The organism is Pigmentiphaga litoralis (genome assembly GCF_014651835.1).
GTDB classification, from domain to species: domain Bacteria; phylum Pseudomonadota; class Gammaproteobacteria; order Burkholderiales; family Burkholderiaceae_B; genus Pigmentiphaga; species Pigmentiphaga litoralis.
Map to the genome: position 1 here is coordinate 570630 of NZ_BMXQ01000002.1, position 228870 is coordinate 799499.

The following is a 228870-nucleotide window of genomic DNA, read 5'->3' on the forward strand; positions in this document are numbered from 1 at the left end:
GCGCAGGTGGCGATCGGCGGCGTGGTCAGCATGAAGGCCTTCGTGGTCGTGATCCTTGGCGGCATGGGCAGCTTTGCCGGCGCCATCCTGGGCGGCCTGGTGCTGGGCCTGGCCGAGGCGATCTGGGGCGGCTATATCGCGACGGGCTGGGTCGACATCATCGGCTTTGCCATCGTGATCCTGACGCTGGTGTTCCGGCCCTACGGGCTGTTTTCCAAACGTGCGGAGCGGGCCTGACATGACCTTCGAACGAAATGCGATCCTCGGCTTCATGCTGATCGCAGCCTTGCTGCCCGTGGTGGTGCAAGACCAATACGTGCTGCATATCGCCATCATGGTGCTGTTCTTTGCGGTGCTGGCGACCAGCCTGAACCTGGTCGTCGGCTACGTGGGCGAGTTCTCGCTGGGCCACACGGCCTTCCTGGGCATGGGCGCATACACCGCGGCCATTCTGTCGACCCAATATGGCTGGCCGATGTGGGCCACCATCCCGGTCGCGGGCATTGTCGCGGCCGTCACGGGCCTGGTCATCGGGGCCATCACGCTGCGGCTGCAGGGTCCGTTCTTCGTGATCGTGACCCTGTCGTTTGCCGAGGTGCTGCGCCTGGTGGCCGACAACTGGATCGGCCTGACCAACGGCCCGATGGGCATCGCGGGCGTGCCGCAGCCATCGGTATTGGCGGGCGCCAGCAACGTGGGCGCCAAGCAGTTCTATTTCTACATCGGGTGGGTCGTGCTGGCGGTGGCCATGTACCTGTCGTATCGCTTCGTGTATTCGAATGCGGGCCGTGCCGCGGTCGCGGTGCGCGAGAACCGGTACGTGGCGCAGTCGGTCGGCATCCGTCCGTTCACCTACGCCATGCTGGCGCTGGTGCTCGGCGCTTTCCTGACCGGCATGGCCGGCGGCTTTTACGCGCACTACATCTCGTTCGTGGGTCCGGAAGTGTTCCGCTTCGCCTTCATGGCCAGCATGATCATCATGGTGCTGATCGGCGGCAAGGGCACGCTGGTGGGTCCGCTGATCGGCGCGCTGCTGGTGACCTTTCTTGAGGAATACCTGCGCGAAGCCAAGGAACTGCGCCTGTCGCTGTTCGGCCTGGCGGTGATGGCGATCGTGCTGTTCCTGCCGCGGGGGCTGATGGGTTTCCTGACGCATCGCCGCGAAAGCCGCGACAGCACGCCCGAAGCAGGATCGCCGTCCGGATCCACTTCGGCATCCACCGCGACATCCACCTCTTCACCAGCGGCCGTCGCGCGCCGCCAGGGAGCCTGACATGACGATGTCTTCATCGACCTCGCCCATGCTGGCCGTGCGAGGCCTGTCGAAAACCTTTGGCGGCCTGAAAGCCGTTCAGGACATCAGCTTTGATGTGGGTGACGGCGAGATCGTCGGCCTGATCGGCCCGAACGGCGCGGGCAAGACGACCTGCTTCAACCTGATCACCGGCTTCTACACGCCAACATCGGGCAAGGTGCACTTCAAGGGCGAAGACGTCACCGGCGAAAAGCCCTACCGCATGGCGCGCCGGGGCATCGTCCGCAGCTTTCAGAAAACGAACATCTTGAAGTCGTTGACGGTGTTCGAAAACGTGCTGACCGGACATTACCTGACTGCGCACCAGAGCCTGCTGCGCACCTTCTTTCCGGGCAAGGCGGTGCGCGAGGCCGAGCATGCCGCGCGCCTCAGCGCCGAGCGCATCGTGCAGGTCATGGGCCTGGGCGCGCGCATGAATGCGCCGGCCTACCTCTTGTCGTGCGGCGAACTGCGGCTGCTGGAAGTGGCGCTGGCCCTGTCTGCAAAACCGGACATTCTGATGCTGGACGAACCGGCGGCTGGCCTGAACAGCCAGGAAGCGGCCGAACTGGGCCACATCCTGAAACGGCTGCGCGGCACGATGGTCAAGTCGATTCTGATCGTGGAGCACAACATGGGATTGGTGATGGCGGTGTCGGACCGCGTGGTGGTGATGCACTTTGGCGCCAAGTTGGCGGAAGGCACGCCGCTTGAAGTGCAGCGCCACCCGCAAGTGATCGAGGCCTATCTGGGCCGGGGAGCGCAGGCATGAGCGAGGTCCTGAATCCGCCCGGCACGAATGGCAATGCGCGCGCGGCATCGGCCACCGGCACCCCGCTGCTGGAGATCGACAACCTGCACGTGAGCTATGGCAAGACGGCCGCGCTGCATGGCGTGACGCTGTCGGTGCAGCCGGGCGAGGTGGTCGCATTGATCGGCGCCAACGGCGCCGGCAAGAGCACCACGCTGCGCGCCATCTCGGGCCTGCTCAAGCCGACCCGCGGCAGCATCCGCTACAAGGGCAAGGACATTGGCGGCATGGCGGCCGATCGTGTCGTGGGGCTGGGCATTGCGCAGAGCCCCGAGGAACGCCACGTGTGGTCGGCCATGACCGTGTATGAAAACCTGACCTTGGGCGCCTACCTGTGCAAGTCGCGCGAGGTCGTGCAGCAGCGCGTGGGCATGGTGTATCACCGCTTTCCGCGGTTGAAGGAGCGGCATCAGCAACTGGCCGGGACCCTGAGCGGCGGCGAGCAGCAGATGCTGGCGATCGGCCGCGCGTTGATGTCCGAGCCCGAACTGCTGTTGCTGGATGAACCCAGCCTGGGCCTGAGTCCCAAGATGGCCGACGAAGTCTTTGACGTGGTGCGCGAGATCAACGCCCATGGCGTGACCGTGCTGCTGGTGGAGCAGAACGTGCACAACGCCTTGTCGGCCGCGTCGCGTGCGTATGTGTTCGAGACGGGCCGTGTCGTCGCCGATCGCGATGCCGCCGGCCTGCTCCAGGATCCGGAATTGTTGAGCGCCTATCTGGGCGGTTAAGGAGAACAAGACATGAATAAACCAATGGACAGACCGCTACGTGTGGGCATCATCGGCGGCGGCATTGGCGGCGTCGCCTTGTCGCGCGCGCTGATGCTGCGCGGCATCGAGTGCCATGTGTTCGAACGCGCCGCCGCCTTTGGCGAAGTGGGCGCCGGCGTGCAGATGACGCCGAACGGCGTCAAGGTATTGCGCGCGCTGGGCCTGGCCGAACCGCTGGCGAAGGTAGGCTTTCTGCCGCAAGCGATGGTGGGCCGCAACTGGCGATCGGCGCGCGAACTGTTCCGCACGCCGCTCAAGGGCCATTGCCCCGAGCTGTACGGCGCGGACTTCTACCATGTCCACCGCGCGGACCTGCATGCCATTTTGTCGGCGCATCTGGAAAAGGGCGGCGCCACCCTGGGCGTGCGCTGCGTGTCGGTGCGCGACGACGGCGACAAGTCGGTGGCCGTGTTTGACGACGGCACGGAATACGAAGCCGACCTGATCGTGGGCGCGGACGGCCTGCGATCGGTGGTTCGGGACGCGCTGTGGGGCGCCGAGACCGCCAAGTTCACCGGGCACATGTGCTGGCGCGCGCTGGTCCCGGTCGACAAATTTCCATTGCCTTACGTCAGCCCGGATTCGTCGTTCTGGATGGGCCCGCATGGCCACCTGGTCACCTACTACGTGAACGGCGGCAAGTCGGTCAACATTGTGGCCGTGAACGAGAGCAAGGATTGGGTCGAAGAATCCTGGAACAAGCCGAGCAGCCGCGAAGAACTGATGGCCGCCTATGAAGGCTGGCATCCCAACATCATCGAGCTCTTCAGCCGCACCGAAAACGTCTTCAAGTGGGGCCTGTTCGACCGCGACCCGATGACGGCATGGTCCAAGGGCCGCATCACCTTGCTGGGCGACGCGGCGCACCCCATGCTGCCCTTCCTGTCGCAAGGCGCCGCCATGGCGATCGAAGACGGCTATGTGCTGGCCGAGGCCTTGAGCAAGTATGGCCGCGACATTCCGGCCGCACTCAAGGCCTATGAAGTCGAACGCCTGCCGCGCACCAGCCGCGTGCAGCTGGAAGCCCGCGAACGCGGCCGCACCTACCACCTGCCATCGCCATGGGCCCAGTTCAAGCGCGACCTGGCCTATCGCTGGCGCGAATGGATGAACCCGAACGCCGTCGGCATCCAGGCCAACTGGGTGTACGCGTACGACGCCACCACCTGCGCCGAACGCTTCGGCAAGACCGCCCCGGTGCAAAAGCCGGTCACCGCCTGACCTCGCGTATTCGAACAAGGAACTCAACATGGCTGTCAGCGATGCAGACATGGTCAAGGCCTGGACCCAGGTCCTGACGCTGTCGAAACTCAAACCCGGCGATATCGTCACTGTACTGACTACCGAAGGCGTGACCCACCCGCAGACCCTGCGCACCGCGATGACGGCGGCAGGTCTGCTCGGCGCGACGGTGAACCGGCTGGACCTGTCCCCCGTGAATGGCGAGAAGTCATTAAGCCGGGACACGCTGGCCTATCTGGGCACCACGCCCTTGACCGGCAACCGCGCGGCCATTGCCGCGCTCAAGGCCAGCGATCTCGTACTGGACCTGATGACGCTGCTGTTCTCGCCCGAGCAGCACGACATCCTGCAAGGTGGCGGCAAAATTTTGCTGGCGGTGGAACCACCTGAAATCTTGCTGCGCATGGTGCCGACCGAGGCCGACCGGCAACGCGTCAAGGCATCGGCTGCGCTGCTCGAAGGCGCAAACACGATGCGGATCACGTCCGAGGCCGGCACGGACCTGACCTGCCCGCTGGGCGAATTTCCCGTGGTCAAGGAATACGGTTTTGTCGATGAACCGGGCCGATGGGACCACTGGCCCAGCGGCTTTGCATTGACCTGGCCGAACGAAGGCGGCACCGAAGGCCGCATCGTGGTCGACAAGGGCGACATTCTGCTGCCCATGAAGTCGTATGTGAACGAGCGCATCGTCATGGAAGTACGCGGCGGCTACGTGCGGTCGATCACGGGCGGCATGGATGCCGACCTGCTGAACGACTACATGGAATCGTTCAACGATCCGGAAGCCTACGCCATGTCGCACATCGGCTGGGGCATGCAGGACCGCGCGCGCTGGTCGACGCTGGGCCTGTACGACCGCGAATCCACCATCGGCATGGACGCCCGGGCCTTTGCCGGCAACTTCCTGTTTTCCCTCGGCCCGAACAACGAAGTGGGCGGCTCGCGCACCACCGCCTGCCACATGGACATTCCGCTGCGCCGCTGCACCGTCACGGTAGATGGCAAGGAGGTCGTGGTGGCGGGCAAGGTGGTGGAAGAGGCGATGGCTGTTAGTTGAAATACAGCCGCAAGGCGTTTTCGCCCATGATCTTGCGGCGCTCGGCGCCGTCGGGGACGACGTCGGCCAGCCAGTCGATGGTGCTCTGGTACGTCGTCGCTTCGTCGCCCACGAACGGGCAGTCGCTGGCCCACACCATGTGGTCGGTGCCGACCTGGCGGCACAGTTCGCGCGCCTGTTCGGCGGCCTGCGGGCCAAGGCGGTAGGCGCCGGACAGCTTCACCCAGGTGCGGCCATTCTCCATGGCGCGCGCCATGGCCTTGAAGCCTTCGCTATGGATGCCTTGCACCGGATCGGGCCGGCCGATGTGATCGAGCACCAGCTTGACCCCCGAGCGTTCCAGTTGCGGCAGCACCTGCGGAATGCGCGGGCCGTCCAGATGCAGGTGCACGTGCCAATCCAGTTCGGCAATCCGATACAGGAATTTGCGGTAGTCCCAGCTGTCCAGGTCGGGCAGGCTCTTCATGCTGATGAAGGGCAGGCGCACGCCGACGACGCCGTCGCGGGACATCTGCTCCATGGTGTACAGATCGGTCGATGGATCGAGGATGACGGTACCGCGCCACCGGGGCCGCGTCCGCAAGGACCGGATCACGTAATCGTTGCAGTCACCCCAGGGGCTGGCCGCGGCAATCACGCAGAACTGCACGCCGTGCGCGTCCAGCACGCCCTGCAGTTCCTCCGCCGTGAATTCGTAGGTCGGCGCATGCCGCGGATCGGGCACCAGCGGCATGTTCTTGCGGAAGATGTGGACGTGCGTATCGACCAGGGGGCGATCGCCGGCTGGGGTGTCGGTCATGGTTCAGGTCCTTGTAGCGGAATACGGCGGGTGCGGCAGAGGTGTCGTCGCGGGGTGACGGCTGCCGGCGGTCATTGCGGTTTGATGCCGGCCTGACGGATCACGGCGGCCCATTTTTGCGTGTCGCGGCGGAACACCTCCGCCAGTTCGCCCGGCGTGCTGGGCTTGGGATCGGTGCCCAGGTCGAGCAGGCGCTGGCGCACGTCGGGCATGGCCAGCACTTCGCGCATGTGGCGGTTCAGGGTCTGGACCACGGTGTCGGGCACCCCGGCGGGGGCGTACAGCGCGTTCCAACCGGTCACTTCGTATCCCGGCAGGCCCGCTTCGCGCACGGTGGGGACCTTGGGCAACCAGGACGACCGCGTGGGCCCGGTGGCCGCGATCACTGCGACCTGTCCGGCGTCGACTGCGCCTTTGAGCGCGGCATAGGATTCGAAGGCCACATCCACGTCCCCGCGCATCAATGCGGACAGCACTTCGGACGTGCTTTTGTAGGGCACGAGGTCGGCATTCAATCTGGCGACCGACTTGAACAATTCACCCGACAGGTTCTGCGTGCTGCCCGGGTTGATGGTACCCAGGGTCAGCCGGCGCGTCTTGCCCGCGGCGAGCAGGGCGGGCAGGTCGGCAATGGGGCCGTCCTTTTTGGTCAGCAGGATCAGGTCGAAGTAGGCCAGCGTCGAGATCGGCGTGAAGTCCTTTTCAGGGTCGTACTTCAGGCTGAACAGCGACTTGCCGATCGCGGTGCCGTTGGTAAACAGGATCAGCGTGTGCCCGTCCTTGGGCGCGCCCAGGGTGGAGGTTGCCGCGACCACGCCGCCTGCGCCGGGCCGGTTCTCGACGATGATGGGGTGGCCGAGCCGCTCGCCCAGTTTCTGCCCGATCAGCCGCATGGAAATGTCGGCCAGGCCGCCGGGGCCGAAGGGCACGATCACGCGGATGGGTTGCGACGGGAAGGTGCTTTGCGACAAGGCGGCGCGAAGCGGGGTCGTCAGCGCTGCGCCGATCGCGGCGCCCTTGAGCAGGCTGCGCCGCCCACGATTCGGCGGTGCATTGAAAAAGGTGGGCATGCACGGTCTCCGTTGATGTGCCTGGCGGGTCGGCCAGGGGGCCTGTCGGGCCTCGGAGAAAGTGTAGGTAGGGCACGGGACGCGAACAAATGAATTGTTCGTGCCGACCCATGCGCCAGATTCATGTCATGCCCAAGGCTGTCATGCCCCGTCGTGTCCTTCCCTTGCGCGCGCCTTGATCAGGTCCACGGCCTGCTCCTTGACCCACGCATCTTCCGCGCTCAGCACCGTGTCGCGCCGGGTCACCACGCACAGGGCGCGCACGACGGGCGGGTCCGTGATGGGCAGCGTGCGCAGTCCATGGCCGTTGACCACCGACAGCTTGGGCACGATGGTCAGGCCCAGTCCACCCCGCACCATTTCCAGCGCCATGCCATTGTGCTGCGCCTCATACCGCCAGCGCAGCGTGTCGCGCTGCGTGCCCAGGGTGTCGTCGATCGTCATGCTGTTACCCGACGGCAGGCTGATACGGATCAGCGATGCGTCGTGCAGGTCCTGCCAACGGACGTGACTGCGCGATGCGAGCGCATGGCCCTCGGGGCATACCAGCACGAAAGGTTCGTCGATGATGCGTTCCACGGCCAGTTCAGGCCGCGCGCTTTGCAGCACCGTGATGCCGAAGGCCGCGGTGCGTGACGCGACCAGTTCAGCGATCTCGATCACCGAGTTGTCGAACACCCGTACCGGTACGTCGGGCCAGCGGTCGCGGCAGGCCAGCAGGAGCGGCGTCAGGATGCCGATGGCAACGGTCGGCAGGCAGGCGATGGTGAGCCAGTCATTGGCATGCTGCCCGTGCTTGCGCACCGTATCGCACGAACTGGCCAGTTCCTTGACGGCGCTGCGGGCCCTGGGCAACAGCGCGCGGCCGGCTTCGGTCAAGGTGACTTCGCGCGTGGTGCGAACGACCAGCCGCACGCCCAGGCTGTCTTCCAGCTTGCGCATGCGGTGGCTGATGGCGGTCTGCGACAGGTTCAGCTGCGACGCGGCAAGCTGGAAGCTGCCGGTTTCGACAATGGCCAGGAAAGCCTGGATACCAAGGAAATCAATCTGCGACGACATGGCGTCCGAAGTGAAAAAGGTTCATCGATAGCTGCATACAAATCATTTGTCCGGCGTCCCTGCCGATGCTGTACTGCCGGGACAAGAACCCTGACCAGGAGACACGACATGCGCCAGCACAGATGGCCCGCGCTTTTACGCGGCATGCGGATGACCGCCGCGTGCATCGCCGCCGCCGTGCTTGCGGGCATGCCCGTGATTGCGCAGGCGGCCTACCCCGACCGGCCGGTCCGGCTGATCTTACCGTTTCCGGCGGGGGGCACGGTCGATGTCGTGGCGCGCCTGGTCGCGGGCAACCTGGGCCAGCAACTGCATACGCAGTTCGTGGTCGAGAACGTTCCCGGCGCGGGCGGCACCATCGCCACCGCGCGCGTGGCGCGTGCCGAGGCCGACGGCTACACCGTGTTGTTCACGACGCCCAATCACACCATCAACCCGTCGATCATCGCCAAGCTGCCCTTCGATACCGAGAAGGATCTGGTGCCGGTATCGCTGGTGGCGCAGATCCCGGAACTGGTTGTTGCGAATGGCAACCAACCGTTTACCGACTTCAAGGGCTTCGTGGCCTATGCCCGCGCGAACCCGGGCAAGCTGGACTACGCGTCGGCCGGTGCGGGCACGCTGCCGCACGTGACCATGGAACTGCTGCTGCAGAAGCTGGACATCAAGGTCACGCACATTCCCTACAAGGGGGCGGCTCCGGCCATGAACGATCTGCTGGGCGGGCAGGTCGCCCTGAAGATGGACACGATCGCCACATCGGCGCCGCAGATCGGCACCGGCAAGTTGCGGCCCCTGGCCATCGCGAGCCTGAAGCGGTCGCCGTTGATGCCCGATGTGCCGACCGTAGCCGAATCCGGTGTGCCCGGCTATCAGGCCACACTGTGGATGGGCATGCTGGTGCCGAAGGGAACCCCGCCCGCGATCATCAGTACGCTGAACGCCGCCATCGCTGCGGTCGCGCGCCAGCCGGCGTATCTGAAACAGCTGGAGGCGGCGGGCGTCGAGTCTGTCGCCACGGGGCCGGATGCATTCCGGACGCTGATTCATCAAGAGATCGGGCAGTGGGCCGACGTGGTCCGTAAATCCAACATCAAGGCGCAATGAACATGACGTCGACCGTGCCGGCCCGCCTGTCGCCTGCAGCATCCGCGGCATCGCCTGCGTCCTCGCCCCAGGCGTCGTCAGTGTCACGGCCCGCCCCGCCGCGGACCCAGCCGCCGGATCCGCATCCGCATCGTCCGCGCACCGCATGTCCGCCTGGCGCGATCGACTGCCATGTGCATCTGTTCGGCCCCGCCGCGCAGCACCCGTTTCATCCGGACAGCAAGTACGTGTCCGACGACGCGCTGCCGGAAACGAACATCGCCTTGCAAGACACGCTGGGCCTGGCCGGCGCCGTCGTGGTCAGTGGCGGCGGATATGGCCGCAGCACCACGCATCTGGCGCAGGTGCTGGAAGCGCATCCGGAACGATTCAGGGGCGTGGCCTTGCTTCCGGATGACATTACCGATCAGGCATTGGAGCGGCTCGATGGACTGGGCGTGGTCGGCGCGCGATTTGTCAGCCCGGGGCATCGGGGAGACCTGCCTCGCCTGCCGTCTTCCATGGTCGGACGCGTGGCGGACCTGGGATGGCATATCCAGTACTACCCGTCGGGATCGGATCTGCTCGATCATGCCGACGCGCTCGAAGCCCTGAACATGGTGGTCGTGCTGGACCACTTTGCCGCGCTGCCCGCGGGTGGCGGCGTGAATCAGCCTGCCATGCACCGGCTGTTGCAGTTGCTCGATACGGGGCGGTTCTGGGTGAAGCTGTCGGGCCCGATGCGATGCACCGAGGGCGACTATCCCTATGATCCCGTCACCCCGATTGCGCAGGCGCTGATTGCCGCGGCGCCAGAACGTCTGGTGTGGGGCACCGACTGGCCACACGTCAACATGAACGGCCGCGGCATGCCTAACGACGGCGATCTGTTCGACCTGCTGGCGACCTGGGCGCCGGACGCGGCCGTACGCCAGCGGATCCTGGTCGACAACCCAAGGGCCTTGTACGGCGCATTCGGGAAAGGTATGACGACGGCGTAAACGGCCGCTTACGGCGCCAGCAACCCCGCCGTCACGAACCGCGTGACCTGCTCGATCAGGTCATTGGTGTCTTCGGGGTCGTACACCCCGGGCGGCATCATCTCTTCCATCCGGTGCGTGTCTGAAAACGCATACAGATAGGTCCCCACCATGAAGGTCACGCGCCAGGTCGCATCCAGTTCGGACAGGTGCGGCAGCGCCGCGCGCAGGGCATTCACATAGTCGCGCGTGGACGTGCCGTAGGCGTTGGTGCGCAACTGGTAGGAGATCTGCGGCGGTTCGGTATGCAGGCGTGCCTGCAGGCGCAAAAACGAACGCCCCTCGGCCGTATCGCGAAAGGCCAGCGTCGGCGTCAGGAAGGCCTGGACGATGTCGCGCACCGACGGCTTGTCCGAACTCGCTTGCAACGCCGCCAGGTTGTCGGTGCGGGCGTCGGCAATGATCTGGCTGCGGCGCAGGAACACTTCTTCGAACAGGCCATACTTGGACCCGAAGTAGTAGTTGATCAGCGCCTGCGTGACGTTGGCTTCGTTGGCGACTTCGCGCAGGGTGGTGCCGGCGTAGCCCAGGTTGGCGAAGATGCCTTCGGCGGCATTCAAAATCGTTTCCCGTACGACGCTCGTGCCTTCCGGCCGGCCCGGGCCTTTCTGGGTGCCGCGCTTGGGTTTGCGCGAGGGCTGCGCGGCCACGTCGCCGCGGCGGCCGGTCACTGCATTCATAATCGGTCGCTTAATTAATTTCGCAAGCCTCCATGCTACGGGGTTTCCCGAGGAAATTCGTCAGTAGTTTGCAGCATATATGTTTGTATGCAAAAATATACCCAGAGACGCATATGCCCATAGCCAAGACCAATACCCAGGCGCTTGCCGCCTACAACGAGATCAAGCAACGCATCCTGACCGGCCTGTTCACGGCCAACGACAGGCTGCGCGAGATCGACGTGGCCAACCAGCTGGACATGGGCCGCACCCCCGTTCGCGAAGCGCTCAAACGCATCCAGGACGAAGGCCTGCTGACGCACGAACCCCGCCGCGGGCTGGTCGTTACGCAAATGGACCAGCAAGGCGTGTCCGAGCTGTACGCCATGCGCGAAGTGCTGGAGGGCGCGGCCGCGGGCTTTGCGGCGCGGCACGCAACCGATGCCGAGATCGCCAACATGGAAGCGATCCTGGATGAAGCCGGCCACGACGCCGACCCGGTCGCGCTGAACCTGCAGTTCCACCAGGCCATCTACAGCGCCGCCCACAACCGCCATCTGATCCGGTCGCTGCAATCGTTGACGGACACCACGTATCTGCTCGGACGCAGCACGCTCATGACGCCCGCCCGCGCCGAAAAAGCCCTGATCGAACACCGCGCGATCGTTGATGCGATCCGTACGCGCGATCCGCAGCGCGCCGATGCCGTGGCGCGTGCGCACATCCATCAGGCCCTGCTCGAACGACTGAAGATGCTCAGGCAACGCTGACCGCGCGGCATGGATGGCGCGCAGCATCCTCGGGGCATCCGGATCGACGACCTCAGCCAAAAAAACACAAGAACACCCCCATTCCCTTTGGAGACACGACCCATGAACCGCACCCCCTTCTTGCATTGGACCGCCGCCGCCGCGCTGGCCGTCCTTCCGACGCTTGCCTTCGCGCAGAGCTATCCCGCGCGGCCCATCACGCTCGTCGTGCCGTTCGCGGCGGGCGGCGGCACCGACAGCATTGCGCGTGACGTGGCCAAGATGCTGGGCGACAAGCTTGGGCAGACCGTGGTGGTGGACAACCGGGGCGGGGGCGGCGGGTCGATCGGCGCCACGATGGTGGCCAATGCCAAGCCCGATGGCTACACCTTGCTGTTCGCCACGTCGACCTTCGTGACCAACGCGGCATCGGAAATCAACGCAACGTATGACGTCGAAAAGTCGTATGCACCTGTGGCGATGATCGGCCGCGGTCCGCTGTTCGTGGTGACCAGCAAGGAGTTGGGCGTCAAGAACATCACGCAGTTGCGCGCGCTGGGCCAGGCGCGTGCCGACGGCATCAATTTCTGCTCGGCTGGCAATGGCAGCATCAACCATCTGGCGGGCGAGCTCTTCCGCCAGCGCAGCGGCCTGAACATGACCCACGTGCCCTACAAGGGCAGCGGCCCCGCCACGGTGGACCTGCTGGCAGGCCGCGTGCAGCTGTTCTTTGCAACGGTGCCGACGATCCTGACGCACGTGCAGTCCAACCGTGTGGACCTGCTTGCCGTTACCGGCGCCAAGCGCTCGCCGCTGTTCCCCGAGGTGCCGACCATGGCCGAAGCAGGCGTGCCGAATTTCAACATCACGACCTGGTGGGGCGTGCTGGCCCCGGCCAAAACGCCGGTTGCACTCGTCAACCAATTGAATCAGGCCATCAACGAAGTGGCCGCTGCCGACCTGGTGCGCAATCGCCTGGTGCATGAAGGCGCCGACCCCATCAGCGGCTCGCCCGCCGACTTCAAGCGCGCGCTGTCCAGCGAACTTGCGCTGTGGAAGGGCGTCGTCAAGACGTCGGGCATGAAGCTGCAATAAAACCCGAACAACACAGGAGATAACCCTATGAACCCTTCCTTCCAACCTGCCCGCCGCCATGTGCTGGCGGCTGCCGCCGGCGCCCTGATGTTGAGCACGCTCAGCGGCGCGGCCCTGGCGCAGGACAGCTATCCGTCCAAGCCCATCACCATCATCGTTCCCTACGCCCCCGGCGGGCAGGGCGATGTGTTCGCGCGCCTGATCGGCGAGCGGCTCGGCACGGCGCTCAAGCAGCCGGTGATCGTCGACAACCGCCCGGGCGCATCGGGTGCACTGGGCACCCGTATCGCGGCGCGCGCCAAAGGTGACGGCTACACGCTGCTGCTTGGCCAGACGGGCGAGATGGCCGTCAACCAGTTCGTGGTCAAGGAACTGGGCTACGAGCCGCTCAAGGACTTCAAGCCCGTCGTGCTGGTGGGCGACGCGCCGCTGGTGATGGCGGTGCCCGCCAATTCGAAATACAAGACGCTGCAGGATCTGGTGAAGGCCGCGCAGGTCAAGCCCGAGGCGGTCGCATATGCGTCCTCCGGTACGGCCACGCCGGGCCACCTGGCCGCTGCCGCGCTGGCGCTGGGCGTGAAATCGACCATGGTGCATGTGCCCTACAAGGGCGCGGGCCAGGCCATGACCGACCTGCTGGGTGGCCAGGTGGACTTCTTCTTTTCGAGTGCATCGGCGGTGATGGGGTATGTGACCACCAACCGCCTGCGCGCGTTGGCCGTGTCGACGCCCAAGCGCATGCCCACGTTGCCCAACGTGCCGACCGTGGCTGAAAGCGGTGTGCCGGACTTCAGCTTCAGCCTGTGGGGCGGCGTGTTCGCGCCCGCTGAAACGCCCGATGCGATCGTGACCCGCCTGAATGCCGAGATCAACAAGATCCTGGCCGAACCCGCAATCCGTTCGCGGCTCGAAGCCGATGGCAGCGCGGTCCGCCAGAACACCCCGGCCGAGTTCGCCGACTTCGTGAAGCGCGACGTGGCCAAGTACCAAGGCCTCGTCAAGGCCACCGGCATCCAGGCCGATTGAATCCCCCAAACTTCCTTAAAGGCTAGACCATGAAAATCGTAGTGATCCCCGGCGACGGCATCGGTCCTGAAACCATGGCCACGACGGTCGACGTTCTGGAAGCCGCATCGAAGCGGTTCAACCTGAACCTCGACCTGCAGCACGACATTGCGGGCCACGAGAGCCTTAAGCGCAACGGCGCAACCGTGACACCTGCACTGCTCGAGAAGGTGCGCGCTGCCGACGGGCTGATGCTCGGCCCCATGGCCACCTATGACTTCAAGGACGAAGCCAAGGGCGAAGTGAACCCGTCGAAGTTTTTCCGCAAGAGCCTCGATCTGTACGCCAACATCCGACCCGCACGGACCTACCCTGGCATGCCGGCCCGCCTGGGCGAGTTCGATCTGGTGGTGGTGCGTGAGAACACCGAAGGCTTCTACGCCGATCGCAACGTCGAGTCGGGTGGCAGCGAAATGCTGATCACGCCGGACGTGGTGATCTCGCTGCGCCGGATCACGCGCCTGTGCTGCGAACGCATTGCGCGCTCGGCCTTTGAACTGGCGATGACGCGCAAGAAGCACGTCACGATCGTCCACAAGGCGAACGTGCTCAAGATTGCCGATGGCATGTTCATCGACATCTGCCACCAGGTCGGCAAGGAATTTCCGGAAGTGACGATCGATGACTTCATCGTCGACGCGATGATGGCCCACGTGGTGCGCGCACCGCAGCGCTTCGACGTGATCGTCACGACCAATATGTTCGGCGACATCCTGTCCGACCTGACGGCCGAGCTGTCGGGCAGCCTGGGTCTGGGCGGCTCCTTGAACGCGGGCACCGACCACGCCATGGGCCAGGCCGCGCATGGTTCGGCGCCCGACATCGCGGGCCAGAACATTGCCAACCCGTTCTCGCTGATCCTGTCGGCCGCCATGCTGCTGGGCTGGTATGGCCAGCGCAAGGGCCAACAGGCCTTCAATGATGCAGCGGCTGCGATCTTTGACGTGGTGGCCGATGCCATCGCGGCGGGTGAAGCAACGCGTGACGTGGGCGGCAAGCTGGGCACCAAGGAAACGGGCGAAGCCGTCGTGCGCCGCCTGGCCGCGGGCTGAGCATGACCGAGGCGACCTTCCCCGCGGGCAGCTGCGACTGCCACGTGCATGTGATCGGCCCGGCGGATGCCTACCCGATGGTGGACGACCGCCACTACACGCCGGGGCTGGCGTCGCATGACGACCTCCTGGCGCACCTGGCCCGAAACGGCCTGTCGCGGGCGGTGATCATCCAGCCCAGCGTGTATGGCACCGACAATCGCTGCACCCTGGACAGCGTGCGCCGGCTGGGCGACGCCGGGCGGGCCGTGGCAGTGGTTGACGATCGCATCGATCCCGGCCTGAAGGAGCTGCATGCGGCCGGTGTGCGTGGACTGCGCGTGAACGTCGAAAGCGCGGGAGCACGTGACCCGCAGCGTATCGTCGACGCCCTGGTACACTGGACCGGACAGGTGGCGCCGCTGGGGTGGCACGTGCAGGTCTATGCGTCGTTGACGGCGCTGGCCGCCGCCATTCCCCTGTTGCCATCCTTGCCGGCGCCCATCGTGCTGGATCACTTTGCCATGGTGCCAGCGGGTACGCCGCTCAGCGCCCTGGATGTGATGACCGTGCTGGGGCTGGTGCGTGACGGGCGGGCTTACATCAAGCTCTCGGCGGCCTACCGGATCATGCCGGTGGAACCATTGGAAGGCGATGCGACGGCGGTTGCTCGGCTGGCTGCGGCGTTCATTGAAGCCAATGCCGAGCGGGTGCTGTGGGGCAGCGACTGGCCGCATACCAATCGGGAGCCGGGCAAGGGACCGCTCGAAGTCAGCGCCTATCGGAAGATCGCCGGGCTGGTTGACGCCGCCATGGCGTGGATGCCGGATGCCTCTGTGCGCCAGCAGGTGATGGTGGACAACCCGGCGCGGCTGTACGGGTTTTGAGAGCCCGGCAGCTCCTGAAACATGGCTGGAACTAGTCTCCAACGTGCAGTCGGCATCCTCTTGTGCGGCCAACTACAAAACATGTGGAGTGCCGCTCTATGTATTTAGTCAAAATGGATTCTGAGCGTAGCTGGAACTTGTAAAGTATTTCCCTTTTCGTCGCGCAGATTGAAGTGATGCCGCAACTGAACTGTAGATTGCGACTTTAGTCTTGCCGCAGATGCTATCGCGGGCGGCAGATAAATGTTGTTGTCGTAAGTGTGCTGCCCTTTATCCGCAATAGGAAACGATCCACCGAGAATTCTGTTGAAGCGCTCTACATTCGATAAAGGCGTTCCGTCCAAAAGAGCCCACTGCACGTCTTCACTCTCCACTTGTACGCCGACACCATTTAATTCCGAGAAAATATAGCGGACATGGTGGTACTTGGTCGGTTGGATAGAAACCGTATCAGGCACTGGCACCACGCGCACCGCGGCCTTTAAAGGAGAGGGCTTTGGAGCGCGGCCAATGCAGTCGTCGAAGCCGCGCTTAGCTGCTGCGAGACTTGTTGAGCGTGATGGGTAGTCTCCCCCACCGGACTCGGCGCGCATACGGAACATAAAATCTTCAAGGGCTGCTGAGTTTCCGCTAAGCGATGCAACAGCGCAGCCTGCGCTCTGGTCCGCTTCGGTTTCTTTTTGAAGGTACGTCAGGTCTTTACGACTTTCAAAATGTCGATTCGTAATGTGACCCAACTCATGCCCAAGTAATGCAATTACCTGTATCTGGTCCTTGCCGATCACTTCGCGCAGCCAGACTTTATTAATCGCAATGTAGTCCCCGTCCGGGATGCCAGGCTCTGCTTGTATGTGAGTAGCATAAGCTGCCCGTATATACGTGTCGCAAAGCGCTATATCGATCTTTCCTTGGAATGACAATCTTCTCATTATCTCTGCAACAATTTTTTCGATTTCTGAGGGGGTAAAGCCCAAAGCCGGGGTAATGCGTCTCTTCTCGGCCAGATGGCTCTTGATGCATTGCGCTACATCACCGTCGCCGATTACAAAGCTCGCGCTAAAAACGGCGGAGCCGTATAGCAATGCGCTGCTTAAGAGCAGAATGCTAAGCGCGCGCTGCATGCTAAATCGACTCGCCGATGTCGATGTCATACAGCAAGTCGAGCGACGGTGCAGCGCCCGCCGCCGTACTCACACAACTTGCGCGTTTAAATGGGAGATGCTTCTCTGCCACCAGCTTGCCAACGAAAAGTTGCGATTCGCACGATCGGCGATCTTGTAGGCCCCTATAGACTACGCCGCCAGCTTTTATCCAACGCTGAAATTCCACTGCGGCAAATTGGTGCTTGCCCTCATTAACGAACTTGAGAAGCGTAGACTTTTCAAAGTTGCGTTTCCCGACGTTGAATGCAAAAGAATAGAGTGCACTGTATTGCTCAGCGTTGATCTGATGCTTTACTACGGCAGCCACTGACCGACGTGTCGAGCTCATGTCAGAATCGAGAAGCTGTTCGCCCATTGAACGAGTAAGACCCCCAGCAAATGACTCTAATGAAACGGTTTTACAAGCCTGCTTTGCTATGAGGTGTCCGAAACCAATCGTGCAAAATCCAGCAGGGTCATCATAGGCTTGTGCCCGCCATCCCTCAAAGTCCATGACCAGTTCGCGACCGAGATGAGTGATGGAGGGTGGACTATCGCCTTGAGCAGTTCCGCTCGCTACGCTGCCAAAATCTTCAAGTTGGCTTCGTGGCACAAACGTCTGTCCGTGAACTATTCCGGAAAACAACAAAAGGACAATTGCCGCGCGAGGTGTAGCTATTGCAAGCTTCATGATCGTCCTTTTGTGTGAGAGAAAGATTGAGGCTAAACCAACAGGTTGCCCTGCCGCCACCATCCAAACGATGGATAAGGGCGTGCGTGGATGATGGACTGGCCCGCGCCCTTCGATCCGCGTGTCACCATCGGATGGGCGGCATCGCCGAGCAGCGACTGGCCGCATACCAATCGGGAGCCGGGCAAGGGACCGCTCGAAGTCAGCGCCTATCGGAAGATCGCCGGGCTGGTTGACGCCGCCATGGCGTGGATGCCGGATGCCTCTGTGCGCCAGCAGGTGATGGTGGACAACCCGGCGCGGCTGTACGGGTTTTGATCGGGTTGGCTGTTATCCAATAGTTTTGGGCAAGGACGGCAGACAAAAGCGGCTATCCACGCCAGGCCGGGTTGCCTAGCATGGCATGACATTCCCTCGATCAAGGAAAGTCATGAAGCCGCTGCATTGCCTTACCGCCGTTCGGTTCGCCTGGAAGCTTCTCATGCGCCCCGCCATGGTTGCTGTCGCCGCCGCTGCTGCCATGGCGGCCGCACTGCCGGCAGCCGTGCATGCCTCAACGACCGAAGAACGCAGCCAACGCGGCGCGGCTGTCATTGCCGAGCTCAATCGCGGCCAGGCTCAGCCTGCGCTGGAGGCCATGCGGCGTGAATTCCCCTTTCTGGCGGAAGCGACCGAAGCGTACGCCTTGGGCGACGTGTGGAGCCGGCCGGGCCTGGATCCGCGCACCCGTCAACTGGCGACGGTCGCCGCCATGGCTGCGATGGGCGAAACAGCCACCATGAAGATCCATGCCGGCTACGCCATGAATGTGGGGGTGAGCGAAGACGAACTGAAAGAGATCGTCTACCTGATCACCGTGCCCGCGGGTTTCCCGAAGGCGATTGCCGCATCACAGGTGCTGTCCCAGCTGTTTGCGGAACGGCGCGCGGCGGCAAAGTAGCGCGCAAGCCGCCGCCTTGCCGATCGCCGCGCTGCTGTCAGGCACGTCAACGAGCCGCGTCGCATAACACGGCACGCTCAAAATCGACCGTGCTCAATCCAGCGACAGATTGATCGTCTTGACGACCTTGGCATACTGCGCCGATTCCTTCTCGATCAGCGCGCGGACGTCGGCCGGCTTGATCGCCAGCGGCATGTAGCCGAAGTCCATCATGCGTGGCTGCATGTCGGGCGTGGCCACGATTGCCGCGATGTCGCGGTTGATCTTGTCAACGATCTCGGGCGGCGTGCCGGCGGGTGCGAACAGGCCAACCCAGCCGGACGCCTCGAAGCCTTTGGGCCCGCCCGCATCCCCCATGGTCGGAACGTCAGGATGGGTCGACAGACGTTCCGGGCCCGCCAGCGCCAGGAAGCGGAGCTTGCCGGCTTTCTGCAGCGGGCCGGCGCTGCCTGCCGTGCCGAAAGCCCAGTCCACTTCACCATTCGCCACCGAGGTATAGAGCTGGCTGTTGTCCTTGAACGGCACGTGCGTCATGCGGGTGCCCGACGCGGCTTCGAGCTGCGCGCCGCCCAGGTGAGCCACGCTGCCGATCTGCCACGAGCCATAGGTGACCGTACCCGGTTTGGCCTTGGCGGCGGCCAGCATGTCGCCGGCAGTTTTCCAGGGCGAGTTAGCCGCCACGGCTACGAAAAAGTAGCTGTGGTGCAGCGGAATCACCGGCATGAAATCCTTGACCGGGTCATAGGGCAGCTTCTTGTACATGTGCGGAATGGCGGTGAAGTTCAGGCCGTCCGCATGGAACAGGGTGTTGCCGTCGGGCGTCGCGCGTTTGGCGTCATTGGCCGCGATGAAGCCGCTGCCGCCGGGTTTGTTCTCGACCACAACCTGCTGGCCCCAGGTGCGCGACAGCCGGTCGGCCACCAGCCGCAACATGGCGTCGGGACCGGACCCGGTCGAAAACGCCGACACCACGCGGACCGGCCGCGTCGGCCAGTTGGCGTCGGCGGCGGTGGCCAGGGCAGGCAGGCTTGCCATCGCGGCAAGGGACACGGCAAAGGAAGCAAGGCGGGTCAGGCCAGGCGCACATGTAAGACGGGTCAATGTCATGGTGTCTCCCCCACGAAGAATGTTGAAACCGAGATCACTGCGTCCGCGTTGGGCGGATCTGGGATCACGGCAAAGGTACTGCGTTGCCTGGCGTGTCCGGCGCTTTATACGAAGGTCGATCCGCCATCCACGACCAGCGTCTGGCCGGTCATGAATGCTGCGTCCTTTCCCAGCAGAAACGCCACCGTGCCCACCAGGTCGTCTGGCTGCTGGTCGCGCTTGATGGCGCGGCCTGCCTTGCCGATGTCGCGGAACAGTTCGACATGGTCGGTATTGGTCATGATGCCGTCGCTGAGCGTGAAGCCCGGCGCCAGCGCATTGACGGTAATGCCATGCGGGCCGAGTTCGCGCGCCAGTGACCGTGTCATGGCGATCACCGCGCCCTTGCTCGCCACGTAGTGCAGCATGCCGGTCACGCCCTTCAGGGGCGAGGTCGACGCCACGTTCACAATGCGGCCTTCGCCGTGCTGGCGCATGTGCGGCACGACTTCCCGCACGCCCAGATAGGGGCCCAGGGTGTTGACTTCCATGACCTTCATCCACTCGGCGGGGTCGACCGTATCGAAGGCCTGCACCTGCAGGCTCGCGAACAGCGCCGCGTTGTTCACGAGGCCATAGACCGCATGCCGGGCCGCCACGTCGTCGATGATGGCCTTCCAGTCATCGGCTTGGGTGACGTCGCCATGGTAGGCCGACACGCTGGCGCCGTCGGCCGCCAGGCGGCTGGCCGCGGCGTCGACGTCACCCACGTCGACCAGCGCCAGGTGGTAGTCCTGCGCCGCCAGCCTCTGCGCGAACGCAAAGCCGATGCCGCGCGCGGCGCCGGTGATGACGATGGCTTTTTTCATTGTGTTGTCTCCTCCATTGCGCGCCATTACAGGAAAGACGGTCGCGCGCGCAGTTCTTCGGGCGCGTAGCCGGCGATCTTCTTGTAGTTGCTCGTGATTTCCTGCAGCTCTTCCTGCGTGACGACTTCGTCGAGGTTCTCGACCCGCTTGCCTCCCGTGCGGTCAAACACGACGCGCAGCACGGTGTCGGGCGGGTTGACGCGGTTGGTCAGCACCACCTGGGTGGTCTGCTTCACGCGCACGTCGTCATACGCCTTCAGGGCTTCGGGGCCGACGCCCAGTTCTTTCAGGCGTCCGGCAAGGTAACGGGCGTCAATGATGGACTGTCCGGCGCCGTTGGATCCGCGCGGCACCATGGGGTGGGCGGCGTCGCCGAGCAGCGTCATGCGGCCTTCTGTCCAGGTGGGCAGGGGATCCTGGTCAACCATCGGATATTCCAGGATGGAGTCCGATGACTTGATCATGGCGGGCACGTCGAGCCAGTCGAACTTCCAGTTTTCAAACGCAGGCAGGAAATCTTCGAGGCGGCCGGGGCGGCTCCAGTCGCGAATCGCAGGCGTCTCGTCGTTGATTTCGGCCACCCAGTTGATCAACTGGTTGCCATCTTCATCAATATCGTTGCGAATGGGGTAGATCACCATCTTGCCGATTTCGAGCCAGCCGATACGCGTCATGCTGGCGCCGCTCAGGAAGGGCTTGAGCTTGGCCGTGCCCCGCCACATGTTGACGCCCGAATACCGCGGCGCGCCTTCATTGGGGTACAGCTGCTTGCGCAGGGCCGAGTGGACGCCGTCGCTGCCGACCACGACCTTGGCGCTGACGGAGGGCAGGGCGTCGCCTTCGGGCGATACGAAGTGCGCCGTGGCGCGTTCGCCATCCTGCGTCACGCCGGTGCACTTGTAGCCGCAGACCACGCTGTCGGCGCCCAGGCGTTCCAGCACGGCGTTGAGCAGCACGGTTTGCAGGTCACCACGATGGATCGAGTATTGCGGCCAGTCATAGCCGGCGGCGGTGCCCGACGGTTCGCTGTAGACGAACTGGCCGTGCTCGGTAAAGAAGGCCGATTCGGCGGTCCGCACGCCGACCTTGTCGAGTTCAGGCAGCAGGCCCAGCTCGGCCAGCTCGCGGGCCGCATGGGGCAGCACGTTGATGCCGACGCCCAGTGGCTTGAGTTCAGGCACGGCCTCGTAGATGCGGCAGGAAATGCCGGCCTGATGCAGGCTCAGGGCCAGGGTCAGGCCACCGATGCCGGAACCGATGATGAGGACGTCGACGTCTTGGGACATGAAAGGGGCTCGCAATGAAGGTGAACGATGGCGCTATTAGGAACCGGATCGGGACATTAGGGAAATTTAGATATCATATGGATAAATAACGATTCCTTATGATGGCCGAATGTTGAGTGTTCCATGAACCTTTCCCTGCGCCAGTTGCGCGTCTTCGTCCACGTGGCCCGCATCGGCAACTTCACGCGTGCGGCCGAGCAGGCGCACATGACCCAGGCGGGGCTCAGCATCATGATGCGCGAGATGGAAAAACAGCTGGACTGCCGGCTGTTCGACCGCACGACCCGCATGGTGGTGCTGACCGATGCGGGGCGGGACCTGTTGCCGGTGGCGCAGCGGGTGATCGCAGATATCGATGGCGTGGTGGCGCACCTGGGCGAAAGCGGCCGCAAGGCCCGGCAGACCTTGCGGATTGCGGCCACACCGCTGGTCTCGTCCAACATCCTGCCGGGGCTGTTCGCGCAGTTTCGCCGCAGCCATCCGCATGTCGAATTGCGCCTGACCGATGCGGACCTGAACCAGATCCAGGCCATGGTGAGCGCGGGCGACGTCGATCTGGGGCTGGGCTTTTTCTTCAAGCAGATGCCGGGCATCGTGCGCACGCCGGTGGGTACATTTCGGCTGATGCGCGTGGCCGCGGCCAGCGGCCCGCAGGACTTTTCGACCGGGGCGGCGCCGTGGGCCAGTCTGCACGGGGAACCGTTGATCAGCCTGCCCGCGAGCAACCCGATCCAGAAGCTGGTCGAAACGCATCTGGCGGCCATCGGCCGGGGCGATGAAGAGCGGCCCACCTTCAACTTCTTCAACACGCTGATCGCCATGGTGGAAGCGGGCATGGGCACGGCCGTGATCCCGTCCTTTGCGCTGGCCGCTTGCCATCGGCACCGAGTGACCACCGATCTGCTGGTGGACCCGGCCGTCGAGCTGAGTCTGTACCTGGTCAGCCGTCGAGGGATCAAGGAAACCGAGACCGCGTCGGACTTTCGCGACGCGCTGGCGGCGGCGCTGCCGGCGGCTGCATCGGCCGGGTAGTCACAGGGTGTAATGCGGGGGGCCGTGGCTCATCAATCTGTTGCAAAGCGCCGTTGTGCGCGGGCGCGGCAACTGATTCACTGACGTATGCCCGAATCCAAGACACGCACCAACACCCGAACGACGCCCGGCAAGACGCTGCAAGACACGCTGCCAGACAGGCCCGGGTCCCGCACCCGATCCAGGGCGTCGCCCCTTTCCGCAACGACTGAACACGCTGCACCCGCGGACCGCCTGCCCATCGACCCGGCCGACACGCATCGTTTCGTGCGTGTGCGCGGCGCGCGTGAACACAACCTGCGCGACGTCGATGTCGACATTCCGCGCGATGCGCTGGTCGTGTTTTCGGGCGTGTCCGGGTCCGGTAAATCGTCCCTGGCCTTTGGCACCCTGTACGCCGAAGCGCAGCGCCGCTACTTCGAGTCGGTCGCGCCCTATGCGCGGCGGCTGATCGACCAGGTGGGCGTGCCCGATGTGGACACCATCGATGGCTTGCCGCCCGCCGTCGCCCTGCAGCAGCAGCGCGGCACGCCCAGTGTGCGATCGTCGGTGGGCAGCGTCACGACCCTGTCCAGTCTGGTGCGCATGCTGTACTCGCGCGCCGGCACCTATCCCGCGAAACAGCCGATGCTGTATGCGGAAGATTTTTCGCCCAACACCGCGCAAGGCGCCTGCCCCAACTGCCACGGCCTGGGCCGCGTGTATGAGGTGACCGAGGCATCGATGGTGCCCGACGACAGTCTGACGATCCGCGAACGCGCGATTGCGGCGTGGCCGCCGGCATGGCATGGGCAGAACCTGCGCGACATTCTGGTGACGCTGGGCTACGACGTGGACACACCGTGGCGCGACCTTCCGCGCAAGGACCGCGACTGGATCCTGTTCACGGATGAGCAGCCGACCGTGCCGGTGTATGCCGGGTTCAGCCCGGCCGAGACCAAGGCGGCGCTGCGCCGCAAGATGGAGCCCAGCTACCAGGGCACCTTTACCGGGGTGCGCAAGTACGTGCTGCAGACGTTCGCCACGACGCAAAGCGCATTGATGAAGAAGCGCGTGTCGCGCTACATGGTGGGCAGCCTGTGCCCGGTGTGTGATGGCAAGCGCCTGAAGCGCGAGGCTTTGTCGGTGACGTTCGCGGGGCTGGATATCGGGGACCTGTCGGCCTTGTCCATGGACCGGCTGGCGGATGTGCTGGCGCCGTTTGCGCAAGGGCGGTTTGACGATGAGGGCGCTTCGAGCCATGGCACCGGCAAAGGCGCCAACAAAGGCGCTGGCCGGGATGCGGCCGCGGGCAAAGCGACCGGCGCCAGCAAGGCCAACGCGCTGGACGGCGCCGTGCTGGACCGTGCCACCGCCAAGGCCGACACCGCGCGGCGGGTAGCCGCCGGCGGGTCGGCGCATCAGGCCGCGCCCGATGTGCGGCGCACGCCCAACCTGTCCGAGGAAAAACGCCTGGCCGCGCAGCGCATCACGCAAGACCTGGTGTCACGGGTCGCCACCTTGCAGTCCCTGGGCCTGGGGTATCTGTCATTGGAACGCAGCACCCCGACCCTGTCGCCGGGGGAGTTGCAGCGGCTGCGGCTGGCCACACAGATCCGTTCGAACCTGTTCGGGGTGGTGTATGTGCTGGACGAGCCCTCGGCGGGGCTGCATCCCGCAGACGGCGAAGCCCTGATCCAGTCGCTGGCTCAACTGAAGGCGGCGGGCAATTCCCTGTTCGTGGTCGAGCATGACCTGGACATGATGCGGCGCGCGGACTGGCTGGTGGATGTGGGACCGGAGGCGGGCGAACGCGGCGGGCACGTGCTGTACAGCGGCCCGCCAGAAGGCTTGCGCAAGGTGGCAGAGTCCACCACGGCCAGATACTTGTTTGCAGATGCGGCGCCCGTGCGGCGCACACCGCGCACGCCGACGGCCTGGCTGGAACTGCGCGGGGTGACGCGCAACAACCTGAATGGGCTGGATGCGGCGTTCCCGCTGGGGGTGCTGACGGCAGTGACGGGCGTGTCGGGATCGGGCAAGTCCAGCCTGGTCAGCCAGGCCTTGGTGGACCTGGTGCAGGACCACTTTGGCGATGACGCTCCGGCGCAAGAGGATGAATCCGACGACGGAGAGCCGCAGGTGATCGCGCGCAGCGGCGGTCACATCCACGCCGGCATCGAACACATCAAACGGTTGGTGCGCGTGGACCAGAAGCCGATCGGCCGCACGCCGCGCTCCAACCTCGCGACCTACACCGGCCTGTTCGACCCGGTGCGCAAGCTGTTCGCCGCCACCCCCGCCGCGCGCAAGAAGAAGTTCGATGCCGGCCGCTTTTCGTTCAACGTGGCCAAGGGCCGTTGCGAAACGTGCGAGGGTGAAGGCTTTGTCAGTGTCGAACTGCTGTTCATGCCGAGTGTGTACGCGCCTTGCCCGACCTGCCATGGCGCGCGCTACAACGCCGACACACTTGCCATTACCTGGCATGACAAGACGATTGCCGACGTGCTGGGCATGACGGTGGAAGAGGCTGTCGAATTTTTTGCGGACGAGACCGTCGTGGCGCGCCCGTTGACGCTGCTGCGGGATATCGGCCTGGGCTACCTGCGCTTGGGGCAGCCCGCGACCGAACTATCGGGTGGGGAGGCGCAGCGTATCAAGCTGGCCACCGAACTGCAGCGCGCACAGCGCGGCGATGCCCTGTATGTGCTGGACGAGCCGACCACCGGGCTGCATCCGTCGGACGTAGACAAGCTGATGGCCCAGTTGAACGGCCTGGTCGATGCAGGCAACACCGTGATTGTGGTCGAGCATGAAATGCGGGTGGTGGCCGATGCCGACTGGGTGATCGATGTCGGCCCGGCCGCGGGCGAGGGCGGCGGACGCATCGTGGCGGCAGGCACGCCGCAGGAAGTGTGTCAGGCCAGGGACAGCAAGACGGCGCCGTATCTGCGGCGGCAGTTCGAATCAACACGTCCATGGTGACGGCGCATCCGTATCGATGCCATACGCAACGATCGCCTGGGCGCACACCTGCGCCGACACGACGCCCTTGCGGCGCAAGGCATTCAATGCGGCCAGCACGACATGGTGCCGGTCCACCTCGAAGAACCGGCGCAAGGCCGCGCGGCTGTCGCTGCGGCCAAAGCCATCGGTGCCAAGAATCGTCATGGGCGCATCGATGTCATTCGCAACCATCTGCGGGACGGCACGCACATAGTCGGTGGCGGCAATGACGGGCGCATCCCCTTCAAGGCACGCGGCGACATGGCTTCGGCCGGCCGGCTGCTGCGGGTGCAGGCGGGCGTGGCGCGCGACCTCGGCCGCGTCACGCGAGAGTTCGCTGTAGCTCGTCACGCTCCACACCTCGCTGTCGATGCCCCAGTCCTTCGCCAGCAGGTCGGCCGCGGCGAGCACCTCGGCCAGGATGGCGCCTGAGCCGAGCAGGCGCACGGCGGCGCTGCCAGTGCCGGCACCCGCACCGGCACCGGCACTGGCACCACCCCCAGCCCGCACCCGATACATGCCCTTGATCACGCCCACCTCGACACCGTCGGGCAGGGAAGGCTGCGGCAGGTTTTCGTTCATCAGGGTCAGGTAGTAGAAGACGTCAACCTGTTCCTCCAGCATCTGCCGCATGCCGTGGTCCAGGATCACGGCCAGTTCGCCCGCGGTCGCCGGGTCGTAGGCGCGGCAGTTGGGCACTGTCGCCGCCACCAGATGGCTGCTGCCGTCCTGGTGCTGCAGCCCTTCACCGCCCAGCGTGGTCCGGCCGGCTGTGGCACCCAGCAGGAAGCCCCGCGCGCGCTGGTCGGCCGCGGCCCAGATCAGGTCGCCGATGCGCTGGAAGCCGAACATGGAGTAGTAGATGTAGAAGGGCAGCATGGCCAAGCCATGCACGCTGTAGCTGGTGGCGGCCGCGACCCAGGAACTGATGGCGCCAGCTTCGCTGATGCCTTCTTCCAGGATCTGGCCGTCGCGCGCTTCGCGATAGCTCAGCACCGACCCGATGTCTTCGGGTTCGTATTGCTGCCCTGAACGCGAGTAGATGCCGATCTGCTTGAACAGGTTCGCCATGCCAAAGGTGCGGGCTTCGTCCGCCACGATGGGCACGATGCGCGGACCAAGCTGCGCGTCTTTCAACAACTGCGTCAGCATGCGCACGAAGGCCATGGTGGTCGACATCTCCTTGCCTTCGGCCTGCAGCGCAAAGGTGGCGAAACTGCCGATTGCAGGGACCGTCATGACTGGCGCCCCCACCGCCCGGGCCGGCAGGCTGCCGCCCAGGGCCGCACGGCGCGCGTGCAGGTACAACATTTCCGGGCTGTCGGCCGCCGGCTTGTAGAAGGCCAGCGATTCCGTGGCTTCGTTCGACAAGGGCAGGTCGAAGCGGTCACGAAACGCCAGCAAGGCGTCCCGGTCCAGCTTCTTCTGCTGGTGCGTCGTCATGCGGCCCTGGCCGGCATCGCCCATGCCGTAGCCCTTCTTGGTCTGGGCCAGGATCACGGTGGGCACGCCCCGATGCCGTTGTGCTGCATCGTAGGCCGCATGGATCTTGACGAGGTCGTGGCCGCCGCGCTTCAGGCGGTCGATCTGCGCGTCGGTCAGGCCGGCGGCCAGCGCCTGCAAGGCGGGCGATTGGCCAAAGAAGTGCTCGCGGTTGAAGGCGCCATCCTTGGCCGCAAAGGTCTGCAACTGCCCGTCCACCGTGTTGGCAAAGGCCTGGGCCAGTGCTCCGGTCACGTCCTGCGCAAACAGTGGATCCCAGTCGGCGCCCCACACCAGCTTGATCACGTTCCAGCCCGCGCCGCCAAACAAGGTTTCCAGTTCGTCGATGATGCGGCCGTTGCCGCGCACCGGTCCGTCCAGCCGCTGCAAATTGCAGTTGACGACCCAGGTCAGGTTGTCGAGGCCTTCGCGCGCGGCCAGGGTCAGGGCCGACATGCTTTCAGGTTCGTCCATTTCGCCGTCGCCGAATACGCCCCACACGGTGCGGCCGGCCGTATCGAGCAGGCCCCGATGTTCCAGGTAGCGCATGAAGCGCGCGTGGTAGATCGAACTGATCGGTCCGATGCCCATCGACCCGGTCGGGAACTGCCAGAAGTCCGGCATCAACCAGGGATGCGGATAACTCGAAAGGCCTCTTGCCCCGTTCTTGCGTGCCGTGATTTCCTGCCGGTACATGGCCAGGTCCCGCTCTTCCAGCCGGCCTTCCAGGAAGGCCCGCGCATAGACACCCGGGGCCGAGTGGGGCTGGAAGAACACCAGGTCGGCTTGTGCAGGTGCGCCCGCCTTGAAGAAGTGATTGAAGCCCACCTCGAACAGATCCGCCGCGCTGGCATAACTGGCGATATGGCCGCCCAGGTCGCCATAGGCCTGGTTGGCGCGCACCACCATCGCCAGCGCATTCCAGCGCATGGTCGAGGCCAGCTTTTCTTCGATCGCCAGGTCGCCCGGAAAGGCCGGCTCATGCTCGGGTGCGATGGTGTTGACGTAGGGCGTGCCGCGCGGACCGGTCCACGGCGCACCGGCTGCCCGACAGTCGGCGGCCAGGCGATCCAGGATCTGCCGGGCACGTTCGGGGCCGGCTTCCCGCAGCAAGGACGCCAGCGCGTCGCGCCATTCGGCGGTTTCTTGGGGATCCGGGTCGGCCGCGCCGTCCAGCGTCAGGTTGGCAAGCAAAGGGTGGTGGCGCGCGTCGTCTTTCACAGCGGTCTCCGGGGGGCGTCGATCCAGCCGAAAAGTCTATGCCTGCGTGACCCGCATAGGGCGCTGAAAAGGTGGCATATCGGGTCGATCGTCAGCACAATGTGCCGTGATTCCACCCTGGAGCAGCACGATGAACCTGGATGACACCGATCGCCGCATTCTGGATGCCTTGCAGGCGGATTCCAGCCTGTCGAACGTGGAACTGGCCCGCCGGGTGCACCTGTCGCCGTCACCCTGCCTGGCCCGCGTGCGCGCACTTGAAGCGGCGGGCCTGATCCGTCAATACGTGGCGCTGCTCGACCCGAAACAACTGGGTCTGCATTTGAACGTGTTCATTTCTATCAGCCTGAAGCAGCAAAGCCGGCAGGCGCTGCAGGCCTTTGAAGATGCCGTGGGCGCCCGCGAAGAAGTGATGGAGTGCTACCTGATGACCGGCGACGCGGACTACCTGATCCGCGTCGCCGTGCCGGACATGCCGGCGCTGGAAAGCTTCATTCTTGAACACCTGTCGCCGATCGCCGAGATCGAGAAGATCCGCTCCAGCTTTGCACTGAAGCAGGTGCGCTACAAAACCGCGCTGCCGCTGCACGGCTGAAGGGGCTCAATAACCCCAGCGCGGCCGCCCGGGACGCGAGACCCCCGCGCGCTGCCGACGCGCCGATCAATACCCGAGCGCGACCCCGTCCTTGCGGTGATCCGACGCGGCCACATACCCGCCGCCATCCAGCCGCATGGCCATTTGCGCGCAGCCGAATTCCGTATCGAAACGCGGCGCGACAGTAATATCGTGACCCCGTTCGCGCAGCCCGGCCACCGTCGCCTCGGGCATGTTCCACTCGACCGCCACGCCGCGATTGTCGTCCTTGACGCGCCAGCGCGGCGCATCGCTTGCCGTTTGCGGGTTCTGACCGAAGTCGGCAATGCGGCACGCGACCTGCACGTGGCCCTGCGCCTGCATGGATCCCCCCATCAGCCCGAAGCTCATCAGCGGCTGACCATTGCGCATCAGGAAGCCGGGGATGATCGTGTGGAAGGGCCGTTTGTTGGGCGCGACCTGGTTGGGGTGACCCGCCTGCGTGCTGAAGCCCCAACCGCGGTTGTGCAGCGCGATGCCGGTATTCGGCACGACCACGCCCGACCCGAAGCCCTTGAAGTTGGACTGGATGAACGAGACCATCATGCCCTTGCTGTCGGCCGCGGTCATGTAGACCGTGCCGCCCTGATGCGGCGTGCCGGGGCCCGGATAGCGCGCTTCATTCCAGTCGATGGCCTGGGCGCGGCGCGCCAGGTAGTCGCGGTCGAGCAGATGTTCCTTGGTGACCGTCAGCATGTGGTCGGGATCGGCCACATAGGCATACATGTCGGCAAACGCCAGCTTCATCGCCTCGATCTGCAGGTGCAGCATCTGGGCCGAGTCGACCGGCACGCCGGACAGATCCAGGCTGTCGAGCATGCCCAGCGCCATCAGTGCGCCGATGCCCTGGCCACTGGGGCCGATCTCGACCAGTTCGATATCGCGGTAGGCCATGCGCACCGGCGTGACCCAATCCAGTTTGTGGGCGGCCAGGTCCTGCTCATCGATCAGGCCGCCGGTGTTGCGGGCGTGGTCGGCAATGGCCTTGGCCAGGTCGCCGCGATAGAAGGCTTCGCCGCCCGTCTGCGCAATCTTTTCCAGCGTATCGGCCTGGCCCGGACAGACGAAACGTTCGCCGGGCAAGGGCGCGCGGCCCTCGGGCGCAAAGGCTTCCTTGTAGCCGGGCTGCACCGACATGTCGGCCACCTGCGCTTGCCACTGGCGATGCACGGTCGGCGACACGATGAAGCCATCGCGCGCGTAACGCAGCGCCGGCTCGAACAGGGTCTCGAAGGGCATCGTGCCGAACTTGTCGGACACGGCCTTCCAGGCCGACACCGTGCCGGGGACTGTCACGCTGCCCCAGCCGCGCGGGGCCATGCTGTCCAGTCCGGCAAAGCGTTCGCTGGTCCAGTGGCGCGACGCGCGGCCGCTGGCATTCAGGCCGTGCAGTTCCTTGCCGTCCCAGATGATGGCAAAGGCGTCGCCGCCAATGCCATTCATGCAGGGTTCGACCACCGTCAGCGCGATCGCCGTGGCCAAGGCGGCATCGACGGCGTTGCCACCGCGATGGAACATCTGCAGGCCCGCGGCCGAGGCAAGCGGCTGCGACGTGCTGACGACGTTGTCGGCCAGCACGGGCATGCGTTGGGAGGTATAGGGATAGGACAGCAGATCGGGGGAAGAAGACATGGTGTCGGGCCATCGAGAGAACGCGCCAACAGGCCTTTGATGGCCGGCGCAACGCGTCATGATAGGTCAACTCCCCCGGGGAAATCGACCCGTCTTACTCCACGGTTACCTTCGCGGCGGACACCACGTCGGCCCACGTCTTGTGTTCCTGGCGAATCATCTGGCCAAAGGGCTCGGCCGGGGTGTAGATGAGCTCGGCGCCCTGGGCGGCCAGGGACTTCTTCAGGTCGGGCGAGGCCAGCACCTTTTTAAGCGCGTTTTCGATGGTGTCGAGCGCTTCCTTTGGCGTCCCCTTGGGCGCGGTAAAGCCGAACAGGTTGTTGGCCTCGACGCCCTTCACACCTGCTTCGGCCATGGTCGGCACATCGGGCAACAGGCTGACGCGCGTGGTGGACGCCACGGCCAGGAACTTGAGCTTGCCGGCCTGCACCAGCGGCATCGAGCCCGGGATGCTGTCGAACATCATGGACGACGATCCGTTCGCCAGTTCCGGCAGCGCCTGCACGCTGCCCTTGTATGGAATGTGCGTCATCGACACGCCGGTCTTGAGCGCGAAGAGTTCGGACTCCAGATGCGACAGCGTGCCCGTGCCCTGCGACGCAAAGTTGTACTTGCCCGGGGCGGCCTTAAGCAGCGCGATCAGGCTGGCCACATCCTTGACCGGCAAGGACGTTGGCACGACCACCGCGTGCGGCACGTTGCCCACGCCGGCGATCGGCACGAAGTCTTCCACCAGGCTGAAGGGCTGGTTCTTGTAGATGCTGGCGGCGATGGCCTGGTTGGTGACGGCAGCCAGATGCAAGGTGTAGCCATCGCGCGCGGCGCGGGCCGCGGCGCCCAGGCCGATCGCGCCGCCTGCGCCCGGCCGGTTTTCGATCACGACCGTCTGCTTCAGTTCGATGCCCAGTTGCTGGCCGATCGCGCGCGCCAGCACGTCCGTTGCGCCCGCGGGCGGGAACGAGATGATGACGGTGATGGGGCGGTCCGGATACGCGGCCACGGCAAAGCTGCTGGCAGCCGCGGCGAGCAGCGCGCAGGCCAGGGTGGCCAGGCGCAGGCGGGTAGCGGAAGTTCCGGTGCGGGTGCGGGCGGAGACGGCGGGTACGGCGTGGGTCATTGCATTCCTTGATTCGGGGGCTGGCAGCAGCCGCTGTGGCAACTGCCAGCGTAGACCCAAATGGCAAGCAATATCCGTGCTAATCCCCTTCCTTGTGGCATTGCTGACCGATGATCGCCATCGCCGCCCCCCGTTCCTGCACGCCCTGGTGCGCGCCTGCGCCGCAACGGTGCAGCGTCAGGCCTTGGCTGTGCTCCCGGACAGTCCCACCGCACCCGCCATCTTCGGCGCGCGGCTGGCGACTTCGACCTGCCCGGCAAGGATCTGCGCCGTGGCCGCCGACAGCGTCCAGCCCAGGTGGCCGTGCCCGGTGTTGTAGAAGACACCGGGCAGGCGGCCGGGGCTGACCCGCGGCATCATATCCGGCATCATCGGGCGCAGGCCGGCCCACGGCGACACGTGGTGGGTCGGCACGCCGGGGAATTCGCGGCGGGTCCATGCCACCAGGGGCGCAATGCGGTCGGCGCGAATGTCGCGGTTTTCGCCGTTGAATTCGGCGGTGCCGGCCACGCGCAGGCGGTTGGCGCCCAGGCGGCTGGTCACGATCTTGGCGGATTCATCCAGCAGGCTGACCCACGGCGCCGCAGCCCGGCCTTCGTCGGTGTCCAGGTCCAGCGTGATCGAGTAGCCCTTGACCGGATAGATGTTGACGGTGTCGCCCAGCATGGCCGCAAAGCGCCGGCTGGCGACGCCCGCGCAGATGACGACGGCATCGGCCGAAATCAGATCATCGCGGGCGCCATCGCGTTGGCTGGCGGCCGGTGTGGACGCATCGGCGCTGAGCGTGTCGGCGCGCTGCACCGACGCGGCATCTTGCGTCATGCCGTCTTGCGTGGCGCCGCGCGCGACCCGCAAGCGATAGCCGCCGTCGCGGGGCCGGTCGATCGCCTGCACGTCGGCATCCATCACGAAACGCACGCCGCGGCGCGCGCAGGCGTCGGCCAGGCCCCGGGTAAAGCGGTGGATGTCGCCGGTGGCGTCCGACGGCGTGAAGTAGCCGCCGTAGCAGTCCCGGCCCAGGGAAGGTTCGATGGTGCGGGCTTCGGCCGACGTGACCGCATACCGTTCGAGGCCGCCTTCCGCCAGCAGTTGATTCACCAGACCGGCTGCTTCGAAGCTCGCCTGGTCATGGTAGATGTGCAGGATGCCGCGCTGTTCCAGGTCAAAATCGATGCCTTCGTCGGCGGCCATCTGGTACAGGTGCTTGCGCGATTCGATGGCCAGGCGGGTGGTGGCGATGGTGTTGCTGCGGTAGTCGCGGATGTGGCCAAGGAACTGCGCGACCCACGTGTACTTGTGCCAGCTGGGCAGCGGATTGAAGAGCAGGGGGGCGTTGCGCTGGGTCATCCACTTCAGCCCCTTGATGAGGGTGCTGCGGTGGTTCCAGACTTCGGCATTGCTGGCGGACAGCTGGCCGCCGTTGGCGAATGACGTTTCCATCGCGGCGTAGCGGTGGCGGTCGATGACGGTCACGTCGTGGCCAAGTTTGCTGAGCGCGTAGGCGGAAGTGACGCCGGTAATGCCGGCGCCGATGATGGCGATACGGGACATGAGGGCACTCGCAGGTCGAATAGGTGGATGGCCGTGTTGCCACGGATCACCCCATCTGTCCTGTTACCTGAGAGCTTCACCGGCGTGATGGACTGCGGGCCGGTTCCCCTTCGGTGGATGCCGCAAGGGCATCTCTCTCCAGATCGTCTGTCCCGCGCAGTCCTGGGTGCCTGAGAGATTCCGGGGTGGTTGCTCCTTCGGCGCCGGCACGAAGCCGGACTCTTCTACGCGGTCGTTGAGTCGACGATTCAAGATAGTCGATCGGGCCGGACCTGCGCAAGCCTTGGCTGGCAGGTCCCGCCGACTGTTACCTGCTCAGCCAGGGTGCTGCGTGGCCGGCCTTCGCCGCGCTCATCCCGAAGGTGCTGTGTGGCCGGCCTTCGCTATGCTCATCCCGGCGTGGCGTTCGCCTGCCCGCCATCCAGGTCGATCACGGATCCGCTCAGGTAGGCGGCCCGTGGCGAGCAGCAGAAGACGACCATGCTCGCGACTTCTTCCGGCTCCATCAGGCGGCCGAAGGGCAGGCCCTTGGTCAGCTCTTCCCAGCGGTCGCTGTTGCCCAGCCGGGTGGCCGCCAGGTCCTTGCTCACGGACACGATGCGCTGCGTGCGGGTCTGGCTGGGGTTGATGCCGAACACGCGCACATTGTCGCGTGGCGACGCGCCGCCGACAGCTTTGGTGAACGCCATCAGTGCGGCGTTGGCGGTGCTGCCGGCCACGTATTCGTTGCGCGGCTCGGCGCCGGCCATGCCGATGATGTTGGCGATGACGCCGTCGCGCCGCGCCTGCATGGCGGGCAGGCAGGCGCGCACCAGGTTGATGTAGCCGTACAGTTTCAGTTCCCAGGCGGCGCGCCAGCGGGCATCGTCGACCTTGTCGAGCGACCCGCCGGGAATGGCGCCCGCATTGTTGACCAGGATGTCGATGGCGCCCGCCGCATCGGCCAGGCGCTGGGCCGCGCCGTCTTCGCTCAGGTCGGCGGGGATGCACTGCGGCGTGATGCCGGTGGCGGCAGCGATCGCCGCGGCGGCCAGCTCCAGCTGGGCAAGGTCGCGCGCGGCCATGAGGGGCGTGGCGCCTTCGTGGGCAAACGCCATGGCGCACGCGTAGCCGATGCCTTGCGATGCGCCGGTGACCAGCACGCGTTTGCCCTTCAGTTGCAGATCCATGTCAGTCCTTGTCGGCCGGGGATTGTTCGGTGTACCAGTCAGCGATCTCGCTGCCCGTAAAGAAACCTACGCCCGGTGTCTGTTGCAACAGGTCCAGCATCTGTTCCAGGTAACCGAAACGATGCGGCACGCCGATCAGGTGCGGGTGCAGACCCAGGGCCAGCACGCGGGGGCGACGGGTCGACTCACGTTCGAACAGTGCCAGCGTGTTCTGCAGGCGCAGCAGCATTTCGGGCGACGAATGCTTTTCGATCGCGTAGATGATCGAGTCGTTGACCTCCAGGTTGTAGGGCAGGCCCAGCAAGGGACCTTTGGCAGTCGTCAACCAGTCGGGCAGGTCGTCGATGACCCAGTCGCACACGTAGTCCACGCCGGCGGCCTTGAGCAATTCGGGTGTGTCGACCGTTTCGCGCAGGCCCGGGCTCAGCCAGCCGCGCGGGCGCGTCCCGGTAAAGCCTTCGATCTTGCTCAGCGTGGCGTCGATCAGCTCGGCTTCGGACCCGGCATGGTTGATCGATTTCTGATGCAGGCCATGGCCGATGAATTCCCAGCCGGCTTCGTGCATGGCCGCGGCGGCGCGCGGGTAGGCGTCGATCACGCTGGCGTTGAAGCTGGTCGAAGCCGGCAGGCCGCGGTCGGCGATCGCCCGGATGATGCGCGGCAGGCCGGCGCGCATGCCGTAGTCGACCCAGCTGAAGTTGGGCACGTCGGGCACGGTTTCCTTGCCGTGCGGCGGCGTGATGATGGTGCGGGGCATGGCGTTCTCGAACTGCCAGTGCTCCACATTCACCACCAGGTGGACCATGATGCGGCCCTTGGGGTGGGCCGTGAGCGGCGGGCGGTCGTCAGAGAAACGGTAGGGAACGCGGGGATTGGCCATCGAATGCTGCCTTGTCAGGAATGGGGGAGGTTCGGGCGCCCGGAGGGGGAGTCGCTCACTTGCCGGTAAAGGCGGGTGGACGTTTTTCCATGAAGGCGCGGCGGCCTTCGATATAGTCGGCGCTGGCAAAACAGGCGTCGACCGCGGCATCCACTGCTGCGGCATCGCGGTCGGCCGGGTCGCGCAGGGCATGCGCAATCGCGAGCTTCGCGGCGCGCAGGGTCAGCGGGGCGTTGCCGGCAATCGCGGTGGCCACGGCATGCACGTCGGCATCCAGCGTATCGGCGTCGTGCGCGCGGTGCACCAGCCCGATCCGTTCGGCTTCGCTGCCGTCGAACGTGGATGCGGTATAGAACAGTTCGGCGGTACGGGCGGCGCCGATGGCGTCCACGGTATGCCGGATGCCGTCGAAGCCATAGCCCAGGCCCAGTCGCGCGGCCGGCATCCGGAAGCGCGACGTGCGTGCGCAGTACCGCAGGTCGCACGCCAGGGCCAGACCGATGCCGCCGCCCATGCACACGCCATGAATGTTGGCGATGACGGGCAGCGGAAAATCGGTGAGTGCATTCTGCGCGCGCGCCACGGCCGCGTTGTAGGCCTCGACCGCATCGGCGCTGCCGCGCTGCGTTTCGAATTCGGAAATGTCGGCGCCCGACACAAAGGCTTTTTCACCGGCGCCGCGCAGCACCAGCACACGTACGTCATCGCGGCCGACCAGCGATTCGACGATGTCGCCCAGGCCCGTCCACATGCCGAAGCTCATGGCGTTGTAGCGGGCGGGATTCGACAGCGTGATGTGCGCAATGCCGTCGGTCAGGGTCAGGTCGACCTGGCTCATAGGGATTCCTTCATGTTCAGACCGCGCCGCTGGCGCGCATGGAACGGATCGCGTCGTCGTCGAACCCGATTTCCTTCAGGATCTCGTCGGTGTGCTCGCCCCAGTCCGGCGCCGAACGGGCAATGGCCGACGGCGTGCGTTCCAGGTGCACCGGCTGCGTGATGTACTGCTTGGTCGGGCCTTGCGGCGTGGTGGATTCGGCAACCACCTGCAAGTGCTGCACCTGGGGGTCGTCGAACAGTTGCGGCACCGAATATACCGGGCCGGCCGGCACGCTGGCCTCGTTGAGCAGGTCCACCCAATGCGCGACCGTCTTGGGGGCAAAGATCTCCTGGATCTCGCGGTTCAGCCGTTCGCGGTGTTTGACGCGCAGCTTCTCGGTCTTGAATTCCGGGTCGCTGAGCCAGTCGTCCTTGCCGACCGCTTTGGCAAATCGCACCCAGCTGCCTTCACCCGAGGCGCCCAGGTTGAAGTAGCCGTCGGACGCGCTGAACAGGCCCATGGGGCTGCTGGTGGGATGGTCGTTGCCGACCTGCACCGGAATGTCCCCATCGTTCAGATACCGCGCCACCTGGAAGTCCATCATCGCGATCTGCGCATGCAGCAGCGAGACGTGCACCCATTGGCCCACACCGGATTGTTCGCGTTCCAGCAGCGCGGTCATGATGCCCAGCGCGGCATACAGGCCGGAACTGGAATCGGCCACGGCCAGGCCGGCCCGCACCGGGCCCTGGTCCGGGTGACCCGTGACCGACATCAGCCCGCCCATGCCCTGGACGATCTGGTCGAATCCCGGCCGGCCGGCGTAGGGGCCGTCCTGCCCGAAGCCCGAAATGCTGGCCAGGATGATGCGCGGATTGATCTTCTTGAGCGATTCGTAGTCCAGGCCCAGCCGCGCCTTGACGTCCGGCCGCCAGTTTTCGACCAGCACGTCCGCATCCTTGACCAGGCGCTTGATGATCTCGAGCGCCTCGGGTTTCTTCAGGTTCAGCGTCAGCGACCGCTTGTTGCGGTTCAGGTTCTGGAAGTCGCCGCCCAGCCGGTCGGCCGCGAACATGGCCTCGTTCGGGTCCACGCCCGGCGGTGGTTCGACACGGATCACGTCGGCGCCGAAGTCGGCAAGCATGCGGACGCAGGTCGGGCCCGCACGCACGCGCGACAGGTCGAGCACGCGAAATCGGGACAAGGCTGTGGAGGCGGAAATCTTGGGCATGATGATCTATCGAAGAGTCGCCGACGAGGCGCGGGCGGAGGGGAACGGTATGGACATGCCGGCAGCGCCGCGGTCATACCGATGGGCGAAGGCAAGGAGCACGGCTTCGGCGTGGGGGCGCCCGACGGCTTGCGCGGTGACAGGGCGGCCGCGGCGATCGTGGCCGATCGGGAAAACAAGGGCGGGCAGCCCCAGGTAATTGACGAAGGGCATCCAGCGGTGCAGCGCCAGCAACTGGTGCACGTCGAAACCCGGAGCACCGGGGGTGACGGTGCCCCAGTCCGGGACGGGGCGGGGCAGGGCGGGCACCAGCAGGATGTCGGCATCGGCAAACACGGTGTCGACAAAGGCCTGCAGACGCGGACCGCGCTGCGCCAGCGCGTCGTGATACCAGGCCTCGGGCAGGGCGGCGCCGGGGATCAGCACCGCACGGGCCGATGCCCCCAGTTGCGCATCCGGGTCTTGCAGCAAGGCGCGATGCGCGGCGGCGGCCTCGAAGTGCAGGACCACGTGGGCGAGCCGGGACAGGGCATCGAGCTGGGGCAGATCGACCGCATGGACGCTGTGGTCGCCGCTTGCCCGGGCAATGAAAGCCTGCAGGGTGCTGATGACCTCGTCGTCGGGCGGGGCCGGGGGCAGATGCGTGGCGATGCGCAGCGGACGGGGTGCGGACAGCCACTCGGCAATTCCGTAAGGCGTAGTAGCCGCTGCGGTCAGCTCGGGTGCCACGGTGTGCGCCGCGCAGGCATACACCAGCGCGGCGTCGGCCACCGTGCGCGCAAGGATTCCGACCGTGTCGAGCGACGGCGCCAGCGGATGCACGCCCTGGCGCGAGATCGCGTCCCAGGTGGGCTTCAGACCGATCAACCCGCACGTGGCGGCCGGGATGCGGACGGAGCCGGCCGTGTCGGTGCCCAGCGAGGCGTAACACAGGCCGGAAGCGACGGCCGCCGCCGATCCCCCCGACGATCCGCCCACCACGGCGTCGATCGACAGGGCGTTGACCGGACGGGGCGACCAGGGCGATTCACCGGTGGACCCGCAGGCCAGTTCGGCCATGGACAGGGCGGCCAGGTTGGCGGCGCCGGCCTGGGCAAGGCGAGTCAGCACGTCGGCGTCGCGGTCGGCCACGGGGGCCGGCGGCTGGCCGCGTCCGCAGCCGGCATGCTGGCCGGCGATCGCAAAGATGTCTTTATGGGCAAGCGCAATGCCGGACAGCGGACCGGCTGTGGCAGTGTCCGTGCCGACGGCATGGGGCGCCGCGGCCGATGCACCGCTTTCGTGCCACCGCACCACCGACTGGCATGCGGCATCAGCCGCGCGGGCCTGCGCCCATTGCGCGGCAAGGGCGTCGGCGCGCGACAGGCGGCCACGGGCAAGCCATTCCCGCAGGCCGGCAATGTCCGCTGGCAAGGTCCTTGCATCATCGGGGCTCAGGGGCGCCTGTGCACCACGATCGGCCGGATGGGAAGGTGACGACGCGTGCGTCACGCCAGCTTCCGCAACAACGCGGCAAACGCCGCCTGCCGGCCAGACGCCTGATCGGCCGGCCCGTCAACCGAGTTTGTCTGGATAGCCAAGGTAGGCCCTGCCGCGCTATCCCTATAGGCCGCGTCCGCGTCCACCGGTTGCAGACGACCCAGCGCCTTGGCTACGCCCGTGGCTTCCGGCAGCGTCAACGCGACGCCGGCGCGCGCCGCTACCGCCATGCATGCCACCGCATCCGGCCTGGCCGTCAGCTCGGGATGAGCACCCACCATCGTTATTTCCCCCGGCTATAAAAATATTGACACTGTGTCGTCCGTATATTTATAGTTAATTCAAATATATTTATCAACACAATTCATCAGGCCTTTTGCGCCGCGACGGATTGTGACCGCCTGACTCAGGGTGCGCTTCGGGCGCGTCCATGTCCTTCCCTTGGAGTTTGCATGGCAGCGCATCAACACAACCCGGGTGTCATCGTGGCGGGTGCCGGTCCGGTTGGCCTGGCTGCCGCGGTGGCCCTGGCGGATCAGGGCATCCCGGTCACGGTGCTCGAGTCCGAGCCGCAACTGCAGCACGACCTGCGCGCGGGTACCTTCCATCCGCCCACCATGGAAATGCTGGCGCCGTACGGCGTGACGGCAACGATGCTGGAGCAGGGCATCAAGGTGCCGCTGTGGCAGGTGCGCGACCGCAAGGAAGGCGTGATCGCCGAATGGGACATGAGCGTCATGTCCGACATCACCCCGTATCCGTTCCGGCTGCATCTGGAACAGCACAAGCTGGCCCGCATCATCGTGGACAAGCTGGCCACCTATCCGCATGCCAAGGTCATGTTCGGCGCGGCGCTGAGCGGCATCGAGCAAGATGACGCCGGCGTGCGCGCCACCGTGACGCAGAACGGCGAAAACCTGACTCTGTCGGCGGACTGGCTGATCGGCTGTGACGGCGGCCGCAGCTTTACCCGCAAGGCGATCGGCACCGAATTCGAAGGCTTTACCTGGCCTGAACGCTTTGCCGTCATCAGCACCGACTACGACCTGGCGCAGCACGGCTACGCCATGAATGCCTACATTGCCGACCCGACCGAATGGGTGGCCGTATTCTGTGTGCCGCACAACGGCCCGCCGGGCCTGTGGCGCGCCGTGTTCCCGATCGCCAATGCCGACCAGCCCGATGAAGAGGTGTTGTCGGATGCCGAGACCCAGGCCCGCCTGCGCGGCTTCATGCCCTGGCAGGACCGCTATCACGTGCCGTATTCGAGCATCTATCGCGTGCACCAGCGCGTGGCCAAGGACTGGCGGGTGAACCGGGTGCTCCTGGCCGGCGACGCAGCCCACGTGAACAATCCACTGGGCGCCTTCGGGCTGAACGGCGGATTGCACGACGCCATGAACCTGGCCGAGAAGCTGGGCCAGGTGTGGCGCAAGGAAGCCGACGTGTCCCTGCTGGACCGCTATGTGCGCCAGCGCCGCACCACCAATATCGAGTTTGTCCAGGCCAATTCGATCCGCAACAAACGCATGCTGGAAGAGACCGATCCGGCCGTGCGCGCGCAGCGTTTCGACGAACTGCGCGCCCAGGCGTCCGATCCCAAGTCGGCGCTGCCTTTCCTGATGCAAAGCTCGATGATCATGAGTCTGCGCCGCGCCGCGGAGATTGAATGATGCCGCGAATGATGCCGCGAATGATGCCGCGGCGAAGCCCGCCGGGCCGCACGACCCCATAAGAAGAAACAGTCCGAGGGCTGGAGGCGTTGACGAAACACGTGGGTTCAATCAACTGGGAAGCAGCATGACATTCAGGCATTTCTTCACTCTGTCCGCAACGCTCTGTCTGCTGGGGGTGGCGTCGGCCAGCCACGCGCAGGAATGGCCGCAACGGCCCATCCGCCTCATCGTGCCGTTCGCGGTCGGCGGCAATACCGATGGCATCGCCCGCGTGACGGCCGAACGCCTGACCAATGCGCTGGGCCAGAGCGTGGTGGTCGAGAACAGGCCCGGCGCCAACGGCATGATCGCCGCGCAACTGGTGCAGCGCGCACCGTCGGACGGCTACACGCTGCTGGTCGCGGCCATGCCGGTCATCGCCATCCTGCCCAGGATTTCGTCGGTGCCCTATGACCCCATCAAGGATTTCGTGCCGGTCACCAACCTGGGCAGCAATCCTTTCGTGCTGGGCGTGAACAAGAACGTGCCCGCCAAGAACGTCAAGGACTTCGTCGAGATGGTCAAGGCGGCGCCGGGCAAGTACAACTTTGCCTCGGGCGGCTCGGGCAGCGTGTCGCACCTGTCGGGCGCGCTGTTCCAGAAGCGGGCCGGCCTGGACATGATGCATATCAATTACAAGGGTGACGCGCCCGCCATGGCCGGCCTGATCGGCGGCGAAGTCACGATGTACTTCGGCAATTTCTCGGCGCTCGCGCCGCAGGCGAAATCGGGTGCGATCCACCTGATCGGGGTGTCGAGCGAAAAACGCTCGCCGCAATTCCCGGATGTACCGACCATTGCGGAATCCTACCCGGGCTTCCGCACCGAAACGTGGAACGGCTTGATGGCGCCGGCCGGCACCCCGCGCGCGATCGTCGAACGCATCGCCCGCGAAGTGCAGAAGATCGCCAAGGATCCGGTCTATATCGAACGCATGACCAATTTCGGCGTCGAGATCGTTGCCGACACGCCGGAACATTTTGCCCAGACCATCAAGACCGACATCGACGTCTGGTCGGATGCTGTCAAGGCGGCCAACCTGAAAGTGGAATAAATCATGGCTAAGTCCTCTCCGATCCCCGATACCCTCGGCTACCGCGCCATTCTTGGCGCGATCGTCCCGTCCACCAACACGGTGGTGCAGCCTGAATACGAAGGCATGCGTGTTCCGGGCGTGACCAACCACGTGATGCGCATGGAGTTGCCGGTCCGTCCGTACGACGACATGAAGAAGTATCGCGAGGCGCTCGACACGGAAGAGGGCAACCTGGCCGAAGCCGTCCGCCTGCTCGTCAATTGCGAGCCGGACGTCATCGCGCACGGGCATTCGATCCATTCCTTCCGCGGCAACATCGACCGCGCGCAGGCCGACCAGGACCGCCTGGCGCAGCTGGCGGGCGTGCCCTTCATGACGCCCTCGGTGTCGGTGGTGCGCGGCCTGGAAGCCATGGGCCTCAAACGCATTGCGGTGCTGACCCCGTACTGGCCGCCGGCCGATGAACTGATCCGGTCCTTCTTCGCGGACAGCGGCTTTGACGTCGTGTCGCAGGTGGGCCTGAAGTGCCAGGGTCCGACCAACGTGGCGCGCACGTCGCTGGACACCATCCGCAAGGCGTTCCTGGAGCTGGACCACCCCGATGCCGAAGCCTTCGTGCACGTGGGCACCAACCTGCCCGTCAGCGCGATCACCGAAGAGATCGAAAAGGCCAGCGGCAAACCGCTGATCGGCGTGAACGTCGCGACCTACTGGAATGCGCTGCGCAGCATCGGCATCCAGGATCGCAAGGAAGGCTACGGGCGATTGTTTGCCGAGTTCTGATCCCTGCCGCCAACGCACATCTGCTGTACCGCCGGCCCGCCACGATGGCGCGCCGGCGTTTCCATTCCTCCACTATGCACCAGGGGTAAGGCATGACCATCCAGCACCGTGTACTGAGCATTGCACTCCTCGCCGTCTATGCCGGTGGCGCGTTTGCCGTCGGCCCGCAGCCGGCCCCGTCGCCCCGCAAGGAAACCCTGACCATCGGCTACGTGAAGGTCGGTCACCTGTCCCCGATGATGGACGTTGCCGAGCCGCTCAAGGCCTGCAATGTCGAGGTCAAGCCCGTTGAATTCGTCCGCTACGCGGATGCGCGCACGGCGCTGCTGTCGGGGTCGGTGGACGTGTCCGGCATCGGTCCCGCCGACCTGGCGATCGCGTTGTCGCAAGGCAGCGACCGCATTGTCGGCCTGTCGGGCGTCGCGTCATCGCCCAAGTACCTGGTGGTCAAGAAAGGGGTCAAGCTGGACGACTGGGCCGACCTGAAAGGCAAGCGTATCGGCATCGCGCCGGGGTCGGCCGTCTGGTTCCAGTGGGCCGCCACGCTGACCGAAAAGAACATTCCGTACACCACCTTCACGGCCGTCAACATCCAGGGCGGCGGCACGGCGTTCGTGCAGGCGCTGGAACGGGGCGACGTCGACGCGGTAGCCGTGTGGGAACCGTTCGAATCGCAATTGGTGGCCAAGAACACCGCCTTCTTTGCACGCAAGATCGAGTACAGCCAGTCCAAGGCCGTGGGCGCCGAACTGGGCCTGCTGGCTGCGACGCGCGACGCGCTCAAGAACAAGCCCGAAGCCATGAAGTGCTTTATGTGGGCCTATAAAAGCGCCGAAGAAAAGATGGCCAAGGATCCCGAAGGGTTCGCGCAGGCCTATGCCAGATACACCGGCCTGCCGATCGAAGTCACGCGCGAATCGGTCAAGCTGATCAAGCTGGGCGGCGTGCTGGACCTGCCGCAGTTGCAGCGCCAGGCCAAGACCTTCAACACGCTGGGCATCATCCCCAAGGATGTGAGCGGCACCGTGAACACCGTGTGGGACCCGTCGCTGGCCGATGCGGTCATGAAGCGCTGAGCACGTCGTACGGCAAGGGGCGGCGTGGCGACACGCCGCCGCCTGCCATCGCGCGGCTGGCTTTCGGCCGCGTTTCTGGAGAAGCTGAATGACCTCTTCCGTATTGAAGCCAACGACCGTGCCGTCCGGCGCCTGGGCCGGCTCAAGCCGCGCACTGGGGCGGTTCGCGCTGGGCGCCTGCGTGCCCGTGCTGATCCTGGTGCTGTGGCAACTGGTGGGGCAATCGAGCGCCATGTCGGGCGTGGTGCCCGTGCCGATGCAGGTGGGCCGCGCCTGGTATGACTGGATGTTCGGCAATCCGGGCATGGGCCTGAACCCGTATCTGGGCACCTGGTTTGGCAATGTGCAATACAGCACGATGCGCGTCGCGCAAGGTTTCATTCTGGCCATGGCGCTGGGCATTCCGATCGGACTGGCCATTGGCTGGAGCCGCATTACGTCGTTGATGCTGGATCCGCTGGTGCAGGGCATGCGGCCGATCCCGATCACCGCCTGGCTGCCGTTTTCGATCGCCGTGTTCGGCATCCGCGACATGGGATCGATCTTCCTGATTTTTCTGGGCGGCTTCTACGCCATCATCGTCAACACCACCCAGGGCGCGCGCGACGTCGACCGCAATCTGGTCCGCGCCGCCCGCATGATGGGCGCCTCGTCGGGCCAGGTGCTGCGTCGGGTGGTGCTGCCCGCCGCCATGCCGTCGATCTTTACCGGGCTGCGAATCGGCCTGGGCATTTCGTGGACGGCCGTGATCGTGTCCGAGATGGTCGCGGTCAAGTCGGGCCTGGGCTATGTGTTGTGGGACGCCTATTACGTGGGCCGCATGGACATCGTCTTGGCCGACATGGTGTCGATCGGCCTGATGGGGTTCATCAGCGACCGGCTGATCGTGCTCATCGAACGTCGCGTGCTGGTCTGGCGCATTCTGCAGAATCATTGAGTCCCGAATGTCAGACATCTCCATCTCGCAACTGAGCAAGACCTATCCCGGCGCGACGCCGGTCCACGCGCTCGACAACATCGACCTGCACGTGCAGGCCGGCGAATTCGTGGCCCTGCTCGGGCCGTCGGGCTGCGGCAAGTCCACGCTGCTGAACATGATCGCGGGCTTCGAATCGGCTTCGGGCGGCAGCCTGCTGGTCGGGGGCAAGCCGGTGACGAGGCCGGGTCCGGAACGCGGCGTGGTGTTCCAGGAAGCTGCGCTGTTTCCGTGGCTGAACGTGTGGGAAAACGTGATCTTCGGCCCCAAGACGGCGGGCCTGCCCAAGGCGCAGTACGAGCAGCGCGCCAAGGACATGCTCGAGATCACCGGCCTGTCGGCGTTCACCAAAGCCTTGCCCGTGCAGTTGTCGGGCGGCATGCGCCAGCGCGTGGGCATTGCCCGGGTGCTGACGCTGGGTTCGCAAGTGCTGCTGATGGACGAGCCTTTCGGCGCGCTGGATGCCCAGACCCGGCTGACCATGCAGGAATTGCTGCTGTCGGTCTGGCAGAACCTGCGGACCACGGTGGTGTTCGTGACGCACGATATCGACGAAGCCATTCTGCTGGCCGACACTATCTATGTGATGTCGGCCCGGCCAGGGCGGATCGCCACGCGGATTCCCGTGCCGATCGAACGGCCGCGCACGCTGGATCTGATCACGGGGGATGTGTTCAACGAACTCAAGCGCGACATTTTGCTGAAGATGCGGCACTGACATCATGGCGGCAGGCGGCGATGGCGTGGACGGCATGGCTAGCATGGATGGCACGGTCGAGACTGCGCGCGGAGGCTCGCCGACCGCCGATGCTCGCACCTCTGCTACCGATGCCGCCTGCGATGCGGCGATCCATGCCGCCCGCAACGCGGTAAGCGCAGCGCTTGCCCCCCATCCTGTTCCGCTGTCCCGCCAGCTGGCCGACATCCTGGCACGGCCCGTGGCCGAGACCGACCGCCGCCGCGCCTTCCGGCATCTGTCGTACTGGGCCGGCGCCGCGGCCCGCGTGGCCGCTGCCGACATGGGCGAGCCGCTCTGGCAGGCTGCCAGCCTGGGCCTGCCGGTTACGGCCACCACCGACACCGCGCATTTTCTGTTCGAGGCCTCATTGGGCAGCCTCGATGAACTCGACGATACCCACCGCGCGGCGCTGGTCCACCCCGGCCCGGTCGTGATTCCGGTCGTGCGCCATCTGGCCCGCGTACTGGGGGCGTCGGCTGCCCAGATGGCCGATGCCATCGTGCGCGGCTACGACGCTGCCATCCGTGTGGGGCTATCGGTCGGCCCCGCGCATTATGTCCATTGGCATACTACCGCCACCTGTGGCGGATTCGGAGCCGCCGCGGCGGCGGCATCGATGTTCGGGCTGGATGCCGCCGCCACGGCGCAGGCCTTGTCGCTGGCCGCCACGCGTGCGTCCGGACTCTGGCAGATCCGCCTGGAACCCAGCGACGGCAAGCCCTGGCATACGTCGCAGGCCAGCCAGCTCGGGCTGGCCGCGGCCGCGATGGCGCGCGCGGGATTGCGGGGTCCCGCCCACGCTTTTGAAGGCGAGAAGGGTTTCTTCAAGGTCATGTGCCCGGACGCGCAACCTGGCCGCCTGGTTGCCGACCCGCAGGGCGCCTGGCGGATCCACGAAACCAGTTTCAAGCCCTGGCCCGCCTGCCGCCATGCGCATCCCGCCATCGCGGCGGCGTTGGCGGCACGGGCAACGTTTGGTGCGGGCCGGCTGGCGAGTCCGGGCGCGCCACCGTCGGCGAATCCTGCCGCTCCCTCACCGGCGACTGGCGCCATTCCCTCATCAGCGAGCCCCGCCGTCACGCCGTCCCCCATCGCGGCGATCGACGTCCAGACCTACCCCGACGCCATCGCCTTCTGCAACGCCCCGTCGCCCGCCGACCTGCAACAGGCGCGCTTCAGCCTGCAGCATGCGGTCGCCATCACCTTGCTGCGAGGCGATCCGCGTTTCGATGCCTTCGAGGCCGGCGCACGCCAGGATCCCGACGTGGCCCGCCTGCGCGCCAGGGTCAGGCTGGCCGTGTCGCCCGCCCTGGCCCTGGCCTATCCGGCGCACTTTGGCGCGCGGCTGGTGATCACGCTGGCCGATGGCACGGTGCATACCTTCGATGCGCCCGACGCCCCCGGCGATCCGGAATGCCCGTTGTCCGACACTGAGCTGGACACGTTGATCGCGAGCCTGCTGCACGCCGGCGCCTGGTCAGCCGAAGCCATCCGCCTGCACCAGGCGGGCTACCAGGACCTGTGTGCAACGACGGGTGCCCCCCGCGGATTAGACGACGGCGCAACACTGGCCGTGCCGCTGCGTGGCCACGGCTGAAGGTGCGGATCCATGGCATGGCAAACGGTCAGGTGTCGGACCATCACACCTTCCCGAGCACATTGATCGCCGTGGCCAGCCGGACGCGACCATCGGATGTGGCCCGCGGCCGATTCCGGCGTGCGACATAGACGCCTTCGTTCGCAACCATCGCGGCGGATAGCCCCCCGTGGCTTGTGTGACCGATTACAGAATGGTCAGCGTGACGTCGATGTTGCCGCGCGTGGCATTCGAGTACGGGCACACGATGTGGGCCGCGTTCACCAGGCGCTCCGCTTCGGCGCGGTCCAGGCCGGGCAGGGCGATCTGCAGTTCCACCTGGATGCCAAACCCGGTGGGGATCGGGCCGATGCTGACCGCGCCATGCACGCTCGTCGCGCCAGGAACGCTGATCCTGTCGCGTGCGCCGACAAACTTCATGGCGCCCAGGAAGCACGCCGAGTAGCCCGCCGCAAACAGCTGTTCGGGGTTGGTGCCTTCTGCGCCATTGCCGCCCAGTTCGCGTGGCGTGGTCAGCTTGACGTCGAGCACGTTGTCGGAAGACACGGCGCGGCCCTCGCGGCCCCCGGTAGCAGTGGCGTTGGCGGTGTAGAGGACTTTATCGAGCGACATGGTGATTCCTTTGTGGTGGAAGCGTAAAACGCTTTTGTATCGTTGATTAATAAATCGCGTGCTATTTAAATGAATCAAAAAAACCGGATAAAGCGGCCCGGTCAGCCGTTCTGAATCAGTCTGGCACGCAGACTCGCCAGTTCGCGGGTCATGGTGTCCAGTTGGTCGATACTGCATTCGGTCGCGCAAAACACACCGGTCGGTACGGCCATCGCTTGCTCCCGCAAATCGCGCCCGGCGTCGGTCAAGGACACGATCACTTGACGTTCATCATGCGCGGCCCGTACCCGGCTGACCAGGCCAGCTGCTTCCAGTCGCTTCAGCAGCGGTGTCAGCGTGGCCGAGTCCAGGAACAGATGCTCGCCGATCTCGGACACCGTCACGCCATCCTTTTCCCACAGCACCAGCATGACCAGATACTGCGGATAGGTCAGGTTCAGGTCCTTGAGCAGCTTGCGATACACCTTGCTCATGGCCAGCGACGTCGAATACAGGGCAAAACAGAGTTGGCCGTCGAGCGCCAGCAGATTGCGTGTTGCCGTCGGTGGCGATGTCTTCGTGTCCATGGCTTGCATATTAAGTAGTGTACGATTGAATGTCAAACGATTTAATCGTGAAGATGGGGAATTGTCCTGAGCGCCGGGGCGGTTACGGTCGTCGCTCATGACAAGGCCGTATCGAGCAGCATCATCACCACGAAGCCCAGCATCAGGCCCACCGTGGCGCACGTCTCATGACCCTGGCGATGCGATTCAGGAATGATCTCGTGGCTGATCACAAACAGCATGGCGCCGGCCGCCATGGCAAGGCCCCACGGCAGCAATCCCGCCGACAAGCCGATCGCCGCCGCGCCGAACACCGCGGCAATCGGTTCGATCAACCCCGACAGAATGCCCAGCCCGACTGCGGTCAGCTTGCGGTAGCCCACGCCGCGCAGGGCCATGGCCACCACCAGGCCTTCCGGAATGTCCTGGATCGAAATACCGGTCGCAAGCGCCTGCGCGCCCAGCGTATCCGTGCCGCCAAACGCCACGCCGATCGCCATGCCTTCGGGCAGGTTATGCAAGGTAATGGCCAGCACGAACAGCCACACGCGTTTCATGGCGCGCGCGCTCGGTCCTTCCAGGCCTTTCACGAAATGTTCGTGCGGCACCAGCCGGTCCAGCAACAGCAGCAGCAAGGCGCCCACCAGGATGCCGCCGCCAACGATCCCGCCGGCGCCCCACGCCCCGGCGCCTTGCGCCTTGGCCGCGGCAATGCCGGGGATCACTAATGAAAACGCGCAGGCGGCCAGCATCACGCCTGCGCCGAACCCCATCACGGAGTCCGATACGCGTTGAGAAAACGTCTGCGACAGCGCCACCGGCACCGTCCCGAGGGCCGTCGCGAAAGCCGCAAGCGACCCTGCCAGCAACGCGTCCTGCACCCGCGGATTCTGCGCCGCGAGCCAAAAATACAGGTCGCCCAGCAGCACCATTCCCCCTGCAACGACGATGCCGACGCCGAGCATCCGCCGCCAGGTCCAGGCGGGCGGATGGTTCCGGCGTTTACCGGAAGACTCCAGGGCAGAGCTGTCCATGTCGGACTCCTCGCTGACGGGCGGTCAGGGTGTGCGTGGAACGTACGGAAAACAGAGCAGGGCGCGGGGCAGTGCAAGCACGTACCTCGCGCCTTTCTTCATGACATCAGTTAGGCGCGCTCATCGCAAGCGTTCCGTTGACCCCTGCCGGGAAAAACCCGCCCTGCGTGACCGCAGCCTTGTTCAGGAACACGATGTTCAGCACCTGGCCTGGCGTGCGGCTGTAGGCGATGCCATTGGCATCCAGCGGCACGATGTTGGCCACGGTAGGTGTCCCGATGCCCTGATCCAGATCGGTCGCGCCATCCAGCGAATCGCGGGCGTCCGAAATGGCTTGCGCCTGGGTGGTCAGGCCTTTCGAGTAGAGCACCGTGCGGACCAGGCCGGCGTGATAGGCCTCGGCCGCCAGAATGCCGGCAGCCGCTTCCAGGAAAACCTTGCTCTGGATCAGGGGCGATGCGCCCTTGTAGGCCGTCACGCCCACGTCTTCAAAAATGTAGGCGCCCAGCAGGAAGCTGTTGTCGTCGGCGTACGGATCGAAGGTCTGGCCGGCCTGGATCAGGCCGGCTGCCCGCGCCGCCACCGAAAACGCACCGGTCGCGCTGGCGCCGTCAATATTGATGGCCGGCTGCGCAACCGCCGCCTTGTCCAGTGCGGCACGCAGGAAAGCCACGTGGGCGACTTCGTCATCGGCGATTTCGCGGGCATACGCCGCCACCAGCGGATCGCGGAACGGGACAATATGCCCGCCGCTGACTGCGCCTTGACGACCCACGCCCGTCAGCAGGTTGGCAGGCAGGGTCCGGCCATAGGCTGCCATCTGATAGAACTGGGCTTCCAGGTACTCCAGGTTCAGTGCGAAGTTCAGGATTTCGGCGTCGGTCGGACCGCTCTGCGCAACGGCGTCGTCGCCCGAACTGCCGCAGGCGCCAAGGATGACACCCGTGGCCAGCCCGGCCGTCAGGCCTGCCGACTTGCGGAAGAAGTGGCGCCGTTGCTCTTGTTTGCGTACCCGCTTGTCGAGCAGGTCGATGATGGCATTGTCGTTGTCGTTCTGGAACATCGTGGATACTCCTGGAGAACTCACTGAGAGACCCTGTGCGCGAGGGCGCGTGAAGGTCTTCGCCGGATGGCGTGCCAGGCGCAGACGGGTCAGGGGGGCGCATCGCGCGCGTGAGCGATGCAGCCGCCCGGGCGGGCCGGTGTCGACAGGAGTGCTAACCGCCAGGAAACGGCGCAGATGCAGGGGTAAACGCGATCAGTTGGATCGAAATGCTACGGTTTCTCACGCAGATGACACGCGATGGGCAACCGGTATGACGATGGATGAGACGTCGTCCTTCATAGGCCGGGCGGCCGCATCATCCGTGATAGGCCCCGGTGCCGCGTGAGAGGACGACATCGGTCGGCAGCAGCTGCCCGGGCGCCAGTTCCTCCCGGCCTCGCACCCTTTCATACACGGGCGCAAAGTCGATGCTGGCCAGGTCCAGGACGGCATCGAGGCTGTCGACGACAAAGTAGGTTTCCTGGAAATCGTCGATCCGATAGCGTGTGGCCATGACGCGTTCCAGGTCGAACGCCACGCGGTTGGGCGACGGATCCTCCAGCGCGAAGCGCGTTTCCGTCAAGGAGGACGCGATCCCGGCACCATAGATGCGCAGGCCCCCGGCTTCGCGCATCAGGCCGAATTCCACCGTGTACCAGTACACGCGCGCCAACTGGGCCAGGGTGCCGAGCTGCTGCGCCCGCAAGCCGCCCAGGCCATACGCCTGGATGTAGTCGGCAATGGCCGGATTCATCAGCATCGGCACATGGCCAAAAACGTCATGGAAGATATCGGGTTCTTCCAGGTAGTCGAGCTGGTCGGGCTGCCGGATGAACTGCCCCGCCGGAAAGCGCCGGTGGGCAAGGTGGTCGAAAAACACCTCGTCGGGCACCAGGCCGGGAACCGCCACTACCTGCCATCCCGTGCGCGCCATCAACACCTCGCTCAGCGCATCGAATTCCGGAATCCGGTCGGCAGCGATCGGCAGGTCGCGCATGCCTTGCACGAACGCCTCGCAGGCGCGTCCGGGCAAAAGCCGGGATTGCCGCTCGAACAGGGTCTTCCAGGTGGCATGGTCTTCCGGGCCGTAGCGGCACCAGTCCTGCGGAATGGTCCAGTCGGCGCGTCCAGGTGGCGGGGCGTCGGCGGCGGCCAGGCCGTGCCTGGCCGCCGGGCGTGTCGGCATGCGCATGATGGCTAGCGCGCAAAGCGTGCGTAGCTTTCGTCGGCACACTTTGCCAGATCGATGTCCCGATGGGTCAGGCCGTTGGCCTCGTGGGTCGTCAACAGGATGTGAACCTTGTTGTAGACATTGGACCATTCGGGATGGTGGTCGCGCTTTTCCGCGATCAGGGCGACCTGCGTCATGAACGCAAAGGCCTGAACGAAATCCTTGAACCTGAATTCGCGCGTGATCGCGCCCCGTGCCTCATCGAATTGCCACTGCGGCAGGCTTGCCAGCTGAACGTGTGCGGTATGTGCCGTCATCTTTTCCATGGTCTGCTCCTGACAATCGTTGCATCCGGCGCCCGCACTAAGGCGGTGCAACCGCCGGTCCCGACACGTGCAGTTTCCTCCAGGCGCGGCTGCCAAGGCCAGACATCGTGGCATTTGATTCAAAAAAACCGGTCCAGGACAGATTTGCCCATGCTGGCACCGCCACTTCGGCCTCCGGCCACCGTACTATGCCCAAGTGCGCGCGGAAGGCCCGCGTGCGCGGATTGGATTGGCATGCTTTCTGCTTGAATCCCCGCTCTCGTCTTAACGGTATCGTCACCCTCGGAGCCGCTCGTGGCCATTCAAGTTGCCCTCAAACACGTCACGCATTACCGCTACGATCGTCCCGTTACCCTCTCGCCGCAAGTCGTGCGGCTGCGCCCCGCGCCCCATTCGCGCACGCCCATCCTCTCGTATTCGCTGACGATCGAGCCGTCCGAACACTACGTCAACTGGCAGCAGGACCCGTTCGCCAACTATCTGGCGCGCCTGACCTTCCCCAGCAAGACCACCGAATTCAAGATCACGGTCGACCTGGTCGCCGAAATGTCGGTGCTCAACCCGTTCGACTTCTTCCTCGAACCTGAAGGTGAACATTTTCCCTTCAAGTACGACGATGCCCTGGCGCGCGAACTCGCGCCGTATCTCGTCAAAAGCGAACTGACGCCGCGTTTCAAGGCGTTCGTCGACCGGATCGACGTCACGCCGCGCCGCACCATCGACTTCCTGGTCGCACTGAACCAGCAGGTCCATGACGACATCAGCTACCTGATCCGCATGGAACCGGGCGTGCAGACGCCCGAGGAAACCCTGGAGCTGGCTGCAGGGTCCTGCCGCGATTCCGGCTGGCTGCTGGTCGAAGCGCTGCGCCAGCTTGGACTGGCCTCGCGATTCGTGTCCGGCTACCTGATCCAGCTCAAGCCCGACGTCAAGTCGCTGGACGGCCCGTCGGGCGCCGAGGCCGACTTTACCGACCTGCACGCCTGGTGCGAGGTCTATCTGCCGGGCGCCGGCTGGGTCGGCCTGGACCCCACGTCGGGCCTGTTCGCGGGCGAAGGGCACATTCCCCTGGCCGCGACGCCGGAGCCCAGCAGCGCGGCACCGGTGACCGGCGCCGTCGACAAGGCCGAGGTCGAGTTCGAACACATTATGGAAGTCACGCGGGTGTTCGAAACCCCCCGGGTGACCAAGCCCTATACCGACGACCAGTGGCAATCGGTGCTCAAGCTTGGCGAACAGGTCGATGGCGATCTGAAGGCCATGGACGTGCGCCTGACGATGGGCGGTGAACCGACCTTCGTGTCGGTCGACGACCGTGACGGCGCCGAATGGAACATTGCCGCGCTGGGCCCCACCAAGCGGGGCTTTGCGACCGAACTCGTGCACAAGCTGCGTGCGAAGTATGGCGCGGGCGGCTTCCTGCATTTTGGCCAGGGCAAGTGGTATCCCGGTGAACAACTGCCCCGCTGGGCGCTGTCGATCTACTGGCGCGCCGATGGCAAGCCGTGCTGGGAAGATCCTTCCCTGTTTGCCGACGAACGTGAACCCGGCAATTACACCGAAGCCGACGCCAAGCGCTTCATCGAAAGCCTGACGACGCTGCTGGGCCTGGGCACCAGCACGATTGCTCCAGGGTACGAAGACGTCTTCTATTACCTGTGGCGCGAGCGCCGCCTGCCGGTCAACGTCGACCCGTTCGACGCGCGGCTGGACGACGAGATGGAACGCGCGCGGCTGCGCAAGGTGTTCGAGCAGAAACTCGACAAGGTGGTTGGCTACACGCTGCCCATCCGCCGCAATGACGCCAACACGGGTCCTGCCTGGCTGACCGGGCCCTGGTTCTTCCGTGACGAGCGCATGTACCTGTTCCCCGGCGATTCGCCCATGGGATATCGACTGCCGCTCGACTCGCTGCCCTGGGTGTCCGAAGCCGACGCCGTGCAGCAGTTCGACCGCGACCCCTTCGCGCCGCGTGGCGGGCTGGCCGATCCGGTGCAGATCCGCGCGCAGCTGCCGGGCATGGCCGCCGAACGCAATGCGGCGGGTGATCCATCGCGTGGCAGCGCTGCTGCGCCGGCGCCGGGCCGCGGGCCCGATGCGGGGGTCAATGCCGGGACCGGCATGGCCGGACGGGACGGCAAGGCGGCTGCGGGTGCGGGTGGAACGGGCGGCGGTGCGGGCGCAGCGGTTGGTACGGCAGCAGGTGCAGGTACCGGTGCAGGCGCCGCGGCAGGTGCCAGCACTGGCGCCGCCTCGGCCCAGGCCGACGCTGACCGCGCGCCGGCTCCGTTCGAATCGGCGTCCTGGATCAATCGCACGGCGCTGTGCGTCGAAGCGCGCCAGGGCATCGTCTACATCTTCATGCCGCCGCTGGCCGACGTCGAACACTATCTGGAACTGGTCGCCGCCGTCGAGGCCACTGCGCGCAAACTGGGCATGCGCATCATGTTCGAGGGCTATCCGCCCCCGCGCGACCCCCGCCTGAAGCTGCTCGCCGTCACGCCCGACCCGGGCGTGATCGAAGTCAACATCCATCCGTCCAGCAGCTGGAAGGACCTCGTCGACCACACTGAATTCCTGTACCAGGCGGCGTTCGAGACCCGGCTGTCGACCGAAAAATTCATGCTGGATGGCCGGCACACGGGCACCGGTGGCGGCAACCACTTCGTGCTGGGCGGCGCCACGCCGGCCGACAGCCCGTTCCTGCGCCGTCCCGACGTCCTGACCAGCCTGATCGCCTACTGGATCAACCACCCGTCCTTGTCCTACCTGTTCTCGGGCATGTTCATCGGGCCGACCAGCCAGGCGCCGCGGGTGGACGAAGCCCGCAATGACCAGATCTACGAACTCGAACTCGCGATACAAGAGATCGACAAGCAGATGGCCGCCAACGGCGGCAACTGCCCGCCGTGGATGGTTGACCGCGCCTTGCGCAACATCCTGATCGACGTTACCGGCAACACGCACCGGTCCGAATTCTGCATCGACAAGCTCTATTCGCCGGACAGTTCCACCGGCCGCCTGGGCCTGCTCGAACTGCGTGCGTTCGAAATGCCGCCGCACGCCCGCATGAGCCTGTCGCAGCAGTTGCTGTTGCGGGCGCTGGTTGCCTACTTCTGGAAGCGGCCGTACAAGGCCCGGATCACGCGCTGGGGCACCGAGCTGCATGACCGTTTCCTGCTGCCGACCTATGTCGCGATGGACTTCGACGACGTGCTCGATGAGCTGAACGAGGCAGGGTATGCCTTTGATCGGGAATGGTTCGCGCCGCACTTCGAATTCCGCTTCCCGCTGTTCGGCGAAGTGGCTGCGCGCAGCGTGCAGCTGCAGATCCGGTCGGCGCTCGAACCGTGGCATGTCATGGGCGAGGAAAGTTCGTCCACCGGCACGGCGCGCTACGTGGATTCGTCGCTGGAACGGGTCGAGGTCAAGGTCACCGGGCTCAATGACAACCGCTATGTGGTCACGGTCAACGGCCGCGCGCTTCCCCTGCAGCCCACCGGCCGGGTCGGCGAGTTCGTGGCGGGCGTCCGCTACAAGGCCTGGGCGCCGCCGACCGCCTTGCACCCGACCATTCCGATCCACACGCCGCTCACGTTCGACATTGTCGATACCTGGACGCAGCGGTCCCTGGGCGGCTGCCAGTATCATGTGGCTCATCCGGGCGGACGCAATCCTGAAACCTTCCCGGTCAATTCGTACGAAGCCGAAAGCCGGCGTTTGTCGCGCTTCCTCAGAATGGGGCACACGGCCGGGCGCATGGTGGTCGAACCCGCCATACCCGGACGTGAGTTCCCGTATTCGCTCGATCTGCGGCACGATTGACCTGACGGCCGGCCGGCGGCATTGCCGCCGCGCCGCCGCCGTCCGGACCCGTTCCGAGGGCAACGCCAGGGCTCGCTCCCTGGGGCCCAAGCACACCGAGTAGACCGATGGCTTCTATGCTTTTTCCGACCGAAGCGTCCCAGGACGCCGTGGCGACTGCGCTGCACCTGGCGCTGGCGGCACGTCCCGGTCACTATGACGAACTTCGCGATGCGGCGCGCGGCAAGGTGCTGCGTCAGCATTGGCAAAGCTTCTTCGAGCATCTGGGGCCCGCAGGCTTTTCCGATCTCGACGAGCGCGCCGAGGCGGTCGCGCGGCAGATCCGCGAAAACGGCATCACCTACAACATCTATGCCGATGCCGATGGTCCTACACGGCTATGGTCGCTCGACCTGCTGCCCTTCATCATTCCCGACCATGAATGGCAGAGCCTGGAAGCCGGCCTGACCCAGCGCGCCACGCTGCTCAACCGCATCGTGGCCGACATCTACGGCCCGCAGCACCTGTTGACCGAAGGCCTGGTGCCGTCGGCGCTGGTCTACGGCCATCCCGGTTATCTGCGCCCGCTGTGCGGCTTCACGCCGCCCGGCGACACCTATTTGCACATCGTCGCGTTCGATCTGGCGCGTGCGCCCGACGGCGAGTGGTGGGTGGTGTCCCAGCGCACGCAGGCGCCGTCCGGCATGGGCTACGCCCTGGAAAACCGGCTGGCCATTTCAAACCTGTTCAACGAGGCTTTTCACGAGCTGCGGGTGCAGCATCTGGCCGCCAGCTATCGCACCATGGTCGACATGCTCTATCGGCTGAGCCCGTTGAACCTGTCGCCCGGCACTCCGCCGCGCATCGTGCTGCTGACCCCGGGGCCGTACAACGAAACCTACTTCGAGCAGACCTTCCTGGCGCGCTACCTTGGCCTGACGCTGGTCGAAGGCGGCGACCTGACGGTGCGCGACAACCAGCTCTTCCTGAAGTCGTTGCACGGTCTGGAGCGGGTGCACGCCGTGTTGCGGCGCCTGGACGATGACTTCTGCGACCCGCTGGAACTGCGGTCCGATTCCACGCTGGGCATTCCGGGCCTGTTGCAGGCCATGCGTGCGGGCAACGTGCTGGTGGCCAATTCCCTGGGCACCAGCTTCCTGGAATCGCCGGCCTTCAACGGCTTTCTACCCGCCATCGCGCAGCGGCTGATGGGCGAAGACCTGACCTTGCCGTCGCTGGCGTCGTGGTGGTGCGGTGAAGAAGCCGCCCTGAAGCAGGTGCTGCCGTATCTGTCCACGCTGGTCATCAAGCCGACCTATCCGGAACGCAAGGCCAACGCGGCGTTCGAGCCCATCATCGGCGCCTACGCATCGCCGGAAGAACTCGATGCGCTGCGCGAACGGATTGCCGAGGATCCCGATGCCTTTACGCTGCAGGCCTACCTGCCGCTGTCGCAGGCGCCGGTCTGGAGCGGTGGGCACTTGCTGCCCCGGGCAGCCATGGTGCGCATGTTCGCCGTGGCGGACGGGCGGGGCAGCTGGAGCATCGTTCCGGGCGGCCTGACCCGCGTCGGCGGCCGTGACCAGCGCGTCGTGTCCATGCAAAGCGGCGGGAGCAGTGTCGACACCTGGGTCATGACCTCGGGGGTGGTCGATATGTTCTCGATGCTGCCCGAGCAGCTCAGCCCCGAAGACCTGTCGCAAAAGCGCCGCCCGGTGTCCAGCCGGTCGGCCGAGAACATGTTCTGGCTGGGCCGCTACACCGAACGCGCCGACACCGGCGTGCGGCTGTGCCGGCTGACGCTGGAACGGTTCGGCAGCGGCGCCGTCGATTCGGGCGAGATGTTCGTGGCCGTGGCGCGGCTGTGCGAGCGCAATGGCCTGATTCCGTATCCCGCGCCGATGGAATCGCCGCGCGCCTTCGAGCAGGCCTTGCTGAAGTACCTGGCAGACGAGGCCGCCGCCATGGGCGTGCGCTACAACCTGCGGGCGCTGGCCAGTTCGGCCGGCCAGATCCGCGACCGGCTGTCACCGGACCACTGGCGGCTGCTCCTGGCCGCGGGCGATGACTTTACTGCCGACCTGGCCGACGGCCCCGACGATGACGACCGCGCCGAGGTGTCGGCGCTGCGCGCGCAAGAAGCGCTGCAGCGGCTGGCGACGCGCCTGTCCGCGATCACGGGGGCGCAGGCCGACCGCATGACGCGTGACGACGGCTGGCGTCTGCTCACCATCGGCCGGCAGACCGAACGCCTGTCGGTCATGTCCCGCTCGCTGGACTGCCTGTTCATTGACAACGCGGTGCTGCTCGAGTCGGGCTTTGCCCTGCTGCTCGACGTGTTCGACAGCACGATCACCTACCGGGCGTATTACCAGAGCCGGCATGAGATTCCGGTTTTGCTCAACCTGCTGGTGCTGGATGAAGACAACCCGCGCTCGCTGGCCTGCATCGCTGGCGAACTGCGCAGCGAACTGGCGCGCTTTACCAAAAGCGACCCGGCGCAGCCCGATCCCATGCTGGCCTTGCTGCCGCCAGAAGGGCTGGGCGTGACGCTGTCCAGCCTGTGCGAGCGCGATAACGATGGCCGCTACAGCGCCGTCCTGGCCCTGGCGGCGCAACTGACCCGTGCCGCCAGCGCGATTTCCGACGAGATCGGCCGCCGCTACTTCAGCCACGCCATCGACTTTCCGCGGGCGGTGCGAGCATGACGACCATGGATCCCAACGCGCCGTTCGACCCGTTCCTGCCGTTCGGCGGGCAGGCGCCGCTGCAACCGCTGCAACCGCTGCAGCCGTACATGCCCGAACAGACCCAGATGCCGATGCAGACCCAGATGCAGGGTCTGCCGCCCCTGCAGGAACAGGTGCTGGGCACGATGCGGCAGAGGCAGGGGCCCCATGGTCAGACCCTGGGGCAGTCACAACGTCAGGCCCAGTCCCCGTCTTCGCCCGACGATGGCAGCGTTGCCCTCACCATCATCCACGAGACGCTCTATCACTACGCCGCGCGGGTGGAGCAGGCGCATCACCTGGCCTACCTCAAACCCCTGGACCAGCCTTGCCAGCGGCTTGAATCGTTTACCCTGGACATTGAGCCCGAGCCGTCCCACTGCACGACGGAAACCGACGTCTACGGCAACGCCCGCAGCATTTTCGAGATGTACGCCCCGCACGATGCCTTGCGCGTCAGCGCCACCAGCCGGGTCATCGTCCGCCCGCGTTTCGAAGGCATCACGCCCGAGGCCACGCAGCCCTGGGAAGACGTCGCGCACGCGCTGCGATACGTCGCGGGCGGTGGCTTCCGCCGCGAAGTCGAATTCACGTTTGCGTCACCCTACGTGGCCATACTGGCGCCCTTGCGGGACTACGCGCGCGCGTCCTTCACGGCCGGCCGGCCTTTGGCCGAGGCGGCCATCGAGCTCATGCAGCGCGTGCACGCCGACTTTACGTACGCGTCGTGCAGCACGGATGTCTCGACGCCCATGATCGACGCCTTTATGCAGCGGCGCGGCGTGTGCCAGGATTTTGCGCACGTCATGCTGGGCTGCCTGCGGGCGGTGGGGTTGGCGGCGCGGTATGTCAGCGGCTACCTGATGTCCCAGCCGCCGCCGGGGCAGGCGCGGCTGATCGGCGCCGATGCGTCGCATGCGTGGGTGGCGGTGCATTGCCCCGGCCTGGGCCGACAGGACGACTGGCTCGACCTGGACCCCACCAACGGCATGGTGCCGGCGGCCAGCCACGCCATGCTCGCCTGGGGCCGTGACTACGGCGACGTGACCCCCTTGCGCGGGGTGATCCGCGGCGGAGGCGGTCACGACCTGACCGTGCGCGTCACGGTGGCGCCCGACAACGAACTCATTCAACAGACACCTCTTCTACAGGACACACCATGAGTCATCTGCATTTCATCGGCGGCGAAAAAGGCGGGGTAGGCAAGTCGCTGGTCGCACGCGTGCTCGCGCAATACTTCATCGACCGCGAGCGTCCGTTCGTCGGTTTCGATGCAGATCCGTCGCACGGCGCGCTCATGCGCTTCTATGCTGACTACACGTCGCCGGTGCGCATCGACCAGTACGACAGCCTGGATCGCATTGTGGAAACCGCCGTGGCGCAGCCCGAAGCCGAAGTCCTGGTGGACCTGGCCGCCCAGACGCAAGATGCCCTGCTGCACTGGATCGAAGAATCCAACCTGCTGGAACTGTCGTCCGAAATGAACCTGCCGTTGACTTACTGGCATGTCATGGACACGGGACGCGATTCGGTCGACCTGCTGCGCAAGCTGCTCGACACGGTGGGCGGCCGGCTCGACCTGGTGCTGGTCAAGAATGAAGTGCGGGGCGGCGACTTCCATGTGCTTGACGCATCCGCCGAACTCAAACGCGCGCTGACCATGGGCGCCAAGGTGGTTGCCCTGCGCCGCCTGCAGGACAGCACCATGCAGAAGATCGACGCGCACAGCAGCAGTTTCTGGGCGGTCACGCACCCGTCATCACCCAGCCAGGTCGGCTTGCTCGAGCGTCAGCGCATCAAGAGCTGGCTGAACAAGACGTACGCTGAATTCGAACGTATCGGCGTGTGACGATGAGCCTAAAAGCCCGATGCATCGGGCTTTTTGCGCAGTGATCTACTGACAGTTGCACATGCTTGCTTACACCCGTTCCCCAGGCGGGTCTTTACAGTGCAAGCTCGACATCACGCGCTTGCCGAGTAGCAGGCGCGTCCCCCCTGTTCCTCCATCGCGCAAGGCACCATCATGAGCAGTTTCTTCGATTCCATCAGCGCCCGCGTGGTCGACTCCGGCAAGAGGAAACGCGACAACGCCCGTGGCAAGATCTTCCACTGCGACTGCGGCCAGCCGGTGTTCTTCCACAACACGCTCTGTTTGGCCAGCCAGACACAGTTGGGCTACGAGCCTGACCTGGGCGAGGTGCGTTCACTGGCTGAAGGCCCCGAGCCCGATACCTGGGTGCTGGCGTCCAACCCCAAGGGCAGGATCTTCAAGCGCTGCGGCAACCTGAATACGCCCGCCGCGTGCAACTGGCTGCTTCCCGCAGATTCCGCCGAAACCCTGTGCCTGGCGTGTCAGCTCAACCGCACCATACCCGACCTGTTGGTACCTGAAAACAGCGAACTCTGGCGCAAGATCGAAGCGGCCAAGCGCCTGCTGATCGCGCAGCTGCTGACGCTCGGTCTGCCGGTCAGACCCATGGTCGAAGAAGGCGACGGTGGCCTGGCGTTCGATTTTCTGGGCACATCGGCCGACGGCGTCGCACCGCTGACGGGGCACGCCAGCGGTCTGGTCACGCTTAACATCAAGGAAGCCGACGATGCCGAACGCGCCAGGATGCGCGAGCAGATGCACGAGCCCTACCGCACGCTGCTGGGCCATTTCCGTCACGAGATCGGTCATTATTATTGGGACGTGCTGATCGCCAATGGCCCGTTCCTGGAGCACTTCCGGAAAGCCTTTGGCGATGAACGCATCGACTATGGCGAAGCGCTGAAAGTGCATTACGAAAATGGCGCGCCGCCCGACTGGGCCAACCATTTCATCAGCACCTACGCGTCGTCGCACCCGTGGGAAGACTGGGCCGAAACCTGGGCCCACTACCTGCACATGATGGACACGGTGGATACCGCCCTGAGCTATGGCATTTCGCCCAAGGCCGTCCAGCGCGACTACGAGCCGTTCACCGAAGCCGTGCTGACCGACCCGGATGATCCGTCGGCGCAGGATTTTCTGCGGATCGTGAATGCGTGGGTGGCGCTGACCGGCGTGCTGAACGAACTGTCGCGCGCCATGGGCCAGCGGGACTTCTATCCCTTTGCGCTGCCCGCACCGGTGGTCGGCAAGCTGCAGTTCATCCATCGTGTGGTGAAGGCGGGCAGCGAGCAGGTCAGCCGCGACGAGACTGTCGACGTGACGATCGAAGAGCCGACGCTGATGGCGGGCGCTGCCGCATTGCAGAATCAGCAGACGCAAGAGCAGGGCCCGGGCGGGCAGTCGCAAGGCGACGGCATGGGCAACAACCAGGGCCAGAACCTGGGCCCGTCGTCGACGCCCGATGGCGCGCCGGCAGTGGATGCCGACGGCGCCACCGCGCCAGCCGACAACACGGTTGCACCGGTCGGCAATACCGTTGCACCGGCTGACAGTAACGTTGCGCCGGTCAACAACATGGTTGCGCCGGTCAACAATACCGTTGCCCCCGTCAACAACGGTGGCCAGCCGGAAAATACGGTTGCTCCGCTCAACAACAACGTTGCGCCGGCCAACAATAATGTTGCCCCCGTCAACGATCCGGCGCCGACCGTGAATGGCGTCAACGCCGACGGCACGCCTGCCGACCCGACATCGCCGCCGCAAGCGGCACAGCAGCCCGCGCCCGCACCGCTGTAATCGCGTTCAGCGTGGACCCGCCCCGGCTCCGACCGCGTGTCGTCGCCGGGGTTTTTTTATGGTCAGTGCCCGATGAGGCGTTCGCCCGCATCGGGCTTGTCGTGCACGCCAAACTTTTCCACCAGCGTGCTGCTGGCTTCATTCAGGCCCGTCACGTCCACCTGCGTGCCGGCCTGGCGGAACTTCATGACCACCTTGTCCAGCGCTCCCACCGACGTAATGTCCCAGAAGTGCGCGTGGCTCACGTCAATGGACACGCGCTGCAGGGCTTCCTTCACATCGAAGGCATCGGCGAATGCGTCGGCCGACGCAAAGAAAACCTGGCCGCGCACGCGGTAATCACGTTGCTGGCCGTCCTGCGACAGCTGGCTTTCGACCCGGAACAGGCGGCTGACCTTCTTCGCAAAGAACAGCGCGCTCAACACCACGCCGGTACCCACGCCCTTGGCCAGGTCGTTGGTCGCGATGGTGACGATCACCGTGGCGATCATCACGACACTGGAGCTGGCCGGATGGGTGCGCAGGTTGCGCAGCGACGCCCAGCTGAAGGTGCCGATCGACACCATGATCATCACGGCCACCAGTGCGGCCATGGGAATGCGTGCGACCCACGGGCCAAGGAACACCACCATCACCAGCAACAAACCGCCCGCCACCAGCGTCGACAGGCGCGTGCGGCCGCCTGACCGCACGTTGATCACCGACTGGCCGATCATGGCGCAGCCTGCCATCCCGCCCAGCAGGCCCGACGCGATGTTGGCGATGCCCTGGCCCGCGCACTCGCGGCTCTTGTTGCTGGTGGTGTCCGTCATGTCATCGACAATCGTTGCGGTCATCAACGACTCGAGCAGGCCCACGATGGCCAGCGTGCAGGCATACGGTAAAATGATCCACAGCGTGTCCAGCGTGAAGGGCACGTCGGGCAACAGGAAGATCGGCAGGCTGTCGGGCAGCTGGCCCATGTCGCCCACCGTGCGGATGTCCAGGCCCAGGAACATCGACACCGCGGTCAGCACCACAATGCAGACCAGCGGCGAAGGTACGGCCTTGGTCACGTAGGGCAGCAGATAGATGATGCCCAGGCCCGCTGCCGTCATCGCATACACCACCCACGACACACCGATCAGCTCGGGCAACTGCGCCGCAAAGATCAGGATGGCCAGCGCGTTGACAAAGCCCGTCACCACCGACCGGGACACGAAGCGCATCAGCACCCCCAGCCGCATCAGCCCGGCCACGATCTGCAGCGCGCCGGTCAACAAGGTCGCGGCAAGCAGGTACTGCAGGCCGTGGTCCTTGACCAGCGTCACCATGACCAGGGCCATGGACCCGGTCGCGGCGGAAATCATGGCCGGTCGGCCACCGGTGAACGCAATCACCACGGCAATGCAGAACGAGGCGTACAGCCCCACCTTCGGGTCCACGCCCGCAATGATGGAAAAGGCAATGGCCTCGGGGATCAGCGCAAGCGCCACGACGATGCCGGACAGCAGATCGCCGCGGACATTGGACAGCCAGTCCTGGCGCAAGGTATGGGAAGAGAACATGGGAATCACCTGGCCGGTGCACGGGGCAGCGGCGCGTCAGAAGCAACATGGGGAGCACAAGACGCGATGCGCGTGCGGCCTGCCCTGAAGGCAGGCAGATCGCAGGGCGGCATCGGGTCGTCGAGCGGAAGGGTGTCGCCCGGGCCGGCAGTTTACTCCAGGCGCACGGGTGCACCGCCACCCATGCGTCGCGGGTCCGGTTCACCCTCACTTCGTCGGTTCGAACTTGCCAGCCCGGCGCAATCGTATCGGGCCCCGCACCGGCTGGTTCAGGTCCACCGTGGTCTGCCCCTGCGTCACCCGGATCACGTCAGCGTTCGCCAGGCGCGCCGCCACGTCGCGGATCCGCGGCATCAGCGCCCGCCACGTGTCCTCGTCGTCGGACAGGGACCGGGCAACGTCGGACGGGCAGATCGACACGTCCGGGCGCCGCTCGGCCAGCAGCGCAACGATGCGCTCGGCCAGGTCGGTGTCGGTGAAGTCGGCGTTCTTGTTGCGCATGCTGCCGAGAGTAACCGAGAGGAGCTGGCGCCCGGCAAGGCACGCCGCACAGGGATACACTTTTGGGGTCGCCCCATCCACCCGCCGTCGCATGGCCAAACGTGTCACCGAACCCTGGTACCACCCGCCCGTCGAAGAGCGTTGTGCGCTCTGTGGCCGGGTCGTGCCGGACGACCAGCGCGACAAACACCACCTGGTTCCCAAGTCCGAAGGCGGCAAGGAGACAGCCGTTCTGCACCGGATCTGCCATCGCCAGATCCATGCCCTGTTCACCGAAAGCGAACTGGCGCACGATTACGCGACGATCGACGCGCTGATGACGAACGACGCCATCCGCCGGTTCGTCAAGTGGGTGCGCAATAAGCCGCCCGGGTTTTTCGAGCGGACGCGGCGCAGCAAACGTTGACGCGGCGGCCCATCCGACAGGCGCAGTTTGTGTCACGGCCCGGACATCTCGCTGCGTCACAGTGGTCCGACATAAGGAGAACGCTGTGCGCCTTGCCGTCTACAACGTCGAAAACCTGTTCGATCGCGCCAAGGCCATGAACCTGGGCACCTGGGCGCAGGGCCGCGACGTGCTGGAGCAGTTTGCCGCGCTGAACCGCCTGCTGGGGCAGATACGCTACCGGCCGTCCGACAAGACAAAAATGGCCAGGCTGATCGTCGACCTGGGCATGGCCGCGTCCGACACCGGACCGTTCGTGATCCTGCGCCGCAATCGCGGTGGCCTGCTCAAACGCCCGAAGGCAGGCGGCGTGCAGATCGTGGCCGAAGGCCGCGCGGACTGGGTCGGTTCGCTGGAACTGCGCGACGAACCCATCGACGAACAGGCCATGCGCAACACCGCTCGTGTGATCAACGACCTGAATGCCGACGTGCTGGGCGTAGTCGAAGCCGAAAACCGGCCGGTGCTGTCGGCCTTTAACGGGCAGGTCCTGCCGGCCACGGGCGGCGACGCTTTCCGGCAGGTCATGGTGATCGACGGAAACGACGACCGCGGCATCGACGTCGGACTGCTCACGCGAGAAGGCTTTCTGATCGGCACGATGCGCAGCCACGTCGATGATCGCCTGCCCAACGGCGAAGTGGTCTTTTCGCGCGACTGTCCGGAATTCGAGATCGCGACCCCGCAAGGTGCGCGGATGGTTGTCATGGTCAACCATCTGAAAAGCAAAGGGTACGGCGGCAAGGCCGCGTCCGACGCGCGGCGCAAGGCCCAAGCCACCCGGATCGGCGAGATCTACCGCCGCCTGCTCGAAGAGGGTGTCGAGCACATCGCGGTGATCGGCGACCTGAACGACACGCCCGACAGCGCGCCGCTTGCGCCGCTCATTACCGGCACCACGCTCAAGGACGCATTCACGCACCCGGCCTTCGACGACGGCGGCTATCCCGGCACGTATGGATCGTGCGGGCCCTCGAACAAGATCGACTACCTGCTGCTATCGCCCGCGCTGTATGCCACCGTCCAGCTGGGCGGGGTGCTGCGGCAGGGCATGTGGCCTGGCGTGCGGCCGCGAAAGTGGGAGACTTTCCCCGAACTGACCCGTCCGGAAGATGCCGGCTCGGATCATGCGGCGATCTGGGTGGATCTGGACCTGTAAACCACGGGCAGAGTGGGACAAAGGCCCGTGGGGTCAGATGGCGGTCCACCGCGGGTAAGTGCCGACTATCAGTCGCGCGGCAGGGTGGTGACAATCCCCGGACATAACAATCAGATTGGGGATAGCCGCCATGACCACGTATCGAAGGGGTTTTCTCCGCACCACTGCCTGCCTGCTCGCGGCAGGCGCGGCCCACATCGCCGCGCCCCTTGCCGCGCATGCCCAGACCGGCCCCTTCCCCAACCGGCCGATCAAGCTCATCGTGCCGGTCGCGCCCGGCGGCGGCGCCGATGCCGTCGCGCGCATGGTCGCCGACAGGATGTCGCAATCGCTGGGCAAGACCATCGTGGTCGAGAACAAGGCGGGCGGATCCGGGTCCATCGCGTCGAACGAAGTCGCGCGCGCCGAGCCCGACGGCTACACCCTGGTGCAGTGTTATGTCGCCACGCACAGCACCAATCCGGCAGTCCTCAAACTGAGCTACGACCCGATCGCCGACTTTGCGCCGGTGGGCATGATGGGCAAGACGTCGAATGTGCTGGTCGTCAGCAGCGATTCGACTGCCAAGACCCTGCAGGACTTCCTGTCCCTGGCGCGCGCCAAACCGGGCGTCCTGAACTTTTCGTCGGCAGGCGCCGGGTCCGCCACCCACCTGATCATGGAATACCTGGAAAACCAGGCCAAGGTGGACCTGACCCACATCCCGTACAAAGGCGCCGCGCCCGCCATGCAGGACCTGCTGGCCGAACGCGTCGACGCCATGTTTCCCAGCCTGACGACAGCATTGCCGCACATCAAGAGTGGCAAGCTGCGCGCGCTGGCAGTGGCGTCCGAAGCCCGCGACCCGGCCGCGCCCGACGTGCCGACAGTGGCGGAACAAGGCTTTCCGGGCTTCAGCGCCATCCAGTGGTGGGGCCTGTGCGCACCGGCCAAGACGCCGGCGCCGGTCGTTGCCACCCTCAACAAAGCGCTGAACGACGCGCTGGGGCAGCCCGCCATCCAGGCACGGTTCGTTGAGATGGCGGCCGAACCCACGCCCATCTCGCCCGCGCAGTTCGGCGCCTTCCTGAAGGAAGAAGCGGGCAAGTGGAGCAAGCTGGTGAAGGACACGAACCTGAAGGTGGATTGATTACCTGACGCTTTCCCGGCGATGGCCGTGTGCCACGTCCGTCCTGGCCCGGGCTGCGCCGCGCTCGATGGCCGCATGCAGATCGGCCGCGCGCCGCAGCTGCCTTCGCCTGCCATGCCCGTCCTGGCGATGCCTCGCCTGCAAAGTTCTGTGCTCGTGCGAGCGATCGGGCTGCATTCGACGTCATCGGAACGGCCTGGCCTGCAATCGCTTCCGCCTGGTTGGGCGGCGTCAGCTGCAGGTCATGCGTCTGGCGTGTCTTCCGGCAACCGCTTACTGTAAGCCTTGCCAAGGCTGATCCCGACCCCCGCCCACACCAGCGCCAGCACAGCGCCCACCAGCGCGGCCGGTCCGGCACCGGCGCCCAGCGCGTCGATCCCGGCCTTGGCCCACCCGCTGACGGCATCACCCGCCCGATACACGGCCGTGTCGATCACGTTCTTGGCCTTGTACTTGGTCTCGGCATCGACCACGGTAAACAGCATCTCGCGCCCCGGCCGGACCAGCGCGTATTCGCCCACGCGCCGCACGATCATCACGATCACCAGCACACTGAAGATCGGCATGACGGCCAGGGCGACGAAGCCCACCGCGATCGCCAAGGGGATGGCGGCAAGCAGCACCCGCACCCCGAAGCGCTGCGCCAGCCGGCCGGTCACGCCCAGCTGGACCAGGATGGTCAGCGCCTGCACCACCGCATCGATGCTGCTGAAGATCTCGGCCTGCCGCACGCGATCGGGAAACTGTTCGCTGATCAGGCGCGCCTGCTCGAAATACAGGAAGGTGCTCGCCGTGGCCAGCAAGATGACGAAGGCGCTGATGCCGAGCAGATAGGGGGAACGCAATACGCTGAGCAAGCCGGCCCACGACGCGCCGCCCATGGCGCGCGCGGGGCTGTCGGGCTCGCCGTCTGCGGCGGCGCCGTGGCGCGTGCGCCAGCCCAGCAGCCAGGCAACGCAGCCCAGGCTGGCGCCCAGCAGGACTGCCGACAGCAGCAACAGGCCGGAAAAGCCGATACCCCGCACCAGCAGTCCACCCATGACCGGGCCGACCAGGCCGCCCACGCTGGCGCCCGCGGCAATCGGGCCAAACAGGCGGCGGGCCTGGCCCGGCTGGCACACATCGGCCAGGAAACTCCACGCCACCGACACCACGAACAGGTTGTAGACCGACACCCACACATAAAAGACGCGGGCAAGCACCACGCTATCGGCGCCCACCTGGAAGGCCGCTGCGAACGCGGCCAGCTGCGCCATGAACGCCGCGTACAGCCACGGCACCAGCCGCGCCCGGCGCACCCGCGCGGCAAACGCGCCGTAGATCGGCACGGCCACCAGCATGACAACGAAAGTTGCGGTGAACAACCATTGCAGGTGCTGCACGCCGCCGGTGATACCCATGGTTTCGCGCACTGGCCGCAACATGAAGTAGCCGGCGAACAGGCAGAAGAACAGCAGGAAGCCGGCAGCCACGGCGGAACGCTCGTCGGGCAGCAGGCCGGCAAGGCGGGATCGCAGGGGTGCGGGTATAGCAGGGGCGGGCACGATGATCCGTAAGTAAGGCACTGACCCGACGGTAGCGCGCAGTCGCCAGGGCGACAAGCGGCGTACTCATCCGGTCGCCGGCGCCCTGGTGGCAGCCGGTATCACCTGGTGGCTCCTGGCCTTGGCGCTGTTCGGCCTTGGGGCCACGCTGCTCGCCGGACGCGGCGTCAGCCGGATGACCCCGGCCACGGTCACATTGGGACATTGACATGGGCAGGGCACGGGCGATCCCCTATCATGGCGCGATCAGGCAGCGGCGCGCTGCCACCCCCCTGATGAGGACGTGACCGATGACGACATCCACCGTGGGAATCTGCATTGCGGGCGAAGGCGCGATGGGCGAGACGCATGCCAAGGTGCTGGCCGCCATGCCGGGCGTGCGGCTGACGGCAGCGGCCGTCGGCGACCCGGTGCAGGGCGCCGCGTTTGCCGCCAAGTACGGCATTCCCTTTCACTCGACGAGTCTGGCCGACTGCGTGGCGCGGCCGGATGTGGATGCCGTGGTGCTGGCAACGCCGTCAGGCCTGCACACCGAGCATGCACTGAGCGTGATCGGGGAAGGCAAACCCGTGCTCCTCGAGATCCCGGCTGCGCTGAGCCTGCCCGACACCTTGCGTCTGGCCGCGGCGCAAGAAGCGTCGGGGGTGCCGCTCATGGTCTGCCACAGCCGCCGCTTTGGCGCGCCGCACCGCATGATCCGCGACCGGATCCGCGACGGCAGTTTCAGGTTGCACCACATGGTGGTCGAAACGTATTTCCTGCGCCGCACAAACCTGAACATGTTCGGCCAGCCGCGCACGTGGGTGGACAGCCTGCTGTGGCATCACGCCTGCCATTCGGTGGACCTGGCGGTCTGGCTGCTGGATGAGCCGGACTTTATCGTGCAGGCCCAGCAAGGGCCGGATCATCCGGAACTGGGCGTGCCGATGGACATGAGCATCGTGATGCGGTCGCCGCGCACCGGCGTGCTGTTCACGATGGCCATGTCCTTCAACAACAAGGGACCGTTCGGCGGCTTCTATCGCTACATCGGCGAAGAGGACACCTACCGCGTCTGGCGGGATGAGCTGCGCGGATCGGATGACCAACTGATCGCGCTGGATGCCGAACCGGCGTTCGACCGGCAGGACCGGGCGTTCATCGACGCGGTGCGCAACCAGAGCACGCCCGAAAGCGACATCCACTCGGTGATCCCCTCGATGCGACTGCTCGATGCCATCGAGCGGAGCATTGTCGAAAATCAGGCCGTTCGCTGAATCGGCTGGCGAGCAGACGTCCGGCGTCGCCGTGCCGGACCTGACGCGTGTGCTCCCTGCCGCGTGCGCTCCCTGACGGGCTACTTCGACGTCGGCATCACGAATTCCGCGCCTTTGCCGATGCTTTCCGGCCAGCGCTGCATGATGCTCTTCTGGCGTGTGTAGAAGCGCACGCCTTCTTCGCCGTAGGCATGCATGTCGCCAAACAGCGACCGCTTCCAGCCGCCAAAGCCGTGCCATGCCATTGGCACCGGAATCGGCACGTTGATGCCGACCATGCCGACTTCGATGCGGCGGCCGAACTCGCGCGCCACGTTGCCGTCGCGCGTGAAGCAGCTCACGCCATTGCCGAATTCATGCGCGTTGATCAAGGCGACGGCTTCGGCCAGGTCCTTGACGTGCACGCACGCCAGCACCGGACCAAAGATCTCTTCCTTGTAGATACGCATGTCGGGCGTGACCTCGTCGAACAGCGTGCCGCCCAGCCAGAAGCCGTCGGTGCAGCCGTCGCCCGCCGTGCTGCCATCAAAGTTGCGGCCGTCAACCAGTAGCGTCGCGCCTTCCTGTTCGCCCAGTTCGATGTAGCCCGTGATGCGCGCCTTGGCGGCGGCCGTCACGATCGGGCCCATCTCGGCGTCCAGGTTCGTGCCGTTCAGGATCTTCAGCGAGCGGGTACGCTCGATCAGCTTGGGCAGCAGGCGTGCGCCGACATCGCCCACCAGCACCGCCACGCTGATTGCCATGCAACGTTCGCCGGCCGACCCGTAGCCCGCGCCGACCAGCGCGTCCACCGCCTGGTCCAGATCGGCGTCGGGCATGACCACCATGTGGTTCTTGGCGCCGCCCAGGGCCTGCACCCGCTTGCCGTTGCGCGCGCCGGTCTCGTAGATGTAGTTGGCGATCGGCGTCGAGCCCACGAAGCTGATGGCGGACACGTCGGGGTGCGCCAGCAGTGCGTCGACCGATTCCTTGTCGCCCTGCACGACGTTGAACACGCCATCGGGCAGGCCGGCGCGCTTGAGCAGGTCAGCCAGCATCAACGATGCGCTCGGGTCGGTCGGGCTGGGCTTGAGCACGAAGGTGTTGCCGGCCGCAATTGCGACCGGGAACATCCACATCGGCACCATCACCGGGAAGTTGAACGGCGTAATGCCTGCCACCACGCCCAGCGGCTGGCGCATCGTCCAGTTGTCGATGCCCGTGGATACCTGGTCGGTAAAGTCGCCCTTGAGCAATTGCGGAATGCCGCAAGCGAACTCGGCAATGTCGATCCCGCGGGCCACTTCGCCCTGCGCGTCGGTAAACACCTTGCCGTGTTCGGCGGTGATGAGATGAGCAAGCTCATCTTTGTGCGCGTTCAACAACTCCACGAACTTGAACATGACCCGCGCGCGGCGGATCGGCGGCGTGTCGGCCCAGGCCGGAAAGGCGGCGCGGGCAGACGCCACGGCGTGATCCACATCGGATGGATTGGCCATCGCGACTTCGGCACGCAGCGCGCCGGTCGCCGGATTGAACACGGGCGCGGTGCGGCCGCTGGTGCCGGGCGAGGGCTGGCCCGACACCCAGTGGGCAATCTGTCCGACCGTGTTCACGGGATCGTTCTTCGCAGAGATGTTCATGACGCTTCCTTGTCGTTGATGCGGGCGCCTGCGCTGGGCACCGGGCAGAACAAGTGTAGGACGGTCGCCGGACTTTGATAATCCAGGTATTCTTGATTTGATTGTTCAAATAAATGAACAGTCAACGCGCCAGGAAACGCCCTCATGTCAACCGCCACCCTCGCCACCCTGGTGGCCGACCTGCACCTGCTGACCGTGCTGGCCGAAACCCGCAGCTTCACGCAGACGGCGCAGCGCCTGGCGATCTCCAAAGCGTCCGTCAGCATGCGCATCGGCGACCTGGAACGCCATGCCGGTGTGCCCCTGGTCCGCCGCACCACCCGTTCCGTCAGCCTGACCGAAGCCGGGCAGCAGCTGGTCAACGACACCCGCCCCGCCTTCGGCCGCATCGACGACAGCTTTACCGCGGTGCAGGACCAGGCCGGTTCTCCCCGCGGAGTCGTCCGCGTCACGGCCCCGGTCGCCCTCGGCCGGCAACACATTGCCCCGCGCCTGGCCGACTTCCTGCGACGCTTTCCGGACATCACCGTCGAGCTGGAACTGACAGACCGCTTCGTCAACTTCGCGCAGGAAGGCTTCGACCTGGCCATCCGCCACACCAGCACCCCACCCGACACCTTTGTCGCCTGGGTACTGTCGGATACCCGATCCCTGCTCGTCGCCAGTCCCGCCTACCTCAAGCGGCGCGGGACACCGGACCATCCGACCGAACTGGCCGCGCACGACTGCCTGCTCTACCTGGGCGGGCACGCCGACACCTGGACCTTCTCGCGCCCGTCGGCGCGCAAGGCGGTCGAGCCTGTCAGCGTCACCGTGTCGGGCCCCTTGAAGGCGAACAACAGCGAAGTGCTGCGCGAAGCCGTGCTCGATGGCCTGGGCATCGGGCTGCTGCCGGACTTCAGCGTATCGCCGGGAAATGCGGGCAGCGGTGGCGGCAACGGTTCACGGCGCCTGGTGGCCGTCCTGCCCTCCTGGCGCGCCCATGGCTTCTTTGGCGAACGCATCTATGCGCTGCGGCCCCGCAGCCATCAGGTGCCTCGCGCCGTGCAGTGCTTTGTCGAACATTTGCGTCAGACGATGGCGGGGGGTTATCCGGCGGCGTGTGTGGCCCAGTGATCAGTCTTGGGCGGCCACTTCCCGCAGCGCATCCAGCAGCTTCACCGCCGGCCCCGACAGGACCCCCTGACGTCGCCGGAACACCATCAACCGGCGATCGCGCGGCGAGCCTGTCACGCTCAGTGCCTGCACCAGCCCGGCCAGGCGCTCGGCGTCGTACATGGGCCTGGGCATCCAGCTCAGAAACCCGGCGTGCGTCACCAGGCTCTTGATCGCGATGATCGAGCGCGTCTCGACCACCACGTCCGGGCCGGGCAGGCCCTGCTCGCGAAACAGCGCCACGACTTCAGCAAAGGGCGCAGTGCCCTGGGGTGGCAGGACCCACTTGTGGCCGATCAGATCGGTCACCTGCAGCGCCCCCTGCTCACGCAAGGGGTGGCCGGTCGCCGCAATGACGTCGCTGGTGTCGTGCCATTCGGCATCGGGAATGGCGCAGATGGCCTCGTTCTCGGTCAGCGATACGCCAATGGCCAGATCGATCTCGTGCTTGAGCAGGGCGTCGGTCAGCAGGTCGCCTACGCCTTCCACGATGTGGACCTGCAGGTTGGGCCAGCGCGCCAGCACGCGGGCAATGGCCAGGGGCAGGATCAGGCTGATCGCGCTGGCGACCGCGCCGACTCGTATCGTCCCCTTGGCCAGACCCCGCAAGGCGTCGATCTCTTCGGTCGCCTGATCGGCTTCGTGCTGCAGCACCTTGGCATGCGGCAGCAGGGCATGGCCAAAAGGCGTGAGCACCATGCCGGTGGTGTGGCGCTCGAACAGCGGCGCGCCCACCTGATCTTCCAGCCGCTTGATGGTGCGGCTCAGGGCAGGTTGCGTGATGTTGAGGGTCTGGGCGGCGCGGCCCAGGGTGCCGTGGTGCGCCACGCAAAGGAAGGCGCCCAGCTGTCGGATATCCAAAGTCATGCAAAACGGTAATGACTTTTGGTCGAAAAGGCAATATTCAAGCAAGGGGCCGATCGCCATACTGCGGGCACAGATCGTCGCCAGACGACGCCCACTCACCCTCAGGAGACACGCTTGACTGCGACTGCCCCCGTGTCCGCACGCGCCCCCATCAGCACCCCCACCGGCGCCACCGAAGCAACATCCCCAAGCCCCCAGACCACCGTCCGCGAAGCGGTCCTGGATCTGCTGCGCGCCTTTGGCATGACCACGATTTTTGGCAACCCGGGTTCGACCGAGCTGCCGCTGTTCCTCGATTTTCCGGATGACTTCGAGTATGTGCTCGGCCTGCAGGAAGCGGTGGTGGTCGGCATGGCCGATGGCTACGCGCAGGCCAAGCGCAATGCCGCGTTCGTGAACCTGCACTCGGCAGCCGGTGTCGGCAACGCCATGGGCAACATCTTTACCGCGCACAAGAACCGCACACCCATGGTCATCACGGCGGGCCAGCAGGCGCGGTCGATCCTGCCGTTCGACCCCTTCCTGTTTTCCAACCAGGCGACCGAACTGCCCAAGCCCTATGTGAAGTGGAGCTGCGAACCGGCGCGTGCCGAAGACGTGCCGCTGGCCATTGCGCGCGCGTATTACATCGCCATGCAGGAACCGCAGGGCCCGGTGCTGGTGTCGGTCCCGGCCGATGACTGGGCGCGCCCCTGCGAGCCGGTCGCCGCGCGCGTGGTCAGTTCCGTGGTCCGCCCCGATGCGGGCGTGCTGGCAACGATTGCCGCCCGGCTGGATGGCGCGCAGCGCCCCGCCTTTGTCATCGGCGCCGCCGTGGATCGCAGCGGCGCGTGGGACGAGGTGCTGCAACTGGCCGAGCGTCACAATGCCGCCGTGTTCGTGGCGCCGATGTCGGGCCGCTGCGGCTTCCCGGAAGACCATCGCCTGTTCAGCGGCTTTCTGCCCGCCATGCGCGAAAAGATCGTCAGCCTGCTGAGCGGTCATGATGTGGTGTTCGCCCTGGGCGCGCCGGCCTTTACCTATCACGTTGAAGGCTTTGGCCCGCATCTGCCCGAAGGCGCCGAGCTGGTGCAACTGATCGACGATCCGTCCATCGCTGCCTGGGCGCCGGTCGGCACGTCGGCCGTCGGCAACATCCGCGCGGGCGTGCGGGATCTGCTGGATCTGTGCAAGCCATCGCAGCGCGACTTGCCGCCGCTGCGCGTTCCCGCGCCGCGCGCCGAACCCACGCCAGTCATGTCGGCCGCGTTTGCGTTGCAGACGCTGGCCGAAGTGCGCGATGCGCATTCGATCATCGTTGAAGAGTCACCCAGCGCGCGGCCCGTCATGCACCGCTACCTGCCCATGCTGCACAGCGAAACCTTCTACACCATGTGCAGCGGCGGCCTGGGCCACAGCATGCCGGCGGCCGTCGGCGTGGCGCTGGCCAAGCCCGACAAGAAGATCATTGCGCTGATCGGCGACGGGTCGGCCATGTACTCGATCCAGGCCCTGTGGACCGCGGCGCGTCTGCGTCTGCCCATCACCTTTATCATCATCAACAACCGGCGGTATGCGGCACTGCAGGAGTTTGCATCCACCTTCGGCTTCAAACCCGAAGACCCGCTGGTCGGGACGGCCTTGCCAGACCTGGACTTCGTTGCGCTCGCCCGCGGGCATGCCATGCGCGGTGTGCGCGTCGAAGATCCCGCCACGCTGCACGACGTGCTGCGTGAGGCACTGGCCAGTCCCGAACCGATCCTGGTCGACATCCAGGTCGGCTGATCGCTCGCGCACGCACCCTATAACAAGGAGAACTCTGATGACTGCAATCACCATGTTGATCGACGGCGCCCGTGTGGCAGCCGGCAATGGCGCCACGTTCGAACGGCGCAACCCGCTCGATGGCGAAGTCGCGACCCAGGCGCCCGCCGCCACGGTGGAAGATGCCGTGCGTGCCGCCGATGCCGCCGCCCGCGCCTTCGAGACCTGGCGCCATGTCGGCCCGAGCGAGCGCCGCGCGCTGCTCATGAAAGCCGCCGCCGCGCTGGAAGCCAAGACCGATGCCTTCATTGCCGCCATGGCTGCCGAGACCGGCGCATCGGCCATGTGGTCCGGCTTCAATGTGCACCTGGCCGCCGGCATGTTCCTTGAGGCCGCCGCGCTCACCACGCAGATCAGCGGCGAGATCATTCCTTCGGATGTCCCGGGCAGTGTCGCCATGGCCGTACGCCAGGGCGCCGGTGTCGTCCTCGGCATGGCCCCCTGGAACGCCCCGGTGATCCTGGGCGTGCGCGCCCTGGCCGTGCCGCTGGCTTGCGGCAACACCGTCGTGTTCAAGGGATCCGAGATCTGCCCGGCCACCCATGGCCTGATCGTCGATGCGCTGGATGAAGCCGGCTTTCCCAAGGGCGTCGTCAACTTCATCACCAACGCACCCGCCGATGCGGGCGCCGTGGTCGAAGCCGTGGTGGCCCATCCTGCCGTGCGCCGGGTGAACTTCACGGGCTCGACGCGCGTCGGCAAGATCATTGCCATGACCTGCGCCAAGTACCTGCAGCCGGTGGTGCTGGAACTGGGCGGCAAGGCCCCGCTGGTGCTGCTGGACGATGCCGATATCGACGCCGCCGTCAACGCCGCGGCATTCGGCGCCTTCGCCAACTCGGGCCAGATCTGCATGTCGACCGAACGTATCGTGGTCGATCGCGCAATCGCCGATGAATTCGTTGCCAAGTTCGCGGCGAAGGCCAGCGCGCTGCCGTTGCAGGATCCGCGCAAGGGCCCCGGTGTGCTGGGGTCGGTGGTGGACATGAGCACGGTCGAACGCTGCAACGCGCTGATCGATGATGCACTGGCCAAGGGCGCAAAACTGGTGTGCGGCGGCAAGGCCGAAAACACGTTGATGCCTGCAACCATCCTTGACCATGTCACGGCCGACATGAAGATCTATTCCGAAGAATCCTTCGGGCCGGTCAAGGCCGTGGTGCGCGTCAGCGGCGTGGACGAAGCCGTTGCGTCTGCCAACGATACGGAATACGGCCTGTCGTCCGCCGTGTTCGGCCGCGATGTGTCGCGCGCCATGCTGGTGGCGCAGCGCATTGAATCGGGCATCTGCCACATCAACGGCCCGACCGTGCACGACGAAGCGCAAATGCCATTCGGCGGCGTGAAGGCCAGCGGCATCGGCCGCTTCGGCGGCAAGGCCGGCATCCACGAGTTCACCGAACTGCGCTGGATCACCCTGCAGACCACCCCGCGTCACTACCCGTTCTGACGCAGCACGGCCGGCGCCTTGTGTGCGCCGGCCAGATTATCCGCACGCGGCCATCCAGTGCCGCGGCTTACAAGACCTTCAGCAGGAGACAACCCATGTTTACCCCCAACACTTGCCGATCGCTCAGCGGGCGCATCGGTGCGATGGCCGTAGTCTGCGCCACCGCCGCATTGGGCTTCGCGGCGATGGCCGTGCCCGCCCTGGTGCACGCGCAGGCCTGGCCCAACAAGCCTGTCAAGGTCGTCGTCAACTTCCCGCCGGGCGGCGCCGCCGACCAGATCGCGCGTGCCATTACGGGCCCGCTGCAAGAGACGCTGGGCCAGTCGGTGGTGGTCGAGAACAAGGGCGGGGCAGGCGGCAACATCGGCGGCGAATCGGTCGCCCGTTCGGCGCCCGATGGCTACACCCTGCTGATGAGCTCGGGCGGTATGGTGTCGGTCAACCCCTTCATCTACCCGAAGATGTCGTTCGACCCTTCGAAGGACCTGGTGCCCGTCGCCGCGGCGGCGCGCGTCAAGGTGTTCCTGGTGACCAAGCCGGGCAAGCTGCCGGGCGACATCAAAGGCTTCATCGACTATCTGAAGGCCAACCCCGGCAAGCTGACGTACGGATCGCCCGGCAACGGCAGCTCGCCGCACCTGGCCGGTGAAATGTTCCAGAGCGAAGCCAAGGTCACGGCCGTGCACGTTCCCTACCGCGGCGCCGCGCCCGCGCTGGTGGACCTGCTGGCCGGCCAGATCGACTTCGTGTTCGATCCGGGCATCGCCATGCAGCACGTGCAGGCCGGCCGCCTGACCATGCTGGCGGTTGGCAGCATGACGCGTTCGCCCCTGTTCCCCAATGTGCCGACGCTGAACGAGGCCGGACTGAAGGGCTTCGATGCCGATACCGTGTTCGGCTTCTACGCCCCCGCGGGGACGCCGCAGGACATCGTGTCCCGCCTGAACACCGAGATCAATCGCATCATTGCGACGCCGGCCTTCAAGGAACGCATGCTGGCGTTGGGTGGCGACCCGGCACCGATGAGTCCCGCGCAATTCCATGACAAGGCCATGGAAGACGCCAAGCGTTTTGGCGCCATCATCCAGGCCAAGAAGATCGTGGGTGACTGAGGACGGCTGATCCCCACATAGGTGTGAGTTTTCCTGACGGCCGGGCAAATCTAATCGATTGTCCGGCCGTTGTCCGTATCGCACCATGGCGTCTCTTCAGGAGACACCATGACACGACCCAGCGAAGTCAAACCCCGCGAAGGGGACCTGCCCGCCGCCTTGTACAAGGATTGGGAGGTTGGCGCCGAATTCCCGGCACTGTCCTTTACCGTCACGCCCGACATCGTCGACGAATACCTGTCGGTCGTCGATGGCGACCCGTCGAACTACCTGGTCGATGGCCGGCGCGCTGCGCCCCCCAACGTCCTTGCCGTCTACATGATGGCCGTGATGTACCGCAAGTATCCGCCGCAGCAGGGCGGCATCATGATCGGCAACACCTTCCGCTTTTTCCATCCGATCTGGGCCGACGAATCCACCGAGGTCGTGGGCAGCGGCCGGTTGACCGACAAATATGAAAAGAAGGGCCGCAAGTACATCTGCTACCAGGTGGACTTCCATCGTGCCGACGGCACGCGGCTGTGCAGCGTCAGCCATACGTCGGCCTTTGCCGAATGACCGCGACCCCGTTCCAGGAGATCAGCATGCTGAAGAAGACGATTACGCAGACGCAGGAAAAGTTCGACAATTACGGTAAGCTCAACGGCGATAACGACATCCTCCACTACGACGATGCCTATGCCAGGGAACGCGGCTTTCGCGGCACGCTGGGCCACGGCCTGATGTACACGGGCTACGTGGCGGATCTGGCCGCCAGGCAATACGGCGCCGACTGGCATTACCGCGGCGAGCTGACCGTCAAATTCGTTGCGCCGGTGTGCCCGGGCGATGAGCTCGAGGTCACGCTCGCCGATGATGGCAAAGCCGAATGCCGTTCGCAATTCGGCACGACGTTGGTGGGGTCCGCCACATTGACCGACTAAGGAAGAGACACCATGGCAGACACCGGCGCAGCCGGGGCTCGCGCGCCAGACACGCGACCCGTCACCCGCATTTCGACCTCCGACGCCACGTCCATTACCGTGGGCGGGCTGGACCTGGTGAACGAGCTGATCGGCGAGTACAGCTACACCGAAATGCTGTACTTCCTGACCTGCCATCGCCGGCCCGACCCGGCGCAGGTGCGGGTGCTGGATGCCTGCCTGGTGACCCTCATGGAACATGGCCTGACGCCCAGCGCCGTGATCGCGCGGCTGATGGCCGACAGCGTGCCCGGGGAAGCGCAAGTGGCCATTGCGTCGGGCCTGCTGGCCATTGGCAGCGTCTTTGCCGGCACGACCGAGCAATGCGCGGCATTGCTGGTGGAACTGCAGACTGAAGAAGCCGCGGGCAATTCCGACGCAGTGCGGCTGCGGGCCGAAGCGTTTCGCGACAGCCGCAGTCCCATCCCCGGCTTTGGTCACGCCACCCACAAACCCGATGACCCCCGCGCGATCCGGCTGTTCGAGGTCGGCCGCGCGGCAGGCGTTTCCGGTGCGTATGTCGACACCCTGCACCGCTTCGGCACTGCGGTGGACGCCGCGTCGGGCCGGCATCTGACCATCAATGCAACGGGCGCCATTGCCGCGCTGCTGCTTGAAATCGGCGTGCCGATCGCGGCCATGCGCAGCTTTTCGGTGGTCTCGCGCGCAGGCGGCCTGGCAGGCCATCTGCTGGAGGAGGCCGAACGGCCCTCGGCGCGGGCCATCTGGCGCGCGAGCAAGGCGGCAGTGCGTTACGAGCCGCCGGAACACGACTGACCGGGCAGGACGCGCCGCGGCGCATCACGTCACCCCGCCACCCCGTCACCCATGACCGACATCGACAGGCGGCGGGCTTCCTGACCTTCATGATCCAGCCACGCGCAGAACGCGCGGGCCAATTCCGGGTTGCGCGTGACGGGCGACACCACGTGGCAGTAGTCGCGCTCGAACACCCCCGGCACATCCAGGATGCGCTGCAGCCGCCCCGCGGCCAGATCGTCCACCACCAGGGCCGATGGCACCAGCGCGACGCCCAGGCCATCCAGCGCGGCCTGCACGGCATAGAACATTTCTTCCAGCCGCAAGAACCGGGTGGGCGTCGGCATGCTGCCGCCTGCGCGCGCGAACCAGTCCGGCCAGCCCACCACGTTGGTGGCGGCCTCGATCAGGCGGAACGGCGCGATGTCATCCAGGGTTTGGACCGGTTCCGGACCGATCAGGTCGGGCGATGCCACGGCCACCAGGGCGCCCGACAGGAAAGGCGTGGCGCGCAACGCGTCGTCATCGCCCGCCATGCGCCGGATCACCACGTCGTAGTCGTTCATCTTCAAGGTCTGGGGCGACCCGGTGCCCGTGGCCAGCCGCACTTCGGCGTTCTGGTTGGCGCGCTGGAAACCCGTCAACCGGGGGATCAGCCAGCGCATGGTGAAGGTGGGCGGGGCATTGACCGACAGGACGCGCGCGGCCGTGCTGTCCTGCAGGCTGTCCATGGTGGCGGCAATGCGGTCCAGCGCGGGGGCCACGCCCGTGAACAGGCGCGACCCTTCGTTGGTGAGCCGGATGCGCGACCCTTCGCGATGGAACAGTGGCATGCGCATCGATGTTTCCAGCGCGATGATCTGCCGGCTGACCGCGCCATGCGTCACGCCCAGTTCCGCCGCGGCGCGCGTGAAGCTGAGATTGCGCGCCACCACCTCGAAGGTGCGCAGCGCGTTCAAAGGCAATGCCCGCCGTTCCATCGGATTCCCCCGTCGCATGATCGTGTCGATGCAGAGGATAGCCGGACGGGCGCCTATTCTTCCGCCTTGATGTGCGCGCGCGTGATCACCTGCGTCCACTTGTCCCGGTCGCTTTTGATCACCGACGCGAACGCTTCCGGCGTGCTGCCGACCGCCTCGCCGCCAAGCGTGCTCATGATCTGCTGACGCACCGCCGGGTCGGCCACGGCGGTGCGAAGCGCATCGTTGATACGTGCAACGATCGCGGGCGGCGTGCCCGCCGGGGCCACCAGGCCGTACCAGACACTGGCGTCATAGCCGGGCATGCCACCCGCTTCGGCCACCGTCGGAATGTCCGGATATCCTGACAGGCGCTCGGCCGACGTCACCCCCAGGATCCTGACCTTGCCGGTCTTGGCGAATTCCAGCAAGTCGTTGCCGAACACAACCTGTATGGAACCGGCCGACAGGTCGGTATTGCGGGTCGCAGTCGCCTTGTACGGCACGTGGACCATCTGCGTGTTCGACATCGACGTGAACAGTTCGCCCGCCAGATGCGACGAAGTGCCCTGGCCCGAGGACCCGTAGTTGAGGCTGCCCGGGGACGCCTTGGCCGCGGCGACCAGTTCGCGCACCGATGTGATGGGCAGCGCGGCATTCACCCCCAGAAAGAAGGGCGTTGACGCGACGATCGATATCGGCGCGAAATCCTTGATGGGGTCGTAACGCATCTTTGCGTACAGCGCGGGGTTGATCGACAGCGTGGTGACAGTCGCCATCAGCAACGTGTAGCCATCGGCCGCCGATCGGGCGACCTGCTCGGCCGCGATCATGGTGCTGGCGCCAGGCCGGTTCTCGACCACCACGGGCTGCCCCAGGGTCGCAGACAGCTGCTGGGACACGATGCGCGACAGCTGGTCCGCCGCGCCGCCCGCTGCATGCGCGCATACCAACCGGATCGGCTTGGTCGGAAAGGCAGCGGCCTGGGCGTTCACCGCCGTGGCCGGGGCCGCAGCGGCCAGGGGCAGTGCAACGGCCATCATGATGGCGCGTACGCGCCCAGGCAGTAAGGACGGGAAGTGGGGCATGGCGGTGTCTCCTCGATCCGCCTCGTGGGACGGAATTGTGTTGGAACGGTACCCTTGGGGAACACGGCGCGCCGCATTGGCCAGCGGCCAGCGCACGCACCGCCCGATGTCAGTCGGCCTTACCGGTGGCCACGATGCGGTGGTCCGTCAGGTCGGCAATCCGGGCGGCGTCGTAGCCGCACACCCGCGACAGCACCGCCTGCGTGTCCGATCCCAGCGACGGAGGATAGGACAGGGGATGCGCCGACGGATACTTGAACGGATTGCCAAGGAATCGCAAGGTCTCGCCCGTCTCGGGGTGGGGCAGATCCTCGACCATCTTGCGCAGATGCGCCAGCGGCTGGTCCACCGCCTGCGCCACGTCATGCACCGCGCCCGCCGGCACCCGCGACGCAAACAGCCGCTCCTGCCATTGCGCAGCCGTGTAGCGGCGAAAGACGTCCTGCAGGATGGCGGTCAGATCGTCCACGTGCTTGACGCGATCCTTGGGCAACGCGAAGCGCGGGTCGTCGATCAGGTCGTTGCGGTCGATCGCGGCGCAGAAGGTCCGCCAGAATTGCTGGCCCGTAGGCGAGATGGCGATGAAACGGTCATCCAGGCAACGATAGATATCGCTGGGTGCGATGACCGGATGGCGCGCACCGGTGGCGTGCGGCACTTCGCCCGAGACGAAGTAGTTCTGTGCCTGCCACGTCAGCAAGGCCAGCTGGCAATCGAGCAGCGACACCTGCACCAGTTCGCCGCGCCCGGTCTTCAGCGCCTTGAGCATGCCGCCCAGGCACGCCAGCGCCAGGTACAGCCCGCCGGCCAGGTCGGCGACCTGATAGCCGACACGCACCGGCGCGCCACCCGGCTCGCCGGTGATGCTCATCACGCCGCTCAGCGCCTGCACCACCAGGTCGAAGGCAGGCGCATCCGCATAGGGCGGCTGGTCGTGCAGGCCGATCATCTGCGCAATGCACAGGCGCGGATTGACGGCCAGCAGGGCATCCCGGTCCAGCCCCAGGCGCGCCGGCACGCCCGGCGCAAAGCCATAGACCACGGCATCGCATTCCCGCACGAGGTCGTAGAACACCTTGCGGCCTTCCGGCGACTTCAGATCCATGGCAATGCTGGACTTGCCGCGATTGACCGACAGGAAGAAGCCCGAGTCGCCTTCGAATTCGGATCCATGGCGGGACACCTGCCGGGACAGATCCCCTTCCAGCGGTTCGACCTTGATGACCTCGGCCCCCAGTTGCGCCAGCAATTGGCCAGCGAACGGGCCGCCGAGCACCCAGGTCAGATCAAGAACACGGAAGTCGGACAACATGCGGGACACCTCTCTGGACAGTCGAACGGCACAGGTCGCAGTGTGCGACCGGGCCGCCAGACGATCCATCGACAAGCATTCGCAGCCGGTCAGGAAAACTCACAGCGGCTCGGCGGGCCCGAAGAATTCGTAACGGCATTGCGCCGGCGGCACGTCCAGCGCGCGCAGGTCCTTCAGCACCGACGCCATGAAGGGCTTCGGACCGATCACGTACGCATCGACATCGCGATCGTCAGGCAGCCAATCGGCCAGGCGGGCCTGCGTCAGCCGGCCGACGGCATGGGGCGGGGGCGCCGCATGGTTGTCATCCGCATCGTTGTGGCCGGCAACCATCCCGTCATGTCGCTCGTAACAATAGAACGTGCTCAAGGCGGGATGGCGCTCAAGATGGTCATCGACCCAGCCGCGAAAGGCATGCACCTCGGCACTGCGCGCGCAGTGGATGAAGCGCACCTCGCGGCCTGTGGCCAGCGCGGCGGACATCAGGGGCAGCATGGGCGTGATGCCGACGCCGCCGCTGATCAGCACCACCGGCCGCGCACCGCCTTGCAGCGTGAAGTGCCCCGCCGGGGGAAACAGGTGGACGACGTCATCGATCCGGATCTGGTCATGCAGATGGTTCGACACTACCCCACCGGGTTCGCGCTTCACGCTGATGCGGTAGTCGCGGCCATTGGCCGTCGCCGACAGCGAGTAGTTGCGCCGCACCTCGACACCGTCCACGAACAACCGCAGTCCGATGTACTGGCCGGGCGTGAAGTCCATGACCGGCGCGCCGTCGACCGGTGCAAAGGTGAACGACGTGATCTCCGCGCTTTCCTGGCGTTTGTCCGCGACACGGAACGCCCGGCCGCCGCGCCATCCGCCGCGCGCGGCCGCGATCGTGTCATAGGCCTGGCCTTCGGCGGAGGTGAGCATGCCCGCAAGCAGGCCGTAGGTCGCGGCCCAGGCCTCGATGACGTCATCGGTGGCGACATCCGGGCCGAGCACTTCGCGGATCGCTTGCAACAACGATGCGCCCACGGCGGGGTAGTGCTCGGGCTGGATCTGCAGGGACACATGCTTGTTCACGATGACCGCAAACAGGTCGCCCAGCACGTCCAGCTGGTCGATGTGCCGGGCCACTTTCAGCAGGCCATGGGCAAGCGCGCGCGGCTGGGCGCCGTCGGCCTGGTGCGCGGGATTGAACAGCGGCCGGACCTCGGGGTGGTCCTGCAGCAGGATGCGATAGAAGTGGGTGGTCAGCGCCTCGCCGCCTTGTTCGAGCACGGGCACGGTGGCCTTGACGATGTTGCGGTGTGGAACGGAAAGCATGGGAACGTCTCCAATGACAATGGCTGCGTGAAGGTGTGCCTTATCCCTTTCACGATCCGTGCCACCGCCAGGAGCAAGCATTGACGCCATTTCTTACGATGGTGGAGTCGATACGACACACGGGGCTTTAGGGTCATAATGACCAATTGCGTGTCGGATCGACCCTGTGCCGAGCCGCCTCATTGCAACCGAACAGGAGTCTTCCATGTCGCAACTTTCCCGTCGCCCGCTGGGCACCACCGGCCTGTCTGTTTCGCCGATCTGCTTTGGGGGCAACGTGTTCGGGTGGTCATTGGACGAGGCGGCGTCGCTGGCAATGCTGGACGCGCTGCCCGATCACGGCATCAACTTCATCGACACGGCCGACGCCTATTCGGCCTGGGTCGAAGGCAATCGCGGCGGAGAGTCCGAAACGCTGATCGGCACCTGGTTCAAGACGCGCGGCCGGCGCAGCGACGTGGTGCTGGCCACCAAGGTCGGGAGCCCCATGCACACCAGTCCCGGTGGCCTGAAGGCGGACACCATCGTGCGCGGCGTCGAGGCCTCGCTGCAGCGCTTGCAGACCGATTACATCGATCTCTATCAATCCCATCGCGACGATGCCGACACGCCTGTCGACGAAACGCTTGAAGCCTTCGACCGGCTGGTGCGTGCGGGCAAGGTGCGGGCATTGGGCGCCTCCAACTTTTCGGCCGACCGCCTCAAGGCCTCGATCGATGCCAGCGCGGCGCACGGGTGGGCCGCTTACGCCACGCTGCAGCCGCTGTACAACCTGATGGACCGGGACGCGTTCGAACAGGACCTGATGGCGGTTTGCCTTGAGCACGACATTGCCGTCATTCCGTACTTCTCCTTGGCCAGTGGCTTTCTGACCGGCAAGTATCGGACCGAGGCCGACATTGCCGCGCATCCCACGCGCGGTGAACGGGTCCGCAAGTACATGACGCCGCGTGGCCAACGTGTCGTGGCCGCGCTCGACACCGTCGCGGCCGAGACGGGCGCCAGCCCGGCTTCGGTGGCGCTTGCCTGGCTGATGGCCCGCCCGTCCATCGGCGCACCCATCGCCAGTGCAACGTCCACGACGCAGTTGGCCGCCCTGGCCGCCGCCATGACGCTGACCCTGACCGTGCCACAGCAGGCCTTGTTGACGGAGGCCAGCGCGCCATGAATACCGGCGGCCTCCTTGCCGCGCTGGTGCCCCTGGTCGACGACCTGTCGCGCGACCTGCCTGAAGGCGAACGTTACCGGCGGCTGCTGCAGGCCATGCGCGCCGTGCTGCCCTGCGATGCCGCGGCGCTGCTGCAGCTGGAGGGCGAGTGGCTGCTGCCGCTCGCGGTCGATGGTCTGTCCACCGATACGCTAGGCAGGCGATTCCGTGTCGAGGATCACCCGCGCTTCAAGGCGCTGCTGACGGCGGACGGTCCGCTGCGTTTCCCGCCCGACTGCGATCTGCCTGACCCGTACGATGGCCTGGTCGACGGCCCGCCCGAGGCGCTCGAAGTCCATGACTGCATGGGCTGCGTCTTGACCGTGGGCGAGCGCCCCTGGGGACTGGTGACCCTGGACGCCCTGGACCCGGAACGCTTCGCCACGGTGGACCTGCCGTCGGTGCAGGCGTTCGCGAGCCTTGCCGCCGCGACCGTCACGGTGGCGGATCGCATCCATGCCCTGGCGTCCAGGGTGGAAGACGAACGGCAGCGGGCCGAGGTCTATCGCGTTGCCGCCGGCCAGCAACCGCCGCGTGACCTGATCGGCAACAGCTCCGCCAATCAACGTCTGCTGCAGGACATTGCCGTCGTCGCCGACAGCGACCTGACCGTTTTGATCACCGGCGAGACCGGCGTTGGCAAGGAACTGGTGGCGCAGGCCATCCATGCGGCATCGCGCCGCGGCACCCAGCCGCTGATCAGCATCAACTGTGCGGCGCTGCCCGAGGCCTTGGTCGAAAGCGAACTGTTCGGCCATGTGCGGGGCGCCTTTTCAGGCGCAATCGGCGATCGCCGCGGCAAGTTCGAGCTTGCCGATGGCGGAACGCTGTTCCTGGATGAAGTCGGCGAGCTGTCGTTGCCGGTGCAGGCCAAACTGCTGCGTGTCCTGCAGAACGGCCAGTTGCAACGGCTGGGGTCCGACCGCGAGCACCGCGTCAACGTGCGGGTGATCGCCGCCACGCATCGCGACCTGGCCAGCGACGTCCAGGAAGGCCGCTTCCGGGCCGACGTGTTCCATCGGCTCAGCGTCTTCCCGGTCCATGTGGCGCCCCTGCGCGACCGGCAACGCGACGTGCTGATGCTTGCCGGCTTCTTCCTTGAAGAAAACCGGGTCCGGCTGGGCTTGAGCGGACTGCGGCTGACCGCGGATGCGCAAGCGGCGTTGCTGTCCTATGCATGGCCCGGCAATGTACGCGAGCTGGAGCACCTGTTGAGCCGGAGTGTGCTGAAGGCCCTGGCCAGGCAGGGGCGCCGCCCGCGCATCCTTAGCCTGTCGGAAACCGACATCGACCTGCCGCGCACGGGGCCCGCCTTCGGGCTGGATGACGACGCCGCCGACGTCGATGCGGATGCCGATGCCGATGCCTTGAGCCGACCGCCCATCGTCGATCCGGCGGTGGGGCTGCGCGCCGCGGTGGACGATTACGAACGCCGCATGATCCTGGATGCGCTCGCCCGCCATGGGCACAACTGGGCATCCGCCGCCCGAGCCCTCGGGCTTGACCGCGCCAACCTGAACCGCCTGGCCAAACGCCTGGGGATCAAATAGCCGCGCTTCGATTATGATTGTGTTTCACAACTAGTTGGTCCGCTCACGGACCCGTTGAGGAGACACGATGAGATCGGCAGCAGCACCGGCGCGCAGACGCCGTGCGTTCGACAGAAGCCCGGCGTGCGCGCAGCGGGCGGCGTCATGAGGCACGACGCCCCACCCAGGGACCCCGCAGACCCGGCCAGCGCGCCCCTGGCGGGCATCCGCGTGCTGGACCTGACCTCGGCCGTGGTCGGTCCGTACGCTGCCAAGATCATGGCCGACTACGGCGCCGACGTCATCAAGGTCGAAGCGGAAGAGGGCGACGTCATCCGCTGGATCGCCGGCCCGTCGCCCGGGCCCGGCATGTCCGGCAAGTTCGTCCACCTGAACCGCCACAAACGCAGCATTGCCCTCGACCTGAAGTCCGAAGCGGGTCATGAGGTCGTGACGCGGCTGATCGCGCGCACCGATGTGCTGTTGATCAACATGCGCCCCCGGCCCATCGAACGCCTGCGCCTGGACTACGCCAGCCTGGCGCCGCGCCATCCCCGGCTGATTCACTGCGCCATGAGCGGCTTCGGTCCGGGTCCCTACCGCGACAAGCCCGCCTACGATTCCATCATCCAGGGCGGGTCGGGGCTGGCCGCGCTCAACGAGATGTACACCGGCGTGCCGCGCTACGTGCCCTACGTCGTGGCCGATCGCACCGTCGGCCTCATGGCCCTGAACGCGGTCATGATGGCCCTGTTCCAGCGCGAACGCACCGGCCGCGGCCAGTCGGTCGACGTGCCCATGTTCGAGAACATGGTGTCGCTGGTCCTGAGCGAACACCTGTACGGCGCCACTTACGACCCGGCGCTGACGCCCCCGGGCGACCTGCGCCTGATCGACCCGCAGGCGCGCCCCGTGCAGACCAAGGACGGCTACGTCTGCCTCACGACCAACACCGATGCGCAAGCCTTTCGTTTGATGGACGTCATGGGCTACCCCGACATGCGCACCGACCCGCGCTTCTCCACCAAGGCCGCCCGCGCCGCCAACAGCGCCGCCTACTTCAAGCTGCGCGCCGACGCCATGCTCACGCGAACGTCTGCCGAATGGCTCGAACGGCTCGAAGCCGCCGACATCCCCTGCATGCGCTACAACACCCTGGAGAGCCTGATGACCGATCCGCAAGTGCTCGCGTCCGGCCTGCTGGAACGCGTCGAGCACCCGACCGAGGGCCGCATGTGGGACCTGCAGGACGTGACGCGCCTGTCAGGCTACGCGCCGGCGCCGCGCCGCCCCGCGCCCACGGTGGGGCAAGACGCGGAGGAGGTGCTGGCAGAGGCAGGGTATGACGAGGTGGAAAGGGCGCAGCTGTATGAAAGCGGCGCGGTGCGCGAGCCGCAGCGGTGATCAGGAGGGTGAAGCGGGCCGCCGCGCACGCGCCTGCGTAGTGCGTGGCTGAAAGATTCGCGTCTGTTCCTGCAGCCATGCCCGGAAGAAGGTCAGATGCGGCTCGTCGGCCTTGTCTTCCGGATACGAGAAATAATAGGCGCCCTCGCTGCGCACGGACACTTCGGACAGGACCTTCAGCTTGCCCGATCGCAACTGATCGGCAATCAGAAAGCGCGGCAGAAGCGCCACGCCCTGACCGGCGCACGCAGCGCTGATCAGCATGGACTGAATCTCGAAGCGCGGCCCGCGCATCACATTTTCATGAGCCACGCCGGCAGCAACGCACCATGCTCGCCAGGCTTCTGGGCGCGTCATGAGGTGCAGCAACCGGCAGCTCGCCAGGTTCTGCGCATCAGGCCGGACGTCGCCATTCAGAAACTTCGCGTGGCCTACCGGTACAAGTTCCTCATCGAACAGATAATCCGAAAACGCGCCAGGCCATGACGCCTTGCCGAAATACAGTGCGCCATCGAGCGTCGTTTCACCGAACAGGAATCGGTTGCTCCGTGCGCTGAGGTTGATCGTCATATCGGGGCGCTTGTCGTAGAGACTCGTCAGCCTCGGAATCAGCCATTGCGTTCCCACCGTCGGGAGCGCAGCGATTTCCAGGATTCCGCCTTCACCTTCGTGGGCCATGATTTCGAGCGTGCCCCGTTCGATCCGGCTGATTGTCGACGCGACGTCTGCAGCGTAGACCACCCCCGCCCGCGTTAGCGAAATCCGCTTCTTGACACGGTTGAAAAGCCGCACCTGCAGCTGGTCTTCAAGCAGCGAAATCTGTCGGGACACCGCGCTTTCAGTCAGTGCCAATTCGTCTGCTGCGCGCGTGACGCTTTGATGGCGCGCAGCGGCGTCGAATGCGATCAATGCAGTCATGCTGGGAATGCGACGGCGCATGGAGTTCATTCCAAAAACGCAAGATGTCCGCAGAATAAATTGTTTGCGACACCTTGGGCAAGACTTCACCATTGCGACAAGTCATATCGATATGCCCTGACCGGCGCTGCCTGGCAACGCCGGATGATGACCTTGCATTCGTGTTCTGCCTACATGACAAATTTCAACCAGCGTGTATTGATCGCCGGAGCCGGCCCCGTCGGCCTCGTGGCCGCCAATGTCCTTGCCGACGCGGGCATTCCGGTATCCGTTTTCGAGGCAGAGACTGCGTTGCCGCAGACGCTGCGCGCATCGACGTTCCAGCCTTCCACCCTTGACCTGCTGTCGCGCTTTGGAGTATCCCGGCGGCTGATCGAGATGGGCCTCGTCGCGCCCCGCATGCAGTATCGGGATCGTAAAGGGTGGATGGCCGAATTCGATTTCGGCATCCTTTCCGATGTGACGCACCATCCGTATCGCGTTCAATGCGAGCAGTACAAATTGAATGGCCTGCTGGCGGAACGCCTTCGAAAGTTCTCCCATGCCAACATCACTTTTGGCGCTCGGATAAAAGCAGTTTCGCAAGACAGTGAGCAGGTGAAAGTGTCGTTCAGCGGGCCTGGAGGCGAGGGGTCGGCAACAGGTGCTTGGCTGGTCGGCGCCGATGGAGGCCGAAGCAAGGTCCGCGACGAAATCGGTGTGTCGCTTGGCGGCTTTACCTGGCCCGAACGTTTTCTGGTTGCAAGCACTCCATTCGACTTTCCCGCTGTCATTCCCGATCTGTGCGAAGTCAGTTATTTCGCGGATCCAGAGCAGTGGTTCTTCCTGCTTCGTGTGTCGGGCCTGTGGCGCGTGATGATGCCGATCGGCGCCGAGGACACGGAAGCCGACGTGCTGTCCGATGGCTACATACAGCAGCGCTTGCATCGCGTGTTTGATAAGGCCGGCGACTACGAAATCATCCACCGCACCATCTATGCCGTGCATCAGCGCGTGGCGAACAGCTACCGCAATGGCCGTGTGTTCCTGGCGGGTGACGCGGCGCATCTGAACAATCCGCTAGGTGGCATGGGCATGAACGGCGGCGTGCACGACGCCTTCACCCTTGCGGATCAGCTCGTGGCAGTGCTGAAGGGCACCGCAGACGAAACGACGCTCGACAGCTACGAGCAACGGCGCCGACCCGTAGCGCTCGACTATGTGAACACCATAACGATAGCGAACAAACGCAACCTCGAAACGCGTGACCCCATCGAACAGAGGGCCTGGCGTGAGGAGATGACCCGCATTTCCGGCGATAAGCAGCTGGCTAAAGAGTACCTACTCAAGGTCTCGATGATCAGCAGCTTGCGGGGCGCAGCCATCGCCGCTTAGCCCGCCGGGCTTCGGCCCGGCGTCTTCCTCTTGTTCCTTTCGCAGGTGATCCGCATGCTCTCCAAATTCCTGTTTGCAAGTGTTGTCGGTCTGGCCGCTGTCGCTGCCCATGCCGATGCCGGGTATCCCAACAAGAACATTGTTCTGGTGACCCCGTTCCCGCCAGGCAGCACCAGTGATCTCATCCCTCGCCTGGTGGCGCCCTTGATGTCGCAATCGATGGGTGTCACGGTGGTCGTGGAAAACCGTGCAGGTGCCAACGGATCGCTGGGCGCAGCGCGCGTAGCGACCGCCGCGCCCGATGGCTACACCTTGCTGATGGCAACGACCGGTGTGCTGGCCATCAACCAATGGATCTATCCCAAGCTGCAATATGCGCCCGACAAGGATTTCGAGCCGGTCATCAATGCGGCGTCGACGCCCAACATGCTGGTGGTCAATCCGTCCGTCAAGGCAGCAACGCTGAAGGAACTGGTGGCATTGGCCAAGGCGCAGCCCGGCACCCTGACCTATGCCTCGGCCGGCAACGGCAGCACCAGCCATCTCTGTGGTGAATCGCTCAAGGTCGCCTCGGGCGTGGACATCGTGCACGTCCCGTACCAGGGGCCGGCGCCAGCGATGCAGGATGTGTTGAGCGGCCGCGTGTCGATGATCTGCGACAACCTGTCGAACGTCATCCAGAACGTCAGGGCAGGGCGCCTGCGCGCGATTGCAGTGACCGGCAAGGAAACCAGTGCCCAGGCGCCTGGAGTGCCGACGTCTGCACAAGCTGGCGTACCGGATCTGGAAGCGGGCATCTGGTACAGCTTTGTCGCGCCGGCGGGTACACCGAAAGCCATCGTGGATCGCTTGAACACCGAATTTGCCGCGGCATTGAAGGATCCTGCGGTGACGTCCCGGCTCGAGTCGCTCGGCCTGAGCATCGTGGCCGACAAGCCCGAGCAGTTCAAGGCCTTCATTTCCGATGAAGCCGCCCGCATGCAGAAGGTCGTTGCCGCAGCGGGCGCGCGCGTTCAGTAACCCATCCGGGTCTACTCTTTTTTGCGAGTCATCCATGTCGACAACTCTTGCACTCAACCTGGTTCGCCCGTCAGGCACCCGCGCGCAAACGGTCACCGTCACGCAGGCCGTGATCGCCGGCTGGACCGGCCGCGACCGCGACGCGATGGAAAAACATATCGTCGAACTGGAAGCGCTTGGCGTTGCGCGCCCAGCAGCGACGCCGATGTACTACCGCGTCAGCGCTTCAAGACTGACTACGTCATCGAGCATCGAATGCAGCGGCGAGGCGTCCAGTGGCGAAGTGGAGTTCCTGTTGCTTCAGTCCGGCGGCCTCCTGTGGGTCGGCGTCGGATCCGACCATACCGATCGTGAACTGGAGACACAGGGCGTAGCCATCTCGAAGCAGATTTGCGACAAGCCCATGTCTGCCGATCTCTGGTGCTTCGATGATGTGGCGGATCACTGGGACCGCCTGCGATTGCACGCAAGCATCATTGAAGATGGCGAGCGGCGTACTTACCAGGACGGTCCCGTGACCACGATGCTCGATCCCCTGGCGCTGATTGCCGGGTGGCGTGCGGGCGCATCGACCTTGCCTGAAGGCACCGTCATGTTCTGCGGCACGCTGGCAGCGAAAGGCGGCATCCGGCCGGCCGGCCGCTTCGAGTTTGCATTGGAAGATCCTGTGCTGGGCCGCACGCTCACGCATGGGTATGACATCGAAGCGCTGCCGATCGCCGGCTGATTTCCTCACATCTTTTCCTCTTTCTTCGCGGCCCGAGCCGTATGCTTCAAGGACCTATCATGGCAGTGAACAAGCAACACAAGGAATTCCACGCGGTCGATCTGCAGGGCGGTTGGGAAACGCCTCCGGGTTATCCGCCAGGCGTTGACGTGTATCAGAAGATTCTGGCGGGGGGCCTGGATGAACAGAACAAGCAGGGCTCGCAGACGCGCCTGCTCAAGTTTGGCCCGGGCGTGTTCACCACCAAGCCATTTGTTCATGACTACTGGGAAGAGGTGTATCTGGTGTCGGGCGATCTGACCGTCGGTAATGACGAGCAAGGTCAGGGCGGCGAACCCTTTTCCCCGAACACCTATGCGTGCCGTCCACCGGGCGCGGTTCATGGTCCGTTCAAGTCCCAGAACGGGTGCGTGCTGCTCGAGATCCACTACTACGATCCGGCATGATGACCCGCATGTCCGATTTCGCGGCGGGCAGCACGCTCGATGCCCTGCGCGCGGATCTTGCCGCCGGGCGCACGACGTCGCGTGCGCTGGTCGAGACCTGCCTTGACCGCGCCGGCAGGGGCGAGGGGCCGCGTGTGTATATTCGCGTCGATGCCGACGCTGCACGCTTTGCCGCCGACGAGGCGGATCGCCTGCGCCGCGAGGGTATCGAGCCGTCGCCGTATGCGGGCATCCCGATATCGGTCAAGGACCTGTTCGATATCGGCGGACAGGTCACCACCGCAGGTTCTCGCGTGCTGGGCAATGCCACGCCGGCGGCGTGCGATGCAGGCGCAGTCGCACGATTGAAAGCGGCGGGGTTCGTGGTGATCGGCCGCACGCAGATGACCGAGTTTGCCTTTTCGGGGCTCGGCCTGAACCCGCACTATCGCGCGCCTGCCAATCCCTTTGATCGCGCGGTGGGACGTATTCCCGGCGGTTCGTCATCGGGGGCCGCCGTGTCGGTGACCGATGGAATGGCGGCAGCAGGCTTGGGGACGGACACCGGCGGCTCGTGCCGGATTCCAGCCGCGCTGACCGGTCTGGTCGGCTTCAAACCCACTGCGTCGCGCATGCTGTCGGACGGGGCCTTTCCTTTGTCCACCAGCCTCGATTCCGTTGGCACGCTGGCGCCGACGGTGACCTGTTGCGGGGCTCTGGACCGGGTACTGGCCGGGGAGACCGTGCGTCCTTTGGCCGGCACGTCATTGCGTCGCTTGCGTATTGGCGTGCCGCAAGCGGTGGTGCTGGAAGGGCTGGATAAGCATGTTGCTGCCGCCTTTGCCGGTGCGCTGACGACGTTGTCTGGCGCAGGCGCGCAGGTTGTTGATCTGCCGATGGCGGAGTTCGCCGAGCTGGCTGCCATCAATGCCAAGGGTGGTCTGGCTGCCGCCGAAGCCTACGCCTTGCACGCCCCGATGCTTGCCGCGCGAGGCGAAGACTATGATCCGCGCGTTCGAGTGCGCATCGAGAAGGGCGCGTCGCATACCGCTGCGCAATACCTGGCTGTGCAGGCGGCGCGCAGGGATTGGATCATGCGTGTGTCGCGAAAGATCGATGCAGTGGACGTGCTGGTGTGCCCGACGGTACCGACGATCGCACCGACGTTTGCCGAGCTGGAAGACGATGAGGCGTTCGGACGCATCAACCTCGTCATGCTGCGCAACCCGACGTTTGCAAATTTCCTGGATGGTTGCTCGGTGTCAATACCGTGCCACCGCCCCGGTGACGCACCGGTCGGGTTGATGCTGATGCAGCGCGGCGGCCAGGACGAACGTGTGCTGTCGATCGCGCGGGCGATGGAAGCCGCACTGGCGCCGCACGACGCGTGATACCTGGCCTGGAACTTAATTTGCTTCCTAGGCGTCGGCCTTCACCACCATCTTCCCGAAGTTCTTTCCTTCGAGCAGACCGATGAACGCCTGGGGGGCGTTCTCCAGGCCGTCGACCAGATGCTCGCGGTACTTGATCTTGCCCTGCGCGACCCACTCGCCCATCTGCTGGGCGAATTCGCCGTAGCGGTTGCCATAGCTGTCGAAAATGATGAAGCCCTGGATGCGGATGCTGCGGGTCAGGATGTCGCGCAGCATCTGGGGGCGCAGGTCGGGGGTGGCCGGGGCGTCGGCGGTGGGGACCTGGCTGTATTGGGCGATCAGGCCGCAGACGGGCACGCGGGCGTGCCGGTTGAGCTGGGGCCAGACGGCCTCGAACACCTTGCCGCCCACGTTCTCGTAGTACACGTCGATGCCGTCGGGGCAGGCGGTGGCCAGGCGTCCGGCCAGGTCGGCTTCACGATGGTCCAGACAGGCGTCGAACCCCAGGTCGCGAACGGCGTACTGGCATTTGGCCGCACCGCCCGCGATGCCCACGACGCGGCAGCCCTTCAGCTTCGCGATCTGACCCACATTCGCACCGACGGCGCCGGTGGCTGCAGCAACCACGACGGTCTCGCCGGGCTGCGGGTTGCCGATGTCGAGCAGGCCCATGTACGCGGTAAAGCCGGGCATGCCCAGGACGCCCAGCGCCCACGACGGCTGTTCCAGATTGTCGGGCAGGCGCATCAGGTCCTTGCCGTTGGACACGGCATAGTCCTGCCAGCCATTGTTGGCGAGCAGCAGTTCGCCGGGCTGGAAGTCGGGATGGTTGGAACGCACGACTTCGGCGACGGTGCCGCCGACCATGACGGCCCCGATGGCGACCGACGGCGCGTAGGATTTCGCGTCACTCATCCGGCCGCGCATGTAGGGGTCGAGCGACAGGTAGCGCGTGCGCAGCAGCACTTCGCCTTCACCGGGTTCGGGCACCGGGCCGTACTCCAGCCGGAAGTCCAGCAGGGTCGGTGCGCCGACCGGGCGTCGCGCCAGCACGATGCGGCGGTTGGTGTCGGGAGAGGCGTTCATCGGGGTCTCCTTGAATGAGGGGCGGGCACGAATGATGCTGCTCAGTACGTTCTCCGGCGTGATCGCAACGCCGTCTTTGACACGAAGGAGCCACCATGACCACTACCGTACAACCGAAACAGTCGACGCCCAAGGAAATGAACCCTGAGCATGACCTGAACATCGACCGTGAACGCGAACAGCAGATCGTGGATCGTATCAACGACAAGAATACCTCGGCCGACTATGGCAGTCGTTCGGGCCGCACCAACAAGACGTCGGGCAGCGGTATCGACATCGCCGGCCCGGGCGGCAAGTAAGCCACCGAATTACTTCGGAACCAGCAGGGGATACGGATTGATCGCTCCCTTGCCGGTGTAGACCCCGTAGTGAAGATGGTGGGGCGTGCCGCGCGCATTGCCGGTATTTCCCACGAATCCCAGCACCGTGCCGACATCGATACGTTGTCCGGCACGGATGTTCGCGTACGCGTTCAGGTGGGCGTAGTAATGGCGCTGGCCACCCGGCCCCATGACCCACACGACGTTCCCACCCAGTGAATTGGTGCCGACCCGCGTGACGATCCCTTCCGTCGATGCGATGACCGGCGTATCCACGCGCGCAAAGATATCGATGCCTTCATGACGGCGGCCGCCACTGCGGGCGCCACCCCACGAATCCCTGAGGTTGGCAGGGCGCACTCCCTTGACCGGCACTGCAATCTGCCCGGGTGCAGGCATCCGCATCAAGCGGTAGGTGTACAGGGGCAGTTCAAGGGCGTGCTCGATCACGGGCCAGCCAAACCAGGCCGTCAGCGCAAGCAGCAAGGGGAAGACGAAGCCGCGCCGTGTTGCGCGCGCCGGGAGCGGACGTTCACCCGCGAGTTCCATGTGCGATCCAGAAGAAACCATAGGGGTTCGACCGGACCCAGGTGCCAAGGTTCGCAGCACTTGCCGGGCCTGCGCTGCTAGATGTCGCTGTTCACCGCCTGGCTGAGATCGACGATGCGCAGCAGCGCCAGACGGTCCCGCAAGATGCGATACACCTCGTAGTCGAACTCGGCGCGGCCACTGTCGAGCAATGCCCACAGTCCTTCGTCCTGATAGGCCGTGCCCAGAAAGCGCCAGTTGTTGACGACATGGATGGCATGCCCTTCGCGGATGCCGATCGCGCCCGCATAGGGCCAGTCGGCGGTCAGGTCGGTGGCGCGGCGGCCCCGCCGATTATGGCGGGGCGCCAGCCGCTGCACCATTTCCATCTCGTGCAGCAGGGCGCCGATGGCGCCGCCGGTTTCCTTCCATTCGATATGGCGGGTCTGCTCGGCCATTCGCACGGCCTTGGCGGGCGCGCCCGCCACCTTGAAATGCGCGAGCACCTTGCTGCGGATGTTGTCGGCGCGCCCAACGAACAGCGGTTCACGCTGGTCGCCATACAGCACGTAGACGCCATGCGCATCGGGCAGCACGTCAGGCAGGGCCGGGTCGAGATAACCAGGCAAGCTCACGCGCGCCGACAGCACGTCGGCAATGCCCTGGATATGCTCGGCCGGAAACTGGCCGTGGATGGATTGCCAGAACTGCCACACCAGCTTGGCGTCGCCCAGCGCGCGGTGGCGGTCCTGTTCGGCAATCACGAGACCATGCCGCTCGATCAATGAGTCGAGGTTATGACGCCGATGCTCGGGGTACAGCCGCCGCGAGAGCCGCACGGTACACAGCACATCGGGGCGGAAGGGCATGCCGGCACGCTCGAATTCGGCGCGCAGAAAGCCGTAATCGAAGCGCGCGTTATGGGCGATGAACAGACAGCCCTGCAGGCGTTCGGCGACTTCGGCCGCCACGGCCGCAAACGGCGGCGCGCCGCGCACCATCTCATTGGAGATGCCCGTCAGCGACTGGATCATCGGCGGTATCGGCCGGCCGGGATTGACAAGGCGGTGCCACTCGCTCACGCCGTTTTCGTCGACCCGCACGATGCCGATCTCGGTAATGCGGTCGAAGGCAGCGGTAGTGCCCGTGGTTTCAAGGTCGACGAAGGCTAGGGGAAGGGACATCGGGGAGGGCAGGAAGGACAGAAGGAGGTGCAGCAGGGTCTAGTCTACTAAAGTGGGGCCGGATGGCCGGCAGGCAAGGGACGACGCAGGCATGCCGACACCCTGAAAGCGCTCAATGTTGACGATGCTCAATCGGGTTATCCCTGGGGGCGGCCGCGCTGGCTGTCTGGAAAGGCGGACATTGCCGCCGAAGCAATTCCGGGTTTCTGCACAGACCCGATGAACGCATTGACCGGCGTCCTTGCAAGGACCGCGCTGCGCCTGACGTTCGGGCCGTTCTTCGCGAACTCTCGCCAGATGGCATGACCATTGCTTTGAATCCCCCACATAGCAAAGAGCACCGGGGCGGCCTGCCTGCCACCGGATTCGCCAAGGGGAGACGATCACCTGGCCGTCATTGACGGCACACCCTGATGGGTCCTGCCCATGTCCACATCGGACCTGGGCCCGACCCGTGCACGCTTCCGGGCGGGACGACTCACGGCATCGTCCACGCTGACCTTCAGTACCGCCGTATCCAAAACAGCAAATAGAAGTCCAGGAGATTGGGATGAGACAGCACCAACGTACGCAACGGCGCGGCTTCACGCGGGGCCAGACCCTGCTGGCCACGGGGATCGCCAGCCTGTTCCTCGCCGGTTGCGGCGGCAGCGATGATTCGGACTCGCCCGCGCAGGCCCTGCGCGTCAGCACCGTGTCTTCGATGCCTGAATATGTCAGCGGCGGCGACGCCCTGGTCGAGATCGCAGCGCCCGCGGGCGCCACGGGCACGCCGGTCGTGACGCTGGACGGAAAGGATGTATCCGCCGCCTTCAAGGCCACGTCTGCCGGCACGTATCTGGGCAGGGTCGAAGGCATGGCGGTCGGCGAACACACCCTGGCAGCACGCATGGGCGAAGCCACCGGATCGTTGACACTGACCAACTATCCCGTGACCGGCCCGATGATTTCCGGTCCGCACGAGTCGCCCTACGTGTGCGCCACCACCACCTTCGCGGGCATTCCCGTGGGCAGCACCGGCCTGGGCAATCCGCTGGACGCCAACTGCTCGGTGCCGACCCGCGTGACCTACGTGTATCGCAGCACGGCCGCGGGCCGTCCGGTCGTGGCCTGGATGCCGCCGACCACCGGCATTCCCACTGCCAATCCGGTCTATCCGGCCGACATGGAATTCCTGGTGATGGATGGCACCAACAAGCGCGTGCCGTACCTGGTGCGCGTCGAGACCGGCACCATCAACCGCAGTATCTATCAGTCGATCATTCTGCATGATCCGCTGACTGAACCCGCGCCCAGTCCCACCACGCGTCCGGCCAACTGGAACGGCAAGCTGATGTACCCGCTGGGTGGCGGCTGCCAGGGCGGCTGGTACATGCAGGGCAACAACGTGTCGCTGTCGATCAACGACACCTGGTTCAAGCGCGGCTATGCGGCCGTGACGTCCACGCTCAACACGTTCGGCACCAACTGCAACGACTTGTTGTCGTCCGAAACGGTGGCCATGACCAAGGAACGTTTTACCGAAGCCTACGGCAGGCCGACCTACACCATCGGCACAGGCGGCTCGGGCGGCGCCTACCAGAGCTACCAGACCTCCGACAATTACCCCGGCCTGTTCGACGGCATCATCGTGAACTCGGTGTTCCCCGACGTGACGACGGCAACCATTTTCAAGATCTTCGATTCGCGTCTGCTCAACAACTACTTCAACACGGGTGGGCGGCCCTTTACCGATGACCAGAAGAAGGCCATCTCGGGCTACCTGCATGTCGGGCAGATCCCGAACATGAGCGGCAGCGCGGCGCGCCTGGATCCGGTCGTGTCGTTCCCGGCGGGCTTCCCGAACGAACTCAAGTACAACCCGACGACCAATCCGACCGGCACCCGCGCCACGGTGTACGACCACACCGTCAATGTGTACGGCAAGGATGCGCGCGGCTTTGCGCAACGTCCGATCGACAACGTGGGCGTGCAGTACGGTCTGAAGGCCATGCTGGCCGGCGCCATTACGGTGGACGACTTCCTGGACCTGAACGCTCGCATCGGGGGCCTGGATCCGGACATGAAGCCGCAGGCCCAGCGCACGTCGGGCGACCTGGGTGCCATCCGCCGGGCCTACCAGTCGGGCCGGATCCTTAACGGAGGGGGCGGCCTGGCCACCACGGCGATCATTGACCGACGCGATTATTTTGACGACCGCGTCAATGGCGACATCCACCAGAAGATCCACTCGTACTCGGTACGCGAACGCCTGACCAAGGCCAACGGCAACTTCGACAACCATGTCATCGTCGGACCGGGCAACATCCTTGACGACACGCTGGGGCTGATGGACACGTGGCTGTCGGGCATGCTGGCTGATTCGTCCGCCGCCGCCAAGCGGGAGAAGCTGATCAAGGCACGCCCCGCCGCGCTGGTGGATGCATGCTGGATCGGCACGACCAAGGTGATCGAGCCCTCGACCGCCGCGGGCGCCGGGCAGTGCAACACCGCCTATCCGGCCGGCACCACGCCGCGCCTGGTGGCCGGTGGCCCGCTGGCCGACGACATCGTCAAGTGCCAGCTCAAGCCGGTCAACCTGGCCGACTACGCGCCCGTCACGTTCACCGATGCACAGGTCGCGGCATTGCGCGCGACCTTTGCGACCGGTGTCTGCGACTGGAGCAAGCCGGGCGTCGAACAGCAGCCGCTGAAGTCGACCTGGGCGTCGTTCGGTCCGTCGAAGAAGAACCTGGTCTTCGACATCACCAACCCGACCGCAACGCCTTGAGCCTGCGTCAAGGCTGAGCGCACGGCATCGGCCGGCCCGGACAGCGCGTCCGGCCGGCCGAGGGCCCGGGCCGGTGTCTTCCGTCATGATAAATTTCGCGAGAGGTTGAATGCCCATCCCTCCCGACATGCATGGAGACACCTTGCCCGGGGCCCCGCCGTCGATGTCCTTGCGCCGCCGTCTGATCACGGGCGGCCTGTCTGCCCTCCTGATTGCCACCGGTGTCGTGCTGGCCTATCTGTGGGGCGAGCAGACCGGCGTGCGCGCGCTGCGCCAGACCATGGCGCATCGTCTGGATGTGTACGCCGTCGGGCTGCACAGCGAACTGACCCGCTACGACTACCTGCCCGGCATCCTGTCCTTGAACAAGGACGTGATCGCGCTGCTGCAATCGCCCGATGACACGGTGATGCTGGATCGGGTGAATCGGTATCTGCATACCGTCAATCAAAAAGCCGGATCGTCCGATATCTATGTGATGAACATGGAAGGGCTGACCCTGGCCGCCAGCAACTGGAACGCCGCGAACAGTTTCGTCGGCAAGAATTTTTCGTACCGCCCGTACTTCACGGATGCGGTGAAGGGCCTGCCGGGCCGGTTTTACGGCATCGGCACCGTCAGCCAGGCCCCTGGCTATTACTTCTCGTACGGCATCTATCGCGACAACCTGATGCTGGGCGTGGCCGCGCTCAAGGTCGACCTGGACAAGCTCGACGACGCGTGGCTGCGCGCCGACGAACGTGTCGTGGTGGTGGATGAGAACGGCATCGTGTTCCTGACGTCGGTGCCGGACTGGAAGTTCAAGGCGCTGGCGCCCCTGAGCGCAAGCACGCAGGCGCGATTGGCGCTGACGCGCCAGTACCACTTGGCCGGCGAACCCGGTCCGATCGGCCTGAATGAAGTGCGCGTGCTGGCCGATGACGCGAGCGTGGTGCGGGTTGCTCAGGGAACCGCGCAGGGGCACGCCCGCCTGCAGGATCCGGTGGGCGGATCGGCCAGTTCCAAGGGCGCGTCGGCATTCATCGACCCGCTTTACCTGGCGCAAAGCCGGCCGATTCCCGGCACAGGCTGGAAGCTGATCGTTCTGTCCGACATGGGACCCATCCGCGCCCGTGCGCGCATCAGTGCGATCAGCGTGGCCTTCGCGCTGGCCTTTCTGGGCATCAGCGCCCTGTACATCCGCCAGCGCCGCCGCGCGATTGCGCAGAATGTAGCCGCCAAGGAAGCACTGCAGCGCGCGCATGACGAACTGGAACGCAAGGTGGCGCTGCGCACGGGCGACCTGAGCAACGCCAACCTGCATTTGCAGACCGAGATTGCCGAACGCAAACGCGCCGAGGTCGTCCTGAAGGCGGCCATGGAAGAGCTGGTGCAGGCCGGCAAGATGGCCGCGCTGGGCCAGATGTCGGCCGGCGTCACGCATGAATTGAACCAGCCGCTGGCCGCGCTGCGCACGCTGTCGGACAACGCGATCGTCTTGTTGCAGCGCGGGCAGACCATCGAGGTCGAAGCCAACCTCGAGCTCATCAGTGACCTGATCACGCGCATGGGCAAGATCACCGGGCAGCTCAAGAAGTTTGCGCGCAAGTCGCCGGCGGAACTGCGGCCCACGTCGGTCAGCACGGTGATCGCGGATGCCGTGTTCCTGATGGGGCAACGGTTTCGCGAAGCGCGCGCCGATCTGGACACGTCCGACGTGCCGCCCGACATGCATGCCTATTGCGATGCGAACCGGCTCGAACAGGTGTTCGTCAATCTGTTCGGCAACGCGCTGGACTCCATGGCGCAGTCCGAGTTGCGCCGGGTGACGGTGTCGGCGCGGCAGGATGGGCCGGTCGTCCGGATCGCCGTGCGGGACCGCGGCGCGGGAATTGCACCGGAACACCTGCCCCGTCTGTTCGAACCCTTCTTCACCACCAAGGAGCAGGGCGCCGGCCTGGGGCTGGGCCTGGCGATCTCCGCCGGCATCGTCCGTGAATTCGGCGGCAGCCTGAAGGCCCGCAACCATCCGGACGGCGGCGCGGAATTTGTCATACAGTTGCGATCAGCAACTATCGAGGAAAGCACGGATGCATGACAACCTGACCGTCCTGTTCGTGGAAGATGATCCCGCGGTGCGACTGGGTGGCAAGCAGGCGCTGCAACTGGCGGGCCTGACCGTGCAGGTGTTCGAGTCGGCCGAACAGGTCGCGCGCCACATCGTGCCGGGCATGCCGGCCGTGCTCGTGACCGATGTGAAGATGGCCGGCATGGATGGCATGGCCCTGCTGCGTCATGCCCTGCAGATCGATGCCAGCCTGCCCGTGATCCTGGTGACGGGCCATGGCGACATTTCGATGGCGGTGGAAGCCATGCGCCTGGGGGCCTATGACTTCATTGAAAAGCCGTTCTCGTCCGAACACCTGACCGAGGTCGTGCATCGCGCGCTGGACAAGCGCAGCCTGACACTGGAAGTGCAGACGCTGCGCCAGCAGCTGGCGAACCGGCAGGCCATCGAGTCGCTGATCCTTGGGCGGTCGCCCGTGGTGGAAACCCTGCGCCGCACGATTCTCGACCTGGCCGATACCGATGCCGACGTCCTGATCGTGGGCGAGACCGGCACCGGCAAGGAACTGGTGGCCCGCTGCCTGCATGATTACAGCGCGCGCCGCGACAATCACTTTGCGGCGCTCAATTGCGGCGGCATGCCCGAATCGCTGTTTGAAAGCGAAGTGTTCGGGCATGAGGCGGGCGCCTTCACGGGCGCGGCGAAGCGCCGGATCGGCAAGATCGAATATGCGCAGGGCGGCACGCTGTTCCTGGACGAAATCGAAACCATGCCCATGGTGCTGCAGATCAAATTGCTGCGGACGCTGCAGGAACGCAGCTTCGAACGGCTGGGTTCGAACGACCCCTTGCCCATGACCAGCCGCGTCGTGGCGGCCACCAAGGCGGATCTGCTGGCCCTGGCCGCCCGCGACGGCTTTCGTGCCGACCTGTACTACCGCCTGAGCGTGGCCGTGCTGGAACTGCCGCCCTTGCGCGAGCGTCGCGAAGACATTCCGCAGTTGTTCGAGCACTTTCTGATGCAGGGCGCGCTGCGTTACGGCCGCGACGTGCCAACCGTGTCGAGTGCCCTGATGGGCGACCTGATGTCGCAGACCTGGCCGGGCAATGTGCGCGAGCTTCGGAACACGGCCGACCGGTATGTGCTGGGCTTGCTCAAGGACAAGACGTCGCTGCCCACCTCGACCCCGTCCCGCTCACTGGATGAACAGGTGTCCATGTTCGAGCGCCACCTGATTGAAGACGCGCTGAAGTCCTGTGCGGGCAGGGCGACGGCGGCGAGCGAACTGCTCGGCATGCCCCGCAAGACGCTGTACGACAAGATGCATCGGCTGGGCTTGAGTACGGATTCCTTTAAGGCATGAGCGCGAAGAAGGACGGACATGGCGGCAGTTGTGGGCGTGTTGTCATCGCGTTGTCATGCTTTTGTAGGTTGAACCAGAGTCCATCCACACGCTGCACTTTTGACAATTTGTGATTCATCGCGTTAGAATCATTTGCGTTGAAACGATTCGACCTGAATTGTATTCAGCTCTAACAGGTTAGCCCCGATGGACCCGTCCACCATACCCAATCCCAGCGCCTACGACTTGCGCATCCTGCGGGCCTTGCGCCGCATCACGCGTAACGTCGCCTTGCATTCCAAGCAGCTTGCGGCCTACAGCCATATCACGGCGCCGCAGCTGGTATGCCTGCTGGCGGTGATCGAGTCCGGTCCTGTCACGGCCACCGCGCTCAGCCGGCTGATCAGCGTCAGCCCCAGCACGGTGGTCGGGATCCTGGATCGTCTGGAAGACAAGCAGTTGATCCGGCGCGAACGTAGCCGCGACGATCGCCGAACGGTGTTCATCACCGCGACCGACGCCGGCCGCACGCTGGCCGCCGAAGCGCCGTCGCCGCTGCAGAAGACCCTGGCCGATGCGTTGAATGCCTTGCCCGAACTGGAGCAGGCCACGATCACGCTGTCGCTGGAACGCATCGTCGACCTGATGGAAGCGCCGCGCCAAACCGATTCGTCGCCGTTGCTGGATATCCATGCATCGGAGAATTCACCGGAGTCCGGCCTGGCGGTTTGACCTCGGCCACCCGAACCACGCTGGTTGCCCCATGCAGCCGGCGGTAAAGAAAGAGGAGGATCACGGTCTGAACGCGATAGACACGACCCCCGTCCTTGCAATATCGAATGTCGTCCCGGCCCCCGCGCCGGGCTGCAGTTTCAGGAAGCCCGAGTTGTCCGACGGCGCGGCCATCCAGCAGTTGATCCAGGATGCCCCGCCCCTCGATGTGAACTCGACCTACGCTTACCTGCTTCTCTGCCTTCACTTTCGCGACACCTGTGTGGTTGCGGAACAGAACGGTCAACTGGCGGGATTCATCTCCGCCTACGTGCCCCCTCGACATCCTGATGTGCTCTTCGTGTGGCAGGTCGCCGTGCATCCTTCGGCGCGCGGCAAGCGCCTGGGCGCGGCCATGCTGACCGAGCTTCTGGCGCGCGATGCCGTGGCGCCAGTGAGGGTTGTCGAGACGACCGTCTCCCCCGATAACGCCGCATCGCGCCGCATGTTCGCGCGACTTGCCGACGACCTGCACGCGCCGCTCGAAGAGCAGACGCTGTTTCCACCCACATTGTTTGGGGGGGCCGATCACGACGACGAACGACTGTTGCGGATCGGTCCGTTTTGACCAAGGCCAGGTACGCCACGTACCTGTCCCGGCGCCATGCCGGGTCTGCCGAACGTTATTTTCACTACGCAAAACAAGAGGGATAACCGATGGATCTCAATATTTTCGACCGCCTCGAATCCGAAGTGCGCGGCTATGTGCGCTCGTTTCCGGTGGTGTTCAGCAAAGCGAAGGGCTCATTGCTGTTCGACGAAGAAGGCAAGCAATACATCGACTTGTTCGCCGGTGCGGGCACCTTGAACTACGGCCACAACAACGACGTCTTGAAGCAGCCCCTGCTCGACTACGTTGCGTCCGATGGCGTGGTCCATGGCCTGGACATGGCCACCTCTGCCAAGAAAGCGTTTCTTGAAACCTTCGAGCGCGTGATTCTGAAACCGCGCAACATGCAGTACTCGATGCAGTTCACCGGCCCGACCGGCACCAATGCCGTTGAAGCCGCGCTCAAGCTGGCCCGCAAGGTCAAGCAGCGCCAGAACATCGTGTCGTTCACGCACGGCTTCCATGGCGTCAGCGGCGGTTCGCTCGCCATGACCGCCAATGCCAAATACCGTGACGCGGCTGGCGTCAGCCTGGCCAATACGGCCTTCATTCCGTACGACGGCTACTTCGGCCCGGACGTCGACACCATGTCCTACTTCGAGCGCATGCTGGAAGACCGCAGCAGCGGCCTCGATGCGCCCGCCGCCGTCATCGTCGAAACGGTGCAGGGTGAAGGCGGCGTCAACGTCGCGACCCAGCGCTGGCTGAAAGAGCTGCAGCGCCTGTGCCGCCGCCACGACATGCTGCTGATCATCGACGACATCCAGGTCGGATGCGGCCGTACCGGCACCTTCTTCAGCTTTGAAGCGGCCGGTATCGAGCCTGACCTGATCACGCTGTCCAAGTCATTGAGCGGCTTTGGCCTGCCCATGGCCATGGTGCTGATCAAGCCCGAACTGGATATCTGGAAGCCCGGCGAACACAACGGCACCTTCCGCGGCAACAACCTGGCCTTCGTGACCGCGGCCAAGGCGCTGGACACCTACTGGGCCGACGACAGCTTCACGCAGAGCATTGCCGGCAAGGCGACGCTGCTGCGCGACTTCCTGGAAAACATGGTGCACAGCCATCCTGAAGCGCGTTTGTCGGTGCGTGGACGCGGCCTGATCCAGGGCCTGGTCAGCGACATTCCAGGCTTCAGCAACAAGGTGGCCGCGCAGGCGTTCAAGCATGGCGTGGTGATCGAGACCTCGGGCGCCCACGATGAAGTCCTGAAGTTCCTGCCCGCCTTGACGATTGAAGAAGTGCAGTTGCGCCAGGCGCTCGACATTCTGGATCGCAGCGTGGCCGACGTTCTGGCCGCCGAGCCCGACCAAAAGCACGCCGGCGCGCGCGTCATCAAGTTCGGAGGGAAGGCACGATGATCGTCAGGAACATGAAGGATATCGTTGGCACCGACAACGAAGTGTCGACCGACACGTGGACCAGCCGCCGCGTATTGCTCAAGCAGGACGGGATGGGATTCTCGTTCCACGAGACCATCATCTTCCCCGGCACCGAAACCCACATTTGGTACAAGAACCACGTCGAAGCCGTGTTCTGCATTGAGGGCGACGGAGAAATCGAGACGGTGGCCGACGGCAAGAAATATGCGTTGGGACCGGGCGTGGTCTACGCGTTGAACGACAACGACGAGCATTACTTGCGCGGCGGCAAGGAGCCGCTGCGGGTGATCTGCGTGTTCAACCCGCCGCTCACTGGCAAGGAAGTGCATGACGCCGATGGCGTCTACCCCTTGCCCGATGCCCAGGCCGCGTGATTTTTCCAGCATCCTTGACGGAGACGATAGTGATTACCCCAGCACGAGATAGATATGCGAGCCGTTCGGATCGCGGCGCGGCGATTGTCCAGCGACACGATCCGGTGGTGTATGGCCGGCCAGACGACGCCCCCGCGTCGGGACTGGATACGACGCAACTGGCGTCGTACGAGCGTGATGGTTTCATCATGCTCAAGAATTTCTTTTCGGCGCAAGAGACCGCGGCGCTGCTGCACGAAGTGCAACGCCTGACCGTCGATCCGGCGATTCGCCGCCGCGAAGAAGCGATTACCGAGCGCGGCAGCGATGCGGTGCGGTCGGTGTTCATGGTGCACAAGCTGAGCAAGGTGCTGGCGCGCCTGTCGCAGGACATGCGGCTGGTGAACATCGCGCGGCAGATCCTTGGGTCGGACGTGTACATCCACCAGTCGCGCGCGAACATCAAGCCGGGCTTCCAGGGCAAGGAGTTCTATTGGCATTCGGACTTCGAGACGTGGCATGTGGAAGACGGCATGCCGGCGATGCGGGCCCTGAGTTGTTCGGTGCTGCTCAGTGACAACACTGCCAGCAATGGTCCGTTGATGGTGATGCCTGGTTCGCACACGCAGTTCGTGTCGTGCGTGGGCGAGACGCCCGAGGAGCACTACAAGGCGTCGCTGAAGAAGCAGGAGTATGGCGTGCCGGATACGTTGAGCCTGAAGCTGCTGGCGGACCAGGGCGGGGTGGAAACGTTGATGGCGCCGGCCGGTTCGGTGGTGTTTTTCGACTGCAATACGATGCACGGTTCCAATTCCAACATTTCGCCATCGCCCCGGTCGAATGTGTTCATGGTCTACAACTCGGTGGACAACGCGTTGGGATCCCCGAAATTCGGGCTGACGCCACGGCCTGAGTTCATCGCCACGCGTGAGAGCTTTGCGGCAATCAAGCCGGTGGAGCCTGGGTATTTGCGGGCGGTGGGGAAGTAGGTTCTTTTGGTGGCGGTGTGAGTTCTTGCGGCCGGGCTTCTTGGTTCTGTCGTTGATGTCGAGTTCTTGCGCGGCCGCCGCGGGGGCTCGCGTTGGAAGGCCGAGCTCGCTGGGTCCCGGCCTACGCCGGGACTGGGCTTAGCAAAGCCTCCCAACGCGAGCCCCCGCACCGGCCTTCGTGCGTCTTGCGTTCGCTTGCCGTGCGGTTTCTTGGTGCGAGCATCGGGTATGTGGTGACATGCTTGATGCCATGCTGCGCCCGTGGCATCCAGATGCCGCCACTTAATATCCCCCCTCCACCCCACCACCAGTGCGGATCCCTCCATGCATGCCACCTTGTTCGTGCGAACAGGGACGGAGCGGACAGTCCCCTGGGAAGGTACTTGCAATGCAAGGCCCGGCGTAGGCCGGGACTTCGCGAGCTCGGCCTTCCCAGGGGACTGTCCGCTCTGGCCGGGCTCCAAGCACCAAACTCTTCCAATCCCAAACCGAACCCCAATAAGTTATAAACCCCGTCTCACACAGCACTTTTGGACCCCCCTTTATGCAACGCGTCATGCTTCGCGCCAAGATCCACCGTGTGGCGGTGACCCAGGCGGATTTGAATTACGAAGGTTCTTGCGGTATCGATGAAGACTTTCTCGATGCAGCCGACATGAAAGAGTACGAGCGGATCGAGCTCTACAACATCAATAACGGCGAGCGCTTTTCGACGTATGTCATCAAGGGCAAGCGGGGTTCGGGCGAGATTTCGTTGAATGGCGCGGCGGCGCGGCGGGCGCAAATCGGGGACCTGATGATCATCTGCACTTACGGTCCGATGAACGAAGAAGAGGCCCATGCCCACAAGCCAAAGGTGATCCTGGTGGACGAGAACAATCGCATCAAGGAAATCATCGAGAAGAACTCGAACGGCTGACTTCTGCTGATCGGCCATGTTGCCCAATATCCTTCTGTTCCTCGCGGCTTCCGTGGCCGTCACGATGGCGCCCGGGCCGGACAACGTGCAGGTGCTGGCGCGGGCCATGAGCCAGGGCAGGGCGGCGGGGGTGGCGGCGGCCTTGGGGTTTGCGTCCGGATGCGTCTTTCATACGACGCTGGCTGTGGTGGGGATTGCCGCGGTGTTGCGCGCGTCGCCCATGGCCTTCGACGCCATCAAGCTGGCCGGCGCCGCGTATCTGATGTGGTTGGGGGTGCAGGCGCTGCGCAGCCGGGGTGGTTTGTCTCTGGGCACGTCGGGGGCGCCGGTGTCGCGGTGGCGGATTTATCGCCAGAGCGTCTTGGCGAACATGCTGAATCCCAAGGTCACGCTGTTCTTTCTGGTCTTTCTGCCCCAGTTCGTGAATCCGTGGCTCGGACACCCGGATGGCCAGATGGCGGTGCTGGGCGCCGTGTTTGCGGTGCAGACGGCGGTGGTGTTTGGCGCGATCGCGTGGGGTGCGGGCTATGTCGGCGAATGGCTGCAGCGCCGGCCGGGCGCGGCGGTGTGGCTCGATCGCCTGGCCGGCGTGGTGTTCCTGTTGCTGGCGCTGCGGATTGTCTGGTTGTCGTGAACGCGGTCACGCACCCGGATACCAGTCCTTGAGCGCCGACTCCACCGTCGGATGGGCCAGCTTCACCCGCAGTTCCTTGACCAATCGCCCGTTTATCAACCGGCGCGATTCGTTCATGAATGACCACATGGCGGGGCTGACCGCCGCGCGGACCTCGTCGGCCGACTGCCTGGGCGGACGCGTCATCCCCGAGGCATCGGCCACCGCGTCGAAATAATCCCCCATCGACAGTTCCTGCCCGTCGGCCGCGTGCACGACGCGTTGCGGCTTGCCGCGCCACAGGGCCGCGATCACACAGCGGGCCAGATCGTGGATCTCGATGTGATTGGTGTAGACGTCTTCCGCCGGATGCAACCGCGGCAGCCCTTTCTGCAGCCGTTCCAGGGGCAACCGTTCAGGTCCGTAGATGCCCGGGATACGCAGGATGGTGCTGCGCCAGGGGGCCATGTCCGTCTGGAAGCCGCGCGCCATCCGCGCACGGTCCGGCCCCAGCGCGCGCCACTGCGTTTCGGCGCTGACCCGGCGGCGGGCGCGATCGGTCTGCGGGTGGGTGGGGCGCGTCTCGTCGATCCGCGCGCCACCGACATTGCCATACACGCCAGACGTGCTGGCATAGACCAGGCGCTGCGCGGGCCGGGCCTGCAGGTGTTGCTGAGACGCCCATTGCCGCGGCGCCCCCGGCCTGCGCGCGCCGGTCCAGGCGGGTTTGGCTACAATCAGGGCGTGTTGCAGGTGGCGCTGGCCGCTGCAAGGCTGAGGGGACCGGGTCATGCCGGCACGCAGCCGGACCGCGGGCCGCCGCAGAACGGCAGCCAGCCGGGCGGAACGGGTATCTTCCGGGCCATGTGCCGGCGGCGGCGCCAGCATCATCGTCCACGCCGCCAACCCACGCAGTCGTGCCAGGCTGCGGGGCTGATCCAGGTCCCCCACCAGCGGAACCACCCCGGCGCGGCGCAAGTCGTCGGCGCGTTCCGGATGCGAGGTCAAGGCGAATACCCGCAGGCGTCCGGCCAGTTGCGCCAGTACATGCATACCGGTGTCGCCGCAGCCGACGATCAGCAGGCGCGGCTTTCCAAGACGTGCCGGCCGGGGAAAAAAAACGTGCGTTCCGGCTGAAGTCGGTCCGGGTTTCATAGAACTTCCATTTTTAGGATCCAGGTGATGAGTCATCAGGTCACCGTACTGCCGAGCGGCCATCAATTTGCAGTCGAAGCCGGCCAGACCGTGCTCGATGCGGCCCTCCAGGCAGGCGTCATGTTGCCCTACAGCTGTAAGAATGGCGCTTGCTCATCGTGCAAGGGCAAGATTACTGCAGGCGAGGTCGAACTCGGCCCGCACCAGGCCGCGTCGCTCACGCCGGACGAGATCGCGCGTGGCATGTCGCTGTTCTGTGTGGCCAAGCCCCAGACCGACCTGACCATCGAGATCCGCGAAGTGCAGGGCATTGGCGACATCCCGATCAAGAAGCTGCCGTGCCGCGTCCAGAGCATCGAGAAGGTGGCGCCCGACGTCGTCATCCTGAAGTTGCAACTGCCTGCGACCGAAAAGCTGCGCTTCAACGCGGGCCAGTACATCGAAGTGATCCTGAAAGACGGCCGCCGCCGCAGCTATTCGCTGGCCAGCGCGCCGCATGAAGAAGGCCCGCTTGAACTGCACGTGCGGCATCTGCCTGGCGGCGCGTTCACCGACCACGTGTTCGGCGCTGGCGCCACGCAGATGAAAGAGCGCGAAATCATGCGCTTCGAAGGCCCCTTCGGGTCCTTCTTCCTGCGCGAAGATTCCAACAAGCCCATCGTCATGGTCGCCAGCGGCACCGGCTTCGCGCCGATCCGCGCCATGGTCGAACACATGAAAGCCAAGGGCATCACCCGCCCGGTCACCCTGTACTGGGGCGGCCGCCGTCCGCACGACCTGTACTCGGACGCCATGGCCAAGGGCTGGGCGCAGGATCTGCCGAACTTCACCTACGTGCCCGTGATTTCGAACGCATTGCCGGAAGACAACTGGACCGGCCGCACGGGCTTCGTGCACCGCGCCGTCCTGGAAGACTTCAAGGACCTGTCGGGCCACCAGGTGTATGCCTGCGGCGCACCGATCGTCGTGGAATCGGCGGGCCGCGATTTCGGCGCCGAAGCCGGTCTGCCGTTCGATGAGTTTTATGCGGATTCGTTTACCTCTGAAGCAGACATTGCAGCAAACACGGTGTAAGGTTTCCTACCCGACCCAGTCGGTTCTTGTTGTGTTTTTTGCCCGTCCGGGCACCTTAGGAGTTTGAGTCATGGAATTCGGCCAGTTCAACGTCAACGCCCTCATGGAGATCACGCAGCGCCCGGAAATCGTGTTCGTCCGAGGGCAGGGGTCGTGGCTCGAAGACCATGCGGGCAAGCGCTATCTCGACTTCATCCAGGGCTGGGCCGTCAACACACTGGGCCATTGCCCGCCGGAAATCATCGCCGCGCTCGACACCCAGGCGCGCACGCTGATCAACCCGTCGCCGGCCTTCTACAACCAGCCCATGGTGGAACTGGCCGACCGCCTGACCGGCGCGTCGTGTTTCGACCGCGTGTTCTTTGCGAACAGCGGCGCCGAAGCCAACGAAGGCGCGATCAAGCTCGCGCGCAAGTGGGGCCAGGTCAACAAGAACGGCGCGTTCAAGATCATCACGTTCGACCACAGCTTCCACGGCCGGACATTGACGACCATGTCGGCATCGGGCAAACCGGGCTGGAGCACCATCTTCGCGCCGCAGGTCGAAGGTTTCCCGAAGGCCGACCTGAACGACATCGCGTCGGTCGAAGCCCTGATCGATGACCAGACAGTCGCCATCATGCTCGAACCCGTCCAGGGCGAAGGCGGCGTGATTCCTGCGACCCAGGAATTCATGCAAGGCCTGCGCCAGCTGGCCGACAAGCACAAGCTGCTGCTGATCGTCGACGAAGTGCAGACCGGCATGGGCCGCACCGGCTCGCTGTTCGCCTACCAGCAGTTCGGCATCACGCCCGACATGATGACGCTGGCCAAGGGTATCGGCGGCGGCGCCCCGCTGGCCGCGCTGCTGGCGCGCCAGGACGTGTGCGTGTTCAAGCACGGCGACCAGGGCGGCACCTACAACGGCAACCCGCTCATGACCGCGGTCGGCATCGCGGTATTCGATGCCGTCACCGCGCCGGGCTTCCTGGAAGGCGTCAACGCGCGCGGCAAGCAGCTGTCGGACGGCCTGCTCAAGCTGTCCGAAAAGTACGGCATGAAGGGTGAACGCGGCATGGGCCTGCTCCGCGCCCTCAAGCTCGCCACCGACCACGGTCCCGCCATTGTCGAAGCCGCGCGCGACCAGAACCCGGAAGGCCTGCTGCTCAACGCCCCGCGCCCGAACCTGCTGCGCTTCATGCCGGCCCTGAACGTCAACGCCGACGACATGGACAGCATGCTGACGCAACTGGATGCGCTGGTTGAGCGGATCTGCAAGTAAGTCAAAGCAGGTAGCAAGCAAAACGCGTCCTTGGGGGCGCGTTTTTTTTGCCCTCACGTCGCTGTGGGTCACGAAGCAACGCGACGTTTCGTCGCGGCATCGCAGGTGGACATGGATGTCCTGGTGTCCCACCTTTCATCCCCCGAACCACGCTATCTTGCATCACCAGACGCTGATTCATGCGCTTGAACCGGTGCTGCAGGCGTGATCAATAGCGTGTTCGTATACCCGTTACGGGTATAGTGGAGGCTTGGATGTCGAGGCGAGTGGTAAAGCGCAGAAGCTTCACGCGTTGGCAGGCGTCTCAACGCCTGTCAGATGTCGTCCTGTGCGAGGCCGTTGGCGAGTTGGAGCGTGGCCTAGTCGATGCCAGGCTAAGTGGTGAGCTCTACAAGAAACGTGTTGCTCGTCCGAACGGCGGAAAACGCGACGGTTTTCGCGTGTTCATCGCCGCGCGCATTGCGCATCGAGCCGTATTTCTGGAGGGCTTCGCCAAGAATGATATTGGCAATATCAAGAACGACGAGTTACTGGCATTGAAGCATTTGGGTAGGGTGCTGTTGAACCTGTTGCCCGACGCCTTCGCGACCGCTATCGAACAGGGTGTCTTACAAGAAGTGGAATGTTATGAGCAAGATCATTGAGTCCGTGCGCGAGGACATGGGCGCGCTGCTTGAAGCGGGCGTTATCAGCAAGGTCACGATGCGCGACTTCCAGGCGCAGTTTCCAGCGCCCGTGAAGGCGTTCAGTCCCGGTGACATCAAAGCACTGCGTGAGAGCCTCAATATCAGTCAACCCGTCTTCGCGCATCACCTGCACACCACCGCGTCGACGGTCAAGAAATGGGAGCAGGGCGAGAGCCGACCAGCGGGGCCTGCACTCAAGCTTTTAAATATCATTGCCGACAAAGGGCTGCAGGCGATCCTTTAGACAATCGTCCAGGCAATCCGCAAGACACGAGATTCTTCAGTCGGCTTTCGCGACGGGTTGGCCCAGCATGGCCGAGGCGGGCGGGGCGGGGACCAGTACAAAGGCGTCGCCTTCGGGCTTCGACACATAGCCGCTGCCGGCCAGGATCGCATCGAGTGCGGCCTGGGGTGCGTGCTGGCCTTTCAGGCCGGGGCTGGTCAGGCCATTGAGCTTGGCGGGATCGAACGAGACGCGCACGCCAGCCTGCTGCGCAAAGGTTTGAAGCACCTGCGGCAAGGTTCCGGATGGAATGTTGTAGCTGCGGCTCTCGGCCGCGGCCACGCGGGCGGCCGGGGCAGGTGTGACGGTCTCGGCGAGGGCGGTTGCGGCCCAGGTAGTGGAAGCGAAGGCGACCGAGACGGCCAGTGCGCGGATTGCGCGGCGGGGGGTCTGGCGGCGGAACACGGACGAATGGACGGTGGTCATGAAGGTCTCCCAGCAACGGTTGCCCCGTGACAGCCGAGGTCTATGCTGAAAAAAGTAGCACGGCCCATGCGGGGGCTGCGTCCGGAATTGCCATCTGTTACCCCCGGGAACAGGCGGCAAGCAACGCGTCTGCGCCCTTGCTACGGAGCCACCGGCGTCCCGTCCACATCCTCGCCCAGATAGGCGGCTCGCACTTTCGGGTCGTCCAGCATGCCTTTTGCATCACCCGCCATGGTGATCACGCCGGACTCCATCACGTATCCCCGATCCGCCGCCATCAGCGCCAGGCGCGCATTCTGCTCGACCAACAGCATCGTGACGCCTTCTGCGGCGATCTCGCGGATAACCTCGAAGATCTTGTCCACCATGATGGGGGCCAGCCCCATCGAGGGTTCGTCCAGCAGCAGCAGCTTGGGTTGGCTCATCATCGCGCGGGCCATGGCCAGCATCTGCTGCTCACCGCCCGACATGGTGCCGGCCAGTTGCGTGGCGCGTTCCTTCAGGCGTGGGAACAACGTGAACATGCGTTCGACGTCGCGTGCGATCTGCGCTTTGTCGTTGCGCAGATAGGCGCCCATCTGCAGGTTTTCGACGATGGTCATGCGCGCGAACACGCCGCGGCCTTCGGGAATCATGACCAGACCATCGGCCACGCGCTGGTCGGTGCGACGCCCCTTCAGCGGCGAGCCGAAATAGGTGATTTCGCCGCGCAGTGGCGTGAGCGAACCGGCGATGGCATTGAGGGTCGTCGTCTTGCCAGCGCCGTTGGCCCCGATCAGGGTGACCAGTTCGCCTTTGCGGATCTGCAGGTCGATGCCTTTGACCGCCTGGATGCCACCGTAGGCGACCTGCAGCCCGGAAATGTCCAGAATCACGTCAGGCATAGAGTCGGAGGAGAGGTCTGGGTCGAGGTCTGTCAAGGCTTTCCCTGTTGGCCGGTGCCCAGATAGGCGGTGATGACTGCGGGATTGCTTTGCACCTGGGCAGGGGTGCCTTCGGCGATGCGCTTGCCATAATCCAGCACGGTCACACGATTGCACAGGCCCATGACCAGTTTCACGTCATGTTCGATCAGCAGGATGGTCTGGCCGTCGCCGCGGATGTGGTCCAGCAGGTCGCGCAGGCCGACCTTCTCGGTAGCGTTCATGCCGGCGGCCGGTTCGTCCAGCGCCAGCAGCTTGGGGTCGGTCGCCAGGGCGCGCGCGATCTCCAGGCGCCGCTGGTCGCCGTAGGACAGCGTACGGGCGCGGAAGTCGGCGTAGTGCGCGATCTTCACGTATTCCAGCAGTTCCATGGCGCGTTCGCGGATGGCGGCTTCTTCGCGCCGTACGCCCGGGGTACGCAGCATGGCCCCCCAGATACCCGCACGGGTGCGGACGTGGCGGCCGACCATCACGTTTTCCAGCGCGGTCATGTCCCCGAACAGGCGAATGTTCTGGAAGGTCCGGGCGATGCCTGCCTGCGCGACTTCATGCACCGCGGACGGCGTGTACGGCTGGCCGCCCAGCTCGAAGCTGCCGGAATCGGCCTGGTACAAGCCGGTGATCACGTTAAAGAAGGTGGTCTTGCCGGCGCCGTTCGGTCCGATCAGGCCATAGATCTGGCCTTGCTGAATTTCCATGCCGACATCCGACAAGGCTTGAAGGCCGCCGAACCGCTTGTTGATGTTGGCGACTCTGAGCAGGGGCGCGCTCATAGGCTATTCACCGTGTCGTTGGCTTGCGCCGCCTTGGGCACCGCGCGTCCGACGCCATGCAGCGGCGCGGGCCACAGGCCCTTGGGGCGGAACAGCATGACCAGCACCATCGCCAGGCCAAAGATCAGCGTCCGGCCGACTTCCGCATCCAGGATCGCGCCGCCCGGTCCAAGAATCGCTTCCTGCGCCGGCACGATGAAGTGCCGCAGGAATTCCGGCAGGCCTGCCAGCAGCAGGGCGCCCAGGATGACGCCGGGCACATGGCCCATGCCGCCCAGCACCACCATCGCCAGCACCACGATCGATTCCATGAGCGTGAACGACTCCGGGCTGACGAAGCCCTGGAAGGCCGAGAACAATGCCCCCGCCACGCCGCCAAAGGATGCGCCCATTGCAAAGGCCAGCAGCTTCAGATTGCGGGTGTTGATGCCCATGGCCTTGGCCGCGATTTCATCTTCGCGGATCGCGACCCAGGCGCGGCCGATGCGCGAATTCTGCAAGCGCAGGCAGATCACCAGAATGATCAGCGCCAGCGCCACGAACAGGTAGTAATAGGCGGTCAGGCCGGAAATGGAAAACCCGAAAATGTCGACCATGCCGCGGCTACCACGCTGGCCCGCCAGCGACGTGCCGAACAGGCTGATCGGATCGATGCGCGAGATCCCCTGCGGCCCGTTGGTGATATTGAGCGGCGCGTTCAGGTTGTTCATGAAGATCCGGACGATCTCGCCGAACCCCAAGGTGACGATCGCCAGGTAATCACCCCGCAGCTTCAGGGTCGGCGCGCCCAGCAGCACGCCGAACAGGGCCGCCACGGCGGCGCACAGCGGCAGTACCAGCCACACCGACATGTGCAGGCCGTCCGGGAACATCTGCGCGATCCACTCGAAGTTCTGGACAAGATGGGGCGAGGCCAGCAGCGCATACAGATAGGCGCCCACGGCGTAGAACGCGATGTAGCCCAGATCCAGCAGACCGGCAAAGCCCACCACGATATTGAGTCCCAGCGCCAGGATGACGTACAGCAGCGCCATGTCCAGGATGCGGATCCAGCTGTTGCCAAACGATCCCATGATCCACGGCAGGGCGATGACCAGCACGCCAAAGGCGGCCAGCCACAATTGTCGTTTGCGATCGTCGGTCATGCGCGGTCCGCCACCCGTTCACCCATCAGGCCCGACGGCCGGATGGTCAGCACCAGAATCAGCACGATGAAGGCAAAGATGTCCTGGTAATGGCTGCCCAGGAACCCGCCCGTCAGGTCGCCGATGTAGCCCGCGCCCAGCGATTCCACCAATCCCAGCAACAGCCCGCCCAGCATTGCCCCATACAGATTGCCGATGCCGCCCAGCACCGCGGCCGTGAAGGCCTTCAAGCCGGGCAGAAAGCCCATATAGAAGTGCGTGACCGCATAGTTGGCGGCCAGCATGACGCCAGCCAGTGCGGCCAGGGCTGCGCCCAATGCAAAGGTCATCACGATGATGTGGTTGGAGTTGACGCCCATCAGCGCAGCCACTTTGGGGTTTTCGGCCGTGGCGCGCATGGCGCGGCCCAGGCGGGTGCGCTCGACCAGCAGGGTCAGGCCCAGCATGGCCAGCGCGGCGATCACCAGGATGCCGATTTGCGTCGGCGTCACCAGCGCGCCGCCCACGTTGATCGAATCGGTCGGCAACAGGTTGGGGAACTGATGGTATTCGCGACCAAAGACGATCATGGCCATGGTCTGGAGCATGATCGAAATGCCGATCGCGGTGATCAGCGGCGCGAGCCGGGGGGCGTTGCGCAAGGGCCGATAGGCGATCCGTTCGATCAGGACGTTGACGATGATGCAGGTCGGTATCGCGGCCGCCAGTCCGGCCAGCAGGACCAGCGGGCCCGGGAGGTCGGGAAAGGTCGTCATGACCCATCGGACCGTGACCATGGCAGTCATGGCGCCCACCATCAACACATCGCCGTGGGCGAAGTTGATCAGTTGCAGGATGCCGTAGACCATCGTGTAGCCCAGTGCGACCAAGGCGTACACGCTGCCCAGGACGAGGCCATTCAAGATTTGCTGAAGTAGGGTTTCCAAGCGGGTTCCTTGCGTTGGCGTCAGCATAACCGCTGCCACGCGGCATGACGAGTCACGGACGGGTCTAGAATGTCGGCGCAAGGCGGCCGCCTTCCGTGGTCCGCATGCAGTGGTCCGCATCCAGGAGTCAGGATGAAAGTTGTTGTACTTGGCAGTGGCATTATCGGCACTGCCAGCGCATGGTGGCTGAACCGGGCGGGGCACGACGTGACCGTCGTCGACCGGCAGTTCGGCCCGGCGCAAGAGACCAGCTTCGGCAATGGGGGCCAGATTTCGGTCTCGTATGCCGAGCCATGGGCCAACCCCAATGCCCCCTTGAAGATATTGAAGTGGCTGACCCAGCCCGACGCGCCGCTGCTGTTCCGGCCACGCGCCGACATGCACCAGTGGCTCTGGGCCCTGGCTTTCCTGCGCGAATGCCTGCCCGGCCGTCTTCCCGTCAACATCCGCGCCCTGGTCAGCCTGGCTCAATACAGTCGCGACACGCTGCAGGGCATGCGGCGCGAGCTTGGCATCGAGTACGACCATCTGCAAAGGGGCATCCTCAACTTCTACCGTGACGAGGCCCAGTTCGAAGCGTCACAGAAGGCGGCCGACCTGATGCGCGACGTGGGTGTCGACCGCCGCGTCCTGTCGACCGACGAAGTGCTGACCATCGAGCCCGCGCTGGCGGCCCACCGGCGGGTCATCGTCGGGGGTGACTACACGGCGGCCGATGAAAGCGGCGATGTCCACCTGTTCACCCAGCAACTGGCCGATAAGGCCAAGCTGGCCGGGGTGCGTTTTCGCTTCCTGACCCAGGCCACACGGCTGATTGCGGAAGGGGGCCAAGTTGTGGCAGTCGAAATCATCGACTCATCCGGCGCTTACGGTAAACTCGACGCGGACGTTTTTGTAGTGGCAGCAGGCAGTTACTCTCCAGCGCTGGTCCGCCCCCTGGGCGTGCCCTGCCAGGTGTACCCCGCCAAGGGCTATTCGGCGACCTTTCCGGTCATCGACCCCCTCCGGGCACCTGAGGTGAGCCTGACCGACAGCGCGCACAAGGTCGTGATATCCCGTCTTGGCGACCGGCTGCGGGTAGCGGGCACGGCGGAACTCAACGGGTATTCGCGGGCGTTGAACCCGACGCGCTGCGAAGCGTTGACCCGCCTCACCCGCGAGCTTTTTCCCGATGCGGTCGATTTGGACAAGGTGTCGTACTGGTCGGGCCTGCGGCCGCTCACGCCGTCGAACGTGCCGCTGATCGGGCGAACCAAATTGTCGAATCTCTATCTGAATACGGGCCATGGCACCCTGGGGTGGACCATGGGATGCGGTTCGGGCAGGGCGATTGCCGATTTGATCTCCGGGCGCCGTCCTGAGGTCGATTTCCCTTTTCTATAACTCCATATCCCCATTCGGAGACGGATCAATGCAGCAACCGAATTTGTGGCGTTCCGCGGGCATTTCTGCCCTGGCGGCCGCCATGTTCATGATGGGCGGCCTGTCGGCTGTCCAGGCGCAGACCAAGCCTGCCGCGAAGCCGGCTGCCAAGGCCGCCGCCAAGCCTGCGGCCAAGCCGGCGGCCAAACCGGCCGCGAAGGCCGCGGCCCCCGCCAAGTCTTCGGGCAAGGGCAAGGCAGCCGCCGCGGCCGGTGGCGCCGCTGCAGCAGCAGCTGGGTCCTCGCTGGCGGCCGACGGATCGAAACCTGCGAACAGCGGGCCGATCGAACTCGAAGTGTGGCATGCACTCAATAAAGAGCAGGCTCAGGAATTCAGCGCGCTGGTGGACCGCTTCAACGCGCAGAACATCGGCTTTACCGTCAAGGTGCGCGCCGAGACGACGCAGGAAAAACTGATCCAGGACGGCATTGCGTCGATCCGCGCCAAGCGCCAGCCGCATCTGATCGAGATCGGCGACAACCATTCGCCGGAACTGATCGCCCAGCAGGGCGCCGTGCTGCCGATGTTCGAACTGCTGAACAAGTATCCGATCAAGGACCTGCGCTGGTTCCTGCCGCAGACCACCGGCACCATGCGCGATTCCAAGAATCGCCTGCTGGCCTTGCCGTTCATGACCGAAGCGCCGGTCTATATGTACAACCGCGACCTGTACAAGCAGGCCGGCCTGGATCCCGATGCACCGCCAAAAACCTGGCGTGAAATGCAGAAGCACCTGATCGCTTTGCTGGGCGCCGGTGTCAGCTGTCCGTATGCCACCAGCTCGCAGACGTGGATTCACCTTGAAAACCTGTCGGCGCTGCACAACACGCCGTACGCTTCCAAGAACAACGGGCTGGACGGCTCGAACGGTGCGGTCTTGCTCGCAAACGACCTGCTCCACGTCCGCCATCTGGCGCTGATGATGAGCTGGGTGCGCAGCAAGCTGTTCCCGGTGCGCAGCGAAGGCGACCAGGCCGACGCGCAGTTCGCGTCTGGCGAATGCGCCATCCTGACCACGGGCACGGGCGCCCTGGCCAAGGTGCAGGCCAATGCCAAGTTCTCGTACGGCGTGGCGCCCCTGCCGTACTACGACGAAGAAGCCACCAAGCCGAGCAACCCGTTCGTCGGCGGCTCGTCGTTGTGGGCGCTCTCGGGCCATTCGGCAGCCGAACAGAAGGCGGTTGCGCAATTCATCGCGTACCTGGCCTCGCCCGTGGTGGCAGCCGACTGGAGCCAGAAGACGGGCTTCCTGCCGCTGACCGAAGCGGCCTATCGTGCATCGGATGTCTCCTACTACAAGAGCATTCCGGGCGCCGAGAGCGTCGTGCGTGAGATGGCGGCCGTCCCGGCGCAATACACGCGCGGCTTCCGCCTGAACAACTACTACGCTGTCAGCCGTGTCCTCGACGAGGAACTGGACGATGTCTGGAGCGGCAAGAAGCCGCCCAAGCAAGGTCTGGATGACGGCGTCTCGCGTGCCTCGCTGCTGATGAACCCGCCCGGACCGGCCACTGCCGCGGCGGCGACAAAGAAGCCGGCTGCGCGCAGCAGCAAGTAATGGTGATGGCCCGTTGGTCGACGGCCTGATGACGATGGCCCCGCCCGTGCGTGGACCGGCCCCTCGGGGCTGGCACTATCCGCGGGTGGTGGCCCATCGAGGCGGCGGTATCCTGGCTCCCGAGAACACGCTCGCGGGCATGGATGCCGCCGTTTTTCATGGGCACGTCGCGGTCGAGTTCGACGTGATGCTGGCCGGTGACGATGTGCCGGTGCTGATGCATGACGATGTGCTGGGTCGTACGGTCGCGGGGTCGGGCCGAATTGCGGATCTGCCGTCGGACGAGTTGACAATGAAAGACGCGGGGAGCTGGCTGGCCCCGCGTTTTGCTTTGGCGCGCGTTCCACGTTATGTCGAGGCGGTCGCATGGCTGCGGCAGAAGGGCGTGTGGATGAATGTCGAGATCAAGCCGTCGCCCGGGGTCGAGGTGGCGACCGGCGAGATCGTCGGGCGGATGACGCAGGCGATGTTTGCGGGGGTGGATGACGTGGCGTCCAAGCCGCTGATCTCGTCGTTTTCGGTGGACGCCTTGCTGGCGGCGCGCCGCACGGCGCCGGACATTCCACGCGCCTTCCTGCTGTCGCAAGTGTCAGCCGATTGGCAGACGCAGCTGGAGGCGGTCGACGCGATCGCCTTGCATTGCAATCACCGCCATCTGACGCCCGACCTGGCGGCGCAAGTGAAGGCAGCGGGCTACGGGCTGTTCTGCTACACGGTCAACGAGCCCGATCGCGCTCGGGAGTTGTTGCAGTGGGGCGTCGATGCGTTCTGCACGGATCGCATCGATCTGATCGGGCCTGGGTTTATATAAATAAGTCCGATCAACGCCTTAGATTTGTATGACCAACGCCGCATCGAATGCGGCGTTTTCATTCGGGTAGCCACCGGGATTGGCGACGACCCGGCCGCGTCCGACGTGGTAGTCGAAGCACGTATGCGTGTGGCCGTGGATCCATAGATCGGCCTGCTCGACCAGGGCGTCAAGATTTGACGAAAAGGCCGGTGACAGGGTGTCGCCCTGGAACTGCTCGGGCACGGACAAGGCGCTTGGCGCATGGTGCGTGACGACAACGGTCTTGCCCGCGAAGGGCGTATTCAGTTGCATCTGCAACCAGTTATGGGACTGCTGATGACACGCCACGCTCATCTGGGGGGTGTAGTCCCCGTTGTCGGTTTCGATGATGCGAAAGTCCGGCATGACCTGGCTTGCCATGTGTGCGGCCGCCACCGCGGCTTGCGGTCCGTACAGGTCGAAGTCCGTCCACAAGGTCGTGCCCAGAAAGCGCACGCCGTCAATGATCACCGCGTCTTGTTCAAGGAAGTGGATGCCCAGCCGCTGGGCATCGGCGCGCAGTTGCGCTTCCAGTTCTTGCAGATGAGCGTGGTAGTACTCGTGATTGCCTGCGACGTAAACGATGGGCATGTTCGGGAAGCGTCTTGCTGCCCATTCGAGGCCGTTGGCCTGAGTATGGATGTCGCCGGCCAGCACGACGACGTCGGCGTCGGCCGCCGGAATCGGGCGTTCGCCGCCGAAGGTTTCATGATGCAGATCGGACAGGATACGAAGTCGCATGAGCGCAAATTCCAATGCTGTGAGCCTAGGACAAAACGAGTACCAAGGTAAGTAATTGACCCGCTTCCTGGCGGTTGCGGCGGTCGGGCACGATGGCTCCATGCTATCGCATTGCCCTTGCGATGGCGCTGTCATCGCAAGGAATGTCCATGGTTGCCCGCTTCGTTTTTGCCACGCTCTTTGTCCCCTTGTTGCCCGTCTCGCCGGCGCTTGCACAGGCTGCCGCGCCGGGCCTGTATGACTTCGCGTACCGCGTGTCGGGTGACCGCCGCGTCGCGCCCGTGCAGGTCTTCGACGACGGGCAGTCCACCTTTGTTCAGTTCAAGGCAGGGCAGACGGTGCCTGCCATTTTCCGGGTCGCAGAAGGCGGCGAGCAGCTTGCGCCAAGCACTGTACGCGGGGGATATGTCGTGCTGGCGGGCACGGCCAGTGAATGGATCATGCGCATCGGCAGCGTGGTCTCGGCTGCGCACTACGAGGGGGATGCGCGCGAGGGCCGGGGCAGTGTGGCCGGGCGCGGCAATGCGTTCGACGTCACCGACGACGTGACCTGGGCGGCAGCAGATGGGCGGGCAGCGGGCGCAAGGGGGGCGGCTTTGGCCTCGTCTACGGACGCGCGCGGCGTGGCGTCCATCTCATCGGGCGATATGCGTGGTGGCCGGAACGCACTGGCTGATGTGCGCGGCACTCGGGGTGTAGCGACAGGCGGGCAAACAGCGATGACGCGGACCGTGGCGATGGCGCCGCAGCCCGCACCTGCGCCGATGCGCCCGTCGGTGGCGTTCGATGCGTCAAGTTCCGATCCCACCATGCGTGCCGTGCTTACCCGCTGGGCCAAGCTGGCGGGCTGGTCCTTCGATGCGCAGCACTGGACCGTAGACGTCGATATCCCGCTGGCGGGAACGGCATCGTTCGGCGCCGACTTCAAGAGCGCGGTGCGCGACCTGCTGGCGTCCACGGAACTGTCGACCCGGCCGCTGCAGCCCTGCTTCTATTCGAATCAGGTGCTGCGCGTCGTGCCGCTGGCCGAAGCGTGCAACCGCGCGGCAACCGTGGCGAGCACACGATGAACACCGCGCCGTTTCGTCTGTTGCCGCTGGTGGCGGTCAGTGTCCTATCCGGTTGCGCGCATGTGCGGCTTGGACAGCAGGTTGACGTGCAGGCAGCCAGCGCCGCTGCCGATGTCGCAGCCCTGCGCGCCGGCTTCGACGCAAAGCTGGCGGCAGCCCATGCCCGGCGGGCTCAGCAGGACGTCGATCGGCCCTGGCTGGCAGGTGCACCACAGCCCGTCGCGCGCGAGGTGACCCTGCCCGCCGCCTTGCGGGGCGAGGTACAGACGTCACTGATGTTCCCCGGCGGGCGCGTCGATCTGGTCACCTTGGGCGAGCAGGTGTTTCTGGCCACGGGTATCCAGGTCAGGATCTCGCCAGAGGCCTTGTTGCCGGCGGACGGGTTCTCGCCACGCCTGGCCAGTGCGGCCGGGGCTTCGGGATCCGCGTCTGCGGCCTCCTCTTCTGCTGCCGCCGCGCTTGCCCTGTCGTCGACGGTCGCCGTTCCCATCGGTGCGCATCCCTTGCCGCGGCTGCTCGACCTGGCGGCGCATCGCCTGGGCGTCTACTGGAAGTACGAAGATTCGGTGATCCGTTTCTATCGCACCGAAACGCGTGTGTTCAATGTGCGCGCGCTGACGCTCAAGTCGTCTGCCTCGGCCAGCCTGGGCCGAAGCGGCAAGACGTCCGGGGGCGCGTTCGAAAGCACGTCCGGCACGCGGATCGAAAGCGAGGGCGGCGCGCCCATCGATGCGGTCAAGGCCAAACTCGAACCCTTCCTGACGCGTGCCGGCGTGGTGGTTGCGAACGGCGACGCATCCGGGCTGGTCGTCGTGACCGATACCCGCGACGCTCTCGACCGTGTCGCCACCTATCTCGACCGTGAAAACAAGGCGTTGACGCGGCGGGTGCGCCTGGTGTTCGAAGAAATCGATGTCGTCTCCAACAACAGCAACGAGCAGGGCATCGACTGGAACGTGCTGTACGCGCGGACCGAGGCAGCGTTGCGGCTGTCGCCCTTGACCTCGTTGGCATCGAGTGTGGCGGGCGCCGGCTCGTCGATCGCCGCGGGCCGCCGCGAGTGGGAAGGCACGGCTCTGGTCATCAAGGCCATCAGCGAAGTCGGCACCATCGTGCGGCGCACGTCGGTGCCTTTGCAGACACTGAACCGTCGGCCCGTCACGCATGCCGTGCGCACCACGTTCAGCTACATCGACCAGGTGCAGGTGACGACAGTCGCGTCGTCGGCAGGGACGTCGACGGCGCCCTCGGTCACGCAAAAGGAAGAGACGGTCGGCTCCTTCCTGACGCTCATCCCCGATGCGCAGGACGACGGCCAGATCCTCCTGTCGATCGCCTACGACAACACCGTCGCACAGCCGCTCAAGACGCTGACCTTCGGATCCTCCAGCAATCAGGTTCAGTTGCAGCAGAAAACCATTGAAGGCATGGGCACCGTCCAGCAAGTCGAGCTGCGTCCGGGCCAGCCCGTGGTCATCTCGGGCTTCGATCGCAGTCACGCCCAGTACGACCGCCGGCGCGTCGATGAAAACGCCTCCATCCTGTTCGGTGGGTCGGGCAAAGCCACAAAGCAGCGCGCCACTACGGTGGTCATTGTCACCGCGCAGGTCGAGGAGGGCTTCTGATGTCGACCGACTACGCCGTTGTCGCGCTGCCAGGCCATGCTGCCGAACTGGTGCTGGGCTTGCGCTGGCACACCATTCTTGGCAGCGAACTGACCGTGCGCGCCAGGAAAAAGGCGCGCGAGCATCGCGCGACGCACTACGCGCATGGCGGCGAACGTGCCGAGGCCGTCGGCGTTTTGCGCTTTCCGCGTGGGGACCGGCCTGCCCGCGGCATGACGCGGCACTGCGCGGCATTAGCCTTCGCGCAAGGCCATGCACGCGGGCTGCACGCCTGCTGTGTCGAGCTGCCCGATGGCCGCGCGTGGCTCGTCGCTGCGCACCAGGGCAAGGTGCTCACGCAGACGGATCGGGTCTACGCCACGCCGGCCGACGCGCATTCCGCCCTGCAGGCGCTCAAGGACCGGCACGGCGCGGCACTGACCGTTCATGGCCAGGTGCCGGCCTCGCCGGCCGAGCCTTTCGACCTGACCCTGCTTGGCGCGCAACTGTCGGCCGCCAATGCCTTGCGGTCGGTGGGCTGGGCGGTTCCCAAGCCAGTTGTCGTCGCCTTGGCTGCCTGCCTGCTGACTGCAGGCGGACGGGCCGGGTGGGACCTTGCCAGATCCTGGCGATCGGGACCCGACGCGGCGCCTGCCCCTGCGTCGCGTGTGTCGCCCGAGTCAGCGTGGCGCGAGGCCATGGCGCGGCTGGCTGCCCAGACGCGGGTGCATACCGATGACGGGGTATCCGCAGTGCTGGCAGCCATCGTTGGCCTGCCGATGGACATTGGCGGCTGGCAGTTGCGTGGGGCGCAATGCCAGCCCCAGGCCTTCGCAGGGTGGCAGTGCGGCGCGCATTACCAGCGGCAGCGCCGCAGCGCGACCAATGCCACCTTCCTGGCGTCGCGCCCGTCGGGCTGGACCGAAAGCTGGCATCCCCTCGATGGCGTCACCGCATCGTTCGTGCTGTCGGACGGCGCCGAGCCGCTTGCCATCGACCGCCTGCAACCGCTGTCAGCGCACGACGCCGGCACCTTCAGCCAGTTGCAGAGTGTGTTGCCCGCCTTTGCATCCATTGCAATCGGCGAGCCTGCTCCCTTGCGTATCGAGCCCCCCGTCGACGGCTTTGGCGTGCCGATGCCCGCCTTGCCGGGCCTGCCGTCGGTTCACGAGCGGTCGCTGTCGTTCGATGGTCCGTTGAGATCGCTGGCGCTCGTGCCCGCATCGCTATCGGGGCAGGTCGCGTGGCGTCTTCTTGATGCGCGTCTGCACGAGGCCGCTGAACCCGCACTCAACCGCAGCCGCTGGATGGCGAGCCTGCAAGGGACTTTGTATGCACTTCGTTGATGACTTCAATTGCTTTGCGGCAAGCCGCCAGCCACGCCCGGGCGCGCCCCGCAGGCGCGCCGCATTCCTGGGCCTGATCGCATTGCTCGGTGGCGTGTCTGTGCCCGATGCCGTCGCAGTGGCTCAGAACGAGCTGACCCTGGTGCGGGACATGTTGCGGCTCGACGCCGAACGCGCACTCGACGCGGAGCGCGCAAAGTCCGGACGGCCCGCGGCAAATGCGGCGGCGATGCCGGTCAAGCGGCCCGATCGCGTAACGGTTGCGGCCATCTACGGGACGGCAGGTGCGCTGCAGGCCGATGTTCTTGTAAACGGCGAACGGCTCCACTTTCGCCAGGGGCAGCCGCAGGCACGGAACGCCACTGCGGCGGCCGGCGCTTTTCAACTGGCCAGGATCGACGACCTTTGCGTCCATCTGACGCGGTCCGGGGAACGGGCGCCACGGGTGGTGTGTTACGTGGCCCAGACTGCATTGGCACCGGCATCGCCGTCAGCATCAGCCGCGTCCCCGGCATCGGGATGGAACGCTGCAACCGGTGCCGGGCCTGGCTTGCCTGCGCCGCCCGGAATGGTCATGACCCTTCCCTTGGGCTCGATGACCCTTCCGGCACCGGGTGGGCCGGCCGGCCTGGCGCCGGCCGCAGCGGCGGGTCGCTGACTTCTTTCGCCGTGCCGCCCCACACCCCTGTTCCATGACTTTGCAGAGCTCGACATGAACCTCTTTGGAAGAAAACCGCGTTACGCACCCTTGTCGCTGGGTGCCACGCCAACCCACTTGGCCGAGCCTGGGCCCGATACGCTTGCACCCCTTTCGCCGGCGCAGGCGCCGTCCATGCCCGTGCCCCCGATACGCATTGATAGTCGCGATGCCCTGGCGCGCCTGTCGCCCGCCTTCCGTCGCGCGCTCCGATCCGAGTTCGATATCGGGACGCTGGTCAACAAACTCTGCCCCGTCGAATTTGAAGACGGATCGGTCGCGATCCTGACGGTCGAAGAGTATGTCGACAGCGAGCACATCGAAGAGATCGAACGCATGGTCCGCCGCCGCCCGCGCCCGTTGGCAGAGGCATCGCGCATCGTGGTCCCCGCGACCTTGTTGCTGTCGATCGCCCGCGAGCAAATCACCGGCGACACCCTGCGCAATCGGAGGCGGGTGCTGCTGGACCCGCTCAAAAGCTCGATGGCCGCGGCCTTCCATGACATCGTCGCGTGGGGCGTGCGCCATGGCGCGAGCGACTTGCATATCAACATCCGCCTGCTCGAGCCCGAGTCCGAGATCAAGTACACGGTAGGGGGCAAGTATGTGACGCCGAGCCGCTTCCAGCGCATGCAGACCGCCACCTTGATGGAGGTCCTGGCCGTGGCCTACATGGACATCCAGGGTGGCAATGGCGCCGTCTTCGACCCGGCAATCGAACAGCAGGGCCGCATTCATCACGAAGTCGATGATCGCGGGTACATGCTGCGATGGGCCTCGCTGTCTGCCGATGCCGGTCCCTCCGTCACCTTGCGCATCCTGCATCTGGATGCCGAGATGCGCCTCGACGGATTCGAGTCCCTGGGGTATCTGCCCAGCCAGATCGCGTTGATCGATCGTGCCCTGCTGTCGGAAGGCGGCGCGGTGGTGCTGGCGGGCGTGGTGGGCTCCGGCAAGTCCACCACCATCGCGACCATGATGTCGATGGTGCCCAAGACCCGCAAGGTCATCACCCTTGAAGACCCCGTCGAGTACCTGATACCCAACGCGCTGCAGAACACCGTGACGCGCACGCTCGATGGGGGCGGCAGTGGCGAGTTCGACGCCAAGCTCAAGACCATCAAGCGATCCGCCATGAACGATCTGTTGATCGGCGAGATCCGTGATCATGAAACCGGCCGTGCCTTCATGGATCTGGCCAGTTCCGGAAGCAATCTCTACACGACGACCCACGCGGGCTCGGCCATTCTGATCCCGGATCGTCTGGCCTCCGACTTCATCGGCATTTCGCGCGACCTGCTTGCCACGCCCGGCATCCTGAAACTGCTGGTGTACCAGACGCTGCTGCCTACCCTGTGCCCCCACTGCCGTTTGCCGTTTTCCGCCTTGTTCCACAAGGACGATGGGTCTGATCACTGGCAACGCTACGCCGAACGCCTGGTCCGCCTGTATGGCATCAACATCGCGGCGCTGCGCGCCCGCAATCCGGAAGGGTGCACGCATTGCCGGACGGAACTGCTGCCCGAACTGAGCGGCATCAGCGGCCGCACGGTCGTCGCCGAAATGATCGAGCCCACGACCGACGAAGCCGTGTTGCGCTTGATCCGCAAGGGCGATGCGCTGGGCCTGCGCGCGCATTTCCTGTCACATCGCAGTGCGCCGTTTACCAGTCCCGACATGAACGGCAAGACGGCGATGGAATGCGCCGTGTACAAGGCGTCGGTCGGCGAGGTGGATCCCCGCGACATCGAGCCGCGCTTCATGAGCTTCGAGACGGTCGCGCTGCAGCGTTCGCATCAGGCGCGACGGGCACGATCGGCGGTGGCCGTCGCTCGCCGGCCGATCACAGCGTTTGCCAGCCGCCGGTCGGCTGCCACGGCGGGCCGCATTGTCCCGGGGACCGAGCCATGACGGCCCTGTCCCGGCTGCGCCAGGCCTGCTCCCCAGCACGCCTGGCGGCCCTGTCGTTCAGGAAAGACCGCGCCGATTACTACGAGTATCTGGCGGACGTCATGGAAGGCACGGGCGGCCGCAAGACGCTGCGCGACGTCTTCCGCAGCGATGCTGACCGCTACGGCCGGCGGCATCGCCGCGGCATTCTGTCGCACCACTGGGCAGACCAGCACCAGGAAGTCGGCGGCGACCTGTACGAGACGTTCCGCGGCACCTTGCCCGATGACGATCTGGTGCTGATACGCATGGGCCAGCGTGGCGGGGCAGGGGCGCTCGAACAGACGCTGCGCGACGTGGCCGCCGTGACGCGCGTCGTGGAACTGGCGCGGAGCACCTTCATCCGCACGGCTGCGGTGGGTGTCGTGGCCATGTGGGTCATGGTTGCGACGGTCCTTGCCATCCCCGCCTTTACGGTGCCACGCCTGAAGCAGGCGTTCGGCATGTTGCCGGCTGAATTCGTGGGCACGCAGGCGGCTCGTCTCTATCGCCTGTCGGACTTCATCGAAGCCTGGGCACTGGTACTGGCAGCCAGCAGTGTGGGGCTGCTGTGGCTGACCGCGTGGTCATTGCCGAACGTGGTCGGACCCGTCAGACGATGGCTCGATGAGCACCTCATCTGGCGCCTGTACCGCGATTTTCAGGGCATCCGGTTCCTTGCGTCCCTGGCGACACTCGTCAAGAAGCGAGGCAACGTCAGCCCGGGACTGCGCGAGGTGCTCGAGGTCCAGGCTGTCGGCGCCAATGCCTGGCAGCGTTGGCATATCGAACAGATGATCGCCCGCATCGACGACGGTCAGGTCGGCAGCGCCACCTTCGATACCGGTGTTGTCGATCGCGAGACCCTGTGGTTCCTGACCGATCTGATCGCGACGCGCGGCATGGATGACGCCCTCCTGCGGGCCCGCGCCCGCGTTGAAACGCGAGCCGTGCACGACGTTGCCCGCAAGGCTGCCGTTGCACGGTGGGCCATGTTGCTGGTGGCTGTCGCGATCCTGTTTGGGATTCTTTTCTGGCACTTCGCCGTCGTCAACGAAATGCGCATGGCGATGACCCGTTTCTACTCCAGTCGATGAGATCCATCATGTTCTTTCCGAGTTCTTCCAGACCCGGCGCAGCGTCGCCGCGACGGCAACAGGGCTTCACCCTCGTCGAGATCGCCATCGTGGCCGCCATCATCCTGATCGCCGCCATCCTTGGCATTCCCGCCATCAACGGCTACATCATCGAAAACAAGGTGCCCAGCGTGGGTCAGGAACTGCAGCGCTTTGTCGCGCGCAGCAAGTCCTCCACACAGGGGCTGGGGCCGACGCCCTACACCGGCATTGGCATGGCGCAGCTCGCCAATGGCCTGCGCAGCAGCAGTGTGCTGACGGTCGAAGGGCAGGGCGCCAATGCCACGGTGCGGCACGGCCTCGGGGCAACGGATGGCATGGTGGTGTTGAGCCCGGGTGGCCTCACTGCTGCGGGCGATGCCTTTACGCTGACCTTCACCCGCGTCAACGAGGCGGCATGCCCCGGCCTGGCCGCGGTGCTGCAACGCGTGTCCGAACGCATCCAGATCAACGGCACCACGGTCAAGGAACCGGCCGTGGGCGGTGCAACCGGCATCTACGACGCCACCGGTGCCGAAGCGCTCTGCACGGGCGGTGACAGCAACCGCTTCGTGTTTACCGCGCGATAGGAATGGCGATGATTCGGGGCACACAGCGTCGGCTGTCATGGCAGCGTGGCTTCACGTTGGTCGAACTGGCGATCACGGCCAGCATCCTGAGCATCGCCACGGTGCTGTCCGTCGGCAAGCTTCTTCAAGGCGTCCACGATGCCGCGGCCGAAGCCACGGGCAGCTACCTGCTCGCGGTCAAAAGCGCCATGGACACCTATCTCGTTCGCCACTACGACAGGCTGAGCTCGACGCCCGGCGCCGCCGATGTGCCCACGGTGGCCAACCCGTACGCGCCCAAGCTTTCGGAGCTGCGCGCACTAGGGCTGTTGCAGGGAGGGTTTCCCGACCTCACGCCACTCAATCAAAGCGTCGCGACCCGCATTGTGGCGACCGGCACCTGCCCGGGCGCCGGTTGCCGGCTGGACGCCCTGGCCTTCACGACCACAGCCGTGCAACTGCCGGGATCCCCCGCACCCAATACCGATCTGATTGCGCAAGTCATGATGGCCACGGCAGGCCATGGTGGCGCGGTCTATCCCGAGCAGCCGGCCATCATGCGGGGCACGGCGTTCTCGCTGCCCAACCCTTTGGGTGCGCTGCCGGGCATCGTCGGGGTCCTCGCAAGTCTGGACACCACCCTCTTCAACGAGTTCGTCCGCCTGCGCGACCGCCGCGATCCCGACCTGCGCGGGGACCTCAGCGTGAAAGGCAAAGTCACCGTCGACAACACGCTGGCCCTGCGCGCGCCCGACGGCCAGGCCTGCGTTGTGGCCGAGCCGGATGGATCGATCACACTGCGCTGCGCAGGCAGGCTCAACGCCAAGACCGGCGCATTCGTGTCCGACCAGGGCGACAGCGTCATCATCAATCCCGTGACCGGCATTGTCTCGAACCAGCGTGTCCATGCCGACGCAGGGCTGTCGACACGGCGGGGCACCCTCTTCGACGCCACCGACACCACGCCGACCCTGCGCGTCAATGCGGGTCAGATGCTGCTGGTCACGAGCCGGGGCCTCGCCCTGACGGTCGATGGCCAGGACGTGGTGGCACAAGGAGGGGTGTCGACCCGGCGCCTTGGGCTGCGGGACCTTGCCGTGCCGGACCAGGCTTGCCAGAACACGGTCTCGGCAGCCGCAGGTCCTTCGACCGAATATGCCCGCACTGCATCGGGCGGCCTGGCCGTCTGCAGCCAGGGCGTATGGCGCTCGCTCGCATCCCTGGCCGCCACGGGTAATGCCTGCACCCCCAACGGCGCCATCGCCACTGATGTTGCGAGCGGTACCGGCCTGTTGTGCCGCCTCGGCGTCTGGGGTCGCGTCGACGATCTTCTATCGAGCTACGTGCTTGTCTCGACGGTTCTGGTGAGCCATGCCGCCCTGGTTCCCAAGCCCACCTGCGGCCCGCTCGGCACCGGGACCGGCATACCGCTGATCTACCTCATCCCGCAACTCGAATCGTCGAAAGCCTCCGCCTTCACCCGCCGCGCCCGCGACCTGGGCGGCCACTGGGAAGTCCAGTTGGTCGACTACGACGGCACGCCACTTTCGGCGCAAGCCACCGCGCTTGCGCATCTCTACTGCAAGTATTGAGGACATTGTCATGACCCAACTATCGATCGCCACCGCGATCATCGCCGCGCTGTGGACGCTTCCTGCCACCGCGCAACTCGCCCCACCACAATGGACCCGTCCGGCGATGGACTCGACGCATGTGACGGGGACGGCGGAGAGGGTGATGCCGGAGATTCCGATTAAGTCTGAAGGCGGGCAACCGCAGTCCGTGAAGGCTCCTGCGAGTATTGCCGAGCTTCTTGCAGCATTTGACGGCGTTGTGCTTGAGATGCCCGGTAACGAACGGGCGGGCGCATTCGAACAGCTTCGATTTCGATTCAGTCGCGAAAAAATGCAATCCCAGTTCACGATGCTCTGGAATTGGTATGACGGGTGCCGTGTCGATGAACGCGTACCCCGCTGCGTCCATAGGAATCATCATATCTTCCTGTCACCGGAGGGCCTCACTGTAGTCAGGCAAGGTTGTGGTGGTCTGTACGGGAGTGCCGGCGGCAGCGCTGAGTTCAAATGGGCAGACTTTGTCGGACTCGGAGGACTGGAATCCGGTAACAAGCACTGGGTGCTGCAACGAGATTCATTTTGGACGTCCTGCTACGCCGATGTGGGCTCCAACGATTGACGATTGCAGAACGTCATGCTTAGCCGTTGTCAGAGCGCGGTTGTGAAAGCCCACTGTGTCTTGGTCGAAACTCCTTCATATTCGACGTCCATAACCAGCTCGTACCTTGTGCCCGGGCGTAATGGTTCTTTTGGAACAACAAAGATGCAGTGGCGTGTGTTGCCGAGGTTAGGATCGGTACGTACTTCTACGCCGGGGGATGCCATGATCGTCGTTGCGGAGTGCTTCAGTACCCAACTCGGCAGGGGTTGGGAGCTGCGGACCTCGGTCAGTCCAGTGACGGAAACGCGCATGCCCACTGTGCGATTTACCCTTCTGCAATACATGATCGGAGGGCCAACCTTGATCGAATAATTCGTGGCGACATCCGGCAACGGGTTTGGCATCTCCGTGTAGGGAACGAACGAGACGGGCACTTGGGTTGCGCCATCTACCGGCCATACCCAAGGTTCTTTTACCGGAGGTAGACGCCTGTCCGTGACCCCGATCGTTATCGAACTCATGACACGCGATGGATCGTCCGCAGCGGCGGTAAATCCGATCCCCAACTCATTTGCGTTAGGCGTCAGAACCCCTGCTAAGTGATACACAGAATTGAGGTGCCAGTTCAAGTGGTCGGCCCCGCTTGTTGTGGGGCGCCTCCAAGCAATAACTTCGGTTTGTGGAAAATTCTTATAGACTTGGGTGGCAGCGCGCTGTGCAAAGTCGACACCCGTGAACAGCGGGTACGCCGCATCTTCGTAATGACTGAAGATGTTATTGCGCATCTGATAATCCGAATGCGCCTGCGCAGCCCGATCCAGTTCCACACTCTGCTTCAACGCACTGACGCCCGCCGCGATCCGCGCCTCGTTGATCCGCTTGAACGCCTGCTCATGCATTCCCGTATAGGTGGATGTCGGCATGGTCAGAATCGGCTGCTCCACCGGCTTTTCCGTCGACACCGCCGCCGACCCGTTCGCAGCGGGCGCCTCATCACCGCCCCCACCGCACCCCGCCACCATCCACCCAGCCGCAATCGCCGCCACTGCCCAACCACCGCCCGCCACCCTCGACCCTTTCCCCGCAAACGTCATCTTCTTCTCTCCACTGCATCGGCAACAACTTGCCGCGGTCCGCCGGACTACCCGGCTTTACACAGCCTAACGCGCCGGGGTAGCCTGTACGGCCGTCACGTGGACAGTTTTGTCCTAGTTAAAAGGTTGTTTTCCATGCGTTTGGTCATTGCTCTGTTGTTGCCCTGGCTGCTGTTTTTCACGATCGGCCGCCCGTTCGTCGGCATCCTCTGCCTGATCCTGCAGATCACGGTCATCGGCTGGATTCCTGCGGCCATCTGGGCGGTCTATGCCTTGAGTCAGTACAAGACTGACCAGAAGATCCGCACGGCCTTCCCGCGCTGATCTGCCCGGCCGGATAGCCGGCCGACCTGCCACACCGCCGTTGCCCATCCGCGTTTTCGCCACCGAGCCACGCTGGCGCACCCGTGCGGCCCCTTCCGGTCGCGCGACCCTCTATAATCAGAGGTTCGATTCTTACCCCTGGGGATGCAAACTGCGGTCTTTTGCGATTCATCCCCGCCCATGAGCGCTGCGATGAAATCCGCCGAGATCCGTCAGAAATTCCTGCAATTCTTCGAATCCCAGGGGCACACGATTGTCCCGTCGTCGTCCCTGGTTCCCGGGAACGACCCGACGCTGTTGTTCACGAACTCCGGCATGGTGCAGTTCAAGGACCTGTTCCTCGGCACCGAGACGCGCAGCTACAAGCGCGCGACATCCTCGCAGCGCAGCGTGCGCGCAGGCGGCAAGCACAATGACCTGGAAAACGTCGGCTATACGGCGCGGCATCACACCTTTTTCGAGATGCTGGGCAATTTCAGCTTCGGCGATTACTTCAAGCGCGATGCGATCCAGTACGCCTGGCAGTTGCTGACGGGCGTGTACGGTCTGCCCAAGGAAAAGCTGTGGGTCACCGTCTACCAGGAAGACGACGAAGCCTACGACCTGTGGCGTGACGAGATCGGCGTGCCGGTCGAGCGCATCATCCGCATTGGCGACAACAAGGGCGCGCGGTATGCGTCCGACAACTTCTGGCAGATGGGCGATACCGGACCGTGTGGTCCATGTACCGAAATCTTCTATGACCACGGCCCGGACATCTGGGGTGGCCCGCCGGGATCGCCGGAAGAAGACGGCGATCGTTACATCGAGATCTGGAACCTGGTGTTCATGCAGTTCGAGCGTGACGCGGCCGGCACCTTGACGCCGCTGCCCAAGCCCTGCGTGGATACCGGCATGGGACTGGAGCGGATTGCAGCGGTGCTGCAGCACGTGCACTCCAACTACGAGATCGATCTGTTCCAGAACCTGATCAAGGCCGCCGCGCGCGAAACGGGCTGCACGGACTTGAACGAGAATTCGCTGAAGGTGATCGCCGATCACATCCGCGCATGTTCGTTCCTGATCGTAGACGGCGTGATTCCGGGCAGCGAAGGCCGTGGGTATGTGCTGCGCCGGATCATCCGCCGTGCGCTGCGCCATGGCTACAACCTTGGGCAGAAAAAGCCTTTCTTCTATCGCCTGGTCAAGGACCTCGTGGCCGAGATGGGCGAGGCCTATCCCGAACTGGTCGCGAACCAGTCGCGGGTGGAGCAGGTGCTGCGCCAGGAAGAGGAACGTTTCGGCGAGACGCTGGAAAACGGCATGAAGATCCTGGACGTCGCACTGGCGGGGCTCAAGCCGGGGCAGGCGCTGGACGGCGAGACGCTGTTCACGCTGTATGACACCTATGGCTTCCCGACCGACCTGACCGCCGATATCTGCCGCGAACGCGAGATCGAAGTGGACATGGACGGCTTCGAAGTCGCCATGAAGCGTCAGCGCGACCAGGCCCGTGCCGCCGGCAAGTTCAAGCAGTCGGCCGGCCTGTCGTATGACGGCGCCAAGACGGTGTTCGTGGGGTATTCCGAACTGCTGAGTGAAGGCCGCGTTACTGCGCTGTATGTCGATGGCACGCCGGTCAAGGCGATCGAGGCCGGCCAGTCGGCGGTCGTGGTGCTGGACCATTCGCCGTTCTACGCGGAGTCGGGCGGGCAGGTGGGCGATTCGGGCGTGCTGTATGCCAGCCAGGGCAAGTTCATGGTCGACGACACCCTCAAGGTGCAGTCCGAAGTGTTCGGTCATCACGGCAAGCTGGAAAGCGGCCGCCTGGAACTGGGCGAAACGGTCAAGTCCGAAGTGGATGCCGAGCGCCGCGCGCGCACGGGCCGCAACCACTCGTCGACGCACTTGCTGCACAAGGCGCTGCGGATCGTGCTGGGCGACCATGTCCAGCAAAAGGGTTCGCTGGTCGATCCGGACAAGACCCGTTTCGACTTTGCGCATGACGCGCCCATGACGTCCGACGAGATCGCGCGTGTCGAGGCCATCGTGAACAAGGAAGTGCTGGCCAATACGCCGGTCACGACCAAGATGGTGTCGTACGACGAAGCGGTCAAGGACGGCGCGGTGGCGCTGTTTGGCGAGAAATACGGCGACGAAGTCCGTGTGCTGGACATCGGCTTTTCGCGCGAACTGTGCGGCGGCACGCACGTGGCGCGCACGGGCGACATCGGCCTGTTCAAGATCGTGACCGAGACGGGCGTGGCGGCGGGCATCCGCCGGGTCGAGGCCATCACCGGCGACAACTCGCTGGCGTATGTGCAGAACCTGAACGCCACGTTGAATTCCGCGGCCAGCACATTGAAGGTGCAGCCGGGCGAAGTGCCCGCGCGTCTGGGCCAGGTGCAGGACCAGGTGCGTCAACTGGAAAAGGAACTGGCGCAGCTCAAGAGCAAGCTGGCGACCAGTGCCGGTGCGGACCTGGCGGCCGGCGCCGTCGACGTGAAGGGCGTGAAGGTCCTGGCCGCGATGCTGAACGGCGTGGATCCGAAGTCGCTGCGCGAGACGGTCGACAAGTTGAAGGACAAGCTGCATTCGGCCGCGATCGTGCTGGCCGCGGTCGAAGGCTCGAAAGTGAGCCTGGTGGCCGGGGTCACGGCCGACGCGTCGGGCAAGGTCAAGGCCGGCGAACTGGTGAACTTCGTGGCGCAGCAGGTGGGTGGCAAGGGCGGTGGCCGTCCTGACATGGCCATGGCGGGTGGCACCGATCCGTCAGGTCTGGAAGCGGCGCTGGCCGGCGTTCAGGCCTGGGTGGAATCGCGCCTGTAAGCGTTCAGGACCTGTATGGGTCCAGGACTTTCAAGCGTTCAGGAGAATTGCATGAGTGATGTGGACCTGTCGTTCGACCTGGAAGTGGATGCCAAGGGGCTGAAATGTCCCTTGCCCATCTTGCGGGCAAAGAAGGCGTTGGCCACCCTGACCAGTGGTCAGGTGCTGAAGGTCATCGCGACCGACACGTCGTCGACGCGCGACTTCCAGGCGTTCGCCAAACAGACGGGGAACGCGCTGCTGGCGCAGACCGATGATGGCGAGGGCGTGTATACGCACTTTCTGAAACGGCGGTAAACGGCGCGGCGCTGCCGGTTCAAGGCAGCGTGTCGTACCAACGGGTCACCTTCCTTACAACGAAGGTGACCCGTTTTTTTTGGCTATGGGTGCGCTTGCCTCTGACGACGCCAAAGCGCCTGACCCGCATCCTGCGTGCGATGCGTCGCAGGCCACCCCCAAGGGCACCGGGCCGACAACCGGCCCCAAAAAAAAGCGGACCCCGAAGGATCCGCTTTTTGTCTTGCCGACGCCGGTCACCCGGCACGACCTGGTGCCTTACCGCAGCGACATCACCGCAACGACATCACCGCCACGACATCACCGCAGCGACATCACCGCGACTGCCGCTGCCCGACCACCTGTTCCACCACATTGCGCGGTGCTTCCGCGTAATGCTTGAACTCCATCGTGTATGTCGCGCGGCCTTGGGTCAGCGAACGCAGGCCGGTTGAATACCCGAACATCTCGGCCAGCGGCACTTCGGCGCGTACCAGCTTGCCGCCGCCGCCCGCGATGTCTTCCATGCCTTGCACCATCCCGCGGCGCGACGACAGGTCGCCCATCACGTTGCCCATGAAGTCTTCGGGCGTTTCCACCTCGACACTCATCATCGGTTCGAGCAGCACGGGCGTCGCGCTCTTCATGCCTTCCTTGAACGCCATCGAGCCGGCCATCCGGAACGCGTTTTCGTTCGAGTCGACGTCATGATACGAACCGAAAGTCAGCGTCGCCTTGATGTCGACCACGGGGTAGCCCGCCAGCACGCCGGCCTTCAAGGATTCCTGAATGCCCTTGTCGACAGCCGGGATGTATTCGCGCGGCACCACACCGCCCTTGATCTGGTCGACGAATTCGTAGCCCTTGCCTTGCGGCTGGGGTTCGAGCGTCAGCACCACGTGACCGTACTGACCACGACCGCCCGACTGCTTGACGAACTTGCCTTCGACGTCCGACACCTTGGCCCGGATGGCCTCGCGATAGGCCACCTGCGGCTTGCCGACGGTAGCTTCGACGTTGAACTCGCGCCGCATCCGGTCAACCAGGATTTCCAGGTGCAGCTCACCCATCCCGGAAATGATGGTCTGGCCGGATTCCTCGTCGGTATGGACGCGGAACGACGGATCTTCCTGGGCCAGGCGGTTGAGCGCAATGCCCATCTTTTCCTGGTCGACCTGCGTCTTCGGTTCCACTGCCTGCGAAATCACGGGCTCGGGAAAGATCATGCGTTCCAGGATGATGACGCTGTCGGGATCGCTCAGGGTGTCGCCCGTCGTGACGTCCTTCAGGCCCACGGCTGCCGCGATGTCGCCGGCATGCACTTCCTTGATTTCCAGCCGTTCGTTGGCGTGCATCTGCACGATCCGGCCCAGCCGTTCCTTCTTGCCCTTCAATGGGTTGTAGACGGTGTCGCCGGTCTTGACGACGCCCGAGTACACACGGAAGAAGATCAACTGGCCGACGAACGGGTCGGTCATAATCTTGAAGGCGAGCGCAGAGAACTTCTCGTCGTCGGCCGGATGGCGTTCGATTTCCTTGTCGTCTTCGTCCATGCCCTTGATGGCGGGCACGTCCACCGGCGAGGGCAGGTAGTCGATGACGGCATCGAGCATGGCCTGCACGCCCTTGTTCTTGAACGCGCTGCCACACAACATCGGGACGATCTGGTTCGCCACGGTCCGCAGCCGGATGCCGTGCTTGATTTCCTCTTCGGTCAGCGTGTCGCCATTGAGGTACTTGTCCATGAGTTCCTCGGTGGCCTCGGCCGCCTCGGACACCATGGTTTCGCGCCACTCTTCGGCGGTCGCCTGCAGGTCTTCGGGAATGTCGCGGTATTCAAAGGTGACGCCCTTGTCGGCATCGTTCCAGATGATGGCTTTCATCTTGACGAGGTCGATCACGCCTTCGAAATGGTCTTCGGCGCCCACGGGAATCTGCAGCGGCACGGCGCGGCCCTTCAGGCGGTCGCCAATCTGGCGCTGCACGCGGAAAAAGTCCGCACCGGTCCGGTCCATCTTGTTGACGAACGCAATCCGGGGCACGGCATACTTGTTCGCCTGCCGCCATACCGTTTCCGATTGGGGCTGCACGCCGCCGACCGAGTCATAGACCATCACGGCGCCGTCGAGCACGCGCATGGAGCGTTCGACTTCGATAGTGAAGTCCACGTGCCCCGGGGTGTCGATGATGTTGATGCGGTGTTCGGGATAGTTGCCGGCCATGCCGCGCCAGAACGCGGTCGTGGCAGCCGACGTGATGGTGATGCCGCGTTCCTGCTCCTGTTCCATCCAGTCCATGGTGGCGGCGCCATCATGCACTTCGCCAATTTTGTGATTGACCCCGGTGTAGAACAGGATGCGCTCGGTCGTGGTGGTCTTGCCGGCATCGATGTGGGCGCTGATTCCGATGTTCCGGTAGCGTTCAATAGGGGTCTTTCGGGTCATGGCAATCTCGTGAATTGGTTGCTGGACGAACTGTCAATACGACAGAACCGAGGGGTGAACAGACAACGAGTCTGCTCCCAAACGCGGCATGTCCGCAATAGCGCGGCATGATTTTGTAATGCCGGATACATATATAGGGATAGCGGCCGCGCCAACAAGAGGGGAAGGACAACTATTGCGTGGATGAGCCTGCTGAAGGTCGTCCTGTCCGTGTCCACCCCTTCCGCTTCAGTCGCGCGCCCCGGCCGCTGTCATCCCGCCTGCTGTCATCCCGCCTGCGTCACCCGCCGGTTCAGTCCCTGCAGCAGCGGCAGCACCCCATCCAGCGCCGGCGTGGCCACCTCGCCATACCGCGCCAGCACCTGCAACTGTCCCAGCAAGGCGTCCACTTCCATGGGCCGTCCGGCCAGCACGTCCTGCAGCATGGACGGGCGGGCATCGGGCACCCGTTCCGGGTCGAGCAGCGCTTCGATGTCGAGGTCGGGGTCTACCGGGAACCCTGACGCGTCGGACACGGCAATCACTTCGTGGATCAAGGTCCGCGACAGATCCCGGATGCCGGGCTCCAGCAGGCGTTCACGCGCCGTCAGCCCGGTCAACGCGCACAGTGGATTGACCGACACGTTGAGCACCAGCTTGCCGAAGATATCGCGGCGCAGATCGGTGCGGGCCGAGACCTCGATGCCGGCCGCGGCAAACAGATCGACGGTCGACGCCAGCCGCGGCGACCGGGTCCCGTCCGGCTCGCCCAGCAGGAAGCGGCTGTGGCCCTTGTTGGTGATCTCGCCAGGCGCCGTCACCTCGTTGGGCGAATAAATCACGCCGCCCAGCGCCGCATCCGCACCCAATGTGTCGCGCAGCGCGCGATTCGGGTCGATCAGGTCCAGCGGCACGCCAGACGCCGCATGCCCAGCCGGCAGACCGTGCGACCACCACCAAGGAATGCCGTTGATCAGGAATAGCACCGGCGCGCCCGGCGCCCGCAGGGCGGCCAGGGCCGGTGCGGCGTCTGGCAAAGACGTGGCCTTCAGCGTCACGATGATCAGGTCCTGTGGCGGCAGGTCCGCCGGGTTGTCGGTGGCTGCCACCGGCCGCACCGTGGTGCGCTGATCCTTGTGGATCAGGGTCAGGCCGCGTTCACGGATTGCCGCCAGATGCGCCCCGCGGGCGACCACCGACACATCGGCCACGCCGGCCGAGGCCAGCCGGACCGCCACGTTGCCCCCCACGGCGCCCGCGCCATAGATCGTCACTTTCTTCATGTGGTTTCCTCAATCCTGTCGCCGACAGATAAAAAAAACGGGTGACCGCCATCGCGATGCACCCGTTTTGTGGTCCCTGGCCAGCCGCCTTACTTCAGGCGCTGACGCTGTTCCCGAACCTTGGCCAGCGTGTCATTGAACTGGGCCATCCGGGCTTTTTCCTGATCCACCACCGCAGCCGGCGCGCGTGCAACAAAGCTCTCGTTGCTCAGCTTCGCCGTAGTCTTGGCGATCTCGCCTTCCAGCCGCGCGATTTCCTTGTCCAGGCGCGCCTGCTCTGCCGCGACATCGATCTCGATGTGCAGCATCAGGCGGGCCTGGCCCACCACCTGCACCGGCGCGCCCACGTCGGGCAGGGTGTCCATGACATTGACTTCGCTCAACCGTGCCAGCGCCGCCAGGTAGGGGCCATTGCGCTCGAGCGTCGCACGGTCGCCGGTCACGTTCAGCGGAGCCTTCTGTGACGGCGGCACGTTCATCTCGCCCCGCAGCGCGCGTACGGCATCGATCTGGGCCTTCAGCTCGGCCATGGCGGCCTCGGCCGCTTCATCGATCTTTTCCGGCTCCGAGACAGGATAGGGCTGCACGCCGATCGACGTCGCCCCGTCCGCCCTGCGCTTGCCGGCGACGACCGACACCTTCTGCCACAGTTCTTCGGTAATGAACGGAATGATCGGATGGGCCAGGCGCAGTACGGTTTCCAGGACACGGATCAGCGTGCGGCGCGTGCCGCGCTGTTGCGCATCGGTGCCGCGTTGCAGCTGCACCTTGGCCAGTTCCAGGTACCAGTCGCAATACTCGTCCCACACGAAGCGGTAGAGCGACGTCGACACGTTGTCGAACCGGTAGTCCTCGAAGCCCCGGGCAATGTCCGCCTCGGTGCGTTGCAGCTGGCTGATGATCCAGTTGTCATACACCGACAGTTCCACCTCGGCCGTCTCGTCCAGTCCGCAGTCCTTGCCTTCCACATTCATCAGCACGAAGCGCGTGGCGTTCCAGAGCTTGTTGCAGAAGTTGCGATAGCCTTCGCAGCGCTTCAGGTCGAAGTTGATGTTGCGGCCCAGGGTTGCGTAGGCGGCCATGGTAAAGCGCAGCGCATCGGCGCCAAACGCAGGAATGCCTTCCGGAAATTCCTTCTTCGTTTTCTTGGCGATGCTTTCAGCCTGCTTCGGGTTCATCAGGCCGGTGGTGCGTTTGGCCAGCAGGCCGTCCAGCGCGATGCCGTCGATCAGGTCCACCGGGTCCAGTGTGTTGCCCTTGGACTTGCTCATCTTCTGGCCTTCCGCATCGCGGATCAGGCCGTGCACGTACACGTGGCGGAACGGCACCTGCCCCGTGAAGTGGGTCGTCATCATCACCATCCGGGCGATCCAGAAGAAGATGATGTCGAAACCCGTGACCAGCACCGACGATGGCAGGTATTTGGACATGTCCGGCGTCTGCTCGGGCCAGCCCATGGTGGTAAACGGCACCAGGGCAGACGAGAACCAGGTGTCGAGCACGTCGGGATCCCGCGTCAGCGGACCGGTCACGCCGGCGGCAAGCGCTTGCGCCTGGGCATCGGCTTCGGAACGCGCGACGAAGATCTGGCCGTCTTCCGAGTACCAGGCCGGGATCTGGTGGCCCCACCAGAGCTGGCGAGAAATGCACCAGTCCTGGATGTTGTTCAGCCACTGGTTGTACGTGGTGGTCCAATTTTCGGGATAGAACTTGACGCGGCCGTCGGCCACGACTTCCAGGGCAACGTCGGTGATGGACTTGCCCGGATGGATCGTGCCTTCGGGCGCCGGCTTGCTCATGGCCACGAACCACTGGTCGGTCAGCATGGGTTCGATGACCGAGTTGGTCCGGTCGCCGCGCGGCACCATCAACTTGTGTTTCTTGACTTCGACCAGCAGGCCGAGCGCTTCCAGGTCGGCCACGATACGCTTGCGCGCCTCGAAACGTTCCATGCCGCGATAGGCCTCGGGCGCTTCGTCGTTGATCATCGCGTCGAGCGTCAGCACCGAAATCATCGGCAGGCCGTGGCGCTGGCCCACGGCATAGTCGTTGAAGTCGTGGGCAGGCGTCACCTTGACGACGCCGGTGCCGAATTCACGGTCCACGTAGTCGTCGGCGATCACCGGAATGAGGCGGTCGGTCAGCGGCAGGCGGACCTGGCGCCCGATCAGCGCGGCGTAGCGTTCGTCTTCGGGATGGACCATGACGGCCACGTCGCCCAGCATGGTTTCCGGACGGGTGGTGGCGACCACCACCGTTTCATCGGAATCGGCCAGCGGGTAGCGGATGTGCCACATATGGCCATCTTCTTCCTCGCTGATCACTTCCAGGTCGCTGACGGCGGTGCCGAGCTTCGGGTCCCAATTCACCAGGCGTTTGCCGCGATAGATCAGTCCCTGCTCATACAGACGGGCAAAGGTCTCGGTCACGCCGCGCGACATGTCGTCGCTCATGGTGAAGTATTCGCGGTTCCAGTCGGGGGAGGTGCCCAGGCGGCGCATCTGGCCGGTGATCGTGCCGCCCGAATATTCCTTCCATTCCCACACCTTCTTGATGAAGGCGTCGCGGCCCAGGTCATGCCGGCTGACCTTCTGCGCGTCCAGCTGGCGTTCCACGACGATCTGCGTGGCGATGCCGGCGTGGTCGGTGCCCGGTACCCACAGGGTGTCGTAGCCGCGCATGCGGTGATAGCGGGTCAGGCCATCCATGATGGTCTGGTTGAAGGCGTGCCCCATGTGCAGCGTGCCGGTCACGTTGGGTGGCGGCAGCTGGATGGCGAACGCCTCGGCATTCTTGTCGGACTTGACGTGGACCCCGCCCGCGAAGTCGCCACGCCGTTCCCATTCCTGGTACCAGCGGGCTTCGATCGGCGCGGGCTCGAAGCTCTTGGGGAGTTCGTCGGTCGCGATAGGAGGGGTCGTGTCAGCTTGGGTCATCAACATTCCGGGAAAGCAGGTCAGGGCGCGCCGAATCACGGGGCGCCAGAGTCAACCGACCATTTTAGGCGATCGGGCGCGGCGGCGGGGCGCCTAGGGCAAGGGGTCGTCGGTTCGTGGACGAGGACGTTGCTGCTCGACGACGGCGGTCTGGCGGATCAGTTCCTTGTTCAGGCCTTCGTCGAGCATGCGCGAAATTTCGTTGCGCAGCTGGTCGGCCACGTCATCCATCACGCGGTCCACGGCGGCGGCAACGTGCTGCTGCATGCGGGCCCGCAGGATGGGTTCGATGCGGCGGTGCACGTCTTCGAGCAGCGCGGTGCGCATGTCGTTGAACAGGGTTTCGTCGACGAAACCGCCGCTGCGCGGCACATCCACCGCCTGCTGGATCAAGGGCAGCGGCGCAGTGGCGTCGGCCTGCGCAGCGGGGGCCACGGCCGGCACGTCGATGACTTCGGTCAGCACCGGAATGCTGGGGTCATCACGGGAAATCAGGGGGTCGATAGGCATGTCAGGGCAGGTCCTGGGTCGCCAGGTCGTGCTTGACGATCTGGTGGCCACATTCTTGATAGAAGCGCCAACGGGCGCGGGCTGCCTCGCGCTCGGACGCGTCGTTGGACACGATCTCGATCACGCGGCGAAACCGGGTGTAGATCGGCGGCCAGCTGTCGTCGAGGTTGAGGAGCCATTCATGGTGCGGGGTTTCGGCATCCGACGAGGTCAGCACCACCGGCGTCTGCGACGCCAGGGGATCGTCGACGGCCACATGCGGCACGAAGGCCAAGTCATCGAAGGCCCACAGCAGCCGGTCGAACTGGCTGAGCCGGTTGGTATCGCGGCAATACACCACCAGCTTCTGGCCTGCCTGGACGCGCTTGAGCGCCACCTGGCAGGCCGTGCGCAGGCGGTCGGGCGCGCCGAACGCAAAGTCGATCTCGGTCATGCCGGGACCGTCCGGGCGGGGAAGGGCGCCCGGCCCATCACACCAGGCTGATCAGGAATTGCGACAGCAGGGGCACCGGGCGGCCCGTGGCGCCCTTGTCCTTGCCGCTGCGCCATGCCGTGCCGGCGATGTCGAGGTGGGCCCAGCGATAGGCCTTGGTATAGCGCGACAGGAAGCAGGCTGCCGTGACCGCGCCGCCCGGAGGGCCGCCGATGTTGGCCATGTCGGCAAAATTCGACTTGAGCTGGTCCTGGTACTCGTCGTCCATCGGCAGGCGCCACACCGGGTCCATCGCCTGGCGCGAGACCGCGGTCAGGGCATCGGCCAGCGCGTCGTCCTTGGTGAAGAGGCCGGTGTTGACGTGGCCCAGCGCCGTGACGCACGCGCCGGTCAGGGTGGCGATGTCGATTACGCACGAGGGCTTGAAACGCTCGACATACGTGAGCGCGTCGCACAGGATCAGGCGGCCTTCGGCATCCGTATTCAGGATTTCGATGGTCTGGCCCGACATGCTGGTCACGACATCGCCGGGCTTGTTCGCGCGGCCGCTCGGCATGTTTTCGCATGCCGGCACCACCCCGATCACGTCGATCGGCAACTGCATTTCGGCCACGGCGCTCATCGTGCCGAACACGCTGGCCGCGCCGCACATGTCGTACTTCATTTCGTCCATGCCCGAGGCGGGCTTGATCGAAATGCCGCCCGAATCGAAGGTGATGCCCTTGCCGACGAGCACCACCGGTGCGTTCGCGCTGCCAGCCGCGCCACCGGCGGCCGCTGCGGCAGCTGCCGCCGCCTTGCCGCGCGGAATCTTGGCGGGCGCAGGCGCGAGCTTGCTGCCTTTATACCGCATGACGATGAACTTGGGAGCCTCGTACGAGCTGCGCGCCACCGACAGGAACGATCCCATGTTCAGGGCTTCGATCTGGCGGCGGTCCAGCACTTCCACGCGGAACTTGAGCGCCCGACCCATCTTCTTGGCCGTTTCGCCCAGGTAGGTGGGGGTGCAGATGTTCGGGGGCAGATTGCCCAGGTCCTTGGCGACCGTCATGCCGTTGGCAATGGCGCGGCCCTGGGCCATGCCCGCTTCGGCTTCCTTGGCGTCGGCCTTGTCCAGCGCCAGCAGCAGCTTGGCCAGCTTGGGGCGCACGACCGGGTCGCGCTTGCCGAAGGTGCCGTCGTAACGGTAGGTGACGTCGCCGGCAGCGATCGCCAGCAGGCGGGCGCGGGTGCGCACGTCGCAGCCTTCGATCGGCAGCGCGGCCAGGGTCAGCACGGCGTCGGCCGCGCCCGTGGACACGACGGCCTGCAGCGCGGCGCGGTAGCTGCTGGACAGCACCTTGGCCGTAAAGCCCGATTGCGGGCCCAGGCCCACCAGGACCACGCGCTGGGCGGCAACGCCGGTCAGGCTGCGCAGCACCAGGGTCTCGCCGGCGCGTCCCTTGAATTCATTCTTGACGACGTCGCGAATGGCGCCTGCAAGCGCCCGGTCGACCACGTCGGCGGCCGGTGTCAGCACGCCGTCGGCGAATACGCCAACGACCAGCGCGGCCGTTTTGATCTTCTCGGGTGACGAGGTCTGTGTGCTAAAGTCCATGCGCGATTCTTCCTATATGTAGTCGCGAGATTCCCAATTATCCCGCTGATGCGGATCCGTCGCACAAAGCATTCCATTGTCCCTTTTCCAGCGCTCCGTCAAAGACGAACTTACCAGCCATGGCAGCGTCGTGTTCTCGACGCTCGTCGTAGTGTGGATCAGTGTGCTCATGGTGCGCCTGCTCGGCGAAGCCGCGGCCGGCCGCATCGGTGCGGACGTGGTGATGGGTATCGCGGCGTTCTCGTCGATCAATTCGATGCCGACCATCATTGCGGTATCGGCTTTCATTGCCGTCCTGACCACCGTGACGCGCAACTACCGCGAGTCCGAAATGGTGGTCTGGTTCGCCAGCGGCCTGAGCCTGCTCGACTGGTTCAAGCCTATCCTGCGCTTTGCCATCCCGACCGCGCTGGTGGTGGCCGCCTTCACCATGTTCGCGTCGCCCTGGGCCTACCGCCAGATCAACGACTATCGCGACCGGTATGAGGCGCGGTCGGACGTCGCCAAGATCACCCCCGGCCAGTTCCTTGAATCCAATGGGGTCGACCGGGTGTTCTTTGTCGAGTCGGCCACCGACCTGGCCGACAAGGTCGGCAACGTGTTCGTGCGCTGGATCGAAAACGGCCGCCTGAATGTGCTCACGTCGGGCACCGGCACGATCGAAGAGGAAGCCAATGGCGACCGCTTCATGGTGCTGTCGTCGGGCCACCGGTACGAACTCATGCCCGGGTCGCCTGAATTCCGGCTCATGAGCTTCGAGAAGTACGGCGTGCGCATGGAACGCAAGACCGAGTCGTCGTCCGACGACCCGTCCACCAAGTCGCGCCCCACCATGGACCTGCTGCAGGATCCCGACCTGAAAGCGCGCGGTGAACTGTTGTGGCGGATCAGCCTGCCGCTGCTCGCCATCAACCTGGCCTTGCTGGCCATCCCGCTGGGCGCGGTCAATCCGCGCCTGGGCCGGTCCGGCGACGTGGTGATCGCGCTGCTGGTGGCCCTGTTCTACCTGAACATGGTGAATCTGGCGAAGGCCTGGGTGAACAACGGGCGGGTGGACGTGTTCGTGGCGCTGATCGCCTTGCACGGGACGGTCGCGGTGCTGACGGCGATCCTGATGTTTTTCCGCATGCGTCTGCGGGCACCCAAGGCGGCCGCCGCCTGACCCGGCCGGGGGGCGCCTGCCCCCGCTGCCTTCTGCGCAGCCGGACTTTGCATATAGCCAAATAGAATTAAGCGGCTGGTGCTTATTACCTTATGATCTTAGTCAACTGGGCATAGCCCGCTGATCTTCATAAGAACACACCACCCATGAACCTCCAGCAATTCAAATTCGTCCGAGAAACGGTCCGCCGCGACTTCAACCTGACCGAAGCGGCGCGCATGCTCTACACCTCGCAGCCGGGTGTTTCCAAGGCCATCATCGAGCTGGAAGACGAATTGGGGGTCAAGATCTTCGAGCGCCATGGCAAGCGCATCAAGGGCCTCACCAAGCCGGGCCAGGCCGTGTCGCAGATCGTCGACCGCATCATGCGCGAAGTCGACAACCTCAAGAAAGTCAGCGATGAGTTCGCCCGCCGCGACGAAGGCGGTCTGACCATCGCCTGCACCCACACCCAGGCGCGCTACGCCCTGCCCATCGTCATTCCGGCGTTTCGCCAGCTGTTTCCCAAGGTCCATCTGTCCTTGATCCAGGGCAGTCCCGGCCAGCTTGCCGAAATGGTTCTGAACGAACAGGCGGATCTGGCGGTCGCCACCGAAGCGCTGGCGCTGACCCCCGGCATGGTGACCTTGCCCTGCTACACGTGGGAACACGTCGTCGTCGTGCCCAAGGACCATCCCCTGGCGCAACTGACACCGGCTCAGGCCAAGAAGCTGACGCTGGAACAGCTGGCCCAATATCCGGTCATCACCTACGACCGCGCCTTTGCCGGACGGGTGGCCATCGACCAGGCCTTCAGTTCGCAGGACGTGCACCCCGACTTCGTGCTCGAAGCCATCGACGCCGACGTCATCAAGACTTACGTGGAATTGAATATGGGGATCGGGATCATCGCCGGCGTGGCCTACGACGCCAAGCGCGACACCAACCTCGTCGGCATCCCGGTCGGACGCCTGTTCGGCGTCCATACCAGCCGCATCGGCATGAAATCGGGCATCTTCCTGCGCGATTACGTCTACACCTTCGTCGAGCTGCTGGCCCCGGCGTTGACGCGCGAAGTGGTGCAGGAAGCGCTGCGGCCTGCACCGGGCTGATCTCGCCCGCCCACGCTCTGTGTCTGCGACGGTCTTTTTCGTCCGTCCGGCGTTCCCCGCTCTGACGTTTGCGCTCCCGGCGCGGCCGCCCGGCTCCTCGCCGGGCGATGCTTCTGCCTGGGCAAGCCAGCCAGAATTCTGATTCTCCTATCCCTTGTACGAAGTCGATTTGATAATCAAATGAGAACTCGTCTCATTCATGTTGACTCTATAACGAGAATCATTATCATCTGTTCTGGCTCGTATCAATCATCGGAGGCATCATGACGCTCAGCGCTGTCATCGTCGGGGCAGACCGGCTCGGGAACATTCCTGACCTGCTCAAAGGACACAACATCGCGATCACGCACCACATCAGTGGCCGCGACCCGTCCCATCAGAAAAAGACGTTGCAGTTGCCGTCGGGCACCGAGGTCCTGATCCTGTTGACCGACTTCCTCGGTCACAACGTCATGAAGGCCTTCCGGCAGGCGGCACAACGCTCAGGCATTCGCGTCGTGGCGTGCCGGCGTTCGGTGTGTGCGATGCAGCAGGCGCTGGAAACCTGCGGGTTGTGTGGCGCGGCGGGCAACGAGCCGTGTGCCCGTGCCGACGCCGCCCCGGCCGAGGTCAGGGTGCAGATGCCACGGTCGCGGCGATCCGGCGCGCGCCATTGAAGCGCGCTTTCCAGTAGGCCATGTCCATCCGGTCGACACGGACGACGCCACCGGCGGACGGGGAGTGAACGAACCGTCCTTCACCCAGATAGATGCCGACATGCGAATACTGGCGGCGCAGGGTGTTGTAGAACACGAGGTCGCCGGGTTGCAGGTCGGACGGCTCGATGTTCTGGCCCATGCGGCTGATTTCTTCGGACCGGCGGGGCAGGTTGAAGCCCAGCACCTGGCGAGCCACGTACGAGACCAGGCCGCTGCAATCGAAGCCCGTATCGGGCGACGATCCGCCCATCCGGTAACGAATCCCCAGATACCCCAGGGCCTGTGACGCCAGTTCCGATGTCGGCGCCAGCAGGCTGTCGGGGGCGTGCCACTGTCCGGACAGGATCATGGCGGGATCACGTGCGCCGGTGCGGGGATCGAAATCGGTGTCCGGCAGGTCCAGCATGCCTTCAGCCGCCGCAGCAAAGGGATCCTGCCAGGTGGTGTTCGGGTAACGGGGTAGCGGCTTGTTGATGTTTGCGCGGGCGGCCTGCGGTGTCTGCAGGCGGGCGCGAAGCGCGGCGGTGGTCACGATGCCGTCATCGCTGGCACTGAGGGCTTGGGGGGCGACGGTTGCGCAACCCGTCATTCCCGAGGCGATGGCAAGCGCGACGATCATCAGGGGCTTGCGGCAGCGTGCCAGGACGAAGAAGGAATGTGTCATGCCGTGTCAGGGGGTGACCAAAAGTAAGTCAATCGTCCAAAAGAGTGGCTAAGATACCGGCAGCTGTCGAGTAGGTCAATGCACTTATGCGTTGAAGGATCAAAAGAGTTGTGTGCACAGGGCCTACAATTTGCGCTTTCCCGCGCCGTGGCTGCCCTGCGGTGACCGAGCCTACCCAACAAGGATTCCTATGAAGACCAAGCACGTCCTGACCTCCGATGATGTGAAGAAGATCGCCGCTGCTGCCGAAGCCGAAGCGCTGGCGAACAAGTGGGCCGTCACCATCGCCATCGTCGACGACGGTGGCCACCTGCTGAATCTGCAACGCCTGGACGGCGCGGCGCCCATCTCGTCGCTGATCGGACCGGCCAAGGCCCGCACCGCGGCGCTCGGCCAGCGCGAAACCAAGATCTACGAAGACATCGTCAACAACGGCCGCACTGCCTTCCTGTCGGCGCCGCTGGACGGCCTGCTCGAAGGCGGCGTGCCGATCATCGTTGAAGGCCAGACCATCGGCGCCGTCGGCGTGTCGGGCGTCAAGTCCACCGAAGATGCCCAGATCGCCAAGGCTGGCATCGCCGCGCTCGGCGTGTAATACCGCAACGTCAGGCAATTGGCAGCCTTGCCGGCTGTCATTTCCCGGCAACAGCTGCTGCATTTGACCGAGTGCGCCCAGCGACAACGAACCCCGGAAACCCCTGTCATGCAGGGTTCCGGGGTTCGTTGCTTTCATGACGGCGCCAACGGCGCTGCGGTATCGTCTTGGCTGCGTGTGCATGGCGCCACGTCCTGCGCCACCGCCAGGTCTGTCCGTTTACCTTCTGACTCTTACCGGGGCCGTCCCCATGAACTCGACCCCGACCTCCTCGCGCCTGCGCGGCGCGCTCAATCCTGGCGTGCGTCCCCGCGAGGTCCTTGCCTGGTCGCTGTACGACTTTGCGAACTCCGGCTACACCACGGTGGTGCTCACGGCCGTCTTCAATGCCTACTTCGTGGGCGTCGTCGCCGGCAATGCGTCGTGGGCGACCTTGGCGTGGACGGGCACGCTGTCGGTGTCTTACCTGATCGTCATGCTCGCCATGCCGGGCCTGGGCGCCTGGGCGGATGCGCGGGGCGCCAAGAAGCGGCTGCTGGCCGTCAGCAGCATCGGCTGCATCGCCGCGACCGCGTCCCTGGCGCTGGTGGGACCCGGCGGGCTGTGGCTGGCCGTAGTGGCCGTCATCGTCTCGAACGTGTGTTTCAGTATTGGGGAATCGATCATTGCGGCGTTTCTGCCTGAATTGGCCAGGCCCGAGGCGCTCGGGCGCGTGTCGGGCTGGGGCTGGAGCTTCGGGTATTTTGGCGGGATGCTGACGCTGGGGCTGTCGCTGCTGGTGGTTACGCGCTCCCAGGCGGCAGGCGAGACGGCCACCCATTTCGTGCCGATGACGATGCTGCTGACGGCTGGGGTCTTTGCGCTCGCGGCGGTGCCGGTGTTCGTTTTTCTGAAAGAGCGGTCCGCGCCACAGCAGGGCGTGGCGACATCTGCTGCAGCCACGGCCGGCGCGCTGGGCGTGCCGCCGTCCGCCGCAGGCAAATCCCTGGGCTTCATGGGGGTGATGCGGCAGCTGGGCGCGTCCTGGCGCGCCACCAAGGCTTTTCCCGATTTCCGCAACCTGCTGATCTGCGGCGTCTTCTATCAGGCCGGGATCGCGGTCGTGATCACCCTGGCCGCGGTCTATGCCGAGCAGGTCATGAAGTTTCAGCAGGCGCAGATCATGATGCTGGTCTTCCTGGTGAATATCACGGCCGCCGCGGGCGCCTTCAGTTTCGGCTTCGTGCAGGACAGGATCGGCCACCGGGCGGCCTTGGGCGCGACGCTGTTCGGCTGGATCGCCATGGTGTTGACCGCGTATTTCGCGCAGACCGACGGCGGCTTCTGGGCCGCGGCCGCGCTGGCCGGCCTGTGCATGGGGTCGAGCCAGAGCGCCGGGCGCGCGATGACAGGCGCCCTGGCGCCAGCGACGCGCCTGGGTGAATTCTTTGCGCTGTGGACCTTCGCTACGCGGCTGGCCGCAATCATCGGGCCGCTGACCTACGGCATGGTCACCTGGGTCACCGACGGCAACCATCGCCTGGGCATCCTGATCACCGGGGTGTTCTTCGTGATCGGTTTGCTGGTGCTCACACGCATCGACATGCGGCGCGGTGAAGCCTTGCGGGCGTCGCAGGCGGCGTAAGGACGACGCGGCGGCCAGCCAAAAAAAACGGACAGCCTCGGCTGTCCGTTTTCATAACAGGTAAAGCCACGCACGCTTCGCGCCGCCCTTCGCCGTGTTCGACCTCGTGTTAGGCGATTTCGACCGGAATGCCGGCGATCTTGGCCGACCAGGTCTTCGGGCCGGTCTCGTGCACCGACGTGCCCGTCGAATCCACCGCCACCGTCACCGGCATGTCCTTCACGTCGAATTCGTAGATGGCTTCCATGCCCAGGTCGGCAAAGCCGACGACCTTGGCACTGCGGATCGCCTTGGACACCAGGTAGGCCGAACCGCCCACGGCCATCAGGTAGGCCGACTTGTGCTTGCGGATCGATTCGATGGCGACCGGGCCGCGTTCGGCCTTGCCGATCATCGAGATCAAGCCTGTCTGCTCGAGCATCATGTCGGTGAACTTGTCCATACGGGTGGCAGTGGTCGGGCCGGCAGGTCCGACGACCTCGTCACGCACGGGATCCACCGGGCCCACGTAATAGATTACGCGGTTGGTGAAGTCCACAGGCAGCGATTCGCCCTTGGCCAGCATTTCCTGGATGCGCTTGTGCGCCGCATCGCGGCCGGTCAGCATCTTGCCCGAAAGCAGCAGGGTCTGGCCCGGCTTCCACGACGCCACTTCTTCCTTGGTCAGCGTGTCCAGGTCGACACGGGCCGACTTGTTGTAGTCGGGCGCCCAGTTCACGTCGGGCCATTCTTCCAGCGACGGCGGATCCAGGCGGGCGACGCCCGAGCCATCCAGCGTGAAGTGCGCGTGGCGCGTGGCCGCACAGTTCGGGATCATCGCAATCGGCTTGGATGCAGCGTGCGTCGGGAACATGCTGATCTTGACGTCCAGCACGGTCGTCAGGCCGCCCAGGCCCTGCGCGCCGATGCCCAGGGCGTTGACCTTGGTGTACAGCTCGATCCGCATTTCTTCCAGCTTGCTGTTCGGGCCGCGTTGCAGCAGCTCGTACATGTCGATGTCTTCCATCAACGACTGCTTGGCCATCAGCATCGCCTTTTCGGCGGTGCCGCCGATACCGATGCCCAGCATGCCGGGCGGGCACCAGCCCGCGCCCATCAGCGGGACGGTCTTGAGCACCCAGTCGACCACGGAGTCGCTCGGGTTCAGCATCGCAAACTTGGACTTGTTTTCGGAACCGCCGCCCTTGGCCGCCACCTGCACGTCGACGACGTTGCCGGGCACCAGTTCGACGTTGACCACACAGGGCGTGTTGTCGCCGGTGTTCTTGCGGGCAAACTGCGGATCGGCGAGCACGGAGGCGCGCAGCAGGTTATCCGGATTCAGATAGCCGCGGCGCACCCCCTGATCACAGAGCTCCTGCAGCGAGAACTTGCTGTCGAAGCGCACGTCCATGCCCACTTTCAGGAACACGTTGACGATGCCGGTGTCCTGGCAGATCGGGCGCTTGCCCTCGGCGCACATGCGCGAATTGGTCAGGATCTGGGCGATCGCGTCCTTGGCGGCGGGGCTTTCCTCGCGCTCGTAGGCGCGCGCCAGGTGGCGGATGTAATCGACCGGGTGGTAGTAGCTGATGAACTGCACAGCGTCGGCGATCGATTGAATCAGGTCTTCTTCCTTGATGACGGTAGTCATGCAACTCTCCGGGTCGATACAAAAAGAGGAGGGGCGAACGCGAAGCGTCAGTGGCCGCCATTCTGGATACGTTCGTGGGTGGGCGCCATCAGGCGGTCGGTGTAAGCGATGGCCAGCGCCGACAGCAGGAACGCGACGTGGATGCTGGTCTGGGCGATCAGCGTCTTGCTGTCGTAGTGGGCGGCGTTGATGAAGGTCTTGAGCAGGTGGATCGACGAAATGCCGATGATCGCCGTGCCCAGCTTGACCTTCAGCACCGACGCATTGACGTGCGACAGCCATTCCGGCTGGTCCGGGTGGTTTTCCAGGTGCAGACGGGACACGAAGGTCTCGTAACCGCCCACGATCACCATGATCAGCAGGTTGGAAATCATCACCACGTCGATCAGGCCCAGCACGACCAGCATGATGGTCGTTTCGTTCAGCACCGTGGGCGCCGCCATCGGGGTCTGACCCGGCACGACGGGCATGACGGCCTGGGCCAGCAGTTCGATGGCGTGCTGATTGCCGAATGCGGCCTCGATCAGATGGACCAGTTCGACCCAGAAATGGAAGACATAGACCCCCTGGGCGACGATCAAACCGAGGTACAGCGGCAGCTGCAGCCACCGGCTCATGAAGATCAGGTTGGGCAAGGGGCGCAGCGCGCGGGGCGGGCTGAACTCGGAGCGGGGCTTGCTGGGGTCTGACATATGCTGCCTGTTGAGGAAATTGGGGTTACCGCGCGGGATTGTACGGTGCTTGAGCAGGGCGCGCCGCAGCGTACGGACCACACCGGGTTTCTGTAACCTATGGCTAACACCGTTTCGACAGGACGGTGTCGCGTCGCAAAATAGCGACCGGAGCCCTGCACGCCGAGACCCGCCCCGCATCCACATGCCGGGCGCGCGGCGCATGGCGCACTTCCAACAACGACTACAAGGACACGCGGCGATGGCCAACCTCGATTCAGTTCTGACAGAAACGCGGGTGTTCCCGCCCAGCAAGCACTTCGTCGCCCAGGCGAACGTTTCCGGGCCGGAAGGCTACCAGGCCCTGTGCGACGAGGCCGAGCGCGACTTCGAAGGCTTCTGGGCACGGCTGGCGCGTGAGCACATACGGTGGGCCAAGCCGTTCACGCGCACCCTGGACGAAAGCAACGCCCCTTTCTATAAGTGGTTCGACGACGGCGAACTGAATGTGTCGGCCAACTGCCTTGACGTGCACGTCGAGAACGGCCTGGGCGACAAGGTCGCCATCATCTTCGAAAGCGACGATGGCAAGACCACCCAGGTCACCTACCGCGACCTGCTGGCCCGTGTGTGCCGCTTCGCCAATGGCTTGAAAGCGCTGGGCTACCAGACCGGCGACCGGTCCATCATCTACATGCCCATGTCGGTCGAAGCCGTGGTGGCCATGCAGGCGTGCGCCCGCCTGGGCATCACGCACTCGGTCGTATTTGGCGGTTTTTCGGCCAAGAGCCTGCAGGAACGCATCGTTGACGTGGGCGCCACCCTGGTGATCACGGCCGACGCCCAGCAGCGCGGCGGCAAGACGATTCCGCTCAAGCCCGCGGTCGAAGAAGCCTTTGCGCTGGGCGGCTGCGACGCCATCCGCAACGTCGTGGTCTACCAACGCGCCGACGTGGCAGGCAATTGGGAAGAGGGCCGCGACGTGTGGATGCATGACGTCGAAGCCGGGCAGCCCGATACCTGCGAGCCTGTCATCGTCAACGCCGAACATCCCTTGTTCATTCTGTATACGTCGGGTTCCACCGGCAAGCCCAAGGGCGTGCAGCATTCGTCCGCCGGCTTCCTGCTGTGGGCCCACCTGACCGTCAAATGGACCTTTGACCTGAAGCCTGACGACGTGTACTGGTGCACGGCCGATGTCGGCTGGATCACGGGGCATTCCTACATTGCCTACGGCCCGCTGGCGGCCGGCGCCACGCAAGTCGTGTTCGAGGGCGTCCCGACCTTCCCGAACCCCGGCCGTTTCTGGGACATGATCCAGAAGCACAAGGTCAGCATCTTCTATACGGCGCCGACCGCCATCCGCTCGCTGGTCAAGGCCGCCGAGGGCAGCCCCGAACACCATCCCAAGAAGTACGACCTGTCCAGCCTGCGCGTGATCGGATCGGTGGGTGAGCCGATCAACCCCGAAGCATGGATGTGGTACTACACCAATGTGGGCGGCGAACGCTGCCCGATCGTGGACACCTGGTGGCAGACCGAAACCGGCGGCCACATGATCACGCCGCTGCCTGGCGTCACGCCGCTCAAGCCCGGATCGTGCACCACGCCGCTGCCTGGCATCATGGCCGCCATCGTTGACGAGACGGGCGGTGACGTCGAACTGGGCAAGGGTGGCTTCCTGGTCATCAAGCGCCCGTGGCCCGCCATGATCCGCAACATCTGGGGCGACCCGGAACGTTTCAAGAAAAGCTATTACCCCGAAGAGCTGGGCGGCACCTACTACCTGGCCGGCGACAGCGCCAACCGGGATACCGACGGCTACTTCTGGATCATGGGTCGCGTGGACGACGTGCTGAACGTGTCGGGCCACCGCCTGGGCACCATGGAGGTCGAATCTGCCCTGGTATCGCACCCCCTGGTGGCCGAAGCCGCCGTGGTGGGACGTCCGGACGACCTGACCGGCGAAGCCATCGTGGCCTTCGTGGTGCTGAAGAAGTCCCGTCCCGACGACGCCGAAGCCGCCGAGATCGCCAAGGACCTGCGCGCCTGGGTCGCCCGCGAAATCGGTCCGATCGCCAAGCCCAAGGACATCCGTTTTGGGGACAACTTGCCCAAGACGCGGTCTGGCAAGATCATGCGCCGACTGCTCCGCGTAGTGGCAAAGGGGGAGGAGGTCACACAAGATGTGTCCACCCTCGAAAATCCCGCCATTTTGGACCAGCTTGGCAAAGCGCTCTGATTTTTGCGATACTGCGCACAGCTCTGGTGCGATTTCGGCCAAAAGGATGGTGCATTTCGCACCAACATAGGGGTCAACACCTAGTGTAAGTCGCACAATCCAGGCGCAGAATATCGTTATGCAGTGGAGGAGACAAACCCCTGCAGTCACTAGAAGAGCAAAACGCCCGAGCGGCCGATCCATAAGTAGATCGGCCGCCGGTGCAATAATTTTCCTGCTGTTGTTTGATCTCCTCTGCTGTAGTTACCGCGCTATTCCCCCGCTTTTTCCCCGCTCCTCCCCGATTTCTTAGTTGTCGTTTTTTGTAGTTCCCGCCGGTTCAGGCACCTTTCCCAAGTTCTTGTTATCGCGCCTCTCAGGGCTGCATCGTTTCGTGCGTTCGCCTCGTGAGCTCATGCGCAGCGATGGTGCCCACCTATCCGCGGGTGTAGTCCTGCAGACCGCCCGTGCGTCGAAAAAACTCACGCGTGAACGTCGCTTTCGGATCTGATATACTGCGCGGCTGTTAGCGGCTGGGATACGTCCCGACCGCCAGCATGGACAGGTGGCCGAGCGGTTGAAGGCGCACGCCTGGAACGCGTGTATATGTGAAAACGTATCGTGGGTTCGAATCCCACCCTGTCCGCCACTATTTCGACGTCTCGAACGTCGGCGAGAAACCCGCATCGGCCTGTGCCATGCGGGTTTTTTGTTGCCCGTTGCATGGCTCTGCACGCTGTTACACATCCAGCACAGCTTGAAATGGCATGGTCGTGCGTCTTTCCGGACAATGCATCGGCCTGAGTCCTGTCCCTCTGCCACACCTGCAGCCAGTCCGTTTCCGGATCCCCAACGACGCTTGCACTCGCCAGGCGAATTCCACAAAGGTATTACTGGATGAATAGTGAGCTTTTCTCGCGGTTTCTAAACGACGTCACATTCCTTGGTATTCCAACGATCAGCTGGCTGATCGCCATTGCCGCGATGGTGGTCAGCTTCGTCGTGCTCCGCACTGCAGTCAGCTTTCTGCGTCGGCGGCTGACCGCATCGGCCGCACATTCGCACTCGCTGGCCAGCGAACTCGCCGCCGTGGTCATCGGCGGAACGAGCAACATATTGATCGGCCTGGTTGCGATCCTGATCGGCGCTGGTCTGCTGGACTTGCCGCCACGGTGGATGGATCGAGTCAGCAGCCTGTGGTTCGTCGTCGTGGTGCTGCAGGTTGCGCTATGGGGCACTCGGTCGATTTCGCTGGCGATGACTCATTACGTCCATGCGAAGCTTGGTGAGCAAGCGCAAATCAGCGCCCTGTCTTCGCTGATGATGTGGGGCGCAAAGGTGCTTTTGTGGGCGGTCGTTCTCCTCGCCATGCTGTCGAACCTGGGGGTGAATATCACTGCCTTTGTAGCCAGCCTGGGGGTCGGCGGCATTGCAATTGCACTGGCGGTGCAGAATATTCTTGGAGACCTGTTCGCTTCACTGTCGATCGCAGTCGACAAACCGTTCGAAATCGGCGACTTCATCGTGATCGGGTCGCTTGCAGGAACGGTAGAGCATGTCGGCCTCAAGACCACGCGCATCCGCAGCTTGGGGGGCGAGCAGATCGTGATGGCCAACACGGAAATGCTGAGCAGCACCATTCAGAACTACAAGCGTTTGAATGAGCGGCGCATCGTGTTTCAGTTCGGCGTGACGTATGACTGCACGGCGTCGCAGGCCAAACAGATTCCTCAGCTGGTCGAAAGCATCATCCGATCGATCGACCGTACACGTTTTGACCGGTCGCACTTCAAGGGGTTTGGCGACAGCTCCCTTGATTTCGAGACGGTCTATATCGTGCTTGAACCAGGCTACAACACGTACATGGACATCCAGCAGGAGATCAACCTGCGGTTGATGGAAGAGCTTGCTTCGATCGACGTCGAGTTCGCATTTCCGACCCGAACCATTCATGTCGCCTCCGTGCCCCCGGCAGCGCGTTCACACCTGCCCGGGGACTCGTCCCCGCAGGCGGTTGGCGATGCTGCTGCGCCCTGACCTGATTCAGCTGCCCCTGTACCACCTGCCTGACGCCCTGGCCAGCACGACAGGGTCATCGCTTCTGACCAAGGACAGACCTTGTTGGATATTGCCGCAATTTGCCTGGTAGTCGCTGCGTTGTTCGCGTATATCAACCACCGCCTGATCGGCCTGCCCACGACGATAGGCGTCATGGTCATCGCGCTGGCAATGTCGTTGATGATTGTCGGATTGGACACCGTTGGCATCGACCATGGTTTGCGGGACTATGAAGCGTCGTTCGTTGGTGCGATCGATTTTTCCGACGTCCTCATGCAGGGCATGTTGTCTTTCCTGCTGTTTGCCGGTGCGCTGCATGTCGACCTCAAGGCGCTGCGCCACTACAGATGGCAAGTGACAGGCCTAGCGTTCTTCGGCACGCTCCTTTCGACCGCGATCGTGGGTCTCGGCATGTGGGCGGTCCTGCCGCTGGTGGGCGTCGAGCTTCCGTTCATCTATTGCCTGTTGTTCGGCGCCTTGATCTCGCCCACCGACCCGATTGCCGTCATGGGCATCCTGAAATCTGCCGGGGCACCCAAGTCGCTCGAATTGGTGATCTCCGGCGAGTCCCTGTTCAACGATGGCGTCGGTGTGGTGGTGTTCTCGCTGCTGCTGGGCGTCCTGGCCAGTGGCGCCGTGCCCTCGGCCGTGGATGTCGGCGAGTTGGTGCTGCATGAGGCGGTCGGTGGCATTGCGCTGGGGCTTGCGCTTGGATATGTCTGCTTCAAGTTGCTCAAGAGCATCGACCATTATCAGGTCGAGGTGCTGATGACGCTGGCGACGGTCATGGGCGGATACTCGCTGGCAAGCCATCTTCATGTTTCCGGGCCGCTGGCCATGGTGGTGTGCGGGCTGATCATTGGCAACGGTGGCCGTGCAATCGCCATGTCCAACGAGACGCGCCAGTATGTCGATGTGTTCTGGGAACTGGTCGACGAAATCCTCAATGCCGTTTTGTTCGTTCTTATCGGCCTGGAGTTCATGCTGATTGCATTTTCGGCGCCGCTGATCACAGGCAGCGCCGTAGCCATCGGCATGACCCTGACCGTGCGGTGGCTTACCGTGGGCCTGCCGGTGTGGCTCGCGGGACAGCGCTTGCGGCTTCCCCAGGGATCGTCGGTCGTGCTGACGTGGGGCGGATTGCGGGGCGGTATTTCGGTGGCGCTGGCGCTCTCCCTGCCAATGGGCGAGCATCGCGACACCGTGCTGGCGTTGACGTATTGCGTCGTCGTCTTCTCAATTCTGGTGCAAGGCTTGACGATCGGTGGCGTCGTCAAGCGAGCGATTGCGCCGTCAGGGCAGGGCGGAGCCTGATCCGGCCTGGTGCTTCGAAATGACGCTGAAGCTGCCATCTGTTTCAAGCACAACCGCTGCGATCGCATCCAGGTCTCCGAAGCCTGCACTCCGCACGGCAGCCAGAATTTCTTCGCGGGTCACGCGTTCTGCACGCAAAGCCGCCAAATCGATCACACCGTCGGACACCAATGTGCGTGCATCGGATTTGGCAGCGCGCTCGGCCCACTTCCATTTGACGGAAGCCACTGCGATCAGGCACTGCAGGAGCGCAAGCAGGCCGAGCGCCACAACGCCTTCCAGCAGCGCGACATCCTTGGACAGAACAATGGTTGCCAGGGTCGATCCCAGCGCAACGGTGACCACCAGGTCGAACGCATTCATCTTCGCCAGCGTGCGCTTGCCGCTGATCCTCAGGATGGCGATCACGGCGCCATAGGCCAGCGTGCCGACGACGACTACCCTGAGCAATCCTTGCCAGGAATCAAAGAACATGGATGCTCCGTTGCGTTATGTCGCGTTGATGAGACGGGTCTGTGATTGGATGCATGCATTCGTGCACCAAATGCTGACATGGGGTTGGTATGACGCCAATGTACTGCAGCGAGTCCAGCGGCCTGTCTGCCGGGTGTATGAAAGACGGCTCAGCGCTGCGCGCATTCCCACACCAGGTCGCGCAGCCACACTTGAGCAGGTTCGGCATTGCGCTGCGCGTGCCAGGCTTGCTGGAAGGCGAATACCGGAAGGGGCAAGGGCGGTGCGAAGGTCTTCAGGCCTCGGCTGCGGGGCACCCGGTCCAGCGTTCGGCTGGCCACCGTCAGCATCAGATCGGTACCCCTCAGCACCTCGGTCGACGCGCGCCAGTGGGGCAGGACAAGCGCGATCCGCCGCCGCAGGCCTTGCGCGGTCAAGGCGTCTTCGACGTCGTTGTCAGCATCCGGACGCATCGATACGACGACGTGGGGCCGTGCCAGCCAGGCGTCCAGCGGCAGGTCACCCGCGGGTGGCAAGGTCGTCCGGTCGGCAACGCTGACGAAGCGTTCGTCGAAGAGCGTGCGCAGCGCAATGTCGGACGGGACATCCGGAAACACGCCCACGGCCAGATCGATCTCGCCGTCCAGCAGTTGCGCCACCATGGCACCACGGCTGCTCTGGGTGATGGCGATGTCGATGCCGGGGGCTTCCGCGCGCAGGCGCTGCATGAGCCTGGGCAGGATCACATGCGCGCCGAAGTCCGACGCGGCAAGCCGGAAACGGCGGGTGGCGCTTGCAGGGTCGAAGCTGCGAGCGTGCAGCAGCATGCTCAAGCCGCGCAGGGCGTCTTCCAGGGGTCGCACCAATTCCAGGGCGCGCGGCGTGAGCGCCATGCGGGTGCCGCGCCGCAGCAGCAACGGATCGTTAAAGATAATGCGAAGTTGCGCCAGTGCATGGCTGACGGCAGGTTGGCTGCGGTGCAATCGCAGGGCGGCGCGGGTTACGTGCTTTTCCGACAGCAGCGCGTGCAGCGCGAGCAGAAGATTCAAATCAATGCGGCGTAGGTCATCCATGCCACGAATAATGCCGCCTTCAATTACGAATTTCCATTAAAGAATCGTATGACGCACGCTACGCCCTGAGGTCCCCACGGGACAAAACGCAGGAGTCGCAGTCATGTTCGGTCTTTCCCTTATCAGTGCGTTATCCCTGGGCATTGCCGTGCTCGCGGGCGCCGCCATTCCGTTCCAGGCGGCTACCAATGCCATGATCGGGCGTGCGCTGGGCCATCCGTTATGGGCCACGGTGGCGTCGCTGACGGTCAGTGTGCTGATGGTGTTGCCGGTACTTCTCGCGCTGCGCGTGCCGGCGCCCAACCTGGGGGCGGCGCTGCAGGGGCCGGCGTGGGGATGGCTCGGCGGCGTCGCGGGCGTGATCTACGTGACCGCCGCGTTGATGCTGACGCCCCGCCTGGGGGCGGGCACTTTCATCGCTGCCGTGATCGCCGGGCAGGTGATCGTGTCGATGCTGATCGACCACTACGGATGGATGGGGCTGCCGGTGCGCCCCGTGACCTGGGTGCGGCTTGCAGGGATCGTGCTGATTCTGGGCGGTATGGCAATGGTGGCGGTGGCGGGCAGTGCGGTGCGGGACGGTGCGGTGCAAGTCGGTGCGGAGCGCACGACACGGTGCATTCCGAACGTGGATACCGCTCAAGCTTGAACGTGCTCGGGTTTGCATGCCAGGGAACGGGTTCGTATAGCCTGGCGGCATGGAATATGCATTGGGTTGATGAGGTGGCGCCTTGCGCACTGTTTCAGCGCAGATTCGCCTGGTCGAAAGTCAAAGCGGCATTGGGCGCACATGGCGCAACCTGAACGTCGTCCAACTTGCCAGGCCTGGAATGATGTTTGAAGTCGATGTCGTGGCTGCGATCGCCGCGAGCCAATAGTGCTTGTCCATCCGTCGTCTCCCGAGAAAGCCATGACACTCACCACGCATTCATCAAAGAAGCTGATGTCGGATTGGACCAGGCACGTCCTTGGCCGCGTAGGACGCTACGCAGCCAAGGCAGCCGCTGTCACGCTGGGCGTAGTGGCGACGGGATTACCGCCGGCGGCTCGCGACTGACCACGCAGTGGTCAGCTTGCCCGTGCCGCGCGCAGGGTCTCGATGCCGTCCAGCAGCGCACCCAGCGCCACCGGCTTGGTCAGGTGCAGGTCGAACCCCGCCTGCATCGCGCGCTGGCGATCTTCCAACTGGCCATACCCCGTAATCGCGATCAGCAGCAGTTCGCTGGGCAGCCCGCTGGCGCGCAGGCGGCGCGCAAGGGTAAAGCCGTCCATGTCGGGCAAGCCGATGTCGAGGATGGCGATGGCAGGCGTGAAGTCCGCTGCCGTGGACAGCGCCGCCGTGGCCGAATGCTCGACGCGTACATCGTGGCCGGATACGGCGAGCGCTTCGGCGATGGTGGCAGCGGCATCGATGTTGTCGTCAACGACCAGGATGCGCGCGGCCTGGCGCGGGGCGGACCACGGCACCGAGGGCGCGGCGGGGATGGCTTCGCGGCCGAGCGGCAGTTCGACGCGGAACTCGCAGCCCCGGCCGAGCCCGGCACTATGCGCGGTGATGGTGCCGCCGTGCATGTCGACGATGCTGCGGGCGATGGTCAGGCCCAGGCCGAGGCCACCCGTGGACCGCGCGATCGACTGGGGCGCCTGGTAGAACGGCGTGAAGATCTTTTCAAGGACGTCGGGACTCATGCCGGTGCCGGCATCGGCCACGACGATGGTCGCGGTGGTTCCGCTTCCAGATACGGCCACCCGCACGGGCGCATCCGGCGAATGCCGCACGGCGTTGCCGAGAAGATTGACCACCAGTTGCTGCAGGCGCGCCTCGTCGCCTTGCACCCAGACATCATGCGGCGGTAGCGCGAGCGTCAGTGGCGCGGACCGTTTTGGCACGGTGGCGAGGATGGACTCGTGGGCGCGGGCCACCAGCGCGTTGAGCAGTACCGGCTGCGTGTTCAAGGAGAGCTTGCCCTGCACGATGCGGGATACGTCGAGCAGGTCGTCGACCAGCCGGTGCAGGTGAGTGGCCTGGCGGCGCAGGATCTGCCGTTCGCGTTGATAAACGTCGCCGCCGCGCAGGTCCATCAGGTCGAGCGTCGAGACGATCGGCGCCAGCGGGTTGCGCAGTTCATGCCCCAGCACCGCCAGGAAGTGGTCCTTGGCGCGCGCGGCTTCCTGCGCCTGATCGAGCGCCACGCGCAGGGAGCCGAGCGAGCGGTTCAGGTTGCCGAGCAGCACCTCGCGCTGATGCTCGACGGCGAGCCGGTCCACCGAGGCGGCTTGCAGGGACTGGGCCAGGTGATCGATTTCCTGGATGCCGCACGTGTGCGACTGGACCGGCCGCCCTTGTCCGAGGTCGCTCGCCTGTTGCTGCAGATGGTTGATGCCGCCAATGATCCGCCGGGAGATGGCGCGGGCCGCTCCCAGGCAGGCGACCAGTGACAGCGCCAAGGCCGCGGCGTACATGGCGAGCGCGGTCCACAAGGCCCGGTCCAGCAAGGAGGTCGGGGCGCCGACGATGACGGAAATGCCCCAGCGCGGCAGCTTGGTGATGCCCGCGACGGACTCGACTCCATCGCCGTTCAATGCCGTGCCGTTGCCGGAGGTATCGACGCTGGCCATCAGTTCGACCAGGGAGCGCGTGACCGGCTTGCCCACGAAGGCGCTGTGTTCGGGCGAGCGGGCCAGACGCTGGTTCCGGGGATCGGCAACGGTGATGACCCACCCTGGCGGAATGTCCTGGCGCGCCAGGATTTCGTGGATCCGGTCGGGCAACAAGGCTGCCGACACCACGTACTGCACCTTGCCGCCCGTGACGACCGGGATACGCACCGGCAAGGCCAGACCGCCCCGCTGGCCTTCGCGCACCTGTCCCACCAACGGGCGCTTTTCCTTGAGCAGCTGCCCAAGGCTTTCGGGGTCGGTCAGCCGCACCCCCTTCGCGCCGAAAGGCATGCTGGACCGGAAGATCACGCCGCCTGTCCCGTCGGTCAGGATGACCGACCGCCAGTACGGGCGGGCCCGGACCGCATCCCGGCTCACGTGGTAGAACTCTTCCAAACGGCCGGCGGCCAGCGCAGGATGGTAGGAAAGGGTGACCAGCGCCGCTACGGTGCTTTCGATTTCGGCATCGACGGCGGAGGCCAGCGCTCGCGACATGTCGAGCGTCGCGCGTTCCAGATCTTCATGGTGCTGGTCGACGACGGCCTTGATGCCCCACATGCCGAGCAGCGCCAAGGGCAGCAACCCCGCGCCGATCAGCAGGATCAGCAGGAGTCGCAGTGACAGGGGGCGGCGGGTCGAGCGGTCTATGAACAACGACAACGTCCTTGGGCGACTTCGTTTGCACGGATCCTGCGGCTGCTTGGTCCGATGCAGATGCGGACGCCATAGTACCCGAGGCCTCAAGGCCGACGACAGCAACCGCGCATGCGGTTACCAGCCGTGTGATGAGATGTCGTATTTTTGCGTTATTCGCTCGTTTGCCGGTATCAGCCCTGCTGTGTCGCGCGCACGAGCTGCTGATCAATGACGCCGAAAATCGACGCGCCGTCCTGCTCGATATCCATCCGCACGCGGTCGTCTTTCCAGTGCTCGCCCAGTTCATCGGGCGTGACTGCCACCGGGCCGAATGACGTGGAAGGCTTGGCATGGATGAAGCCGAAACCGGTCTTCAGTTCACGCGGTTGCAGGCCTCGCAGGCTCCAGTCATTGGCGAGCATGACAAGGCGGATATGGGTGGCTGCCTGGGCCGCCGTGGCGCCCAGCGGCACATCGTCGACAACCACAACCACTTCGGCTTCGCGGTCGATGCCGTGGGCGTCGTCGGGCAAGGGCACATCGTCATGCGGACAGAGGAAGTCGTCGGAGCCGCCCCTTTCCAAGCGCATCAGTTCGACCGGAAGGCAGTTACCTTGCCATCGAAGTCACGATCGGCTTGGCCGTCTCTTCGACCTTGTCGAAATCCATCGTGCTGACGAGGCCGTACAGCGTGCCGGTTGCAACGATCAGCATGATGGCGGACTGCACGCGGGGCGACAGGAAGGGTTCGCCGCGCTGGATGCGGCGGCGCATGATCAGGTAGGTGATCATGCCGGCGACGACGGCGATGCTGGCGCCGACGCGCCAGGCGGTGGGGTAGATGACGAAGGCTGCCGGGAGGGTGGCGCCGTTCAGCGCGTAGGCGTAGCCGTTGCTGGGGTCGTCGGCGTAGATGCCGATCGATATGGCGATGATGCCGACGGTCAGAACGATAAGGGCAAGCCAGCCGAAGGCCTTGAGGGTAAATCCTGTCGGTGGTGGCGGGGTAGGTGTCGGGGGCATGGGCACGCTGGTTTTCACTCGATTGGGTGTTGAGAAAAAGCTGTAAGAAATAGGGAGCGCCGCATCAGACAGCAGTCATGAAAATGCCGCATGCTGCGCTCCCGGTGGGCTCTTTGCGATAGTAGAAACAGACGCTTCGCTAGCAAAAAGCCATGAATGAGCCGGTTTTTAACGCATCGCAGCTTCGCGTTTGCGAATGTTGCAACAGGCGATTGTAGAAGTTGAAGTGCTCAATGAGGTTTGCCCGATAGTCGCTTCTGTCCGCTGGACTACCTAAGCGCTCTTGCCCGATGACATGCTGGACGCCACCCACGGCGGTCCGATTCGCGTCAGTACCAACAGCAAACGTGAAGTGCAGCACGCGCTGTATCGCGTCCGGCTGCGCCTGGCTGAACCGTTGCCGCAGGCCCGCACGGCCCTGGTCGACGTGGTCATCCATGGCCAGCCGTATGCCATCGCAGCCGACTGGCTGCGCACGCTGGGCAGCGCAATCATTCGGGAAAGCGGCTTCTAGCGGGCATGTTCCGTGCTGAGCAGTAGGGGAGTGCCTGACCAGGCATCGCGCGGCAGCCGCCGCGCATCCGTCCCCCATTGCACTCGCAAGGAGAACCATCATGGCAGAACTCAATTCCCCCAATACCCTGATCTCGTCGGACCGTGTCGAAGGCACCACCGTTTACAACAAGGTGGGAGAAAAGCTGGGCTCGATCGACCACGTCATGATTGAAAAACGCACGGGCCAGGTCCGGTATGCCGTCCTGGAATTCGGCGGCTTCCTGGGCATCGGGACCGATCGTTACCCGCTCCCCTGGAACGTGCTGGAGTACAGCACGGACCTGGACGGCTATGTCGTGCCCCTGGAACAGTCGCAGCTTGAAAACGCGCCGCGATATGACACGGCATCCACCGCGCCTGAGTACAACGAAGAGTATGCCCGCCAGGTGTATCGCCACTACGGCACTGAATGGTGATTGCCGCAGGGTGATCGCCGCGGGGTGATCCCCGACCCATGGCCCGGAGCCGGGATTGGCGTTGTCGTGACAACGCCAGCCACAGTCCGGGCCATTCGTCTATCCACCACCTGTCCATTTGACGTCGTATTGCTGCAATGTCATCGATCCGTCACGATCGATCAACGATTGGCAAGGAGACTGAGATGGATCTGCACACGTTTACCGTACTCGCCGCGATCGCCCCGGTGGTGGTGGCATGCCATTACTACCGCCAGACCCAGAACCGCCGCAAGAAGCGCTGGGCACCCGTCATCCTGCAACTCAAACGCAGCGAAGACCTGGACAGATAAGGCGCTGCTTATGTGTCATACATAAGCAAAAAGTTATGTTTTGGACGTTCGGCGCGCCGGACGGTCCGCCTGCCCACCCAAAGTTTTCTTTTCGCTCGCCCCCAGCTTTATTGGCTTTGCAGGGCGTGGCGAGTCGGCCATGATGGCGGTCATTCCTTCTGGAGCCATCATGCCCACGACTTCTTCCCGCGGTGCGGACCTGCTGGTCCGGTCCCTGGCCGACGCCGGTGTCGACACGATCTTTACGCTGTCCGGCAACCACATCATGCCGATCTTCGACGCCTGCAAGGACGCCGGGATCCGGCTCATCCACACGCGGCACGAGGCGGCCGCGGTCCATATGGCGGATGCGTGGGCGCGGCTGACCGGGAAGGTGGGCGTGGCGCTGGTGACGGGCGGGCCGGGGCATGCCAACGCGGTGGGCGCGTTGTACACGGTCGCCCAGGCTGAATCGCCGGTGGTGCTGCTGTCGGGACACGCGCCGTTGAACCAGCTCGGCAAGGGGGCGTTCCAGGAGATGGCGCAAGCGGATATGGCCGCGCCGCTGACCAAGGCGTCATGGACCGCGCAGACCACGGATGGCCTGGCCGAGGACATGGCGCGGGCGTTTTCCGTGGCCTTGTCCGGCCGGCCCGGGCCGGTGCATGTCAGCCTGCCGACCGATCTGCTGGAGGCAACCGTGGCGTCGCGTCGGCCGGTATCCCGCGCAGCCTGGCTCGCCTCTCCTGTTACGCCGAACCACGCCACCATCGCCGAGATGCTGTCGCGCCTGCGGTCGGCCAGACGGCCGTTGATACTGACCGGTCCGGCCTTGCTGACCCGCCCGGGCCGCGCGCTGTCGGCGGCGCTTGCCGCGGCCACCGGGGTGCCGGTCGTCGGAATGGAAAGTCCGCGTGGCGTGGGCGACCCCTGCCTGGGCACGTTTGCGGAGATGCTGGCGCAGGCCGATGGTGTGCTGCTGCTGGGCAAGCGCCTGGACTTCACCCTGAAGTTCGGCCAGGCGCCGGCGCTGGCGGCCGACGTGTCGGTCATGCACATCGATGCGGATGACAACGAGTTGTCCCGCAGCCGCACCGCCTTTGGCGATCGGCTGGTGGCGACGTGCGTCGCTGATGCGGTGTCCGGTGCGCAGGCATTGATGGCGGCCGTGGAGCAGGTGGAAGCGGGCAACGCGGGGCAAGCGGCGTCAGGTGAAACGGCGTCGGCTGACGGCCGTCGTGCTGAAGGCGGTCGCGCCGATGAGAAGGCCGCCGACTGGCGGCAGGCGGTCGCCGCCGCGATCGCTTACCGGCCGGCGGCCTGGGCCACGGCGACCGCAAGCGTGCCGGATCGCGTCCACCCGGCGGCGGCCTTTTGGCCCCTGCAGGCCTTGCTCGACAGCCACCCCGATGCCGTCCTGGTGGTCGACGGCGGCGAGATCGGGCAATGGGCGCAGGCCTGCCTGTCCGCCCCGCACCGCGTGATCAATGGGATCGCCGGATCGATCGGCTCGGCCTTGCCGTTCGCGGTCGCGGCGCGTGTGGCGGTCCCGGATGCACCGGTGGTGGCCGTGCTCGGCGACGGGACCTTCGGCTTTCATGCCGCCGAGTTCGACACGGCCGTGCGGTATGGCTTGCCCTTGGTCGTTGTGGTTGGCAACGATGCGCGGTGGAACGCCGAATACCAGATCCAGGTGCGCGATTACGGGGCCGATCGCACGATAGGCTGCGAGCTGCTGCCCACACGGTACGACCAGGTCGCCGCCGCGTTCGGGGCGCATGGGGGGAACGTGACCGATCCGGCCAGGATGGAAGCAGCGGTGAATGCCGCGGTGGCCAGTGGCAAGCCGGCTTGCATCAACGTCATGATGGAAGGACTGGCGGCGCCCACGATCCGGCGCGCCTGAAAGCAGAGGCGGGGCGCCCGCCGTGCGACGCGGCCCGACCTGGCGCCTTCAGCTCACCAGCCTCGCAGCAGGCTCGGCTTCCGGCTTCGCAAAATAGCTTTTCACTGCCGTCGTGAAGTTGACGCGCGCGTGGTGCTTGCGCTCGACCAGGCCCACGTGCCGCCGGATACCGACGCCATCCAGGGGCACGATGTGCAGCTCCGGATCCTGCCGCCACGCGACATTCGCCAACTGCGGAACGATGGACACGCCAAAGCCATGCCGCACCAGTTCGATGATGGCTTCGACACTGTTCAGCTCCATGCTTTCGTTGACCTGCACACCGACTTCGGCAAGCACCGTATCGACCAGCGCGCCTGTCCAGGTGCTGCGGTCGAAACGGATGAAGGGGGCCGTGCGCAGGATGTCGGCGGCACAGGCCCCCAGCACGAAGTGCGGGGATCGCGGCGCGATCAGCACCATGGGCTCGCTGTACAGCGGCGTCCAGATCAGGCTCACGGGCAGGGGACGTGGCGATTGCGTGACGACCGCCGCATCGAGCTCGCCGGCTTCCACCCGCCGCGTGAAGTCGGCCGACAGGCCCGCAAACAAGCGGACGTCGAGCCGGCGATGCTTGCGTTTGATATCCCACAACGCGTTGGCAAAGTCGCCCATCAGCGCCGACACCAGCGCTCCCATGACCGCGGTGCCGGCCAAATCGTCACTGGCGTCGGCCATGGCGAGGGCCTCGTAACGGCGCACCACATCTTCGATGTCGGGCAGCAGGCGCCGGCCATGCGGATTGAGCACGGCAGCGCGCGCAGTGCGATCGAACAGCTGGCAATTCAGGTCGGCTTCGAGTGCGCGGATCTGCAGGCCGACGGCAGCCGGGGTCAGTCCGATCTCGTCCCCCACTGCCACAAAGGTGCCGTGGCGCGCCACGGACAGGAAGATGCGCAGCGTGCGGATGGACGCCATGGAAGATCTCCGGTTGTGATTGTTATCGGATTATTTCTTTGTCTCGGCTTCAAAATTACTCGCTTTTTTTTGATGCTTCAATCCTCAACAATGACTGCACTTTCCGGCAATGAACGAGGCAGGATCCATGGAAGTGCTGAAGGTATCCATCTGGCGCGGCGAGGCCGAGGCAGGCGCCGGCGGCCTGACGGTCTACGACGTTCCGCGTCATGACAGCCAGACCGTGCTTGACGTTGTCACCTATGTACAGCGGCATCTGCAGCCCGACCTGAGCTATCGCTACGCCTGTCGGGTCGGCATGTGCGGATCGTGCGCGATGACGGTCAATGGCCGGGCGCGGTGGACCTGTCGCACCCATGTGTCCAAGGTCGCCATGGACGGCCGGCTGGAGATTGCGCCGCTGGCCAACCTGCCGGTCGTGAAGGACCTGGTGACCGACATGACCGCCTTCTTCGACAAATGGACGCAGGCCAAGGGCGCGTTCGATGGCGAACGCAGCCGGCACGAACCCTTTGCCGTGGTGGCGCCGGACACGCCCGAGCGGCGGGCAGCCGATGCCGGCATTGAATGCATTGGCTGCGGCGTCTGTTATGCATCGTGCGACGTGGTGCAGTGGCGGCCCGAATACCTGGGCCCGGCCGCGCTCAATCGGGCGTGGACCCTGGTGAACGACGAGCGCGATGTCGCGGGCAAGGCACGGCTGCGCGCCGTGGCGGGCGATGCCGGCTGCCACAGCTGCCATACCCAGGGTTCCTGCACCGAGCGGTGTCCCAAGCAGTTGTCACCGACAACCAGTATTGCAGGCCTGAAGCGCAGGGTGGGGCGCGCGGCAATGAAAGGCGAGTTGTGATGCGCAGCACCACCGTGTCGATGACGACATCAACGACTTCCGCCGCCCTGCAGGCCCGGCTGTGGATGCTGCAACGTCTGAGCGCCATGGTGCTGGCCTTGTGCGTGGTGGTGCATATCGCGGTCATCATCGTTGCGGTTCGCAACGGGTTGACCGGCGCCGAGATCCTGGGCCGCACGCGGGGCAATATGGCGTGGGGCATCTTCTATGCCGTGTTCGTGATCGCGGCGGCGGTGCATGTGCCGATTGGTGTGCTGAAGATCGCGGAAGAATGGTGGCGCTGGCGCGGGCGCGGCGTGCACGTGGCGGCCGCGGCGTTTGGCGTGCTGGTGCTCGTGACCGGACTGCGCGCGGTATGGGCGGTGACGGCAGGGGGCGCGGCATGAAGCCCGCCATGAAACCCGCCATCCGGCAACCCATCGATGCCCGCGCCAGGCAGCACGCCGCCTACTGGGCATTTCTTGTGCACCGCGTGTCGGGACTCGCGCTGGCGGCCTTCCTGCCGGTGCATTTCTGGGCGCTGGGCCAGGCCCTGCACGGCGAGGCCGCGTTGGAGGGCTTTCTGCGCTGGACCGATGCGCCGCTGTTCAAGCTGGCTGAATGGGGGCTGGTGGTGCTGCTGTCGCTGCACCTGATGGGCGGCGTGCGACTGCTGCTGATCGAATTCGGCACGATGGGCGGCCTGCGCAAGGACTGGATCGCCATCGGCCTGGGCGCGAGCCTGTGCACGGGCCTGATGCTGGCCGTGTCCCTGAACGTATGACCGCATGACCGCGTGAACGCATGACCCTGCGAACGCATGACCGCATGAAGGCCGCGCAGTTGCGCTGCCTGGCGAACGCACCACCCACAAAGCGCGCCGCCCGATGAGGCGGCGCCGGTTCCACCGGAGGAAGACATGCTTGCCATTCACACCTTGAAGGCGGGGCCGCGTCGCGCGTTCGCGCCGGCTGTCGCCATTGCCCTGACTGCATTCGCCTGTGCGTTGCCCGCCACCAGCCACGCGGACGACTGGCCGCGCCAGCAGGTGCGTGTCGTGGTGCCCTTCCCGGCAGGAGGCTCGACCGATATCGTCGCGCGCGTGCTGGGTCAGAAGCTGGGCGAAAAATGGAAGCAGACGGTGGTGGTCGAGAACCGGCCGGGTGCGGGCGGCGTGATAGGGGCCGAAGCCGTGGTCAAGGCTCCCGCCGATGGCTATGTGTTGCTGATGGCCTCGGGCAGCATCTTTACCGTGAATCCGCACATCTACCCGCAGCTGTCGTATGCGGTGAAGGACTTCAACATGATTACGAAGGCGGCCAGCGGACCGATGCTGGTGGTGATCGATCCCAAGCTGCCACCCAGGAACCTGCAGGAACTCATTGCGTACATCAAGGAGCGGCCCGGCAAGGTCAACTTCGGATCGGCCGGCGTGGGCAGCCAGACGCACATGGCGGCCGAAGCCTTTGGCAAGGCCGCAGGCGTTTCCTGGACGCACGTTCCCTACAAGGGCGAGACGCTGGCCTATGCCGACATGATTGCCGGCCAGATCCAGGCGGCCGTGGGCAACATCGCGGCGCTGAGCAGCTTTGTCAAAGCCGGAAAGATCCGCGCATTGGCAGTGACCGGGACGCAGCGGTCCGCCTTGCTGCCGGACGTGCCGACGGCCGCCGAAGCCGGGCTGGCCGGCGTCAACGTCGAAGGCTGGTTTGGCCTGGCCGCACCCATCGGTACGCCCGCTGCCGTCATCGACAAGATCAACCGCGACACGCGGCAGGTGCTGGACGATCCGGACGTGAAAGACAAGCTGGCTGCCCAGGGCATGGTCGCGGTGGGCGATTCGCCTGCCGAGATGAGCAGCGCGGTCGCGCAGGAATCAACGATGTGGGCCGCCATCGTCAAGGACCAGAAGCTGGTGGTCCGCTGACTGCCAGGCCTGCCGCAATACCGGATGTCGCTCTTTTTTCGTTGACCGGAAGCCCTATGCATATCGACCTGCTCGCCGCCGAAGACGCGGCCAAGACCCTGTACATCCGCGCGCTCAAGATCCTGCCGCCCGACATCAAAGACGGCCTGGCCGCGCTGGAGCGCAACGAAACGATGGAGGGTGCGCGCGAGATCCTGCGCACCATGACCACCAACATTGCCGTTGCCGAAGACAACGACAACCTGCTGTGCCAGGACACCGGCATCCCGATCTATAACGTGTCCATCGGTCGCGGGGTGGCGGTGGACGGGCAGGCCCTGAAAGAGGCCATCCGCCGCGGCTGCGCGCGGGCCACCCGCGAACACCCGCTGCGTTCGTCCGTCGTGCATCCCCTGACGCGCAAGAACGAACACACGTCCTGCGGCGCCGAAGTGCCGGTGATCCACATCGATTACGACGATGCCCCCGACACCTGGTCGCTGGCCATGGTCCCGAAAGGCAGCGGGTCGGAAAACAATTCCTTCCTGAAGATGGCGGTGCCCGCCGAAGGCATCGAGGCCATCAAGCGCTTTGTGGTCGATTGCGTGATCGCCGCAGGGGGCAAGACCTGTCCGCCAACGATCGTTGGCGTGGGCGTGGGCGGCACGTCGGACCTGTGCGTGGCGCTGGCCAAACGCGCCGCGACGCGGCCGCTGGGATCAGCCTGCGCGGACCCCGATGGCGCGGCGCTGGAGCAGGCGCTGTCCGCCGCCGTCAATCATCTGGGCGTCGGACCGCAAGGACTGGGGGGTGACGCCACCGCGTTCGCCGTCCACATCGAACTGGCCGCCACGCACATCACCATGAACCCGGTGGCCGTCAACATGCAATGCCACTCCGCGCGGCGCGCCCGAGCGACCTTTACGCCCGACGGCGTGAGCTATGGATTCTGATCATGACCCATCACACCCTGCACATGCCGATCGATGAAGGCGCCGTCCGGCAACTCAAGGTCAACGACACGGTGACCTTGGAGGACACCCTGTACGGGATCCGTGACGCGACGCAGATCCACCTGTTCGATCGCGGCCGCCGCACCCGCATGGACCTGACGGGGCACGCCGTGATCCATACCGCGCCCAATGTCAGGAAGGTGCCCGTGTCCGACGGCTACCCGGCAGGCTATGCGCCGATCTGCATCGGCACCACCACGTCGGACCGCATGGAGCGCTTCACGCGCCCGCTGATGACCGACTACGGCGTGCGGCTGATCGTGGGGAAGGGGGGCTTGCGGGAAGGATCGCTCGATGCCTTCCGCGAACTGGGTGGCGCTTACCTGGCGATCGTGGGCGGCACGGCGGCGCTGGAGACCACCTGGATCGAACAGATCGAAGATGTCGACATGGATGACCTGAATCCCGAATCGTTGTGGCGCTTCAAAATCCGCCACTTTGGTCCCTTGCGCGTGGCAATGGACAGCCATGGCGGCAGTCTGTACGACAGCGTGCGCCAGGACGTCGACCGGCAGCGCGACCGGGTACTGGCGGAACTGGGCATCGGCAAGTCCGGCGCCGCGGCCGCCACCGCCGCCCCGGGAGCCCGGCCATGACCACCGTCACACGGCGCCAGACCGACATCCTGATCCTGGGTTCGGGCGGGGCGGGGCTGTTTGCCGCCCTGCATGCGCATCAAGGCAACCCGGGCGCGCACATCACCATCGCGGTGAAGGGACTGCTGGGCAAATGCGGCTGTACGCGCATGGTGCAGGGCGGCTACAACGTGGCCCTTGCGCCCGGCGATTCCGTGCCGCGGCATTTCATGGACACCATCGAGGGCAGCAAGTGGCTGGCCAATCAGGATCTGGCGTGGACCCTGGTCGAGCAGGCGGTGGTGCGCATCCACGAACTCGAAAACGAGCTGGGGTGCTTCTTCGATCGTAATGCCGATGGCAGCGTGCACCAGAAGGCCTTTGCCGGGCAGACCTTCGACCGCACGGTGCACAAGGGCGATCTGACCGGCATCGAGATCATCAACCGGCTGGCCGAGCAGGTCTGGCGGCGCGGCATCCATAGGCTGGAAGAACACCGCGCCGTCGAGCTGATCAAAACCGCCGATGGCACGGCGCTGGCCGGCGTGCTGATGCTGGACATGCGCACGGGCGACTTCACGCTGGTGCAGGCCAAGGCCGTGCTGCTGGCCACGGGGGGCGGGCCGACCATGTATCGCTACCACACGCCATCGGGCGACAAGAGCTGCGATGGCATGGCGATGGCGCTGCGCGCAGGCCTGCCACTGCGCGATATGGAAATGGTGCAGTTCCATCCGACCGGCCTGCTGGCCGGCAGCGGCACCCGCATGACGGGCACCGTGATCGAAGAAGGGCTGCGCGGCGCGGGGGGCTATCTGCTCAACGGCAAGCACGAGCGGTTCATGCAGGACTACGACGCGCGCAAGGAACGAGCGACGCGGGACATCGTGTCACGCGGTATCTATTCCGAGATGCGTGCGGGGCGCACCTCGCCCCATGGTGGCGTCTACATCCAGATGCATCACCTGGGCGCGGACTCGGTGCGCAAGCAGTTCAAGGGCATGGTCGAGCGCTGCGCCGACTGCGGCTTCGATCTGGCCGGCGGCCTGGTGGAAGTCGTGCCGACCGCGCACTACATGATGGGCGGCGTCGTGTTCCAGCCCGACTGCACGACCGGCCTGACCGGACTGTTCGCGGCGGGGGAGGATACCGGCGGCGTGCACGGCGCCAACCGCCTGGGCGGCAATGGCGTGGCCAATTCCACCGTCTTCGGCGGGATCGCCGGCGATACCATGGGGGCCTATGTGCGCACGGCGGACTTTCGCGAGCCGGACGCCGCGGCCATCGGATCGGCCGTGGCCGCCACGTTGCACCCGACCACCTTGCCGCCGGGCGATCTGGGCGCGCTGCGCGAGTCCCTGTATGCCTGCATGTGGGACGACGTGGGCATCTTGCGCGATGCGGCGGGCCTGACCCGCGCCCGCGCGCAGCTCGCGGCGCTGTCGGCCGAACTGGCGGCCAGCGGCATTCCGGCCGGCACCCTGGCCTACAACCTGACCTGGCACGACTGGCTCAATCTGCGCAACCTGATCAGTGTCAGCCAGGTCATCGTCGAAGCGGCGCTGGCGCGCGAAGACAGCCGCGGCGCGCACTTTCGCGAAGACTTCCCGCAGGCGGGCGACCTGGCAACGTCCAGCTACACCGTGGCCCGCTTCAAGGAAGGCCGCATTGCGCTGACACGGGAACCGGTGCGTTTCACCCGCGTCGCCCCCGGCCAGAGCCTGATCGATGCCGTCGAGGACACCGAGACCGCCCTTCCCGTCACGGTGTAGCAATCCAAGGGATAACCCGCGGCGCGCCGCGCGCGCCGTGGCCAGGCTGCGCCTTGCCCATCGCTGCCCGCCCGCCTTGCTGTATTGAATTGTCGAATTGAGGTTATCGAATCTATTGGATTGTTCGATGACGCTGCCGCGCCTACAGTGCACAGGACTGGCGGAAGTCGACAACCATAACGATAGCGAGACAATGATGGAAAGCAGCTCTACACCGGCATCGGACGAAATCCTCGTCGCGGGCGGCGGCATTGGCGGGATAGCCACCGCGCTGGCGCTGGCGCGCGAGGGCCGCTCCGTGCGCGTGCTGGAGCGCGCCGCCGAGCTGGGCGAAATTGGCTATGGCCTGCAGCTGGGGCCCAACGCCTACCGCATCCTTGTCGAGCTGGGCATCGCGGACAAGTTGAAAGAGGTCGCTTTCTACCCGAACAATCTGGTCATGATCGATGCCATCGACGGGAAGGAACTGACCCGCATCGAGCTGGGCGACGCGTTCCAGGAACGCTATGGCTATCCCTACACCGTGATCCACCGCAGCGATCTGCATCAGATGCTGCTGGATGCAGCACGCGCGCTGCCGGGCGTCACGATCGAGACCTCGCGCGGGGTGGCCAGCTTCACGCAGGACGCCAACGGCGTCGACGTGGTCTGTGAGGATGGCAGCCAGTATCGCGGCGCGGCGCTGATCGGCGCCGATGGCCTGAAGTCGCGGGTGCGGGCCAGTATCCTGAATGACGGCGCGCCGCGTGTGGCCGGGCAGGTCGCCTACCGCGGCGTGGTGCCGATCGAAGAAATCGAAGATGCGACGCATGCTGACGATGTCGTGATGTGGGTCGGCCCCGATCTGCATCTGGTGCAATACCGGCTGCGCGGCGGCAAGGTCATGAACAACGTTGCGGTGGTCGAGAACGAAGCCATGCGCACGGGCCGGGCCGAGACGATCGGCCCCGAAGAAATGGAAGCCATCTTCAGCCATTGCATTCCGTCGGTCCAGAAGATGCTGGGCTTTGTGCGCAAGGACAGGCACTGGGTCCTGCAGGACCGCGACCCGACGCCAGGCTGGTCGCAGGGCCGCGCCACCTTGCTGGGCGACGCGGCGCACCCGACCCTGCAATATCTGGCGCAGGGCGCGTGCATGGCGATGGAAGATGCGGTGGTGCTGGCCAGGAAGGTCAGTACGATGCCTGATCTGGACGCCGCGCTGGTAGCCTATGAAAACGATCGCTACCTGCGCACCGGCCGCATCCAGCTGTCATCCCGCTTTTTCTGCGGCTTCTGCCATGCCGGTGGCGGCGCGCGCGACGTGCGCAACAGCATCGTGACCACGCGCCCGAAGGGCAGCACTTTCGAGATCGACTGGGTTTACCGCGGCATCGACCTCTAATTTCACAAGGAATCACCGAATGCCATACGCCATTGCCCAACCTGCCCAGGTTGCGCTCGACATCGTCGGCAGCGACGACCAGTTTCCCGTCAACCGCGTGTTCTGTGTCGGCCGCAACTATGCCGCGCACGCCCGGGAAATGGGCCGGGACCCGGACCGTGAAAAACCTTTCTTCTTCATGAAGCCCGCCAACGCCGTGGTGCAGGCCGGCGAGACCGAGATCACCATTCCGTATCCCCCGCAGACCAGCAACTTCCATCACGAGATCGAACTGGTGGCAGTCATCGGCACGGGTGGCAAGGACATCTCGATCGACCTGGCACTTGAACATGTGTATGGCTACGCCGTGGGCCTGGACATGACGCGCCGCGACCTGCAGCTGGACGCCCGCGACAAGGGCCGACCGTGGGAATTCGGCAAGTCGTTCTCCAAATCTGCGCCCATCGGTCCGATTTCGCGCGTGAGCGAAGTTGGCCATCCGGACAAGGCAGCCATTGCTGTCACAGTCGATGGCCAGACCAGGCAGAGTTCCGACATCGACATGCTGATCTGGTCGGTGGCCGAGTCGATCGCCTACCTGTCGCAATACGAAACCCTGGAACCGGGCGACGTGATCATGACCGGCACGCCCGAAGGCGTCGGCGCGGTCAAGCCAGGGCAGGTCATGCGCGGCACGATTGAAGGCCTGACGCCCATCACGGTGCGCGTCGAAGGCTAATCGGCCGGCAGACGGCGCCTTACGCTTCCTTGCCCGACTCCCCATGATGGCCGATCACCGGCAGGTTGGGGTTTTCGGGTTGGGTGTAGCGTGACTCGATGGCGTCGCGGATCCGCGCCCGGCTCTGTTTGGAATCGAGCGCGGTGTCTGCCTCCACCTGTCTTGCGGCCTCCGCCAGGTCGCTGTCGCCAATGACGTCTTCGAACCAGCGCGAATAGTCGCCGCGCTGCAGATGCCACGTCCAGGTGTCGTCATCGACGCCATCGCCCAATTCGACGAACAGCACCAGGTTGTGGGCGCGCAGATTGAGCTTGTCCTCCGGTCCGCGGAAAAAGAAACTGCGTTCGGGGATCAGCAGGCCTTCCGCATACTTGCGCACATGGCGGCGCCGATGGGTGCGCCCCGGCTCGATATTCACCACCACGGCGGCTGAAGGTGCGCTTCCGGATTCTTCCGCCGCGGCCACCTGACACACCCATACCTGCCCCCGTTCCAGGGTTGGCCCTTTGGCGTCCGGCACGGCGTTCGCGTTGTTGCGCGCGCGGTGGAACGTGGCCAGGCTCTCGGCCGGGGCGGGGCCCACCGCGAGCACCGTCGTGACCTTGTCCAGGAACGCTGGCGCCAGCTGATCCGGTTGCACGGTCGTCGCCATGGCGGTCTCGAGCGAGACGGGCAGCGCCTGCTCGGCCGGGGACCAGTCGGTGGGGAAGAGGTGATGCGCCTCTTCGAACACCAGCCAATGTGGCCGTCCGGTCTTGGCGCGCAAGGCCAGGAGGCGCGGCAGCAGCGTGGCGAAGTAGCGGGGCCGGTCGGCCAGCGGAACACGCAGCAGGTTGACGATGACACTTTGCCGGGGCTGCGCAAGCAGTTCCAGCACCTGGTCCGCGGGCGGGGCATGCTCGGTATCGCCCACGGTGACCGCGCCTTCCAGGCCGCCGTAGTCGCCCTCCGGATCGAAGATGCACACCTGGTAGTCGGCGTCGACCAGGCGTTCGATCAACGCCGTAGTCAGCGTCGATTTGCCACTGCCCGACGGGCCACAGGCGAGCGTCACGGTGCCATAAGGGGGCAGGGTGAAAGGCTCGTCCCCCGCCTGGCCGACCAGCAGGCCGTGCCGCGCGGACGCCTGCGCGCGGCTGCGCAGATCATCGTCCAGCAGGGCGTCCACCAGCTCGATCACGCCGTGGCCATGCTCGCCCTGGGTCACCATGTCGGCGTTCTTTTTCAACATCGGCAAGGCGTTGTTCACCGCCACCGCCATCTCGCACAGCGCCAGCAGGTGGTGGTCGTTTTCGGCGTCACCGACCGCTACCACGTTGTGTGGCGACAGGCCCGTGTCCTCCAGCGCGGCGGTCAGCCCGGTGCCCTTGGTGACGCCCGGCGCCAGCACCATGACGGCGTCGCCGTTGAAGACCACATGCAGGTCGAGGCCCAGCTCACGGATGGCGTCGAGCGCCTCGCGGTCATGGGGCTTCATGGTTGCGACCAGCGTTTCGCTCACCCCCAGATGCCTGACCCCTTTGGCGCGCATCGCGTCCACGAATTCCGGCGGGGGCGGCGGGGCGAGCAGGCGGCGCTCGCGCGTTGCCGGGTCGTACAGCACACCGCCGTTCTCGGCCACGACGCGCGTGAAGCGTTCGATGCGCGGGCAGATGGCCAGCAGGTCATCCAGTTCGCGTCCGCTGACCAGGAACACTTGTCGCCCGGACTCGCACAAGCGGTCAAGCGCGTCCCACGTGGCATCGGCGACCTGGCCGTCGAAGGCCAGGGTGTTGTCGTAGTCGGTGGCAAGGGCCATGAATCGCATGATGCACTCCTAGAGGATGAGGTCCGCGCAGGCCGGGCGGGGCGCGGGCACCTCGCCTGGCGCCGCGCCAACGGAAGCCCGGCACAGCCCTTCATAGATCGGCAGGTAGTCGGCCACCATGCGCGATGCCGTGAAGCGCGTCTTGAACGCGGCGCGGCAGGCGCGGCGATCGATCTCGGGCAAGCGGTGCACCGCCTCGACGGCCTCGTCCACGGTATCGACGATGAAGCCGGTCACGCCATGCTCGATCACTTCGGGCACCGACCCGCGCCGGAAGGCGATCACCGGCGTGCCGCAGGCCAGTGCCTCGGCCATGACCAGCCCGAAGGGCTCGGGCCAGTCGATCGGAAAGACCAGGGCACGCGCCCCGCCCAGGAAGGCGTTCTTCTGCCTGTCATCCAATTCGCCGCGATAGTTGACGATGGGGTCATCGAACAGGTGACGGATATCGCGCTCGAAGTAATGCAGGTCGCCGTTGTCTATCTTGGCGCCGATGTGCAGCGGCACGTGGGCACGGCGCGCGATCTCGATTGCCAGATCGGGCCGCTTGGCGGGCGCGATGCGGCCCAGGAAGGCCAGGTAGCCGCCGCCTCCATCGCCCTGCGTCAGCAGGTCGTCGGGCAGCCCGTGGTGCACGGTGCCCTGCCAGTTGAGCCAGGGCAAAGGCGTGCGCTGCGCGTCCGAGATCGACACTACGGGCACGTCGGCAAAGGCCCGGTACAGCAGCGGCAGGCCGGGAATATCCAGGCGCCAGTGCAAGGTCGTCAGGTGGGGGCAGGCCAGCCTGCGCGAGAACGGGAAGTGCTGGTAATCGACATGGAAGTGCGCCAGATCAAAGTTGCCCGACTGCCGTACCACCTCTTCCAGCATGGCGAAATGAAAGGCCTGCGGATCGGCGGTGTCTTCCACCAGGCGCACCGCGCATGGGCAACTTTCGATCAGCCGTGCCTGCGTGCGCGACCCGCCGCATGCAAACAGCGTGACGTCGTGTCCTTGCTGCACCAGTTCTTCGGTCAGGTAGGAGACCACGCGTTCGATGCCGCCGTAGGCTTGCGGCGGCACGGTTTCATACAGCGTTGCGACCTGGGCAATCCGCATGGTCAGGCCTCCTCCAGCAATTGTCGGTACACCGCCAGGTAGTCGTGTGCCATGCGGTCTGCCGTAAAACGTTGTTCGAAAACGCGCCGGCAGGCCGCGCGATTCAGGCTGCCCACACGTTCGACCGCATCGACCGCTTCGTTGACGTCGCCAACTATCAGTCCACTGACGCCATGGTCGACCACTTCGGGCACGGCGCCGCGGCGGAACGCAATGACGGGCGTGCCGCAGGACATGGCTTCGATCAGCACCATGCCGAAGGGCTCGGGCCAGTCGACGGGAAACAGCAGCGCCCGCGCGTTGGCGAGCAGGGCGTGGCGCGCCTCTCCGCCGACCTCGCCCAGGTACTCGACGACATCTTTATTCCGGGCCAGCAGCGGTTCGATCTCGTCCCGAAAATAGCCGTGCTCGCCGGGATGCACCTTGGCGGCCATCTTCAGGGGCAGGCCGGTGCGACGCGCGATCTCGATGGCCAGGTCGGGCCGCTTGGACGGCATCATGCGGCCCAGGAACACCAGATAGTCGCCCCCCGTCGGATGGAAGGGCAGGACGTCGGGCGGCATGCCGTGGTGGATGGTGGCGCGCCAGTTCGCCGACGGCAAGGGCTTGCGTTGATCGTCGCTGATCGACACCAGGGGCGCATCGGGAAACTGCGCGTACAGCGGGCCATGGTCCGCCGGAAGCAGCAGGCCATGCATCGTCGTGACATGCCGGCAGGGCAGCCGCTTTGACACGGGCAGGTGCATGGGCTCGCCATGGAAGTGCACGATGTCGAATTGGTCGGCCCGCTGCGCGACCGTTTCCAGTTGCCGGACGTGATGGCATTGGGTGTCCCATACCGAACTGTCGCGCCACAGGCCGCGCTCGCACGTCGCCACCAGGTGCGCGCCCGTGCGCGAGTCGCCCGTGGCAAACAGTGTCACGTCATGTCCTGCCGCGACCAGGGCTTCGGTGAGGTAGGACACCACCCTTTCGGTGGCGCCGTACGCCATCGGCGGGACGCTCTCGTACAAGGGCGCGACCTGGGCAATCCGCATCTCATCCAACTCCTGTCATGTCGACCGCTGCCACCAACCGGCAGCAGCCTGACGAGTCGAGCAACGGCTATGCCCATGCTGGTCGACGCCAGGCCGCTCTTGCGGGCACACGGCCGGTTGAGCCAGGGACGCATGGCGCATGCGGGAGAACCGTCAAGGAAGGGGCCGTCAGGACGCCGATCCGCCGTCGGCGTCACCCAAATCGATGAGCACGATGGCGCACTGGCATTGCCAGCGTTGGTCGTCCATACACGACTGCCAAGGCGGGATTGTTAGCCGGGAATGAATAGTGATGTCGATCTATAGGGGTTTATCCCAGCTGCGGACGCTAATACAGTGACGTCACTGGCTCATAACCATGAGCACTTCAGCCACCGTCCACACCAGGACGCCGGCACGCGCCGCCCAACAGCCCCGCCCCGCCGGTCAGTAATAAAGGAATCATCATGAAGACCACGACCGCAGCCCTGCTTCTCGCCCTGTCCGTTACTGGCGCCAACGCCTTTGCCGACAGCAACGTCGTTACCGACGCCAACTATCCGGGCCCCTTCTCGCTGGAAAGCAACACCACCCACGCCCAGGTGCGGGCTGAATTGGACCGCGCCCGCCGGGCCGGCCTGATCGTTGCCGATGCCCAGTACCCCGGTGCGTTTACGCCCGCTGCCAGCGCAGCCAACCCTGGTGTGACGCGTGAGGTGGTCCGCGCCGAACTGGCCCAGGCCCGCACCGAAGGCGTGGCTTTTGACGACGCGACCTACCCGGTCCCTGGCCACACGGTTCCCCATGGCCGCCATGCCGGCCACGGCAGCCGCGTGGCCACGTCCGGCCAGGGCAATGTCGTCATCCGCTAAGGGACGGCCAGGTGCCCCCGGGCGCCCCTGAAGCACGAAGCGGCCGCGCGGTTCAGGCGGCCGCTTCGTGCGTCGGTACGTTCGCGGCCACGAACTGCGCGGCGGGCAAGGGATGCCCCAGCAGGAAACCCTGCAGGGAATTGCACCCCAGCCGGGTCAGGAAAGCCTGCTGTTCGGGCGTCTCGACCCCTTCGGCCACGATGTTCAGGCCCAGCTTGTGGGCCAGCGCAACGATGGCTGAGATGATGGCGGCGTCGTCGCCGTCCTGTTCGAGTTGACTGACAAAGCCCTGGTCGATCTTGAGTTCAGTTGCCGGCAGGCGCTTCAGGTACATCAGGCTGGAATAGCCGGTGCCAAAATCATCGATCGAAATCGAGACCCCGAGGGCGACCAGGCGGTTCAGCACCTCCATGCTTGCTTCGGCGTCGCGCATGGCGATCGATTCGGTAATCTCCAGCGTCAGGCGCTCGGCGGCCACACCGTGCCGTGACAACGCGTCGCGCACCAGGTCGACCAGACCGGCATGCTGGAACTGCAGGGCCGACAGATTGACCGCCATCGTCCAGGACGTATGTCCGTCGTCACACCAGGCGCGCAACTGCCGGCACGCTTCATTGATCACCCACGCGTCGATCGCCAGGATCAGGCCGGTCTTTTCCGCCATCGGAATGAACTGTGCCGGGGGCACCAGGCCGCGTTCCGGATGGTGCCAGCGCAGCAGGGCTTCGGCGCCCACAACCGGGCCCGCCGGCGCCACGAACTTGGGCTGGTAGTACAGCTCGAATTCGTTGTTGGTCATGGCCGATCGCAGGTCCTGGAGCAAGCGCAACTGTTCGCGTGCGTTGGCGTTCATCGACGGCTCGAAAAAGCAGTATCCGGCGCGGCCGAGGCTTTTGGCGTGATACATGGCGGCGTCGGCGTTCGTCATGAGGCTGGCGCCTGAATCGCCGTCGCCGGGGAACATGGCGATGCCGATGCTGGCCGTCACGAGCAGCAGGTGATCCGCCAGGGCCACCGGCGCCGACACAGCGTCAATCAGACGCTGCGCCAGCTGGGCCGCGTCGTGCGGGTCCGCTGCCGATGCCAGCACCACGAATTCGTCGCCGCCGAGCCGGGCAATGCTGTCTTCGGCCCGCAGCTCGCTGCGCAGGCGCTGCGCGACGGCGATCAGCAACGCGTCGCCGGTGTGGTGCCCGTAAGCATCATTGATTGCCTTGAAACCGTCCAGGTCCACGAACATGATGGCGAAGCTGCCGCGGCCGCGCTGGCCCTGGTCGACCGACCGCTTGACGTGTTCCTGCAGCAGGATGCGATTGGGCAGTCCGGTCAGGGTGTCGTGCAAGGCAAGCCGGATCAGTTCTTCGTTGGCCGCTTCGAGCGAAAACGACAGCGCCGACGTGCGCTGCTGCATGCGCGCATCGAGCAGCGCGGCAACCAGGGCAATCGCCAGCACCCCCAGCGTGACGGTCGTGACCAGCAGCGCGAGCCACGAAGCCGACATGCCGCTGCCAGCCGCCAGGCACACCGTGCCCAGCGGAAAGCTGGCCGCCGCCATGCCGGTGTAGTGCATGCCGACAATCGCCAGGCCCATGATGACGCCAGCGCCCAGGCGCAGCATGCGCTCGCGCAGGGAATCCTGGGCGGTGCGGCGGGCGATCCACAACGCAGCACCCGATGCCACAATGGCAATCGCGATGGACAGCGCCACCACCGACGCGTCATACCTTATGCCCGGGTCCATGCGCAGGGCGCCCATGCCCACGTAATGCATTGCGGCAATGCCCGCGCCCATCAGCACGGCCGCGCCGCATAGCTTGCCCGCGGGCAGTTGCGGCTGGCTGGCGACGTTCAGGGCGAAGGCGGACGAGACGATCGCGATCACGACCGACAGCGTGGTCAGGCCAACGTCATAGCCAAGCGAAATGGGCAGGCTGAAGGCGAGCATGCCGATGAAGTGCATGGACCAGATACCGAGACCCATTGCCAGCGCGCCGCCGGTCAGCCAGATGCGGCGGGCGATTCCCGTTGTGGCCCGCACGCGATTGGCCATGCCAAGCGCGGTGTACGACGCCAGGATGGCCACGCCTATGGACAGCACGACCAGGGCAGGGTGATAGTTGACCGGAAGCATGACTTCTCCAGGCCACGTCCTTGACCGGACTGGCCGACACCGCAGTGTGGTTATGGTTGCGCCGCGACAGATGTCGACCCGGTGGAGTAAGCCTTGGAAGTAAGCCCACGCACCCAGACGGCTTTATACCCAAAACCCACGGGGACGTTATTCATAAATTCTCACGGTGTGGGTTGCGCGCCACCACGGTGTATCCTGAGCGCCTCTACGGCCGGGCACTTTCCATGCGATGACAGCACAACCCTTCGCTTTCGCAACATCGGGCGTGCTCGCCTGCATGGCGATCGGGCTGGGCGTCGGTCTGTGGGCCGGCGTGGCGACGCTGCATGACCAGATCGAAGACGATACCGGCCGGCTCGCGCAGCTTTACATTGAACGTGCCGACGCCGTGGGCGACGACATCGTCCAGGCCCTTGCTCGCATCCGGCAATCCCCCGCCGCGCCGTGCAGCGACGCCGACCTGGCGTGGCTGCGCCGCATCGTCATCGAGTCCCGCCACATCAAAAGCGCCGTGCGCCTGCATGATCGCGAGATGCTGTGCAGTTCGACCCTCGGAAAGCTGCCGGCGCCGACCGGTCGGGCCACGGCGGACTTCGAGACCAGCCGCGGCCGGCGCGTCCTGGTCGACACGCCCTTGATCGGCATGCCTGGCGTGCGCGGCATGGTGATCGAGGAAGGCAATGCGTCGGTGGTGCTGAACCGCGAGGCCTTTATCGACAAGGTCGATCCGCGCCTGGACTACACGGTGGTCGCCGATTACGACACCCGTCGCGACGTCTTCATTTCGAACATGCCGCCCGCCGGACTTGCCTTGCGCACCCTGGTGTCGGGCGAACCCGTCACGGTGGACGGCCGGCGCTTCGAAGTGCGCTGTTCGACTGCGCACACCGGCTGCATCGTGGCCGCGCTGCGCGATCGGCCCCGCGCCACGGGCTCGCCGCTGGTCATGGCCTTCGGCCTGTTCGGCCTGGTCGGAGGACTTGGCGGCGGCGTGGGCCTCGTGTCGGCGATCGCGCGCTCGCGGTCCCTGTCGCGCCGGCTGCGTGCGGCGCTGGGCAATAACGAGCTGACGGTCGTGTATCAGCCCATCGTGCGCCTGGCCGACCGCGAACGGGTGGGCGCAGAATCCTTGATCCGGTGGCGCGACACCGAAGGCCATGCCATCAGCCCCGACGTGTTCATTGCCGTGGCCGAAGAAGAAGGGTTCATTTCGGAGGTCACGCGGTTCGTGCTGCGACGGGTGATGGCCGAGCTGGCCGACGGACTGCGCCAGCGCCCCGGCTTTCGCGTCACGGTGAACCTGTCCGCCAAGGACGTGCTGGACCCCACCTTTGCGGGTTTTGTGCGGCACGAATTGCAGGCAGCAGGCGTCTCGCCAGGCGCCATCGGCTTCGAGTTGACCGAGCGTTCGACCGCGGACCACGACGCCATCGGCCGCGGCATCCAGGCCCTGCGCAAGGCCGGCCACGCGGTCTACATCGACGACTTCGGCACCGACTATTCGAGCTTGTCGTACCTGGCGCAGCTGCAGGTGGACATGATCAAGATCGACCGCAGCTTTACGCTGGCGCTGCAAGAGGGTGCGGAGCAAAGCCTGATGCCGCAGATCGTGGCAATGGCGCGCACGCTGTCGCTGGGGCTGGTGATCGAAGGCATCGAGACCGATGCGCAGGCACGCATCGTGGCCGGGATCGATCGCGATGCGCTGGGGCAGGGCTGGCTGTTCGGCTCGCCGGTGGAGGCAAGCCACTTGTTCGACGCAGGCTGACCGTCACGATCGATTCGCCGCCCGGCCAGTGCGGGCAAGGCAGCCTGAGACCTTCAGGCCTCTTCGCGGAATTCCTCTTTGCCCGCCGAACAATTCGGGCAGGCCCACGCCTCTGGGATGTCTTCCCATTCGGTGCCGGCGACGATCCCGTCTTCCGGGTCACCCATGGTTTCGTCGAAGACGTAATTGCATCGGGTGCAGTGCATGCGCCGTATCGTCATGATCTGGGGAACTGCAGAAAGAGGACATCGGCGCCGGCTTCGCCCGCTTGCAGCACCAGCGCCGGATCGTCGGATTCGACGAACAGGGTCGAGTCGATGTCGAGCCGTTCGCCCTCGTAGTGCAGGGCGCCGCCGATCACCATGAAGTAATGCCCGCCGCCCAATAACGGGTCGGGGCCCCGCGCCGTCATGTTCGGGCCGAGGCGATACAGCGTGGACGCGACGCCGTCGTCATCGGGTTCAAGCAGCGTGTCGATACGCGGTGACGCGAGCGCCGCGGCCTCGTCGGGCGTGGACGAGCGGATGTCGGTGCTGAGCAGGAAGCGCCGGCGCGACGGGAGGATGGCTTCCTTGACCCCGGGCTTGGCCAGGTATTGCGGGCCCGGATCGCCCGCGGCGCGCAGCGTCATGTAGTGCAGTGCATCGGGTCCGGCGATCAGCGGGCCGTAGGTGGTGTAGGGGTCGGTGTAGTGAACGGAGTAGGTCGAGACCGGATGGCTGCCGATGTGGCCGCCGCCGCGCAGGATTACCTGGTATTGCGAGACCGTGTGGTAATGCGCGCCGACTTTCTTGTTCGGGCTCATTTCCACCGTGAACGCCTGGGGCCGGCCGGCGCCGCCGCGGTCGGGCTTGGCGCCGATGTACTCGATGCGATAGGCCGGAATCAGACCAGCCTGGGAGAGCGCGGCGGACTGCGTGCGGGCAGTCTCGTTCGATACGGCGATAACCATGCAAGGCTCCGTCAAACGCGCGCACGCGGCCCGGATGGGCGGCGTCTGCCACTTCACCTTAGGTGAAGCGTCCGGACCATGTCAAGCGCCGGCCGCCATGCTTTCATTGTCCGGTCGATATGACATTCACGCTTGACGACGGCGCGGCGCGTGCCGGAATATCGAGCTTGGCTGAACATTATCCGGACAAAGTCATGCGCTTACGTTTGAACGATGGGCAGGGGCCAGGCCGACGCGCGATCCGCGCAAGGACGGGCGCGGGGCTGGCGCATGGGGTCGGTGCGCATGGGGTGCGCGCCTATGTGGTGCGTGCCTATGTGGTCGGCGCGTATGTGGTCGGACTTGCCGCCGCGGCACTTCCGTTCGCCACTGCCTGGGCGCAGGGCGCCTATCCGGATCACCCCATCAAGCTGATCGTGCCCTTCGCGCCGGGCGGCACCAGCGATGTCGTCGCGCGCCTGGTCGCGAGCAGCCTGAGCGAGGCGCTGGGCCAGACCGTGTTCATCGAAAACAAGGGCGGCGCGGGGTCCATCCTTGGCACCGACGCGGGCGCCAAGGCCGACCCCAGGGGCTACTTTCTGGTGCTGACCAACGGCGCGGCGATAACGACCGGGCCGCTGCTGGGCCAGAAGGTGTCGTACCGGCCGATCGACGATTTCACGCACATGGTCATGATCGGCACGTTCGCGAATGGCCTGGTCGTGCGCAGCGATCATCCGGCAAAGACGTTCAAGGAATTCGTCACCCTCGCGCAGAATGCCAACGGCACCTACAACTACGGGTCGGCGGGCGTGGGGTCAGCGGGCTTTCTGACGGGCGAACTGCTCAAGCAGAAGGCCAACCTGAAAATGACCCATGTACCGTACAAGGGCACGGGCGCGGCGATCAACGATCTGCTGGGCGGGCAACTGGATGCGATCTTCAACAATCCGGGCGTGGCGGCGGCGCAGGCCAAGTCCGGCAAGGTGCGGATCCTGGCGGTCAGTGGCGCAAAGCGTTTGCCGGACATGCCCGATGTGCCGACCATGGATGAGGCGGTGCCCGGCGCCATTGGCGAAGCGTGGTTCGGGATTTCCGGACCGGCCGGGATGCCGCCTGCGGTCGTCACCAAACTGGTCACGACCATTCAGACGGTGATGGCGACGCCCGAACTGAAAGCCAGGCTGATCGAACAGGGCCTGACGCCGACGGCATTGGGGCCGGCCGAGTTCTCGCGCTTTTTGAAGGAAGAGGACGCCAAGTGGGCGCCGGTGATCAAGGCAGCGGGCATCAAGCTGGAGTGATCGCCTAGAACGCGCTGCGGTCCCGCACCACCAGCAGCGCCGTTCGCGCAATGATCTTGATGTCCAGCCACAGCGACCAGTTCTGGATGTAGTAGCGGTCGTGTTCCACCCGCTGCATCATCTTGTCCAGCGTATCGGTTTCACCGCGCAGGCCGTTGACCTGCGCCCATCCGGTAATGCCGGGCTTGACGGTGTGCCGCAGCATGTAGCCCTTGATCTGCTGGCGGTACAGCTCGTTGTGTTCCGCCGCGTGCGGCCGCGGTCCGACCAGGCTCATGCTGCCATCGAGCACGTTCAGGATCTGCGGCAGTTCGTCCAGCGAGGTCTTGCGGATGAAGCGTCCCAGCGGGGTGATGCGCGGATCGCCCCGTGTCGCCTGCTGCACCTTGGCGGCTTCGGGCAGGTGCACATGCATGGACCGGAACTTGTAGATGCTGATCGGCTTGCCGTCCTGCCCGTAGCGGGTCTGCCGGAAAAACACCGGCCCCGGCGACGTGCGCTTGATGCCGATCGCAATCAGGACCATCGGCAGCCCGAAGACCAGCAGCATGCCCAGGGCCACCACCACGTCGAACGCGCGCTTGAGCACCCGCGACATGCCCAGGATTTCGGTTTCGTGCAGGGCCAGCAGCGGCACGCCGGCAATGTCGGCCACGTTGATCTGGAAGGGGCTTTCGCGCGGTGATTCGGGTACGAAGTAGATGGCGGCGGTGGTGTCGCCCAGGCGGTCCATGATGGGCGTGGCCTGCGGGTCGGTGATCAGCCCGGTGCCCAGGAAGACGACCTGGCACGGCGTGGTGCGCAGATAGTGGTCAAGCTCATCGAGTCCGCCCAGCCGTTTGACGGTGCTGTCTTCGCCTTTGTAGGGGCGACCGAAATAGCCATCGATGCGGATGCCGAGCATCGGCGAGCGCGCCAGCCGCAGGGCCAGCGTGCGCGATTGGCGGCCGGGCTGGATGAAGATCGCGCAGCGTGCGTCAGTCCCGCTGTACAGGCGCACCGCGCTCAGGCGCATCAGGGCAAGCGCGCCCAAGATTAGGGGCCAGGTGCCGATGGCCCACAGCTGCATGACTTCGCGCATGTGGTCGCGGTCGGATTCGGGCAGCAGCACATAGGCCAGCAGCACGACCATCACGACCTGTACCCAGCGCAGGCTGGCGCGTCCGAGCATGTAGCTCATCTGGCGTGTACTGAGCAACTGGTCGAACTGGTAGAACAGCACACAGGTGGTGGCCGCAATGATCGCGCCCTTCATGAGGTCCAGGTCGGCAAACGGATAGCGTTCGAACGCCGCGGCGGCGAAATAGCCGAACAGCGCGACAGCGGCGGCGCCGATGCCCACCATATAGAAGAACAGGCGCTGGTGCTGCGTATGTTTTTCTCTGTGGGTCATGGCGGGGTCAACAGATCGGAAAACAACATGGGGACGAAGCGGAGGGCGGCTTCAAGGCCGGGCGTTCTGTCGCCATTCGCGCCAGCACATGCGGGCAAATCGCGGATCGTCGACCAGATAGCGGCGCCAGAAGCGCTTGGGATTGGAGACCAGGCGCCAGGCCCATTCCATGCCGGCCTTCTGCACGAAACGTGGGGCGCGGCGCTGCAGGCCGATGCCAAATTCCATGGCGGCGCCAACACACAGGATCAGGCTGCCGGGCAGGGTGGGGCCGTAGTGAAGCGACCAGACTTCCTGCTTGGGCATGCCCAGGCACACGAACAGCAGATGCGGTGCACGTTCGCGCTGCATGTCGGCCGCTGCCAGGCCTTCGGCACCCAGCGGATCAAAGTTCATGGACGGGCAGTGCACCTGGATGTCGATGCCGGGGTAGTAATCCCGGAAACGGTCTTCCAACGTTTTTTCAGTTCCTGGAATACCGCCTATGACCGATACCCGCCAGTTGCGGGTTATGGCCTCTTGGCACAGCGCAACGAACAGATCGGCGCCGGTGACCCGTTCGGGCAGCGGCCGGCCCAGCAGGCGGCTGGCCCAGACGACGGGCATGCCATCGGCAAAAATGAACTCGGCCGAGGCATAACTTTCGCGAAATTCTGGCGCGGCCTTTTCCATCCGGACGATGTGGTCGACATTGGGAGTGACCACGACGCCGCCACGGCTATGCCGTTCGGTGATCCACGCGGCAAGCAAGTCGACCGCCTGCTTGAGGGTGACTGGACGAACATTGAGATCGAACAGGCGGATGCTGCCGGCAGGCTGGGAAGGAGTGGGTTTCACGGGTGCGTTGCGCGCAAGCTAAGGGATGAAATTCGGCAGTGACAGTCGTTGCATGCGAGACAAAATTACGGCCCGCAACCTGTCAATTCATCCAAATAGCTTACGGTACAATCACAGGCTGCATCCTCTGGTTACACCCATTTTTCCGGACTTAACTGCGGGTTATGCAGCAATGCCACAGGCTTGCGTTGTTTCGGTGCAACTGAGCCTTGTCGGCCTTTCCATTGCCGGCCGGGTTGCCAACAATCTACAGGCGCCGCCTTACCGACGGCGATACAGGAGAACATGTGTTGGCAAGCAGGATGACGTTGCGCCGGGACGCGAACACGCCGGGACCGGACAGGAACGTGCGCGGTGCGTCCCCGCGGCCCCGCGCGGGCAACTGGCTGGCGCGGGCATGCCGTCGTGCGGGTTCCGCACTCGCTCTGGCCGCTGCCTTGTGCGGCGCCATGCCCGCCCTGGCTCAGAGCACGCTGCACCCCGGCCGCCTGGCGCCGTCCACCATGTCCATGTCCGAAGTCGAAGGCGGCGCAGTCGCCACGGTCGGCCCGGGCGACACCCTGTATATGACCGTGTATGGCCGTCCGGAACTGTCGGTGCAGGTCACGGTGGATGTCGATGGCAGGATCGTCGTGCCCTTCATCGGACCGATCGCGGTCGCCACCCTGTCGCCGACCGACGTCGGCCAGCGCATTGCCGAACAGATGAAGACGCAGGGCTTCCTGCGCGACCCGCAGATCGCCGTCGAAGTGGTCCGCGTGCGCAGCCGCATGGTGTCGCTGCTGGGTGAGGTCACGCGGCCGGGCCGCTATCCGATTGAAGGACAGATGACGCTGCTGGAGCTGCTGGCCGTGGCTGGCGGCCCCAAGGAACTGGCCGAAGACCATGCCATGGTGCTGCGGCGGGGCGCGACGCCCGACGCCGCGCAGCAACGTCTGCAGGTCGCCATCGGCAACCGGCAACTGCCGTCGCTCCAGATCCAGGACATGCCCTTGCAGGCCGGCGACATCGTCTACCTGCCGCAGGTGGCGCGCTTTTTTGTCTATGGCGAGGTTGGCAAGTCGGGGGCATACCCGATGGAAGCCGGCCTGGACGTGATGCGGGCGCTGGCGCTGGCGGGTGGCCTGAACGCCCGCGCGTCAGACCGCCGTATCGACATCAGCCGCAAGGACACGACCACCGGCGAGACCCGCAAGATGCGCGTCCGGCTGACCGACCCCGTGCAGCCGGGGGACGTGATCCATGTGGACGAGCGCATTTTCTGATCGATTGCCCCGGTACGCGGCGGCTCTCGTATGACGATGCGTCGCGCCCGATGGCTGGCGGCGCCGGCTTGCGTCTGCGCGCTTGGCGCCATCCCGCCTGCTGCCGCGGCCGAGTTTCCCGGGTTCATCGATTACGTGCTGAAAGCCGACAGTTCCTTGCAGCGCCTGAGCAACCCCTTCCGGGTGTCCGATGCCGAGCGCGGCTTCTATGGGCCCGACACCGTCTGGCTCAACGAAGTCAGCGGCGCCGTCATCGGGCCGCTGCTGTCGGACCGCACGCGCTTCGTGGCGTCGGGCAGCTTGGGCAGCGCGGTGTACGACCGGCATCCCCAACTGACGCATCAACCCAAGCGCCTGGATACCGCATTTCAGTGGCGGGCGGGCAGGCTGTTTCAGGGATCGGTGGGACTGGGGCAGGAACAGCGCCTGAACCGCTTCCTGTCCTTGAGCGCGCCCGAGCGCGATCTGGTGGATTCCCGCAACTTGTTTGCCGATGTCGGACTGCGGGTGACCGAGTCGTTGACGTTGCCGCAGCTGAGCGTGTCGCGTAATGCGCTGCGTTATGAATACCCGTTGAATGCCACGCTCTACAACCGCAACGAAAACCGCGTGCAGGTCGCCGCGCGCTACAGCGGCTGGGGCGCGACCTACGTGCAGGCGGGGCTGATGCAGTCACGGGTGGAGTACATGGACCGCACCCCGGGGCTGATCGCGCAGGTGGACAAGCGCTACGCGGATCGCGAAGCCTTTGTCGATGCGCAGTGGGTCTACAGCGCCAAGACCATGCTGTCGAGCCGGATTGGCTATCGGCAGCGCAGCTACGAGACCCTGACCGACCGCAACACCAGCCTGATCACGGTGGACGCGAAGGCGGCCTGGCAGTACTCGCCCAAGACGCGCTTTGACGTGGCGGTGTGGCACCGGCCGTACGCCAATGAAGAAGACCCCGGCATTCTGTATTCGACCTTGACCGGCGCGCGCGCATCGATCCGCTGGCAGTACACCGACAAGCTGTGGCTGTCGTTCAACGTGGTGCGCGAGAACCAGAAGAACACCCGGCTGGCGGCCATCAATGATGGCAGCAGCGAGGCGCTGCGCTTCGGCCCTCGCGTGGAATGGGCCGTAAACCGGAACATGAAGCTGACCGTGGACGGCTGGCGCGACAACGTTGAGGGCCGCAACTATCCGAGTTCGACCAGCACGGTGCTGCGCGTCGGCCTGACCCTGATGACAGACAACGGCGGCGCGGGCCAGCCCGAACGGCTGCTGCGCAGCCCGGACTGCGCCGCGCCCAGATATGTGGAGACGACGCTGTGCTACGACTGACGATGCGCGGGGCGATGACGCGGCCGGTCACTACCCGGCCGGGCGAGCGCCGACCGGCCATGAAGCGGGGCCACCCATGATCATTGACGCGCGCGACCTGCTGTCGGGCACGCCCCTGAGCGCCGACATCTGCATCGTGGGCGCGGGCGCCGCGGGCATTTCGATGGCGCTGGCGCTGGCCGACAGCGGGCTGACCGTGCTGCTGCTGGAAAGCGGCGGCGACGACGAGGACGAGGCCACGCAGTCCCTGTACAGCGGCGAGGTCGCCGATGAAAAGATGCACAGCCCCCTCCACCGCTATCGCATGCGGCGGCTGGGCGGATCGACCACGGTATGGGGCGGACGCTGCATGCCCTTCGATCCCATCGACTTCGAAGCGCGCGATTACGTTGGCAGCGAAGCCTGGCCCCTGCCATTCCAGGAGGTCGCCGCCTACTATCCGCGAGCCAACGCGTTGTGCGAGGCGGGCGACTTCCGGTATCGGGCGGGCGAGACCTTCACGCGTCCGCTCAAGCCCATGATGGAAGGGTTCGAGAGCGCCCACTTCTCGGCCGACACGTTGGAGCGGTTCAGTTGTCCGACCAATTTCGGCTGGCGCTACCGCCGCCGCATTGCCATCGCGCCCGCGGTGCGCATGGTGTTGCACGCGAACGTGACGGCGATTGACGTCAATGCCGCCGGCACATCGGTCACTGGCCTGACCGTCCGTACGCTGAGCGGCGTGACCGTCCCCGTGCATGCGCGCCGCTACGTGCTGGCCGTGGGCGGACTGGAAACCGTGCGCCTGCTGCTGAACAGCCCGGGCGCCAGCGGGCAGGGCATCGGCAACGCCCACGACAACGTGGGCCGCTACTACATGTGCCACGTGGCAGGCACCATCGGCAGCCTGCAACTGGCGCCGGGGCGTCATGCCTGGCATGGCTATGACGTCAGCGACGAAGGCATCTATTGCCGGCGGCGGCTGGCGCTGCGGCCCGACGTGCAGCGCCAGCGGCGGGTCGGCAACTTTGTCGCCCGCCTGCACCACCCGCGCATGACCGATCCGCGTCACCGCACCGGCATTCTGTCCTTGCTGTGCCTGGCCAAATTCATGGTGCCCTACGAATACGCCAAGCGGCTGTACGGCGACGAAAAAACGAGCCTGGGCACCTGGCTCGCGCACCTGCGCAACGTGCTGCTCGACATTCCGGGGGTGATCGCTTTCCTGTGGCACTGGGGCCGCGACCGCACGCTGGCGTCGCGCAAGTTTCCGTCGATCATCGTGCACCCCAAGGCGCACCGGTACAGCATCGACTTTCATGCCGAACAGATTCCGCATCGCGACAGCCGCGTCACCTTGACCGACACGTGCGACGTGCTGGGCATGCGGACGCTGTCGGTCGATTGGCGCTACACGCCGCTGGATGTCGAGACCGTGCAGTGCGCCCTGGCGCTGCTGGCCGACGACATCCGCGCGTCGGGCGTCGGCACGCTGGACTACGCCCCGGCCGAGGTCGAAGCCGAGATGACGCGGTATGGCGCCTACGGCGGCCACCACATCGGTACCGCCCGCATGGGCGCCGACCCCGCCACCAGTGTCGTCAATGCCGATGGCCGCGTGCACGAACTGGACAACCTGTATGTGGCGGGCTCGGCGGTGTTTCCCACGTCCAGCCAGGCCAATCCGACCCTGACCATCGTGGCGTTTGCGCTGCGCATGGCCGATCACCTGACCCACGACCTGCGCGCCGCGCAACGCGCGCACGCCCCGGATCGCTTATGACACTGAACGTATTGATACTTGGCGCCAACGGCTTTGTCGGCCGCAAGATCGTGGCGCGGCTGGCGGCGTCGGACTGGGCCACGCCGATCGCGGCCACGCGCCGCCCGGTAGCGCTGGCCGGCGCCCGCAACGTCACCTTCGACGCGGCCGATTCTGGGGCGCTGGCTGCCGCCGTGCGCGAGGCCGACGCCGTCGTCAACTGCGTGGCGGCATCGGCCGACGTCATGGTGGCAGGCGCCCGCGCACTGCGGCAGGCGCTGCGCGACGCCCCCGGCCCGGCGCGACCCGTCGTGCATTTCAGCTCGATGGCGGTGTATGGGTCCGCACTGGGCAAGGTCGCGGAATCGCATCCGTTGCTGGGCGACGTCGGGCCCTACTCGATCGCCAAGGTCGAAACGGAACAACTGCTGGGCGACCTGCCCGGCGCCGTCATGCTGCGGCCCGGCTGTATCTATGGCCCCGGCAGCACGCAGTGGTCGGTGCGCATCGCGGAACTGCTGCGTGCCCGCCGCATCGGCGACCTGGGCCTGGCCGGCGATGGCTGCAGCAACCTTGTCTACATCGACGACGTGGTCGACGCCGTCGACGCCGCGCTGCGCCGGCCCGAAGCCGCAGGCCGCGCCTTCAATCTGGCGATGCGCAATGCACCGCGCTGGAACGAATATTTCGTGCAGTACGGCCGCGCGCTGGGCGCCGTGCCGGTCAAGCGCATCACGCCGCGCCGGCTTGCCATCGAACGCCGCGCCGCCATCCCGCTCAAGGTGCTGGAAAAGATAGGCGGCAAGGTGGGACTGCGTCATACCCCGGCCGTGCTCAGCCCGTCGATGCTGGCCTTGTGGCAGCAGGACATCGTGCTCGTGCCTGACGCGGCCGAAACGGTGTTGGGCTTGCGCTGGACGCCGCTGGAAGCCGGCCTGCGGGCCACGTCATGAATCAAGGAGTGCGAGGCATGGACTATCCGAACCGCATCGCGGTGCAGATCAACATGTACCCGATGGACTACCGGCACGTGGAACAGCTGCTGGAGCACCAGATCAGGGTGTGGGGACCGATGGTCGATCACATCGTGGTGACGGTCGACACGCATCGCAGCCGCTCGGGCCGGTACCGCGGCAGCAACTTCGACCGGTACATGACGGACCTGCGCGCCTTGCTGGCCCGCTTTGGTGAACGCTACCCGCAACTGCGCACGGTGCTGGTCGACTACAGCCCCTCCGCCCGCAAAGAGGTGGCGCAGGCCTTCTTCGGCCTGGATGACATTCCCGTCAAGGCCTGGGACGGCGGCCCCTTCTATGCCTACTTTTTCGGCCTGTTGCACGCCGATGCGCGCTACGTCGTCCACTTCGACGGCGACATGCTGTTTGGCGGGGGCAGCTCGACCTGGGTCGAGGAAGCCCTGGCCCTGTTTGCGGCGCGCCCCGACACCCTGTTCGTCGGCCCCTTTCCCGGCCCGGCCCGCAGCGACGGCGCCGTGCGCGGCCACAGCGGCGAACACGCCCCGGTCGACGTTGCCGGCGGCCCCGCCTACCGGTTCAAGGAAGTCAGCACCCGCATCTTCATGATCGACCTGCAACGCCTGCGCGACACGCTAGGCGTGCTGCCGCTCCTGCCCCCCCGCTTCCTGAACCGCTGCAAATCCCGCCTGCTCGGCAACCCCCCCGACGCCCGCGAAGCTGAAGTGATCCTGGGCGACGTCCTGAAAGCCAACCACCTGTGGCGCATTGACTTTCTGGGCCAGGCACCCGGCATGTGGTCCCTGCACCCCCCGTACCGAAGCGAGGCCTTCTACCGCCGGCTGCCCGAACTGATCGCCACCGTCGAACGCGGCGATGTGCCGGATGCGCAGCGGGGGGATTACGACATGAACGACAGCATGATCGATTGGTCGGAGGCTCGGGCCAGGGGGAGGCGGCATAAGCGGTTATGGAGGTTGTTCAAGGATCGGGTGGGGGTTAGTTGAGGTTTTGGGGCAGGTCGGAAGAGTTGCTGGCTTGAAGCCCGGACGCCGCGGGGAGTCGCATTGCGAGGCCGAGCTCGCTGGGTCCCGGCCTACGCCGGGCCTGGGCATTGCAAAGCCTCGCAATGCGACTCCCCGCGCCATCCCTGAACTTGGCAGAGTTGGTGCTTGCTTGGGGGGGTGACCGATCTTCGGGTGGGGTGAGGGAGGATATTGAGTTGCGGTGGGGGAGTGGGGGGGAGTTGCTGGCAACGAGCCAAGCACTCACCGCCCGCCCCAAGAAAGCACACATCGCAAAGAGTTTTTCACCACCAGAGGACGGCGTGGGTAGTTGGGTTGGGGGGAATTGCGCCAGCTCTGACCCCCAACCCAACTACCCACGGCGGCCGCGCAAGAACTCCGCACCATCGGCAAGCACCCCGCGCCACGGCAAGAAAAGTGCTCAAGAACTCAATGCGAAGGCACCCGCTCCCCCGCATGCGCCTGCACCGGAACCCGCTTCTTCTTGAACACCTCAATCAACGGCTGCTCCAACCACCGGAACATCGCCAGTCCCACCACACTCACCGCCACCACCCCCACCACACAAAACGCCGTCTTGCCAAACGGCATCGCATCCATCCCCACCTTCCGCCACCCCTGACTCAACGCCGACAACACAATCGTATGCGACAGATAAATCGAATACGACGCGTCCCCCAGCTTGTGTAGCAAAGGCATCCGGGGCAGCGACTGATAGCGCTCCAGCATGATCGCCCCGATCACGATCGCCGCCGCCGGAACCCCCTGCTGCAGCGGCCGCGTCAACGTCGGCGCAACGAACGACAACAGCACAATCGTCGCGAACCCGCCCACCACCAGCAACCACCCCAAGGCCGCCGACCCGCTGCGCGGATCCCGGGCATACCACCACCCGATCCCCATCCCCAGCAGGAACTCCAAGGTAATGTTCGACGTATACGAAATCCACATCGGATGGCTGCTCGGAATGAGCCAGCCCGCCGCGATCAGCGCCACGAACACCAGCGCCGTCGCGCCGAACCGCCAGGCCGTCGTCAGCACCAGCGTCAGCCCGAAAATCACGTAATACAGCATCTCGTAATTCAGCGTCCAACCCACCGTCAGCACCGGCTCCATATGCCCCGCGGGGTTCGGCGTCGAAATGAACAGATACGACGCAATCACATGCATCAGATTGAACTGCGTGCTTTGCATCAGGTGCGGCGCGATCAGCATCACCGCCACCGCCACCGACGTCAGGACCCAGTACAGCGGCACGATCCGCACGACCCGGCGGCGGTAGAACTCCAGCACGGTCACGTTCTTGCCGCGCGTCGTGATCCACATCAGGAAGCCGCTCAACGCAAAGAAAATGTCCACGCCACTTGCCAGCCAGTGCGGCCAGTAGTGGTCATAGCCCATGCGTTCAAGCTGCGGATACAAGTGCACGCCAACGACCATCATGGCCGCGATACCGCGCAGGTATTGGATGGACAGCATTTCCATGACGGGTCAGCCTAACGGTGCGCGCCGACGGAGGCGCTGGAAGAAACGAGGAAAGGGTTCATCGCGGGGCGGCATCGGCGGCATCGGCGGATACCGGCGCCGGCGTGTTAGCGTGCCTGTCGGTCTGCGACTCAAGCCGTGCCAGCCAAAGCACGGCCACCAGATTCAACAGTTCGCCGGCCAGGATGCCGATCAGCGCCCCGCGCGTGCCCAGCTGCACCATGCCGACATAGCTGATGCTGAGCGAGATCACCGCGCACACCAGCGACACGGCCATCAGGATGCGAAAGCGCTGGCGCAGCACCAGCAACTGATTGAGCGGATCGCGCACCACCATCACCAGGAAGATCGCGATCCACATCAGCAGCAGGGTGTCGCGATCTTCGAAGCGCTTGCGCATCAGGTCCAGGAAGATCCAGTCGCGCAGCACCCAGACCACGATGCCGTACACCAGGGTCAGCGCGCCGATGCCGGCCGAGAACATGATCAGTCTGCGCAGCGTGCGGGCGACGCCGTGTTCGTGCACCCAGTTCGACGCGATAGGCACCAGTTGCCGCTGCACGCCCGACGACAGCAGGTTGATCGGCATCAGCAGCAGACGCGACGCCGCCAGCGCGGCGACATCGGTCACGTTCAAGGTGGCGGCGGCCAGGAAGCTGTAGCCCTGCGTGAACAGCCAGTAGATGACGCCGCCCGCGGCAGCCATCGACCCCATCCTGGCGATGCCCGCCAGGCGGCCCGGCGCGGCATGGGGATCGAATTCGGGCCGCAGCACGCGGCGCAGCAGGGCGGCGCCGATCAACGCCGAGACCGCTGCGGTCAGCAATGCGGCCACGGCGGCGGCCGGAAACCGTGTGGCCAGCACGCCGCCGGCGATCAGGCAGACCACATACACCGCGTCGGCGCCCAGCACCGGCACCGTGCGCTGATACATCATCAGGACCGCGCGGAAGTACTCGCGATACAGGGCGCAGGCAATCAGCGCCAGGCCCGCCAGCAGCACGGGCCCGGCTTCGCGATCCAGCCAGCCCATGCCCCAGGCGATCGCGGCGCAGGCGATGGTGACGACACTGCCGATCGTCCCCCAGCGGATCTGATCGCGCAGCAGGCTGCCGATCCACGAACGGCGTTCGTCATTCGACAGCTGGGGCAGGTGGATGACCAGAGGGGTGCCGACAAAGGTGCCTTGCAGCGTGGTGGCCAGCATCATGGCGTTGAAGGCCAGCACGTAATAGCCGTACTGCGCTTCGGGCGTGTAGCGGATCAGGATCAGGCCAACGACGAAGTTGGCCGCCGACAGCATGGCCTGGTCGATGATTGAACTGCCGAACAGTTTGACCAGCTTGTGGTCGAGCTTGCGGCCCAGGGGGCTGGACCGCAGCCGGGCGGCTGGCCCGGCCGCACGATCGGGTTGGTCAACCGGGCGGGCGGCCTGCGCGCGCGTATCGCCGTGCGCCATTCAGGGCCTGTCCTTGACCGGTTTGTCGCGCACGGTCTTGACCCAGGCCGTGTTGCTCTTGTTGCGCACCAATACGATCAGCTTCCAGATCACGAAGAAAGGTACGCGCGCCAGGTCCAGCAGGGCGCGTGGCCCGAGCGGCGTGAGCTGCCAGCCGCGCAGCACGTGCAGGATCAGGACCAGCAGCAGCGCCAGCGACAGCACGAACCAGCCGTCCATGGCCGGAACAAACCACGCGGCGATACCCGACAACACCAGCAGCACGCCGATCTGCAGCCCGACATACCCCAACGGCAACAGCAGCAGGTCGCAGCCCAGTTCGAAGGTGACGCGGTCGGGACGGGTCAGGCCCAGCTTGAGCAGATGGCCGGCGTACTTGCGCACGACCGTAAAGCGGCCGCCTTCCCAGCGTTGCCGCTGCGAGCGGGAAGCCTGTTCCGACGACACCAGTTCGGCGTCGGCCGCGGCCTCGTCGGCATAGAACACGCGGATGCCGGCCTCGCCCAGCTGGATGCCGTACTCCAGGTCTTCGGTCATGGAAAACACGGCGAACGGGTGGCGGCGAAGCAGGGCGTGGGTCAGGCACATGCCGTTGCCGCGCAGGCCGCAGGACACACGCAGGCGTTCGCGGGCGCGGGACCGCACGGCGTGGAAGGCGCCATAGGCAATCGTGAGCATGCGGGTGCGCCACGAGTCGTCGGGGTTGAGCACGCCATAGTTGGCCTGGATGGCTTCGGCGCCTTGCTCGATGCGCGACGCATAGGCTTCGAGCAGATTGGGCGAGACCTCGGTATCGGCATCGACCACGGCGACCGCGTCGGCACGGCCGGTGGCGGCGCTGTGCGCGATGCCATGGGCCAGCGCGTAGCCCTTGCCGCGCCGTTCCAGGTCACGGCGTACCAGCACGTGGGCGCCGGCGGCATGGGCCAGCGCCGCGGTATCGTCGTCGCAGTTGTCGGCGATCACGACCACGCGGAACTGATTGGCAGGCCAGTCGATGCGGCACAGGCTGCGCACGGTGCGTGCGATCACCGCCGTTTCATTGTGGGCCGGCACCAGAATGTCGAAGCGCAACCTGCGGGACGACGGCGGTGGCAGCGGCACCCGCGCCGACAGCAGTGTCATCAGCCCCAGGTACAGGCAGGCCAGCACGACCGGCAGGGCAAGCACAAAAAAGAAAAGGTGCAAAAAAGGGATCATGGTGTCACGCATATTCCAGGTCGCGGCTGCCCCAGAGCGCCGTCAGCTTGCCGTAATTGGCATACGCGCGGGCCAGCCAGTACGCGGCGCGGTGGCGGCCCAGCGGCAGGGTCAGCACGGCCAGAACACCGCCCAGCAGCATCTGCAGGACGGCCCTGAGAAAGAACACGGTCAGTCGGGCCGGTGTGGCCGGGCCGAGTTTGCCGCCCATGACATGCCGGGCAAAATCCTGCCCGCCACGCCGGGCGCGCCTCAGGATCCAGGCAAGCGTCAGCCGGCCCGGCTCGACGGTTTCGGTGACGACGGCGTCGTCGCACCACACGAAGCGGTAGCCGGCGGCCTGCATACGCATGAACAGGTCGCCGTCTTCGCCGCCGGTCAGGCCATAGGCCGGATCGAACATCGGCTGCATGGCCACGATGGCGTCGCGGCGCACGATCAGATTGCCCGCGCGAAGTCCGTTGGTTGGCACTGGTGTGCCGGTTGGAAAGCGCGCCCAGTCGTAAAAGCCGCCGCGGCGGATCCACTCGGGCGCCGTGTCGGGAACCAGAGGCACGGCCGGACCGAGCACGCCATCGGCCCGGCTGGACCGCGCCGTGCGCAGCAGGTTGGCGATCCAGTCCTCGGCGGCGCGTTCATCGTCGTCCGCCATCGCCAGCCAGTACGACGTGGCGTAGTCCACGGTGGCATTGCGGGTGAGGGAAATATTCTTTTCCGGCTGCACGACATAGATCAGGTCGATGGGTTCGGCGCCTTCGGTGCGCGCGGTGCTTTCCATGCGCGCGCGACACGCCTCGACCACGTCCCGTGCGCTGCCGTCGCGATCGTTGTCAACCACAACGATCTGGTCCGGACGGCGATGCTGGCGGAGCAGATCGTCGAGCAGCAGCGACAGCTTCTCGCGGCGGCGGTAGGTGCAGACGCAGACCGATACCGTGTCTTCGTCGGGCACGCCGGTGTGCAGGGCGGCGCGCGCAGCCGACGGTGCGGATGGGTCGCACGCCGTGGACCCGTCAGACGCATTGGACGCCGCGGACCCGCCTGAAGCGTCGCGGCGGGCCGCGGGAAAGGACGCGGCGGTCATCGGGTGCGCGACGGGGCGTCGAACGGGAGCGCCGCAGTTGATGATCGTGCCGCTGCGGGTGGCATCGAGGTGGTGGCAGCCGCACCCACCGCCACCGGCATCACGATCTCATACCAGAGACTGGCCGCAGGCGCGGTGGCGTGCAGATCCACCGTGACCTGATCGCCCAGCCGTCGCACGGCGGGCGCGGCCAGGGGCGCCTGGCGGCGGCCGGCGCCGTCCAGCGGATACACCGTCGGCATGCCGTCTTTCGACGCCCAGGTAAGCCGCAGCGGACTGCGCGCCTGCCAGGCCGGACCGGCGGTGTCGGTTGCGCCTGAGGGCTGATCGGGCGTGGTGGGGTCCGGTTCCAGCGTCAGCCAGGTGGTGTCGCCCTTGTAGGCGACGACTTCCTTGGGCCGCGCGGGCAAGGAGCCCGGCTGGGTGCCCGTGGTCCAGGTACCGAGCGTGACAAGCCAGCTGCGTGCCCGAGCCAACGGGGCCCCATCCAGGGCGGTGACCCAGAAGCTGGTGTGCTGGCCGGCCTTGCCCGGAAACTCGGCGAGCAGGCCCCGCCCCTCGACCCGTTTCCCGCCAGCGTCGCCAAAGACGCCCCACACACGGTCGTGCCGCACCGTGAACAGATGCTCGGCCGCGTCAAAGCCGATGCTGTCGTCGGGCGTGGCTGCCGCGGCAGGCGCCGGCGCGACGAAATGCGTCGACGCGTTGGGCGTCGTATCGATCGCGACCTGGGTGCGGAAGGCCAGCTCGGGCATCACGCCCAGGCGGGTGGCGATGTCGGCATCCAGCGCGTCAAACGCCGTCGACGCCGCGATGGCGCGGCGTGCTGACACGGGCAAGGGCAGCGCAATGCGGTCGGGCAGGGCGGCCACGGTCGGCTGGCGGAAGATCTGCGCGCTGGGGCCGGTCAAGGCGTACTTGCCCCAGTCGCCGGTCAACGAAAAATTGGCGGGCGCCTTGAGCCCGTCGCGCGTGTAGGTGTAGTCGAAATAGAACAGGCCGTCCCAGTCCTGCAGGGCGGCAATCGTGGCCAACACCGGAATGGTTTCGGCGCCGCGTGGCTGCGGGAAGGGCTGGCTGTATTCGCTCACAACAAACGGCTTGGTGCGATCGCGCCGGTACGACATGGCCAGCAGGCGCCGCAGTTCCACGCCACCCGAAGGTGCCACATTGCGCATGCGCCAGTCGCGCGGCGTATAGCCCCTGGACGGGAATTCCGGGTGGCCGACGTAGATGTGTTCGTCGATGTAGTCCATCGCCGCGTGGGAGTCGAAATTCAACGCCCCGCCATAGGCCATCTGCGTGCCCGTGACCGGCACCCTTGCGTCGGTTTCCGCCTTGACCACCGCACGCATGCGGTTCAGGTAGCGGCTGTCGGTGTCGGCCAGGAATTGCAGGAAGTCCTGCAGGCGCAGCATGCGTCCGCCTGGCGGCGTGGTGCTGGCATCGCTGCCCAGCCACTGGGCCGAGACCTTGCGCCATTTCTCGCCCATCCGGACGCGCAGGCGGCCGATCGCATCTTGCGGGATGTCGGCATCGGCCGGCGTCAACAGCGGCACGGGGGCCGACGGGTTCGCACAAACTTGCCAGACCGCGCAGGCCTTGGCCGTCGATCCGTAGTGATTGGTGAGCCAGGCCTGCCACAGGTTGGAAAGTGTGTCGGCGTAGCCGCCTGGCACCACCCATTCCCACTGCCGCCACTGCCAGGCCGCCAGCAAGGACGATTCGTTGTTGATCTCCACCATCGCCAGGGCCGGGTTGCCGCGCAGGTCCAGCCCGCGGATCAGGCCGCGCGCGTAACTTTCCTGCAGGGCGATCATGCGCGGCATGTAGACGTGCAACGGGTTGCCGATGGGCGCGACGCCCGGGGGGCCCTGGGGGACGGGCAACTGATCGACATCGGGCCGAAAGCGGTAGCCGACGTGCAGGTTCAGGTTGACGTAGATGCCTTCAGCGGAGAGCGCGGCAATGAGGCGCTTGAGCCGCGCCATGGCCTCGGTATTGAAGGTCGGGAAAGGACCGGTCGTCAGGATGCTGCCAGGGGCCGTCGTGTCGTCGGTCGGAAAACTGTCCATGTGGTGCAGGCGCACCGCGTTGAACCCCAGCTTGCGCAGGCGCTTGGCCAGCCGTGGCGCGTCATCCAGTGCAGGAAAGTTGCTGCCGAAACTGAGGTTGACGCCGTACAGCCGCGTGCGGACGTCGTCGCCCGTGCCCGGACGGCCGTCGCGCCCGACCGCGACAAAGCGCCCGTTGTGCACCACGAGGCGCGACGCCGGGGTGATCGGCGTATTCAACGCTGAACGGTCTGGCGCGCCCGACAAGGCGTCTTCATCGACCGCGAACGGGAAGTACTCCGCCCCGTTGTCACCCTGGGTGAAGGCAGACGGCAGGGGAAGCGCCTGGGAGTACGCCACCGATGGGGCCAGGGGCGCCAGCGCCAACAGCAAAGCAGCAAGTCTATGCATGGGCCAACCCTCCGCGCGCCGCAGCGGGCAAGGCCCCCTTGCGGTGCAGGTCAAGAATCGCCGAGACATTCAGCGAGGAATAGAAGAAGTAGATGTTCTGGAACGCGACGTCGGCCAGCAACTGGCTTTCGGAGAAATTGCTGACGATCACGAGCACGATCAACGAGAAGTGGATGGCCGCCTCTTCCCGATCAATAAAGGCCAGTCGGCCCAACTGATAGAAATGCCAGAACAGCGCCGCAATGGTCAGCCCGAGGCCGACCGCGCCCAGTTCATTCAGGATGTCGATGTAGCCCTGATGGCCGGTAGCGGGCATCCAGGCCAGCAGGTCCTTGATGTACTGCGAGGCGCTGCCTTCGCCCAGCCAGAAGCCGCCGTAGCCGATGCCCCAGATGGGATGGCGCTCGACACTGAGCAGCACCAGCTTCCAGATCTCGCCCCGGCCGGTAAAGTCGGAACTTTTATTGAGCGCGCCGGTGATTGGGCCGACCAGGTCATTCCAGGTCGGCAAATGGCCGGTGATCACATAGCCGAAGTGCAGCAACAGCATGACGGTCAGGATCAGCCCCATGCTCAGCACGAGCTGCGTGTGCCGACCCGCCAGATACTTTCGGCGCAGCATCAGATAGATGCCACAGCCCAGCACCGTCACGATCAGCGACGTGGCGCTCTTGGACATGATCAGCACGAAAAAGCACAGCACCAGCCCGGCAATGCAGCGGGGCAGCGGCATGTCGCCCGTCAGGCATTCGCGCAGCCACAGGATGACGCCAAAGCCGGTGATCGAGCCCAGCACGTTCTTTTGCCACAGGATGCCGCGCCACGCTCCCCCCAGCTGGAAGTCCACCCCGACATTGGGCAGCGCCAGCGCCACCACGGCCGACACGGCCGCGATGCCGGTGATCGTGAACATCATGGCGCGCGAGCAGAGGCGTGTGTCGCCCACCGGCGGCGCCGTGGCCAGCCCGATCAGCAGCAGGCCCACCAGCAGGGCCGTGCGCTTGATGGACACCATCGGCGCGACCGACCACAGCATGCTGGCGAAGCAATACACCACGACCGCGATCAGGAAGGGGTTGGCGTGCTTGAGGTGCAGCCAGGTCCACTGGCGATGCTGCCAGGCCAGCCAGATGGCGGCCAGGAAGATCGAACCGAACTGGATTTGCCGCAATGACGAGCCTTCGGCCAGTTCGTGGGTGGCGGCCGGCCCTGTTTCACCGACGCTGAGCGTGAAGGCGACCAGCGAAAAGATCAGGCTGAGCGACACCAGCGCCATCGACAGGCGGCGGTTGAATCGCGCGGGAAGGGCAGGCGACAGCGCGGGTTCCATGGAGTCTCCGGGCGCGCCGCGTTAGCCGCGACGCCGCCTGAACCAGCCGCCGCGCGTACGGCCGCTTTTGAACTCGTTGTAGATGGTGCCGACAATCTGCGCACCCGCGGTGCGCATCTTGTCTTGCGTGGCCACCAGATCCACCAGATGCGTATGGTCCTTGCGGCCCAGCAGCAGGCAAAAGCCGATCTGCTGCGCGATCACCTGCGCGTCGGACGACTTGCCCGCCGACGGCGTATCGACGATGACGACGTCAAAGCCCGGCAGCGCCGCCAGCAGGCGGGTCAACGCGCCGTCGTGCAGCATCTCGATCGGGTTGGGCGGCGGCGGACCCGAGTCCAGCACGTTCAGCAACGGGAAACTGTCGACGGGCAGGCCGGCGCTGGGCGCCGAGCGGCCCGCCAGGATGGTCGACAGGCCGACCTCGCCGGTTCGGGTGAACAGCTTGTCGCGGCCGACATCGCGCATGTCGGCGTTGATCAGCAGCGTGCGCATGCCGGCCTGGGCAAAGGCGATGGCCAGGCTGGCCGCCAGATAGCTTTTGCCTTCGCCTTCGTTCGGGCTGACGACGGCCAGCGAGATCGGGCCGGACCCGGCCAGCCGGATCGACAGTTCGGCCCGGATCTGCCGGATGGCTTCGGCTTCGGCGCTGAAGGGCGCGTGGGCGATGGCCAGGTCGGCCGAAATGCCGCTGCGCTCGGCCGCCACCGGATAGTGGAACTGTTTGGACAGGACGGCCTGGACCTGCTTGTCGGTAGTGAACCCCAGCTTGACGGCCGCTTCGCCGAAACGCAGGCCCTCGGCGTCCTGCAACTGCACCACGCGTACCGCCTGGTCGGGCGTCAGCAGGCCGGACTGGACAAACCGGTCGCCAATGCGGTCGCCGCCGGAAGCAGGGCTTGCGACGGCGGCTGCCATTGCGTGTGCATCCACGTTGGCATGGACGGCTGCAGCAGGGCCTGCGTTCACGCCCGCCTTCGCCTCCCCCACGTTGTCAGGACGAGCGTTCATGCTGCGGCCCCTCGACGGCCGATCGTGCCGATCAGCGGCAGGGGCAGGCCTTTGAGCAGATCGTCCCGCGTGCGCACGCGTCGATTGAACAGTTCGAGCATCAGCGCGATGAACAGGCCCGCTGCCACGCCTACCAGCAGGCCCGACACCAGGTTGCGGCGCACCTTCGGCCCCGACGGCGCGCTGGGCAGTTCGGCCGCGCGCAGCACGGCCAGGTTGGGCAGCGTGATGCTGCTGGCCATGAGCAGGCCGTCATATTTCTGCAGCGCCGCGTTGTAGATCTGCTGGACGCTGGCCAGCTGGCGTTCGTAGGACACGAGCCGGTCGCGGCCCTGCATCTGTTTGAGCACCCGGTCGCGCTGCGCGTCGATGTCGCGGTTCAGCGCGGCTTCCTGCATGCTCAGGCGGGCCGTGTCGCCGCCCTGGCTGTCCATGGCCGCGCGCGACGAGCGGTCCAACCGCGCGCGCAGTTCCTGCCGCTCGGACACCAGGCCGACCACCGTGGGGTGCCGGTCGCCCAGCGTAGCCTGGGCTTCGGTCAGGCGGCGTTCAACGTCATTGAGCTTGCCGCGCAACTCCTGGATCGGCCCGAACTGGCCGACTTCGGGGATTTCTTCCGGGCGGATGCCGCGCTGGACCAGTTGCCGCGTGGCTGCGCTGCGGGCCTGCGCGGCCTGCTGCTGCGCGCGCACGTCGGCCAGTTGCAGCGACAGCTGATTCAGGCGTCGGGTGTCGATGTCGTCGTTGTCGGTCGCCTTGAGCAATCCGGTCTCGCGTTGATAGCGCGTGATGTTTTCCTGGATGGCGTCGGCTTCCTTGCGCAGTTGTTCGAGCTGCGCGCTGTATTGCTCGGTGCGCGAGCGGGCCGCGCGGCTGGCGATCTGCTGCGTCATGCCGATGAAGGCATTGACCACGGCGGCCGAAAAATCGCGGGCCATTTCTGGCGTGCCGGCGGTGTAGGCGACTTCGAGCACCCGGCTGCCGCGCTTGTTGATGACGGTGGTGTTCTTGTTCAGGTTGTCGATCAGGTCGTCATGCGCCCGGGCTTCGCCCAGCTTCTGCACGGCTTCCTGGTACTGCGCCGACTGCGTGAGATTCAGGGTGTCGACGACTTGCTGCGCGACCACCTGGCTCTTGATCATGTCGATCTGAGTCTGCATGTAGCTGTCGTCCAGCATCGCCGAGAAGTTGCGACCGTTGATCGGGTCGTTCTCGCGGTAGTCGACGTAGATGTCCGACGACGCTGTCCACTGGCGCGGGAGCGAGGCCGTAATGGCGGCGGTGACGCCCACCATCACCACCACGGTCGTGATAATCAGGGTGCGCCGCGCGGCCACCATCGCTGCCAGCTGGCTCAGCGACAACAGCGAGGAGTCGGTAGAAGACGAATTCATGAATGCAACGCGCGAGATAGGAGGGGCGAGCGCGCCCGACCGGCCGGGCGCAAGTCAACAGAAGTTACCCCTTTTGGGTGACCTTAGCTACGCCTTAAGGATGAATCCGCCCACTATGGCCTCGGGTTGTTGCACGCCGGACTCATCCCTGTAACGGCGCTGTACCTGGCGAAAAAAAACCCGCTACGGCAGGCGTTGCGGGTTGGTGGGGGCCCGAAGGCCGCAGCGGATCGCGCCGGTCTGGCGCAAGGCGTCGAAGGTCTATTCCGGAAGAATGTCGATTTCTTTCGTAATGGTGGCCCAGCGTGCGGTCTCGGCCTTCAGGAACGCACCGGTCTGGGCCGGGCTGTAGCCGGGGGCGGCGATCGGGCCGACCGTTGCAATCCTGGCGGCCACTTCCGGGTCGGCCAGCAGGGCGTCGATGTCGCGGTTCACGCGCTCGACCACCGAAGACGGCGTCCCGGCAGGCGCCACGACGGCGAACCAGCCCACCATGTCGAAGCCCGGCAGGCTTTCGGCCAGGGCGGGCACCTGCGGCCAGTCGGCCAGGCGGGTGTCGGCCGTGGTGGCGAGCAGACGCAGGCGGCCCTGCTTGGCCAGCTGCGCGGTGGACGCCACGTCGGCCACGATGGCGTCCACATGCCCGCCCATCAGGTTCTGCGTCGAGACGCCGACCGATACGTAGGGCACCAGGTTGGCCTGGGCGTTCGACCGCGAATTGAACAGCCGCGCGATCATGCCGCCAAACGTGCGCGGGCCTTCGTTGCCCAGCGAAAAGGTGCCTGGCGCGGCCTTGGACTTGGCGATCAGTTCATCGATGGTGCGGATCGGGGAATCCGCCCGCACCAGCACGCCGAACGGGCTGCGCGCAATGAAGGAGACCGGCACGAAGTCCTTTTCCGGGTCATACGGCAAGGTCTTGAACAGGAAGCGGTTGGTGACCAGCGCCGCCGTCGTCGCAAAGTAGAAGGTGTAGCCGTCGGCCGGGGCGCGCGCCGCGGCCTGGGCGCCCACGGTATTCTGCCCGCCCGGCTTGTTCTCGATCACGATGGCCTGGTTCCATTTGGCATACAGCCGCTCGGACAGCATGCGCGCAATGTTGTCGGGGCCCGAGCCGGGCGGTTGCGACAGCACCATCTTGACGGGCTTGTCGGGCCAGGCCTGCGCAAAGGCGTTTGCGATTGGCAAGGGGGCCAGCGCGCTCAGCGCCAGGACTTTGATGAGATCTCTACGGTTCATTGCATGTCTCCAGCTATTGTTGTCGGTATGAGGATGTCGTTGCGTCGTTGTTGTCGTTCTCAGGCCAGGGTGTCCGCGAGCCTGCGGGTCAGATCGGCCAGCGCCTGGCCAGACGCCGCCGTGCCATACACATAGCGGTCCGGCCGCACCAGCGCCGCCGTGCTGCCATGCCGTTCGAACCAGGCGGCCGCCACGCCTTCCTTTTCCGGAAGCGTCTCGTCCAGCCGTACGATCTGCAGCCCCGGTATGCCCTGGGTGGACGGGGCCGGACCGTCGTACCCGGCGCCCAGCACCAGCAGCCAGCCGTTGCCGGCAACCGTGTCCAGCCGCACGTCCTTGCCGTCCTGGCGCAGCCAGGGTTGCGGGAACAGCGTGCCGCGCGCCGGGTTGGTGGCCGGGGCGAGCAGGCCGGTGTCGAGGGGCGGAATCACGTCCTGGCGCGGGGTGTCGCGCACGACGCCGCCGCTGTCGGCCAGCAGATGCGCGTCACGCGCCCGCGCCTTGTCGATGTCCCGTTCGCAGATCACCGCGCCGATTGCCTTGATCCGCGATGTCAGTTCCTGGACATGCGCCTTGCGCTCGTCGCCGTAGCTGTCGAGCAGCCGTTCCGCGGCGCCACCGGCTATCTCGCCACGCAGCACCGCGCCCAGCTTCCAGCTCAGGTTGGCGACGTCCCGCACGCCCTGGCACATGCCCTGGCCCAGGAAAGGGGGCTGCTGGTGGGCGGCATCCCCCGCCACGAACACCCGCCCCGCGCGCCACCGGTCTGCCACCAGCGCATGGAAGCGATAGCTGGCCTGGCGCCACAGCTCGCCATCGTCCGGCGTGATCCACCGCGACAGCAGCTTCCAGGTTTCTTCCGGCTGCGTGACCTTGGCCGGGTCTTCACCTTCCTTGAGCGAGATCTCCCACCGGCGATGGTTGCCCGGCCCGATCACGATCGTGCAGGGCCGTTCGGCTTCGCAATACTGGACACTGGTGGTGGGCAACTTGGCCAGGCCGCGTTCATTGGCCAGCACGTCCACCACCAGCCAGGGCTCGTCGAACTGCAAGTCTTCCAGCGTGATGCCGACCTGCTCGCGCACGAAGCTCGATGCGCCGTCGCAGGCGACCACATAACGGGCGCGTACCGTGTCGGTCCGGCCATCGTCGTGCGTGACCGACAAGGACACGACCGCATCGTCTTGCGTCACGGCCGTCACACTCGCCCCCAGCGCCACCGTCACGTTCGTCAGGCTGCGCACGTGTTCGCGCAGCGCCTGTTCCACCGGCGGTTGCGAGAACACGTTGGACGGCGTGTACCCCAGCGGGTAGGGCGGCGCGATCATGGTCAGGCGTTTGATCAGCTGACCATCCACACCAAAGTATTCCGACGGCGTGAAGGGTTCGACATGCGCCGCGATCCGGTCGACGATGCCCAGTTGCTGGAACACCCGCAGGATTTCATGATCGATCGCGATGGCGCGCGGCTTGTCATAGACCGTGTGCTGACGATCGCACACGTGCACCTTCAGACCCTGGCCGCCCAGCAGCCCGGCGGCAACCGCGCCCGAGGGGCCGAAGCCGACGATGGCAACGTCATACAGCATGGACGACGCGCCCGAGGCGGCCTGCCGCGCGGCCGAGTCCACGTCCTCTTCCACGCCCTGGTTCACGCCGTGTTCCCTGTTCGCGTCCATCTCAGGCCTCGGCGCGGATCGGGTTGGACAGGGTGCCGATGCCTTCGATCTCGACTTCGAAGGTATCGCCCGCGCGCATCCAGACCGGCGGCTTGCGGGCCTGGCCCACGCCCGCCGGGGTCCCCATGATGATCACGTCGCCGGGCTCCAGCGTCATGGCCTCGCTCAGCAGCGCAATGGTCTCGGCCACGCCCCAGATCATGTCCGTGGTGTTGGCCTGCTGCATGACGTCGCCGTTCAGACGGCCTTCGATTTTCAGGCCCACGGCGGCGCGGGGCAGGGCATCGGCCGTCACCAGCACGGGGCCAAAGCCGCCGGTGCCATCAAAGTTCTTGCCTATGGTCCATTGCGGCGTACGCTTCTGATAGTCCCGCACCGACATGTCGTTGAAGCAGGCGTAGCCGAACACGTAGTCGGGCGCAGCGTCTTGCGAGACGTGGCGCGGCACGCGGCGGCCGATCACCAGCGCCAGTTCGGCTTCGTAGTCGAAGCGTTCGGACACTTTTGGAAGGATGCCGTCGGCGCCATGGGCAATCAGCGAACTGGCCCCGCGCAAAAAGAACCACGGGTACTCGGGCTTGTCGCGGCCGCCTTCCTTGGCATGGTCGAAGTAGTTCAGGCCCAGGCAGATGATCTTGCCGGGTTCGGGCACGATCGGGGCCAGGGTCAGGCCGGTCATCGGCAGGCGCGGCGCATCCGACGCCAGGGCCTTCTCGCACGCGGCCTGCAGGTCGATGCCGGCGGCCAGCGCCTGGCGCAGGTCGGCGGGCACCGTGGGCACGGCGGCGTTGAGGTCGATGACGGCGTCGCCGTCCACAAGGCCCAGGCGGGGCGCACCCGATTGGACGAAGGTAGTGAATCGCATGGCAGATCCGAAAAAAGGGTAAGCGGGTGGCGTGCCTGCGCTGCGGTCAGGCAGTCGCGGGATCGGGCAAGAGGGAAAAGGGCGTCTTGGTCAGGCGTTTGCCGGGGCGGGCGTCTTCACGAAAAACAGGGCGCGCTGGGCGGCTTTCAGGTTGGCGCTGGGCGGCGCCGAGATGCCCCAATGGTCGATGCGTCCGGCCGGCCAGCTCCAGTCGCCAGGCCCGCCCACCTTGTAGTCGTCGTCGATCTGCTGGACTTCGGCGGTGTACTCGATCACCTCGCCAAACGGGCCCACGAAATAGCTGAAGGCGTTGTTGCCCGGACCATGGCGGCCAGGGCCCCACTCGATCACGTGACCCGCATCTTTCATGCGGCCGCCGCCGCGCATCACCGACTCCAGGTCCGGCATCACGAACGCGACGTGATTGATCGCGTCGTTGTCGGCGTCGCCCAGGGCAATGCTGTGGTGATCGCGGTTGCAGTTCATGAAGGCCATGATCTTCGTGCGGTCCGACAGGCGGAAACCAAAGGCTTTCTCGAAAAACGCCTGCGATGCCGCCACGTCGTGGCTGTTGAAGACAGCGTGGGCCAGCCGGATCGGGCGGTCCTTGGCCTCGGTGGTATCGGCATGGCGCGCATCGTTGGCAACCACCTGGAGCAGGCGCCCGTCGGGATCGCGCACGGTCAGGCCGGTGCCACCGCCCGGCTCGGCAATCGTTGCCAGGGGCACGGCAATCGTGCCGCCTGCCGCGATCGCGGCGGTTGCTATGGCTTGCAGCGCCGCCTCGTCATGCGCCCGCAGGGTCACCTGGCGGATTTCGGCCGTGTCGCCCCCCCGATGCAAGGCCAGGATGTGGTGGTCGGGACCGGTGCCGCGCAGGTAGATCGCGTCGTCGCAGCGGTCGGCAACCGTCAGGTGCCAGACCTGGGTGTAGAAGGTTTCGGCGCGCTGCAGGTCGGGCACATTCAGCGCAACACTGCGCAGCGACTGGATCGTGGGGGAAGCCATCAGGGTCTCCGTTCTGTTATCGGTACGTTCAGGACGGCAAGGCAAACGCGCGCGCCAGAAAGCGCTTCGCATTGCCAGCCGTCACCTGGTCGACCGCGGCGGCATCGAGGCCGGCCGCGGCCAGGCTGTCGAGCGGCGTGCGGTCATGGAAATTGAAGGGGTAGTCGGTGCCCAGCATCAGCTGGCTGCTGCCAAAGCGGGCCACCAGGTGCGACAGCGTTTGCGCGTCGAACACCAACGTGTCGTAGAACAGCTTGCGGGCCTGTTCGATGGGCGATTCCGGAATGCTGTCGCGCAGGGCGGGGAACACCTGCCAGCCCTGCTGCAGGCGGGGCAGCAGCATGGCCAGCGTGCCGCCGCCGTGGCTGAAGGCCAGCCGCAAGGACGGCAGCTGCTGCATCAGCCCGCCGGTAATGACCGACGCCGCGGCCAGCCCGACATCGGTCGGGTAGGCCAGCACCTGCTGCAAGGGCGGCGGGCCGATCAGGCGGTCCATGCCGGCGGGCTTGATCGCGTGCACCAGCAAGGCGGCATCCAGGGCGACGCAGGCTTCAAAAAAGGGAAGGAAGCGCGGGTCGCCGATTGGCACGCCGTTGATGTTGCTGCCGATCTCGACACCCGCAAAGCCCAGGGTCTCGATCACATGTCGCAGTTCCTGGATCGCCAGGTCCACGTCCTGCAGCGGCACGGCGCCCAGGCCCAGCAACACGCCGTCAGAAGCGGCGCACATCTCGGCGATCTGTTCGTTCAGAAAACGCAGCAGGGGCTGCGCGTCGGACGCGTCCATCCAGTAGGACAGCAGTTCGGGCATGGGCGAGATCGCCTGGTGCTTGAGACCCATGCCGGCCAGGTCCGACAGGCGGCGCGGTACGCTCCAGCATTGCTCCGACACGGTGCGGTAGGTCTTGCCCGCGATCATGACGTGCCGATGGCAAAGGCCCCGCTGCGGCGGCGCATCGGCCATGCTGGGCCACGATGCAGGGATCGTGCTGCCGAGGTAGGACGGGAGGTGGCCCGGCACGATGTGCGCGTGGATGTCGATGCCGCAGGCGCAGCGCGGGGTGCCTGAGGGTGCCAGGATGGACGACCTGGCGGATGATGCAGCTGACGCGCTTGACGTGGCTGCAATGGCTGACGTGCCGGTTGCGGCTGCCGTTGCTGACGGCGTGGGCGCGCCAGCCGCCGCCACGCCATGCGCGCCGCTGCGCTCAGCCATGAACCAGGCCCGCGGCGTGGACCCCGGCGATGCAGATGGCTTCGTCCTCGTCGCCCGACCCCCCGCTGGCGCCGACCGCGCCCAGCATGTTGCCGTCGGCATCGCGGATCAGCACGGCGCCTGTCTGCGGCAAAAAGCGGCCTTGCGCGGTCGATGCCAGCGTCACGAAAAAGTTGGGGTTGTCCTTGGCGCGCTGGGCCAGGGTGCGGCTGGATGCGTCCATGCCCACGGCGGCCCAGGCCTTGCCAGTGGCGACATCGATGCGGAACATGCTGGCGCCGTCCTGGCGCTGCGCGGTCTTCAGGTGCCCGGCATCATCGAGCACGACGACGGCCATGGGCTTGTAGCCGCTGGCGGCCGACTGATGCAGCGCCGCGGTAATGATCTGGTTGGCCTGATCCAAGGTAAGCCGGGTCATGGCGCGTCTCCTCACGTTATTGTGAGACGGAGTCTACGAGCGCGCGGCCCATCCATCCAGACGATTTGGCGGATAGTTAAAATCCACCGCGTGGATAGTGTTTACGGAGATACTGGCGGAATGGATATCCGAACGATCGACCTGAACCTGCTGCGTGTGTTTGACGCGATGATCGAACACCGCAGCGTGACCCGCGCGGCCGAGGCCCTGGACCTGAGCCAGCCCGCCATGAGCGCGGCGGTGGCCCGGCTGCGCAGCCTGTTCGACGATGCGCTGTTCGTGCGCACCGGCTCGCAGATGCGGCCTACGCCCCGCGCCACCGCGCTGGCTCCCGCGGTGCACCGGGTGATGGATACGGTGCGCAGCGAGATCCTGCAGGCGCATACCTTCGACCCCGCGACCAGCGAACGGACCTTCACCATCATCACGCCCGACATCGGCGAGATCAATTTCCTGCCCAAGCTGCTGACCCGTTTTACCGAGTCCGGCGCGCGCCTGAACATCCGGACGCTGGCCATGCCGCGCCATGCGGCCGCCGAGGCGCTGGAATCGGGCGAGGCAGAGCTGGCGATCGGCTACTTTCCCGACCTGCACAAGGCGGGTCTGTTCCAGCAGCGGCTGTTCCGGAATACCTTCGTGTGCATCATCCGCGACGACCACCCCACGATCGGCGCCACCATGACGCTCAAGCAATACCTGGCGGCGCCGCACGCGGCCGTGCGGCCGGGGCGCGAGCATCTGTTCGAAGAATTCCTGCAGCAGCGGGGCCTGACGCGGCGCGTGCAGCTCGAGACGTCCCACTTCACCAGCCTGCTGCCTATCATTGAAGGGTCGGACCTGATCGCGACCGTGCCGCGCGACCTGGCGGATGTATGCGTGCGCCATGCGCGGATTCGGATCGTGGATGTGCCGATCAAGGCCCCGACGATCGAAGTGCATCAGTTCTGGCCACGGCGGTTCCACAAGGATGCCGGGAACATGTGGCTGCGCGCGCAGGTGCACGAGCTGTTCAGGGCGTGACGGGGAAACGTCGCGCAGGTGGCGCGCCTGACTGCGGTACGTGTCTGACGTGTCGGACCTTCCGGTCTTCAGGCACGCGTCTTCCCGTCACTCCACGCAGTTGCGCAGGGCCAGTTGCGCCGCTTCCTTCAGCCCCGCCGTCGCCCCGACGTACTTGTCGAACGGCGCGATGCACGAGGGCCCGTAGGTATTCGGATCCGCAAACACCGTCGCGTTGCTGAACGTGACTTTGCGCGGGTCGATGAAGAACGCGATCGTGGCCTTGTCCTGGCTGGTGCGCGTGACCACGTCCTGGTCGCCCACCAGCGTGCCCAGGATGGGATGGCCGTTGCCCCGCGTGGCCTGGCACTGGCGGAACCAGCCGGCGTTTTCCCGTTCATCGCGGATCAGGAAGTAGGCGCCTTCGCTTTTCGTGCACGCGATCTGCATCGACGCATTCTTGTCTTGGTTCTGCGAGATCGCGATGATGCCCTTGCCCAGCGGCTTGATCTCCCAGCGGTCCCAGGTATACGGCGTGTAGGTCACGTTCAGCGTGCGCGCTTCGTCGGCATCGATCCAGCGCATTTCGCCCGGACCCGCCTCGGTCGCCATGGCCAGCAGGCGCAGGTCCACGCCCATTTTCATCGCATACAGCATCAGTCCGGCCATCAGGCGCTGGGGGGTGTCCAGGTCTTCACCGGAATAGTGGCGCAGCGTGGGATTGCGCGGTTTGCTGCGGTAGAAACGATGCACGCCAAACCGCGTCTGCTTGCCTGCAAAACGCCGCTGCACGCCGCCAAGGAAGGCGTAGGCGCAGGCCGACGCACAGGTGATGGCCTCGGTGTCGAATTTCTTGACGCGGATGACCTCGCCCAGCCGCATGCCGGCCACCAGGTCGCCACCGGGCGAGTCGAAGCGCACGGTTTTGGCCCGCAGGGCGTTGCGGTCGATGAAGGCGATGAAGTCGGCGGGGGTTTCGTTAGTGATGACGCCGCGGGCGTTGATCCACATGGCGCAACTGGCGTCATTGCAGCGCGGGGTGTCCGATCCGAACGTGAAACGCATCTTTTCGGCGCGCGCAACGTTGCAGCCACCCAGGGCGAAGCCGGCAAGGATGAGAAAAGCGAACAGGCTTTTCCGCAAAAAGGTCATGGACACAGGCGATGACGTTCGGAGGGGTCCCATTGTAGTGGGCCAGGGGCAGGATGGTGGCGTGCCGCTCACGGTCGCGCAGGATCGCGGCGGGAACGTTGCGCCTGCGCCATAAGTGTCGTTCGAGCGACTCGTCCGTTTGGCGGAAGTGGGCAGAGGGCGCTCGACGCGGGGGACCGAGTGACGCTATGCCAGTTGCGCACCCTGCGCCAGTGCGAAGGCCGCCAGCGACGTCCGCATGGCCGCGTGCATGGTCGCTGCGGCCGGGGACAGGGTCCGGCCCGCGCGCGTCACGATGCCGATCACGCGAGGCACGCGCGGCGTGGTCAGCGGCACGAAGGCCAGGCCATGTTCCGGCGCGGGCCGTGCCAGGGTTGGCAGCACGGTAATGCCCAGTCCGCCCCGCACCGTGGCGATCAGTGACGTGCGGTTGGCAATGACCATATAGGGATTGTCCAGCCACCGTTCCAGGCCGTGGCCTTGCAGGGCGTGGAAGGTAGTGTTGGCGATCAGGGTTTCGTCGCCCAGGGCTTTCCACGGCAAGGCCTTGCCGCGCTGGGCGATCCAGTGGTCCGGCCGACAGACGACGCCAAAGCTGTCTCGCGCCACCGCCACGCGGTCCAGCTTGGCGTCTTCACCGATCAGCCCGGTCACGCCGATCTCGGCCTCGCCACTGGCGACCAGAGGCCCCACCTGCGGCGACGACACGTCGGCCACCCGGTAGCGCACACCGGGATGCCCGGACGCGAATTCGCGCAGCACCCGGGGCAGCCATTCTTCGGCCAGTGACGGCATGACCGCCAGCGCCAGGGTGCCGTGTTCGCCGCTGGCCAGCTGGCGCACTTCACCCTGCACCCGGTCGTGCACGGCCACCAGTTCGGTCAGCAAGGGCAAAACGGACAGGCCCAGCGGCGTCAGCCGCGCCTGATGGCCCCGTTCGAACAGCGCGCCGCCAAGCTCCTCTTCCAGCTGTTGCATGGCCAGGGTGATGGCGGCCTGCGACCGGTGCGTTTCCAATGCGGCGGCACGAAAGCTGCCGCGTGCGGCCGCGATCAGGAACTGGCGCACTTGCGCAATCTTGAGCGGAGAAGAAGGCATGGTTTTATGTCGGGGTCGCAGTGATTGAGGTTTACTTAATTTTAGTTCGATTCATTCAAATTGTATTAAGTGGCTCGCGGCGCGATAGTCGCTACACCGCACCGACCTGTGGTGCTGCCGACAAGGAATTCGCATGACCCGCTTGAAAAGGATCTGGCCCGAGGGCGTCCGCACCGTGGTGGTCCTGACTTTCCTGGTGGAAAGCTGGTCCGAAGGCAAGGCGCCGCCGTATTCGCCCATGACCAGCCCGCCGCGGCCCGGCACCAAAGACCTGGCCGGGATCACCTGGTCCGAATATGGCGCCCGCGCTGGCGCCGACCGCCTGATGCGCATCGCGCGCGAACGCAATCTGCCCGCCACCTTTTGCGTGAACGCGCGGGTGGCCGAACTGTTCCCGGGCGTGATCCAGCGCATCGTGGCCAACGGCTTCGAGCTGGCCGGCCACAACTATGCGCAGGACGAAGTGCTGCCCGGCCTGGACGAGGCCGAAGAACGCGCATTGATTGCACGCAGCCTGGGCATTCTCGAAGACGTATCGGGCGTGAAGCCGCGCGGCTGGCTCAGTTCCACCATCGCGACTACCGAGCGCACCACCGACCTCCTGGCCGAGGCCGGCATGCTCTGGCACGGCGACTACAACTACCTGGACCTGCCATGCCGCCTGCCCAACGGCGGTGGCGGCATGGTCGCGATTCCGCACAGCGACTTCGCCGACAACCGCGTGCTGCGCGCCGCGCCCCGCGACTTTTTCCAGTGCTACAAGGACACGTTCGACTACCTGCACAACAAGGAGCCGGACGCCTTCATGAACATCACGGTGCACGGCCACTTCGGCGGCCGGCCGCTGATCAGCGCCGTGCTCGACGAAGTGCTGGGCTACATCACGTCGCACGAGGGCGTATGGATGCCGCGCCACGACGAGCTTGCCGACTGGATCAACGAGAACCAGGTCGACGAGATCAGCTACGCGGAGCGCTTCCCGCTGTCGCCGGCCTGACGGCGCGACGCACGTTTTGATCGCGGCGTCGCCGACGCCGTGGCCACCAGATCGCCACGCGACCCGACCCGGGCGCCAAGGCGGCGGATGTGGATTCCACCGAGGAGACAACCATGCTTTTGCTACGCAAGGCGCTGGCCGCGCTCGTCCTGCTGCCGGCTGCCGTGATGGCCCAGGACTTTCCGAACAAGCCTATTCGCCTGATTGTGCCGTTCGCGGTCGGAGGCGCTGCCGACACGGTCGGACGGTCCCTGGGCCAGCAGCTGTCGGCCGCCACCGGGCAGCCGGTGATCGTGGACAACCGCATCGGCGCCAACAGCATGATCGGGTCGGAGATGGTCGCCCGCGCGCAGCCCGACGGCTACACACTGCTGGTGCAACTTGGGCCCCCGCACAACACACTGCCGTTCTTTTCCAAGTCCATTGCCTACGACCCGATCAAGGACTTCACGCCGATCGCCATCGTCGGTACTGCACCGCAGGCCCTGGTCGTGAATGCCTCCTTGCCCATCGACGATGTCCAGGGCCTGATCGCCTATGCCCGCAACCACCCGGGGAAGCTGTCGTACGGCACGGCAGGCGTTGGCACGTCGCAGCATCTGGGCGGCGAGCTCCTCAAGGCGGTGACCAAGATCGACATGGTCCACGTGCCCTACAAGGGAGGCTCGCTGGCGCTGACCGATGTGGTCGGCGGGCAGGTGCCGGTCGGCATCCTGGTGCTGTCCAACGTCATGCCCTTCGTCAAATCCGGCAAGCTCAAGCTGCTGGCCGTGCTCGAAAATCAGCGCGCCCCGGCAGCGCCGTCGGTACCCACCATGACGGAAGCTGGCGTGACCGGCTACACCATGCCCGATACCTGGGTGGGCGTCCTTGGCCCCGCCGGTATGCCGGCCGCCGTGGTGGAAACCCTCCGCGCTGCGATTGGCAAGTCGCTTGAATCGGCCGACATGCGATCGCGGCTGGATGCAGCCGGGTTCAACGTCGCCAAGAGCGCGTCGCCTGCCGACTTCCTGGCCTTGTTGAACAGCAGCGTGTCGGTGTATCGCGGCATCACCAGCCAGGCAGGGATCTCGCCCGAGTAGGCGGCGCGCCGCGACGAGCCGGTGCGGCGACGCAGGTCATCGCATCGTCAGGCCGCGCGTTCGACCTGCGCGGCCACGGCTGGCGTATCCCAGGGCGTTGGCGCCGGTACCGCACATGGCGCGGGGGCGTCGATGCTTTTGAAGTCGGCGGGCCCCACGATCTCCAGGTATTCCATGTCGGGCGAATAGTCGAACAGGTAGTGCACGAGCCCCGGACGCTGATGGACGCAATCGCCGGCTTCGACCAGCGTTTCCTTGTCCTCGTACATGAACTTGGCCCACCCCTTCAACATGATCACGATCTGGAAGTCCGCTTCATGGCGGTGCCAGCCCGTGCCTTTCTCGGGTGCGGAATGCGCCCTGACCAGGTGCGCGATGACCTTGCCATGCGTGGCGGCCGCAATCCCCAGATCGCGATATTGGAAGAAGTCCCGCAAGCCTTCGCCGCGGTAGGGCGTATCGCCCGGCTTCACATGGGAAAAATCCGTCGTGGTGTCCTGCATGGTTACCTCCAGCGGTTGCACTGACACGATTTCGAAGCTGAAACCGTCGGTCGATTGTGCGCCGCAGCGTAGCGGCCTGGAACTAGGGGAAGCCCGCTGCAGGTAATTCGTATGCGACTTTCGTGTGCATGAGGGCTTGCCATCTACATAAATTCGCGGTGAATTTGCTGCATTGCACATCGCGGTGGCACGTTGCATATGGCGGCATGGGGCACCGACTTAGAATGCGGCGGGCAAAAAAAACGCCAGACCTCCATGCGAGGAGTCTGGCGTTTTTACGGGATGGCAAGCCGCTCGCAATGGCGAGCGGCCATGCCCGGGCCGTCTTAGTTCTTCGTGGCGTACAGGAAGATCTCGATACGGCGGTTCGCGGCGCGGCCTTCCGCGGTGGCGTTGTCGGCTACCGGGTCGTTCGATGCACGGCCTTCCGAGCTCAGGCGCGCATTGGCCACGCCTTTGCCCGCCAGGTAGCTGGTCACAGCCGTGGCGCGGTTTTGCGACAGAGTCTGGTTGTAGGCCATCTGGCCGGTGTTATCGGTGTGGCCAACGGCGCGTGCGCGCAATTCCGGGCTTTGCTGCATCGTGCGGGCGACGCTGTCCAGCACCGGCAGCAAGGCAGGCTTGAGCGCGAAGCTGCTGGTGTCGAACGACACGCCGCTCGGGATGTTGACCTTCAGGGTGCCATCGGGCTGCTCGGCCACGTCGATGCCCAGGTCCTTGGCGCCCGATTGTTCAACGTCTTGCTTGACCTTGCTCCAGTTGTAGCCAACGAGGCCGCCGGCCACAGCGCCAACGCCTGCACCGATAGCCGCGCCCTTGCCGCCGCCAAACAGCGCGCCGAGGCCCGCGCCGGCTGCGGCGCCGCCGCCTGCGCCAATGGCGGCATTGTTTTGCTGCTGGTTTGCGCAACCTGCGGTGAACGCAGTGATGGCGGCAACCAGAACGAGCTTGCTAACGGTGGATGTCTTCATGGGTGGCGCTCCTGTTGTGAGTCTTTGCGTCGGGTAACGACAGCAAATGTTACAGGCTGGCTCAACCGGAAGCGGCAACACTTCGTTTGAAGATGTGAGATTTACCGGACAGCAACGGTTTGGGCCAGGACGAAGTCCCGAATCCGCTCCAAGGCCTGGCGCGAGTTGTCGGTGTCCGGGGTGGATGTCACAAACATGTGGACGTCATCAAATTTGTGGACGGCCACGTCGCCGCCCGCCTTGCGATAGGCGTCCGCGAACAGGTCGGCGCGCGCATGGTCGACGTTCTGGTCGCCGATCCCCTGGATGATGATTGCCGGCGGCAGGTGCGCATGTTCGCCGCGCTCGAGGATCAACTGCGGATTTGCCCGTGTCATGGCGGCTTCATCCGGCCAGAAATCGTGATGCGCCGAGATCAACTGCGTCAAATTCCTGGCTTGCGCCATCCGATAGCGGGCAAGCGGATCCAGGATGCCCCAGCACACCACGGCATAGTTCACCCTGGCGTCGGCCCCCGCATCCGGCATGGCATGGTCCGGGTGATCCGGCAGCAGCGTGTTGAGCATGAGAAGGTGGCCGCCACTCGACGTGCCCAGTCCGCCCACCCAGTCGGCCCGCGTGCCCAGTTCCTCGGCATGGGCCTTGACCCAGCGGATGCCCTGGTTCACGTCCCTGACCGCACCCGGGTACTGCGTGGCGGGCGCCAGGCGAAAGTCCAATGCAAAGGTGGCGATGCCGTGCTCGGCCAGATACTGGTGCATGACTTGATTATTGAGCCGGTCGCCCTTGTTCCATGCGCCGCCATGAATGTCGACCAGCAGGGGCACCGGCCCGCTTGCCGCCGGGCGATACAGGCGTCCGGCCAAGGCAGGATCATGGGACGTGGTAAAGACAACATCCTGAACGGTGACGGCGGTCATGCGCATCCTTCGCAAGCAAGGGGAGACAACGGCGAATGCAAGGGCCGTGCCGGGGCCGATATATCCAGCTGCTTCGTATACTGTTGTTTGTCGTGTGATCTGTCCACCCCGGGGTCGGATCATTTTGACCACGCGCTCATCCGGTGACCGTGGTCCACCTTCCATCTCTTGCGAGGCTACGCAGTATGTCCGTCACATTCTCCGATATCGAATCCGCCGCGCAGACCCTGAGCGGCCATGCCCACAGGACGCCGGTCCTGACCTCCGATACGGTCGATGCCTTGACGGGCGCGTCGGTCTTTTTCAAGTGCGAAAACTATCAGCGGATGGGCGCGTTCAAGTTTCGCGGCGCCTTCAACGCGCTGTCGCACCTGGACGACGACGCCAAACGGCGCGGTGTGGTGGCGTTTTCGTCGGGAAATCATGCCCAGGCCGTTGCGCTCGCGGGCAAACTGCTGGGCATCCCGGCCACCATCGTCATGCCCACCGATGCGCCCCAGGTCAAGCTGCAGGCCACCCTGGGGTATGGCGCTCGCGTCGTTACCTACAACCGCGCCACCGACAGCCGCGAAGCGGTCGCAGCCGACGTTGCCAGCAAGGACGGCCTCGTGACCATCCCGCCCTTCGACCATCCGCACATCATCGCCGGCCAAGGCACGGCCGCGCTCGAGCTGATGCAGGACGTGGGCCCGCTGGACTACCTGCTCGTACCCTGCGGCGGCGGCGGTCTGCTGTCCGGTTCGGCGATCGCCGCCAAGGCCATGTCGCCTGGCATCAAGGTGATTGGCGTCGAGCCGGCAGCCGGGGATGACGTCACGCGGGGCTTCAAGCTCAAGACCCTGCAGACCTGCAAGAATCCCGACACCATCGCCGACGGCGCACGTACCGAGAGCGCCGGCGCCATCACGTTTCCGTTGATCCTGTCGGAAGTGCACGACGTCATGGCCGTGCCCGACGACGAATTGATCCACTGGACGCTGTTCCTGATGGAACGCATGAAGATGGTGATCGAGCCGACAGGCGCGCTGGGGGCCACGGCGCTGCTGTCCGGCCGGCTGGCCGCGCAAGGCAAGCGCGTCGGCGTGATCGTCTCGGGCGGCAACGTCGATCTGTTCTCGCTCACCGGCTACCTGAATCGCGGCCGCGACGCGATCGGACTGTAAAGCCTTAGCGGTCTGGCGCGATCATCACCACGTCCGCCGGTGCGGCCACGGGGACCTGCACCGGCAGGGGCGCTGCATCGACCCGCTTGAAAGTGACCAGCAGCATGAAGGCCACCGCAAGCGCGTAGTCGCGGCGCGGGGTCTCGTACGTGCGGTTGTTGAACCGGCGGAACAACCAGATCACCACGACCACCAGCGCCGCGAACATTGCAGACGCCAGGAACGCACCCAGGAACTGCAGGAGTATCGGCACGCGCGCCGAGAAATCGCCCTCGGGCAGCGATCCTCGAAACGCATTTGACGCGATGAACATCAAAAGGAGCGCCACACCCAGGGCGCCCCACGTCAGGTCTTTGTTGGAAAACAGCTTCACGGCGGCTCGTTCATCTGGTGCGTGGACAGTGCCGGGAGTGTAAACGACGCATCGTGGCCGGCTTGCACGCACCCGGACATTCCTGTCCGATGGACAGCCTTGTCCGTCGCGGGTTGCGCCAATTGTTGGCCGCGCCGCCGGTGCGCACACTGCATCTCTCCAGGCCAACCGCGGCATCTCGCCGGCGGGGCCCGATCCAGAGGGAGCACCATGTTGACCACACACATCGCGGCACGGCCGCGCGCCATGCGCGGCCAGGGGATGACCGAATACATTGCTACCCCGCAAACCCGCGATAACTCTGGGGCATTTTGAACGTGTCTATTAGATGTCTAAAACTCAGTGTCCAAAACTGGACGTTTATCCAGCCTTCTTGCTGGGCCCGGTAACCACTTTCGCGGTCTTGTCCCGCAGGTAAATCTGGGTCGTTCTACGATCTGTGTGGCCAAGCAGAGCGGATGGATCGTTGCCTTGGCGGTCGGTCTCGGTGCCGGCCATTGCACGCAGGTCATGCAGCGTCACGTCGGCCACGCCGGCCTTTTCGGCTGCTGTCTTGAAGGCTCGCCAGACGTTGCTGTGTAATCGCATACGGCCCGCCCTTCCCGCGATGACATATCGCATCGCGGCGACGGAGCCGGGCAACGCCTTCGCGCGCTCAATGACGGCCTGAAGGTCCGGTGTCCAGCCGACAACAAGCCGTTTCCCCGTCTTCTGCTGCTGCACGAAAATGCCTTCGTCAGTGAGGTGCTGACGTTCGATTTTCAGCACGTCACCGATACGCTGGCCGGTGAGGTAGCAAAGGTCCATGACGATCTGGAGCCAGGGCGCGGCGTGGGCGTAAATCGCCTGATATTCCTTGCCCTTGATGAGACGCTCGCGCGGCGTCTGCTTCAGCCGCTTGACGCTCAGGCAGGGGTTATGCTGCACCAGCTCGCGGTCCATAGCCCATTGAAACACCAGCTTGAGCACTGTAAGCATGCGATTGGCGATGGCCACTTTGTGGCTGTACGCGTCCATCATCTGCACGATGTCGCCGTGGCGGACCTGCTCCGGCCGGTATTCGGCGAAGACCTGGGCGACCAGTCTGGCGCAGTACCTGTACTGGACTTCCGTCGCCGGCGCGCGCCCGGCAACGATGTGCGGCAAAGCCTTGTCGATGAGGGCGGGCATGCCCTCGGTCGGGATCGAGACGATCCGCGCGTATTCGTGAAGCGCGCCTTGAAGGTCAGCGCCGAGGCGTCGCCACTGCCCGCCCTTCACGTACCAGTACGCCCCGTGTTTCTGGTAGACGCAGGCGGGGAGATGACGATCCTTGATTCGTGGGCGCATGGCCGAAAGCTACTTCCAGTGAGACGCGCAGGACGACGGGTGTGCCATCGGAACGCGATTTGTAGGGAACGCCCAGCTTCGCAAGTTCAAGGCACTGAGCCGACTTCTTGACCTTGCCGGTAAGGGCAGCGACTTCGTCATGTGTGAGCGTGATCATGCAGCACCTCGCGGGCGCGGTCCACGGCCGCTGCGGTACGCGACCCAGGCGTCCTCTTCGGCCTGGATGGCGCCGGCCATGCCGGACAACTGCTGGCCGGCCTGGAAGCAGCGCAGACCGTGCGCTTCCATCTCGGCCTCGGTGTATAGCAGCACCTCGCCGTCCACGTTGGCGGCCGTGCCGAAGGCCTTGCGGTGTGGCGGCACAGGCGGGCAGGCGGGATGCCTTTCAGCCATTGGCACCTCCGCGAGTGATGTCGTACCGCTGCGCCAGGTCGTCGGCGCCGTTGTCGAACGACGGTTGGCAGTCGGCGCACATGCAATGGCGTGCGGGAGGGTGCGGGTTCGCAGTTGTCCCAGATACCAGCACGGCACCGACGAAGCGCGTGAGCAGCTCCCGGGCTGCCGCTGGCGCTACGCCATGCAGGTGATGGCGCAAGCCGGTGTCGCGGGCGATCTGGAGCAGGCGCTCGCCGTCCAGCGGCAGGGTGGGGGTAGTCATGCTGATGCTCCATGGTTGGTGTGGCCGCTATAGGGGCCGAACAGAGCCGCCACGGTCGGGTCACGCTGCGGACGTAGAAAACGGGGGGCCCGTGGGCGCGCTGCTTCCTGCGCCCGTTCGATTGCCGCGAGTTGCTGCTTGCGCAGGCGCTTGAACTCGCGATCGGGAAACGGCACGTCTTGGCCTGGGCCGGCCAGCCAAACTGCGAGGCCGCAGGCGGTACCGTAAACGTGCTCCCAGTCGCAGACATGGAAGTCGCCGTCCATCTTGCGGCTGAGCTGCAGCCAGGTCCTGATCGAGTCCGGCGACAGGCCAGTGATCTGGGCGATGTCTGAGACAGGGCGCGGGATGCCTGTGATCGCGAGCTTGATTGCTTCGCGGCTGGCAATTGATAGCCTGATCCTCATGCTGCGCACCCCTGCAGGTAGATCGCGGCGATGTCTGGACGCCCCTGGGCGATTGCGTCGTCGGCAAGTTCTCGATCGGCGTGTGCTGCCGCGCGGCCTAGGCCCAAGCCAAGCACAAGGGCCAGCGTCGGCAAGAGCAGGAAAACAGTGATGGCCGTAATCATGGCTTCATCGCGCCGGAAGTGAGCAGGAAAGCGGCGCGGCTGATCAACGCTTCGTTGGCGGCGACGTGCTGCGTGGACGCCGCCGGCAAGGTCACGCCGATGGCGCCCAACTCGCGCTCTTCCTGGCGCGTGCCGGTGACCATGTCGGTCAGCATCTGCATTGCGTCGTGCAGGATGGCCAGGGGCTGCCCTGCGCGGTGGGCTGCCAGCTCCTTGTCCAGGGCCTGCAGCTGCTGCTTGGCGGCATACAGCTGGCCGCGGGTCTGGGCCAGGGCGGCGGTGTTCTGGTCGTAAAGGCGGCGGTACGTGTTGCGGCTCTTCACCACCTCGGCGTATTGGTGGGCAGTCACCTCACGGATGGCCGGCTGGCGGCTGTAGGCACGGGCGATCGGTACAACGTTCTGCGAGTCCATGGTGCGTTCTTTGATGAGGTGGCGTCAGGCGCCGAGGTGGGCAATGAGGGATTGGGCGCGGTCGAAGCCTTGCTGCCAGAGCGCGCGGTCGGTGTCGGTGTCGAAGTGGTTCCAGTGGCCTTGCGAATCGGGCTGCTGGTGCAACGCGTGGGCGCAGATCAGGCCCCAGCGGAATGCGTCGTCGTGCGGCATCGTGGCGTCAGTGGCCAGGGCGTTGTCGGCCCACGTGCCGGAATCGACCACGCGTGGCAGGAAGCTGCCGCCGCGCTTGCTTGCCTTGAAGCGGCCGTATTGGTTCATGCCTGCACTCCGCCGGAGAGGGCGAAGCGCACGGCATCGCGGATGCGGCCGGCGTCGCGGCGGAGCAGGTGGGCGCTGTAGGTGTAGGGGTCGAACACCAGGGCAATGACCGGGCCATCGTCCTGGTCGGACTTGCCGACCCGGTAGCCCTTCTGCAGCTGCATGGTGTGCTCTTCGCGCAGGTCTGCGTCCTGCTGCATCACGACCTGGTGGCGATCAATGGCGGCGGCCAGACGGTCGATCAGGTCCAGCCAGCCCGCGTCGAAGGTGACCGCGCTGGTGCCCAACGGCAGGTCGGCCGTGACCATGTAAGGGTTCGTGCTGGTGTGGATGGTGCCCAACGGTCCGAAGCCAGCCGCGGGCGCCGCAATGGCTTCCGTGGCGACTGGTGCCGCTGGCTTGGTTGCCATGAAGCGCGACGACTTGCCTGCCTCGACCTCGGCGTTGAACTTGGCGGCGCGATACTGGGCAAAGCCGGCGGGCATGGGGCCGGTCAGCTTACGGCCGACGGCATCAACTACGAAGCCCCGACCAGTGCCCGCGCCGAGCTGCTGGTGAGTGATGGGGAGGTGGATGGGGAGCTTGGCCTTACCGGCCGCGCTGGTGCTGCGTGCGTTCATGGATCATCCCAAGGTGCTGCCGTCTCGGCGAGCGGCTTGGAACTATTAAACCATTGCTTTAAAATCATTGGCAAGCAGTGGTTTAGGAAAAACAACCAACGCTTGCGCAGAAGGTAGGACTAATCCAAACTACTACCATGCAGAAATTGATTGGGAATCAGACGGAGATGGTCATCGCGCCCATCGACTTTATTGACCGCCAGGCGATGAGGGATGCCCGAAATGGCGGCGTGCTGAGATATGAGGGTGGCTTGGTGTCGGCATTCGCAGCCCGCCGTCGCATTGGCTTCGTTGACTCAAGTGAGGTGCATCTTCATCTGATGCAGGGCGGGCGAGCCTATTACCGACCTGCCAACGACTTGGT

Annotated in this window: 209 protein-coding genes, 1 tRNA gene, 1 pseudogene and 2 riboswitches (1 of these 213 cut by a window edge); of the genes and pseudogenes, 114 read left to right on the top strand and 97 right to left on the bottom strand. The window is 65.2% G+C overall.

What is annotated here, in order from left to right:
• The 6 genes in view from IE116_RS21105 to IE116_RS21130 are tightly spaced (at most 28 nt apart) and all read left to right on the top strand, a layout consistent with a single transcriptional unit that may run on beyond the window.
• Positions 1-237, top strand: the end of a protein-coding gene (locus tag IE116_RS21105) for a branched-chain amino acid ABC transporter permease (protein ID WP_189615207.1). Its footprint begins 636 nt before the window's first position; only the last 237 of its 873 coding nucleotides appear in the window; its start codon lies beyond the left edge, outside the window; it ends in the stop codon at positions 235-237.
• Position 238: 1 nt separating this feature from the next.
• Positions 239-1273: a branched-chain amino acid ABC transporter permease gene (locus tag IE116_RS21110; RefSeq protein WP_189615208.1), complete on the top strand. Its 1035-nt coding sequence runs from the start codon at positions 239-241 to the stop codon at positions 1271-1273.
• A 1-nt stretch (position 1274) separates the two neighbouring features.
• The gene (locus tag IE116_RS21115) at positions 1275-2066 is read left to right on the top strand and encodes an ABC transporter ATP-binding protein (RefSeq protein WP_229828660.1); all 792 of its coding nucleotides are present in this window, start codon (positions 1275-1277) and stop codon (positions 2064-2066) included.
• Positions 2063-2836 (top strand): ABC transporter ATP-binding protein, encoded by a 774-nt coding sequence (locus IE116_RS21120; protein WP_189615209.1) that lies wholly within the window; start codon positions 2063-2065, stop codon positions 2834-2836. Before IE116_RS21115 ends, IE116_RS21120 begins: the two co-directional genes overlap by 4 nt.
• A gap of 12 nt (positions 2837-2848) precedes the next feature.
• The gene (locus IE116_RS21125) at positions 2849-4099 is read left to right on the top strand and encodes an FAD-dependent monooxygenase (RefSeq protein WP_229828663.1); all 1251 of its coding nucleotides are present in this window, start codon (positions 2849-2851) and stop codon (positions 4097-4099) included.
• A gap of 28 nt (positions 4100-4127) precedes the next feature.
• Positions 4128-5180, top strand: a complete 1053-nt coding sequence (locus tag IE116_RS21130) for a 2,5-dihydroxypyridine 5,6-dioxygenase NicX family protein (RefSeq protein ID WP_189615210.1) — start codon at positions 4128-4130, stop codon at positions 5178-5180.
• Here IE116_RS21130 and IE116_RS21135 read toward each other — a convergent pair.
• The 3 genes from IE116_RS21135 to IE116_RS21145 form a co-directional block, all read right to left on the bottom strand.
• Positions 5173-5979, bottom strand: a complete 807-nt coding sequence (locus IE116_RS21135; protein WP_189615211.1) for an amidohydrolase family protein — start codon at positions 5977-5979, stop codon at positions 5173-5175. The two genes, IE116_RS21130 and IE116_RS21135, sit on opposite strands and share 8 nt — an antisense overlap.
• A 71-nt stretch (positions 5980-6050) precedes the next feature.
• On the bottom strand, positions 6051-7049 hold the full coding sequence (locus tag IE116_RS21140; protein WP_189615212.1) for a Bug family tripartite tricarboxylate transporter substrate binding protein: 999 nt from the start codon (positions 7047-7049) through the stop codon (positions 6051-6053).
• 141 nt (positions 7050-7190) lie between these two features.
• Positions 7191-8108 carry a LysR family transcriptional regulator gene (locus tag IE116_RS21145; protein WP_189615213.1) on the bottom strand — a complete coding sequence of 306 codons (918 nt, stop codon included), beginning with the start codon at positions 8106-8108 and terminating at the stop codon, positions 7191-7193.
• Positions 8109-8216: 108 nt separating this feature from the next.
• Between IE116_RS21145 and IE116_RS21150 the strand changes: the two genes are divergently transcribed.
• Positions 8217-9215: a Bug family tripartite tricarboxylate transporter substrate binding protein gene (locus tag IE116_RS21150; protein WP_229828666.1), complete on the top strand. Its 999-nt coding sequence runs from the start codon at positions 8217-8219 to the stop codon at positions 9213-9215.
• Positions 9216-9217: 2 nt separating this feature from the next.
• Positions 9218-10195, top strand: coding sequence for an amidohydrolase family protein (locus IE116_RS21155; RefSeq protein WP_189615214.1), 978 nt, complete (start codon positions 9218-9220; stop codon positions 10193-10195).
• Positions 10196-10203: 8 nt separating this feature from the next.
• Here IE116_RS21155 and IE116_RS21160 read toward each other — a convergent pair whose 3' ends face one another.
• The gene (locus IE116_RS21160) at positions 10204-10914 is read right to left on the bottom strand and encodes a TetR/AcrR family transcriptional regulator (RefSeq protein ID WP_189615215.1); all 711 of its coding nucleotides are present in this window, start codon (positions 10912-10914) and stop codon (positions 10204-10206) included.
• A gap of 113 nt (positions 10915-11027) precedes the next feature.
• Between IE116_RS21160 and IE116_RS21165 the strand changes: the two genes are divergently transcribed.
• The 5 genes from IE116_RS21165 (at position 11028) to IE116_RS21185 (ending at position 15720) form a co-directional block, all read left to right on the top strand.
• Positions 11028-11663 (top strand): GntR family transcriptional regulator, encoded by a 636-nt coding sequence (locus IE116_RS21165; protein ID WP_189615216.1) that lies wholly within the window; start codon positions 11028-11030, stop codon positions 11661-11663.
• A 102-nt stretch (positions 11664-11765) separates the two neighbouring features.
• On the top strand, positions 11766-12737 hold the full coding sequence (locus IE116_RS21170) for a tripartite tricarboxylate transporter substrate binding protein (RefSeq protein WP_189615217.1): 972 nt from the start codon (positions 11766-11768) through the stop codon (positions 12735-12737).
• 27 nt (positions 12738-12764) lie between these two features.
• Positions 12765-13763 (top strand): Bug family tripartite tricarboxylate transporter substrate binding protein, encoded by a 999-nt coding sequence (locus tag IE116_RS21175; protein WP_189615218.1) that lies wholly within the window; start codon positions 12765-12767, stop codon positions 13761-13763.
• Between the two features lie 29 nt (positions 13764-13792).
• Positions 13793-14854, top strand: a complete 1062-nt coding sequence (locus IE116_RS21180) for an isocitrate/isopropylmalate dehydrogenase family protein (protein ID WP_189615219.1) — start codon at positions 13793-13795, stop codon at positions 14852-14854.
• A gap of 2 nt (positions 14855-14856) precedes the next feature.
• A complete protein-coding gene (locus tag IE116_RS21185) occupies positions 14857-15720 on the top strand; it encodes an amidohydrolase family protein (protein WP_189615220.1) in 864 nt (287 codons plus the stop codon).
• Between the two features lie 104 nt (positions 15721-15824).
• Here IE116_RS21185 and IE116_RS21190 read toward each other — a convergent pair whose 3' ends face one another.
• Both IE116_RS21190 and IE116_RS21195 read right to left on the bottom strand, forming a co-directional pair.
• Positions 15825-16841 (bottom strand): M48 family metalloprotease, encoded by a 1017-nt coding sequence (locus IE116_RS21190; RefSeq protein ID WP_189615221.1) that lies wholly within the window; start codon positions 16839-16841, stop codon positions 15825-15827.
• Between the two features lies 1 nt (position 16842).
• Positions 16843-17553 carry a lysozyme gene (locus tag IE116_RS21195; protein ID WP_189615222.1) on the bottom strand — a complete coding sequence of 237 codons (711 nt, stop codon included), beginning with the start codon at positions 17551-17553 and terminating at the stop codon, positions 16843-16845.
• A 90-nt stretch (positions 17554-17643) separates the two neighbouring features.
• On the opposite strand from IE116_RS21195, the gene IE116_RS21200 reads away from it, so the two are divergent.
• Positions 17644-17871 (top strand): hypothetical protein, encoded by a 228-nt coding sequence (locus IE116_RS21200; protein ID WP_189615223.1) that lies wholly within the window; start codon positions 17644-17646, stop codon positions 17869-17871.
• 112 nt (positions 17872-17983) lie between these two features.
• Positions 17984-18493, top strand: a complete 510-nt coding sequence (locus tag IE116_RS21205; RefSeq protein WP_229828668.1) for a carboxymuconolactone decarboxylase family protein — start codon at positions 17984-17986, stop codon at positions 18491-18493.
• Positions 18494-18586: 93 nt separating this feature from the next.
• Here IE116_RS21205 and IE116_RS21210 read toward each other — a convergent pair whose 3' ends face one another.
• From IE116_RS21210 to IE116_RS21220, 3 genes are all read right to left on the bottom strand, one after another.
• The gene (locus IE116_RS21210) at positions 18587-19600 is read right to left on the bottom strand and encodes a Bug family tripartite tricarboxylate transporter substrate binding protein (protein WP_189615224.1); all 1014 of its coding nucleotides are present in this window, start codon (positions 19598-19600) and stop codon (positions 18587-18589) included.
• A gap of 104 nt (positions 19601-19704) precedes the next feature.
• Positions 19705-20448, bottom strand: a complete 744-nt coding sequence (locus IE116_RS21215; protein ID WP_189615225.1) for an SDR family NAD(P)-dependent oxidoreductase — start codon at positions 20446-20448, stop codon at positions 19705-19707.
• A gap of 26 nt (positions 20449-20474) precedes the next feature.
• On the bottom strand, positions 20475-21734 hold the full coding sequence (locus tag IE116_RS21220; protein ID WP_189615226.1) for a flavin-dependent oxidoreductase: 1260 nt from the start codon (positions 21732-21734) through the stop codon (positions 20475-20477).
• 123 nt (positions 21735-21857) lie between these two features.
• On the opposite strand from IE116_RS21220, the gene IE116_RS21225 reads away from it, so the two are divergent.
• A complete protein-coding gene (locus tag IE116_RS21225; RefSeq protein ID WP_189615227.1) occupies positions 21858-22766 on the top strand; it encodes a LysR family transcriptional regulator in 909 nt (302 codons plus the stop codon).
• 87 nt (positions 22767-22853) lie between these two features.
• Entirely contained in the window at positions 22854-25730 is a 2877-nt protein-coding gene (locus IE116_RS21230) for an excinuclease ABC subunit UvrA (RefSeq protein ID WP_189615228.1), read from the top strand.
• Here the strand turns inward: IE116_RS21230 and mdeB are convergent.
• Entirely contained in the window at positions 25713-28454 is a 2742-nt protein-coding gene (mdeB, locus tag IE116_RS21235) for an alpha-ketoglutarate dehydrogenase (RefSeq protein WP_229828671.1), read from the bottom strand. The genes IE116_RS21230 and mdeB overlap by 18 nt on opposite strands.
• 130 nt (positions 28455-28584) lie before the next feature.
• On the opposite strand from mdeB, the gene IE116_RS21240 reads away from it, so the two are divergent.
• Positions 28585-29049 (top strand): Lrp/AsnC family transcriptional regulator, encoded by a 465-nt coding sequence (locus tag IE116_RS21240; protein WP_189615229.1) that lies wholly within the window; start codon positions 28585-28587, stop codon positions 29047-29049.
• 66 nt (positions 29050-29115) lie between these two features.
• On the opposite strand, the gene ggt is transcribed toward IE116_RS21240, so the two are convergent.
• From ggt to IE116_RS21285, 9 genes are all read right to left on the bottom strand, one after another.
• Entirely contained in the window at positions 29116-30720 is a 1605-nt protein-coding gene (gene ggt / locus IE116_RS21245) for a gamma-glutamyltransferase (RefSeq protein WP_229828673.1), read from the bottom strand.
• A 94-nt stretch (positions 30721-30814) separates the two neighbouring features.
• On the bottom strand, positions 30815-31837 hold the full coding sequence (locus IE116_RS21250) for a Bug family tripartite tricarboxylate transporter substrate binding protein (protein ID WP_189615230.1): 1023 nt from the start codon (positions 31835-31837) through the stop codon (positions 30815-30817).
• Positions 31838-32014: 177 nt separating this feature from the next.
• On the bottom strand, positions 32015-33388 hold the full coding sequence (locus IE116_RS21255) for a D-amino acid dehydrogenase (protein WP_189615231.1): 1374 nt from the start codon (positions 33386-33388) through the stop codon (positions 32015-32017).
• A 53-nt stretch (positions 33389-33441) separates the two neighbouring features.
• Positions 33442-33532, bottom strand: a riboswitch (glycine riboswitch).
• Between the two features lie 3 nt (positions 33533-33535).
• Positions 33536-33625: riboswitch (glycine riboswitch) on the bottom strand.
• A 152-nt stretch (positions 33626-33777) separates the two neighbouring features.
• A complete protein-coding gene (locus IE116_RS21260; protein WP_189615232.1) occupies positions 33778-34557 on the bottom strand; it encodes a short-chain dehydrogenase/reductase in 780 nt (259 codons plus the stop codon).
• Between the two features lies 1 nt (position 34558).
• On the bottom strand, positions 34559-35437 hold the full coding sequence (locus IE116_RS21265; RefSeq protein ID WP_189615233.1) for a polysaccharide deacetylase family protein: 879 nt from the start codon (positions 35435-35437) through the stop codon (positions 34559-34561).
• A 55-nt stretch (positions 35438-35492) separates the two neighbouring features.
• A complete protein-coding gene (locus IE116_RS21270) occupies positions 35493-36275 on the bottom strand; it encodes an enoyl-CoA hydratase (RefSeq protein WP_189615234.1) in 783 nt (260 codons plus the stop codon).
• A gap of 16 nt (positions 36276-36291) precedes the next feature.
• Positions 36292-37488: a CaiB/BaiF CoA transferase family protein gene (locus IE116_RS21275; RefSeq protein ID WP_189615235.1), complete on the bottom strand. Its 1197-nt coding sequence runs from the start codon at positions 37486-37488 to the stop codon at positions 36292-36294.
• Positions 37489-37494: 6 nt separating this feature from the next.
• Positions 37495-38979, bottom strand: coding sequence for an amidase (locus tag IE116_RS21280; protein WP_229828675.1), 1485 nt, complete (start codon positions 38977-38979; stop codon positions 37495-37497).
• The gene (locus IE116_RS21285) at positions 38976-39248 is read right to left on the bottom strand and encodes a hypothetical protein (protein WP_189615236.1); all 273 of its coding nucleotides are present in this window, start codon (positions 39246-39248) and stop codon (positions 38976-38978) included. The genes IE116_RS21280 and IE116_RS21285 overlap by 4 nt, the downstream gene beginning before the upstream one ends.
• Positions 39249-39419: 171 nt before the next feature.
• On the opposite strand from IE116_RS21285, the gene IE116_RS21290 reads away from it, so the two are divergent.
• From IE116_RS21290 to IE116_RS21320, 7 genes are all read left to right on the top strand, one after another.
• Positions 39420-40640, top strand: a complete 1221-nt coding sequence (locus IE116_RS21290) for an FAD-dependent oxidoreductase (protein WP_189615237.1) — start codon at positions 39420-39422, stop codon at positions 40638-40640.
• Positions 40641-40767: 127 nt separating this feature from the next.
• Positions 40768-41736, top strand: a complete 969-nt coding sequence (locus tag IE116_RS21295; RefSeq protein ID WP_189615238.1) for a Bug family tripartite tricarboxylate transporter substrate binding protein — start codon at positions 40768-40770, stop codon at positions 41734-41736.
• A gap of 3 nt (positions 41737-41739) precedes the next feature.
• Positions 41740-42501, top strand: coding sequence for a maleate cis-trans isomerase family protein (locus IE116_RS21300; RefSeq protein ID WP_189615239.1), 762 nt, complete (start codon positions 41740-41742; stop codon positions 42499-42501).
• A gap of 92 nt (positions 42502-42593) precedes the next feature.
• Complete coding sequence (locus tag IE116_RS21305) at positions 42594-43577, top strand: ABC transporter substrate-binding protein (protein WP_189615240.1); 984 nt, start codon at positions 42594-42596, stop codon at positions 43575-43577.
• A gap of 88 nt (positions 43578-43665) precedes the next feature.
• The gene (locus IE116_RS21310) at positions 43666-44514 is read left to right on the top strand and encodes an ABC transporter permease (protein WP_189615241.1); all 849 of its coding nucleotides are present in this window, start codon (positions 43666-43668) and stop codon (positions 44512-44514) included.
• Positions 44515-44521: 7 nt separating this feature from the next.
• Positions 44522-45271 carry an ABC transporter ATP-binding protein gene (locus tag IE116_RS21315; RefSeq protein WP_189615242.1) on the top strand — a complete coding sequence of 250 codons (750 nt, stop codon included), beginning with the start codon at positions 44522-44524 and terminating at the stop codon, positions 45269-45271.
• Positions 45272-45305: 34 nt separating this feature from the next.
• Positions 45306-46889 carry an MmgE/PrpD family protein gene (locus IE116_RS21320; protein ID WP_189615243.1) on the top strand — a complete coding sequence of 528 codons (1584 nt, stop codon included), beginning with the start codon at positions 45306-45308 and terminating at the stop codon, positions 46887-46889.
• A 186-nt stretch (positions 46890-47075) separates the two neighbouring features.
• Here the strand turns inward: IE116_RS21320 and IE116_RS21325 are convergent, their stop codons facing one another.
• The 6 genes from IE116_RS21325 to IE116_RS21350 form a co-directional block, all read right to left on the bottom strand.
• Entirely contained in the window at positions 47076-47501 is a 426-nt protein-coding gene (locus IE116_RS21325) for an organic hydroperoxide resistance protein (protein WP_189615244.1), read from the bottom strand.
• A 101-nt stretch (positions 47502-47602) separates the two neighbouring features.
• On the bottom strand, positions 47603-48067 hold the full coding sequence (locus tag IE116_RS21330; protein ID WP_189615245.1) for a MarR family winged helix-turn-helix transcriptional regulator: 465 nt from the start codon (positions 48065-48067) through the stop codon (positions 47603-47605).
• A 95-nt stretch (positions 48068-48162) separates the two neighbouring features.
• Complete coding sequence (locus IE116_RS21335; protein ID WP_189615854.1) at positions 48163-49011, bottom strand: ZIP family metal transporter; 849 nt, start codon at positions 49009-49011, stop codon at positions 48163-48165.
• 175 nt (positions 49012-49186) lie between these two features.
• The gene (locus IE116_RS21340; protein ID WP_189615246.1) at positions 49187-50143 is read right to left on the bottom strand and encodes a ferritin-like domain-containing protein; all 957 of its coding nucleotides are present in this window, start codon (positions 50141-50143) and stop codon (positions 49187-49189) included.
• Between the two features lie 298 nt (positions 50144-50441).
• Positions 50442-51311 carry a phenylalanine 4-monooxygenase gene (gene phhA, locus IE116_RS21345; RefSeq protein ID WP_189615247.1) on the bottom strand — a complete coding sequence of 290 codons (870 nt, stop codon included), beginning with the start codon at positions 51309-51311 and terminating at the stop codon, positions 50442-50444.
• Positions 51312-51322: 11 nt separating this feature from the next.
• Positions 51323-51622 carry a 4a-hydroxytetrahydrobiopterin dehydratase gene (locus IE116_RS21350; RefSeq protein ID WP_189615248.1) on the bottom strand — a complete coding sequence of 100 codons (300 nt, stop codon included), beginning with the start codon at positions 51620-51622 and terminating at the stop codon, positions 51323-51325.
• Between the two features lie 294 nt (positions 51623-51916).
• Between IE116_RS21350 and IE116_RS21355 the strand changes: the two genes are divergently transcribed.
• From IE116_RS21355 to IE116_RS21375, 5 genes are all read left to right on the top strand, one after another.
• On the top strand, positions 51917-55447 hold the full coding sequence (locus IE116_RS21355; protein WP_189615249.1) for a transglutaminase family protein: 3531 nt from the start codon (positions 51917-51919) through the stop codon (positions 55445-55447).
• A gap of 107 nt (positions 55448-55554) precedes the next feature.
• Positions 55555-58134, top strand: a complete 2580-nt coding sequence (locus tag IE116_RS21360; RefSeq protein WP_189615250.1) for a circularly permuted type 2 ATP-grasp protein — start codon at positions 55555-55557, stop codon at positions 58132-58134.
• Complete coding sequence (locus tag IE116_RS21365; protein WP_308428265.1) at positions 58131-59318, top strand: transglutaminase family protein; 1188 nt, start codon at positions 58131-58133, stop codon at positions 59316-59318. Before IE116_RS21360 ends, IE116_RS21365 begins: the two co-directional genes overlap by 4 nt.
• A complete protein-coding gene (locus tag IE116_RS21370) occupies positions 59315-60004 on the top strand; it encodes a nucleotide-binding protein (protein WP_189615251.1) in 690 nt (229 codons plus the stop codon). Before IE116_RS21365 ends, IE116_RS21370 begins: the two co-directional genes overlap by 4 nt.
• Positions 60005-60178: 174 nt before the next feature.
• Entirely contained in the window at positions 60179-61825 is a 1647-nt protein-coding gene (locus IE116_RS21375; RefSeq protein WP_189615252.1) for a zinc-binding metallopeptidase family protein, read from the top strand.
• Between the two features lie 62 nt (positions 61826-61887).
• On the opposite strand, the gene IE116_RS21380 is transcribed toward IE116_RS21375, so the two are convergent.
• A complete protein-coding gene (locus tag IE116_RS21380; RefSeq protein WP_189615253.1) occupies positions 61888-63372 on the bottom strand; it encodes a SulP family inorganic anion transporter in 1485 nt (494 codons plus the stop codon).
• Positions 63373-63579: 207 nt separating this feature from the next.
• Positions 63580-63873: a DUF3253 domain-containing protein gene (locus tag IE116_RS21385; RefSeq protein WP_189615254.1), complete on the bottom strand. Its 294-nt coding sequence runs from the start codon at positions 63871-63873 to the stop codon at positions 63580-63582.
• Between the two features lie 91 nt (positions 63874-63964).
• Here IE116_RS21385 and IE116_RS21390 point away from each other — a divergent pair, with 91 nt between their 5' ends.
• The 3 genes from IE116_RS21390 to IE116_RS21400 all read left to right on the top strand — a co-directional run bounded on the left by IE116_RS21390 (position 63965) and on the right by IE116_RS21400 (position 66606).
• The gene (locus IE116_RS21390) at positions 63965-64279 is read left to right on the top strand and encodes an HNH endonuclease (protein WP_189615255.1); all 315 of its coding nucleotides are present in this window, start codon (positions 63965-63967) and stop codon (positions 64277-64279) included.
• Positions 64280-64364: 85 nt separating this feature from the next.
• Positions 64365-65477, top strand: coding sequence for an endonuclease/exonuclease/phosphatase family protein (locus IE116_RS21395; RefSeq protein ID WP_189615256.1), 1113 nt, complete (start codon positions 64365-64367; stop codon positions 65475-65477).
• A 130-nt stretch (positions 65478-65607) separates the two neighbouring features.
• Entirely contained in the window at positions 65608-66606 is a 999-nt protein-coding gene (locus IE116_RS21400; RefSeq protein WP_189615257.1) for a Bug family tripartite tricarboxylate transporter substrate binding protein, read from the top strand.
• A gap of 242 nt (positions 66607-66848) precedes the next feature.
• Here IE116_RS21400 and IE116_RS21405 read toward each other — a convergent pair whose 3' ends face one another.
• The gene (locus IE116_RS21405) at positions 66849-68150 is read right to left on the bottom strand and encodes an NTP/NDP exchange transporter (protein ID WP_373303076.1); all 1302 of its coding nucleotides are present in this window, start codon (positions 68148-68150) and stop codon (positions 66849-66851) included.
• 290 nt (positions 68151-68440) lie between these two features.
• On the opposite strand from IE116_RS21405, the gene IE116_RS21410 reads away from it, so the two are divergent.
• A complete protein-coding gene (locus IE116_RS21410) occupies positions 68441-69406 on the top strand; it encodes a Gfo/Idh/MocA family oxidoreductase (RefSeq protein ID WP_189615258.1) in 966 nt (321 codons plus the stop codon).
• An 80-nt stretch (positions 69407-69486) separates the two neighbouring features.
• Here IE116_RS21410 and IE116_RS21415 read toward each other — a convergent pair whose 3' ends face one another.
• Positions 69487-71028 carry a CoA-acylating methylmalonate-semialdehyde dehydrogenase gene (locus IE116_RS21415; RefSeq protein WP_189615259.1) on the bottom strand — a complete coding sequence of 514 codons (1542 nt, stop codon included), beginning with the start codon at positions 71026-71028 and terminating at the stop codon, positions 69487-69489.
• A gap of 144 nt (positions 71029-71172) precedes the next feature.
• On the opposite strand from IE116_RS21415, the gene IE116_RS21420 reads away from it, so the two are divergent.
• Positions 71173-72144, top strand: a complete 972-nt coding sequence (locus IE116_RS21420) for a LysR family transcriptional regulator (RefSeq protein WP_189615260.1) — start codon at positions 71173-71175, stop codon at positions 72142-72144.
• Here IE116_RS21420 and IE116_RS21425 read toward each other — a convergent pair whose 3' ends face one another.
• Entirely contained in the window at positions 72145-73050 is a 906-nt protein-coding gene (locus IE116_RS21425; RefSeq protein WP_189615261.1) for a LysR family transcriptional regulator, read from the bottom strand.
• A gap of 150 nt (positions 73051-73200) precedes the next feature.
• Here IE116_RS21425 and mdlC point away from each other — a divergent pair, with 150 nt between their 5' ends.
• From mdlC to IE116_RS21455, 6 genes are all read left to right on the top strand, one after another.
• Positions 73201-74814, top strand: a complete 1614-nt coding sequence (gene mdlC / locus IE116_RS21430; RefSeq protein ID WP_308428269.1) for a benzoylformate decarboxylase — start codon at positions 73201-73203, stop codon at positions 74812-74814.
• 37 nt (positions 74815-74851) lie between these two features.
• Positions 74852-76303 carry an aldehyde dehydrogenase gene (locus IE116_RS21435; RefSeq protein WP_189615263.1) on the top strand — a complete coding sequence of 484 codons (1452 nt, stop codon included), beginning with the start codon at positions 74852-74854 and terminating at the stop codon, positions 76301-76303.
• Between the two features lie 95 nt (positions 76304-76398).
• Positions 76399-77415, top strand: coding sequence for a Bug family tripartite tricarboxylate transporter substrate binding protein (locus IE116_RS21440; protein ID WP_373303078.1), 1017 nt, complete (start codon positions 76399-76401; stop codon positions 77413-77415).
• Between the two features lie 108 nt (positions 77416-77523).
• Positions 77524-77973 (top strand): hotdog family protein, encoded by a 450-nt coding sequence (locus IE116_RS21445; RefSeq protein WP_189615264.1) that lies wholly within the window; start codon positions 77524-77526, stop codon positions 77971-77973.
• Positions 77974-77999: 26 nt separating this feature from the next.
• On the top strand, positions 78000-78338 hold the full coding sequence (locus tag IE116_RS21450; RefSeq protein ID WP_229828677.1) for a MaoC family dehydratase: 339 nt from the start codon (positions 78000-78002) through the stop codon (positions 78336-78338).
• A gap of 12 nt (positions 78339-78350) precedes the next feature.
• Positions 78351-79154, top strand: coding sequence for a citryl-CoA lyase (locus IE116_RS21455; protein ID WP_189615265.1), 804 nt, complete (start codon positions 78351-78353; stop codon positions 79152-79154).
• A 29-nt stretch (positions 79155-79183) separates the two neighbouring features.
• On the opposite strand, the gene IE116_RS21460 is transcribed toward IE116_RS21455, so the two are convergent.
• The 4 genes from IE116_RS21460 to hmpA all read right to left on the bottom strand — a co-directional run bounded on the left by IE116_RS21460 (position 79184) and on the right by hmpA (position 83809).
• Complete coding sequence (locus IE116_RS21460; protein ID WP_189615266.1) at positions 79184-80134, bottom strand: LysR substrate-binding domain-containing protein; 951 nt, start codon at positions 80132-80134, stop codon at positions 79184-79186.
• A 35-nt stretch (positions 80135-80169) separates the two neighbouring features.
• Positions 80170-81183 carry a Bug family tripartite tricarboxylate transporter substrate binding protein gene (locus tag IE116_RS21465; RefSeq protein WP_189615267.1) on the bottom strand — a complete coding sequence of 338 codons (1014 nt, stop codon included), beginning with the start codon at positions 81181-81183 and terminating at the stop codon, positions 80170-80172.
• A gap of 109 nt (positions 81184-81292) precedes the next feature.
• Positions 81293-82495, bottom strand: coding sequence for a CaiB/BaiF CoA transferase family protein (locus IE116_RS21470; RefSeq protein ID WP_189615268.1), 1203 nt, complete (start codon positions 82493-82495; stop codon positions 81293-81295).
• Positions 82496-82594: 99 nt separating this feature from the next.
• The gene (gene hmpA, locus IE116_RS21475; protein ID WP_189615269.1) at positions 82595-83809 is read right to left on the bottom strand and encodes an NO-inducible flavohemoprotein; all 1215 of its coding nucleotides are present in this window, start codon (positions 83807-83809) and stop codon (positions 82595-82597) included.
• A 205-nt stretch (positions 83810-84014) separates the two neighbouring features.
• Between hmpA and IE116_RS21480 the strand changes: the two genes are divergently transcribed.
• From IE116_RS21480 to IE116_RS21490, 3 genes are all read left to right on the top strand, one after another.
• A complete protein-coding gene (locus IE116_RS21480; RefSeq protein ID WP_189615270.1) occupies positions 84015-84977 on the top strand; it encodes an aldo/keto reductase in 963 nt (320 codons plus the stop codon).
• Complete coding sequence (gene norR, locus IE116_RS21485; RefSeq protein ID WP_189615271.1) at positions 84974-86566, top strand: nitric oxide reductase transcriptional regulator NorR; 1593 nt, start codon at positions 84974-84976, stop codon at positions 86564-86566. Before IE116_RS21480 ends, norR begins: the two co-directional genes overlap by 4 nt.
• A gap of 144 nt (positions 86567-86710) precedes the next feature.
• On the top strand, positions 86711-87949 hold the full coding sequence (locus tag IE116_RS21490) for a CaiB/BaiF CoA transferase family protein (RefSeq protein WP_189615272.1): 1239 nt from the start codon (positions 86711-86713) through the stop codon (positions 87947-87949).
• Here the strand turns inward: IE116_RS21490 and IE116_RS21495 are convergent, their stop codons facing one another.
• Entirely contained in the window at positions 87950-88867 is a 918-nt protein-coding gene (locus IE116_RS21495; protein WP_229828680.1) for a LysR substrate-binding domain-containing protein, read from the bottom strand. It lies immediately after the preceding gene.
• A gap of 144 nt (positions 88868-89011) precedes the next feature.
• Between IE116_RS21495 and IE116_RS21500 the strand changes: the two genes are divergently transcribed.
• The 5 genes from IE116_RS21500 to IE116_RS21520 are packed head-to-tail and all read left to right on the top strand — an operon-like array spanning position 89012 to position 93804.
• Complete coding sequence (locus tag IE116_RS21500; RefSeq protein WP_229828682.1) at positions 89012-90241, top strand: FAD-dependent oxidoreductase; 1230 nt, start codon at positions 89012-89014, stop codon at positions 90239-90241.
• Positions 90242-90295: 54 nt separating this feature from the next.
• A complete protein-coding gene (locus IE116_RS21505) occupies positions 90296-91261 on the top strand; it encodes a Bug family tripartite tricarboxylate transporter substrate binding protein (protein WP_189615274.1) in 966 nt (321 codons plus the stop codon).
• Positions 91262-91295: 34 nt separating this feature from the next.
• Positions 91296-91988 (top strand): DUF2848 domain-containing protein, encoded by a 693-nt coding sequence (locus tag IE116_RS21510; protein ID WP_189615275.1) that lies wholly within the window; start codon positions 91296-91298, stop codon positions 91986-91988.
• 59 nt (positions 91989-92047) lie between these two features.
• Positions 92048-92434: a cupin domain-containing protein gene (locus IE116_RS21515; RefSeq protein ID WP_189615276.1), complete on the top strand. Its 387-nt coding sequence runs from the start codon at positions 92048-92050 to the stop codon at positions 92432-92434.
• An 8-nt stretch (positions 92435-92442) separates the two neighbouring features.
• Positions 92443-93804 (top strand): amidase, encoded by a 1362-nt coding sequence (locus IE116_RS21520; protein ID WP_189615277.1) that lies wholly within the window; start codon positions 92443-92445, stop codon positions 93802-93804.
• A 27-nt stretch (positions 93805-93831) separates the two neighbouring features.
• On the opposite strand, the gene curA is transcribed toward IE116_RS21520, so the two are convergent.
• Positions 93832-94872, bottom strand: a complete 1041-nt coding sequence (gene curA, locus IE116_RS21525; RefSeq protein WP_189615278.1) for an NADPH-dependent curcumin/dihydrocurcumin reductase — start codon at positions 94870-94872, stop codon at positions 93832-93834.
• 95 nt (positions 94873-94967) lie between these two features.
• Here curA and IE116_RS21530 point away from each other — a divergent pair, with 95 nt between their 5' ends.
• On the top strand, positions 94968-95171 hold the full coding sequence (locus IE116_RS21530) for a hypothetical protein (protein WP_189615279.1): 204 nt from the start codon (positions 94968-94970) through the stop codon (positions 95169-95171).
• Between the two features lie 9 nt (positions 95172-95180).
• Here the strand turns inward: IE116_RS21530 and IE116_RS21535 are convergent, their stop codons facing one another.
• Together IE116_RS21535 and IE116_RS21540 are read right to left on the bottom strand one after the other, a co-directional pair.
• Entirely contained in the window at positions 95181-95741 is a 561-nt protein-coding gene (locus tag IE116_RS21535; RefSeq protein WP_189615280.1) for a M23 family metallopeptidase, read from the bottom strand.
• Positions 95742-95818: 77 nt separating this feature from the next.
• Positions 95819-96904 carry an exonuclease domain-containing protein gene (locus IE116_RS21540; protein WP_189615281.1) on the bottom strand — a complete coding sequence of 362 codons (1086 nt, stop codon included), beginning with the start codon at positions 96902-96904 and terminating at the stop codon, positions 95819-95821.
• A gap of 550 nt (positions 96905-97454) precedes the next feature.
• Here IE116_RS21540 and IE116_RS21545 point away from each other — a divergent pair.
• The 10 genes from IE116_RS21545 (at position 97455) to IE116_RS21590 (ending at position 108724) form a co-directional block, all read left to right on the top strand.
• Entirely contained in the window at positions 97455-99674 is a 2220-nt protein-coding gene (locus IE116_RS21545) for a DUF6351 family protein (RefSeq protein ID WP_189615282.1), read from the top strand.
• Positions 99675-99783: 109 nt separating this feature from the next.
• Positions 99784-101751, top strand: coding sequence for a sensor histidine kinase (locus tag IE116_RS21550; protein ID WP_189615283.1), 1968 nt, complete (start codon positions 99784-99786; stop codon positions 101749-101751).
• The gene (locus IE116_RS21555; protein WP_189615284.1) at positions 101744-103084 is read left to right on the top strand and encodes a sigma-54-dependent transcriptional regulator; all 1341 of its coding nucleotides are present in this window, start codon (positions 101744-101746) and stop codon (positions 103082-103084) included. The genes IE116_RS21550 and IE116_RS21555 overlap by 8 nt, the downstream gene beginning before the upstream one ends.
• 186 nt (positions 103085-103270) lie before the next feature.
• On the top strand, positions 103271-103795 hold the full coding sequence (locus IE116_RS21560) for a MarR family winged helix-turn-helix transcriptional regulator (RefSeq protein ID WP_189615285.1): 525 nt from the start codon (positions 103271-103273) through the stop codon (positions 103793-103795).
• Between the two features lie 31 nt (positions 103796-103826).
• On the top strand, positions 103827-104402 hold the full coding sequence (gene ectA, locus IE116_RS21565; protein ID WP_189615286.1) for a diaminobutyrate acetyltransferase: 576 nt from the start codon (positions 103827-103829) through the stop codon (positions 104400-104402).
• Positions 104403-104491: 89 nt separating this feature from the next.
• Entirely contained in the window at positions 104492-105808 is a 1317-nt protein-coding gene (gene ectB / locus IE116_RS21570) for a diaminobutyrate--2-oxoglutarate transaminase (protein WP_189615287.1), read from the top strand.
• The gene (locus IE116_RS21575; protein ID WP_189615288.1) at positions 105805-106203 is read left to right on the top strand and encodes an ectoine synthase; all 399 of its coding nucleotides are present in this window, start codon (positions 105805-105807) and stop codon (positions 106201-106203) included. Before ectB ends, IE116_RS21575 begins: the two co-directional genes overlap by 4 nt.
• A 29-nt stretch (positions 106204-106232) precedes the next feature.
• Complete coding sequence (thpD, locus tag IE116_RS21580; RefSeq protein ID WP_189615289.1) at positions 106233-107171, top strand: ectoine hydroxylase; 939 nt, start codon at positions 106233-106235, stop codon at positions 107169-107171.
• 544 nt (positions 107172-107715) lie between these two features.
• Complete coding sequence (gene panD / locus IE116_RS21585; RefSeq protein WP_179589357.1) at positions 107716-108090, top strand: aspartate 1-decarboxylase; 375 nt, start codon at positions 107716-107718, stop codon at positions 108088-108090.
• Between the two features lie 19 nt (positions 108091-108109).
• Positions 108110-108724 carry a LysE family translocator gene (locus IE116_RS21590; RefSeq protein ID WP_189615867.1) on the top strand — a complete coding sequence of 205 codons (615 nt, stop codon included), beginning with the start codon at positions 108110-108112 and terminating at the stop codon, positions 108722-108724.
• 6 nt (positions 108725-108730) lie between these two features.
• Here the strand turns inward: IE116_RS21590 and IE116_RS21595 are convergent, their stop codons facing one another.
• Complete coding sequence (locus IE116_RS21595; RefSeq protein ID WP_229828683.1) at positions 108731-109756, bottom strand: Rossmann-fold NAD(P)-binding domain-containing protein; 1026 nt, start codon at positions 109754-109756, stop codon at positions 108731-108733.
• A 129-nt stretch (positions 109757-109885) separates the two neighbouring features.
• Between IE116_RS21595 and IE116_RS21600 the strand changes: the two genes are divergently transcribed.
• The 4 genes from IE116_RS21600 (at position 109886) to IE116_RS21615 (ending at position 113123) form a co-directional block, all read left to right on the top strand.
• Positions 109886-110932 carry a CDP-6-deoxy-delta-3,4-glucoseen reductase gene (locus IE116_RS21600; protein WP_189615291.1) on the top strand — a complete coding sequence of 349 codons (1047 nt, stop codon included), beginning with the start codon at positions 109886-109888 and terminating at the stop codon, positions 110930-110932.
• Positions 110933-111002: 70 nt separating this feature from the next.
• Positions 111003-112193, top strand: a complete 1191-nt coding sequence (locus tag IE116_RS21605) for an acetylornithine transaminase (RefSeq protein ID WP_189615292.1) — start codon at positions 111003-111005, stop codon at positions 112191-112193.
• 254 nt (positions 112194-112447) lie between these two features.
• Positions 112448-112837: a type II toxin-antitoxin system RelE/ParE family toxin gene (locus IE116_RS21610; RefSeq protein WP_189615293.1), complete on the top strand. Its 390-nt coding sequence runs from the start codon at positions 112448-112450 to the stop codon at positions 112835-112837.
• Positions 112821-113123 (top strand): helix-turn-helix domain-containing protein, encoded by a 303-nt coding sequence (locus IE116_RS21615; protein ID WP_189615294.1) that lies wholly within the window; start codon positions 112821-112823, stop codon positions 113121-113123. Before IE116_RS21610 ends, IE116_RS21615 begins: the two co-directional genes overlap by 17 nt.
• Before the next feature lie 36 nt (positions 113124-113159).
• Here the strand turns inward: IE116_RS21615 and IE116_RS21620 are convergent, their stop codons facing one another.
• From IE116_RS21620 to IE116_RS21640, 5 genes are all read right to left on the bottom strand, one after another.
• Positions 113160-113588 (bottom strand): STN domain-containing protein, encoded by a 429-nt coding sequence (locus IE116_RS21620; protein ID WP_189615295.1) that lies wholly within the window; start codon positions 113586-113588, stop codon positions 113160-113162.
• Between the two features lie 140 nt (positions 113589-113728).
• Positions 113729-114472, bottom strand: coding sequence for an ABC transporter ATP-binding protein (locus IE116_RS21625; RefSeq protein ID WP_189615296.1), 744 nt, complete (start codon positions 114470-114472; stop codon positions 113729-113731).
• Positions 114473-114504: 32 nt separating this feature from the next.
• Entirely contained in the window at positions 114505-115284 is a 780-nt protein-coding gene (locus IE116_RS21630; protein WP_189615297.1) for an ABC transporter ATP-binding protein, read from the bottom strand.
• On the bottom strand, positions 115281-116429 hold the full coding sequence (locus IE116_RS21635; protein ID WP_189615298.1) for an ABC transporter permease subunit: 1149 nt from the start codon (positions 116427-116429) through the stop codon (positions 115281-115283). Before IE116_RS21635 ends, IE116_RS21630 begins: the two co-directional genes overlap by 4 nt.
• The gene (locus IE116_RS21640; RefSeq protein WP_189615299.1) at positions 116426-117355 is read right to left on the bottom strand and encodes a branched-chain amino acid ABC transporter permease; all 930 of its coding nucleotides are present in this window, start codon (positions 117353-117355) and stop codon (positions 116426-116428) included. Before IE116_RS21640 ends, IE116_RS21635 begins: the two co-directional genes overlap by 4 nt.
• Before the next feature lie 132 nt (positions 117356-117487).
• On the opposite strand from IE116_RS21640, the gene IE116_RS21645 reads away from it, so the two are divergent.
• From IE116_RS21645 to ugpQ, 3 genes are read left to right on the top strand one after another with little or no spacing between them, the layout of a single operon-like run.
• On the top strand, positions 117488-118738 hold the full coding sequence (locus IE116_RS21645) for a D-amino acid dehydrogenase (RefSeq protein WP_189615868.1): 1251 nt from the start codon (positions 117488-117490) through the stop codon (positions 118736-118738).
• Positions 118739-118766: 28 nt separating this feature from the next.
• Positions 118767-120335: an extracellular solute-binding protein gene (locus tag IE116_RS21650; RefSeq protein ID WP_189615300.1), complete on the top strand. Its 1569-nt coding sequence runs from the start codon at positions 118767-118769 to the stop codon at positions 120333-120335.
• 28 nt (positions 120336-120363) lie between these two features.
• Positions 120364-121146, top strand: a complete 783-nt coding sequence (gene ugpQ, locus IE116_RS21655) for a glycerophosphodiester phosphodiesterase (RefSeq protein WP_229828685.1) — start codon at positions 120364-120366, stop codon at positions 121144-121146.
• Positions 121147-121164: 18 nt separating this feature from the next.
• Here ugpQ and IE116_RS21660 read toward each other — a convergent pair whose 3' ends face one another.
• Complete coding sequence (locus IE116_RS21660; RefSeq protein ID WP_189615301.1) at positions 121165-121908, bottom strand: metallophosphoesterase; 744 nt, start codon at positions 121906-121908, stop codon at positions 121165-121167.
• 149 nt (positions 121909-122057) lie between these two features.
• Here IE116_RS21660 and IE116_RS21665 point away from each other — a divergent pair, with 149 nt between their 5' ends.
• From IE116_RS21665 to IE116_RS21705, 9 genes are all read left to right on the top strand, one after another.
• A complete protein-coding gene (locus IE116_RS21665) occupies positions 122058-122978 on the top strand; it encodes a TrbG/VirB9 family P-type conjugative transfer protein (protein WP_189615302.1) in 921 nt (306 codons plus the stop codon).
• Positions 122975-124603, top strand: a complete 1629-nt coding sequence (locus tag IE116_RS21670; protein WP_189615303.1) for a hypothetical protein — start codon at positions 122975-122977, stop codon at positions 124601-124603. Before IE116_RS21665 ends, IE116_RS21670 begins: the two co-directional genes overlap by 4 nt.
• Complete coding sequence (locus tag IE116_RS21675; protein ID WP_189615304.1) at positions 124603-125928, top strand: type IV pilus inner membrane component PilO; 1326 nt, start codon at positions 124603-124605, stop codon at positions 125926-125928. The genes IE116_RS21670 and IE116_RS21675 overlap by 1 nt, the downstream gene beginning before the upstream one ends.
• Complete coding sequence (locus tag IE116_RS21680) at positions 125915-126586, top strand: hypothetical protein (protein ID WP_189615305.1); 672 nt, start codon at positions 125915-125917, stop codon at positions 126584-126586. The genes IE116_RS21675 and IE116_RS21680 overlap by 14 nt, the downstream gene beginning before the upstream one ends.
• Before the next feature lie 174 nt (positions 126587-126760).
• A complete protein-coding gene (locus tag IE116_RS21685; RefSeq protein ID WP_189615306.1) occupies positions 126761-128536 on the top strand; it encodes a GspE/PulE family protein in 1776 nt (591 codons plus the stop codon).
• Positions 128533-129651 carry a general secretion pathway protein gene (locus tag IE116_RS21690; protein WP_189615307.1) on the top strand — a complete coding sequence of 373 codons (1119 nt, stop codon included), beginning with the start codon at positions 128533-128535 and terminating at the stop codon, positions 129649-129651. The genes IE116_RS21685 and IE116_RS21690 overlap by 4 nt, the downstream gene beginning before the upstream one ends.
• Positions 129652-129659: 8 nt before the next feature.
• A complete protein-coding gene (locus IE116_RS21695; RefSeq protein ID WP_189615308.1) occupies positions 129660-130259 on the top strand; it encodes a type 4 pilus major pilin in 600 nt (199 codons plus the stop codon).
• A gap of 8 nt (positions 130260-130267) precedes the next feature.
• On the top strand, positions 130268-131830 hold the full coding sequence (locus tag IE116_RS21700) for a type II secretion system protein (protein ID WP_189615309.1): 1563 nt from the start codon (positions 130268-130270) through the stop codon (positions 131828-131830).
• Positions 131831-131840: 10 nt separating this feature from the next.
• Positions 131841-132431 carry a hypothetical protein gene (locus IE116_RS21705; RefSeq protein WP_189615310.1) on the top strand — a complete coding sequence of 197 codons (591 nt, stop codon included), beginning with the start codon at positions 131841-131843 and terminating at the stop codon, positions 132429-132431.
• Between the two features lie 29 nt (positions 132432-132460).
• On the opposite strand, the gene IE116_RS21710 is transcribed toward IE116_RS21705, so the two are convergent.
• Entirely contained in the window at positions 132461-133507 is a 1047-nt protein-coding gene (locus tag IE116_RS21710; protein WP_189615311.1) for a CAP domain-containing protein, read from the bottom strand.
• Positions 133508-133642: 135 nt separating this feature from the next.
• Here IE116_RS21710 and IE116_RS21715 point away from each other — a divergent pair, with 135 nt between their 5' ends.
• The 3 genes from IE116_RS21715 (at position 133643) to IE116_RS21725 (ending at position 136936) form a co-directional block, all read left to right on the top strand.
• Positions 133643-133831: a YqaE/Pmp3 family membrane protein gene (locus IE116_RS21715; RefSeq protein ID WP_189615312.1), complete on the top strand. Its 189-nt coding sequence runs from the start codon at positions 133643-133645 to the stop codon at positions 133829-133831.
• Between the two features lie 192 nt (positions 133832-134023).
• Entirely contained in the window at positions 134024-136639 is a 2616-nt protein-coding gene (alaS, locus tag IE116_RS21720; RefSeq protein WP_189615314.1) for an alanine--tRNA ligase, read from the top strand.
• A gap of 51 nt (positions 136640-136690) precedes the next feature.
• Positions 136691-136936, top strand: coding sequence for a sulfurtransferase TusA family protein (locus IE116_RS21725; protein ID WP_189615316.1), 246 nt, complete (start codon positions 136691-136693; stop codon positions 136934-136936).
• 314 nt (positions 136937-137250) lie between these two features.
• Here the strand turns inward: IE116_RS21725 and fusA are convergent, their stop codons facing one another.
• From fusA to IE116_RS21755, 6 genes are all read right to left on the bottom strand, one after another.
• Entirely contained in the window at positions 137251-139359 is a 2109-nt protein-coding gene (gene fusA, locus IE116_RS21730) for an elongation factor G (protein ID WP_189615318.1), read from the bottom strand.
• 266 nt (positions 139360-139625) lie between these two features.
• Positions 139626-140621, bottom strand: a complete 996-nt coding sequence (locus IE116_RS21735) for a ketopantoate reductase family protein (RefSeq protein WP_189615320.1) — start codon at positions 140619-140621, stop codon at positions 139626-139628.
• An 89-nt stretch (positions 140622-140710) separates the two neighbouring features.
• Complete coding sequence (locus IE116_RS21740; protein WP_189615322.1) at positions 140711-143557, bottom strand: valine--tRNA ligase; 2847 nt, start codon at positions 143555-143557, stop codon at positions 140711-140713.
• Positions 143558-143650: 93 nt separating this feature from the next.
• The gene (locus tag IE116_RS21745) at positions 143651-144067 is read right to left on the bottom strand and encodes a hypothetical protein (protein WP_189615324.1); all 417 of its coding nucleotides are present in this window, start codon (positions 144065-144067) and stop codon (positions 143651-143653) included.
• A gap of 1 nt (position 144068) precedes the next feature.
• Positions 144069-144500 carry a DNA polymerase III subunit chi gene (locus IE116_RS21750; protein WP_189615325.1) on the bottom strand — a complete coding sequence of 144 codons (432 nt, stop codon included), beginning with the start codon at positions 144498-144500 and terminating at the stop codon, positions 144069-144071.
• A 37-nt stretch (positions 144501-144537) separates the two neighbouring features.
• Positions 144538-146097, bottom strand: a complete 1560-nt coding sequence (locus IE116_RS21755) for a leucyl aminopeptidase (protein WP_189615327.1) — start codon at positions 146095-146097, stop codon at positions 144538-144540.
• Positions 146098-146173: 76 nt separating this feature from the next.
• On the opposite strand from IE116_RS21755, the gene lptF reads away from it, so the two are divergent.
• The 3 genes from lptF to IE116_RS21770 all read left to right on the top strand — a co-directional run bounded on the left by lptF (position 146174) and on the right by IE116_RS21770 (position 149006).
• The gene (lptF, locus tag IE116_RS21760) at positions 146174-147259 is read left to right on the top strand and encodes an LPS export ABC transporter permease LptF (RefSeq protein ID WP_189615329.1); all 1086 of its coding nucleotides are present in this window, start codon (positions 146174-146176) and stop codon (positions 147257-147259) included.
• 146 nt (positions 147260-147405) lie between these two features.
• A complete protein-coding gene (locus IE116_RS21765; RefSeq protein ID WP_189615331.1) occupies positions 147406-148350 on the top strand; it encodes a CysB family HTH-type transcriptional regulator in 945 nt (314 codons plus the stop codon).
• A 263-nt stretch (positions 148351-148613) separates the two neighbouring features.
• Positions 148614-149006: a DUF2325 domain-containing protein gene (locus IE116_RS21770; protein WP_179589391.1), complete on the top strand. Its 393-nt coding sequence runs from the start codon at positions 148614-148616 to the stop codon at positions 149004-149006.
• Here the strand turns inward: IE116_RS21770 and IE116_RS26200 are convergent.
• Complete coding sequence (locus tag IE116_RS26200) at positions 148960-149397, bottom strand: C40 family peptidase (protein ID WP_373303091.1); 438 nt, start codon at positions 149395-149397, stop codon at positions 148960-148962. The genes IE116_RS21770 and IE116_RS26200 overlap by 47 nt on opposite strands.
• 505 nt (positions 149398-149902) lie before the next feature.
• Here IE116_RS26200 and IE116_RS21780 point away from each other — a divergent pair.
• Both IE116_RS21780 and IE116_RS21785 read left to right on the top strand, forming a co-directional pair.
• On the top strand, positions 149903-150307 hold the full coding sequence (locus IE116_RS21780) for a heme-binding protein (RefSeq protein WP_189615333.1): 405 nt from the start codon (positions 149903-149905) through the stop codon (positions 150305-150307).
• Between the two features lie 250 nt (positions 150308-150557).
• Positions 150558-151931: an MFS transporter gene (locus tag IE116_RS21785; protein WP_189615334.1), complete on the top strand. Its 1374-nt coding sequence runs from the start codon at positions 150558-150560 to the stop codon at positions 151929-151931.
• Positions 151932-152040: 109 nt separating this feature from the next.
• On the opposite strand, the gene IE116_RS21790 is transcribed toward IE116_RS21785, so the two are convergent.
• The gene (locus IE116_RS21790) at positions 152041-153564 is read right to left on the bottom strand and encodes a fumarate hydratase (RefSeq protein WP_189615336.1); all 1524 of its coding nucleotides are present in this window, start codon (positions 153562-153564) and stop codon (positions 152041-152043) included.
• Positions 153565-153611: 47 nt separating this feature from the next.
• Positions 153612-154256 (bottom strand): YqhA family protein, encoded by a 645-nt coding sequence (locus IE116_RS21795; protein WP_189615338.1) that lies wholly within the window; start codon positions 154254-154256, stop codon positions 153612-153614.
• A 241-nt stretch (positions 154257-154497) separates the two neighbouring features.
• On the opposite strand from IE116_RS21795, the gene acs reads away from it, so the two are divergent.
• The 4 genes from acs to IE116_RS21815 all read left to right on the top strand — a co-directional run bounded on the left by acs (position 154498) and on the right by IE116_RS21815 (position 159828).
• Complete coding sequence (gene acs / locus IE116_RS21800) at positions 154498-156477, top strand: acetate--CoA ligase (RefSeq protein ID WP_189615339.1); 1980 nt, start codon at positions 154498-154500, stop codon at positions 156475-156477.
• A 538-nt stretch (positions 156478-157015) separates the two neighbouring features.
• Positions 157016-157105: transfer RNA gene (locus tag IE116_RS21805), tRNA-Ser, on the top strand.
• A gap of 248 nt (positions 157106-157353) precedes the next feature.
• Positions 157354-158493: a mechanosensitive ion channel family protein gene (locus tag IE116_RS21810; RefSeq protein WP_189615341.1), complete on the top strand. Its 1140-nt coding sequence runs from the start codon at positions 157354-157356 to the stop codon at positions 158491-158493.
• An 81-nt stretch (positions 158494-158574) separates the two neighbouring features.
• Positions 158575-159828, top strand: coding sequence for a cation:proton antiporter (locus tag IE116_RS21815; protein ID WP_189615343.1), 1254 nt, complete (start codon positions 158575-158577; stop codon positions 159826-159828).
• On the opposite strand, the gene IE116_RS21820 is transcribed toward IE116_RS21815, so the two are convergent.
• Positions 159808-160236, bottom strand: a complete 429-nt coding sequence (locus IE116_RS21820; RefSeq protein WP_229828691.1) for a DUF421 domain-containing protein — start codon at positions 160234-160236, stop codon at positions 159808-159810. The two genes, IE116_RS21815 and IE116_RS21820, sit on opposite strands and share 21 nt — an antisense overlap.
• A 215-nt stretch (positions 160237-160451) precedes the next feature.
• Positions 160452-161354, bottom strand: a complete 903-nt coding sequence (locus IE116_RS21825) for a LysR family transcriptional regulator (RefSeq protein WP_189615347.1) — start codon at positions 161352-161354, stop codon at positions 160452-160454.
• 103 nt (positions 161355-161457) lie between these two features.
• Here IE116_RS21825 and IE116_RS21830 point away from each other — a divergent pair, with 103 nt between their 5' ends.
• On the top strand, positions 161458-162003 hold the full coding sequence (locus tag IE116_RS21830) for a DMT family transporter (protein ID WP_189615349.1): 546 nt from the start codon (positions 161458-161460) through the stop codon (positions 162001-162003).
• A 419-nt stretch (positions 162004-162422) separates the two neighbouring features.
• Here the strand turns inward: IE116_RS21830 and IE116_RS21835 are convergent, their stop codons facing one another.
• From IE116_RS21835 to IE116_RS21845, 3 genes and pseudogenes are all read right to left on the bottom strand, one after another.
• A complete protein-coding gene (locus tag IE116_RS21835; protein WP_189615351.1) occupies positions 162423-164669 on the bottom strand; it encodes an ATP-binding protein in 2247 nt (748 codons plus the stop codon).
• A 233-nt stretch (positions 164670-164902) separates the two neighbouring features.
• Positions 164903-165229 (bottom strand): annotated as a pseudogene (locus IE116_RS21840) (fumarylacetoacetate hydrolase family protein); the annotation flags it as partial.
• A 31-nt stretch (positions 165230-165260) separates the two neighbouring features.
• Positions 165261-165674 (bottom strand): hypothetical protein, encoded by a 414-nt coding sequence (locus tag IE116_RS21845; RefSeq protein ID WP_189615355.1) that lies wholly within the window; start codon positions 165672-165674, stop codon positions 165261-165263.
• A gap of 283 nt (positions 165675-165957) precedes the next feature.
• Here IE116_RS21845 and IE116_RS21850 point away from each other — a divergent pair, with 283 nt between their 5' ends.
• From IE116_RS21850 to IE116_RS21865, 4 genes are all read left to right on the top strand, one after another.
• Positions 165958-166188: a hypothetical protein gene (locus tag IE116_RS21850; protein WP_189615357.1), complete on the top strand. Its 231-nt coding sequence runs from the start codon at positions 165958-165960 to the stop codon at positions 166186-166188.
• 100 nt (positions 166189-166288) lie between these two features.
• Positions 166289-166645, top strand: coding sequence for a PRC-barrel domain-containing protein (locus IE116_RS21855; protein ID WP_189615359.1), 357 nt, complete (start codon positions 166289-166291; stop codon positions 166643-166645).
• A gap of 185 nt (positions 166646-166830) precedes the next feature.
• The gene (locus IE116_RS21860) at positions 166831-166977 is read left to right on the top strand and encodes a hypothetical protein (RefSeq protein WP_189615361.1); all 147 of its coding nucleotides are present in this window, start codon (positions 166831-166833) and stop codon (positions 166975-166977) included.
• Positions 166978-167146: 169 nt separating this feature from the next.
• Positions 167147-168862 (top strand): thiamine pyrophosphate-binding protein, encoded by a 1716-nt coding sequence (locus IE116_RS21865; RefSeq protein ID WP_189615363.1) that lies wholly within the window; start codon positions 167147-167149, stop codon positions 168860-168862.
• Positions 168863-168910: 48 nt separating this feature from the next.
• On the opposite strand, the gene IE116_RS21870 is transcribed toward IE116_RS21865, so the two are convergent.
• Positions 168911-169819 (bottom strand): LysR family transcriptional regulator, encoded by a 909-nt coding sequence (locus IE116_RS21870; protein ID WP_189615364.1) that lies wholly within the window; start codon positions 169817-169819, stop codon positions 168911-168913.
• 127 nt (positions 169820-169946) lie between these two features.
• Between IE116_RS21870 and IE116_RS21875 the strand changes: the two genes are divergently transcribed.
• The 9 genes from IE116_RS21875 (at position 169947) to IE116_RS21915 (ending at position 178016) form a co-directional block, all read left to right on the top strand.
• A complete protein-coding gene (locus tag IE116_RS21875) occupies positions 169947-170669 on the top strand; it encodes a succinate dehydrogenase/fumarate reductase iron-sulfur subunit (RefSeq protein ID WP_189615365.1) in 723 nt (240 codons plus the stop codon).
• Positions 170669-171055, top strand: coding sequence for a succinate dehydrogenase (locus tag IE116_RS21880; protein ID WP_229828693.1), 387 nt, complete (start codon positions 170669-170671; stop codon positions 171053-171055). Before IE116_RS21875 ends, IE116_RS21880 begins: the two co-directional genes overlap by 1 nt.
• A gap of 8 nt (positions 171056-171063) precedes the next feature.
• Positions 171064-171432, top strand: coding sequence for a succinate dehydrogenase, cytochrome b556 subunit (gene sdhC / locus IE116_RS21885; RefSeq protein WP_189615366.1), 369 nt, complete (start codon positions 171064-171066; stop codon positions 171430-171432).
• Between the two features lie 135 nt (positions 171433-171567).
• Complete coding sequence (locus IE116_RS21890; RefSeq protein ID WP_189615367.1) at positions 171568-172575, top strand: Bug family tripartite tricarboxylate transporter substrate binding protein; 1008 nt, start codon at positions 171568-171570, stop codon at positions 172573-172575.
• 56 nt (positions 172576-172631) lie between these two features.
• Positions 172632-173507: a fumarate hydratase gene (locus tag IE116_RS21895; RefSeq protein WP_189615368.1), complete on the top strand. Its 876-nt coding sequence runs from the start codon at positions 172632-172634 to the stop codon at positions 173505-173507.
• A 2-nt stretch (positions 173508-173509) separates the two neighbouring features.
• Positions 173510-174163 (top strand): fumarate hydratase C-terminal domain-containing protein, encoded by a 654-nt coding sequence (locus IE116_RS21900; protein ID WP_189615369.1) that lies wholly within the window; start codon positions 173510-173512, stop codon positions 174161-174163.
• On the top strand, positions 174160-175914 hold the full coding sequence (locus IE116_RS21905) for an L-aspartate oxidase (RefSeq protein WP_189615371.1): 1755 nt from the start codon (positions 174160-174162) through the stop codon (positions 175912-175914). The genes IE116_RS21900 and IE116_RS21905 overlap by 4 nt, the downstream gene beginning before the upstream one ends.
• Before the next feature lie 127 nt (positions 175915-176041).
• Positions 176042-177298 carry an FAD-dependent monooxygenase gene (locus IE116_RS21910; RefSeq protein WP_189615373.1) on the top strand — a complete coding sequence of 419 codons (1257 nt, stop codon included), beginning with the start codon at positions 176042-176044 and terminating at the stop codon, positions 177296-177298.
• Between the two features lie 19 nt (positions 177299-177317).
• Complete coding sequence (locus tag IE116_RS21915; protein WP_189615375.1) at positions 177318-178016, top strand: fumarylacetoacetate hydrolase family protein; 699 nt, start codon at positions 177318-177320, stop codon at positions 178014-178016.
• A 19-nt stretch (positions 178017-178035) separates the two neighbouring features.
• Here the strand turns inward: IE116_RS21915 and IE116_RS21920 are convergent, their stop codons facing one another.
• From IE116_RS21920 to IE116_RS21930, 3 genes are read right to left on the bottom strand one after another with little or no spacing between them, the layout of a single operon-like run.
• On the bottom strand, positions 178036-179823 hold the full coding sequence (locus IE116_RS21920) for an HAD family hydrolase (RefSeq protein ID WP_189615377.1): 1788 nt from the start codon (positions 179821-179823) through the stop codon (positions 178036-178038).
• A gap of 9 nt (positions 179824-179832) precedes the next feature.
• Positions 179833-180921, bottom strand: a complete 1089-nt coding sequence (locus tag IE116_RS21925) for a glycosyltransferase family 4 protein (protein ID WP_189615379.1) — start codon at positions 180919-180921, stop codon at positions 179833-179835.
• A 2-nt stretch (positions 180922-180923) separates the two neighbouring features.
• On the bottom strand, positions 180924-181958 hold the full coding sequence (locus tag IE116_RS21930; protein WP_189615381.1) for a glycosyltransferase family 4 protein: 1035 nt from the start codon (positions 181956-181958) through the stop codon (positions 180924-180926).
• A gap of 446 nt (positions 181959-182404) precedes the next feature.
• Between IE116_RS21930 and IE116_RS21935 the strand changes: the two genes are divergently transcribed.
• Positions 182405-182809, top strand: coding sequence for a DUF4148 domain-containing protein (locus IE116_RS21935; RefSeq protein ID WP_189615383.1), 405 nt, complete (start codon positions 182405-182407; stop codon positions 182807-182809).
• 52 nt (positions 182810-182861) lie between these two features.
• Here the strand turns inward: IE116_RS21935 and IE116_RS21940 are convergent, their stop codons facing one another.
• Positions 182862-184940, bottom strand: coding sequence for a putative bifunctional diguanylate cyclase/phosphodiesterase (locus tag IE116_RS21940; protein WP_189615385.1), 2079 nt, complete (start codon positions 184938-184940; stop codon positions 182862-182864).
• 229 nt (positions 184941-185169) lie between these two features.
• Here IE116_RS21940 and IE116_RS21945 point away from each other — a divergent pair, with 229 nt between their 5' ends.
• A complete protein-coding gene (locus tag IE116_RS21945) occupies positions 185170-186708 on the top strand; it encodes an EAL domain-containing protein (protein WP_189615387.1) in 1539 nt (512 codons plus the stop codon).
• Positions 186709-186761: 53 nt separating this feature from the next.
• Here IE116_RS21945 and IE116_RS21950 read toward each other — a convergent pair whose 3' ends face one another.
• Both IE116_RS21950 and IE116_RS21955 read right to left on the bottom strand, forming a co-directional pair.
• Entirely contained in the window at positions 186762-186914 is a 153-nt protein-coding gene (locus IE116_RS21950) for a rubredoxin (RefSeq protein WP_229828697.1), read from the bottom strand.
• An 11-nt stretch (positions 186915-186925) separates the two neighbouring features.
• Entirely contained in the window at positions 186926-187660 is a 735-nt protein-coding gene (locus IE116_RS21955; RefSeq protein WP_189615391.1) for a hypothetical protein, read from the bottom strand.
• Positions 187661-187854: 194 nt separating this feature from the next.
• Here IE116_RS21955 and IE116_RS21960 point away from each other — a divergent pair, with 194 nt between their 5' ends.
• Positions 187855-188943, top strand: a complete 1089-nt coding sequence (locus IE116_RS21960; RefSeq protein WP_189615392.1) for a Bug family tripartite tricarboxylate transporter substrate binding protein — start codon at positions 187855-187857, stop codon at positions 188941-188943.
• A gap of 4 nt (positions 188944-188947) precedes the next feature.
• On the opposite strand, the gene IE116_RS21965 is transcribed toward IE116_RS21960, so the two are convergent.
• Entirely contained in the window at positions 188948-190336 is a 1389-nt protein-coding gene (locus tag IE116_RS21965) for an undecaprenyl-phosphate glucose phosphotransferase (protein WP_189615394.1), read from the bottom strand.
• A 51-nt stretch (positions 190337-190387) separates the two neighbouring features.
• Positions 190388-191173: a WecB/TagA/CpsF family glycosyltransferase gene (locus tag IE116_RS21970; RefSeq protein ID WP_189615397.1), complete on the bottom strand. Its 786-nt coding sequence runs from the start codon at positions 191171-191173 to the stop codon at positions 190388-190390.
• 449 nt (positions 191174-191622) lie between these two features.
• On the opposite strand from IE116_RS21970, the gene IE116_RS21975 reads away from it, so the two are divergent.
• The 5 genes from IE116_RS21975 (at position 191623) to IE116_RS21995 (ending at position 197486) form a co-directional block, all read left to right on the top strand.
• Positions 191623-192438, top strand: a complete 816-nt coding sequence (locus IE116_RS21975; protein ID WP_189615399.1) for an SLBB domain-containing protein — start codon at positions 191623-191625, stop codon at positions 192436-192438.
• Positions 192439-192468: 30 nt separating this feature from the next.
• Entirely contained in the window at positions 192469-193764 is a 1296-nt protein-coding gene (locus IE116_RS21980) for a hypothetical protein (RefSeq protein ID WP_189615401.1), read from the top strand.
• 76 nt (positions 193765-193840) lie between these two features.
• A complete protein-coding gene (locus IE116_RS21985; protein ID WP_189615403.1) occupies positions 193841-195526 on the top strand; it encodes an FAD-dependent oxidoreductase in 1686 nt (561 codons plus the stop codon).
• Positions 195523-196458, top strand: a complete 936-nt coding sequence (locus IE116_RS21990) for an NAD-dependent epimerase/dehydratase family protein (protein ID WP_189615405.1) — start codon at positions 195523-195525, stop codon at positions 196456-196458. The genes IE116_RS21985 and IE116_RS21990 overlap by 4 nt, the downstream gene beginning before the upstream one ends.
• A gap of 17 nt (positions 196459-196475) precedes the next feature.
• Positions 196476-197486, top strand: coding sequence for a glycosyltransferase family A protein (locus tag IE116_RS21995; RefSeq protein WP_189615407.1), 1011 nt, complete (start codon positions 196476-196478; stop codon positions 197484-197486).
• A 447-nt stretch (positions 197487-197933) separates the two neighbouring features.
• On the opposite strand, the gene IE116_RS22000 is transcribed toward IE116_RS21995, so the two are convergent.
• From IE116_RS22000 to IE116_RS22065, 14 genes are all read right to left on the bottom strand, one after another.
• Positions 197934-198989 carry an acyltransferase family protein gene (locus IE116_RS22000; protein ID WP_189615409.1) on the bottom strand — a complete coding sequence of 352 codons (1056 nt, stop codon included), beginning with the start codon at positions 198987-198989 and terminating at the stop codon, positions 197934-197936.
• Between the two features lie 58 nt (positions 198990-199047).
• A complete protein-coding gene (locus IE116_RS22005; protein ID WP_189615411.1) occupies positions 199048-200448 on the bottom strand; it encodes a lipopolysaccharide biosynthesis protein in 1401 nt (466 codons plus the stop codon).
• Positions 200449-201648, bottom strand: coding sequence for a glycosyltransferase family 2 protein (locus IE116_RS22010; RefSeq protein ID WP_189615413.1), 1200 nt, complete (start codon positions 201646-201648; stop codon positions 200449-200451). It abuts the gene before it with no gap.
• A gap of 4 nt (positions 201649-201652) precedes the next feature.
• A complete protein-coding gene (locus IE116_RS22015; protein ID WP_189615415.1) occupies positions 201653-202732 on the bottom strand; it encodes a glycosyltransferase family 2 protein in 1080 nt (359 codons plus the stop codon).
• Complete coding sequence (locus IE116_RS22020) at positions 202729-205197, bottom strand: glycoside hydrolase family 5 protein (RefSeq protein ID WP_189615417.1); 2469 nt, start codon at positions 205195-205197, stop codon at positions 202729-202731. Before IE116_RS22020 ends, IE116_RS22015 begins: the two co-directional genes overlap by 4 nt.
• Positions 205190-206527 (bottom strand): O-antigen ligase family protein, encoded by a 1338-nt coding sequence (locus IE116_RS22025; protein ID WP_189615419.1) that lies wholly within the window; start codon positions 206525-206527, stop codon positions 205190-205192. The genes IE116_RS22020 and IE116_RS22025 overlap by 8 nt, the downstream gene beginning before the upstream one ends.
• Positions 206528-206548: 21 nt before the next feature.
• A complete protein-coding gene (locus IE116_RS22030) occupies positions 206549-207538 on the bottom strand; it encodes a polysaccharide biosynthesis tyrosine autokinase (protein ID WP_189615421.1) in 990 nt (329 codons plus the stop codon).
• Positions 207535-208932, bottom strand: a complete 1398-nt coding sequence (locus IE116_RS22035; protein ID WP_189615423.1) for a GumC family protein — start codon at positions 208930-208932, stop codon at positions 207535-207537. The genes IE116_RS22030 and IE116_RS22035 overlap by 4 nt, the downstream gene beginning before the upstream one ends.
• 261 nt (positions 208933-209193) lie before the next feature.
• Positions 209194-210171, bottom strand: a complete 978-nt coding sequence (locus IE116_RS22040; RefSeq protein WP_189615425.1) for a Bug family tripartite tricarboxylate transporter substrate binding protein — start codon at positions 210169-210171, stop codon at positions 209194-209196.
• A gap of 59 nt (positions 210172-210230) precedes the next feature.
• Complete coding sequence (locus tag IE116_RS22045) at positions 210231-211850, bottom strand: bifunctional 3-(3-hydroxy-phenyl)propionate/3-hydroxycinnamic acid hydroxylase (protein WP_308428266.1); 1620 nt, start codon at positions 211848-211850, stop codon at positions 210231-210233.
• A gap of 1 nt (position 211851) precedes the next feature.
• Positions 211852-212715 carry a fumarylacetoacetate hydrolase family protein gene (locus IE116_RS22050; protein WP_189615427.1) on the bottom strand — a complete coding sequence of 288 codons (864 nt, stop codon included), beginning with the start codon at positions 212713-212715 and terminating at the stop codon, positions 211852-211854.
• 90 nt (positions 212716-212805) lie between these two features.
• Positions 212806-213723 carry a VOC family protein gene (locus tag IE116_RS22055; protein ID WP_189615429.1) on the bottom strand — a complete coding sequence of 306 codons (918 nt, stop codon included), beginning with the start codon at positions 213721-213723 and terminating at the stop codon, positions 212806-212808.
• 28 nt (positions 213724-213751) lie between these two features.
• Complete coding sequence (locus IE116_RS22060) at positions 213752-214939, bottom strand: amidohydrolase family protein (protein WP_189615431.1); 1188 nt, start codon at positions 214937-214939, stop codon at positions 213752-213754.
• Positions 214932-215357 (bottom strand): GlcG/HbpS family heme-binding protein, encoded by a 426-nt coding sequence (locus IE116_RS22065; RefSeq protein ID WP_189615433.1) that lies wholly within the window; start codon positions 215355-215357, stop codon positions 214932-214934. Before IE116_RS22065 ends, IE116_RS22060 begins: the two co-directional genes overlap by 8 nt.
• Before the next feature lie 120 nt (positions 215358-215477).
• Between IE116_RS22065 and IE116_RS22070 the strand changes: the two genes are divergently transcribed.
• A complete protein-coding gene (locus IE116_RS22070; protein ID WP_179589539.1) occupies positions 215478-216377 on the top strand; it encodes a LysR family transcriptional regulator in 900 nt (299 codons plus the stop codon).
• A gap of 87 nt (positions 216378-216464) precedes the next feature.
• Here IE116_RS22070 and IE116_RS22075 read toward each other — a convergent pair whose 3' ends face one another.
• The gene (locus IE116_RS22075) at positions 216465-217508 is read right to left on the bottom strand and encodes a COG3904 family protein (RefSeq protein ID WP_189615435.1); all 1044 of its coding nucleotides are present in this window, start codon (positions 217506-217508) and stop codon (positions 216465-216467) included.
• A gap of 186 nt (positions 217509-217694) precedes the next feature.
• Complete coding sequence (locus IE116_RS22080; RefSeq protein WP_189615438.1) at positions 217695-218606, bottom strand: LysR family transcriptional regulator; 912 nt, start codon at positions 218604-218606, stop codon at positions 217695-217697.
• A 133-nt stretch (positions 218607-218739) separates the two neighbouring features.
• Here IE116_RS22080 and IE116_RS22085 point away from each other — a divergent pair, with 133 nt between their 5' ends.
• Entirely contained in the window at positions 218740-219603 is an 864-nt protein-coding gene (locus tag IE116_RS22085) for a polysaccharide deacetylase family protein (protein WP_189615440.1), read from the top strand.
• Between the two features lie 113 nt (positions 219604-219716).
• A complete protein-coding gene (locus tag IE116_RS22090) occupies positions 219717-220685 on the top strand; it encodes a Bug family tripartite tricarboxylate transporter substrate binding protein (RefSeq protein WP_189615442.1) in 969 nt (322 codons plus the stop codon).
• A gap of 47 nt (positions 220686-220732) precedes the next feature.
• On the opposite strand, the gene IE116_RS22095 is transcribed toward IE116_RS22090, so the two are convergent.
• The 3 genes from IE116_RS22095 to IE116_RS22105 form a co-directional block, all read right to left on the bottom strand.
• Positions 220733-221188 (bottom strand): cupin domain-containing protein, encoded by a 456-nt coding sequence (locus IE116_RS22095; protein WP_189615444.1) that lies wholly within the window; start codon positions 221186-221188, stop codon positions 220733-220735.
• Between the two features lie 326 nt (positions 221189-221514).
• Positions 221515-222159, bottom strand: a complete 645-nt coding sequence (locus IE116_RS22100) for a YiaD family glycine zipper/OmpA-like lipoprotein (protein ID WP_179589555.1) — start codon at positions 222157-222159, stop codon at positions 221515-221517.
• Between the two features lie 101 nt (positions 222160-222260).
• A complete protein-coding gene (locus IE116_RS22105; RefSeq protein ID WP_189615445.1) occupies positions 222261-223079 on the bottom strand; it encodes an alpha/beta hydrolase in 819 nt (272 codons plus the stop codon).
• Positions 223080-223264: 185 nt separating this feature from the next.
• Between IE116_RS22105 and IE116_RS22110 the strand changes: the two genes are divergently transcribed.
• A complete protein-coding gene (locus tag IE116_RS22110; protein ID WP_189615448.1) occupies positions 223265-224242 on the top strand; it encodes a threo-3-hydroxy-L-aspartate ammonia-lyase in 978 nt (325 codons plus the stop codon).
• A 4-nt stretch (positions 224243-224246) separates the two neighbouring features.
• On the opposite strand, the gene IE116_RS22115 is transcribed toward IE116_RS22110, so the two are convergent.
• From IE116_RS22115 to IE116_RS22155, 9 genes are all read right to left on the bottom strand, one after another.
• Positions 224247-224615: a hypothetical protein gene (locus tag IE116_RS22115; RefSeq protein ID WP_189615450.1), complete on the bottom strand. Its 369-nt coding sequence runs from the start codon at positions 224613-224615 to the stop codon at positions 224247-224249.
• 360 nt (positions 224616-224975) lie between these two features.
• The gene (locus IE116_RS22120; protein WP_189615452.1) at positions 224976-225944 is read right to left on the bottom strand and encodes a tyrosine-type recombinase/integrase; all 969 of its coding nucleotides are present in this window, start codon (positions 225942-225944) and stop codon (positions 224976-224978) included.
• Positions 225841-226101, bottom strand: coding sequence for a DUF4224 domain-containing protein (locus IE116_RS26205; protein WP_189615454.1), 261 nt, complete (start codon positions 226099-226101; stop codon positions 225841-225843). The genes IE116_RS22120 and IE116_RS26205 overlap by 104 nt, the downstream gene beginning before the upstream one ends.
• Positions 226098-226337, bottom strand: a complete 240-nt coding sequence (locus IE116_RS22130; protein WP_189615456.1) for a hypothetical protein — start codon at positions 226335-226337, stop codon at positions 226098-226100. Before IE116_RS22130 ends, IE116_RS26205 begins: the two co-directional genes overlap by 4 nt.
• On the bottom strand, positions 226330-226602 hold the full coding sequence (locus IE116_RS22135) for a hypothetical protein (RefSeq protein ID WP_189615458.1): 273 nt from the start codon (positions 226600-226602) through the stop codon (positions 226330-226332). The genes IE116_RS22130 and IE116_RS22135 overlap by 8 nt, the downstream gene beginning before the upstream one ends.
• Positions 226599-227009 (bottom strand): hypothetical protein, encoded by a 411-nt coding sequence (locus IE116_RS22140; protein ID WP_189615459.1) that lies wholly within the window; start codon positions 227007-227009, stop codon positions 226599-226601. Before IE116_RS22140 ends, IE116_RS22135 begins: the two co-directional genes overlap by 4 nt.
• A gap of 160 nt (positions 227010-227169) precedes the next feature.
• Positions 227170-227586, bottom strand: a complete 417-nt coding sequence (locus IE116_RS22145; RefSeq protein WP_189615461.1) for a hypothetical protein — start codon at positions 227584-227586, stop codon at positions 227170-227172.
• A gap of 24 nt (positions 227587-227610) precedes the next feature.
• Complete coding sequence (locus IE116_RS22150; protein ID WP_189615463.1) at positions 227611-227886, bottom strand: hypothetical protein; 276 nt, start codon at positions 227884-227886, stop codon at positions 227611-227613.
• A complete protein-coding gene (locus IE116_RS22155) occupies positions 227883-228506 on the bottom strand; it encodes a hypothetical protein (RefSeq protein ID WP_189615465.1) in 624 nt (207 codons plus the stop codon). The genes IE116_RS22150 and IE116_RS22155 overlap by 4 nt, the downstream gene beginning before the upstream one ends.
• Positions 228507-228870 lie beyond the last annotated feature (364 nt).

Coding starts and splice junctions, on each gene's coding strand:
- IE116_RS21225 (WP_189615227.1), top strand. CDS start 21,858: ATGAACCTTTCCCTGCGCCAGTTGCGCGTCTTCGTCCACGTGGCCCGC.
- IE116_RS21290 (WP_189615237.1), top strand. CDS start 39,420: ATGGCAGCGCATCAACACAACCCGGGTGTCATCGTGGCGGGTGCCGGT.
- IE116_RS21135 (WP_189615211.1), bottom strand. CDS start 5,979: ATGACCGACACCCCAGCCGGCGATCGCCCCCTGGTCGATACGCACGTC.
- alaS (WP_189615314.1), top strand. CDS start 134,024: ATGAAATCCGCCGAGATCCGTCAGAAATTCCTGCAATTCTTCGAATCC.
- IE116_RS21735 (WP_189615320.1), bottom strand. CDS start 140,621: ATGAAGAAAGTGACGATCTATGGCGCGGGCGCCGTGGGGGGCAACGTG.
- IE116_RS21795 (WP_189615338.1), bottom strand. CDS start 154,256: ATGTCAGACCCCAGCAAGCCCCGCTCCGAGTTCAGCCCGCCCCGCGCG.
- IE116_RS21155 (WP_189615214.1), top strand. CDS start 9,218: ATGACGTCGACCGTGCCGGCCCGCCTGTCGCCTGCAGCATCCGCGGCA.
- IE116_RS21465 (WP_189615267.1), bottom strand. CDS start 81,183: ATGCCCCACTTCCCGTCCTTACTGCCTGGGCGCGTACGCGCCATCATG.
- IE116_RS21435 (WP_189615263.1), top strand. CDS start 74,852: ATGACTGCAATCACCATGTTGATCGACGGCGCCCGTGTGGCAGCCGGC.
- IE116_RS21750 (WP_189615325.1), bottom strand. CDS start 144,500: ATGACCGAGATCGACTTTGCGTTCGGCGCGCCCGACCGCCTGCGCACG.
- IE116_RS21365 (WP_308428265.1), top strand. CDS start 58,131: ATGACGACCATGGATCCCAACGCGCCGTTCGACCCGTTCCTGCCGTTC.
- IE116_RS21940 (WP_189615385.1), bottom strand. CDS start 184,940: ATGCTTCCGGTCAACTATCACCCTGCCCTGGTCGTGCTGTCCATAGGC.
- IE116_RS21670 (WP_189615303.1), top strand. CDS start 122,975: ATGAACACCGCGCCGTTTCGTCTGTTGCCGCTGGTGGCGGTCAGTGTC.
- IE116_RS21330 (WP_189615245.1), bottom strand. CDS start 48,067: ATGGACACGAAGACATCGCCACCGACGGCAACACGCAATCTGCTGGCG.
- IE116_RS21370 (WP_189615251.1), top strand. CDS start 59,315: ATGAGTCATCTGCATTTCATCGGCGGCGAAAAAGGCGGGGTAGGCAAG.
- IE116_RS21935 (WP_189615383.1), top strand. CDS start 182,405: ATGAAGACCACGACCGCAGCCCTGCTTCTCGCCCTGTCCGTTACTGGC.
- IE116_RS21125 (WP_229828663.1), top strand. CDS start 2,849: ATGAATAAACCAATGGACAGACCGCTACGTGTGGGCATCATCGGCGGC.
- IE116_RS22110 (WP_189615448.1), top strand. CDS start 223,265: ATGTCCGTCACATTCTCCGATATCGAATCCGCCGCGCAGACCCTGAGC.
- phhA (WP_189615247.1), bottom strand. CDS start 51,311: ATGCCGACACGCCCGGCGGCCAGGCACGGCCTGGCCGCCGCCGACGCC.
- IE116_RS22045 (WP_308428266.1), bottom strand. CDS start 211,850: ATGGACGCGAACAGGGAACACGGCGTGAACCAGGGCGTGGAAGAGGAC.
- IE116_RS21120 (WP_189615209.1), top strand. CDS start 2,063: ATGAGCGAGGTCCTGAATCCGCCCGGCACGAATGGCAATGCGCGCGCG.
- IE116_RS21785 (WP_189615334.1), top strand. CDS start 150,558: ATGAACTCGACCCCGACCTCCTCGCGCCTGCGCGGCGCGCTCAATCCT.
- IE116_RS22090 (WP_189615442.1), top strand. CDS start 219,717: ATGCTTTTGCTACGCAAGGCGCTGGCCGCGCTCGTCCTGCTGCCGGCT.
- IE116_RS21420 (WP_189615260.1), top strand. CDS start 71,173: ATGTCAACCGCCACCCTCGCCACCCTGGTGGCCGACCTGCACCTGCTG.
- IE116_RS21600 (WP_189615291.1), top strand. CDS start 109,886: ATGAGTCATCAGGTCACCGTACTGCCGAGCGGCCATCAATTTGCAGTC.
- IE116_RS21845 (WP_189615355.1), bottom strand. CDS start 165,674: ATGCCCCCGACACCTACCCCGCCACCACCGACAGGATTTACCCTCAAG.
- IE116_RS22000 (WP_189615409.1), bottom strand. CDS start 198,989: ATGGAAATGCTGTCCATCCAATACCTGCGCGGTATCGCGGCCATGATG.
- IE116_RS21715 (WP_189615312.1), top strand. CDS start 133,643: ATGCGTTTGGTCATTGCTCTGTTGTTGCCCTGGCTGCTGTTTTTCACG.
- norR (WP_189615271.1), top strand. CDS start 84,974: ATGAATACCGGCGGCCTCCTTGCCGCGCTGGTGCCCCTGGTCGACGAC.
- IE116_RS21480 (WP_189615270.1), top strand. CDS start 84,015: ATGTCGCAACTTTCCCGTCGCCCGCTGGGCACCACCGGCCTGTCTGTT.
- IE116_RS21710 (WP_189615311.1), bottom strand. CDS start 133,507: ATGACGTTTGCGGGGAAAGGGTCGAGGGTGGCGGGCGGTGGTTGGGCA.
- IE116_RS21605 (WP_189615292.1), top strand. CDS start 111,003: ATGGAATTCGGCCAGTTCAACGTCAACGCCCTCATGGAGATCACGCAG.
- IE116_RS21595 (WP_229828683.1), bottom strand. CDS start 109,756: ATGCATGTACTGGCGCAACTGGCCGGACGCCTGCGGGTATTCGCCTTG.
- IE116_RS21375 (WP_189615252.1), top strand. CDS start 60,179: ATGAGCAGTTTCTTCGATTCCATCAGCGCCCGCGTGGTCGACTCCGGC.
- IE116_RS21195 (WP_189615222.1), bottom strand. CDS start 17,553: ATGAAGCTTGCAATAGCTACACCTCGCGCGGCAATTGTCCTTTTGTTG.
- IE116_RS21615 (WP_189615294.1), top strand. CDS start 112,821: ATGAGCAAGATCATTGAGTCCGTGCGCGAGGACATGGGCGCGCTGCTT.
- IE116_RS21445 (WP_189615264.1), top strand. CDS start 77,524: ATGACACGACCCAGCGAAGTCAAACCCCGCGAAGGGGACCTGCCCGCC.
- IE116_RS21755 (WP_189615327.1), bottom strand. CDS start 146,097: ATGGACTTTAGCACACAGACCTCGTCACCCGAGAAGATCAAAACGGCC.
- IE116_RS21265 (WP_189615233.1), bottom strand. CDS start 35,437: ATGGCCAATCCCCGCGTTCCCTACCGTTTCTCTGACGACCGCCCGCCG.
- IE116_RS21160 (WP_189615215.1), bottom strand. CDS start 10,914: ATGAATGCAGTGACCGGCCGCCGCGGCGACGTGGCCGCGCAGCCCTCG.
- IE116_RS26205 (WP_189615454.1), bottom strand. CDS start 226,101: ATGATCACGCTCACACATGACGAAGTCGCTGCCCTTACCGGCAAGGTC.
- IE116_RS21855 (WP_189615359.1), top strand. CDS start 166,289: ATGGCAGAACTCAATTCCCCCAATACCCTGATCTCGTCGGACCGTGTC.
- IE116_RS22060 (WP_189615431.1), bottom strand. CDS start 214,939: ATGGCTGAGCGCAGCGGCGCGCATGGCGTGGCGGCGGCTGGCGCGCCC.
- ectB (WP_189615287.1), top strand. CDS start 104,492: ATGGATCTCAATATTTTCGACCGCCTCGAATCCGAAGTGCGCGGCTAT.
- IE116_RS22135 (WP_189615458.1), bottom strand. CDS start 226,602: ATGACTACCCCCACCCTGCCGCTGGACGGCGAGCGCCTGCTCCAGATC.
- IE116_RS21495 (WP_229828680.1), bottom strand. CDS start 88,867: ATGACTGCATTGATCGCATTCGACGCCGCTGCGCGCCATCAAAGCGTC.
- IE116_RS21130 (WP_189615210.1), top strand. CDS start 4,128: ATGGCTGTCAGCGATGCAGACATGGTCAAGGCCTGGACCCAGGTCCTG.
- IE116_RS21770 (WP_179589391.1), top strand. CDS start 148,614: ATGACGCTCAGCGCTGTCATCGTCGGGGCAGACCGGCTCGGGAACATT.
- IE116_RS21725 (WP_189615316.1), top strand. CDS start 136,691: ATGAGTGATGTGGACCTGTCGTTCGACCTGGAAGTGGATGCCAAGGGG.
- IE116_RS26200 (WP_373303091.1), bottom strand. CDS start 149,397: ATGATCCTGTCCGGACAGTGGCACGCCCCCGACAGCCTGCTGGCGCCG.
- ugpQ (WP_229828685.1), top strand. CDS start 120,364: ATGACGATGGCCCCGCCCGTGCGTGGACCGGCCCCTCGGGGCTGGCAC.
- IE116_RS21350 (WP_189615248.1), bottom strand. CDS start 51,622: ATGGAAAAGATGACGGCACATACCGCACACGTTCAGCTGGCAAGCCTG.
- IE116_RS21950 (WP_229828697.1), bottom strand. CDS start 186,914: ATGCACTGCACCCGATGCAATTACGTCTTCGACGAAACCATGGGTGAC.
- IE116_RS21975 (WP_189615399.1), top strand. CDS start 191,623: ATGCCCGCCCTGGCTCAGAGCACGCTGCACCCCGGCCGCCTGGCGCCG.
- IE116_RS21910 (WP_189615373.1), top strand. CDS start 176,042: ATGACGCTGCCGCGCCTACAGTGCACAGGACTGGCGGAAGTCGACAAC.
- IE116_RS21685 (WP_189615306.1), top strand. CDS start 126,761: ATGCCCGTGCCCCCGATACGCATTGATAGTCGCGATGCCCTGGCGCGC.
- IE116_RS21765 (WP_189615331.1), top strand. CDS start 147,406: ATGAACCTCCAGCAATTCAAATTCGTCCGAGAAACGGTCCGCCGCGAC.
- IE116_RS22095 (WP_189615444.1), bottom strand. CDS start 221,188: ATGCAGGACACCACGACGGATTTTTCCCATGTGAAGCCGGGCGATACG.
- IE116_RS22075 (WP_189615435.1), bottom strand. CDS start 217,508: ATGACCTTTTTGCGGAAAAGCCTGTTCGCTTTTCTCATCCTTGCCGGC.
- IE116_RS21315 (WP_189615242.1), top strand. CDS start 44,522: ATGTCAGACATCTCCATCTCGCAACTGAGCAAGACCTATCCCGGCGCG.
- IE116_RS21490 (WP_189615272.1), top strand. CDS start 86,711: ATGAGGCACGACGCCCCACCCAGGGACCCCGCAGACCCGGCCAGCGCG.
- IE116_RS21180 (WP_189615219.1), top strand. CDS start 13,793: ATGAAAATCGTAGTGATCCCCGGCGACGGCATCGGTCCTGAAACCATG.
- IE116_RS21860 (WP_189615361.1), top strand. CDS start 166,831: ATGGATCTGCACACGTTTACCGTACTCGCCGCGATCGCCCCGGTGGTG.
- IE116_RS22055 (WP_189615429.1), bottom strand. CDS start 213,723: ATGGCTTCCCCCACGATCCAGTCGCTGCGCAGTGTTGCGCTGAATGTG.
- IE116_RS22010 (WP_189615413.1), bottom strand. CDS start 201,648: ATGATCCCTTTTTTGCACCTTTTCTTTTTTGTGCTTGCCCTGCCGGTC.
- IE116_RS21675 (WP_189615304.1), top strand. CDS start 124,603: ATGTCGACCGACTACGCCGTTGTCGCGCTGCCAGGCCATGCTGCCGAA.
- IE116_RS21560 (WP_189615285.1), top strand. CDS start 103,271: ATGGACCCGTCCACCATACCCAATCCCAGCGCCTACGACTTGCGCATC.
- IE116_RS22120 (WP_189615452.1), bottom strand. CDS start 225,944: ATGCGCCCACGAATCAAGGATCGTCATCTCCCCGCCTGCGTCTACCAG.
- IE116_RS21995 (WP_189615407.1), top strand. CDS start 196,476: ATGGACTATCCGAACCGCATCGCGGTGCAGATCAACATGTACCCGATG.
- IE116_RS22140 (WP_189615459.1), bottom strand. CDS start 227,009: ATGAGGATCAGGCTATCAATTGCCAGCCGCGAAGCAATCAAGCTCGCG.
- IE116_RS21515 (WP_189615276.1), top strand. CDS start 92,048: ATGGCAGTGAACAAGCAACACAAGGAATTCCACGCGGTCGATCTGCAG.
- IE116_RS21555 (WP_189615284.1), top strand. CDS start 101,744: ATGCATGACAACCTGACCGTCCTGTTCGTGGAAGATGATCCCGCGGTG.
- IE116_RS21545 (WP_189615282.1), top strand. CDS start 97,455: ATGAGACAGCACCAACGTACGCAACGGCGCGGCTTCACGCGGGGCCAG.
- acs (WP_189615339.1), top strand. CDS start 154,498: ATGGCCAACCTCGATTCAGTTCTGACAGAAACGCGGGTGTTCCCGCCC.
- IE116_RS21890 (WP_189615367.1), top strand. CDS start 171,568: ATGCTTGCCATTCACACCTTGAAGGCGGGGCCGCGTCGCGCGTTCGCG.
- IE116_RS21255 (WP_189615231.1), bottom strand. CDS start 33,388: ATGTCCCGTATCGCCATCATCGGCGCCGGCATTACCGGCGTCACTTCC.
- IE116_RS21965 (WP_189615394.1), bottom strand. CDS start 190,336: ATGACCCACAGAGAAAAACATACGCAGCACCAGCGCCTGTTCTTCTAT.
- IE116_RS21175 (WP_189615218.1), top strand. CDS start 12,765: ATGAACCCTTCCTTCCAACCTGCCCGCCGCCATGTGCTGGCGGCTGCC.
- IE116_RS21955 (WP_189615391.1), bottom strand. CDS start 187,660: ATGGTTATCGCCGTATCGAACGAGACTGCCCGCACGCAGTCCGCCGCG.
- IE116_RS21980 (WP_189615401.1), top strand. CDS start 192,469: ATGACGATGCGTCGCGCCCGATGGCTGGCGGCGCCGGCTTGCGTCTGC.
- IE116_RS21450 (WP_229828677.1), top strand. CDS start 78,000: ATGCTGAAGAAGACGATTACGCAGACGCAGGAAAAGTTCGACAATTAC.
- curA (WP_189615278.1), bottom strand. CDS start 94,872: ATGAACGCCTCTCCCGACACCAACCGCCGCATCGTGCTGGCGCGACGC.
- IE116_RS21305 (WP_189615240.1), top strand. CDS start 42,594: ATGACCATCCAGCACCGTGTACTGAGCATTGCACTCCTCGCCGTCTAT.
- IE116_RS21830 (WP_189615349.1), top strand. CDS start 161,458: ATGTTCGGTCTTTCCCTTATCAGTGCGTTATCCCTGGGCATTGCCGTG.
- IE116_RS21680 (WP_189615305.1), top strand. CDS start 125,915: ATGCACTTCGTTGATGACTTCAATTGCTTTGCGGCAAGCCGCCAGCCA.
- IE116_RS21645 (WP_189615868.1), top strand. CDS start 117,488: ATGAAAGTTGTTGTACTTGGCAGTGGCATTATCGGCACTGCCAGCGCA.
- IE116_RS21385 (WP_189615254.1), bottom strand. CDS start 63,873: ATGCGCAACAAGAACGCCGACTTCACCGACACCGACCTGGCCGAGCGC.
- IE116_RS21340 (WP_189615246.1), bottom strand. CDS start 50,143: ATGTTCCAGAACGACAACGACAATGCCATCATCGACCTGCTCGACAAG.
- IE116_RS21335 (WP_189615854.1), bottom strand. CDS start 49,011: ATGCTCGGCGTCGGCATCGTCGTTGCAGGGGGAATGGTGCTGCTGGGC.
- IE116_RS21285 (WP_189615236.1), bottom strand. CDS start 39,248: ATGGTGGGTGCTCATCCCGAGCTGACGGCCAGGCCGGATGCGGTGGCA.
- IE116_RS21140 (WP_189615212.1), bottom strand. CDS start 7,049: ATGCCCACCTTTTTCAATGCACCGCCGAATCGTGGGCGGCGCAGCCTG.
- IE116_RS21470 (WP_189615268.1), bottom strand. CDS start 82,495: ATGTTGTCCGACTTCCGTGTTCTTGATCTGACCTGGGTGCTCGGCGGC.
- IE116_RS21920 (WP_189615377.1), bottom strand. CDS start 179,823: ATGCGATTCATGGCCCTTGCCACCGACTACGACAACACCCTGGCCTTC.
- IE116_RS21880 (WP_229828693.1), top strand. CDS start 170,669: ATGCGCAGCACCACCGTGTCGATGACGACATCAACGACTTCCGCCGCC.
- IE116_RS21215 (WP_189615225.1), bottom strand. CDS start 20,448: ATGAAAAAAGCCATCGTCATCACCGGCGCCGCGCGCGGCATCGGCTTT.
- IE116_RS21200 (WP_189615223.1), top strand. CDS start 17,644: ATGATGGACTGGCCCGCGCCCTTCGATCCGCGTGTCACCATCGGATGG.
- IE116_RS21380 (WP_189615253.1), bottom strand. CDS start 63,372: ATGTTCTCTTCCCATACCTTGCGCCAGGACTGGCTGTCCAATGTCCGC.
- IE116_RS21300 (WP_189615239.1), top strand. CDS start 41,740: ATGGCTAAGTCCTCTCCGATCCCCGATACCCTCGGCTACCGCGCCATT.
- IE116_RS21635 (WP_189615298.1), bottom strand. CDS start 116,429: ATGACCGACGATCGCAAACGACAATTGTGGCTGGCCGCCTTTGGCGTG.
- ectA (WP_189615286.1), top strand. CDS start 103,827: ATGCAGCCGGCGGTAAAGAAAGAGGAGGATCACGGTCTGAACGCGATA.
- IE116_RS22145 (WP_189615461.1), bottom strand. CDS start 227,586: ATGGACTCGCAGAACGTTGTACCGATCGCCCGTGCCTACAGCCGCCAG.
- IE116_RS21790 (WP_189615336.1), bottom strand. CDS start 153,564: ATGACTACCGTCATCAAGGAAGAAGACCTGATTCAATCGATCGCCGAC.
- IE116_RS21690 (WP_189615307.1), top strand. CDS start 128,533: ATGACGGCCCTGTCCCGGCTGCGCCAGGCCTGCTCCCCAGCACGCCTG.
- IE116_RS22080 (WP_189615438.1), bottom strand. CDS start 218,606: ATGCCTTCTTCTCCGCTCAAGATTGCGCAAGTGCGCCAGTTCCTGATC.
- IE116_RS21875 (WP_189615365.1), top strand. CDS start 169,947: ATGGAAGTGCTGAAGGTATCCATCTGGCGCGGCGAGGCCGAGGCAGGC.
- IE116_RS21250 (WP_189615230.1), bottom strand. CDS start 31,837: ATGACCCACGCCGTACCCGCCGTCTCCGCCCGCACCCGCACCGGAACT.
- IE116_RS21230 (WP_189615228.1), top strand. CDS start 22,854: ATGCCCGAATCCAAGACACGCACCAACACCCGAACGACGCCCGGCAAG.
- IE116_RS21530 (WP_189615279.1), top strand. CDS start 94,968: ATGACCACTACCGTACAACCGAAACAGTCGACGCCCAAGGAAATGAAC.
- IE116_RS21925 (WP_189615379.1), bottom strand. CDS start 180,921: ATGCGGATTGCCCAGGTCGCAACGCTGTATGAAACCGTGCCGCCGCAA.
- IE116_RS21865 (WP_189615363.1), top strand. CDS start 167,147: ATGCCCACGACTTCTTCCCGCGGTGCGGACCTGCTGGTCCGGTCCCTG.
- IE116_RS21320 (WP_189615243.1), top strand. CDS start 45,306: ATGGCTAGCATGGATGGCACGGTCGAGACTGCGCGCGGAGGCTCGCCG.
- IE116_RS21540 (WP_189615281.1), bottom strand. CDS start 96,904: ATGTCCCTTCCCCTAGCCTTCGTCGACCTTGAAACCACGGGCACTACC.
- IE116_RS21535 (WP_189615280.1), bottom strand. CDS start 95,741: ATGGAACTCGCGGGTGAACGTCCGCTCCCGGCGCGCGCAACACGGCGC.
- IE116_RS21295 (WP_189615238.1), top strand. CDS start 40,768: ATGACATTCAGGCATTTCTTCACTCTGTCCGCAACGCTCTGTCTGCTG.
- IE116_RS22050 (WP_189615427.1), bottom strand. CDS start 212,715: ATGCGATTCACTACCTTCGTCCAATCGGGTGCGCCCCGCCTGGGCCTT.
- IE116_RS21210 (WP_189615224.1), bottom strand. CDS start 19,600: ATGACATTGACCCGTCTTACATGTGCGCCTGGCCTGACCCGCCTTGCT.
- IE116_RS21460 (WP_189615266.1), bottom strand. CDS start 80,134: ATGCGACGGGGGAATCCGATGGAACGGCGGGCATTGCCTTTGAACGCG.
- IE116_RS21150 (WP_229828666.1), top strand. CDS start 8,217: ATGCGCCAGCACAGATGGCCCGCGCTTTTACGCGGCATGCGGATGACC.
- IE116_RS21220 (WP_189615226.1), bottom strand. CDS start 21,734: ATGTCCCAAGACGTCGACGTCCTCATCATCGGTTCCGGCATCGGTGGC.
- IE116_RS22035 (WP_189615423.1), bottom strand. CDS start 208,932: ATGAATTCGTCTTCTACCGACTCCTCGCTGTTGTCGCTGAGCCAGCTG.
- IE116_RS21810 (WP_189615341.1), top strand. CDS start 157,354: ATGAATAGTGAGCTTTTCTCGCGGTTTCTAAACGACGTCACATTCCTT.
- IE116_RS21440 (WP_373303078.1), top strand. CDS start 76,399: ATGTTTACCCCCAACACTTGCCGATCGCTCAGCGGGCGCATCGGTGCG.
- IE116_RS21275 (WP_189615235.1), bottom strand. CDS start 37,488: ATGCCCAAGATTTCCGCCTCCACAGCCTTGTCCCGATTTCGCGTGCTC.
- IE116_RS21625 (WP_189615296.1), bottom strand. CDS start 114,472: ATGCCTGACGTGATTCTGGACATTTCCGGGCTGCAGGTCGCCTACGGT.
- hmpA (WP_189615269.1), bottom strand. CDS start 83,809: ATGCTTTCCGTTCCACACCGCAACATCGTCAAGGCCACCGTGCCCGTG.
- IE116_RS21410 (WP_189615258.1), top strand. CDS start 68,441: ATGACGACATCCACCGTGGGAATCTGCATTGCGGGCGAAGGCGCGATG.
- IE116_RS21185 (WP_189615220.1), top strand. CDS start 14,857: ATGACCGAGGCGACCTTCCCCGCGGGCAGCTGCGACTGCCACGTGCAT.
- IE116_RS21665 (WP_189615302.1), top strand. CDS start 122,058: ATGGTTGCCCGCTTCGTTTTTGCCACGCTCTTTGTCCCCTTGTTGCCC.
- IE116_RS21990 (WP_189615405.1), top strand. CDS start 195,523: ATGACACTGAACGTATTGATACTTGGCGCCAACGGCTTTGTCGGCCGC.
- IE116_RS21400 (WP_189615257.1), top strand. CDS start 65,608: ATGACCACGTATCGAAGGGGTTTTCTCCGCACCACTGCCTGCCTGCTC.
- IE116_RS22005 (WP_189615411.1), bottom strand. CDS start 200,448: ATGGCGCACGGCGATACGCGCGCGCAGGCCGCCCGCCCGGTTGACCAA.
- IE116_RS21360 (WP_189615250.1), top strand. CDS start 55,555: ATGGCTTCTATGCTTTTTCCGACCGAAGCGTCCCAGGACGCCGTGGCG.
- IE116_RS21740 (WP_189615322.1), bottom strand. CDS start 143,557: ATGACCCAAGCTGACACGACCCCTCCTATCGCGACCGACGAACTCCCC.
- IE116_RS21695 (WP_189615308.1), top strand. CDS start 129,660: ATGTTCTTTCCGAGTTCTTCCAGACCCGGCGCAGCGTCGCCGCGACGG.
- IE116_RS21660 (WP_189615301.1), bottom strand. CDS start 121,908: ATGCGACTTCGTATCCTGTCCGATCTGCATCATGAAACCTTCGGCGGC.
- IE116_RS21425 (WP_189615261.1), bottom strand. CDS start 73,050: ATGACTTTGGATATCCGACAGCTGGGCGCCTTCCTTTGCGTGGCGCAC.
- IE116_RS21650 (WP_189615300.1), top strand. CDS start 118,767: ATGCAGCAACCGAATTTGTGGCGTTCCGCGGGCATTTCTGCCCTGGCG.
- IE116_RS21780 (WP_189615333.1), top strand. CDS start 149,903: ATGAAGACCAAGCACGTCCTGACCTCCGATGATGTGAAGAAGATCGCC.
- IE116_RS22015 (WP_189615415.1), bottom strand. CDS start 202,732: ATGACCGCCGCGTCCTTTCCCGCGGCCCGCCGCGACGCTTCAGGCGGG.
- sdhC (WP_189615366.1), top strand. CDS start 171,064: ATGAAACCCGCCATCCGGCAACCCATCGATGCCCGCGCCAGGCAGCAC.
- IE116_RS21325 (WP_189615244.1), bottom strand. CDS start 47,501: ATGTCGCTCGATAAAGTCCTCTACACCGCCAACGCCACTGCTACCGGG.
- IE116_RS22085 (WP_189615440.1), top strand. CDS start 218,740: ATGACCCGCTTGAAAAGGATCTGGCCCGAGGGCGTCCGCACCGTGGTG.
- IE116_RS21700 (WP_189615309.1), top strand. CDS start 130,268: ATGATTCGGGGCACACAGCGTCGGCTGTCATGGCAGCGTGGCTTCACG.
- IE116_RS21900 (WP_189615369.1), top strand. CDS start 173,510: ATGACCCATCACACCCTGCACATGCCGATCGATGAAGGCGCCGTCCGG.
- IE116_RS22150 (WP_189615463.1), bottom strand. CDS start 227,886: ATGAACCAATACGGCCGCTTCAAGGCAAGCAAGCGCGGCGGCAGCTTC.
- IE116_RS21575 (WP_189615288.1), top strand. CDS start 105,805: ATGATCGTCAGGAACATGAAGGATATCGTTGGCACCGACAACGAAGTG.
- IE116_RS21520 (WP_189615277.1), top strand. CDS start 92,443: ATGTCCGATTTCGCGGCGGGCAGCACGCTCGATGCCCTGCGCGCGGAT.
- ggt (WP_229828673.1), bottom strand. CDS start 30,720: ATGTCTTCTTCCCCCGATCTGCTGTCCTATCCCTATACCTCCCAACGC.
- IE116_RS21190 (WP_189615221.1), bottom strand. CDS start 16,841: ATGCAGCGCGCGCTTAGCATTCTGCTCTTAAGCAGCGCATTGCTATAC.
- panD (WP_179589357.1), top strand. CDS start 107,716: ATGCAACGCGTCATGCTTCGCGCCAAGATCCACCGTGTGGCGGTGACC.
- IE116_RS22070 (WP_179589539.1), top strand. CDS start 215,478: ATGGATATCCGAACGATCGACCTGAACCTGCTGCGTGTGTTTGACGCG.
- IE116_RS22130 (WP_189615456.1), bottom strand. CDS start 226,337: ATGGCTGAAAGGCATCCCGCCTGCCCGCCTGTGCCGCCACACCGCAAG.
- IE116_RS21455 (WP_189615265.1), top strand. CDS start 78,351: ATGGCAGACACCGGCGCAGCCGGGGCTCGCGCGCCAGACACGCGACCC.
- IE116_RS21240 (WP_189615229.1), top strand. CDS start 28,585: ATGAACCTGGATGACACCGATCGCCGCATTCTGGATGCCTTGCAGGCG.
- IE116_RS21930 (WP_189615381.1), bottom strand. CDS start 181,958: ATGCGGATTGCCCAGGTCGCGCCCTTGTACGAGAGCGTCCCGCCGATG.
- IE116_RS21915 (WP_189615375.1), top strand. CDS start 177,318: ATGCCATACGCCATTGCCCAACCTGCCCAGGTTGCGCTCGACATCGTC.
- IE116_RS22100 (WP_179589555.1), bottom strand. CDS start 222,159: ATGAAGACATCCACCGTTAGCAAGCTCGTTCTGGTTGCCGCCATCACT.
- IE116_RS21960 (WP_189615392.1), top strand. CDS start 187,855: ATGCGCTTACGTTTGAACGATGGGCAGGGGCCAGGCCGACGCGCGATC.
- IE116_RS21630 (WP_189615297.1), bottom strand. CDS start 115,284: ATGAGCGCGCCCCTGCTCAGAGTCGCCAACATCAACAAGCGGTTCGGC.
- IE116_RS21390 (WP_189615255.1), top strand. CDS start 63,965: ATGGCCAAACGTGTCACCGAACCCTGGTACCACCCGCCCGTCGAAGAG.
- IE116_RS21825 (WP_189615347.1), bottom strand. CDS start 161,354: ATGGATGACCTACGCCGCATTGATTTGAATCTTCTGCTCGCGCTGCAC.
- IE116_RS21115 (WP_229828660.1), top strand. CDS start 1,275: ATGACGATGTCTTCATCGACCTCGCCCATGCTGGCCGTGCGAGGCCTG.
- IE116_RS22020 (WP_189615417.1), bottom strand. CDS start 205,197: ATGCATAGACTTGCTGCTTTGCTGTTGGCGCTGGCGCCCCTGGCCCCA.
- IE116_RS21110 (WP_189615208.1), top strand. CDS start 239: ATGACCTTCGAACGAAATGCGATCCTCGGCTTCATGCTGATCGCAGCC.
- IE116_RS22065 (WP_189615433.1), bottom strand. CDS start 215,357: ATGACCCGGCTTACCTTGGATCAGGCCAACCAGATCATTACCGCGGCG.
- IE116_RS21505 (WP_189615274.1), top strand. CDS start 90,296: ATGCTCTCCAAATTCCTGTTTGCAAGTGTTGTCGGTCTGGCCGCTGTC.
- IE116_RS22105 (WP_189615445.1), bottom strand. CDS start 223,079: ATGACCGCCGTCACCGTTCAGGATGTTGTCTTTACCACGTCCCATGAT.
- IE116_RS21310 (WP_189615241.1), top strand. CDS start 43,666: ATGACCTCTTCCGTATTGAAGCCAACGACCGTGCCGTCCGGCGCCTGG.
- IE116_RS21145 (WP_189615213.1), bottom strand. CDS start 8,108: ATGTCGTCGCAGATTGATTTCCTTGGTATCCAGGCTTTCCTGGCCATT.
- IE116_RS21745 (WP_189615324.1), bottom strand. CDS start 144,067: ATGCCTATCGACCCCCTGATTTCCCGTGATGACCCCAGCATTCCGGTG.
- IE116_RS21510 (WP_189615275.1), top strand. CDS start 91,296: ATGTCGACAACTCTTGCACTCAACCTGGTTCGCCCGTCAGGCACCCGC.
- IE116_RS22040 (WP_189615425.1), bottom strand. CDS start 210,171: ATGAACCGTAGAGATCTCATCAAAGTCCTGGCGCTGAGCGCGCTGGCC.
- IE116_RS21870 (WP_189615364.1), bottom strand. CDS start 169,819: ATGGCGTCCATCCGCACGCTGCGCATCTTCCTGTCCGTGGCGCGCCAC.
- IE116_RS21165 (WP_189615216.1), top strand. CDS start 11,028: ATGCCCATAGCCAAGACCAATACCCAGGCGCTTGCCGCCTACAACGAG.
- IE116_RS21270 (WP_189615234.1), bottom strand. CDS start 36,275: ATGAGCCAGGTCGACCTGACCCTGACCGACGGCATTGCGCACATCACG.
- IE116_RS21610 (WP_189615293.1), top strand. CDS start 112,448: ATGTCGAGGCGAGTGGTAAAGCGCAGAAGCTTCACGCGTTGGCAGGCG.
- IE116_RS21705 (WP_189615310.1), top strand. CDS start 131,841: ATGACCCAACTATCGATCGCCACCGCGATCATCGCCGCGCTGTGGACG.
- IE116_RS22155 (WP_189615465.1), bottom strand. CDS start 228,506: ATGAACGCACGCAGCACCAGCGCGGCCGGTAAGGCCAAGCTCCCCATC.
- IE116_RS22030 (WP_189615421.1), bottom strand. CDS start 207,538: ATGAACGCTCGTCCTGACAACGTGGGGGAGGCGAAGGCGGGCGTGAAC.
- IE116_RS21985 (WP_189615403.1), top strand. CDS start 193,841: ATGATCATTGACGCGCGCGACCTGCTGTCGGGCACGCCCCTGAGCGCC.
- IE116_RS21550 (WP_189615283.1), top strand. CDS start 99,784: ATGCCCATCCCTCCCGACATGCATGGAGACACCTTGCCCGGGGCCCCG.
- IE116_RS21170 (WP_189615217.1), top strand. CDS start 11,766: ATGAACCGCACCCCCTTCTTGCATTGGACCGCCGCCGCCGCGCTGGCC.
- IE116_RS21905 (WP_189615371.1), top strand. CDS start 174,160: ATGACCACCGTCACACGGCGCCAGACCGACATCCTGATCCTGGGTTCG.
- IE116_RS21260 (WP_189615232.1), bottom strand. CDS start 34,557: ATGGATCTGCAACTGAAGGGCAAACGCGTGCTGGTCACCGGCGCATCG.
- IE116_RS21620 (WP_189615295.1), bottom strand. CDS start 113,588: ATGACCACCGTCCATTCGTCCGTGTTCCGCCGCCAGACCCCCCGCCGC.
- IE116_RS21205 (WP_229828668.1), top strand. CDS start 17,984: ATGAAGCCGCTGCATTGCCTTACCGCCGTTCGGTTCGCCTGGAAGCTT.
- IE116_RS21895 (WP_189615368.1), top strand. CDS start 172,632: ATGCATATCGACCTGCTCGCCGCCGAAGACGCGGCCAAGACCCTGTAC.
- IE116_RS21415 (WP_189615259.1), bottom strand. CDS start 71,028: ATGAACATCTCTGCGAAGAACGATCCCGTGAACACGGTCGGACAGATT.
- IE116_RS21945 (WP_189615387.1), top strand. CDS start 185,170: ATGACAGCACAACCCTTCGCTTTCGCAACATCGGGCGTGCTCGCCTGC.
- IE116_RS22025 (WP_189615419.1), bottom strand. CDS start 206,527: ATGGAACCCGCGCTGTCGCCTGCCCTTCCCGCGCGATTCAACCGCCGC.
- fusA (WP_189615318.1), bottom strand. CDS start 139,359: ATGACCCGAAAGACCCCTATTGAACGCTACCGGAACATCGGAATCAGC.
- IE116_RS21500 (WP_229828682.1), top strand. CDS start 89,012: ATGATGACCTTGCATTCGTGTTCTGCCTACATGACAAATTTCAACCAG.